The organism is Pseudomonas sp. Eth.TT006, from assembly GCF_054456575.1.
Genome location: NZ_JBTJEN010000003.1, coordinates 1 through 230,686 on the forward strand (window position 1 = coordinate 1; position 230,686 = coordinate 230,686).

Below are 230,686 nucleotides of genomic sequence, written 5' to 3' on the forward strand. Positions count from 1 at the left end.
AAGCTCGCTCCCACAGGGGATCTCCATAGGTCTGTATGACTCGGCTGTGATCACCATGAATACTTCAACTGCCAAAGCCCACATCGACCTGACCCGGCCACCGCGCAAACTGCGCGTGCGTAACCCTGGCTGGTTTCTGGTCAGCCCTTCGGTGGCCCTGTTGCTGCTGTGGATGATCGTGCCGTTGGGCATGACCATCTACTTTTCGATGATTCGCTATAACCTGCTCGACCCCGGCGTAAACGAGTTCGTCGGGCTGGAGAACTTCAGCTATTTCCTCACCGATTCGGGCTTCCTGCCCGGCGCCACCAACACTCTGTTACTGGTCGGCAGTGTGCTGTTGATCAGCGTGGTGTTCGGCGTGTTGATCAGTGCGCTGCTCGAAGCCAGCGAATTTCTCGGCCGTGGCATCGTGCGGGTGATGCTGATTTCGCCGTTCTTCATCATGCCCACGGTCGGCGCGCTGATCTGGAAGAACCTGATTTTCCATCCGGTCTCGGGAATCCTCGCCTACGTCTGGCGGTTGTTCGGCGCCGACCCGGTGGACTGGCTGGCGCACTACCCGCTGCTGTCGATCATCATCATTGTCTCGTGGCAATGGCTGCCCTTCGCAATCCTGATCCTGATGACCGCGATGCAGTCCCTCGACCAGGAGCAGAAAGAAGCTGCACGCCTGGATGGCGCCGGCCCGCTCGCGATCTTCTGGCACCTGACCCTGCCGCACCTGGCGCGGCCGATTGCCGTGGTGGTGATGATCGAAACGATCTTCCTGCTGTCGGTGTTCGCCGAGATTTTCACCACCACCAATGGCGGCCCCGGCTACGCCTCGACCAACCTCGCCTACCTGATCTACAACCAGGCGCTGGTGCAGTTCGACGTCGGCATGGCTTCGGCGGGCGGCCTGATTGCCGTGGTCATCGCCAACATCGCCGCGATCATTCTGGTGCGGATGATCGGCAAAAACCTGACTGACAAAGCCTGAGGCCTGCCATGACTCTTCAACAATCCCGCCGGCTGCAAAGCCTGCTGCTCGGCACCCTGGCCTGGGCCATCGCGATCGTGATTTTCTTCCCGATCCTGTGGATGGTGATGACCAGTTTCAAAAGCGAAATCGACGCCTTCGCCACGCCGCCGCAGTTCATCTTCACCCCGACGCTGGAGAACTACCTGCACATCAACGAGCGCAGCGACTACTTCAGTTTTGCCTGGAACTCGGTGGTGATTTCCTTCAGCGCCACCGCCCTGTGCCTGTTGATCGCGGTGCCCGCCGCCTACTCGATGGCGTTCTACGAAACCCAGCGCACCAAGGGCACGCTGCTGTGGATGCTCTCGACCAAGATGCTGCCACCGGTGGGCGTGCTGATGCCGATCTACCTGCTGGCCAAGAGTTTCGGCCTGCTCGATACACGCATCGCGCTGATCGTGATCTACACCCTGATCAACCTGCCGATCGTGGTCTGGATGGTTTACACCTACTTCAAGGACATCCCCAAAGACATCCTCGAAGCCGCCCGCCTCGACGGCGCCACCCTGTGGCAGGAAATGGTCCGCGTGCTGCTGCCGATCGCCAAGGGCGGTCTGGCCTCGACCGTGCTGCTGTCGCTGATCCTCTGCTGGAACGAGGCGTTCTGGTCGCTGAACCTGACCTCGTCGAAAGCCGCGCCACTGACCGCGCTGATCGCCTCGTACTCAAGCCCGGAAGGCTTGTTCTGGGCCAAGTTGTCGGCAGTCTCGACCCTGGCCTGCGCGCCGATCCTGATCTTCGGCTGGATCAGCCAGAAACAACTGGTGCGCGGCCTGTCGTTTGGCGCCGTCAAATGAAGCCCCCAAACCGACCCCAATCCCTTGTGGGAGCGGGCTTGCTCGCGAAAGCGGTGTGTCATTCAACAAAAATGTCCACTGACACGGCCCCTTCGCGAGCAAGCCCGCTCCCACAGAAAAGCCGACCTGGTTTAACCCAATAATAAATGGCGGAGGCCCATGATCATGGCCAACCTGAAAATCAACAATCTGCAAAAAGGCTTCGAAGGCTTCTCCATCATCAAAGGCATCGACCTTGAGGTGAACGACAAGGAATTCGTGGTCTTCGTCGGCCCGTCCGGCTGCGGCAAATCCACCCTGCTGCGACTGATCGCCGGGCTGGAAGAAGTCAGCGGCGGCACCATCGAACTCGATGGCCGCGACATCACCGAAGTCAGCCCGGCCAAGCGCGATCTGGCGATGGTGTTCCAGACCTACGCGCTGTACCCGCACATGACCGTGAAGAAAAACATGTCGTTCGCCCTCGACCTGGCCGGCGTGCCGAAAGCCGAAGTCGAGAAGAAAGTCGGCGAAGCGGCACGGATTCTCGAACTCGGGCCGATGCTGGAGCGCAAGCCGAAACAACTGTCCGGCGGCCAGCGCCAACGCGTCGCCATCGGCCGGGCAATCGTGCGCAATCCGAAGATCTTCCTGTTCGACGAACCGCTGTCCAACCTCGACGCCGCGCTGCGGGTACAGATGCGCCTGGAGCTGCTGCGCCTGCACAAGGATCTGCAGGCGACCATGATCTACGTGACCCACGATCAGGTCGAAGCGATGACCATGGCCGACAAGGTCGTCGTGCTCAATGGCGGCAAGATCGAACAGGTCGGCTCGCCGTTGGACCTCTATCACCATCCGGCCAACCTGTTCGTCGCCGGGTTCCTCGGCACGCCGAAAATGGGCTTCCTCAAAGGCAAGATCGCCCGGATCGACGGTCAGAGCTGCGAAGTCTCGCTGGACGCCGGTACCCGCATCACGCTGCCGTTCAACGCCGCCAGCCTGAGCGTCGGCAGCGCGGTGACCCTGGGCATTCGCCCGGAACATCTGGAACTGGCGCAACCGGGCGACTGCACCCTGCCCGTCACCGCCGACGTCAGCGAACGCCTGGGCAGCGATACCTTCTGCCACGTCACCACCAATGCCGGCGAAGCCCTGACCATGCGCGTGCGCGGCGACCTCGCGAGCCGCTATGGCGAACAACTGAATCTGCACCTGGACGCCAGCCATTGCCACCTGTTCGACGCCGACGGCGTTGCGCTGACCCGCCCGCTGCGTGCGGCGGCCTGAATTTCGAGACTCGCCCGATGAAACTCAACAAGCAAAATCTGCAACGCCTCGCCACCGAGGTGCAACTGCCGGCCTACAACCTCAGCGACACTCGCCAGGGCATCGCGCACATTGGCGTCGGTGGTTTCCACCGCGCGCATCAGGCGTACTACACCGATGCGCTGATGAACTCGGGTCAGGCACTGGACTGGGCAATTTGCGGGGTCGGCCTGCGCGCCGAAGACCGCCGCGCCCGCGACGATCTCAAGGAGCAGGATTACCTGTTCACCCTGTTCGAACTCGGCGACAGCGATGACACCGAAGTCCGGGTGATCGGCGCGATTCGCGACATGCTGCTGGCCGAGGATGGCGCGCAGGCACTGATCGACAAACTCGCCGATCCGCAGATCCGCATCGTCTCGCTGACCATCACCGAGGGCGGCTACTGCATCGACGACAGCAACGGCGAATTCATGGCGCACCTGCCGCAGATTCAGCACGATCTGGCGCACCCGAACTCACCGAAAACCGTGTTCGGTTTCCTCTGCGCCGCGCTGGAAAAGCGTCGTGGCGCTGGTACTCCGGCGTTCACCGTGATGTCGTGCGATAACCTGCCACACAACGGCGCGGTGACCCGTAAAGCGCTGCTCGCCTTCGCTACCTTGCGTGACAAAGGACTGCGGGACTGGATCGACCAGAACGTCAGTTTCCCCAACGCCATGGTCGACCGTATCACGCCAATGACCAGCACCGCCCACCGCCTGCAACTGGCCGACAAACACGCGGTCGATGACGCCTGGCCGGTGGTTTGCGAGCCGTTCGTGCAGTGGGTGCTGGAAGACAAATTCGTCAACGGGCGTCCGGCCTGGGAGCAGGTCGGCGTGCAGTTCACCGATGACGTTTCGCCGTACGAAGAAATGAAGATCAAACTGCTCAACGGCAGCCATCTGGCGCTGACCTATCTGGGTTTTCTGAAGGGTTACCGGTTTGTTCACGAGACCATGAACGACCCGCTGTTTGTGCGTTACATGCGCGCCTACATGGACCTCGATGTGACCCCGCAACTGGCACCGGTGCCGGGCATTGATCTGGCTGATTACAAAGACACGCTGGTGGCGCGCTTCTCCAATCAGGCGATTGCCGATCAACTGCAGCGGGTCTGCTCGGACGGCTCGTCGAAGTTTCCCAAGTTCACTATTCCGACGATCAATCGCCTGATCGGCGATGGACGCGAGACCAAACGCGCGGCGTTGGTGGTGGCGGCATGGGCGTTGTATTTGAAGGGTGTGGATGAGAATGGCGACACCTACTCCATTCCTGATCCGCGCGCGGCGTTTTGTCAGGCGCTGGTGGCGGACGATGCTTTAATCACTCAGCGGTTGTTGGCGGTCGAGGAGATTTTCGGCACGGCGATTGCGCGTTCGGCAGAATTTGTCGCGGCGTTTGAATGGTGCTGCGACAGCTTGCGTGAAGAGGGTGTGACGCGCACTTTGGAGCGGATTCTGGCTGAGTGATGCGGTGAACCCACCGCCGCCATCGCTGGCAAGCCAGCTCCCACAAAGTGTTCAATCATTCACACATTTTGCGTACACCCGAGAACCTGTGGGAGCTGGCTTGCCAGCGATTGGCTTCACCCTGACTCATCTGACAACCTGAGGACCTCTCTGTGACCACCCGACAACTGTTCCTCGGCATCGACTGCGGCACCCAGGGCACCAAGGCGATCATCCTCGATGCCGCCAGCGGTCAGGTGCTCGGCCAGGGCGCCGCCGCGCACACGATGATCAGCGGCGCCAATGGCCGGCGCGAGCAGGATACCCAACAATGGCTGGACGCCTTCGTCCTCGCCACCCGCCAGGCGTTGCTGGCAGCGAAGGTCGACGGCCAGGCGATCCTCGGCATCGGCGTCTCCGGCCAGCAACACGGTCTGGTGCTGCTGGATGATCAAGGTCAGGTGCTGCGCCCGGCCAAGCTGTGGTGCGACACCGAAACCACGGATGAAAACGACCGTCTGCTCAAACACCTGGGCGGCGAACAAGGCTCGCTGGAACGCCTCGGCGTGGTCATCGCGCCGGGCTACACCGTGTCGAAACTGCTGTGGACCCAAGAACAACACCCGGAGGTGTTCTCGCGTATCGCGCGGATCCTACTGCCCCACGACTACCTGAATTTCTGGCTCACCGGCCGCGCCTGCAGCGAATATGGCGACGCTTCCGGCACCGGTTATTTCAACGTGCGCAGCCGCCAGTGGGACTTGCAACTGCTGCGCGATATCGACGCCACGGGGCGATTGCAGGCAGCGTTGCCGGAGCTGATCGACGCGCATCAAGCGGTCGGCACCCTGCTGCCGGCGATTGCCGAACAACTCGGCCTCAACCCGAATGCGCTGGTGTCCAGCGGTGGTGGCGACAACATGATGGGCGCCATCGGCACCGGCAATATTCAGCCCGGCGCGATCACCATGAGCCTCGGCTCCTCCGGCACGGTGTACGCCTATGCCGAGGCGCCGAAGGTCAGCACGGACGCGTCGGTCGCGACCTTCTGCTCCTCCAGCGGTGGCTGGCTGCCGCTGATCTGCACCATGAACCTGACCAACGCCACTGGCGCAATCCGCGGGCTGTTCGATCTCGATCTGCAACAGTTCAACGCTCTGGTGGCGCAGGCGCCTATCGGTGCCGAAGGGGTGAGCATGCTGCCGTTCCTCAACGGCGAACGCGTGCCCGCCCTGCCCCATGCCACCGGCAGCCTGCACGGCCTGACCTTGAGCAACCTGACCCAGGCCAATCTGTGCCGCGCCGCCGTCGAAGGCACCACCTTCGGTTTGCGTTATGGACTGGATCTGTTGCGCCACAATGGTTTACAAAGCCGCAGCATTTGCCTGATCGGCGGCGGCTCGAAAAGTGCGGTGTGGCGGCAGATCGTCGCCGACATCATGAACACCCCGGTGGTCTGCACCGAACAAAGCGAAGCCGCCGCCCTCGGCGCAGCGATTCAGGCGGCGTGGTGCAAGTCATGGTCGAACGGCCACGAAGACACCCTGGCCAGCCTGTGCGAGCGCTGCGTAAAACTCGACCTGAGCAGTGAAACCCTGCCGGTTGCCGCGAATGTCGCGGCGTTCCAGCAGGCCTATGAACGCTATCAACAGCATGTCGCAACCCTATAAAGAGCAAACAATCATGTATCTGGTGTGTGGCGAAGCCCTGTTCGATTTCTTCAGCGAAGACGATGCCAGCGGTCTGGCGTCGAAGGTCAATTTCAAGGCGATTGCCGGCGGCTCGCCGTTCAACGTCGCGGTCGGTCTGCGCCGTTTGGGTGTGGAGTCGGCGCTGTTTGCCGGGTTGTCCACCGACTATTTGGGACGGCGTTTGCAGCAGGTGCTGGGCGAAGAAGGCGTACGTCCGGACTATCTGGTGGATTTCGCCGCGCCAACCACGCTGGCGATGGTCGCGGTCGGCGCCAATGGCTCGCCGCATTACAGCTTTCGCGGTGAAGGCTGCGCTGATCGGCAGTTGAGCGTTGCGCATCTGCCAGTGCTGGGTCCTGAGGTGCGTGGTCTGCACATCGGTTCGTTCTCGCTGGTGGTGCAACCGATTGCCGATACCTTGCTGACCCTGGTGCAGCGTGAAAGCGGCAAACGCCTGATCACCCTCGACCCCAACGTGCGCCTCAATCCCGAGCCGAACATCGAGCTGTGGCGCGAGCGCGTGGCAACGCTGGTGCAGCTGGCCGACATGATCAAGGTCAGCGACGAAGACCTGAGCCTGCTCTATCCCGAACAGGACCCGCAACGCGTGATCGAAGGCTGGCTGCAGCAACGCTGCCAACTGGTGTTCCTCACTCGTGGTGGCGATGGCGCGAGCGTGTTCAGTCGCGCCCATGGTTCGTGGTCGGTGCCGGCCTGTTCGGTGCAGATCGCCGATACCGTCGGCGCCGGCGATACCTTTCAGGCGGCACTGATTACCTGGCTGACCGAACAAGGGCTGGACTCGGTGAAGGGTGTCCAACAACTGAGCCGCGAGCAGATCGACGCGATGCTCAGGTTTGCCGTACAGGCAGCTGCCCTGACCTGCAGCAAAACCGGTCCGGATTTGCCCTATCGTCACCAGTTGAGCTGAGCGCGTAGACTGTCGCCCTTTTTGCGTAAATGGGGATGACGGTTTGATTTCGGGGCGCACGGCAGGACTGTTGATACTGGCGGGATTACTCAGCGGCTGCGGCACCTCGCCGCCGCGTTCGCCTGAAGACCTCTGCGCAATCTTCCGCGAGAAAAGCGACTGGTACGACGCCGCGCAAGTCACGCAAAAGCGCTGGGGGGTGCCGATCCAGGTGCCCTTCGCGATCATGTATCAGGAGTCGGGCTATCGCTACGACGCCAAGACGCCGCGCAAATACCTGTTGTGGGTGATCCCGTGGGGCCGGGTCACCACCGCTTCGGGCTACGCCCAGGCCAAGGATGAAGTCTGGTCCGACTACCAGAAAAGCACCGGCCGCCACGGCGCCGATCGCGAAGACTTCGACGACGCCATCGACTTCGTCGGCTGGTACATGGACAAGACCACCTCGATCAACGGCGTGTACAAATACGACGTCTACAACCAATACCTCAACTACCACGAAGGCTGGGGCGGCTTCCGCAACAAGACCTACGCCAGCAAAGCCTGGCTGCTGCCCACCGCACGCAAGGTACAAGCGCGCTCCGACCTGTATGCGCGGCAATATGCCGGGTGCAAGGATGACCTGAATCGCGGCTGGTGGAGCCGCTTCTGGCATTGGTTGTAGCACTCACCCAAATCCCCTGTAGGAGCTGCCGCAGGCTGCGATCTTTTGCCTTTGTTTTTTACGATCAAAATCAAGATCAAGAGATCGCAGCCTGCGGCAGCTCCTACAGGGGATGCGGTTTACAGGACCGAGAAGTTGTAACTCACAATCAACCGGGTCTCATCCACATCCCGGGCAAATTTTTCATAGTTGCTGCGGTAAGTCGCATTGCGCAGACGCAAGCTCATATCCTTGAACGTGCCCGACTGAATCACGTATTTCAGCTCGCTGTCGCGTTCCCACTCTTTACCTGCCTGATCGCTGCCCGGGACCTTGATGTGGTCACCGTTGACATAGCGGGTCAGGAAGCTCAGGCCGTTGATGCCAATGGCCTTGAAGTCGTAGTCGTAACGCAGCTGCCAGGAACGTTCCTGCGCCGCCGCGAAGTCGTTGACCTGCACATAGTTGACCAGATACGGATTGCTGCCATCGAGGTACGGCATCGAGTTGTCGCCGTTCATGCGCTGCCAGCCGGCGCTGAAGGTATGGCCGCTGATGCCGTAGGAGAGCATGCCGCTCAACGCCCGGTTGTCGATGGAACCGGCGCGCTCGGCACCGCTGTCGGCACTCTTGATCAGGCGCAGATCGGCCTTGAGCACACCCTCGCCCAGCGGCTGATTACCGAGCAAACCGATGAAGTGCTGACGGTAGATGTCTTCCAGTTCCGCGTAGTGGTACTGCGCAGTCAGGCGATCATTGATCCTGTAATCGAAGCCGTACATATCGAAATGATCGGCGGTGGTGTTGCAGGCGTAGCGCTTGTTCTTGCAGTGCACACGGATATCTTGCGAATCGCTGGAATCGCGCGCGGTGTACTTGTCCAGACGCGCGGCCATAAAGGTCAGATCCTTGACCTCTTTGGAGGTGAGCATGGCGCCGTTGAACATCGTCGGCAGCAGACGACCGTCGTTGTACTTGAGCAGCGGCAGATCAGGCAGCAGCGCGCCGTACTTGAGCACCGTATCCGAGACCTTGACCTTGGCAGTCAGACCCATTTTCGCGTACTGACCTTTCGAGCCGCGCGGATCCTGGCCGCTGGACGGCAGCAAGCCGCTGTTGCTGCGATCCGGGCTGGAATCGAGCTGCAAGCCAAGCATGCCCAGCGCATCGATGCCGAAACCGACCGTACCCTCGGTGTAGCCCGATTGCAGATTGAGAATAAAGCCCTGCGCCGACTCTTCACGCTTGGACGCGCCCTGGTCGTTGGCGGTGTGCCCATCACGGAAATCGCGGTTGAAATACACCGTGCGCGATTCGATTTTCGCCGTGGTGTCTTCGAGAAAGCCGCTGGCCTGAGTCTGGGCGGCAAAACCGGCGCACAGCACAACGGCGCCGAAGCCAAACGACCGGCGCGGGGTGATGAGGGGAAATGGGGGACGCATGAAAACTCCAACACTACAGCGTTTGCGCCGGGGCGCAGTCAGCCAGAAAAATAGTGCCCGTCCCGGGTCAAAAACAGCCGAGAAGAAGTGGGCACGCAGGGGTGAGTCGCAATGATGGCAGTTGGCTTTGCCGGGCTGAAGGCGACTTTAGTCGGAAACTGACTGGCGATTCTGCTGCGGCGGATCGGCTTGAGCCCCGCGCCGCGCGCTTCAAGCCCCGATTTTATTGGGTCAAAACGCCGATCTAAGGGTTTTCCCTATGCGCCAAGGGCCGCGCCTATACGGCATTTGCGTCTTGAACGAGGCGGTCGAATCCTCCATCATCCGTCACCTGCTTATTCAATGGACGGAATTCAAGGCATGCTGGACGCCAACGCTACCCACATTACCCTTACCCTCGAAGGCGCCTCCGCCGACCTGCAAGTGCTCAGCTTCACCGGTCGCGAAGCCCTCAACGAGCCTTTCCGTTTCGACCTCGAACTGGTCAGTGCGCGCCCCGACCTCAAACTCGAAGAGCTGCTGCACAAGCCCGGCGTGCTCACCTTCGGCGCCACCGGCGAAGGTCTGATCCACGGTCTGGTGTACCGCATCGAGCAAGGCGACTCCGGCAAGACCCTGACCCGTTACAGCATCAGCCTGGTGCCGCAACTGGCCTATCTGCGGCACAACCATGATCAGCAGATCTTCCAGAACCTCACGGTGCCGCAGATCATCGCCCAGGTGCTGGAAGATCGCGGCATTCTCGCCGACGCCTACAGCTTCCAGCTCAACGCCGAGTACCCGCAGCGCGACTATTGCGTGCAGTACGACGAGTCCGACCTGCACTTCATCCAGCGCCTGTGCGAAGAGGAAGGCATCCACTTCCACTTCCAGCACAGCAGCAGCGGCCACAAACTGGTGTTCGGCGACGACCAGACGGTATTCCGCAAACTCAAGGCCGTGAGCTACCAGCAAGACTCCGGCATGAGCGCCGACAAACCGGTGATCAAGCGCTTCAACCTGCGTCTGGAAACCCGTACCACCCGCGTCAGCCGTCGCGACTATGACTTCGAAAAGCCGAAGATCCTGCCCGAAGGCGCAGTCAAATCCGCCTTCGCCCCCGACCTCGAGGACTACGATTACCCCGGCCGCTTCACCACCCGCGAGCGCGGCAAGTTCCTCTCGACCCGCGCCCTCGAGCGCCATCGCAGCGACTACAAACTCGCCGAAGGCAAAGGTGACGAACCGACCCTGACCAGCGGCCACTTCCTGACCCTGGCCGAACACCCGCGCAGCGAATGGAACGACTTGTGGCTGCTGCTGGAAGTCTTCCACGAAGGCAAACAACCGCAGGTGCTCGGCGAAAACGTCACCAGCGACGTCACCGACAACAAAAGCGATTTCCACCAGGGCTACCGCAACAGCTTTCTCGCCACGCCGTGGGACGCGCACTACCGCCCTGCCCTCGCACACCCGAAACCGAAAGTCCTCGGCAGCCAGACCGCCGTGGTCACCGGCCCGGGCGGCGAAGAAATCCACTGCGACCAGTACGGCCGCATCAAGGTCCAGTTCCACTGGGACCGCGACGGCCAGGGCGACGACAAAACCACCTGCTGGCTGCGCGTCGCCAGCGGCTGGGCCGGCGCTGCCTACGGCGGCATCGCCATCCCGCGCATCGGCATGGAAGTCCTCGTCACCTTCCTCGAAGGCGACCCCGACCAGCCACTGGTCACCGGCTGCCTGTACCACAAGGAAAACGTCGTCCCCTACGACCTGCCAGCCAACAAGACCCGCAGCACCTTCAAAACCCTCAGCTCCCCGGGCGGCAAGGGCTACAACGAGTTCCGCATCGAAGACAAGAAAGGCGCAGAGCAGATCTACATCCACGCCCAGCGCGACTGGGACGAAAACATCGAACACGACCAGAAAATCCGCGTCGGCAATGAGCGGCACGACACGGTCGAAGCCAACACCCTGAGCGAGTTCAAGGTTGAGGAACACCGGATTACCCATCTGGACCGCATCAGCGAGATGCGCGCGGATGATCATTTGACGGTGGGTGTGACGCAGCATGTGAAGGTGGGGACTGGGCAGTTTGTTGAGGCTGGCAACGAAATCCATTACTACGCCGGCCAGAAAGTCGTCGTCGAAGGCGCCATGGAGTTGACCGCCAAAGCCGGTGGCAGCTTCGTCAAGGTTGACGCCGGCGGCGTAACCATCAGCGGCGCCGAGGTGAAGGTCAACACTGGCGGCGCACCGGGCGTGGGTACACCGGCGGCGCCGTTGCTGCCAGGGCCGATGAAGGTGGCGGATGCGGATAAGGCGGGGAAAGTCCTCATCCCGCTGCCTAAACGCCTCAACGAATCTGGCATAACGCCGTTGTGCGGCAAACAAAGCAACGGCGCTTGCAGCCGTAAGGATTGCACATGCATGTAAAAGCGCTGAGCACCCTCCTCGAAGCGCCACGCTACGGGTTCGAGGGATTGCCGAAAGACGGTTCCGACCTGAGCCTATGTTTCATCATTGATCGCGTCCGTCAGCCAGAAGCCATGAGCCGCCTCTACCGTGTCGGCGACCCCGTGGACACTCAAGGCCTGTTCCTCAACACCGATTTCGCTGAAATCGCCGCTGACGGCCCTCTCTGGCTGGTCGCACCGTGGGGCAGTCGCCTCGCTGCCGAAGCGGCAAATCTCTGCGAAGAGAACTTCGCCGGCATCGCCCTCGCCACAGCAGAGCCAGCCAAGGCACTGGCACACGCTCGCTGGCTCCTACGTGCCAACGATGGCTCCGGCGGCCAAAGCCTGTTGAGTTATCACAAGCCAAGTCTGTGGGCGGCGCTAGCCTACACCGCTGGTGAAAGTTCGCATCAGCTCTTTGGCCCTTGGCAACAGGTATATAGCCCGGCACCGGTCCATTTCGGGCGCAATCGCGGTCAGTGGCTAAGTTGGCGAGCCCTTTCGGAACTTGAATGGCTGGGCGACGTCTCAGCGTTCAACCTGCCACCCGCAGCGGCCAAGGTTCAGGAGCATTTGGGATGGGTTTACTGGGCAGACGAGCAATACGCTGCCTACGGCGAACCTACCGACGAACAACTGCCGAACCTCGTGGAAAACCTCAACGTGCTGGTTGCCCACAACATTTACGAAGGTCGTCATTTACTGAAGCTGGGCCAGATCACTAACGGCCCCCTGCTCGAAACGCAGCCTCAGGCAATGGCCATCCTGCAATCCAGGGAAGAGTCGTTCATCAAGGTTCAGCAACTGCAGCAACTCAGCACCAGCGCTGCTTGATGACCCCGTCCGCGTAACGAATGAATGGAAGCGAAATGGAACAGAACACCAGCGCAGCAACTAACACCGAGCCGGCACCTACAACAGCAGTAATAGTCGCTGATGAAACCTGTGCAAAACCACCTCGGGATATCGGTGAACAGCCCGAAGCGCCGGAAGATACACCAGGCGATCACGACAAAGTGAAAACGCCCTGTTCCACCGTTTATGGCAGCGCCATTTACGACACTGAAAATGAATCATTCTGGCTGCTGCCGGAGCGGACTAACTCGGCATTAAAAGAAGCTTCCAGCGATCTGGAACAAAAAGTCAGCTCAACCAAATCCCCCGTAGAGCGCAAAAAAGGGCTCTACGAATCGGGCCTCCTGGAGTATTTCCTTGAACCCAAGCTGGCAAACTTTCTTGAGGGCGAAGAAAAGTCCCGGATGCTGGAGATCGAAGCTCAACATCCCAACATAAGCAATTTGGATGCCGCATTGCTTGAAGCTCAACAGAGCAGGAAAGCCGCAGCACCAGAAGCAGCACCACCTGCGTCGCCACTCACGCGCCTCGAACAGGATCAGATTAAAAGAACTGAAATGATGACCGCCCGTGACGATGCTACTCGCGTGCACGGCATGTACAGTGAATGGCAAAGGCTCAAACGCACCGCCATTGCCGCAGCCAAAGAAAAAGGCTACGCGTACGAAAGCGGCAGCCTTTATGCGCCGAAAGCCATTGCCGCTCGTGAAGCCGTTCAAAAATATCTGAAAGCACGAGAGGCGTTGTTAGAAGACAAGGATCTCACCACGTTAACGTCGGCCGAACTCGCCCCAATGCTCGCTCAGGACAAAAAGCGAATAGATGAGATCGCGATGTGCGGGATCAATAATCAGGTGATGCTGTGTACTTATGTGCGTGACCAGGAAATCAAACGCAAGGAAAGGAAAGCGACCTATAGCGCTTATCTGGATGCCATCACCGATGTTGCCCAGTACGGAATCGCCTTGCCCGAGTTTGCATTGATCCCCGAGGGTGGAGCAATCGAGGGTGGCGTCGATTTGTTCAAACAGTATCTGGCGCTAGAGAAAGAGCAAAAAGAGGTTAATGACCGCCTCAGTGCCAAGTACAAAGGCTGGATTGAAGCAAGTGGACGACAAGCCAAGGCGCCCACCAACCTTGTGACCAATGAACGTGCCGCTTGGGATCGGCTGCAGGCGTCAAAAGAAAAGCTACGTCTCCAGGCTGAGAACAACGTAGAAAAGGCGACTGTTCGCCGTCATCTGCTGTGGGAGCCAGAACAATTTCAGGCGAGACCTGAAGAGCGCTTGATCAAGAATGGTTTCCCCCTTGCCGAGATGAGCATGGCGGACAGCCTCAACAAGCCGCTCACCTACCTCAGTATGTATTCGCTGCCACGACTCAAACAGACCGTTAAAAATGACTGGAAGAAAGTAGGCGCCAAGGTCAAGGATCTGGCGAAGCGCCCGGGCAATAGCGATGGAAAAGCAACGACCGACACTGAGCTGAGCTTGTTCGGACAGTGGCTGAAAGACGAAGGCGCGTTGAGGATCAAGGACCAGGAAAGCGATTGGTTCTCCTCCGAAGGCTGGTTCGAGATCGAAAAATTCAACGCCTATCTTGAAAGCAAAAAGTACAAGGTCACTGTGCTGGAGAACGCTGGTACTCGAAAAGAGTGGGGGGAGCGTTTGCAGCAAGTGTTGTTTAAGGACAACGTACGAAAGACCTTCCGCATTTTCGACATCACTCCGCAGGCACAGCTGGTTCGTTGCCTGATGCCTTCCACCACCAAGATCATCCACTCGTCGACAAAAGTTGAGGGGCCAGATTGGACACTAGCCGAAGGTTTCAAGGCCTCGGCTAAAGCGACTTTTGCCGTTGACCTTGCAAGAGGTGAAGTCGAACTCTTCAAAGTCGATTTGCCAGACCGGGCCAACGCTAAAGATATCGTCATCACCTACCGAAACGCCGAAGACATACAGCAGAAGATGAACCTCGGACGTTTTTCGCTCTATCTAGGCGCGAAGGCTTGGGGCTATGCCGGAGCATCGTTGCTACTTTCTTCGGAAATTGCATTGGATGTCAGCAACGCTGGGTTCCATTTAGCTCCTCCGGAACCGGTTGTGCGCAACCCCGATACGCGCAGCTATGCGAGAACTGAAAAAAGTGACCAAATTGAAAGAGCTCCAGAAACGCTACAGATAAAGGATGGCGCAAAAGCCGCATTCAATCTGTTCGCAGGTCTGCAAACCGGGATCATGGTCACCGGCGCGCTAAACTGGGCTCCACCTTCCGAAGTAGCCTTGCTAACCAAAGCGCCTGTTGCTGGAAAAGCCGCCGGAATGAAAGCCAGCGAATGGTTTAGCCTCGCGCGTTTGACCGTGGAACTCAATGCCGCCGCCGGTCTCGGTGCGAAGGCTGAAGCGAGTATTTCCCTGCACGAGGGCCGTCTGATTCTGGTGCTCAAGGCCGCATTGATAGCCGGGCCAGGCGTTGGAGGCTCCTTCCAATTCGAGGTGGGCTACGACGCCGTCACCGAATTGCTTAACATGTTCCGTAGAGAACTCTATAAGAACAAACAGAATCCGTATTTTGTTATTGAGAATGAAACCTACGCTTACCTTTCGAAATTAAATACTCTGGCCATTGGTGGCTTTGATATTCGCATGATTTATCTCATGGGTGCTGACGCGGTAATGACGCTTTATGAAAGCTTGACCGCAAAGGGCAAAGGCGGCGCGATAGCACAAACCATCATGTCTTATGAGAATCAACTCGAACTGGAGCAATGGTGCATAGATGCTATTCCCGGGGCCTTAGGCCCTCTTCTTTTAACTCTGATCAGCCCTCCAAGTGATTTTTCTGTGACCGTCTCAAAACCCACAGGAAAAACAGCAGAAAAAAACGACACGATTAAATACAGCGACGAAGAATCAAAACTACTCCAGCAACAAGCCATTGAGAAAATCTTGTCTTGGATCCTTAAGCGTGCGCAGAAGGACAATACCGTTGACAAAGCACAAAGTCAGTTTGAAGACATATGCATGTCGATGAACAAGTTCGGGATAAAACCAGCGAACGCAGGACAGTTGTATTGCGAGAGCAGGCTTGCCCTTGACAACTTCATGGCGGACCCTGTCCTCCGCCTAAAAAATCGTACCGGCGATGACATGCGCGCCGACTATTTGTCCCATGTAAAAATTCTAGGCGCAAAAAAAGATGGGCAATGCCAAAGATCCCAGTATTTTGGTAGAACTTACATGCCGTCTGGCGCCGCCAAATTTATAGACCCAACGCACAAAATTTGAGAAAAAAATGCGCCTCATAATATTATTTTCAGCTTTGCTACTACTCATTGGCGCCAACCAAGCAAGCGCAGAACTGAATACTGAGCAGCTGCACGCAAAGCAAAAAGGAATAATTCTCTACAATCAACTTAAAGCTGTATCTGCATTTCCTCTACTGAGAATAGCGGCAGAGGCTGGAGACCATGAAGCACAATATTATCTAGCTGAGTCATTACGACAAAAAAATAGCTATATGAATCCTGAAGCTAAAAAATGGTATGAGTTGGCTGCTGCCCAAGGGGATCTTTATGCAATGATCCAGCTTGGGCGAGTAAAAAATGATCTGTGCAAACTATCAGAGGACTGCCCTGCCACAGAAAAAAGTCCATCGGACTGGTTGAATCAAGCATCTAGCATCGCTCAGCCTAGGGCAGAAGATGGAGATGCAGAAGCCATGTACATAATGTATGAATTAACACTTGATACAGCTTGGTTAGAAAAGGCAGCCGCAAAAAATCACTTGTTTTCACAGTACTTACTGGCTAAAAGCTACAATCAGGGCGACGGTTTTTTCCTTCCTTGGAAACGCTCGGAAGCGGTTGAAAAGCTATTCAAAGCTTCAGCTGAGGGCGGGTACCCGCCTTCAATGATGGAGTACGGAGCCCTTCTTTATGAAAAAGGTGATATTGAAGGGTTCCGTCATTGGAATGAGCAAGCAGCTTTAGCAAGTTACGCCACAACGGTTTATGGTTACGGCTCTGATCTAGCTCATGAGCCAGACACGTATGGTTTCCCATTCGACGTCGTTAAAGGTTATGCCCTCGTTTACACCTTGAAGGAGCTAGACGGTGGTGGAGGCTTACAAGAAAGAGTGGAGAGTAAGCTACCTAAAATTGAAGCGAAGATGACAGCTGAGCAAATTGCAGAAGGTAAAAAACTTGCGACCGAATGGAAGGCAACTCACGCCCCACTTTCCTTCTACCCGGACAAACTAAGCCGTTAGCTTGTTTGATTCGAAAACAATGGCACAAGAACCATACAAACGGGAGTAGTAGATGGCGTGGAGTCCACCCGATCGCGATCCTACTCCCGTACTCATTCAAGGCATCAAACCGGTGCCTTCCAATCCAGCATCTGCTGCTGCGCCACCTGCAGCAAATCATTGCCGTCCTGCGCCAGCAAATACAGCGCATGGGTGATGTGTGGAATGTCCTGAACATCGCCATGCCGGAAGCACACGCAATGCAGGGTTTCGAGCAGGTCGCTGCAGGCGCGGATGCGCTGGACGGCGGCTTCGAGGATGTCTTGAGGGTTGGCTTGGGTGTCGATGACCATTGGAGCGCTGTCGGTGACGCCGCTGTTGAGCGGGTGATAGCGATTTGGAAGCGGATTTGAGGTTGGCATATTGATTACTCGATTGTTTCGAAAGTAACCCGCCAGCACCGTGACCAAACGATGGGAGGCGGGCCGTGTACAGGCTTGGTCAACCGAGAACAATCAACTCAGCTCGCCCGAAGGCGTCCTGCACACGGCCGCCACAGCAATGCACTTCACGGTCAAAGAACTCCGCGGTGCAAATGATGGCACATATGCAATCGATTATTCTCAGGTGACCAAACCCGAGCCGCTGATTTTGCAGCGACAACCGACCTTACGCGCCCCGCTCCCACCGCCGAAAGCAGACAAGGCATCCATCCTTGTAGGAATCGGCCCCGCATCTCCAAGAAATAATCCCCCCTGCCACACAGCCGGCGTTCAGCCAGGTTAACCATCGCTGACGCCGCGTGCGGCAGATTTGCGGGGTTGCGGTAGGCGTGAGCAGGTACGCGGGTTATGCTCGGGGTCCGCTCTCAGTGCCGCAATGATTCGCCATGCAGTTGCCTTTTCGCACGTTGTCGATCATCACTTCTTCGTTATGTTTGTGTTGGCGCTGGCAGGGGCTTTTCTCGGAATTGTTGCTGGCGATCTGGAGTATTAAGTACTCGAGTGCTGTCGGGTTTTTTGCGGGACGCAGCGCGGTGCTGTTTGCAGCGTTTTATCTGGTGAGAACGATTCATCCTAATGAATAACTGCCACTTAAAAATTATCTTCTTTGCATCTTTTCTAGGTATTTGCAACGTCGTGCACAGCGCGCCACTACCTTATGAAGCTTGGCGCCTGGGTTTTTTGGCCCCCAGCTATATGGAGGTCTGGATCGAGACGGCTGACGTTATAGACATCAAAGGCCAGGTTTATAGACGCGCAATGAGCGGCAATGCGGCGATACAAAATGCACCTGGCAATTCAGGAAAACCAAAGGGCTGGCCGGAAAAGCCCGGTTGGGGCAAGGGGAAATATGTCACAGGCGCAGATTTCCCCAAAAAAATCTATGTCCGGTGGCAGTCTTTGGTTGAACCTAAAACCTATCAAATGGGCATAGACATACCCGAGTCAGCTAGAGAGATCATGCGAAAAGAGGAGAAAGCCTACTGCGCTGCCGATGGAAAATGGATTACGGGTTATCGAGAAGCGTTGGTCATCGGACTTGCTCCAGGTGGCGTTGCCAAACTCTGGGCGCTCGGCCCATGCCTGACACCCATTGAAATTACTCGCGTTCAAGCGGAGATTGATCCACGGGGTCCTTACGAAGGAGAGTCCGGAGGAAAGCATCGCCCACTTTCCGCAGTGTCGAAAGCCTATGTTGAAAAATTTGGCGTGCCGTACGGCTCTTGGTAATAGAGAAATATAAAAGTGTGGTTCCTTTTCATTCTTGCGCTGGTGTGTCTTCCTGCTTTCGCCGAAACAAAGAAAACGCTGCTGGATTGCCCGCTTTCAGAGGACACAACTGCCTCACTGTTGTCCACCTCAAGTGGGGACGGGCAGCGACTCTTCGTAAAACTCAACGACCAGACAGAAACTGCCTTCACTGACATGCCCGACTCGGACTTCGTCGGCGAAGTTGTATTGGCAAAATGCACGGGTTCCGTTTTGATCTACGCCATGAGCTATGGATCTCCCTATTTGAAGGGCGCCGTTTTACGCGAGAATCCGGAAAGCGGAAAACTGGAGCGCATTGACTTTGCCGAAAAGGCCCTGCCCGCCTCTCTATACCTCAGTGCCCGAGAGATGCGCCTGGTCATTCCCAACGATGGCTATGAAATCCCCGAAAAATTTGTTGTTTACGACTACATCACCCCAAAGGGCCAGCCGGAAGAACCCAAGGGAATGAATACGGTACCCAATAAAAAAGGTTTCAAAGTCATCGATCTGAAATAACCACTTCTACGTTGGGCTTCGCGTTCTGGTCGATCGAAAGGTCACTCCCCGCGAAACAATCCCCGACCAGACAGCCGGCGTTCAGCCAGGTTAACCATCGCTTAACGCCGCAGTCCAAGACTGTACTGAACCGCACACCTCAGCCGCTGGCTGACGCCGCGTGCGGCAGGTTTGGCCCTTTGGGGTCGAACGCTAATCCGTCGCGCAGGAGTCCGATTCATGAACATTCGCACACTATTGCTGAGCTCCGCCCTCGCCTGCACTGCATTCGCCGGGCTGGCCCAGGCCGATGACAGCTCGAGCACGACCAAAGCTGTTCCGTATGAGTACGGCATGCCGTTGCAGGTGAATAAAGTGATTGCCATGACCGAGCCACAGACCCAGCAGTGCAAGGTCGTGACCGCTGACATGAAGTACATCGACAATGCCGGCAAGCCTGAGGAAATCACTTACCGGAAAATGTCTGACGCGTGCAGTTTCCAGAACTGACAGAAGGCTCTGATTTGCGGGGTTGCGGTAGGCGTGGGCAGGCACGCGGGTTATGCTCGGGGTCTGCTCTCACTGCCGCAAGGATTCGCCATGCAGTTGTCTTTTCGCACGTTGTCGATCATCACGTCTTCGTTATGTTTTGTGCTGGCGCTGGTCTGGGGCTTTTTCCCGGAGGTGTTGCTGGCGATCTGGAGCATTGAGTATTCGAGCGCGGTCGGCTTTGTTGCGCGACGCAGCGCGGTGTTGTTTGCGGCGCTGGGGGTGATGTTTTATCTGGTGCGCAACGCGCCGGCATCGCTGGGGCGCAATGCGCTGAGCAACGGTTTTATCGTAGGCTGTTTTGGCTTGGCGGTGCTGGGTTTCGGCGAATGGATCAACGGCCACGCCGGGCCCGGAATTCTGCTCGCGGTGCTGGTCGAGTTCGCGCTGGGCCTCGGCTTTGTGCAGGCCCGGCGCGTGACGGTCGAACTGGGTGAAACGGTGAGTTAAACCGCTCTGGAGCGTGGCGTGTACAGCTGTTGCGTGGGTTGTTGCGCCAGATCCGAGCGCAGGCCGGCAATCAGGTTGTTTATTTCGCGGCTGCTATTCAAATGGCTGGCATCGATACCACTGACGTGCAGATCAACCTGATCAGTCGTGTGATCGCCGAACACCTTGACGGTCATCGACAGGTCTGGCGACAGCGTGCACTGGCAGCGTTTCGGCAGAAAACTGCTTTCAATGATATTGCGTAGTTCCAAGGCAGACAGAAACATGGTGAACCTCTCCTTTTTGATGAAACTGCCAATCAACTCTTCACGTTGACCGCTTTTGCCGCCCCTGCACGGGTGTGTCCCCGCTGATTCCCTGGTCCGGCAAACGGTTGTACTGCGAAATGCCCATTGGAGTGTAGGCGCCCGAACGCGGTGCGCTGCACCAGATAGACGCATAAAACGTGCCTTTCATCGGGTCATTTCGACCCTTGTAAAATCAAGCACTTGGCGCGGTGGCCAGTAGTTGGCCAGTTGCATACTGCATGATCGCCCCGCTCAAGCACTGCAATTTGCACGTCGACCGCGGTTTGCATTCATCACCGCTGGCAGTAAGAATGCCTGTGAAACCACCCTACACCGCCAGGAGGCTTTCATGGATTCTTTACGCGCTCGCGCGACAATCGGTCTGCTCGTTGCCGGCCTGTCCACCTTCGCCCACGCGGCCAAACTCGAAGACGTCGCGCCTTACCCGAAGGCGGAAAACGGCTTCACCCGTCAGGTCATCTATCTGCCCAAGCAAGATCAGGAACAGAACTTTCAGGTCGAAGTCCTCGCCGGCAAAACTCTGGAAGTCGACTGCAATCGTCAGCGACTGGGTGGCGCTCTGACCGAGAAAAACCTCGAAGGCTGGGGCTACCCCTTCTATCGTCTGGAACAAGTCAGCGGCCCGATGAGCACACTGATGGCCTGCCCGCCCGGCACGCCGAAAAAGCGCGCGTTTGTCCCGGTGGTCGGTGACGGCTTCATGCTGCGCTATAACAGCAAGTTGCCGCTGGTGATTTATGCCCCCAAAGACGTCGAGGTGCGCTACCGCATCTGGTCGGCGTCGGACAAGGTCGGTACTGCCATCGCCGAATGATCTGAGCAGGGAGCGTCAGACTTGATTACTTGCCATGTGCGATACGTGATCGATCCGTACCAACTGAACGAATTCGAGGCCTATGCCAAGGGCTGGCTGGGCATCGTCGAGCGCTTCTGAGTGGTATCACGCCGGGACGCCGCACAACGCGGCGCGCTCGGCAACATGACGCAGGCTGTCGAAGTTGATATTGGCGCCGGAGTCGATCGCGACGAAGGTCTGCTCGCGAACAGCGGTTCGGGCTACGTACTGTTTGATCCCGGCTACGGCCAATGCGCCGGAAGGCTCGGTGATCGAGCGGGTGTCGTCGTAGATGTTCTTGATCGCCGCGCACAGTTCGTCATTGCTGACGGTGACAACTTCGTCCACGCAGAACCGGCACACCTCAAAGCCATAAGCGCCGATCTGCGCCACCGCCACGCCATCGGCGAACGTCCCGACACTGGGCAGCACGACCCGTGCATCGGCCTGCAGCGCTGCCTGCAGACAGGCCGAATGCTCAGACTCGACACCAATGATCCGCACCTCCGGCCGCAGGTATTTGACGTAGGCCGCGATGCCGGCGATCAGGCCACCACCGCCCACCGGAACGAAAATCGCATCCAGCGAGCCCTGGTGCTGACGCAGAATCTCCATGGCCACCGTACCCTGGCCGGCGATCACCTCCGGATCATCGAAAGGCGAGACAAAAGTGCGCCCGGTTTGCTCGGTCAGTTGCAGCGCGTGGGCCAGGGCAAATGGAAAACTTTCGCCATGCAACAACGCCTCGGCGCCACGACTTCGCACTCCAAGTACCTTGAGTTCAGGTGTGGACGAAGGCATGACGATGGTCGCGGCGATGCCCAACTCCCGCGCTGCCAGCGCCACACCCTGGGCATGGTTGCCGGCCGAGGCGGTGATCACTCCGCGTGCTTTCTGCGCATCGCTGAGTTGCACCAGCTTGTTGTAGGCGCCACGGATCTTGAAGGAGAACGTCGGTTGCAGGTCTTCACGCTTGAGCAGGATCCGATTGCCCAGCGCTTCGGACAGCGCCGGCGCGGCCTGCAACGGTGTGCGCACGGCAATGTCGTAGACCGGCGCGGCGAGGATCTTTTTTACGTACTGCTCTAGCAGGGCTTGCTGGTCGGGGCTGTGTTTCATCGTCGTCTCCGGAGGCTGTGTAGGAGCTGCCGGAGGCTGCGATCTTTTGATCTTGTTTTTTAAAATCAAAGTCAAAAGATCGCAGCCTTCGGCAGCTCCTACAGGGGGATATCGTTGGTAAAACCCGGGAGACAGAAAGTGAAAACCCGCCTCTAGGGCGGGTTGGGTGCCGCAGTCGTGAGCTAGCCCGCCAAATGAGGAATGGCGGTAATAATGCTTGGCTGGCAGCGCAATACGGTGAAAGTCATGGGCCTGAAATTAGCCCGGCGACAGCAGCGGCGTCAATGGCTTATTTGGCGTTGGCGCTATAGGCTGACAATTCTGCTCATCACCCCAAGGAAGGAATGCATGATGTCTGTCGCCCTGCCCCTCGCTGCGTTGATTGCGTTTAGCGGCTACACCGTATCGGTGATGCTCCAGGCTGAACAGTCGTTGATCGACTTCGGCTTCAGCCTGATGTCGCGCCCGGATACCGCGCAGGTGGTGATTGATCTGTACCTGCTGGCGACGCTGGCCGGGGTGTGGATGGTCAAGGATGCGCGGTCGCGCGGGATGTCGGTCTGGTCGGTGCTGCCGTATCTGTTGCTGACCGCAGTGTTTGTGTCGATTGGGCCGTTGTCGTATCTGGTGGTGCGTGGGGTTCGGGAGCGCAGGAAGGTGGTTGTGGCGGACCCAGCGAGCTGATCCCCAACTCCTGTGCTGCTGAGATAGCTTTCGCGAGCAAGCCCGCTCCCACATTGGATCTGTGTCTGACGCATACCCCCTGTGGGAGCGGGCTTGCTCGCGAAGGCGTCAGTTCAGACACCGACTAATCACTTGGCCAAGCGCCGCAGCCCAAACAACATCGCCCCCGCCCCCAACAACATCACCAGCAGAAACACCGGGTAGGAAATCCACCACGGCGTGCCTGCGGTCATCATGCTGAACTCCGACATCCCGCCAATGCTGGCAATCAGGTTCAACGGCAGAAACACCACGTTGATCAACGTCAGCTTGCGCAGCAGGTTGTTCATGCTGTTGTTCATCAGGTTGCCGCGCGCATCGATCAGCCCGGAGAACACCGTGGAGTAGATTTCCGCCTGTTTGTAGCACTGGTTGTTTTCGATGATCAGGTCGTCGATCAGCCCGATCGCCTCGTTGCCGAAATGCTGTTTATCCGCGTGATTGCGTAGCCGCGTCAGCACCGCGCCGTTGCTGTGCAGGGCGTTGATGTAATAGATCAGGCTTTCGCTGAGGTTGAACATCTGCACCAGATGCTGATTTTGCATAGAAGCGTTGAATTTCTGTTGAAGCTCGCGGGCCACCAGTTTGATCACCTTCAGGTGACCGAGGTAGTGGTGGATGTTGTTGAACAGCAAATCGAGCAACACATCTAGTGGCGCGTTGAGCGGCTGGCGCGTGCCGATACCGTGCAGCGGCGTGTCGTCGGTGGCGATCACCAGCAACTGGCCGGGGGAAAACAACAGGCCGCAGGACGACACCTCAAACGCCAGACTGCCGCCGCCGGAATAGTTTTCCGGGCGTTTCCAGATCAGAAACAAGTGGTCGGGGTGAAACTCGATTCTCGAGACTTCGTCCGGATCCAGTGCCGAGGCCAGTGCATGCTCGTCAACCTTGTAGTGACTGTGGAGCAAATCGCGCTCGGCGGCATCCGGATTACTGAACAGCATCACCTCGGCGTCCAGCCGCTCGACCCGCTGCAACGCGCCATGACTCAATGCGAAACTGCTGATCATCGACGCTTCACCAGGCCTGGCCGCGACGTTTGAGTTCCAGTCGCCGCACAAACTCTTCCAGTACCAATGAATACAGATCGTCCTGCAGGTAAGCGTCTTCGATGCCGGCGTCGAGGTTCGGGTTGTCGTTGACCTCAATCACCACCACTTTGTCGCCGGCCTGTTTCAGGTCCACACCGTAGAGGCCATCGCCGATCAGGTTGGCCGTCTTCACCGCCAGTTCCACCACTGCTCGCGGTGCCTCGTGAACCGCCAGGGTGCGGCACTCGCCGTTGATGTCCTGACCCTTGGCCTTGTGGTTGTAGATTTGCCAGTGTCCTTTGGACATGAAGTACTGGCAGGCGAAGATCGGTTTGCGGTTGAGCACGCCGATGCGCCAGTCGTACTCGGTGTAAAAAAACTCCTGGGCCAGCAGCAACACCGAGTGTTCGAACAGTTCGGCCGTGGCCTCAAGCAGCGCTTGCTGGCTTTCGACCTTGATTACTCCGCGAGAGAAACAGCCATCAGGAATCTTCAGCACCAGCGGGAACCCCAGGCGCTCGCCGACCCGTTCGAAGTCTTCGGGTCGCTCCTTGTAGAGAATTTCCGTGGCGGGCATGGCCAGCTGATGGCTGTTGAGCAGGTCGGTCAGGTAGACCTTGTTGGTACAACGCAGGATCGACGTCGGGTCGTCCATCACCACCAGCCCTTCACTTTCAGCTTTTTTGGCAAAACGATAGGTGTGGTTGTCGACGCTGGTGGTCTCGCGAATCAGCAAGCCGTCGTACTCGGCGAGTCGTGCGTAGTCCTTGCGCTCGATCAACTCGACATCGATGCCCATGCGCTTGCCGACCCGGACGAAATTCTCCAGCGCCTTGGCGTTGGAGGGAGGCAAGGCTTCCTGCGGATCATGCAGGATCGCCAGGTCATAACGCGCCACTTGCGGCGAACGCGGCACCCGCCAGACTTTACGGCTGAAGCCATCCAGCGCATTGGCGAACTGATCTTCCTGATCGTCTCGCAACTTATGCAGAGCGCCGGACTTTATGCCTTCGATGTGCCAACCGTTAGTTCGGCGAAACTCAACTAACAGAATCGGACAGGGGAATACTTCAAATAATTGCCGCGCCAGATCCTGCAACGGCTCGATATGCGTTTTTCCGAAATAAAGTGTCAGGGTGAAACCTTCGGTATCGCTGTAAAGGTGATGACTGAGGGCTTTCTCCAAAGTCTTATCCAGATCATCCAGCGCCAGGCCGTACAGTGATTTTTTCGTCAGTTCGCTGATGGTGCGCACCGAGGGAATCACCTTGTGCCCACGTGCTTCCGCCAGCAGCGAGCAGTAATAACCGTGCCCGAGGTATTTGTAGCTGCGGCACAGGTTGATCACCTGCACGCGCTTGCCCGGCTCACAGTCACGGGTTTGCTCAAGGTATTCCTGTGCCGTGACGATGTCCTCACTGGGAAAATAAGAAGCCCAGTCTTCCTTGCGTTCGACGATGATCAACACTTGACTGGAAGTTCTGATGGCTGGAGTTAAAACAGTTGCCGCCGGCAAACTTTGCTCGGATACTTCGCGCCAATGACCCTGTACCGCTGACATAGAGATTGATCCGTTGGAGAACAAGACCATTTCTATTAAGCACGAAGTTTTTCGAAAGTCCCGTTTCGTTACGCAACTTTTACGGTGGTCATATGCATGCTGTTTTTCGTTTGGCGGTAGTTGATGACTTGCCAGCGCTGCTGGCCCTGGAAATGCAATGTTTCACCACTGACCGGCTGACCAGCCGCAGCTTTCAATGGATGATCACCCGCGCCCATGCGCAGTTGCTGGTGGCCGAACAGGAAGGTCAGTTGCTCGGCTACGCGCTGGTGCTGTTTCACCGCGGCACCTCGCTGGCGCGCCTGTACTCCATCGCTATCGCCAGTGAGGCGCGGGGCATCGGTTTGGGCAAACAGTTGCTGCAACGCATCGAAGCCTGCGCGGTGGAGCACGATTGCGCGTACCTGCGCCTGGAAGTACGCACTGACAACCCCGGCGCGATTGCTCTGTACGAGCGCAACGGCTATCGGCGCTTCGCCTTGATTCACGATTACTACGAAGACCATGCCGACGCATTGCGCCTGGAAAAGCGCATCGTGCAGCACCGCGACTCGCGCAGCATCAAGGTGCCTTATTACCCACAAACCACCGAATTCACCTGCGGCCCGGCGTGCTTGCTGATGGCCATGGGCGCGCTGCAATCTGAACGTTTGCTTGAGCGACGAGAGGAATTGCAGCTCTGGCGTGAAGCGACCACGGTATTCATGACCTCCGGCCATGGCGGCTGCAGCCCGCAAGGGTTGGCGCTGGCCGCATGGCGCCGGGGTTTCCGTGTGCGTTTGCAACTGAGCATGGCCGGGCCGTTGTTTCTCGAGGGCGTGCGCGATGCGCATAAAAAAGACGTCATGCGCCTGGTGCATGAAGAGTTCACCGCGCAAATGCAGGAAACCGACATCAAGCGGCAGATCGGCACACATCTGGATCTGCCACGGCTGTTGCGGGATGGCGGCCAGCCGCTGGTGCTGATCAGCAGCTATCGCCTGACCCGCTCCAAGTCACCGCACTGGGTGGTGGTCACGGATTGCGACGAGGATTTTGTTTACCTGCATGATCCCGATGTCGATCACAGCCAACATCGTCAGCCTATGGATTGTCAGCATGTGCCAGTCAGCCATGGGGAGTTTGAAAAGATGAGCCGGTTTGGGCGCGGGAAATTAAGGGCGGCGGTGGTTTTGTATGCCCGAAATGAAATCTCCGGGTGAACCCTTGTAGTGAGGGGATTTAGCGAAACATCGCACCGTCCCGTTGGCGCGCGAAGCGGGCCTTCTTTGATCTTTTAAGGGCCTGCTACGCAGGCCATCGGGGATAAATCCCCTCGCTACGGGAGTCTTGGTGAGTTATTTCAGGCCGACCTTGTACAACGCCCCATCGTCCTCATCCGTCAGCACATACAGATACCCATCCGGCCCTTGGCGCACATCCCGAATCCGCTGTTTCAGATCGCCCAGCAGACGCTCCTCATGAACCACCTTGTCGCCGTCAAACTGCAAGCGAATCAGTTCTTGACTGCTCAGCGCACCAATGAACAGGTTCTGCTGCCACGGTTTGAAGCGATCGGCGTCATAGAACGCCATGCCGGAAACGCCCGGTGATTTCTCCCAGACATGGTGTGGGTCTACCGCGCCTTCGACGCTCTTGCCCTTGGCTTCCGGAATCGGTTGTCCCGAATAGTTGATGCCGTGGGTCGCCAGCGGCCAACCATAGTTTTTACCGCGCTCGATGATGTTCACCTCATCGCCGCCACGGGGTCCGTGCTCGTTCTCCCAGACGGTACCGTTCCACGGATTGAGCGCCGCGCCTTGCGGGTTGCGATGGCCGTAGGACCAGATTTCCGGACGCACACCGGACTGGTCCACAAACGGATTGTCATCCGGTACCTTGCCGTCGGGGAAGATTCGTACGACCTTGCCTTGCAGTTTGTCCAGATCCTGCGCCGTTGGCCGGTCGTTGTTTTCGCCCAAGGTAATGAACAGGTAGCCGTCGCGGTCGAACACCAGGCGCGAGCCGAAGTGGTTGCCGGTCGAGAGCTTCGGCTCCTGACGGAAGATCACTTTGAAATCCTTCAATGTCCGCAAATCGTCCGAAAGCCGCCCGCGCCCCACTGCGGTCCCGGCCTTGTCCCCGGCGCCTCCGCCCTCGGCAAAAGACAGATAAACCAATCGATCCTGCTGGAAATCCGGCGACAGCACCACGTCGAGCAACCCGCCCTGCCCCTTGGCCCAAACGGTCGGCACGCCACTGATCGGCTCCGATCGTTTGCCATCGGCACCTATCACCCGCAGGTTGCCCGGACGTTCGGTCACCAGCATGCCCTGGCGGTCCGGCAGAAACGCCAGCGCCCAAGGATGTTCGAGGCCTTCGGTTATCCGCGTGACTTCAAGGGTGCCCTGCTCGCTTTGCAGCTCTTTGGGGGCGGCGGCGAATGCGGGAGCGCTGATCAGCGCGCTGGCGCACAACGTGGCCAGGAGGGTTTTACGCAACATGCACGATTCCTTTTGTCATTTGAAAGGCTGACAGGCGCTCAGGCCCGCCGTTCAACGGTTGCTGCCTGAGTCTCGTGGCGGTGGATTGGGAATGAATTTTGGCGGCGTACTCGGCACCGAACGCTGCGGCTGACCATTGCCGATGCCGCCGTTGCCGACCGTGGGTGAAACCGGCACAGGGACAGTATTCGGCCCGCGAATCACCGGAGCGCTGGGCTGCGTGCCCTGCATGCTGTTGGGATTGGCGCGGCGGATCGGACTGTTATAGGGATTGTTATTGGTGCCGTTGGGACTTTGTGCCAGCAGCAGAGCTGACGACCCCGCGACCTCGGCATGCGCCAGACCGCTACCAAGGAGCAGAACAATGATGGCTAACGGAATTCGCTTCATGGGCGGCCTCTCGGTGCACAGGGGTTAGAGCCTTCGAGTCCACGCTACGCCGCTGGTTCGGATTTGTTAACCCGGTGCCGTTAAACAACATGTAACACGGCTTGACCGGCCCCGTTGAGAGCGCGCAATCACGGGAAACTTTCGCCCCGCGCCACTGGTCACCTGATCATCACTTGGAGAACTGACCATGGCTCGGGCAATCTGGAAAGGCGCGATCAGCTTCGGACTGGTACACATTCCTGTCGCGCTGGTATCGGCAACGTCTTCGCACGGCGTCGACTTTGACTGGCTCGACAGCCGCAGCATGGACCCGGTGGGCTATAAACGAATCAACAAGACCACCGGCAAGGAGGTCACCAAAGAGCACATCGTCAAAGGCGTGGCCTACGAAAAGGGCCGCTATGTGGTGCTCAGCGAAGAGGAAATCCGCTCCGCGCACCCGGTTTCGACCCAGACCATCGACATTTTTTCCTTCGTCGATGCCGAGCAGATCCCCCTGCAAAACATCGACACCCCCTACTACCTCGCCCCGGACAAGCGCGGCGGCAAGGTCTATGCCTTGCTGCGCGAAACATTGAGCAAAACCAACAAGGTCGCCCTCGCCCGCGTCGTCCTGCACACTCGGCAATACCTGGCGGCGCTGATGCCGCTGGAGTCAGCGTTGGTGCTGGTGAAACTGCGCTGGCCGCAGGAAGTTCGCGGACTGGATGAGCTGGAACTGGGCAGCGAAGTGACCAAACCGCAACTGGCCAAGGGTGAACTGGACATGGCCAAGCGTCTGGTGCAGGACATGAGCGGCGACTGGAGCCCCGATGACTACAAGGACGAATTTGAAGACAAGATCATGGCGCTGGTCGAGAAAAAGGCTCACGAAGGCAAGATCGAGGATGTCGAGACTGTGGGTGGCGAGGAGGAACGCAAGTCTGCGGACGTAATCGACTTGACCGAACTGCTCAAGCGCAGTCTGGGCGGCAAAGCGCCGGCCAAGCCAAAGGCAAAAGCCGGTTCGGCGAAGAAACCGAAGAAAGCGTCAGGGGGCTGACAGGTTGCCTGTGCGAGAGTCTTTACACTCTCCCTGTAGGAGCTGCGGCACGCTGCGATCTTTTGCCTTTGACGTTAAAGACACAATCAAAAGATCGCAGCGTGCCGCAGCTCCTACAGGGGCCGCAGCTCTGCCATCAGATCAGAATGAAGATCGCCAGCAAGCCACCAAAGATCGCCCACTTTTCCAGATAGTACCGGGTGCGATTGCGCTTCTTCAGCTCTTTGCCACGCAGGCGTACCTTGTAGATTCTGGTGAACAGGCGGTTGATCCCGCCAGTGCGGTCGCCCGCATCGTTCGGCGCCCCTGCCGCTGACATCACAGTGCGGCTGAACCAGGCATTGAATGCCGCCGCCCAACGATATTTCATCGGCCGTTCGATATCGCAAAACAGGATGATGCGGTTCTTGTCGGTGGTGTTTTCGGCGTAGTGGATGTAAGTCTCGTCAAACATCACAGCTTCACCGTCGCGCCAGTGGTAGCTCTCACCGTCGACATTAATATAGCAACCGGCATCGTTGGGCGTGTCCAGCCCCAGGTGGTAGCGGTAGGAACCGGCATACGGATCGCGGTGACGCACCAGTTTCGAACCCGGCGGCAGCTCGGCGAACATCGCAGCCTTGATCGAACCGATGCTCTGCACCAGTTCAGTGGTGCGCGGGCACAGCTTCATCGCCGATGGATGACTCTCGCCGTACCACTTGAGGTAGAAACGTTTCCAGCCACTTTTGAAGAACGAGTTGAAGCCAACGTCATCATACTGATTCGAGCGCTTGATCTCACCGGCACGCAGCAGATCCTGGCCTTCCTGACGGATTTCTTCCCAATGCGCCTGCAACGGGCTCAAGTCGGGGAACTCCGCAGGATCGAGATAAGGCTTGTTCGGTTTCTTCGAAAACAGATAGAGAAAGCAGTTGATCGGGGCCAGAAACGTCGAGTGATCACTCAGCTGACGGCCCAGTTTGTGCCGCACACGGCCACGCAGGTGAACGTATGCAATGGAAATGACATAAATAGCAGCAATGATGAGTTTCACGTAAATCGTCACACGTCAAAAGTGAACAAACTGCGCGCCCGCCAGCCGGGGCCGGGGTCTGATGCAGTGGCATGAATACAGATACTGTCCCGGTGGCCCTTCCTTGAGTCCATGCCGTTGGCGGCTATTGGGTAATCGGATGGCATTTTAGCCACAGTTTGTAACCAATAGTGAACCTGAAGTGTGAAAAACTGTCCGCTGAATCTGCCAAACGGCGGATCCGGCGTGATCGCCCTATCGTTTAAAGAGCCAGACCAGTACAATCGCCGCCAAACTTTACGCGCCCCCCTTGGTTGATGACGGGATGACCCGCTTCAGCGCACTTCGACTCGGGCCAAGCGCTCCAGCCGCACCCTCGCTACTCAGAATGCTTCGCAGGAAAAACTCTTGATTTCTACAGCTAACATCACGATGCAGTTCGGCGCCAAGCCGCTCTTCGAAAACGTCTCGGTCAAATTTGGCGCGGGCAACCGCTACGGCCTGATCGGCGCCAACGGTTGCGGCAAGTCGACCTTCATGAAAATCCTCGGCGGCGACCTCGATCCGTCCGGCGGTCAGGTCATGCTCGAGCCGAACGTGCGTCTGGGTAAATTGCGCCAGGACCAGTTCGCCTACGAAGAATTCACCGTGATCGATACCGTGATCATGGGTCACGAAGAGCTGTGGAAGGTCAAGGCTGAACGCGACCGCATCTACTCGCTGACGGAAATGAGCGAAGAAGACGGCATGGCCGTGGCCGAGCTGGAAACCGAGTTCGCCGAGATGGACGGTTACACCGCCGAATCCCGCGCCGGCGAGCTGCTGCTGGGCCTGGGTATTCCGCTGGAACAGCATTTCGGCCCGATGAGCGAAGTGTCGCCAGGCTGGAAACTGCGCGTATTGCTGGCACAGGCGCTGTTTTCCGATCCGGAAGTGCTGTTGCTCGACGAACCGACCAACCACCTGGACATCAACACCATTCGCTGGCTGGAAAACATCCTGACCCAGCGTAACAGCCTGATGATCATCATCTCTCACGACCGTCACTTCCTGAACAGCGTGTGCACGCACATGGCTGACCTGGACTACGGCGAGCTGCGTCTGTTCCCGGGCAACTACGACGAGTACATGACCGTGGCGACCCAGTCCCGCGAGCAACTGCTGTCGGACAACGCCAAGAAGAAAGCACAGATTTCCGAACTGCAATCGTTCGTCAGCCGCTTCTCGGCCAACGCCTCGAAAGCCAAGCAGGCCACCTCCCGTGCCAAGGCGATCGACAAGATCCAGCTGGCCGAGGTCAAGCCTTCCAGCCGCGTGAGCCCGTTCATTCGTTTCGAGCAGAACAAAAAGCTGCACCGTCAGGCGGTCATGGTCGAAAAAATGGCCAAGGGTTTCGACGGCAAACCATTGTTCAAGGACTTCAGCTTCCAGGTTGAAGCTGGCGAGCGCGTGGCGATCATCGGCCCGAACGGTATCGGCAAAACCACCCTGCTGCGCACCCTGGTCAACGAGCTGACTCCGGATGCCGGTAGCGTCAAGTGGACCGACGCCGCGGAACTGGGCTACTACGCTCAGGACCACGCGCACGACTTCGAAGACGACGTCACCCTGTTCGACTGGATGGGTCAGTGGACTCAGGGCGAGCAGATGATTCGCGGCACTCTGGGCCGCATGCTGTTCTCCAACGACGAGATCCTCAAGTCGGTCAAAGTGATTTCCGGTGGTGAGCAAGGTCGCATGCTGTTCGGCAAGCTGATCCTGCAAAAGCCGAACGTGCTGATCATGGACGAACCGACCAACCACCTGGACATGGAATCGATCGAGGCGCTGAACCTGGCGCTGGAAAACTACCCGGGCACGCTGATCTTCGTCAGCCACGACCGTGAGTTCGTATCGTCCCTGGCCACGCGCATCATCGAGCTGAGCGCGAATGGCGTGACCGACTTCAGCGGCACTTACGATGACTACCTGCGCAGTCAGGGTGTGGTGATCTAAGGGCAGCTGCGAGTTTTTAGCGGTCAGCTGCAAGATGAAAAGCCCTGTCCCTGTGACGGGGCTTTTTGCATTTCAATGGAAAGTGATTTTCTGTTGCGAAGTCCTTCGCGAGCAAGCCCGCTCCCACAGAGGATTGCATTCCAAATGTGGGAGCGAGCTTGCTCGCGAAGAGGCCATCAGCAACAACACCAACAACCAAGAAAATAGTTAGCCTGCTTCCTTTTATCCCGACACCAAGCCATGATGCCAACTCTCCCGCCGCCGCCCGCGAACGAGTGCTCATGTCTGCGCAACAACAGTCCCCGCAAAGCTCTCTCTCGATCACCCTGCAGATCGTCTCCATCGTGTTCTACACCTTCGTCGCCTTCCTCTGCATCGGCCTGCCGATTGCGGTGCTGCCCGGTTACGTCCACGAACAGCTGGGATTCAGTGCGGTCATTGCCGGGCTGGTGATCGGCTCGCAGTACCTGGCCACCCTGCTCAGCCGGCCAATGGCCGGGCGCATGTCGGACACCCTTGGCACCAAACGCGCGATTGTTTATGGGCTATCGGGGATTATGCTGAGCGGCTTGCTGACGTTGATCTCGACGCTGCTGCAGGACTTTGCGCTGCCGAGCCTGATGATTCTGATCGTCGGGCGGCTGTTGCTTGGCGTTGCGCAGGGGCTGATCGGGGTCGGCACGATCAGTTGGTGCATGGGCCAGGTTGGCGTCGAGCACACGGCCAGGTCGATCGGCTGGAACGGCATTGCCTCCTACGGCGCGATTGCGATTGGCGCGCCGCTGGGCGTGGTGATGGTCGCCGATTACGGCTTTGCCAGTCTCGGCATCGCCCTGTCGGTACTGGCGGCGGGCGCCCTGCTGCTGATCCGCAACAAACCTTCGGTACCGGTGGTGCGCGGTGAGCGGCTGCCTTTTTGGGCGGTGTTCGGGCGCATTGCACCGTTTGGCGCCAGTTTGAGTCTGGCGTCGATCGGTTACGGCACGCTGACCACCTTTATCACCCTGTATTACCTCAACCGCGGCTGGAGCGGCGCCGCCTATTGCCTGACGGTGTTTGGTGCGTGCTTTATCGTGTCGCGCCTGCTGTTCATTTCGGCGATCAGTCGCTTTGGCGGGTTCAATTCGGCAATCGCCTGCATGAGCATCGAAACCGTCGGGCTGGTGCTATTGTGGTTGGCGCCGTCCACCGCGTTTGCGTTGCTCGGTGCCGGGCTGGCGGGGTTCGGCTTGTCGCTGGTGTACCCGGCGCTGGGGGTCGAGGCAATCAAGCAGGTGCCCAGTTCCAGCCGCGGTTCAGGGCTGGGGGCGTACGCGGTGTTTTTCGATCTGGCGCTGGCGCTTGCCGGGCCGCTGATGGGCGCGGTGGCGTTGAATCTGGGGTATGCGTGGATTTTCTTCAGTGCGGCGCTGTTGTCGGTGATCGGGTTGGGGTTGACCTTGCTGCTCAAGCGCCGGGCGATCAGTTGAAAAGTACACAATCCCTGTAGGAGTGAGCCTGCTCGCGATAGCGGTGGTTCAGCCGACAACGATGTTGACCGAAACACCGCTATCGCGAGCAGGCTCACTCCTACAAAAAGCGCAATCACTGATCCGCAGTCTGCATCCCCGCCCGGCTCGGCTTGCCCAGCGTGCGCGAGAAGAACTGCCCCGCTTCGGAGATCATCGTGCGGTGGATGTCTTCGCGATCCACGCCGTCAGCGTCAGTACACAGCGCCGGCATGGCGCGAATCTGCTCATCGTTACAAGGTGCCATAAATACAAAGTGCCCGGCCCCGGCGAGCAGTTTGAAGTCCGGCGCGGTCGGCAGTTTGCGTGCGAGCGCGGCGGCGTTCTTGTCGAACGCCACCAGTTTGTCGCCGTCACCGCTGTACAGCAGCACCGGCACATGCACGTCGGCGAGGGTATGACGACCGAACTTCAGGCTCAGCGGCGCCATCAGCAGCAGCGCATGCACACGCGGATCCGCCACCGGCTGTAAATCATCGCGATCGACGATCAGTTCGCCCTGGGTATTGCAGGCATCGCGGTCGTCCGGACGTTCCTGGCAGTAACGGCGCAGGCGATCCAGATCCGGCTGCGCGCCCGAGAGAATCAACGCGGTCTCTCCGCCGGCCGAGTAACCGATCACCCCGACTTGATCGGCGTTGACGAACGGCGACAGCATCGAGTCGCCGAGGGTCGCGGTAATCGCTTCGGAAATCTGGATCGGCCGCCCATAAAGATTACTCAAGGTGCCGAGTCGGCTGTGATCCTTGGAGTTATCGCCAGGATGAATCACCGCCACCACCACAAAACCCTTGCGCGCCAGCGAGGTGGCGAGGTCATGCAGAGCGATGGGCGTGCCGGTGTTGCCGTGGGACAGCATCAGCATCGGAAAGCGGCCGATGGCGATCTTGGTGTCCTCGCCGGCCTCGACCGTGTAGCCCTCGAGCAGGCTGGTGTGCTCGCGGTCGCTGGAGGGATAGAAGGCGATGGCGCGCATCGGTTGCAGATCCAGCGGATCGAGAAAGGTCATCTCGTGGTAACCGACACTCCACACAGGGTGTCGTCCGGGCGCGGCATGCACTGAACCGAGGCTGCCGAGCAGGCAAATCAGTAACGTTGCACAAAGACGCATCATCGGATGGCCCACCCTGTGTTACTCAATCGAAAGATCCTTTGTGTTCCGACACGCCCGCAACCGCAAAGGTTCGGTGATCCGGCGCGACTTGGCACTCAGACGTTGATCGTTTGACTGCATAACCCGGGCCAGATTATGCAACAGCCTGAAACAAAAAACTCCGCGTCTGGCCCTTGCGGATTCAGAGTACAGAGTTTTTTGTGCTGCTACCTGAACGGTAGCTGGTTTTTACGCAATGCTTACGCGGCGGCGAACAGTTGCTCGCTGATCTGCGCCTGAGCAGCGCTCATCGCGTTGTTGCGCACTTCTTCGCCATACGCCAGACCTTCGGCACGGACGATTTCGATGTCGGTGATGCCGAGGAAGCCCAGTACCAGCTTCAGATATTCTTCGTGAGCGATACCGCTGGCCTGACCGGCGTGGATGCCGCCAGAGGTGGAAACGATCACCACTTTCTTGCCACCGCACAGGCCTTCAGGGCCGGCTTCGGTGTAACGGAAGGTCTGGCCGGCAACGGCGACGCGGTCGATCCAGGCCTTGAGCTGGGTCGGTACGGTGAAGTTGTACATTGGTGCGGCGATCACGATGGCATCGGCAGCGATGAACTCGGCCAGGGTCGAAGCGCTCAGCTCGGCTTCGTGCTGTTGCGCGGCGTCGCGCAGTTCGGCGCTGGTGCCGGCAGCCACCAGGGTGTTCGACGAGAAGTGGCTGATGGCGTCGGCCGCCAGGTCGCGGTAGGTCACTACAGCGGATGGCTCGGCGGCTTGCCAGGCTTTGACGACCTGGCTGCTCAACTGACGGGAGGCCGAGTTGTCGCCCAGAATGCTCGAATCGATGTGCAGCAGTTTCATGTGGGATCTCCTGAAAGAATCGCCGGCGGCGACGGAATGGAGACAATCCTACGGAAGAAACCAATAGCTGATTAGCCAGCGACAATGCGATAGTTCGTCCCACTGATAGAACGGTGGACATTTTGATGCAGGACCTCAACGATCTCTACTACTTCGCCAAGGTGGTCGAAGCCGGTGGCTTCGCGGCAGCCGGGCGTTTGCTGGGCATTCCCAAGTCACGGCTGTCGCGACGGATTGCCGAACTCGAAGAACGTCTCGGCGCACGCCTGCTGCAACGCACCACTCGCCAGTTGAACCTGACCGCCGTCGGCGAACGTTACCTACGCCATTGCCAGGCGATGCTGCTGGAAGCGGAGATGGCCGATGAGGCCGTCGCCAGCATGTCCAGCGAGCCCAAAGGACGCCTGCGTGTGTCGTGCCCGACCGGGCTGGCCCGAGAGATGCTGCCGTGGGTAATCAGCGATTTCCTCGACAAATTTCCTCAGGTGCAACTGGAGGTGGTGTTGCTCAACCGCCGCGTGGATCTGGTCGGCGAAGGTTTCGACGTGGCGCTGCGGGTGCGTGAGCTGGGCGATGAAGATCCGTTGCTGGTCACCCGCCGTCTGCGTCAGGCCCAAATGGTTGTGGTGGCCAGCCCTTCCTTTATTGAGGGCAAGACGATCCGCCATCCGCAGGACCTGAAAACCCTCCCGGTGCTCGGTGCACTGGAAGCCGACCGCATGGTGCACGTGCGCTTGCTCGATCAGCAAGGCAACAGTGTCGAGCTGAACATGGAAGCGCGGCTGGGCATCGACGATTTCATCGTGCGCAAAGCCTGCGTGCTGGCCGGCCAGGGCTTCACCCTGCTGCCAATGATGAACTGCGAAGCCGACCTCAAAAGCGGTGCGCTGGTGCAATTGCTGCCGGAATGGTCGTTACCTGGCGGCTGGTTGCAGGCGGTGTATCCGCATCGGCGCGGGGTGATGCCGGCGGTGCGGGCGTGGATCGACCATTTGGTCGAGTCGTTCAATGCGTGTGGGGAGCGTCTGCTATGACCAGGGGCAAGATGAACGAAGCCGATGTCGCCACCTTCTGCCTGGCCCTGCCGGGCGCGCGGGAAGATTACAAATGGGGTGGCGTGCGGGTGTTTTCGATTGCCGGCAACAAGATGTTCGCCTTGCAGGGGCTGCGCGGCGACTCACTGGCATTCAAGGTCGACAAGGATCTGTTTCTCGGCCATTGCGACCGCCCGGGCATCTTCCCGGCGCCGTATCTGGCACGAGCGCAGTGGATCATCATGCACCCGCCCTACCCGCTGGCTGCCGAGGAGTTGCGCGGATTGCTGACGCGCTCGCATCAACTGGTGGTGAGCAAATTGCCAAAGAAAACCCGGATCGGATTACTGCTGTAACACACCCCCGGTAGGAGCTGCCGCAGGCTGCGATCTTTTGACTTTGATCTTTTAAAAGCAAGATCAAAAGATCGCAGCCTGCGGCAGCTCCTACAGGGATTGCGTGATACCTAGAACAGTGAAAGCAGATTCGAGCCGAGAAACAACTGGTCGATCCAGAACACCTGATGCAGCGCCACGATCACCCAGAACAGAATCTGGAACGACACCTTGCGCGTCTTGTGCCGGAACACCTGCTGAGCGATCAGCGCACCGGGCCAGCCGCCGGCCAGTTCCAGTGCGTGCAGGATGTTTTCCGGGGTGCGCCAGGCGTCGGCGCGGGCCTTGCGCTTGTCCGCCCAGTACATGAAGAACGTCAGCACGCTGACCACCCCATAGGCTGTCAGCGGCACCAGCGAGATCCCGCGCAGCCACATGGACAGCGCGCCGAACAACGGCAATGCGCAGACGATCAGCAGCACCGCCAGTTTCAGCTTCAGATGCTGAATGCCGCCAGCGGACGGCCGTCCGTTCGGGCGACGGGTGCGGGAATCACTCACGGCTTGGCAGCGGACCAGTCGACCCAGCCGAACTGCCAGGTCGCCAGAATCACCAGACCGAAAACAATCCGGTACCAGGCGAACGCCGCGTAGCTGTGGCTGGCGATGAACTTGAGCAGACCGCGCACGGCGATCATGGCGAAGATGAACGCGGTGACGAAGCCAATGGCGAACACCGGGAAGTCCGCCGGGACAAACAGGTGGCGATACTTGTAGCCCGAGTACACCGCCGCGCCGACCATGGTCGGCATGGCGAGGAAGAACGAGAACTCGGTCGCGGTCTTGCGCGACAGACCGAACAGCAGGCCGCCAATGATCGTCGAGCCAGAGCGCGAGGTGCCGGGAATCATCGCCAGGCACTGGGCGAAACCGACTTTCAGCGCGTCCTTCCAGGTGATCTCGTCCACGGTTTCGGCGTGCACTGCATGCTGGCGGCGCTCGGCCCACAACATGATCACGCCACCCACCACCAGCGCCGTCGCCACCGTAATCGGATTAAACAGATATTGGTGAATCAGGTCGGCAAAGATCACCCCCAACACCACCGCCGGCATAAAGGCGATCAGCAGATTGACGGTGAAGCGCCGCGCACTCGGCTGGGTCGGCAAGCCGATCACCACGTCGAGGATCTTGCGGCGAAATTCCCAGACCACCGCGAGGATCGCGCCGAGCTGGATAATGATGTTGAACGCCATGGCCCGTTCGCCGCCAAAGTCGAGCAAGTCGGCAACAATGATCTGGTGTCCGGTACTGGAAATGGGCAGAAACTCCGTCAGCCCTTCTACAACTCCAAGAATCAGTGCCTGCAAGGCGGTCCAAAGATCCATCAATCCCCCAGAGAGCGATGCACGCCGGCATGCTCCGATAATATTTTTCTTACGTTCACTGCGTTCCGCGTCGCGGTTGAATAGCTGTACCGATTCCGCGCGCACAGGATCCACACAAAACGGTAAAAATTCCGTGAAATGGCCACCTGGATTCATGTTTTCGTGCGCGGGGCCGAAATTCTGACAGACAAGCCTTGTTAACGCCACGGCGTTATACGACTTGGGTCGCGTATGCCCGACCACCCAAACGTGGTTGGATGCTGGCGTTGATTTATTACAAGAAAAAGAAAATCGGAGTAACAGCGTTATGAACAGCTTGCGCAGTGTGTCGATCAGCCGACGCTTGTGGCTCATCCTGATTGTGGCCGTGGTCATGTTGTTGACCTTGGGCGTGTTGATGCTCAAGCAGATTCATGATGACCTGTACCACGCCAAGGCGCAGAAAACCCAGCATGTGGTGCAGACCGCCAGCGGCCTGCTGACCTACTATCACGACCTGGAAGCCGCCGGCACCCTCACCCGCGATGCCGCGCAAAAACAGGCGCTGACCGCCATCCGTGGCCTGCGCTATGACCAGAGCGACTACTTCTGGATCAACGACCTCACGCCCGTGATGGTCATGCACCCGACCAACCCCAAGCTGGAAGGCCAGAATCTTTCGGCGATTCGCGACCCGGACGGTTTTGCGGTGTTCAACGAAATGGTCGCGATCGCCAAAAGCAAGGGCGCGGGCATGGTCAATTACCGCTGGCCCAAGCCCGGCGCCAGCGAGCCAGTGGCGAAAACCTCCTACGTCAAACTGTTCGAACCGTGGGGCTGGGTGCTCGGCTCCGGTGTCTACATCGATGACGTGCAGAGCGAATTCCGTGGCCAGATGAACAAGGCATCGGTGATCGGTCTGGTGATTGCCGTAATCATGGCCCTGCTGGTAATCCTGATCGCCCGCAGCATCGTCCGGCCGTTGCAGGAAACCGTGAACGCCATGGCCAACATCGCCAGCGGCGAAAGCGACCTGACCCGTAGCCTCGACACCCATGGCCAGGACGAAGTCACGCAACTGGCCCATCACTTCAACGCGTTTACCGCCAAGCTGCGCCGGGTCATCGGTGACTTGCAGGTGTCCGCCAGTGCGCTGGGCCAGTCATCCAGCGAACTGGGCAACGATGCCACCCAGGCCCAGCAACGCAGCCAGCAGCAATCGCAGCAGATGGAACTGGTGGCGACCGCGATCAACGAAGTCACTTACGGCGTGCAGGACGTGGCGAAAAATGCCGAGCACGCCGCTGCGGAAATGCGCGATGCCGAAGCGCAGGCGCAACAGGGCCAGGTCAACATCGATGGCAGCCTGCAACAGATCGACAAACTCTCCGGGACTATCGATCAAGCGGTAGAAGTGATTCGCACGCTGGCGGCGGAAAGCACACAGATCGGCAGCGTGCTGGAGGTGATCCGCTCGATTGCCGAGCAGACCAACCTGCTGGCGCTCAACGCGGCGATCGAAGCCGCGCGCGCTGGCGAACAGGGTCGCGGTTTTGCCGTGGTGGCGGATGAGGTTCGTCTGTTGGCGCAACGCACGCAGAAGTCGACGGCGGAAATCCAGGCGATGATCGAACGTCTGCAGAATCACTCCGAAGCGGCGGTCAAGGTCATCGGCGACAGCAGCAAGGCATCGCAACTGACCATCGAACAGGCCGGCCTCGCCGGTGCCAGCCTCAACGCCATCGGCCAGGCGCTGCGCAATCTCAACGGCCTGAACGCCTCGATTGCCAGCGCCACGCTACAACAGGCGCACGTGGTCGAGGACATCAATCAGAACGTGACCCAGGCCGCGGGGCTGTCGCACAGCACGGCGCTGGCGGCGGAGCAGTCGAGTGTGGCGAGCGTGAAGCTGGGGCAATTGAGTGAGCAGTTGAACGGGCTGCTGCGCCAGTTCCGCGTCTGACAACAATTCACTTGTGGGAGCGGGCTTGCTCGCGAAAGCGTTGTATCAGCAAAATCAATATCGCCTGACACGACGCATTCGCGAGCAAGCCCGCTCCCACAGGGTTTCCCGCTATCTCGCCAGAATGCATCACCGGCTCACTCCTGCAGGTTTTTGGGTACAATCCGCACCCTCCTCATTCCCCAAGGAACCCCCATGTCCGGGCTCGAACTGTTTGCGGCCGCCCTCGGCGTGATCGCCGTCTGGCTGACGGTCAAACAGAATCCGTGGTGCTGGCCGATCGGTCTGGTCATGGTGTTGCTCTACAGCTGGATCTTCTACGACGTGAAGCTGTACTCGGACATGTTGTTGCAAGTGATCTACGCCGCGCTGCAAGTCTACGGCTGGTGGCAATGGACCCGCGCCGGGACGATGCATGACGGCCGCGACGTCACCCGTCTTGATCAACGCTCGGTCCTGCTCGGCCTCAGCGTGGGCGCCCTCGGCAGTCTGCTGCTGGGCGCGGCCATGGCGCACTGGACCGACGCCGCGCAGCCATGGCTGGATGCCGCGCTCACCGCGTTCAGCCTGGTCGCGCAATGGTGGATGGCGCAGAAACGCCTGCAATGCTGGGCGCTGTGGTTTGTACTGGATGTGATTTTCGTCGGCCTGTTTCTGTACAAGGGCCTGTATCTCACGGCCGCGCTGTATGCGCTGTTCACCCTGATTGCGCTGCAGGGCTGGCGTGAATGGCGTGCCGATCCGGCGTTGCAGCGATGAAGGTGGTAGTCCTCACCGGTCCGGAATCCACCGGCAAGAGCTGGCTGGCCGCTGGCCTTCAGGAACACTTCGGCGGCGTGCGCGTGGATGAATACGTGCGCTGGTTCATCGAACAGAATCCGCGCGATACCTGCCTGAATGACATCTCCGAGATCGCTCGCGGACAGTTGCAATGGGAGGATCAGGCGCGGGCGCAGCAACCCGAGCTGCTGATTCTCGACACCCACCTTTTGAGCAATATCCTCTGGAGCCAGACCCTGTTTGGCGCCTGCCCGGCCTGGCTTGAACCCGAACTGCTGGCGCGGCATTACGACCTGCATCTGCTGTTGTCGCCGGAACAGATCGACTGGACCGACGATGGCCAGCGCTGCCAACCGCAATTGAGTGAACGCATGACGTTCTTTAACGCCACCCGTGACTGGCTTGAACAGCATGGGCAAACGCTACAGATCATTCAGGGCAACTGGGATCAACGCCGCGCTCAGGCCTTTGCGGCCGTTGCCGCTTTGTTGGCTGATTGACCCCGTCAACTAGCCCTTTTCCCGGCCCAAGTGTCCATTCCTGAAACACCCTCCCCAGCGCAAAGCAGCGAGTTCAAAGGTCTTCATCGTTTTGTCCGAGCATCTGTTACGCCGGTGAAACAGTCGCCGGCAAACCCTTGTTCCAGAGCATTGCGCCGCCCTTGACCTGCCGGCGTGCCGCACGACTGTTTCAGCGCTGAAACAGCTTTTGTATCAGCGCTGCACGGTGCAACGCCAACCCCTTGAAATTCAACAACAACTCAAAAGCGGCACAGCTTTCGCTCTCTCCTTCCCAACGCTGACAAGAGCCAGCCCACTGAAGAAGGAATTGCCGCCGTGGGGAATTTCAATAAAGGCCTGACCTGCCTTCTGCTGATGGGATCAGCGGCCAGCACATTCATCAGTTTCAACGTTCAGGCCGAAGGCAATGGCGTGATCGTCCTCAACCGCGACGTCCAGCCGATTGCCATCGGACGCAGCGGCGGCAAAGACCCCTACCCAACCACAGTCAATGCCAACCCTTCTGCCCGAATCGATCAGGCAATGACCAGCACCGAACTCAACGATGGTGACTTCGCCAGTGTAGCCAGCGGTGCATCGATCCGCAGCAACATGATCACGCCGAACTCGGACATGCCTGGCATGAACGTCCTGACCAGTCCCAACGGCCTGCCTGGCATGAGTGCCGGACACGGTGGCGGCGGTGGCGGCACGATTTCCAACACGATCAATCGTTCGTTGGGCGCCGGTCTGGCCCCGCTGACCCGCATGGCTGGAGGGCAATGAGATGAATCGTTCCCTTCTGCTGCTGGCCCTGTTCGGTTGCGCCAGTGTCATGGCTGACCCGAGCTCCGTGAACAACGCCGACATTCAGGCCACCGGCATGCAATACCGCGGCAATTACAACGTCAACCAGGCCGCCGGCGACCAGATGCAACAGACCAACACCAAGGCAATCGCCATCGGCACCAACGCCAGCGCCACAACCATCGTCAGGCAACGGCTGGACACGCCGGCCGATCCGTCGATGAACGCCAGCGCCAACATCGGCGGCAGCTCTTTCAGTAATGGCAACGGGATCCTGGGCGTGAATCAGGGCGCCGGGGCCAACAACCAGATGGCCAACGTGACGCGCGTCAGCATCAGTGCTGCCCCGCAGAGCGTTGACGACAGCGCCCTGTCGCAACAGAACGTGGCGCTTTTACCGAGCTCAGGAGCAACTGGTACCTCAACCGGCAGTCGCCAGGTCACGACAAGTGATCAGGCCTTCACCGGCAGCCGCGGGGTAATCCAGGTGAACCAGAGTGCCGGGGTGGGGAACCGCATGGCTAACACCCTGAGCATCCGGGTCGCTGACTGACCCAAACAAGAAGCAGTGCAATTAGAAAGTACCAACACTTAACCAACTAATAAGCACGACGGAGAAACACCATGAAACCTACAATGGCTCTCAAACCACTGGTTTTCGCTCTTGCAGCAGTAATGGCAATGGCGGCTCAGGCAGGCGGCAATGATCATGGTAACGGGCATCACGGCGACCATGGACCGAAAGGCCCTACCCTCGAAGAGCTGCTGCAAATCGGCGCAGGTGCTGGTGCCGCAGTGCTCGACACGCAGAACAGCGATGGCAACCTGGTGGGCAATCAGGGCACCAAAAACGATGCCAACGTTAGTAACTCGGCCAACGGAACCAACGGCAACGTCGGCATGAACAACACCGCTGGCGACGGCAACCAGCAGGACAACGCGGCTGCACTGGCCACCGCCGACGAAAGCTTCATCTTCGGCTCGGCCGTATCGGTCTCCAGCGCCACCCAAGTCAATAACAATAACGCTGTGGCCAACTACTCCACCACCAACAACGCCAGCATGAGCAATGTCGGCAATGGTGGCTCGGGCAACATCGGCGTAAACAACAGCGCCGGCAACTTCAACCAACAGAAAAACAACCTGGCCATTGCTGTATCCGGTGGTCGTGTGGCTAACGCTGCAGCAGCTGCCAACCAAAGCTCCACTGGCCTGACTGTTGCCAACAACGGCACTCAGGTCTACAAAAAAGACACCCTCACCGGCACCTTCGCCGCCGGCGGCATATTCGGCGCAGTTGGCACAGCCACCATCAAAGATGACGATCACCACGGCGGTGGCGGTTATGGCGACAACGACCGCGGCCATGGCGGCGGCAGCAAAGATCAGAAAGCGACCTTTGAAGCCGTGGGTGCCTTCGGTCTGGCTGGCGTCACCACTCAACAAGTGCTGACCCCGGACGGCTGGAAAAACCCTGTGACCAACAACGCTAACATCTCCAACGTTGGCAACAGCTTCTCCGGTAACGCTGGCTACAACAACGCCGCCGGTGTGGGCAACCAACAAAGCAACTCGCTGTCCATCGCTGCAGGTTGCAAAGCCTGCATGTAACGCGATCGAAACGAAAGCCCCGGAAACGGGGCTTTTCCTCAGTCCGCCAAGGCGTATCGATCATGCGTAAGACTGCCTTTATCGCCCTGCTTTGCCTGTCCGGCCTGACCCAGGCTGCGCAGATGCCCGTTGCCGCCCTTCCCGGCGGCGTACTCGTCTACAAGAACGTGCAAAGCATCCGTGAGCGCAAGTTTGCCGACATCGTCGAACAGAAAACCGATTTCAGCTGCGGCGCGGCCGCACTGGCCACGGTCCTGCGCCAGGCCTATTGGCTCGACGTCGATGAGGAGCACATCATCAAAGGCATGCTGGTCAACGCTGACCAGAACCTTGTTCGTACTCAAGGGTTTTCCATGCTGGACATGAAGCGCTACGTAGAAAGCATCGGCATGCGCGCCAGGGGTTACAAGATTCCGCCGGAAAAACTCGATGATGTGACGATTCCGGTGGTGGTACTGATGGAAATTCGCGGCTACAAGCATTTCGTGGTGCTGCAGCGTTCGGACAAGGATTGGGTGTATATCGGAGACCCGGTTCTCGGCCACAAACGCTACAAACACGATGACTTTGTCAAAGGTTGGAACGGCATTGTCTTCGCCATCGTCGGCCCCGGTTATGACAAAACCAATGCATTGCGCAGCCCGCCGACACCGCTGACGGCGAAGAACAAGCTGGATAACTTCAACCCGGTCAGAGATGCTGAATTGATGGACTTCGGGTTCATACAGAGCGACTTCTTTTAATCGCCGATTATAAAGAATGGGGCTGGATGTCCCGGGAGCAGCAGATGAAAACCTCATACTGGCTGGCCGCCGCCTGCCTGGCAGCGAGCGCGTCAGGCTATGCCAATGCAGGGTTCAAACCTATAGAAATCAATGATCACGAGCTCTCCGAGCTGCGCGGTCGTTACGTGATGCCGGGGCGGATCATCAGCTTCGGCATTGTCATGAGCAGTACCTGGCGCAACGCCAGCGGTGACCTGATCGGCGCAGCGACGTCGATGCAAATCCAGGCCGCCACGGTCAAACCGGAATTCTATGTCTCGACCCTCAAGGAACAAGGCAATGGCAGCGCCCTCACCCAGGGCACTGGCAGCGTCGTGGGGGGCGCAGCACTCAACAGCAGCCAGGGCGTGACCCAGAGCGTGCGCGCCGCCGGTGACGGCAACACCGCCAGCAACAACGTGGCCATCAACGTCAAGGAGGCCAATACACCGCCGCCACTCGCGCCCGCGCAGGGTCAGGCGCTGATGGCCGGGCAAACCATTGGGGCCAGCAACGCCGCCGGCAATGTCGCCGTTTCGGCCACCAGCGGTGGTGTGCAGATGGCGATCCAGGCGTCGGGGAATCAGGGCACGGCACTGCAACAAGTCGCTCAGGGTGGCCTGCTGCAGAACACCCGTCTGCTGGGCAGCGCCAACGTGGTCAACAACATGACGCAACTCAATGTTGTGCTTAACAATAACGGCATCAGCCCCGGCGCACTGGACTGCAACCTGACTCAACTCAGGGCACTACGCAATATCGGATATTGAACTACGCTGAGTCTCGATCATTGGGCTTAAAGGGACGGCTTATTCATGTATCGATCAGTATCACTGCGTGCCGCTGTATGTTTGAGTACTCTTCTACCCGCGGCGATGCTGCAAGCAGCACCCGACGCAGATATGGAGGCCCTTAAACAGGAGCTTCTGGAGCTGAAGCAACGATACGAAGTACAACAGAAAGCCCTGGCGGTACTCGAACAACGGGTCCGCCAGGTCGAAGATCAACCGGCGGCGCCGCAACCCAAACGCTTGGCCAAGTCGCCGGCCGACATGAAAGGCAATCCGAAAGTCGCCACCAGCACCGGGGCTCCCGGAACTGGCGCGGCGGCAGCGTCGGGGGGCGCAGCCGGGGGCAGTGGTGCTTCGTATGGCCAGTCCTTGGCCGACGATTCGCAACCGGCGCAGAGTGTGTCCAACCTCTACGACGAGGCCAGCGGCTTCTTCGGCGGCGGCAAGTTCAGCTTCGAGACTGGCGTGACCTACTCGCGCTACGACACTCGGCAGCTGATCCTCAACGGCTTCCTGGCGCTGGACTCGATCTTTCTGGGCAACATCAACCTCGACCGGATCAAGGCCGACACCTGGACCCTGGACCTGACCGGGCGCTACAACTTCGACAACCGCTGGCAGTTCGACGTCAACGTGCCGGTGGTCTACCGCGAGTCGACCTACCAGTCCGGCGGCGGTAACGGCGGTGCGTCCAACGTCACCACGGAACAGGATGTTTCGCGTGATCCAACCATCGGCGACGTCAACTTCGGGATCGCCTACAAGTTCCTCGACGAATCGGTCAACACCCCGGACGCCGTGGTTACCCTGCGGGTCAAGGCGCCGACCGGCAAGGACCCGTTCGGCATCAAGCTTCGTCAGACCGACGCCAACTCCAACCTGTTCGTGCCTGACACCCTGCCGACCGGCAATGGCGTCTGGTCGATCACCCCCGGCCTCTCGCTGGTCAAGACGTTCGACCCGGCGGTGCTGTTCGGCAGTCTGTCTTACACCCACAACCTGGAAGAATCGTTCGACGACATCAGTTCGACCGTCAACCAGAAAACCCCGGGCAAGGTCAGCATTGGCGACAGCTTCCAGATCGGCGCCGGTATTGCGTTCGCGCTGAACGAGAAGATGAGTATGTCGTTCTCGATGTCGGATCTGGTGCAACGCCGCAGCAAACTCAAACCTGATGGCGGCGACTGGCAATCAGTGGTGTCCAGTGACGCCAACGCCGGTTACTTCAACATCGGCATGACCATTGCCGCCACCGACAACCTGACTATCGTGCCCAACCTGTCGATCGGCATGACCCCGGATGCTCCGGACTTCTCCTTCAGCCTGAAATTCCCGTACTACTTCTAACGCAAAGATCGCAGCCCGCAGCAGCTCCCACAGGAATCCCTCCTGTAGGAGCTGCCGCAGGCTGCGATCTTTTGATCTTTGGTCTTAACGAATCTGATGCTTATGCAGCAGCCGATAAAACGTCGGCCGCGACACGCCCAATACCTTCGCCGCAATACTCAAGTTGTCGCTATGCCGGTTCAACACATCACACAATGCCTGGCGTTCGGCGCGGGTCTTGTAGTCTTCGAGCGTGCCCATCGGTGTGTTGATCGAGTGCTGGCTGAGCAATCCCAGATCCCGCGCCTCAATTTGTCGCCCCTCGGCCAGCACCAACCCCCGCCGCACCCGATTGGCCAGCTCGCGCACGTTGCCCGGCCAGTCATGCTTGCCCATGGCAATCAGTGCATCCTCGCTGAAACTGCGCGGGCGACGACCGGTTTCGTGGCTGTAGAAGTGGGAAAAATGGTTGGCCAGCATCGACAGATCACCGTGGCGCTCGCGTAACGGCGCGGTCACCACTTGCAGCACGTTGAGCCGGTAATACAAATCTTCGCGAAAGCGCTTTTTCTCGATCGCCGCTTCCAGATCGACGTGAGTGGCCGCCAGCACCCGCACATCCACCGGAATCGGCTGGCTGCCGCCGACGCGCTCGATGTGCTTTTCCTGAAGAAAGCGCAGCAGATTGGCCTGCAGTTCCAGCGGCAGATCGCCGATCTCATCGAGAAACAGCGTGCCACCGTTAGCCGCCTCGATACGCCCGACCTTGCGCTGATGCGCACCGGTGAAAGCGCCTTTTTCATGGCCGAACAGTTCGGACTGGATCAAGTGTTCGGGAATCGCCCCGCAATTGATCGCGACAAACGGCTTGTTATGGCGTTGCGACTGACGATGCAGGGTGCGCGCGACCAGTTCTTTGCCGGTGCCGCTTTCGCCGCGAATCAGCACCGGGGACTCGGTCGGCGCCAGTTTGCTCAGCAACTTGCGCAGCTCGCGGATCGGCTTGCTGTCGCCGAGCAGTTCGTGCTCCGGCTGATCAATGTGAATCGTGCCCTGCCCGCGCAAGCGCGCCATGCCGAAGGCGCGCCCCAGCGTCACCTGGACCCGCGAGACATCGAACGGCAAGGTATGGAAATCGAAAAACCATTCACAGACGAAGTCGCCGACGTTCTGCAGACGCAGGACTTCCTGATTCAACACGGCGATCCACTCGGTGCCGCTGCGGCTGATCAATTCCTTGACCGCCTCGGGGCGTTCCAGGTGAAAAGGTTGCAGACGCAGCAGGCCGACATCGCAACTGCGATCGGCGGCATTTTCCAGATTACAGCTGTCAACATCCCAACCTACCGCTCGCAAACCGGGCAACAGCCGGTGACAGTCGTCGCACGGGTCGACCACCAGTAGACGTCGTAACGCAGGCGCTTCGATCATGACTGTTCCTTGGCGCCAAATTTAAGGAAATTATTGTAAAAACAGTCATTTGGCAGACCCGACTGTAACGTTAGCAAGAAATTGACAGGGCCTTGTATCGATTGCTTATAGGCGTACAAGCTAATGAGTTATAAGAAGCTGATTTATTAGTTAGCTATCGACTTGAAACTTTCATTCAGCTTTCAGCTTTTTTAAAAAATCGCCGGACACGAAATAAAGTTGAAATTTCTTTGTGCCGTGTGTGACCCGCCACGGGGTTGCGTGCATCAGTACAAGTAACCAGCCGAACGGTAAGCCCAACCGACGGCACATCACTTGATTGGGCACGACAGAGAGAAGACCCCATGACCGCCCCGCTCCGTATCAACGAAGCTCTTTTGATTGCCAACCGCGCATTTGAACCCTTTCAGTGCGTGGCCTGGGCACCACAAGACGGCAACGGCGAACTGAACCTGACCGTCATTGACCGCACCAACTCGCACATCGGCCGCAAGCAGATTCCAAGCAGCGCCTACTCCGATCCGGCACAACTCGAGCAGCTGCTGCAACAAGCTCGTGCCGAGCTCAGCGAGGAAGGTTACCTGCTGCAATCGTGGTCGATGCCAAACTGATCGGACGCTGTCGCGGATGACGTTAGTGTCATCCGCGTTGTTCCTCGTTAATTGCCCGCCAGTATTTATCTCGCGTACTTTTGTACAACTTCTTTTAAAGCGCCAGGCATCCCACTGCTTGTCTCGCTTTCGTTTGGTTCAAAAAGACACTGTTCTGGCACAGTGCGACCCTCCACCTGTTAGTTCTCACAGTTGTACTGCGGCGTATTCAAGGATTGAATGTTTCGCTCTGCAGTTACCCGCTCCCTTGAGCCTGGTCAACTCGCAAGGAGAGCCTGCATGACCACCGAGAACGCCTTTGCGCTCGCGCCGCCAACCACTAATGCCGGACAGCTCGACAGGGGTTATGCCCACTCTGGCGTTGCTCAGGTTTATTTTGCCGGCAGCGTATCGAGCATGACCCAGGGATTGGCCCTTGACTCGCAAGATCGGCTGCTGGTGGCGGCCAAGGTCGGCACCGCAAATGGCAGCCGCTTCGGCCTGGCAAGGATGCTCGGCGACGGCTCTGCCGATCTGGGCTTCGGTGATCGAGGCAGCGTAATCGGTGAATTCGCTCCCGGCTTCGAAGCCTCCGGGGCGAAGGTGCAGGTGCTGCCGGACGGGCGAATCCTGCTGGCCGGCCTGCACTATGAAAATGCCCATCGCACATTGCCCGCCCTCGCCCTCTTCGACAGCCACGGCATGCCTGACCTGTCCTTTGGCGACGAGGGGCGACAAGTCGTGCGCCTGCCCGGCGACCTGTCTATCGGCTCGCGCGACGCCTGGCTGCCGCCCGGCATATCGGGAGCCGAAGCCTGCGATATCGCCGTGCAGCACGACGAAAAAATCCTGCTGATCGCCAATCACCATTTCCAGCTCTCCGACCATGCCGGGATGCTGATCCGCCTGACTCCCACAGGCGATCTTGATCCAGACTTCAACGGCCGCGGCTTCGTGATGGTTCGCCACCTGCTGCTCAACACCTGGCTGAGCAGCCTGCTGCTGCAGGAGGACGGGCGAATTGTCGTCGCCGGTTCCATCGATTTCCCGCAGGAAGGTCTGGTGGCGCGTTATCTACCTGACGGGCGCCTGGATGAGTGCTTTGCCGTGGATGGTTTTTTCTCCTTCAAGGCGCAAGGGCAAAGCGCGATGGTCAGTCAGGTTCTGCATTCGCGGGAGCATCTGCATTGCTTTGGCAGCAGCCGCGATCCGATCCGCTGCATGGCGCTGACCCTGCATTCCAATGGACGCCCGGCATCGCGCAACTACGTTGGGCATCCACATTTACTGAAAATCGGCCCCAGTGGCTGCCAATGGAGCGCTGCGCAATGTATGGCGGATGGTCGAATCATCGCCGCAGGCGCAACGATTGGCGGGGTCGAGGCGGACTTTATTGTGGCGCGCTACCTGGCCGATGGCCGCCTCGATGCGCAATTCGGCAATGGCCACGGCTGGCAACGCACGCGCCTGGGCCGCAGCCTGGATACTGCCACCTGCCTGGCCGTGCAAGCCGACGGCCACATATTGGTCGGTGGTTATTCGCTGGACGGCAACTACCGGGCAATGGTGGCGCGTTATCTGAATGAGTAACCCGCAACACTTGAACTTGCCTGGCACTTGCGGCAAGTTGCGCGCTTCTTAATACAAGGAGCAACCGATGTCCGGTTCACTGGCGCAGGCGTTCGCGCATAACTTCCTCGGCGGTTCGCCCCGCTGGTACAAGGCGTGCATCGTCGGGTTCCTGATCCTCAATGCCGCCGTACTGTTTACGGTCGGCCCGGTCGCCGCCGGCTGGCTGCTGGTGATCGAATTCATTTTTACTCTGGCAATGGCCCTCAAGTGCTACCCGTTGATGCCCGGCGGCTTGTTGCTGATCGAAGCCCTGTTGCTGAAGATGACCACGCCACAGGCGCTGTACGAAGAACTGGCGCACAACTTTCCGGTGATTCTGCTGCTGATGTTCATGGTCGCCGGCATCTATTTCATGAAGGATCTGCTGCTGTTTCTGTTCTCGCGGCTGTTGCTGGGCGTGCGCTCCAAGGCGATGCTGGCGCTGATGTTCTGCTTTCTCTCGGCGTTTCTGTCGGCGTTCCTTGATGCCTTGACCGTGACCGCGGTGATCATCAGCGCCGCCGTGGGTTTCTATTCGGTTTACCACCGCGTGGCCTCGGGCAACGATCCGCGTCAGGACGGCGAGTTCACTGACGACGAACAGCTACCAGCGCTGCACCGCGAAGACCTGGAGCAATTTCGAGCATTCCTGCGCAGCCTGCTGATGCACGGCGCGGTCGGCACCGCACTCGGCGGGGTCTGCACACTGGTCGGCGAGCCGCAGAACCTGTTGATCGGCCATGAAATGGGCTGGCACTTTAGCGAATTCTTCCTGAAAGTCGCGCCGGTTTCGCTGCCGGTGCTGGTGGCGGGTCTGCTGACCTGTGTGCTGCTGGAAAAACTGCGCTGGTTTGGTTACGGCACCCTGCTGCCGGACAACGTACGCGCGGTGCTGGCCAACTTTTCCGCGGAAGACAACGCCGAGCGCACCTCGCGCCAGCGTGCCGCGCTGCTGGTGCAAGGTGCCGCTGCGTTGATTCTGATTGGCTGCCTGGCGTTTCACCTGGCCGAAGTCGGTCTGATCGGGTTGATGGTCATTGTGTTGATCACCGCGTTCAGCGGCATCACCGACGAACATCGGCTGGGCAGCGCGTTCAAGGACGCCATGCCGTTCACTGCGTTGCTGGTGGTGTTCTTTGCCGTGGTCGCGGTGATTCACGATCAGCAACTGTTCGCGCCGTTGATTCACTGGGTGCTGACGCTGCCAGCGGAGCAACAACCGGGCATGCTGTACATCGCCAACGGTCTGCTCTCGGCGATCAGCGACAACGTGTTCGTCGCCACCATCTACATCACCGAAGTGAAACAGGCGTTCCTCTCCGGGCACATGAGCCGCGAACACTTCGAAACCCTGGCGATCGCGATCAACACCGGCACCAATTTGCCGAGCGTGGCGACACCGAATGGTCAGGCTGCGTTTTTGTTCCTGCTGACCTCGGCAATCGCCCCGCTGGTGCGCCTGTCATACGGACGCATGGTGTGGATGGCGTTGCCTTACACCATGGTGATGGGCGTGCTGGGCTGGTATGCGGTGAGCTACTGGCTCTGATCTGACGCCACGGCCCATGTAGGAGCTGCCGCAGGCTGCGATCTTTTGATCCTGTTTTTTACAATCAAGGTCAAAAGATCGCAGCCTGCGGCAGCTCCTACAGATTTTGCGTTTTTTTCAGCGCGGCAGGATGTACTTTTCGATCGCCTGGGCGACGCCGTCTTCGGTGTTGGGCGCTGTGATCACGTCGGCCTGGCGCTTCACCGCCTCATCGGCCTGGCCCATGGCAATCGACAATCCCGCGCAATGGAACATCGCCGGGTCATTGCCGCCATCGCCAATCGCTGCAGTCTGCTCCAGCGGGATGCCGAGATGCGCGGCAATGGTGGTCAGCGCGGTGCCTTTGTTGGCTTCCAGCGCCGTCACGTCGAGGTACACCGGCTGCGAGCGCGAAACCTGCGCCATGCCGTTGACCTTGGGCAGCAGACGCGCCTCCAGTTCGATCAGCAGCTCGGTGTTGTTGCTGGTGGCGACGATCTTGTCGATGCGCTCCAGATACGGCTCGAAACTCTCGACCACCACCGGCGGATAACCCAGACCATGCTGTTCGCGCGGGACCATCGGCCCGTGCGGATCCTTGAGCAACCAGTCACCGCCGCTGAACACCCAGATTTCGACGTCCGGCTGATCAGCGAACATCGCCAGGGCAATCAGTGCAGTGGTCGCCGGCAAATAATGCGCGACCAGCAGGCTGCCGTCCGGGTTGACGATGGTGCCGCCATTGAACGCGGCGGTCGGCAGATCGACGCCCAAGGCTTCGATCTGCTGCAGCATGGCTTTGGGCGGTCGGCCGGTGGCCAGGCTGAACAGCACGCCAGCCTCGCGCAACGAACGAACGGCATCAATGGTGCGCTGGCTCAGGCTGTGATCGGGCAGCAACAGGGTGCCGTCCATGTCACTGAGCAAAAAGCGGATCGACTGACTCATCCCAGACCATGCCAGACGCGACCATCGCGAGTCAGCAGATCATTGGCCGCTTGCGGGCCGTCTTCACCGGCAGCGTAAGTCTGCACGCTGGCGTCCTGTTGCCAGGCGTCGAGGAACGGTTGCACTGCGCGCCAGCCGTTCTCGATGTTGTCGGCGCGCTGGAACAGCGTCTGATCGCCGGTCAGGCAGTCGTAAATCAGCGTTTCGTAGCCGGTGGACGGCTGCATCTCGAAGAAATCCTTGTAGGCAAACCCGAGTTCGATATTGGCCATGTTCAGCGCCGGCCCCGGGCGCTTAGCCAGCAGATCGAACCACATGCCCTCGTTAGGCTGGATCTGGATCCGCAGATAGGTCGGCTGGAGTTCGTCGACCTCGGTGTCACGGAACTGCGCATACGGCGCTGGCTTGAAGCAAATGACGATTTCGGTGTCGCGTACGCTCATGCGCTTGCCGGTGCGCAGGTAGAACGGCACGCCGACCCAGCGCCAGTTGTCGATCATGACCTTCAGCGCAACATAGGTTTCGGTGTTGCTGTCGGGCGCAACGTTGGCTTCCTGGCGATAGCCGTTCAACGCCTTGCCATCAACTTCACCGGCAGTGTACTGACCGCGCACCGAGTTGGCCCGGGCTTCTTCGACGGTCCACGGACGGATCGCGCCGACCACTTTGGCCTTCTCGCCGCGTACCGCATCGGCGCCGAACGCGGCCGGCGGTTCCATGGCGACCATCGCCAGCAACTGGAACAGGTGATTGGGCACCATGTCGCGCAGCGCACCGGTGTGCTCGTAAAAACTGCCACGGGTTTCAACGCCGACGGTTTCTGCGGCGGTGATCTGCACGTGGTCGATGTAATGGTTGTTCCAGAACGCTTCGAACAGGCTGTTGGAGAACCGGCTGACCAGAATGTTCTGCACGGTTTCCTTGCCCAGGTAATGGTCGATCCGATAGATCTGCTTCTCGGACATCACCTTGAGCAAACAGGCGTTCAACGCTTCGGCGGTTTGCAGATCGGAGCCGAACGGCTTCTCGATCACTACCCTTCTGAACGCTTCGGGAGTCTCTTCGAGCAGTTTGGCGGCGCCGAGACGGCGCACCACTTCACTGAAGAAACGCGGCGCGGTGGCCAGATAGAACACCGCATTGCCGGTGCCGCTGTCGGCGATTTTCGCCGCCAGCGCGGAATAAGTGCTGTCGTCCAGAAAGTCGCCCTGGACGTAGCTGATACCTTTGGCGAGCTTGGCCCACAACACCGGATCAAGCATCTGATCGCCGTTGCCGACCTTCGCCGCCACTTCGGTGCGGATGAAGTCTTCGAGTTTTTGCGCGAAGGCTTCATCGGTAATCGCGTTGTGGTCAACGCCAACGATCCGCAGATTGTCGTCAAGCAAGCCGTCGCGACTGAGGTTGTACAGCGCCGGCATCAGCAAGCGCTTGACCAGGTCGCCGTGGGCACCGAACAAAAACAGCGTGGTCGGTGGAGCGGGTTCTGCCTTGGATTTTCTGCGGATCGTATGGGTCATTTCTTCGGAATCTCCACGTGGCCGCCGAAGCCGAAGCGCTGGGCCGAAAGAATCTTGTCGCCAAAGGTGCCCTGACCGCGCGAGCGGTAGCGCGAGAACAGCGAGTTGGACAGCACCGGTACCGGCACCGCTTGCTCCATGGCCGCTTCGATGGTCCATTGGCCTTCGCCGCTGTCCGCCACCGAACCGGAGAAACCGTCGAGCTTCGGATCGCTGGCCAGCGCATCGGCGGTCAGGTCGAGCAACCACGACGACACCACGCTGCCACGGCGCCAGACTTCGGCGATGTCGGCAACGTTCAGGTCGAAGCGCTGGTCTTCCGGCAAGCGTTCGCTGGACTTGGTCTTGAGGATGTCGAAGCCTTCGGCGAACGCGGCCATCATGCCGTACTCGATGCCGTTGTGAATCATCTTCACGAAGTGCCCGGCACCGGCAGGACCGGCGTGGATGTAACCGTGTTCGGCGCGATGATCCTCGGACTTGCGATCCTTGGTGCGCGGGATGTCACCCATGCCTGGCGCCAGTGCGGCGAACAGCGGATCCAGACGCTGCACGGTCTCGGCATCGCCGCCGATCATCATGCAGTAACCGCGTTCCAGGCCCCAGACGCCGCCGGAGGTGCCGACGTCGATGTAGTGCAGGCCCTTCTCGGCCAGGGTCTTGGCGCGGCGAATGTCGTCCTTATAGTTGGTGTTGCCGCCGTCGATGATGGTATCACCGGCTTCGAGCAGGGTGCTCAGGGTGTTGATGGTGTCTTCGGTTGGCGCGCCGGCCGGCAGCATGACCCAGACCGCACGCGGTTTGGTCAGGCCGGCAACCAGTGCCGGCAAGTCGGCGACGCCGGTGGAGCCCTCGGCGACCAGGTTATCGATGAAAGCGGTATTGCGGTCGTAAACAACGGTGGTGTGCCCGTTGAGCATCAGACGTCGCGCAATATTGCCGCCCATGCGGCCCAGTCCAATAATCCCGAGTTGCATGTGCTGATGCTCCTTACTACAAATAAATGGGTGTCATTGGTTATAGCCCAACGCGACTGTTGGAGGTTAGTCCAGAGCGTTGCGATGAAGTTTCCGGGCATTGTGCCCGATCCAGACTGATAACGTCGGGAAACGTGGCGAAGACACACCGACCATGAAAAATAAAAAAGTTCCATTCGCGGGCAAAAGAAATCAAAATTGCAGCCGATAGCAAGTCAGTAGCCCCGCCGCGGGGACGATTTGCAGTTGAGACACGCCATTTGCGAGGTGAGCAATGGGCACAGTACACACAGCAATGCCGCCACAAACCCTGTACGTCACGATCCGTCGCGATGAATTGCGTCAGTTGAAAGACGAGCGCGACCAGTTGAAGCAGGAGCTGGCGCAACTGCGCGCGCTGACTCAGGGTGCTCAGCCCAAGCCTCGACCAGTGGTCCAGCGTCACCCACACGCCTGACCCGCCCCGCCTGCTTCGGGAACGGCGCCCGTCGTTCCCGACATGATGCGCCCCTGCCCCTGATCGGCAACTCACGAACTTTTCACACGGTGTTGGTGATACTCCGGACCATTCTGGCCGTGCGTCTGCGCGCGGCTTCCGTTCGTCGGCCGAATGTAGCGTGCCGACGGTGGTCAGTGACGATGAGCTGGAGTGCTGAATGGCATTGTTCAAACGCAGCAAAACGACTGCGACAGGTTTCGACTGGGCCGGGGTTCTCTGGCTGTTCGCGTTTTTCTGGTATTTCTCGGGTATTACCCAACTGTTGATTCAGCTGACCGGCACGTCCGGTTTCAGCGGCTTCCGTCAGGCTTTCGTGATGAGCGCCCTGTGGCTCGCACCGATGCTGCTGTTCCCCAAGCAAACCAAAGTGCTGGCCGCGGTGATCGGGATTGTCCTGTGGGCCTGCTCGATGGCCAGCCTGGGCTATTTCTTCATCTATCAGCAGGAATTCTCGCAAAGCGTCATCTTCATCATGTTCGAGTCGAACATCGCTGAAGCCGGCGAGTACATGACCCAGTACTTTGCCTGGTGGATGATTCCGGCGTTCCTCGCCCATACCGCTTTCGCCTACTTCCTGTGGACGCGCCTGCGCCCGGTGTACATGCCCCGTGGCCGCGCGTTCGTCGCCGCGATGGCCATCCTGATCGCCGTGGTCGGCTACCCGCTGCTCAAGCAGACCCAGCGCACCGGCAGTTTCGCCGGCGGTTTTGCGAAATTCGAAGACCGCATCGAGCCGGCAGTGCCGTGGCAGATGGCGGTGGCCTACCATCGCTACCTCGACACCCTGGCCGGCATGCAGGCCATGCTGCAAAGCACCAGCAAGGTTCCGCCGCTGCATAACCTCAAGGCTGCCGACGCCGACAAGCCATCGACGCTGGTGCTGGTGATCGGCGAGTCGACCAACCGTCAACGCATGAGCCTGTACGGCTACGGCCGCAAGACCACGCCGGAGCTGGACAAGCTCAAGGATCAACTGGCGGTGTTCGACAACGTCATCACCCCGCGCCCTTACACCATTGAAGCGCTGCAACAGGTGCTGACCTTCGCCGACGAAGAGAACCCGGACCTGTACCTGTCCACTCCGTCGCTGGTGAGCATGATGAAACAGGCGGGTTACAAGACCTTCTGGATCACCAACCAGCAGACCATGACCAAGCGCAACACCATGCTCACCACGTTCTCCGAACAGGCTGACGAGCAGGTGTACCTGAACAACAACCGCAACCAGAACGCTGCGCAGTACGACGGCGATGTGATCGAGCCGTTCAACAAGGCTTTGACCGACCCGGCGCAACGCAAGCTGATCGTCGTGCATCTGCTCGGCACGCACATGAGCTACCAGTACCGTTATCCGTCAACCTTCGACAAATTCCAGGACCGCACTGGCGTGCCGGCAGGCGTACGTGACGACCAGGTGCCGACCTACAACAGCTACGACAATGCAGTGCTGTACAACGACTTCGTCGTGTCGAGCCTGATCAAGGACTACGCCAAGTCCGATCCAAATGGCTTCCTGCTGTATCTCTCCGACCACGGTGAAGACGTGTTCGACTCAGCGGGCCACGACACGCTGGGCCGTAACGAGAACAAACCGACCGCGCCGATGTACACCATCCCGTTCATGGCCTGGGCTTCGCCGAAATGGCGCGAGACCCACGACTGGAACTTCGCCGCCGACCTGAGCCGCCCTTACAGCAGCTCGCACCTGATCCACACCTGGGCGGATCTGGCGGGCTTGAGTTTCGATGAACTGGACCGCAGCAAGAGCCTGGTCAGCGACAGCTTCAAGCCGCGTCCGCTGTTGATCGGCAACCCGTACGAACGCCAGCAACGGGCGTTGATCGACTTCAGTTTAATGAAGCCGAAGAAGGTCGAACCGACGGCGGCGAATGTCGTGCAGCAGTAATCGTGTAGAAGACGGCGGTCTCGAGAGATCGCCATCGGTGTAACGCAAAAAGAAAAAGCTCCGTATCGCAAGATACGGAGCTTTTTTCGTTATACGCAAGCAGGTTGCCCTCGCCGCTGAGCCCTTTGCTGCGCTGCCTGCCGGGAATCAGGGGCGCAATGATGCTCGACGCCCCCCTCCTTTCAAAATGCCGCCAGCGCGGTTACAGGGCGCCAACAGAGTCAAGCTATAGAACTCAAAGGTAATGCCTGCACAAAAGCAAACGCCCCGAACAGGTCGGGGCGTTTGTGGGTGCTTGCGCCTGGGTGCTCTAACACCCTTGGCGCTGCAGATCCGGCGTGATCAGTAAGCCTTGCCGGTCTTGTAGAAGTTCTCGAAGCAGAAGTTGGTGGCTTCGATGTAGCCCTCGGCGCCACCGCAGTCAAAACGCTTGCCTTTGAACTTGTAAGCCATGACGCAGCCGTTCTGGGCCTGCTTCATCAGAGCGTCGGTGATCTGGATTTCACCGCCCTTGCCTGGCTCGGTCTGTTCGATCAGGTCGAAGATGTCCGGGGTCAGGATGTAACGGCCGATGATCGCCAGGTTCGACGGCGCGTCTTCCGGCTTTGGCTTCTCGACCATGCTGTGGACGCGGTAGATGTCGTCACGGATCATCTCGCCGGCGATCACACCGTACTTGCTGGTTTCTTGCGGGTCGACTTCCTGAATCGCGATGATCGAGCAGCGGAACTGCTTGTACAGCTTGACCATCTGGGTCAGGACGCCGTCGCCTTCGAGGTTGACGCACAGGTCGTCCGCCAGAACCACGGCGAACGGCTCGTCACCGATCAGCGGGCGGCCGGTCAGGATCGCGTGACCCAGGCCCTTCATTTCGGTCTGACGGGTGTAGGAGAACGAGCACTCGTCGAGCAGCTTGCGGATACCGACCAGGTATTTTTCCTTGTCGGTGCCCTTGATCTGGTTTTCCAGCTCGTAGCTGATGTCGAAGTGGTCTTCCAGAGCGCGTTTGCCACGACCGGTCACGATGGAGATTTCTGTCAGACCAGCGTCCAGAGCTTCTTCAACGCCGTACTGGATCAGTGGCTTGTTTACCACCGGCAGCATTTCTTTAGGCATGGCTTTAGTCGCTGGCAGGAAGCGAGTACCGTAACCGGCTGCTGGGAACAAGCATTTCTTGATCATATAAGTCCTTGAAAGGGCTGTGTGTACGAGTTTCGGCGCAGTCTAATCAGGCGGCGTGCACCTTACAATGCCCCGCACTGGCTAACCGATGCCAACATAGAGAAATATTCTCGCCGATAGTTCCATCGCGATCTTCGGGCAGCGCAATCAGCGTAGCTCAAAGGTACAAGGGCGCTGCTTCACCATACGCTCATCGCCCCACAATGTGAGGATTTGTCGGTATCATGGCGCCTTTGAACCAGCGAACGAGACAGATAGATGGCCGCGGTAAAAATCATCAACGGGTACGTGATCGACAAGAAAGACGGCAAGTGGAACCTGACCACCACCAACGGCGAACACATCGCCGGGCCGTTCGACAGCGAGCAACTGGCGACTGATGTCGCGTCGGTGTTCACCGACACGCCAGCGTCATCCAAGCGCCGTGGCAAAGATCAGGACTGATCGCCGGCGACAGGTACCGAAGCCCTGCCCTTGCGCAGGGCTTTTTTGTGGAGGTACGAAATTTCAGCACAAACAAGTGGCCAATCGCTATAACCTTTTCATCGCGGCGCTGTCACAGCGTTTAGTCCCCTCCCTCGCTGAAGACGACACACTTATGAACATCAACGGATTGCTGCCCTTGCTCGCGGTGCTGGCCCTCGGTGGCTGTGCCACCACAGAACCCACCTATTTGAACAACGGCGAACAGGGCCTGACCATCGACTGCTCCGGCGAAGCCAATTCCTGGGCCAGTTGCTACGAAAAAGCCGACGCCTCGTGTGCCGGCACCGGTTACCGCATTGTCGGGACCGACGGCACACCCGCGCCGAAGGAAAGCGACAAGACCCTGGGGGTCGATGTCGGCAACTACAAGACCCGCAGCGTGGTGGTGGTCTGCAAATAGACTACATGTGGATCTCGGCGAATTTGATGCCGAGCCCGCGCACCACCTCGATCAGATCATCGAGCCGGGCGAAGGATTCGACCTCGTCGTTATCGTCCACCAGGAAATAACTGCGCCCGGCGCTTTTCTTGAAGAACACGATCCATTCGCCCGAGTTGGCCGGATTCTGTATCACATGCGTGGCAGAAATCAGGCCTTCTGCGTGGCGTTCCCGTACTTGCTCTCGCTTCATGCGCGACTCCAGAAATGAAAATGCCGCCACAGCATGGCTGTGACGGCATCGCTGCTGATAACGACAGTCTATCAGCCGGAAATACAGGCATTGGCGGCGTTTTGAACGTCACGCGGACGAATCGGCACGTTGGACATGCGCTCATGCAGCTTGATGCTGCTACCGCCGGAGCGATCTTCGATGTCAAAAACGGCGGCTGCACCGGTGGAAAACTTCCCCGGAACAATCACGCGCACCCCGTCCTTGTGCGGTTGCATCTGCAACGCGCCGCGACTGTTGGCCAGCTTGTCCGCCAGGCACTGCGCATACTCATGGGGTTTCTTGCCGGAAATGACGCTCATCGTCGGCAACGTTTCATTGATTTCGGAAACGCTGGCGCAACCACTCACGGCCAATACCAACGGCAGACACACCAAACCCCACTTCATACAGACACCTCCCATAAAAACCGTCGGACAGCAGCAATGCCATTTTTCTCCGACGCTGACTCCATTAAACCCGCATCGAATCGCGAATAACTGTTTTAAATTGTCAAAGCGGCGCTCGACGGCGGGATAATAACCCGTTCGGACTGATAAACTGCGCCTATCGCACAAGCTATCGTTTTGATTTAGTAGAAAAAGCCCTTTTGGAGGCGCCCATGAAATTCATTCACCAGCGCGAGCATCTCAATGAAGACGACATCGTCGTCATCCAATGCTCGCAAACCTGCAACATCCGCTTGATGAACGACGCCAACTTCCGCTCGTTCAAGAACGGCGGCCGCCACACCTATCACGGTGGCGCGTTCGACACCTTTCCTGCGCGCATCACCGCGCCGAGCACCGGCTTCTGGAACATCACCATCGACACCGTCAACCGTCGCGCGATCAGCGTCACGCGCAAACCGACCCTGACCCATTCGATCAAGATCATCCGCCGCTCCAGCACCAAACTCAGCTGAGTCGCCCCAACGCAGAGGGAAGCACACCCGTGGCCCAAACGACCAAATACGTCATCAAATACAAGCTCAACGGCGAACGCCGTTTCGAGTTCGCGCAACTCGAGCAAGGCACTGTGGAAGAAGCCAAAGCGGCGCTGGACGCAATCCACGGCCAGACCGGCGACGTGATCAGCGAGATCGCCGTCAGCAAAGCGCTGTAACCCACATCCCCAAACGTCACATGGGCAGCATGCAACCGACCACTTTTGACCTGTTCGCCGACCACGAACCCGCGCAAGAACCCCGCGCCGAGCAGATCGGCGAACAGTCGTGGGTGCTGCGTGGCTTCGCGTTGCCGGTGGTCGATCAGGTGCTGGCGGCACTGGATGCCCTGCTCGCTGCCGCGCCGTTGCGCCACATGGTCACGCCGGGGGGATTCAGTATGTCGGTGGGCACCAGCAGTTGCGGGGCGCTGGGCTGGATCACCGATCGCAGCGGTTATCGCTACAGCGTCGTCGACCCGCTGAGTGGCCGGCCATGGCCGGCGATGCCAGCGGTGCTGTTCGAACTGGCGCGGGCCGCCGCGCAACGCGCAGGTTTTGCAGACTTCAACCCAGACTCCTGCCTGATCAACCAGTATGTTCCCGGCGCGAAGATGTCCCTGCATCAGGACAAGGACGAACATGCCTACGCGGCACCGATCGTTTCGCTGTCGCTGGGCTTGCCGGCGATGTTCCTGTTCGGTGGTTTTGCCCGCAGCGACAAGAGCCAGCGCATTCCGCTGCTGCATGGCGACATGGTGGTCTGGGGCGGCGTCGATCGTCTGCGCTTTCACGGCGTGCTGCCGATCAAGCCCGGCCAGCATCCGGCACTGGGCGAGCGGCGCATCAACCTGACCTTTCGTGTCGCCGGGCCAGCCTGAAAAGTTTGACCGCAAGACGCGGAGTGTTGCCGACATCGCCGCCGGTTAACCTGAATCAAACAGGTCAACGGACTACTTGCCATGAAGAAGCTGCCGCCGCTCCTCAACGTTGAAAACGATCCGCGCTGGATGGCCGTGGTTGCCCGCGATCCACAGGCCGATGGGCAGTTCGTGTATGCGGTAAAAACCACCGGCATCTATTGCCGCCCAAGCAGCCTTTCGCGCTTGCCCAAACCGCATAACGTCGAGTTTTTCGTCAGCGCCGAAGCCGCCGAGGCTGCGGGTTACCGCCCAAGCAAACGCGCCCGCAAGGATCAGACCGACGTTGCCGCGCAACATGCAGCGACCGTGGCGCTGGCCTGCCGGCAGATCGAGAGCAGCGAAAGCCTGCCCCCGCTCAATCAGCTCGCCGAGGCGGCCGGCCTCAGTCCATTCCATTTTCATCGGGTGTTCAAGGCCACCACTGGCCTGACGCCAAAGGGTTACGCGGCGGCGCATCGCTCGCGCAGAGTGCGTGAACGGCTGGCGGGCGGCGACTCGGTCACCACTGCGCTGTACGACGCCGGTTTCAATTCCAACAGCCGTTTTTACGAATCGGCCGACCAGCTGCTGGGCATGAAGCCCGGCGATTATCGTGCGGCCGGGCGCAACACCGACATTCATTTTGCCATCGGCCAATGTTCGCTGGGGGCGATTCTGGTGGCGCAGAGTGAGCGCGGCGTGTGTGCGATTCTGCTGGGCGACGATCCGCATCAACTGGTGTGCGATCTGCAGGATCAGTTTCGCCAGGCCAACCTGATTGGTGCCGACGCCGGGTTCGAACAGTTGATCGCCAAAGTGGTAGGTTTCGTCGAGGCGCCAGCGCTGGGCCTCGACCTGCCACTGGATGTGCGCGGCACCGCGTTTCAGGAGCGCGTGTGGCAGGCTCTGCGGGAGATCCCGGCCGGACGCACAGCCAGTTACGCCGAGATCGCCCAGCGGATCGGCGCGCCGACCTCCATGCGCGCCGTGGCGCAGGCCTGCGGCGCCAACCGTCTGGCCGTGGCCATCCCCTGCCATCGCGTGGTGCGCAGCGATGGCAATCTCTCGGGGTATCGCCGCTGGGGTGTGGAGCGCAAGCGCCAGTTGCTGGACCGTGAAAACCAGCCTTAGTGGGTAATACCAGTCAGTCAAGGATGAACGCTGTCCTGTGGCGAGGGGATTTAGCGAAACGTCGCACCGCCCCGATCGGCTGCGAAGCAGTCGCCGCTTTTGACAATTCCAGGGCCGCTTCGCAGCCCATCGGGGATAAATCCCCTCGCCACGAGCTGGTTTTGTCAGCGATTGACGTCGACCACCACTCTGCCGCGCAGCTGTCCGGCGAGCAGCTTGGGCGCCGCGTCGATGGCTTCGCTCAGGGCGATTTCGTGGCTGATCAAGGGCAGCAGGGCGAAATCCAGATCCTTGGCCAGACGCTGCCAGGCTTCGACTCGCCGCGCCTTGGGCTGGGTCACGCTGTTGACTCCGGCCAGGGTCAAACCGCGCAGAATGAACGGCGCCACCGATGCTGGAAAATCCATGCCCTGTGCCAGACCGCAAGCGGCTACCGTGCCTTCGGCGCGCGTACTGGCGCAGGCGTTGGCCAGCGTGTGACTGCCGACCGAATCAATCACCCCTGCCCAGCGCTCCTTGGCCAGCGGCTTGCCCGGCTCTGACAGGCTCGCGCGATCAATGATTTCGCTGGCGCCGAGTTGCTTCAAGTATTCATGCTCGGCCACCCGCCCGGTAGACGCCACCACGCGGTAGCCCAGCTTGCTGAGCAGAGCGATGGCGAAACTGCCAACCCCGCCATTGGCGCCGGTCACCAGTACTTCGCCCTGATCCGGCGTCACGCCGTTACGCTCCAGCGCCAGAATGCACAGCATCGCCGTGTAGCCCGCCGTGCCAATGGCCATTGCCTGCGCGGGAGTAAAAGCCTTGGGCAACGGAATCAGCCAGTCGCCATTGAGCCGCGCCTTTTGCGCCAGACCACCCCAGTGGCTCTCGCCCACGCCCCAGCCATTGAGCAGCACTTGATCCCCGGCCTTGTAATCGGGATGTGAGCTGACCTCGACCGTGCCCGCCAGGTCGATCCCCGGCACCATGGGAAACTTGCGCACCACCGGGCTGCTGCCGGTAATCGCCAGACCGTCCTTGAAGTTCAGCGTGCTGTAGGCGACCTGCACCGTCACGTCGCCTTCGGGCAATTGCGTTTCGCTGATCTGCTGCAGGCGGGCGTGATAACCGCTGTCGTCTTTGTCGATCAAAATACCGTTGAACATGGCTGCCTCTCAGTCAATGGATGCAAAACCTCGCGCCATGGAATACCACAAAAACAGCCGCCGTTGCTGCAAGGTGGGCGACGACGCTGACGGACGCGAGCAACAATCCGACTGGCCCTGAATGCGGCTTTACTGGTAAAAAACCCGTTCTGCCGTCCCTGCCCGCTTCATCGTTCGGAGAACCGCTTTCATGAGCCAATGGCCTGACACCCGCATCCTTGATCTGCTCGGTATCGAACTGCCCATCATCCAGGGCCCGATGGCCGGTGCAACCAATTCGTCCATGGTGATCGCGGTGTGCAACGCCGGCGGCCTGGGCTCGATGCCGGCGGCGATGCTGAGCATCGAGCAACTGCGCGAAGAGTTGAAGACGATTCGCCAGCACACGGACAAACCGTTCAACGTCAATTTCTTCTGCCATCAGCCACCGGCCGCCGATGAACAGCGCGCGCAGGACTGGAAGCAACTGCTCGAACCGTATTACCGCGAACTCGGCGTCGACTTTGATGCGCCAACACCGGTGTCCAACCGGGCGCCCTTCGATGCGGCGGCCTGTGCGGTACTGGAAGAATTCCGCCCGCCGGTGGTGAGTTTTCACTTTGGTCTGCCGGAGAAATCCCTGCTGGAGCGGGTCAAGGCCACTGGCGCGAAAATCCTTTCGTCTGCTACCACCGTCGATGAGGCGCTGTGGCTCGAGCAGCACGGTTGTGACGCGATTATCGCCATGGGCTACGAGGCTGGCGGGCATCGCGGGATGTTTCTCAGCGATGACTTGAGCAGCCAGGTCGGCACGTTTGCGCTGGTGCCGCAGGTCGCTGACGCGGTCAAGGTACCGGTGATCGCTGCCGGGGCGATTGCCGATGCGCGGGGTGTGGCGGCGGCATTGATGCTTGGTGCATCGGCGGCGCAGGTCGGTACTGCGTATCTGTTCACGCCGGAAGCGAAAGTCAGCGCCTCCCATCATCAAGCGCTGCGCAGCGCTAAAGAAAGCGAAACCGCCGTCACCAATCTGTTCACCGGTCGCCCGGCGCGGGGCATTCTCAACCGGGTGATGCGCGAGATCGGTCCGATGTCGGCCAAGGCTCCGGCGTTCCCGTTGGCCGGTGGCGCCTTGATGCCATTGCGCGCGAAAAACGAGGCGCAGTTCAGTAATCTTTGGGCCGGTCAGGCCTTCCCGTTGGGCAAGGAACTAAGCAGCGCCGAACTGACCCGGCAACTGGCTGAAGGTGCCCTGGCAAAACTGCTTCGCCGCTGATCCGGTGCCGGGTGAGGTATGGCACGGCCTCACCCTGCTTCATCAGCACTTCCCGCTCGTCGCCGTTTCGCTATATATTTCGCTACATAGCGCCTCTTCCTCTCGGATCGGCAGCACACGCGAATACAACGGAGCTGTTACATGACCATTCGTGCCTCACGTTTTGCCCCCACCTGCCTGGCTTCCCTGCTGGCGGTGTTCGCTGTCGGCGCCGCTCAGGCCGATGAAGTGCAGGTGGCGGTTGCCGCCAACTTCACCGCACCGATCCAGGCGATAGCCGCCGATTTCGAGAAAGACACCGGCCACAAACTGGTCGCGGCCTATGGCGCCACCGGCCAGTTCTACACCCAGATCAAGAACGGCGCGCCGTTCGAAGTGTTCCTCGCGGCCGACGACAGCACTCCGGAAAAACTGGAAAAAGAAGGCGACACGGTCAAAGGCTCGCGCTTCACCTACGCCATTGGCACCCTGGCGCTGTGGTCGGCGAAAGACGGTTATGTCGACGGCAAAGGTGAGGTGCTGAAGAAAAATGAGTACAAGCATCTGTCGATCGCCAACCCGAAAGCCGCGCCATACGGTCTGGCCGCGACTCAGGTACTGGAAAAGCTCAAGCTGACTGAAGCCACCAAAGCCAAGCTTGTCGAAGGCCAGAACATCACTCAGGCTTACCAGTTCGTGTCCACCGGCAACGCCGAACTGGGCTTCGTCGCGCTGTCGCAGATCTACAAGGACGGCAAGGTCAGCAGCGGTTCGGCATGGATCGTCCCAGCCAGCCTGCACGACCCGATCAAACAGGACGCGGTGATTCTCAACAAAGGCAAGGACAGCGCCGCCGCCAAGGCACTGGTCGACTACCTCAAAGGCCCGAAAGCCGCTGCGGTGATCAAGTCCTACGGCTACCAACTCTAAATGTCGCTCTCGAGTGCCGACTTCGCGGCGATCTGGCTGACCCTGAAACTGGCGTCGCTGACCACCGTCATCCTGCTGATCATCGGCACTCCGATTGCCCTGTGGCTGTCGCGCAGCCGTTCCTGGCTGCGCGGACCGATCGGAGCGATCGTCGCCCTGCCGCTGGTGCTGCCACCGACCGTGATCGGATTCTATCTGCTGCTGATGATGGGGCCGCATGGCTTTCTCGGGCAATTCACCCAGTGGCTCGGACTTGGCACATTGACGTTCAGTTTCACCGGGCTGGTGATCGGTTCGGTAATCTATTCCATGCCGTTTGTGGTGCAACCGTTGCAAAACGCCTTCTCCGCCATCGGCACTCGCCCACTGGAAGTCGCAGCGACCCTGCGCGCCAATCCCTGGGACACTTTTTTCAGCGTGATTCTGCCTCTGGCACGCCCAGGATTTGTCACCGCAGCGATCCTCGGTTTCGCGCATACCGTCGGCGAATTCGGCGTGGTACTGATGATCGGCGGCAACATTCCCGACAAGACCCGAGTGGTTTCGGTGCAGATCTACGACCACGTCGAAGCCATGGAATACGCCCAGGCTCATTGGCTGGCCGGGGCGATGCTGGTGTTTTCGTTTGTGGTGTTGCTGGTGTTGTATTCCAGCCGCAAGACCCGCGCGGGCTGGAGCTGATCGATGATTGATGCACGCCTGAAAATCACTTATCCGGGTTTCAATCTGGATGTCGATCTGCACCTGCCGGGGCGCGGGGTGACCGCGCTGTACGGGCATTCCGGTTCGGGCAAAACCACCTGCCTGCGCTGCATCGCCGGGCTCGAACGCGCCGAACAAGGGTTCATTCAGGTCAACGACGAAGTCTGGCAGGACAGCGAACGGCGCATTTTTGTCCCGCCGCACAAACGCGCGCTGGGGTATGTATTCCAGGAAGCCAGCCTGTTTCCGCACTTGTCGGTGCTGGCTAATCTGCAATTCGGCCTCAAGCGCATCGCCAGATCCGAGCGCCGGGTCGACCTGGCGCAGGCCACCGAACTGCTGGGGATCGGCCATTTGCTCGAACGCCATCCACAGCACTTGTCCGGCGGCGAACGCCAGCGGGTCGGCATCGCCCGAGCGCTGCTGACCAGTCCCAAGCTGTTGCTGATGGACGAACCGCTGGCCGCCCTCGACAGTCAGCGCAAAAACGAGATTCTGCCGTACCTGCAACGCTTGCACGATGAGCTGGATATTCCAGTGCTGTACGTCAGCCACGCGCAGGATGAGGTCGCGCGACTGGCCGATCATCTGGTGTTACTCAGCGACGGCAAGGCCCTGGCCAGCGGCCCGATTGGCGAAACCCTCGCCCGCCTCGACCTGCCGATGGCGCTGGGCGATGACGCCGGGGTGATCATTGAAGGCCAGGTCAGCGCCTACGACGCCGATTACCAGTTGCTCAGCCTGCAACTGCCCGCTACCGCGATGAACATCCGTGTGACGCACGCGCCGATGGCAGTCGGTCAGACCCTGCGCGCCAAGGTCCACGCTCGCGACATCAGCCTGAGCCTGCACAACAGCGAGGCCAGCAGCATCCTCAATCGCTTGCCGGTCACCGTGGTCAGCGAGCAGGCGGCGGACAACTCGGCGCATGTGCTGATTCGTCTGGATGCCGGCGGCACCCCGCTGCTGGCGCGGATCACTCGTTTCTCAAGGGATCAGCTAGGCGTCCACCCGGGCCAGCACTTGTGGGCGCAAATCAAGGCCGTTGCCGTACTGGCCTGAATTGGTTGGCACGACGGCCACGACGCGCGGTCAATCGCTGTAACAGAGCGAATCCCCAGGACACTGCCATGCCCGACACTGTAATTGCCGACGTGCTTCCACCCGACCTGCACTACGTCGACGACACCCAACCCGGCCTCACCCGCAAAAAACTGCGCGGCAAATTCGCCTATTTCGATCCGGCCGGGCAGCGCATTACTGACCCTGACGAGATCAAACGCATCAACTCACTGGCGGTGCCACCGGCCTACACCGATGTGTGGATCTGCGCCGACCCGCGCGGCCATTTGCAGGCCACCGGTCGCGATGCCCGGGGCCGCAAGCAATATCGCTATCACCCGCGCTGGCGCGAAGTGCGCGACGAAGACAAATATTCGCGCTTGCGGGAGTTCGGCCTGGCGCTGCCCAAGTTGCGCAAACAACTGGAAACCTTGCTCGACGCGCCGGGGTTCAGCCGCGACAAGGTCATGGCCACCGTCATTACCCTGCTCGACGCCACGCTGATCCGCGTCGGCAACACACAGTACGCGCGGGACAATCGCTCCTATGGCCTGACGACCCTGCGCAGCCGGCATGTCGAGGTCAACGGCAGTGCGATCCTGTTTCAGTTCCGCGGCAAGAGCGGCGTCGAACATCAGATCACCGTCAAGGACCGACGTCTGGCGCGCATCATCAAGCGCTGCCTGGAGATTCCCGGACAGAACCTGTTTCAGTACCTGGACGAAAACGGCGAGCGCCACAGCGTCAGCTCCCACGACGTCAATGCCTACCTGCGAACCCTCACCGGCGCCGACTTCACCGCCAAGGACTACCGCACCTGGGCCGGCAGCGCATTGGCGCTGTCGGTATTGCGCGAATTGCAATGGCAGTCGGAAGCCGAGGCCAAACGGCATGTAGTGGACATGGTCAAGCACGTGTCGAAACAGCTGGGTAACACCCCGGCGGTGTGCCGCAAGTGCTACATCCATCCGGCGGTGGTCGAACACTTCATGCTCGGCGCCCTCGCCGAACTGCCACGCCCGCGCGTACGCAAGGGCTTGCGCGCAGAGGAAGTGGCGCTGGCGATGTTTCTCGAGCAGATGATGGAAGCGCCTTGATCGCGGCGCAGCGCTGATCTAGGCTAGCGACCTTTCCTTTCTTCAGGACACCCGCAGACAGTGAACAATCAAGCCTTCTGAAAATGTAATCGCGACACGCGCTGAAGCGCGCCTGTCACTGTTCACGACATTTTTCGGAGGTGCCGATGACTCACGTCTCGCGTACGCCTGCCCTCGTCTGCCTGAATCGAACGACCTTTCAGTTCGCCAATGGCGAGACGATTTTCAACGATCTGAACCTGCAATTCGATCACACCCCCACCGCGATCGTCGGACGCAATGGCGTCGGTAAAAGTGTGCTGGCCCGGCTGATTGCCGGACGCTTGCAACCGACTGCCGGCAGCGTCACCCGCACGGTGGCGCTGGCTTATGTAGCGCAAACATTCGTCGCCGAACCGGGGCAAACCGTGGCCGATGCCACCGGCACCGCTGCTGCTCTTGAAGCGCTGCAACGCCTGCAGCGGGGCGAAGCGGTGGCGGAAGATTTCAACATCCTCGGCGATCGCTGGGATCTGCCGGAACGTCTGCGCCAATGGCTGGATGACGCGGGCCTGCCGGACATTGGCACGGCGGATCTGACTGAATCCCTGAGCGGCGGCCAACAAGCGCGGCTGGCGTTGATCGGCGCATTCCTGAGTCCGGCGCGTCTGCTGGTGCTGGATGAGCCGACCAACCATCTGGACGCCGCCGGACGGCGCTGGTTGATGACCCAGTTGCAACGCTGGCGCGGCGGACTGATCGTCGTCAGCCATGACCGGCAATTGCTCGAACGCATGCAGCGCATCGTCGAGCTGACGCCGTTGGGCGCCACGGTGTACGGCGGCAACTTTGCGGCGTATCAGCAGCAGCGTCAGCTGCATCACGCGGCCGCCCAAGCGACGCTCGATCAAAGCCGAACCGAACGCCGCCGCGAACAACAACGTCTGCAAAACGAGCACGACACCATCCAGCGCCATGCCGCACGCTCGCTGCGCAACGCCAGGACCGCCAACGTCTCGGGCTTCGAGCGCGCGAGCCTCAAGGGTGCCGCGCGGCAGATCATGGGACAGGTGCGCCATGGTCATCAGCAACGCAAGTCAGCGCTCGACGCTCGGGTACGTGACGCCTACGCCAAAGTGCTGCCGGACGATGCGGTACTGATGAACCTTCCCGGCAGCGCCGTGCCCGCCTCGCGCAGGGTCTGCACCTTGAGCGACGTGCGTGTGCCATGGCTCCCGGCGCAAGTGCTCGATCTGACGCTGAGCGGCCCTGCGCGCGTCGCCGTCAATGGCCCCAATGGCTGCGGCAAATCGACCTTGCTCGCACTGCTCGCCGGCGATCTGCTTCCTGCGAGCGGCGAATGCATCACTCATGTGCCCGTGGCCTATCTGGATCAGCAACTGAAGCTGCTCGAAGACCAGCCAAGCGTCATCGAGCAGTTGATCGCACTGCAAAGTCCGTTGAGTGAAAGCGAACTGCGCAGCCACCTGGCGCACCTGCAACTGGACGCGCAGCGGGTCACCCGACCAAGTGCGTCGCTGAGCGGCGGCGAGCGCCTGAAAGCGGCGCTGGCCGTCGCGTTGTGGCGCCAGACACCGGCGCAATTGTTGCTGCTTGATGAACCGACCAACCATCTGGACCTGGCATCGGTAGAGGCTTTCGAACAGGCATTGCAGACGTTTCCCGGGGCGATTGTCGCGGTTTCCCACGATCCGGACTTTCTCCTCGCATTGAAACCGACCCAGCGTCTGGATTGGCAGGGTGAAGAATGGCGTCTGCAACCGACGAGCTGACTGTCTATTTTTTGCACGATTGGCCAAGGCTTCTATAGTTGATCTCACACCTATTCGCCGGGGTGACGCCATGGAAGACATTTTTGTCGTCAAACGCTGCAGCAAGATCATCATTCACGGTCGCCGCGCCGGAGAAAGCCAGCACGCACCCGCCGAAGCCAGCAGTTGGTATCGCATCAATGACACCCGTACCGGCGGCTTCATCGGCGATGGTTACGACCGTGAGGAAGAAGCCCAACGCGAATGTCGCCGATTGAATGCCGCCAGCGCACTGGTTGTGGCTCGCGAGTCGAGCGGCTGATGCACATGACCGGGCGGGTCTATACTCAATTCAGCTGACGGACCAGCGCCCCATCGGCAGACAGCTCGCAACCCGCGGGCTTTTTGCTGCCTCTCAACGGTTTGTCTGAACGGAGGTGTTCCATGTCCGAAAAAGAGTCCATCACCACCCTCCTCACCTTGCTCGATTCGCGTCAGGCGCGACTGGCGGCGGCCTGCAAGGAGATCGCCGACTGGGTCGATAACCAGGGCGGACACCCCACCGCCCTGCGTATACGCGATCGCCTCAACGACATCGAAAAAGACACGCCGCTGATCCGCAGCACACTGTCTTCGCTGCGGCCGGTAGAACGGCCATTGCCGCGTTTCAGATGACTGCATCGCCCAATGTGTGGTGCTCCGTTGGCGCTCGGAATGTACCGAGCGCCTGACTCTTATGGTCGGGTCACAGCGCCCGTCCCGGGGATTTTCATTGCCGGTTTTTTAGAAATCTCCGAGGAGCTGTTCCGAGACAGTCGCTTGAATGCTTCCCGCCGCAGGTTGACGTGCTGACCCGCGCCCCTAATCGAGCAAAAGCCCCTACTGTAGAGAATTCATATCCTGCACAGCGCCTTCTCGAATGTTAAAGTTCGTGCACTCATTCAAGGAAGACGCCTCTTGCTCATACCAAAACTCGCATTAACAGCCGCAATGGTCATTCTGAGCCTTCCAACTCACGCGGCTCCCCTGCCCAATGAAGTTTTCGAAGAGTGCAAACGCACGCAAAACTCGGCCGAGAAAATCATGAAAGCCCGACAGGCCGGGGTTCCGAGGGCTTCACTCGAGGAACTGGCTGAGGGCGCGGGAGATCAGTACGTCAGCGAGTTGTACAAAATCCTGATTGAACAGGCCTATCAGATCCCGGTTTACCCTTCCGAAGCACAGCAGCAACAAGTGACCACTGACTTTCAAAAGAACTTTTTCTCCGCTTGCATCGTGACCGCCGGAAAGCCCAAAGCAAGTTGATCCTGGGCAGGGACACAGGCTGGTTGGCCTTGGAATTGGCTAACCCGCCCTTATAACAATGGCTCTACCCGCTGCCACCCAAGAGGAAGCCCAGACCATGACCACTCAAACCGAAACCGCCATTCTCGCTGGCGGCTGCTTCTGGGGCATGCAAGACCTGCTGCGACGCTATCCCGGCGTGCTGCAGACGCGCGTCGGCTACACCGGCGGTGACGTGCCGAATGCCACCTATCGCAACCACGGCACCCACGCCGAAGCCATCGAAATCGTTTTCGATCCGGCGGTGATCAGCTATCGACAGATTCTCGAGTTTTTCTTTCAGATCCACGACCCGAGCACGCCCAATCGCCAAGGCAATGACCTGGGTCCCAGCTATCGTTCGGCGATTTATTACCTGAACGAACAGCAACGTGACATCGCTGAAGACACCGCTGCCGATGTCGACGCCTCAAAGTTGTGGCCTGGAAGAGTCGTCACCGAAATCGAACCCGCGGGGCCGTTCTGGGAAGCCGAACCCGAGCATCAGGACTACCTGGAGCGGATTCCGAATGGCTACACCTGCCACTTTATCCGTCCGAACTGGAAGCTGCCCAAGCGTGGTTGAAAGGAGCGCGCACGTCCAGCATCGATCAATTTGGTGACACTGCCGTAGCACAGTTATAGCCCCCAAAGATGAACATACGTTCATCGAAAGGACGCTCCAATGCGTCTAGCCTGCGGGTTCCGACATAGTGACTACAGGAGTACCCCACCATGTTCTCGCACGAAAGCCTCCCGCTGACTGCCATTTTCATCATCATGCTGTTGTGCGCGCTTGCGGCGTTTTTACACCCGGTACACGCGCTCTTCAGTTGGCTACGCAGGCGCAAGGAACGAGCAGACGCCCGACGTGCTGAAGAGGTCGATTCGCGCTGAATGTTTCCTTGTGACAGGCCCGGATACGCCCGGGCTTTCTGTTCTCTCTGTCTGTAACGCAGAAAACGAAAAGGCCCAGCGCGCAGGCTGGGCCTATTTCTTAGCCGACGTTAATCATCAGCAAGCGGGCGCTTTACGCGGCCACCCTTTCGTGCTCGCTTTCATGGACGTATACCCAGGAAATGCCCGATGGAGAAGCAGGGTCAACACGCATGAGCGCCGAATCAACTTTTTTCCTGGTAATGCCTTCTTTGACCAGATCAAAGACTGCCAGGAAAAAGTCCCCCGGAAGCGCTGTGATCGAGAGATTGGTGATGTGCGATTCAGGGCTTCCTGCTCGCTTGCCATACAGCCCCCAGAGTCGCTCCCAATAGTCCGCCCGATTCACGATTTGTCCGTCGGTGAGCACCACGCGAAACTCGCTCGACAATGCATCGTACAGGGGCTTGATGGCGCCTTCCGACTGCGAAGACATACCGCGAGACCACGGAAAAAACAGGTTGTACCAGCGGTACACCTCGGCTTTGACCAGAGCGGCTTTATTTGAAATTTCGAGTGTTTGATTGATTGCCATCTGTGTTCTCCTTAACACGTTGCAGGTGGCGAATTGCGCGTTGCAGGCGGAGATCTGTTCACTACGCTTTGATCAAGATCCATCCTGATATCAACGCGATTGGGGCGACTCGAATGATCACGAATGACGTCCGATCGTTTCGACCCGGTCATAAACCTAGACGCTTGCTGCAAAGATTGCCTTCAGAAATGACCAACGGTCTTTTCCTGCAATCGCTGAAACGCGAGGGAAAAATTTGAGGGGATGTAATACGGAACGGTGTCCGGAAACAAACAAGGGCTTGCATCAGCTTTCGCCCGCAAACCCTTGATTTTAGATGGTGCCCGAAGCCGGAATCGAACCGGCACGCCCTTACGAGCGGGGGATTTTAAGTCCCATGCGTCTACCAGTTTCGCCATTCGGGCGGTAGCGCGGTGCGGCGTTCATGCCAGTCGATCAACGAACCTGACAGTGTTAAGCCTTGTGAAGCAGAACGGGAAATATATACATCACGTCCCGGTGAAGCAAGTTCGCAGAGCCCGATTTCAAGACTAAATCTTGCAGCGCACTGCAAATAAAAAAGCTCCGTAAATCATGGATCTACGGAGCTTGTTTATAGTGGAGGCCGAGGTCGGAATCGAACCGGCGTAGGTGGATTTGCAATCCACTGCATAACCATTTTGCTACTCGGCCTCAAACGATCGCTGTCTAGTAGCACAACAACAACCGCGTACAAACTTGGAGCGGGAAACGAGACTCGAACTCGCGACCCCGACCTTGGCAAGGTCGTGCTCTACCAACTGAGCTATTCCCGCTTGGTGTGGCGCATTCTATAGATTTCAGATGCCCCGTCAACCCTTTGATTCAAAAAAGTTTTATTTCTTTTCAACGTCGGTTTTCAGATGTGGCCAGGCAGCCCGCAGGTATTGAACCATCGACCACAATGTCAGGCCGGCCGAGATCATCAGCAACGAATAACCCAGCAAGACCCAGAAGCTGAAGTCGCGAGGATTGGCCAGCAGGATAACCAGCGCCAGCATCTGCGCTGCGGTCTTCCATTTGCCGAGATTGGATACCGCTACGTGAGCACGGGCACCGAGTTCGGCCATCCACTCACGCAGGGCCGATACGACAATCTCCCGGCCGATGATGACGGCAGCCGGCAGCGTCAGCCACAAGTTACCGTGTTCCTGTACCAACAGCACCAATGCCACGGCGACCATCAGCTTGTCGGCAACCGGATCGAGGAAGGCGCCAAACGGTGTGCTTTGTTCCAGGCGCCGAGCCAGATAGCCATCCAGCCAGTCGGTGGCCGCCGCGAAGGCGAATACCGATGCGGAGGCCATGTAACTCCACTGGTAAGGCAGATAGAACAACAAAATGAAGATCGGGATGAGCAGGACGCGTAGAACGGTAATCAGATTAGGGATATTCATCGGCACAACTGGCTACGAGGTGAGTTGGCATTCTACTCGCTATGCAGGTTTGCATAAATCGACTCTGCGAGCTTTTTACTGATCCCCGGTGCTTTGGCGATCTCTTCGATGCTTGCACGAGACAGCTCCTGCAATCCACCAAAATGTTTCAACAGGTCCCGACGACGGGTAGGTCCAACCCCCGCAACCCCTTCCAGCGTTGAAGTACGGCGGGTTTTACCGCGCCGGGCGCGGTGTCCGGTAATCGCAAAACGGTGGGCCTCGTCACGAATCTGCTGAATCAGGTGCAATGCGGGGGAATCGCCACGCAAGGTGAACTCGTGCGCGGCATCATTAAGATACAAAGTTTCGAAACCTGCCTTGCGCGTTGCGCCCTTTGCCACACCCAGAAGTATGAGATCCGGCACCGCCAGTTCATTCAACACATCGCGAGCCATCGACAACTGACCTTTACCGCCATCCACCAATAGAATGTCCGGCAGCTTGCCCTCCCCGTCCTTCAATTTGCTGAAGCGTCGGGTCAGCGCCTGATGCATCGCAGCATAGTCGTCGCCCGCCGTGACTCCCTCGATGTTGTAGCGTCGATAGTCGGACTTGATCGCACCTTCCGGACCAAATACGACACAGGAGGCCACAGTGGCCTCGCCGCTGGAATGACTGATGTCATAGCATTCCAGGCGTTGCGGCGGTTCATCCAGATTCAGCACCTCGGCCAGTGCATCGAAACGCGCTGCGGTGTGTTGGCGGTTAGCCAGACGAGCACCCAGCGCCTGTTCGGCGTTGGTGACCGCCAACTGTTGCCAGCGTGCCCGCGTGCCACGTACCCGGTGGCTGATGGTCAGTTCGCGACCACGCAACTCGTGGATGGCGTCAATCAATGCCGTGGCGTCTTCAGGGACCACATTGACGATCAATTCGCTCGGCAGGTCGCGCTCCGGACTGCTGATGAAGTACTGACCGAGAAATGCCGCCATGACTTCCGCAACTTCCTCCTCGATTCCCACCTGCGGGAAGAAGTTCTTGCTGCCCAACACTCGGCCGCCACGCACGCTGATCAGGTGAACGCAGGCGCCACCCGGATTGACAAAAGCAGCAACGACATCGATATCGCCAGTGCCGCCCTCCATGCTTTGCTGATCCTGGACCCGGCGCAGCAAGGCGATCTGGTCGCGCAATTCGGCGGCGCGTTCGAACTCGAGGTTGATCGCAGCCTCTTCCATCGCGGTGGAGAGTTCATTGGTCAGTGCGTGACTGCGACCCTCGAGAAACATCACCGAGTGGCGCACATCCTCGGCGTAGACCTCAGGCTCGACCAGACCGACACAAGGCGCCTTGCAGCGCTTGATCTGATATTGCAGACAGGGACGCGTGCGGTTCTTGTAGTAGCTGTCTTCACACTGACGAACGAAAAAGGTCTTCTGCAGTAGACTGAGGCTTTCGCGAATGGCTCCGGCGCTCGGGTAAGGACCGAAATACTTGCCCTTGGCCTTCTTCGCGCCACGGTGAATGCTCAGGCGCGGAAATTGACCGTCGGACAGGAACACGTAGGGGTAGGACTTATCGTCGCGCAACAGGATGTTGTACGGCGGGCGCCACTCCTTGATCAGCGTCTGCTCGAGCAGCAACGCCTCGGTTTCATTGGCGGTGATGGTCGTTTCGACCTGCGCGATACGCCCGACGAGCGCCGCCGTCTTCGGGGCCAGCCCGGTCTTGCGAAAATAGCTGGCAAGGCGCTTCTTGAGGTTCTTGGCCTTGCCGACGTACAGCAGGCGCGCATCGCTGTCGAACATGCGATAGACGCCGGGACGTCCACTGACAGTCGCCAGGAAGGCGCCGGAATCGAATACTTCAGTCATGGTCAGGCGCTGGCATCAACCATGCCGTGGCGCACAGCCAGCAACGTCAACTCGACATCACTGCTGATCGACAGCTTTTCGAAGATCCGGTAGCGATAGGTGTTCACCGTCTTCGGCGACAAACAGAGCTTGTCGGAAATGATCTGCACCTTCTGACAGCCGACAATCATCAGCGCGATCTGGATTTCGCGCTCGGACAATGCATCAAACGGCGAGTCGTTGGTCGGCTGGAAGGACTTGATCGCCAGCTGCTGAGCAATCTGCGGACTGATGTAGCGCTGACCGGCAAAGACCAGTCGGATGGCCTGGACCATTTCCGGCAAACCCGCGCCCTTGGTCAGGTAACCCGCGGCACCGGCCTGAAGCAGACGCGTGGGAAACGGATCTTCTTCGCATACGGTAACAGCAACGACTTTGATGTCCGGATGACTGCGCAACAGCTTGCGCGTGGCCTCCAGTCCACCGATACCGGGCATCTTGACGTCCATCAGAACCACATCGGGTTTCAACTCACGGGCCTTGATCAGGGATTCTTCCCCGGATTCGGCCTGGCCAACCACCTGCAAGCCATCGATATCGGCCAGCATCCGTGTAATGCCTGTACGAACCAGATCATGGTCATCGACCACTAGCACCCTAATCAAGCAGACACCTCGCGATATGGTCTTATTGGGATGCCCGACACCTTAGCAAAAAGTGCCAGACAGACCTAGCGGCAAGCAGCATTTAAAAAGTTTCAATTAATCATCGAGGGCTTGCCGGCCGTGGGTTTCAGAGCACAGGTGTACCGAAATCGAGCTGCATCCTCAGAAAACACTCGTCCTCGCCACGCACCTGCAAGCCTTTTCTCTTATACAGATTTTGCGCCGGATTATTTTTGAATACGGTCAGTCGTAATGCAGGGTGTCCTTCTACGCGCGCCACGGCAATAACCTGATCAATCGCCCAAGATCCTGCGCCCCGCCCGCGAAATGCTTCAACGATTTGCAGTTCGCGGATGTACAGTGCTCGGCGATCCCGGCTGAGACTGAAAAATCCCACGAGGCTCTCGGCACGCAAAATCAACCAGTTGTCACGCCCGGCCCAGCCAACATCGAACGCCTCGTCCTGCCACAGCAGATCGTGCTCAATGTAATAGCGCAGCATGTTTTGACACGCCAGTTCCCGCGCGAACTGCAGATCTTTCAATTTGGCGCGTTGTAAACGGTAGGTCATCGCTCTACCGTCATCGCAAGCGCACACCCTTGCCATTCGCCAGCATTACGCCGGGTCAGCAAAGCAGCAGCGACAGTGTATGTCGACATGGTGACTCCTTGGGCTTACGAGCGTTCCAGTGTGTCATACCCTCTACAGCACTTAAACGATAGGTAGCCCGCTGAAAGTGCCATAGCAATTTCTGATTGCTCCGGCCTACGACGCTCTAGTAAGCTCGGCGCATTCATCGGAGACAGACCATGTTCAACGCCCTCTCACAGCTTTGCTCTGCCAGCGCCCCGCGCTCGGTTGCGGCTGCGCGGGTGAATGACGTTTGCGCTCCAGCCAGCTTTTATTTTGGGTATTGGTTTAGCCACTGGCGCGCCTGACACCCACCGGCGCCCATGAAAACGGGTCGCCTACCAGAGAATTCTCAACCCCCGGTCGGCCTCCCGACCGGGGGTTTTGTTTTTTCAGGCCCCAACTTTTTCCGCAACACACCAGACACTTTGAGGAACCACGTCATGAACTACGCCACTTATTACCGTCACGACAGTTTTACCGCCTGGCGATTTAGCAGCCTCCGTTCGGGACAGCCTGCCGCCTCCGATCGGTCACCCACAGGTGGCAAGCATACACACGCAGCCAATACGGCCAATTGTCGAACACCCCAGTAGGGCCGAGTGAGCGGGAAGCACCCGCCGCCAGCCCAGGAATCCCGAATATGAACTCGTCTGTTTCTGCTCTGCCACTGTCCACCCTCGATTCTGCCAACGAAGCGCTGACCCTGCGTCTGCCCAGCTCGTTGCAGCTCAAGCAGCAATTGCCACTGAGCAACACCCTCGCTCAGCAAGTTACCGCCCACCGCCAGGCGGTTCGCGCGATTCTCAATGGCGAAGACCCTCGCCTGCTGGTTGTTGTCGGCCCTTGTTCGATTCACGACCCACGCTCCGCACTCGAATACGCGGAAAAGCTTTCCCGACTGGCTCAGGACGTTAGCGGCGAAATGCTGCTGGTGATGCGCGCCTACGTTGAAAAACCTCGCACCACTGTCGGCTGGAAAGGCCTGGCTTACGACCCGCATTTGGACGGCAGCGATGACATGGCCGCGGGCCTGACCCTCTCCCGTGAGCTGATGCTCGAGATGATCCGCCTGGGCCTGCCCATTGCCACCGAACTGCTGCAACCCATGGCCGCCGGTTACTTCGACGACCTGCTCAGTTGGGTGGCCATCGGCGCTCGCACCACCGAATCGCAAATCCATCGGGAAATGGCCAGCGGCCTGAGCATACCCGTCGGTTTCAAGAACGGCACCGATGGCGGCGTAGCCGTTGCCGTAGATGCCATGCGTTCGGCAGCACACCCGCATCGCCACTTCGGCGTGGACAGTCAGGGGCACCCGGCAATCATCCAGACCCCAGGCAACCCCGACACGCATCTGGTACTGCGTGGTGGTCACAAGGGCCCGAACTACGATCGCGAAAGCGTCGCCCGGGTACAAGCAGACTTGATGCGCCTGAAGATTCCAGGCCGGATCATGGTCGACTGCAGCCATGCCAACAGTGGCAAGGATCCCCTGCGCCAGCCCGAAGTATTCAACGAGGTGCTCGAACAGCGCCTGCAGGGTGATCGATCGCTGATCGGCATGATGATCGAATCCCACCTGTTCGAGGGCTGCCAGCCATTGAGCCCCGCTCTGCGCTATGGCGTCTCGGTCACCGATGGTTGCCTGGGATTCAGCGCGACGCAAACGTTGCTGTCAAGTGCAGCAGCACGTCTTCGAGGCTGATCGTCAACAGCCTTTGCGGGCGGGCGGCAAATCCCCGCAAAGGCTGAGTCACCGCACAGGTTTCAGGTCATGCCCGCACCTGTATGCGGGTAATACCGGAAACCTGGCTGACATCATCCAGTCGCTCCACCTGATACGACACCTCGACCACCGTTTCACGATGTTCTCGCCAGAATCGGTAAGGCACGATGAAGACCAGTGGCTGACCAGCAGTTTCCCCGCTGATATCACGATCATCGCGGTGATTGAAATACTCCCCATTGCATTTGAGATAAACCAACTCACCCTCCTCAGCCTGGGCGTTGCCGATCACCACGGTTACGCCATCCAATGCGTCTGCTGCGTCCAGTTCGCCGTCCGGCGCTTCCAGCACCTCCGGTGCCGCCAGATCGCCACGAACCAGCGGAGCGATGAGGATACGTGAGCTTGCCGAATGCCTCACCGGCGTATCCACTGCCTCGACCTGATAGCTGACCATCAATTCCTGTTGGGAGAAAGGAGCGATGCGGTCGGCGTTTATCCAGAAAGACAGCGCTTCGCCGACGGCAAAAGGCTCTACGGTCAATTTGTCATTGAACGCCGGCTCGCCAGCAGGGCCTTGCCAGGACAGGACGATCCTGTCCCCCGCAGCCATCCGCGCATACGGCCGCACGACGACACCTGTACCGTGCGGAACCCGATCAGGATCAAGTGTGCCTCCCACCGTTTCTTCAATGGACGGAGCCAACAGCTCAGGATCGGGATCCCCCACGTTCAGGTGCAAGCGACGGGATGACACTGGCTCGGACAGATCAACGCTGTACAGCGTCCAGTACAGCGCCAGCGATCCGCGCTCCAGAGCGGCGACGTGTATGCCTTTTATGACAAAGACGATTTCCTGACCGACCTGTCTTTCGCTGACAGAACGCGTGGTTTCATGACGATAGGACAGCCCTTCGGCATCAAGCCCCTGCCAGTTCAGCACCACTTTATCGCCGCATCTCATGCCAGGGTAAGGCGCTACCCTGACATACGCATAGCGCAAAGACGGGTCGAGCATCCCGCCTTCCAATACTTCCAGAGTGGGCACCGGCAGGTTCAACTCTGGAAATGGATCGGGTGAAAAACCTGACCGATAGCTGACTTCAAGGCCTTCACTCGCCATTTTCAAATGCAGGTGGCCGCGCGCAGCGTCAGCCGATAACGGGAAAGCCTTTTCCTTCGGTATTGCAGTGGTGCTGGCAGTGACTTCGTTTATAGACATTTCCTGGCTCCATTCCTTGGAAGAAACGCCGCCTCAAGGCTGCGTCGAACGGATTCCATTGAACACCATCAAGTGCGGCGGCGAAGTCAGCTCAGAGCCTTGCGAAACGAGGGCAAACACGTCGCAGGACGTAGGCATCCGACAGCAAATCCATAAAACCAAGGCAAAAGATTGCCAAACATTCCGACTACCCCCGCAAACAGAACCGAAAGCTCGCACAGTTTTTAGTCCAGATTCTGCGCAACTCCGAGGATTTTTCAGACATCGCCGGCCGACGGACGTGTTTTACAGTGGCACGCATCAACCAACGACCAGCATCTGCAAATGAGGCAGGAACATGCAACGGAATGCGACAACGCGCTACCCCATCCTTTTGGTTCATGGCCTGTTCGGGTTTGACCGTATCGGGCGTTTCGAGCTTTTTCATGAAGTCAAGCAAGCCCTGCGGGAGGCAGGCAGCCAGGTGTTTGTGCCGCAGCTGTCGGCTACCCACGATAACGAAGTGCGCGGCCAGCAATTGATGCTGCAAATCGAGCGCGTGCTGCAAGGCACCGGCGCCAGTAAGGTCAACCTGATCGGGCACAGCCAAGGCGCATTGGCGTGCCGTTACGCTGCGGCGTTGATCCCGGGGAAAGTGGCTTCGGTCACGTCGGTCAGCGGCCCCAATCACGGCTCGGAACTCGCCGATGCCTTACGCCAGGCCCTGATCCCGGGACGCCTGCCTGAGCAGTTGGCAGAACTGCTCGCCACCCGGTTCGCCGACCTCCTGTCACTGCTCAGCGGACAACCGAAGCTGCCGCAGCACGCCGTGGCAGCGCTTAAGGCCCTTACCACCGAGGGTGTCGCTCGCTTCAACAGCAAATACCCCCAAGGGTTGCCCTCGACCTGGGGCGGTCAGGGCGCGGAACAGGTGAATGGCGTTCACTATTATTCGTGGAGCGGCACCGTGCAAGGCGACTTGTCGCCGCCAGTGGATCCGCTGCATGCCGTTTGCCGGGGATTGTCGGGACATTTTGTCGTGGAGGCGGTACAAAATGATGGGTTCGTCGGTCGCTACAGCTCACACCTCGGAACGGTGATCCGCTCCGACTATCCCCTCGATCACCTCGCCACCCTGCGCGGCTCCGAGGAGCTGCGAAAAACCGCCGCTGACCCCGTCGAACTCTATGTCGAACACGCGCTGCGGCTTAAGGCCGCGCAGTTGTGAGCGCATGCCTTTTGAGCGGGTGGAACTTTGCCGAGAAATCGCTTACTGAATCCGGTAGGCTCCACACTTTACTGAAATAGATTGGAGAGTTTCCCATGGCTAAAGCCACTGCCCGCCACATCCTGGTTTCCAGCGAAGACAAGTGCAACGAACTCAAGGCCCAGATCGAAGGCGGTGCTGACTTCGCCGAAGTCGCCAAAGCCAACTCCAGCTGCCCGTCCAGCCGTCAGGGTGGTGACCTGGGTTCGTTCGGCCCTGGCCAGATGGTCAAGGAATTCGACACCGTGGTATTCAGCGCGCCGATCAACGTCGTGCAAGGCCCGGTAAAAACCCAGTTCGGTTATCACCTGCTCGAAGTCACCAGCCGTCAGGACTGATCCGTCGCCTGCTGGCTGCGCCAACGGCCCGCCTTTTGGCGGGCCGTTGTGTTTTGGTTACAGGTTACGGCTGGCGGCTGACGCGCCGCTCGCGTACAAATTGCGCTTATCGATCACCCGGCTTTAAGGCTGACAATGCGACTGGCTTTCCCTTTTCTGCTGTTCACTGCCGTGGCCCTGCTGTTGGGCGCCGCTGGTGTGGACGCAACCCCGCAACACGCGTTGACCGTCTACGGCGAACCGGCCAGATATCCGGCCGGCTTCAGCCACTTCGATTACACCAACCCACAGGCACCCAAGGGCGGCAGCATGCGCCGCTCGGCGATCGAGATCGGTCATTTCGATCACATCCTGCCTTATATAGACAAAGGCATCGGCGTCACCCAGATTGACGGCATGCTCTATTCGCCACTGGCCCAGCGTTCGATGGACGAGCCTTACACCGTCTACGGCCTGGTGGCGCAACAGATGGAACGCTCCGAGGACGGTCTGTCCCTGCGCTTCTTCATCAATCCCAAAGCACGTTTTGCCGATGGCACTCCGATCACCGCCGAAGACGTGCGTTATACCTACAACCTGTTGATGACCCAGGGCAGTCTGCGCTATCGCACGCAATTTGCCGACGTCAAAGGCGTTGAAGTGGAAGCGCCACTGACCGTGCGCTTCGATTTCAAAAGCAATGAAAACCGCACCTTGCCGCTGGACATCGCCACCCTGCCGGTATTTCCTGAGCACTGGTGGAAGACCCGCGACTTTGCCGGTGGCGGTGGCTACGAACCGCCACTGGGCAGCGGTCCGTACCGGGTGGGCAAGGTCGATTCCGGGCGCAGCATCACTTTTGAGCGCAACCCCGACTGGTGGGGCAAGGACTTGCCGGTCAGCCGTGGCCTGTACAACTTCGATCATTTCAGCATCGAGTATTTCGGCGACACCGATGTCGCGCGTCAGGTGCTGCGCGGTGGCGCCTATGACTACAACCGCGAGTTCTCCGCGACCGGCTACTCGATCGGCTATGACAGCCCCGCACTGAGCGACGGTCGTCTGCAAAAGGCTCATCTCGCCACCGAAGCTCCGCAATCGGCCCAGGGCTTCGTGTTCAATCTGCAAAATCCGCTGTTTCAGGATCGCCGGGTGCGCCAGGCGCTGGCGATGCTCTGGGATTTCGAGTGGAGCAACCGGCAGATGATGCGCAACATGTACATCCGCCAGCAGAGCTACTTCTCCAACTCCGCGCTGGCCGCCCGGGAATTGCCGGATGCCGCCGAACTGAAGATCCTTGAACCATTGCGTGGGCAGATTCCGGACGAGGTCTTCACAAAGGTCTTCGAGGCACCGAAAACCGATGGCAGCGGCCTGATCCGCGACAAACAGCTGCAAGCTCTGCAACTGCTCGAACAGGCCGGCTGGAAACCCGATGGCGACCAACTGGTCAACGCCGAGGGCGAGCCGTTGAGCTTCACCTTTCTGGTGAGCCAGAACGGTCTGGATCGCCTGTTGCTTCCATATAAACGCACGCTGAAGCAGATCGGCATCGAGCTGAATATTCGCCGCATCGACTCCTCACAGTACGTCAACCGCCTGATGAGCCGCGACTACGACATGATCGTCACCGGCTACCCGGTCACCACCTCCCCCGGAGGCGAACTGCTCAATTACTTCGGTTCGATTTCGGCCAACGATCCCGGCGCCAACAATTACATGGTGCTGAAGAATCCGGCGGTCGACACCTTGATCAACGGCCTGATTCGCGCCTCGACCCAGAGCGACATGCTGCACTACGCCCACGCGCTGGATCGGGTGCTGCAATGGAATTATTACTGGATCCCCAACTATTACCCGCCGGGGACTTCCACTGTCTGGTGGAACCGTTTCGGCATGCCGGCAATCCAGGCCAGCAATGACGAAGCCATCGAGAGCTGGTGGGAGATCAGCCGCACCCCGCTGACCAACCAGCAGATGACCGCCGAAAAAATCAGCCGTGGCAGACCTGGAGGACCGCACTGATGTGGGCATACATTCTGCGGCGCCTGCTGCTGATCATTCCGACGCTGGTGATCATCCTGCTGGTCAACTTCGTGATCATTCAGGCCGCACCCGGCGGACCGGTCGAGCAGGCCATCGCCCATCTGCAGGGGATCGGCGGTGCGAGTGTCGGCGGCGGATCCAGCGAAACCATGAGCGGCACCTCGCGCGCCAGTCGTGGCCTCGATCCGCAACTGATCAAAGACATCGAAAAACAGTACGGCTTCGACAAACCGGCGCACGAGCGTCTGTGGCTGATGCTCAAGAATTACGCGCAGCTGGACTTCGGCAAAAGCTTTTTCCGCGGCGCCACGGTCACCGACCTGATTCTGGAAAAAATGCCGGTGACCATCTCCCTCGGCCTGTGGGCGACGCTGATCACCTATCTGGTGTCGATTCCTCTGGGCATTCGCAAGGCGGTGCATCACGGCAGCCATTTCGACATCTGGAGCAGCACCGCGATCATCATTGGCTATGCGATGCCGGCATTCCTGTTCGCCATGTTTCTGATCGTGGTGTTTGCCGGCGGCACCTCGCTGAACTGGTTCCCGGTGCGCGGGCTGGTATCGGACAATTTCGAGTCGCTGTCGACCCTGGGCAAGATCGCCGACTACTTCTGGCATCTGGTGTTGCCGGTGACGGCGCTGGTGATCGGCGGCTTCGCCACGTTGACGATCCTCACCAAGAACTCGTTCCTCAATGAAATCACCCGCCAATACGTGGTCACCGCCCGCGCCAAAGGCCTCAGCGAACGCCGCGTGCTCTACGGCCACGTGTTCCGCAACGCGATGCTGCTGGTGGTCTCGGGCATTCCGCAGGCGTTCATCAGTGTGTTTTTTGCCGGCTCGTTGTTGATCGAAGTGATCTTCTCCCTCGACGGTCTCGGGCGCATGAGTTACGAAGCGGCGGTGTCCCGGGACTATCCGGTGGTGTTCGGTTCGCTGTTCATCTTCACCCTGTTCGGCCTCCTGATAAAACTGATCGGTGACCTCTGTTACACCCTGGTCGATCCGCGTATCGACTTCGCCGCGAGGAACGCCTGATGTTCAAGCTCTCGCCGCTGGGCCGTCGCCGTTTTGCCCGTTTCAAGAAAAACCGCCGTGGCTGGTGGTCGCTGTGGCTGTTCATCGGCCTGTTCGCGCTCACGCTGGGCGGTGAATTGATCGCCAATGACAAACCGCTGGTGGTCAGCTATCAGGGCCAGCTGTACTTCCCGGTGTTCAAACGCCATACCGAGCAGGAGTTCGGCGGGCAACTGCCGTTCCAGGCCGATTACCGCAGCGACTATGTGCAGAATCTGATCCGCAAGGACGGCGGCTGGCTGCTGTTCCCGCCAATTCCGTTCAGTGACGACACACCCAACTACGACCTCAATCAGCCTGCGCCGAGTCCACCCTCGAAGGTCAACTGGCTGGGAACCGACGATCAGGCTCGGGATGTGCTGGCTCGAGTGATTTTCGGCGCCCGGGTGTCGATCCTGTTTGCGCTGATGCTGACTGCCGTCAGTGCACTGATCGGCATTGCCGCCGGCGCGCTGCAGGGCTATTACGGCGGCTGGGTCGACTTGCTCGGGCAACGTTTGCTGGAAGTCTGGAGCGGCTTGCCGGTGCTGTACCTGCTGATCATCCTCTCCGGTTTTGTCGAGCCGAATTTCTGGTGGTTGCTGGGGATCATGGCGCTGTTTTCCTGGCTGGCGCTGGTGGATGTGGTGCGCGCCGAGTTCCTGCGCGGGCGCAATCTGGAATACGTCAAAGCCGCTCGCGCTCTGGGCCTGAGCGATCGCAAGGTGATTGTCCGGCACATTCTGCCCAACGCGATGAACGCGACCCTGAGTTACTTGCCGTTTATTCTGACCGGAGCGATTTCCACCCTCACCGCCCTCGACTTCCTCGGTTTCGGCATGCCTGCCGGCAGTGCTTCGCTGGGTGAGCTGATCGGTCAGGGCAAACAGAACCTGCAAGCGCCATGGCTGGGGCTGACGGCGTTTTTTACCCTGGCGCTGATTCTGTCCTTGCTGGTGTTTATTGGCGAAGCGTTACGCGACGCGTTCGATCCACGATCCTGAAGTGCGACCATGACTGATAACCTGATCGAAATCCGTGACCTCAACGTCGCTTTCCATGGCCAGCCGGCGGTGCGCAACCTGTGCCTGGATATCCGCCCCGGCGAATGCCTGGCCCTGGTGGGCGAGTCGGGGTCGGGTAAATCGGTGACCGCACATTCGATCCTGCAATTGCTCCCTGAAGGCGATGCGCAAACCAGCGGCAGCATCCGTTATCGCGGCCAGGAGCTGATCGGTGCCGATCCGAAAGTCCTGCGTGAATTGCGCGGCAATCGCATCGCGATGATCTTTCAGGAGCCAATGACCTCGCTCAATCCGTTGCACACCATTGAAAAGCAGATCGGCGAAACCCTGCTGGTGCATCGCGGCCTCGGCGGTAAAGCGGCGCAGCAGCGGATTCTCGAACTGCTGGAACTGGTGGGCATTCAGAAACCCAGGGAACGCCTCAAGGCCTATCCGCATCAGCTGTCCGGCGGCCAGCGGCAACGGGTGATGATCGCCATGGCCCTGGCCTGCGAGCCGGAGCTGCTGATTGCCGACGAACCGACCACTGCGCTCGATGTGACGGTGCAGCGCAAGATCCTGCTGCTGCTCAAATCCCTCCAGCAGCGCCTGGGCATGTCGCTGCTGTTGATCAGCCATGACCTCAATCTGGTGCGCAGCATCGCGCAACGGGTGTGCGTGATGAAGGCCGGCGAGATCGTCGAACAGGCACCGTGCGAAACCCTGTTCACCGAGCCGAAGCACCCTTACAGCTGCGTACTGCTCAACGCCGAACCGGAGGGCGAAGCCCTGCCCCGGGACGAGCGCGAGAACGTGCTGGAAGTGGAGGATCTGCGGGTCGAATTCGTCGTCGGTGGCGGGCTGTTCCAGCGCAAGCAATACCTGCGCGCGGTGGACGGCATCAGCCTGAATATCCAGCGCGGCAAGACCCTGGGCATTGTCGGCGAATCCGGTTCGGGCAAATCGACCTTGGGCCAGGCGATTCTGCGCTTGCTCGATTCCGAGGGCAGTATCCGCTTTCAGGGCACTGCCCTCGACGGCCTGGACCAAAAGCAGTTGCGGCCATGGCGGCGACAGATGCAGGTGGTGTTTCAGGACCCATTTGGCAGCCTCAGCCCGCGGATGTCGGTGGCGCAGATCATCAGCGAAGGGCTGGAAGTGCATTGCGAATCGACGGCTGAGGAGTGTGATGAGCAAGTGATCCGCGTACTCAAGGAAGTCGGTCTCGATCCGCAAAGTCGTCACCGTTACCCGCATGAGTTTTCCGGCGGCCAGCGCCAGCGCATCGCGATTGCCCGGGCTCTGGTGCTGAAACCGGCACTGATCCTGCTCGACGAGCCGACCTCGGCGCTCGACCGTACCGTACAGAAGCAGGTGGTCGCCCTGCTCCGTGATCTGCAGGAAAAACACGGCTTGACCTACCTGTTCATCAGCCACGACCTGTCGGTGGTGCGGGCACTGGCCCACGACATGATCGTGATCAAGGACGGCAAGGTGGTCGAGCGCGGCGCCAGTCATGCGGTGTTCGATGCGCCGCAGCATCCTTACACCAAAGAGCTGTTGGCGGCGGCGCATCCGGGGTAGGCATTATCAGCGCTTGCCGTGAAACCGAGTCGCGGCCTTCGCGAGCAAGCCCGCTCCCACAGGGTGGAATGCATTTCAAAATGTGGGAGCGGGCTTGCTCGCGAAGAGGCCCTCACAAACAACCCAAATTGCGGATCCCCCCAGCCATGAACACCACCGAAAGCCTCAAGGACTACCAACGGGTTCGTACGCTGGCGATCCGCTCGCTGTTCGAGATCATCGAGCAGTCCAGCGAAGGCACGGTGATTGTCGATCGGGACGCCAACATCGTCTGGATGAACGAGCGTTATGCCCGGCGCTTTGGTCTTGAGTCGGCGAAAAAAGCCATTGGCCAACCCTGCGAAAGCGTGATCCCCGGCAGTTTGTTGCGCGAAGTGGTGCGCACGGGCCGGCCGATCCTGCTGGACATGCAGGACACGCCAAAAGAGCCGCTGGTGGTGATGCGCCTGCCGATCCACGACGACGCCGGTGCGGTGATCGGCGCCATCGGTTTTGCCCTGTTCGATGAATTGCGCACGCTGTCGCCGATGCTCAAGCGCTACCTGAGCATGCAGGAGGAACTGGCTTCGACCCGATCCCTGCTGCGGGCCCGGCAGACCAAATACAACTTCGCCCATTTCATTGGCACCAGTGCCGCCAGCCTCGAAGTCAAACGCCGTGCCCGGCGCAGTGCGAGCACCGAGTCGCCGGTGTTGCTGCTCGGTGAAACCGGCACCGGCAAGGAGCTGCTGGCCCAGGCGATCCACAGCGCCTCGCCGCGTGCGCACAAAGCCTTCGTCAGCATCAACAGTGCGGCGATTCCCGAGGCGTTGCTGGAAGCCGAGTTTTTCGGCACCGCCCCCGGCGCCTTCACCGGCGCTGATCGCAAGGGCCGCACCGGCAAACTGCAGATCGCCCAGGGCGGTACGCTGTTTCTCGATGAGATCGGCGACATGCCGCTACCGCTGCAAAGCAAGCTGCTGCGGGTGTTACAGGAGAAGGAATTCGAACCGGTCGGCTCCAACGAGGTGATCCAGAGCGATGTACGGGTGATCGCGGCGACCTCGACCGACCTGCAGGCGGCGATCAAACGCGGCGAGTTTCGCGCCGACCTGTATTACCGCCTCAACGTCCTGCCGATCCAGGTTCCGCCATTGCGTGAACGCCTCGACGATCTGCCGGCGCTCAGCGAAGCGATCCTCGAAGAGTTGCGCAGTCAGCACGAACTGAGCCGCGCGGCACTGGAGTTGCTCGGCCAGCATGCGTGGCCGGGGAATATCCGCGAGCTGCGTAACGTACTGGAGCGTGCGGCGTTGCTCAGTGATGACCTGGTGCTGACTGACGAGGATATCCGCGCCGCGATTGGCACGTTCACTCCGGTTGAGCGCCCGTCGGTACCGACGCTGGAACCGTTGGCCGATGAGACGTTCGCGCAGGCGCGGGAGCGGTTTGATCGGCAGTTGATTCAGACCGCGCTGGCGCAATGTGCGGGGAACGTGCCGGCGGCGGCCAGGCGATTGGGGCTGGGGCGGTCGACGCTTTACAAGAAGATGGTCGCTTTGGGGATTGCTTAATCTCTTTATTGAGACATTGGTCTCTATTTTTAGATAGCCCGTTGAAGATCAAAAGATCGCAGCCTTCGGCAGCTCCTACAGGGGAAATCTGCATCCATCCTGTAGGAGCTGCCGAAGGCTGCGATCTTTTGATCTTAATCTGTCTCCATAACGAGACAAAATAATCTGATGGCGTCTATATAAGTCGCAAATCCCCATATATTTCAATCACTTAACCATCTGGCACAAATCTCGCTAAACACCCTCCAGCACCCGCTTCACCCACAAAAATAACAATCCCTGGAGACACACCATGAGTGTGATCATTGCCTTGGCAGCCCTCGCGCTGCTGATGCTTGCTGCCTACCGCGGCTACAGCGTCATCCTCTTCGCCCCGATCGCCGCCCTCGGCGCTGTTCTGCTTACCGATCCTTCCGCTGTTGCGCCCGCCTTTACCGGGGTGTTCATGGAAAAAATGGTCGGTTTCATCAAACTGTATTTCCCGGTATTCCTGCTCGGTGCGGTGTTCGGCAAGTTGATCGAGTTATCGGGGTTTTCCCGCTCGATCGTGGCCGCAGCGATTCGGCTGCTCGGCACCCGTCAAGCGATGCTGGTAATCGTACTGGTTTGCGCCCTGCTCACTTACGGCGGCGTGTCGCTGTTCGTGGTGGTGTTTGCGGTGTATCCGTTTGCCGCCGAGATGTTCCGCCAGAGCAATATTCCCAAACGCCTCATCCCGGCGACCATCGCCCTCGGCGCGTTTTCGTTCACCATGGACGCCCTGCCCGGCACGCCGCAGATCCAGAACATCATCCCCAGCACGTTCTTCAACACCACCGCGTGGGCCGCGCCGTGGCTGGGGGTGATCGGCACGATTTTCGTGTTCTGCGCCGGCATGCTGTTCCTCCAGCGTCAGCGCAACAAAGCGCAGCGCGCTGGCGAGGGTTATGGCACCGAGTTGCGTAACGAGCCGGAAACCGCCGAAGACCTCAAGCTGCCCAACCCGTGGATCGCCCTGTCGCCGCTGCTGGCGGTGGGTATCATGAACCTGCTGTTCACCCAGTGGATTCCGCAGTGGTATGGCAAAACCCACAGCCTCGCGCTGGCGGGCATGGCCACGCCAGTGACCACGGACATCGCCAAACTCACGGCGATCTGGGCGGTACAGGCGGCGCTGCTGGTGGGAATCGTGATGGTGCTGGCGTTCGGCTTCACGGCGATTCGCAGCAAACTCGCCGAAGGCAGCAAAAGCGCGGTCAGCGGCGCATTGCTGGCGGCGATGAACACCGCTTCGGAATACGGTTTCGGCGCGGTGATCGCCTCATTACCGGGCTTTCTGGTGCTGGCCGACTGGCTCAAGCAAATCCCCAATCCGCTGGTCAACGAAGCGATCACCGTGACTTTACTCGCCGGTATCACCGGTTCCGCCTCGGGCGGCATGAGCATTGCGCTGGCGGCGATGTCCGAGCAGTTCATCGCGGCGGCGCATGCGGCGAATATTCCGCTGGAAGTGCTGCACCGCGTGGCAGCCATGGCCAGCGGCGGCATGGACACCCTGCCGCACAACGGCGCGGTGATCACCCTGCTGGCGGTCACCGGCCTGACCCACCGTGAAGCCTACAAAGACATTTTCTGTATTACGCTGATCAAGACCCTGGCGGTCTTCGTCGTGATCGGCACTTTCTACGCCACTGGCATTGTGTGAGGTATTGATGACCACTCTTTCCGGCAAGACCGCACTGGTTACCGGCTCCACCAGCGGCATCGGCCTGGGCATCGCCCTGAGCCTGGCCAAGGCCGGCGCCAACCTGATCCTCAACGGTTTCGGCGATGCGTCGAGCGTGATCGCCGAAGTCGGCCAGTTCGGCGGCAAGGTCGGCCATCACCCGGCGGACGTCAGCGACCCGGCACAGATTGCCGAGATGATCGCTTACGCCGAACGCGAATTCGGCGGCGTCGACATTCTGGTGAACAACGCGGGCATTCAGCATGTGGCTGCGGTGGAGGAGTTCCCGGTGGAGCGCTGGGACTCGATCATCGCGATCAACCTGTCGTCGGTGTTCCACAGCACCCGCCTGAGCCTGCCGGGGATGCGCGCCAAGGGCTGGGGACGGATCGTCAACATTGCCTCAGTGCACGGTCAGGTCGGTTCGACCGGCAAGGCGGCGTATGTCGCGGCCAAGCACGGGGTGATCGGTTTGACCAAAGTGGTCGGCCTGGAAACGGCCACCAGCAACGTCACCTGCAACGCGATCTGCCCGGGCTGGGTGCTGACGCCGCTGGTGCAGAAGCAGATCGACGACCGTGCGGCCAAAGGTGTCGACCCGCAGCAGGCACAGCATGATTTGTTGGCGGAGAAACAGCCGTCGCTGGAATTCGTCACGCCGCAGCATCTGGGGGAGCTGGTGCTGTTTTTATGCAGCGAGGCAGGTAGTCAGGTACGGGGGGCGGCGTGGAATATTGATGGGGGGTGGTTGGCGCAATAACCAACGAGACCGCGTTATCGTTCATCGCGGGCAAGCCTCGCTCCCACAGGTTTTGTGTTGATCGCAGATGTTGTGGCAACCACCAGACCTGTGGGAGCGTGGCTTGCCCGCGAAGGGGTCTGAAGATAAAACAAGAGGCACACCAATGTCCGACATTCTCTGGCAACCCGATGCCGAGCGTATCGCCCGATCGCGCATGGATCAGTTCCGACGCGACATCAATCAGCGGCATGGTCTGGCCTTGAGCAGCTACGCCGACCTGCACCGCTGGAGCGTCGAACAACGCGAGGCGTTCTGGCAGGCGATCGTCGATTTTTTCGACATTCGCTTTCACAGCCAGCCCGACGCCGTGCTGCGTGAAGGCGCGCACATGCCCAGCGCCGAGTGGTTTCCCGGCGCGACCCTGAACTTTGCCGAACACCTGCTGCGCCGCCGTGACGATGCCGTCGCGGTGATTGCCGTGGCGGAAAACGGTCAGCGCGAGCAACTGACCTGGGCCGAACTGGCCGCGCAAGTCAGCGGTTTTCAAGCCAGCCTGCAAGCCGCGGGTGTCGGCCTCGGTGACCGCGTGGCGGCGTGCATGCCCAATACCTGGCAGACCCTGGTGGCAATGCTCGCAACCACCAGCCTCGGCGCGATCTGGTCGTGCTCGTCGCCGGACTTCGGCACCCACGGGGTGATCGACCGCTTCGGCCAGATCGAACCCAAAGTGCTGATCACCTGCGCCGGCTACCGCTACGCCGGCAAAGACATCGACCAGACCGGCAAGCTCAACGAAATCCTTGCGCAACTGCCATCGCTGCAACAGTTGATCATCGTGCCCTACGCCCGCGAACAGACGCGCACCGAGGATTACCGCAGTCGTGCCAACGTGACCTTGTGGGACGACTTTTACGAACCCGGTGGCAAACCGCAATTTGTCCCGGTGCCGTTCCATCATCCGCTGTACGTGCTGTATTCCAGCGGCACCACCGGCGTGCCGAAATGCATCGTGCACAGCACCGGCGGTGTGCTGCTGCAGCATGTAAAGGAGCACGGCCTGCATGTCGATCTCGGCCCCGGCGAGCGCTTGTTCTACTACACCACGTGCGGCTGGATGATGTGGAACTGGCTGGTCTCGGCCCTCGCGGTCGGCAGTGCAATCGTGCTGTACGACGGCTCGCCGTTTCATCCGGATCACCAACGCCTGCTCGACCTGATCGACGATGAACGCATCAGCGTGTTCGGCACCAGTCCGAAGTTCCTTGCGACACTGGAAAGCAGCGGCGCCAAACCCGCGCAAAGCCATGATCTGAGCAGCCTGAAGACCTTGCTTTGCACCGGTTCGGCGCTGTCGCCGCAGAGTTACGATTTCGTTTATCGCGACTTCAAGCGCGATCTGTGCCTGGCGTCGATGTCGGGCGGCACCGATGTGGTCTCATGTTTCGTCAACGGCAACCCGCTGTCGGCAGTGCGGCGCGGCGAAATCATGGGCAAGAGCCTGGGCATGGCGGTTGAAGTCTGGAATGACGCAGGTGTGGCGGTGGTCGGCGAGAAAGGCGAACTTGTCTGTACCCGGCATTTTCCGGCGATGCCCATCGGGCTTTGGCACGACGAGGATGGCGAAAAGCTGCGCAAATCCTATTTCAGTCTGTTCCCCGGTGTCTGGGCGCAGGGCGACTACGCCGAGCAATTGCCCCACGGCGGGATGCTGATCCACGGCCGCTCCGACGCGGTGCTGAATCCTGGCGGTGTGCGCATCGGCACGGCGGAAATCTACCGTCAGGTGGAAAAAGTCCCGCAGGTGCTGGACAGCGTGGCCATCGGGCAGCAATGGCAGGACGATGTGCGCGTGGTGCTGTTCGTGCGTCTGCAGGAGGGCGTGACGCTGGATGAGCCACTGCAACAGCAGATCCGCCAGGTGATCCGCGCCAACACCACGCCGCGCCATGTGCCGGCGAAGATCGTCGCGGTCAGCGACATTCCGCGCACCATCAGCGGCAAAGTGGTCGAACTCGCCGTGCGCAATGTGGTGCATGGCGAGCCGGTGAAGAACACCGATGCGCTGGCCAATCCCGAGGCGCTGGAGCAGTTTCGGGATCTCCCGGAGCTGGCGGATTAACCCGCCATCCCTTGTGTGGGAGCGGGCTTGCTCGCGAAAGCGGTGTATCAGTAAGCGATGATGTCGGCTGACACTCCGCTTTCGCGAGCAAGCCCGCTCCCACAAGGGTGAGGTGTCAGTCCATCAGGCCCCATTCGCCCGATGCCGATGGTGCCGGCGCCGGCCCTGCTTCGGCATGCAGCTTCAGGCGCAGGCGCAGGTTGTTTTGTGAATCGGCATGCTTGAGCGCCTCGTCTTCGCTGATCACCCCGTCCACCACCAGCGCGTACAGCGCTGCATCGAACGTCTGCATGCCGAGCTCGGCGGATTTTTCCATGATGCCCTTGAGTTCGCCCAGTTCATTGCGGCGGATCAGGTCGCCGACGGTCGGCGTGCCCAGCATCACTTCCACCGCCGCGCGCCGCTGCCCGTCCAGCGTACGCACCAGCCGTTGCGAGACAAACGCCTTGAGATTGTTGCCCAGCGCATGCAGCAGTTGCGGGCGGCGCTCTTCGGTGAACAGATTGACGATGCGCTCCAGCGCCTGATTGGCGTTGTGCGCGTGCAGCGTCGACAGCACCAGATGCCCGGTGTCGGCGAACGCCAGCGCATGCTCCATGGTTTCGCGGTCGCGGATTTCGCCGATCAGCACCACGTCCGGGGCCTGGCGCAGGGTGTTTTTCAGCGCGGCCTGAAAACTGCGGGTGTCGACCCCGACTTCGCGCTGATTGATGATCGAGCGCTGGTGGCGATGGATATACTCCACCGGGTCTTCGATGGTGATGATGTGCCCGCTGCTGTGCCGGTTGCGGTGATCGATCAGCGCCGCCAGCGAAGTGGATTTGCCCGAATCGGTAGCGCCGACAAACAGGATCAGCCCTTGCTTGAGCATCACCGTTTCCAGCAGCACCGGCGGCAGCTTCAGGTCTTCGAAGCGCGGGATATCGAGTTTGACGTTGCGGATCACGATCGACACGTCGTTGCGTTGTTTGAAGATATTCACCCGAAAGCGCCCGACCCCGGTGCGCGAAATTGCCAGGTTCATCTCCAGATCCCGATCGAACTCGCGCCGTTGCTCGGCGTCCATCAGGGAGTGGGCGATGGCCTGGACTTCGCCGGGCTTGAACGGACGGTCGCCGAACGGCGTCAGCACCCCGTCGATGCGCGCACTCGGTGGCGCCCCGGTGGACAGGAACAGGTCGGAGCCGTGCTGGCTCGACAGGCGGATCAACAGTGCATCGATTTCCATGGCAAAAAGCACCCGCGCAGCATTCAATGAACAGAAATGAACCCGTGTCGTGACGTAACAGGCCATACAGCGTCTACCGCAAGTGCAAGAATAGTAGACGCCGCCGCACTGACCGATGCTCAGGATAGACGTGATGAACGCAACTCCCACCCCCGATGACGCGCAAGCCCTGATCGCCCGCACCGACTGGAGTCGCACGCCGTTGGGCGCCGCCGGCACCTGGCCGCAAAGCCTGCGCACCGCGGTGGATATCGTGATTCATTCGCCGATGCCGATGCTGCTGTTGTGGGGGCCGCAGCTCACGCAGATCTACAACAACGGCTTTGCGATGCTCGCCGGGAGCAAGCATCCACACGCTTTCGGACAGCCGGCGCACCTTATATGGCCGGAACTTCAGGACTTTACCGACCCGATTTATCGAGCCGTCCTACAAGGCCAGGTGCGCACCTACAGCGAACGGCGCTTTACCCTGCAACGCGAAGGCAAGGAATCCGACTTCTGGCTGGACCTGACCTACAGCCCGATCCGCGACGAGAACGCGCAGGTGGCCGGTATTCTGGTCACCGCCATCGAAACCAACGAACGCCGGCGCATCGCCCTCGAACTGCAGCGGCGCTCGGAAGAAAGCCTCAAGGCCCAGCGCGACACCGAAGAGCGCCTGCAACTGGCGCTGGCCGCCACCGACGCGGTGGGCACCTGGGATTGGGACATTGGCGAAGACCGCTTCATCGCCGATGCGCATTTCGCCCAACTGCACGGCGTCGATCCGGCGCAGGCCAGTCAGTTGCCGATCACTGAATACCTGCAAGGCGTGCACCCCGAAGATCGCGCGCTGATCGCCCGCAGCATCAAACATTGCATCACCCACGGCACCGAGTACGCCGAGGAATATCGCCTGCTGCGCGCCGACGGCGAGCTGCGTTGGGTGTTCGCGCGGGGCCGCTGCTACAAGGATCACCACGGCCGGCCGATGCGTTTTCTTGGCGCGGCGCTGGACCTGACCGAGCGCAAACACACCGAGCAGGCGCTGCGCCAGAGCCAGACCGAGTTGCAGCTGATCATCAACGCAATGCCGATCCTCATCAGTTACGTCGACCATGAGCAACGCTTTCGCCTGAACAACGCCGCTTACCTGGACTGGTACGGACTGACCCCGCAGGAACTCTATGGCCGCACCATTCGCGAGGTGATCGGCGAAGAAGCCTACTTCCTGCGCGCCCCCTACATTGCCGAAGCACTGGCCGGACGGCCCTGCTCGTTCAGCCTGTACACCCCGCATCGCGACGGCAGCAATCGTCACGCGCTGATGAATTACCTGCCGCGCCTCGGCCCCGATGGCGCGGTCAATGGCTTCTATATTTTCGTGATCGACGAGAGCGAACGGAAAAAGACCGAAGAAGCCCTGCGCGATCTCAATGAAACCCTGGAAGAACGGGTCAGCGCCCGCACCGAACAACTGGCCCAGGCCAATCAGCGCCTGCAGAACGAGATGTTCGAACGTGAGCGCGCCGAGGATGCGCTGCGCCACGCGCAGAAAATGGAAGCGGTCGGCCAGCTTACCGGCGGGATCGCCCACGACTTCAACAACATGCTCACCGGGATCATCGGCAGCCTCGACCTGATGCAGCGCTACATCGCCGACGGTCGAGCCAATGAGATCGGGCGCTTTGCCGACGCGGCGGTATCATCGGCCAATCGCGCCGCCGCCCTGACCCATCGCCTGCTGGCGTTCTCCCGGCGCCAGTCGCTGGACCGCAAGACCCTCGACGTCAACGAGCTGATTCATTCGCTGGAGGATTTGATCCGCCGCACCAAAGGCGATCCGATCGGCCTGACCCTGCGCCTGGCCGACGCCGTATGGCCGATCAGCACCGACGTCAGCCAACTGGAAAATGCCCTGCTCAATCTGGTGATCAACGCCCGCGATGCGATGCCCAACGGCGGCGAGCTGCTGATCGAAACCGCCAACGTCTACCTCGATGGCAGCGACATCACCACCCTCGAACCGGTCAAGGCCGGCGACTACCTGATGCTGGCGGTCAGCGACAACGGCACCGGCATGACCCCTTCGGTGCGGGCCAAGGCCTTCGATCCGTTCTTCACCACCAAACCGATCGGCCAGGGCACCGGGCTGGGGCTGTCGATGATCTATGGCTTTGCCCAGCAGTCCGGCGGCCATGTCAGCCTCGACAGCCTGCCGGATCAGGGCACCTGCGTGCGTTTGTACCTGCCGCGCCTGAACCTGCTGGAACCGGAACGCCCAGCGGTGGAAACCGTCAGCGCTACGCCAACAGCGACCTCCGGGGAAACCGTGGTGGTGGTCGAAGATGACCCGGCGGTGCGCATGCTGGTTCTCGACCTGCTCAAGGAGCTGGGTTACCTCGCCCACGAAGCCGCCGACGCCAGCGCCGCCCTGCCCCTGCTGGAATCGGCAATGCGCGTGGACCTGCTGGTGACCGACGTCGGCCTGCCGGGCATGAACGGCCGGCAACTGGCGGAGATCGCCCGCCAGCATCGTCCGGGCCTGAAAGTGCTGTTCATGACCGGTTACGCGCAGAAAGCCGCCGAGCGCCAAGGCTTTCTCGAGGAGGGCATGGACATGGTCGCCAAGCCGTTCACTATTGAGCTGCTGGCGAACAAGATCCGCACGATGATCAACCAGACGCCGCCACTTGAGGCATAATCCCGCGCCCCGCCGTCACCCCGTTACAGGTATCGCACAATGAAAGCCCAAGCCCGCCACATTCTGGTGAAAACCGCCGAAGAGGCCGAACAGCTCAAACAACGCATTGCCAAAGGCGAAGCGTTCGATGTGCTGGCGAAGAAATTCTCCACCTGCCCGTCCGGCAAGCGCGGCGGCGATCTGGGTGAAGTGCGGCCGGGGCAGATGGTCGGCGCCATTGATGCGGTGATCTTCAAGAAACCGTTGCGCACGGTGCATGGGCCGATCAAGAGCAAGTTTGGTTATCACCTGGTGCAGGTGTTTTACCGCGATTGATGTGATTGGCGCACCTCCCCTGTAGGAGCTGCCGAAGGCTGCGATCTTTTGATTTTGTTTTTTAAGATCAAGATCAAAAGATCGCAGCCTGCGGCAGCTCCTACAGGGGTATGTCACGTTCTGGGGATCAGGGCGCCCGGAAACTGGATGACCCGGCTCGCTAGCAAATGCCCGGCCTGCGCCGCTTCAACCGGATTGCCCCCGAGTAACCGCCGCGCCAGATACGCCGCACTGAACGAATCTCCCGCCGCCGTGGTGTCCACGACCTTCTCGACCTTTTGCGCCGGCACTTCGAATGCCTCGCCATCACAGCGAATCAGACAGGCCTCAGCCCCGCGCTTGAGCACCACCTCCGGCGTGCCGAATACCGAGTAAGCGGCAAACAACTCCGCGCAATCGGCAAAGCCAAACAGCGCCTGCTCGTCGTCCACCGTCAGCAACGCCAGATCGACATAAGGCAACACGCTGCGATAGGCCGTACGCGCGTCTTCGACCGAGGCCCACAGGCGTGGTCGGTAGTTGTTGTCGAAGACGATGCGCGCATCACGCTGCCGCGCCTCGATCAGGGTCTGGATCAGTTTTGCCCGGCCCTGCGCACCGAGCACGGCCAAGGTGATACCGCTGAAATACAGCACATCGTAATCGGCCAGCGCCGCGAGAATCGGTGCGGCCGCCGGGGTGGTGAAGCAGTCGCGCACCGCCGCTTCGTTGCGCCAGTAGAGGAAACGCCGCTCACCGTTGGCATCGGTCTGGATGCAATACAAACCCGGCAGGCGACCGGGCAGACGTTGCACGAGTTCCAGGCCAATGCCTTCATCGGCCCAGCTCTGGCACATCGCATCGCTGAAACTGTCATCGCCGAGCGCGGTGACGTAGTCCACTTGCGCTTGATCGCCGAGGGCGCGGGACAGATACACCGCAGTGTTCAAGGTATCGCCGCCAAAACTCTGCTGCAGGCTGCCGTCGGCACGCTGCTGGAGTTCGATCATGCACTCGCCGATCAGGGCGATGCGCGGGGTGTTCGGGCCGAGGGGGCTGAGGGTGGTCATGGGTGGTGTCTCTGGTAGATCGATGGTGTTTGAGCTGGCCTCATCGCTGGCAAGCCAGCTCCCACACAGTCCTCACCGCTCATGAGATCCCTGTGGGAGCTGGCTTGCCAGCGATTGGCCGTAACTCGGTGTCAGGCCTTAGAAACAGGTCTCCATGCTCTCAACCACCGCCAGTTGCTCATCCACCAGCAACCCCACCCGCCACTTGTCGAAGGTCAGGCACGGATGCGAAGTGCCGAAAGCAATGATGTCGCCCACCCGCAACGCAACCCCCGGCGCCACCGTCATGAACGCATGCTGGTCCATCACCGCCGTCACCTTGCACGCGCCCACATCATCGCCCACCGCTGGCAGCACTCCGGCTTTGTAACGCAGCAACGGCACCGGCAAACCGGCATCGTAGGCCACATCGCGTTTGCCCAGGGCGATCACCGCAAAGCCCGGCTCCGGCAACGATTGCACATGCGCCCAGACTTCCAGCGCCGGACGCAGGCCTTCGTGCAAGTCGTTGCGACGGTCGAGCACGCAGCACTGCGCTTCCTTGTAGATGCCATGGTCGTGGGCCACATAGCTACCCGGGCGCAGTACGCTGAGGAAGCGCCCGCTGGCGTTCTGCGCTTCGAACGACTCGGCGATCAGGTCGTACCACGCCGAGCCCGAGGCGGTGATGATCGGCTTGGGAATGGCGAACGCGCCGCTGTCCTGCAACTGCACTGCCAGGCGCACCAGCGACGCGGCGAATTCGCGAATGCCGCTGACCGCATGATCGCCGTGGATCACCCCTTCGTAACCCTCGATGCCGGTCAGGGCCAGCGCCGGCTGCGCATTGATCGCCCGGGCCAGTTCGATGACTTCCTGTTCGCTGCGGCAACCGCAACGGCCGCCGACAACGCCGTACTCGATCATCACGTTCAGCTTGACCCCGCGCGAGGCGAAGTAGGCGCCGAGATCGGCGACGTTGTCCGGGTGATCGACCATGCAATAGAAATCGAACGCGGGGTCCGCCAGCAGATCGGCAATCAGCGCCATGTTCGGCGTGCCGACCAGTTGGTTGGCCATCAGCACCCGGCGCACGCCGTGGGCATAGGCGGCGCGGGTCTGCGTGGCGCTGGCCAGCGTGATGCCCCAGGCGCCGGCGTCGAGCTGACGTTTGAACAGCGCCGGGGTCATGCTGGTCTTGCCGTGTGGCGCCAGCTCCGCGCCGCTGGCACTGACGAACGTCTGCATCCAGCGAATGTTGTGCTCCAGCGCCTCGCGGTGCAGCACCAGCGCCGGCAGGCTGACGTCACGCACCAGCAGCGCGCCGACGGCGGCATCGCCCTTTTCTACAGCAGAATCGATGGCAGTGGTCATGGTCGAACTCCTCACTGTCGCGGCCGGCAGGCAGCCGCGGTTATTCGTTGATGCGCCGGGCGAGGCTGTTGGCGCTGTCGATCAGCACCCGGCGATAGGCGTCGTAATTGTTTTTCGCATCGGCCCGTGGGGCGACGATGCACAGGGTGCAGATGGCCACGCCGCTCGGATCTTTGACCGGGGCCGCGAAGCAATGGGTGAAGGTGTCGGCGACGCTGTCGAACGAGAAGAAACCGTCGCTGCCGGCCTGACGGATCTCCGCCAGAAAGCGCTGCAGCGGCAGGCGTTCGCCGTCGGGCAGGATGTAGTCGTCTTCGTCGATCAGGTCGATGATCTGTTGGTCGCTCAAATGCGCCAGCAGCAGGCGCCCGGACGCGGTCCACGGGATTGGCGCGTTTTCGCCGATGTCGGAAGAAATGCGGAAATGCCGCTCGCCCTCCTTCATCAGCGCCACCGTGTATTTGCGCCCGTTGAGCAGGCACATCTGCGCGGTTTCGCGGGTCTGGCTGACGATCTCCTGCAAGGCGTGATCGGCCTCGCGGCTAAGATCGAAATGGCGCAGGTGGGCCTGGCCGAGGAAGTACAACTGGCGACCGAGATAGACGTGACCGTCCTTGCCCACCGGCTCCAGAATCCGCCGTTCGAGCAGCGAAGCGACCAGCTCGTAGACCGTGGATTTCGGGCTGCCGATGCCGTTGGCGATGTCGTTCGGACGCAGCGGCTGGCCGATTTCCTTGAGAAAATCGAGGATATCGAACGCCCGGTCCAGACCACGGGCCCGGCGTTTGATGGTGTCTTCGGTCATGTCAGTGGTTCCCATAAAAGTTGCCGGAATGGTAACCGGGCCATCCTGTTGTGTCAGTGAGATTGCCACCCTCACCCCCCGCCCTCTCCCTTGGGAGAGGGTTAGGGTGAGGGGCTGAGGCCTAAGCAACGCAGCAATTTTCAAGCCTTCTTCTTGTAGGCAATGCAGTCGATCTCGACCTTGCAATCAACCATCATGCTCGCCTGCACACAGGCCCGTGCCGGGGCGTGTTCGGGTTTGAAGTACTCGCCGAAAACCTTGTTGAAGCTGCTGAAATCCCGCGGATCGTCCAGCCACACGCCGGCTCGCACCACGTCTTCGAGGCCATAACCGGCCTCTTCGAGAATCGCGATCAGATTCTTCATGGTCTGATGGGTCTGCTCGACGATACCGCCAACGATGATCTCGCCGTCCACCGCCGGCACCTGGCCGGACACGTGCAGCCAGCCATCCGCTTCAACGGCGCGGGCGAATGGACGGGGCTGGCCACCCGCTGCGGTGCTGCCGGTGCCGTAACGCGTAATGCTCATGGGTACTTCTCCTGATAACAAATCGAAAATTAAAACCGCGTGCTCTTGAGAAACTCGGCCAGACGCGGCGATTGCGGGCGTTCGAACAGTTCCTTGGGAGGCCCCTGCTCTTCGATCCGCCCCTGATTCATGAAAACGATCTTGTCCGAGACCTCGAAGGCAAAGCGCATCTCGTGGGTCACCAGCAACATGGTCATGCCGTCCTCGGCCAGGCCCTTGATCACGTTAAGCACCTCGCCGACCAGCTCCGGATCGAGGGCCGAAGTGACCTCGTCGAACAGCATCAGACTCGGGTTCATCGCAATCGCCCGGGCAATCGCCACGCGCTGTTGCTGGCCGCCGGACAACTGCCCGGGAAAGTGATTGCGCCGCTCCAGCAGCCCGACCCGCTCCAGCCATTTCTCGGCCAGCGCGACAGCCTGGTCCTTGTGCATCTTCTTCACCTTGAGCAAACCGAGGGTGACGTTCTGCAACGCGGTCAGGTGCGGGAACAGGTTGAATTGCTGGAAGGCCATGCCGGTCATTGCCCGGTGACGAGCGATGACTTTCTCGGCGTGGCGCACGCGTTTGCCGCCGACCTGGTCATAACCGATCGACTCGCCGTCGAGCAGGATCTGCCCGCCCTGGAACTCTTCGAGCATATTCACGCAGCGCAGCAGCGTGGTCTTGCCCGAGCCGCTGGAGCCGATCAGCGTCACGACGTTGCCACGCTGCATGCTCAGATCGACGCCCTTGAGCACTTCGACCGCGCCGTACTGTTTGTGCAGGCCACGGATATCCAGCAGCGGCTGGCCGTTGGCAACGTTGGAAACTTGAGCTTGAGTCATGGCAAGGCCACCCGCTTTTCAATGTGCCGGCCGAGTAATTCGATGCCGTAGTTGATGACGAAGAACAGAAAACCGGCGAACAGGTAGAACTCCAGGGTCATGAAGGTCCGGGCGATGATCTGTTGGGTGCTGAGTAGCAGTTCGGCGACGCCGATCACCGAGAGCAAGGTCGAGGCCTTGACGATTTCGGTGGACGAGTTGACCCAGGTCGGCAGGATTTGCCGCAACGCCTGGGGCAACAATACGTAGCCGAGGGATTGGTAGAACGTCAGGCCGATGGCCTTGCTGGCTTCCATCTGTCCGCGTGGCAATGCCTGCAGCGCGCCGCGGACAATCTCGGCAACGTGCGAGCCGCAGAACAGGGTCAGGCCCAAGGCACCGGCCTGAAATGCGCTGATTTGCCAGCCCAGTGCCGGCGCCATATAGAAGCAGGCCAGCACCAGCACAAACACGGGTGTGCCACGAATCAGGTCGACATAAAAGCGGAACGGCGCGCGCATCCAGAACCGGCCGTAAGTCAGCACCAGACCGGTGACGACGCCAAGCAGCGTGCCAAACAGAATCGCCAGCGCCGACACCTGCACACTGGTGAGAAAGCCTTGCAGCAATGTCTCGCGAGCGACCCACAACTCATGCAGCCAACTGGGGGATTGGTACATCGCAGCCTCCTATCGGCGGATCGCCAGACGCTGCTCGAGGTAGCGCAGCAGCATGGCAATGAAGTAACAGGCCGCGACGTACAACGCCGTGGTCACCAGCCAGGTTTCGATCACCCTGTAGCTCTCGACGTTGATCTTGCGCGCGTAATAAGTCAGCTCCGGCACCGCAATTGCGGCGGCCAGCGAGGTGTCCTTGAACAGCGAAATGAAGTTGTTCGACAGCGCCGGCAACACATTGCGCAACATCACTGGCACGGTCACGTAAGCCTTGACCTGCCACTCACCGAGACCGATCGCCAGCCCCGCTTCGCGCTGGCCCTTGGGGATGCTCAGCAAACCGCCACGGAACACTTCGGTCAGATAGGCCCCGGCGTACAACGACAGAGTGATGATGAACGACGGGATCTTGTCCAGACGAATCCCGAGGCTCGGCAAGGCAAAGTAGATCAACAGGATCAAAACCAGAATCGGCGTGTTACGCACCACCGTGACGTACACCGAGGCCAGCACCCGCAAGGCGCGATGCTTCGACAGCAAGGCAAACGCCATCAGCAGGCCGATCACGCAGCCGATGGCAATCGACACCAGCGCCAGTTCAAGACCCAGACCGAGCCCCGCCAGCAAGGTGTCGAAATCGCGCCACACGGCGGCAAAGTTCAACTGATAGTTCATGGTCAGCAGTACCTTGAGCGGGGCGATGTGGATCGCCCCACTCTCTCGGGATCATTTGAATTCGACAGGAAAACCGATCGCCGGCGACGGCAGGTCGACGCCGAACCACTGCTTGAACGACGCCGCGTAGGTCGGGAACTCAACGCCGGTCATGGCTTCATGCAAGGTGGTGTTGACGAAGTTCAGCCAGTCCTGATCGCCGCGTTTGACTGCGCAGGCGTAGGTCTGCGGGCTCCAGGCGTAGCTCGGGCTGCGGTAGCGCCCAGGGTTCTGCACCATCAGGTATTTGACCGACGACTGATCGGTGGCGGCGGCATCGGCGCGGCCGGAGTTCACCGCCTGATACATCAGATCGACGCTGTCGTACTGATCGACCTTGGCCTTGGGCAACGCTTGATGCACCAGTTCTTCGGCATAAACGTTCTGCAGGACGGCCACGGTAACGCTGTCACCGGCGGCCTGCAGATCCTCGATTTCCTTGTACTTGCTGTTGGCCGGCAGCAGCAGGCCGACGCCTTCGCGGTAGTACGGCAGGGTGAACGCCACTTGCTGCGCGCGGCTGGCGGTGACGGTGATGAACTGGCAGCTCATGTCGACCTTGTCGGTCAGCAGATTGGGAATCCGCGCATCGGATGACTGCACCACGAACTCGACTTTGTTCGGGTCATTGAACAGCCCCTTGGCCACCATCCTGGCGATGTCGATATCGAAGCCCTGCAACTTGCCATCGGCACCTTGAAAGTGCCACGGCGCGTTGGTGCTGCCGGTGCCGACAATCAGCTTGCCACGGGCCAGAACACTGTCGAGCTTGCTGTCAGCTGCCTGGGCCGCGCCCATCACAGCGGACGAAGCCGCAAGAACAAAAACACACGCTTTGAACAACGAAGGACGGCGATGCATGGCAAGCACTCCAGGATGATGTTTATTCCGCTATACCGGAATACGGTTTGTTACTGCGGAATAGACAGCAGAAAGTGTGCCACAGGAATCACGGGGAATCTGCACGAATCGGAAATGGTTTTGGAATCAACGGGATGCGGGAATTGCGAAGGAATGATGTTTGCGGGTCACAACATGGGTGACGCTACCGTAGGCTACAGGGTGCGAGTATCAGGTTCTCAATTGATGCATCGACGGACGAATTCGGTGCAATGAGGTTGGCGCTTGACGGTGCCCTTTCTCCATACCTATCGGCTAGCGGCGCTGTCATAGACTTCTCCCCGCTCTCTTCTCCCTACCGCAATCACCGTAACAACCAGGATTTCGTCCTTTACCCGGTAGACCAGTCTGTACCCAGCACTGCGAAGCTTGATTTTGTAGGCGTTTCCCAGCCCTCGAAGTCGATCGGCAGGAACATGAGGATTGACCAGACGTGTCGCGAGTTTCTTCTTGAACTGATCCTTTAGTGCTGAATCAAGCTTTTTCCATTCCTTCCAGGCTTTTTCGGAAAACTCCAGCTCATAGGTCATCTATAGAAACCTTGATGGTGGGATCGTTTTCTCGCTCCTTGCATAGTGCGATCAGCTCCAGATCCTCAAGGCGATTCATCATCGCTTCATATTCCTGTGCGGGAACACAGTAAAACGCTGGCTCATTTCGATTGAGGATTGCAACAGATTGGCCACCACCGGCGGCCACGGTACCCATGGGATTTCTTTTCAATTCAGAAATACTCGCAACGACATTGGAAAGAATTACGTGAGTCATGGTGGTGCTCCCTGGAGTGCTATTGATGGTGCTTAAAATAGCACTCCAAGACATCTTCGACGTGTCTCGCTGATCTCACTGACTCTTTAATGAGTGAAAAAAGGTACCACGTTGCGACATTCCATTATTCCGGGTTTGGTGTCGGGCCGGTCCTGGAAAAAAGTGGGAAAAGTCTCGCAAGCTCACAGACCACCTGTAATTTCTGACAGTAGACCAAGTCTCCGCACTCCCTTAGCGTCACCTAACCTTCGAGGTCGTTGAAAAGGAGTTTTCGATGAGTGCTGCCAATCCCATTTCCAATCTGGCCCCGGTCTACCGCAAAGCCCTTAAAACCTGGCGCCCGGTGATCATGTACTTCGGCAGCGAACACTGCCCCGCCTGCGAATGGGCCGGGCCGGTGTTTCGCGAGGTGGCCGAGGCCTATCGGCTGCGGGCGGACATCTACATGTTTTACACCGATCAGGTACCGCGCCTATGGTTGGTCACTGGCACGCCTACCGTGCTGTTCTGCCAGAACGGCAAGTTTCTGAAGAAGCTCAAAGGCATCGGCACGCCAGAAACGTTAAGAGAGGATTTCGCCAGACACGTTGGCAAGACCAAGGCACCGACCAAAGTCCGCAAGCCACGACACGACCTGGCCTGGCTTCGTCGCACATTGCGTAACCTTTGCACCGTTCCCCGTGCGCAGTCACGTCGACCCCACGCGATGTTCATGCAGGAGCTGCGGCACGCTGCGATCTTTTGATCTTGCTTTCAAAAATCAAAGTCAAAAGATCGCAGCGTGCCGCAGCTCCTACAGTGCTTATGCGGTATCGCGCACCAGCAACACTCGCGTTACCCGTCGCTCTTCCACCGCTGTCACCGTCATCTGCCAGCCTTCGTACTGCAGGCGATCGCCTTTCATCGGCAGTCGATCCAGCAGACTCATGACCAGTCCGGCCAGGGTCTGATAGTCCTCGGTCGGCTGCGCACCAAAGCCTGTGCGTTCACGCACGCGCATCAGGTTCAGCGCGCCGCTGACCACGAACCCGCCTTGTTCCTCGACCACGTCCGGACCTTCGACTTCGCTGGCATCGGGCAGCTCGCCGGCGATCGACTCAAGGATATCGGTCATGGTCAACACGCCGACGAAGTCACCGAACTCGTTGACCACGAAAGCAATGTGGGTCGAGGCCGCGCGCATCTGTTCCAGGACGTTGAGGATCGAATAACTGTCGAGCAGGTTGATGGTCTTGCGCGCCAGATGCTCAAGGTTCGGCTCGTTGCCGGCCAGATACTCCTTGAGCAGCTCTTTCTTGTGCACGAAGCCCAGCGGTTCATCCACCGCGCCATCGCGAATCAGCGGCAAGCGTGAGTAGGACGAGTGCATCAATTTTGTGCGAATCGTTTCGGCGTCGTCGGCCAGATCAATGGCGTCGACGTCCGCACGTACAGTCATCAGATTCCGAATCGGCCGCTCAGCCAATTGCAGCACGCCGCTGATCATCACTCGCTCACGCCGGTCGAACAGTTCCGCGCTCGGCGTCTCGCCGTCGTCCAGCAGATCGGAGATTTCCTCACCGACCTCTTCCGCCGCCAGCTTGCGCCCGCCGAGCAAGCGCATCACCGCATGTGCCGTGCGCTCACGGATCGGGCGCAGGCCTTGCATCGAACGTTTGCGCCGGGCGCGGGCGATCTGGTTGAACACCTCGATCAGGATCGAGAAACCAATGGCCGCATACAGATAACCTTTCGGAATGTGGAAGCCCAGACCTTCGGCGGTGAGGGCGAAACCGATCATCATCAGGAAGCCCAGACACAGCATGATCACCGTCGGGTGCGCATTGACGAAGCGGGTCAGCGGTTTGCTGGCCACGATCATCAGGCCGATGGAGATGATCACCGCGATCATCATCACCGCCAGCTCATCGACCATGCCGACCGCCGTGATTACCGCGTCCAGCGAGAACACCGCGTCGAGTACCACAATCTGCGCCACGATCGGCCAGAACAATGCGTAACCGGCATTGGTCGAGCGCTGGCCTACGTGGCCCTCAAGCCGTTCGTGCAATTCCATGGTGGCCTTGAACAACAGGAACACACCACCGAACAGCATGATCAGGTCGCGGCCGGAGAAGCTCTTGTCGAACACCTCGAACAACGGCTGCGTCAGGGTCACCAGCCAGGAAATACTCGCCAGCAGGCCCAGGCGCATGATCAACGCCAGCGACAGGCCGATGATCCGTGCGCGGTCGCGCTGATGCGGCGGCAGCTTGTCCGCGAGGATCGCAATGAACACCAGGTTGTCGATACCCAGCACCAGTTCCAGCACGATCAATGTCAACAAGCCTAACCAGGCCGTGGGATCCGCTAACCATTCCATAAACTATCTCGATCTCTCTTCAGTGAATTCAGGCTGCCGGACACGGCAAAGCGCAACGCGAAGGCTCTGAAGCCGCGCTGACAACGAAAGTCGGAAGTCGGAAAACCGGATATTGCGAGTGCGTCAAGACCGCGCCATGGCGCGAAGAGAAGGAACGACTGGGAGGCTCCAAGAGGGTGTTCATGCAAATCCTGAATGAAAAATGGCCTTGGAGCGTACAGGCTCAAGGCACATGTTCTACAGCGGCAAATCATTTCAAAATCTGTAAGAACGCAAAAAATGTGGGTTTTCTGATGGTCCTTTCGCGAGCAAGCCCGCTCCCACACTGGATCTTCAGCGCACCCAGAACCGGTGTCGGACGAATAATATCTGTGGGAGCGGGCTTGCTCGCGAAGAGGCCTTCAGACACAAAGCATCAGCGTCCGGCAAAACGCAACCGCGACAACTGGCGCAAATCCCCCTCCAGGTAGTAATCGTTGGTCCAGCTGTCATCCAGCGCCAACGGACTCACTTGCTTCAGTGCAAGCTGCCGGGCGAAATAACGAAAGCGGTAATGCTCATAGAAACGCAGCAATTCCAGGCCATAGCGATCAGCCAGATCGGTGTCACCGCGAATGATCAGGAAGTTCTCGTCGTTGCCGTTGCTCGCCGATTGGCTGAGGTTGTGGCTGCCGCTGATGATGGTCGGCGCAGCGCTGGTGAAGTCAGTGACCACCGCTTTGGTGTGCACCAGCAGATTGCCCTTCTGCCCCTTCATGTTTTCCTTCAGCCAGCCTTCCAGTCCGGTGTTGAGCAAAGCGGTGGCAGCGAATTCGGCGGTGCGATCGGCATGGAACCCGGTGATGCGGCTTGCGGTGTTTTGCAGGCCGTAACGCAGGATGTCGTCATGCGGCTTGCCCAGCAGCGCGTCGAGAATCGCGTCCGGTAGGCTGAACGCCGTGACGAACAGCACATCCCTTTTCGCCGCCTCGATGATCTCGACGAACTCGCGCAAATCAGCACCGCCGCTGCGTGGCGAGAACCCGGCGAACAGCGCTTGCCTCGGATCCAGCGGGTTATGTTCGTTGATCCAGCTGCGCGTCGCGCCGACATCGGCGGGGTTGGCCCAGACTTCTTCGAAGGTTTGCAGATAGCGCGCAGCAATCGTCACGTCCTCCAGGGTATGCACCACATTGGCCTGGCGATACACGCCATTGGCGGTGAAATTGGTACTGCCGCACAGCACCGCCTGCGGTTGCCGCTGGCCAGCGCCATCGACGCGGCTGAGAACAATGAACTTGTCGTGGAAGATCGCCGGGGTGACCCGACCACGCTTGTTCGCCGCCGGCAACTGCGCGAGATTGCTTTCATTCAGGATCGTGTCGGGGTCATCCGCTCGGGCGTGATACAGCACGCGCACTTGAACGCCACGGGCGAACGCGGCATTCACCGCATCGACAATCGTCTGCAACTGATATTCGTAGATCGCGATATCAAGTGCCCACTGCCCATCCACCGCGCGCTCGATGTAGCCGAGCAAACGCGCCAGCAGACCGTTCTCCAGCCACAGACGCGCCGCGTCGGGCCAGGCTTCGATCGGCAGCTTCTTGTTGGCGCTGATCTGTGCATCGAGATCGGGAAACTTGCGCTGGAAAGCCTGACTGGCGGCCACCGCGCGATTGAAAATCACGCTCTGATTGGCCGGATGGCCGTCATCGGAGATGATGCTCAGCTCCAGGGACTCGCCCAGCTGCGGCGCGTCCGCCGTACCGTAGGCCAGATGCACGCGATAGTGCATGGTCGTCCCCGGATTGACCGCGTAATCGGCCCAGCGAAATTTCTGCAACGGCGCTTTATCGCTGGGCGTGGCGTGGTATTGGGCAAAGGTGTGAGCCTTGCCGGGAAACGTCAGGCTGTTGAACAGAAAGCGCCAGGGTTGGCCGCCCTGCTGCTTTTCGATGGCAAAGCCGAGCAAGCCTTTGCGCCGGGGTTCGGCCAGATCCATGGCCAGCAGCACGCCGTTGGTACCGGCGTAGGCTTTGAGGCGAAAATCGTCCTGGGGATTGGCGACCAGTACCCGCATGATTCACTCCTTGTGATTGGGCTGGGGTGGAGCATAGAGCAGCGCTGCAATCTTTGGCGCTCGCCGCTTGCACCGAGGCGATATCTTCGCGAGCAAGCTCGCTCCCACAGATTGCGCGGTGATCACAAATCCTGTGGGAGCGGGCTTGCTCGCGAAAGCGGATGCTCAGAGGCACGGATGTCAGAGCGAAGTCAGATCATCAATATGCCGATATTCGGCATTCAGCGCTGCCGCCAATTCTCGCGCCCGGGCCAGACGGATCGGCCCCCGCTCAATGTCAATCAACAGCCCCGGACACGCCAGCGGCGGCATCGCCGGCAACGCCTTCAAACGCCCATCGGTGACCAGCAACAAGCGCTGCTGCTCGGCCGGAAAACGCTTTTGTCGCTGCACCAGCCAATGCTGCGCCTGCGCCAACGCCGCCAGCAACGGCGTGCCGCCGCCCGCGCCCAGCGCCTCCAGCCAGGTGCGCAAACCGCTCGACGCTTTCAAACCCTGCACTTGCCACTGCGGCGCACTGCCGCTGGCGGTCAGCAGCGCCAATCGCGCCCGCTGTCGATAGGCGTCATCGAACAGTTGCGCAAGCAAACCCTTGGCATCGCTCAGCGCCTGATGCCGGCGGGTCGAGGCCGAGGCGTCGACGATCACCAGCCACAATTCATGGGGAGAACGGGTGCGCAACTGGAATTGCAGATCGTCCAGGGTCTGCGGCCGACCGTTAAGCAGCGTGCCCGGCCAGTTCACCGCGCCGTTGTGCGCGGCGTGGCGCCGGCCCTGGCGTCCATGATCGAGGCGTCCGGCGCGGGGTCTGGCATTCGCCCCCACGTCGGATCGGGGACGAATGCCGGTTACTTTTTTGGCCAGCTCGGCACTTCGCGGCGGGCGCCGGTGGCCAGTGCCGGAGCCGGCATATCGCCCCACTGGCCCTGCCCCTCGCTCGGTTCAGCCTGGGCGCTGGCCGAGTTCTGTGCGGGTGGCTGAGGGCTTGACGACGACGGATCGCGACGACGATGACGCAGGGCAAATTCCGCCACCGCGTCGATGTCCTGCTCGGCAATCGCTTCAGCTCCACGCCACGCCGCATGGGCCCGCGCCGCGCGCAGCCAGACCAGATCGGCGCGCAAGCCATCGACGCCAGCGGCAAAGCAACGCTCGGTAATCAACGCCAGGGCGTCATCGTCCAATGGAATATTCGGCAAGGCCGTGCGCGCTCGCTCGCAACGTTCGCGCAGGGCTTGTTGCCGGGTTTCCCATTGCGCGCAGAACGCCTGCGGCTCGCTGTCGAAATCCAGCCGGCGGCGGATGATCTGCCCGCGCTCGGCCGGCGCGGTGTGGCCGCTGAGCGCAACGTTCAGGCCGAAACGGTCAAGCAGTTGCGGGCGCAGTTCGCCCTCTTCCGGGTTCATCGTGCCGATCAAGACGAAGCGCGCCGAATGCCGATGGGAGATACCGTCGCGCTCGATCAGGTTGGTGCCGCTGGCCGCGACATCGAGCAGCAGATCGACCAGATGATCGGGCAGCAGGTTCACTTCATCGACATACAGCACGCCGCCGTCAGCCTTGGCCAGCACGCCGGGAGAAAATTGCGCCCGGCCTTCGCTCAGCGCGGCGTCGAGATCGAGGGTGCCAACCAGACGTTCCTCGGTGGCACCCAGCGGCAGTGTGACGAACTGACCGCTCGCCAGCAGATCGGCGAGGCCACGGGCCAGCGTCGATTTGGCCATGCCACGCGGGCCTTCGATCAGTACACCACCGATTTTCGGGTCGATGGCGGTCAGGTACAGGGCGAGTTTCAGGTCATCGGCGCCGACCACGGCGGAGAGCGGGAAATGCGGGGTGTCGGTCATCTTCAATACTCGGTCATGGTCGGTGATCTATCGAAAAACGTCGGGAGCTAATCTGATGCCCTGTGGGAGTGGGCTTGCTCGCGAAGGCGTCGTGTCAGTCGATATACCTTTTACTGATACACCGCTTTCGCGAGCAAGCCCGCTCCCACAGGAGAACCGCGTCAAGTGTCTTCTTCTATATCCAGCAGCAGATTCTCCAGCGCCTCTTTATACACGCCCGGCTCCTGCCACATCCCGCGCTGTTGTGCTTCCAGCATGCGTTCGGTCATGTCGCGCAGCGCGGGCGGGTTATGCTCGCGAACAAAGTCACGGGTGGCCGGGTCGAGCAAATAGGCATCGGCGAGCAACGCATATTGATGATCATCGATCAACTGCGTGGTGGCATCGAAAGCAAACAGGTTATCGACCGTCGCCGCCAGTTCGAACGCGCCTTTATAGCCGTGGCGTTTGACCCCGTCGATCCATTTCGGATTGGCCGCCCGCGAGCGGATCACCCGGTTCAGTTCTTCTTTCAGGGTGCGGATTTTCGGCAGGTCCGGCTGACTGTGATCGCCGTGATAACTGGCCGCTGCCTCGCCGCGCAGGGTTTCCACCGCCGCGAGCATGCCACCCTGGAACTGGTAATAGTCGTTGGAATCGAGCAGGTCATGCTCGCGATTGTCCTGATTCTGCAGCACCGCCTGCACCTGACTCAGGCGCTGGACGAACTGTTCGCGCGCGGCGGTGCCCTCGTCCGCGCCGCCGTAAGCGTAGGCGCCCCAATTCAGGTAGACCTCGGCCAGATCCTCGCGGGTCTGCCACAGACGCCCGTCGATGGCGCCCTGCACACCCGCCCCGTACGCCCCGGGTTTGGCGCCGAAAATTCGCCAGCCGGCCTGACGTCGTGCGGCGTCTTCATCCAGCCCCGATTGCAACAGCGCCTCGCGCTCGGCCCGCACTTTCGCCGCCAGCGGATTGAGCTCGTCCGGCTCGTCCAGCGCCGCCACCGCTTGCACCGCAGCATCGAACAGGCGGATCAGGTTGGCAAAGGCATCGCGGAAGAATCCGGACACCCGCAGCGTGACATCGACCCGAGGCCGATCCAGCAGGCTCAGCGGCAGAATCTCGAAATCATCCACCCGCTGACTGCCGGTGGCCCACACCGGACGCACGCCCATCAGCGCCATGGCCTGGGCGATGTCGTCACCGCCGGTGCGCATGGTTGCCGTGCCCCACACCGACAGGCCGAGCTGGCGCAGGTGATCGCCGTGATCCTGCAAATGCCGCTCGAGAATCAGCGTGGCGGACTGGAAACCGATACGCCACGCGGTGGTGGTCGGCAGGTTGCGCACGTCCACCGAATAGAAGTTGCGCCCGGTGGGCAGCACGTCGAGACGGCCACGGCTGGGGGCGCCGCTTGGGCCGGCGGGGACGAAGCGGCCGTTCAGCGCATCGAGCAAGCCGCGCATTTCGGCGGGGCCGCAGGCATCGAGGCGTGGGGCGACGACCTCGCGCAGGGACTGGATGATCGTATTTACATCAGACCACCCCGATCCCTGTGGGAGCGAGCTTGCTCGCGAAAGCTGTGTGTCAGTGAATGAAGTGTTGGCTGACTCGCCGCCTTCGCGAGCAAGCCCGCTCCCACAGGGGGTATGCAGGGCTTGGGCGATCAGTTGCGTGGCAAACAATTCGAGGCGTTCGCGGGTATCGCCGGCGGTGCGCCAGACTTCGTCGCTGACTGAAACCAGCTCATCGGGACGCGGGCCGTTCCACGGATCAGCCAAGGCACAATCCAGCGGATCGAAACCGAGTTCGAACGCTTTGGCCAACGCACGTAGCAGACTCGACTGCGCGCCCTTGCCATCGCCACGCGGAATGCGCAGCAACGCCAGCAAGGTGTCGATGCGCAAACGCCCGCTCGGCGATTCGCCGAATATATGCAGGCCATCGCGTATCTGCGACTCCTTCAGATCACACAGATAAGTGTCCAGGCGCGGCAGCCAGATCGCCGCGTCGGCGTCGCTGTCCAGATCGGCATCGAGTTGCAGTTCGCGGTCGATTTGCGTTTCACGCACCAGTTGCAGGATGTCGCGCTGCAGCTCACGGGCGCGGCGCGGGTCGAGCAGTTGCGCTTCGTAATACTCGTCGGCCAGCAGCTCCAGATTGCGCAGCGGGCCGTAGGTTTCGGCGCGGGTCAGCGGCGGCATCAGGTGATCGATGATCACCGCTTGCGTACGTCGTTTGGCCTGGGCGCCCTCGCCCGGGTCGTTGACGATAAACGGATAAATGTTCGGCAGCGGCCCGAGCAGCGCATCCGGCCAGCAGTTTTCCGAGAGGCCGACGCCCTTGCCCGGCAGCCATTCGAGGTTGCCGTGTTTGCCGACGTGAATCACCGCGTGTGCGCCATAGGTTTCGCGCAGCCAGAAATAGAACGCCAGATAGCCGTGCGGTGGCACCAGATCCGGATCGTGATACACCGCGCTCGGATCGACCTGATAACCGCGCGCCGGCTGAATGCCGACGAAGGTCAGGCCGAAGCGCAGACCGGCAATCATCATCCGCCCGTCGCGGCACATCGGGTCGTTGTGCGGCGCGCCCCAACGTTCCAGCACCGCTTCGCGATTGGCCTGCGGCAGCGCATTGAACATCGCCAGATAGGCGTCCATCGCCAGGCTTTGCTGACACGGACGCAAATCGATGCTGTCGAGATCGTTGCTGACGCCGCCGAGCAGTTGCTGGATCAGCGCAGTGCCGCTGTCCGGCAACTCAGCCGTCACCGGAAAGCCTTCGGCCTGCAGCGCACGCAAGATGTTCAGCGCCGCTGCCGGGGTGTCGAGGCCAACGCCATTGCCGATACGGCCGTCGCGCGTCGGGTAGTTGGCGAGAATCAGCGCGATGCGTTTTTCCGCGTTGGGCAGGCGCGCCAGATCGCTCCAGCGCCGCGCCAGTTCGGCGACGAAATCCATGCGTTCGGGCTGCGCCCGGTAGCAGACCACATCGGACTGACTGCGCTCGCTGCGCCAGGCCAGATCCTTGAAGCTGATCGGCCGGCTGATGATGCGTCCGTCGAGCTCCGGCAAGGCAATGTGCATCGCCAGATCCCGAGGCCCGAGGCCCTGTTCGCTGGCGCGCCAGCCCGGTTCGTTGTCCTGGGCGCAGATCGCCTGAATCACCGGAATATCACGGCGGAACGGCCGCAGATGCGGCGCCTCCGGGCTGGACTGGGCGAACCCGGTGGTGTTGAGAATCAGCGCCGCCTCGACCGCGTCCAGCCAATCCTCGACCACGCTCAGGCAACCGGGCTCTTTGAGGCTGGCGACCGCGATCGGTAAGGGATTGAGCCGCGCGGCCTGCAAGCGCTGGCAGAACACATCGATGAACGCGGTGTTCGCCGCCTGCAAATGCGAGCGATAAAACAACACCGCCGCAACCGGCTGACCAGGCAGCCAATCGGCCTGCCAGTCGCTCAGTGCGGCGGTGTTTTTCTGTGGGTGGTAAATCGCCGTGCGCGGCAGCGCTTGCGGCTCGCCCCAAGCGTAGTCGCGCGCCAGCCAGCGATTGGCCAGGCAATGGAAAAAGTCCAGCGCGTTGCCCATGCCGCCCTGACGCAGAAACTGCCAGAGACGATCACGATCTGCGGCGGGCACCGTGCTGCGGTCGCTGAGTTCCGGATCGGGACGATCATCGCCCGGCACCAGAATCACCTGCACACCGCGCGCGGCCAGCTCCATCAACCGCTCGACGCCATAACGCCAATAAGCGATGCCGCCGTGCAGCGAGATCAGAATCACCTTGGCGTGGCGCAGCACCTCGTCGACATACAGATCGACCGAAGCGTGATTCTGCACCTGCATCGGGTTGGCCAGGCGCAGGCTCGGGTAATCCTCGGGCAACTGCTGCGCCGCTTCGGCGAGCAGCGCCAGACTGGAGTCGCCGCTGCACAGGATCACCAGCTCGGCGGGGGTTTGGCCAAGGTCGGCGATGTTGTCATCCGACACAAAACCGCCGGGCTGGGTCCTGAGCAGGTGCATGGTTTAAACGCTGAGCGCGGCGCGCAGTTGCGCTTCGAGTTGCGCGGCGTCGAGTTCCTGACCGATCAGCACCAGACGGGTGACGCGCGCCTCCTCGGCGCCCCACTGACGGTCGAAGTGCTTGTCGAAACGCGTGCCCACGCCTTGAATCAGCAGGCGCATCGGTTTGTTCGGGATCGCCGCGAAACCCTTCACACGCAGGATGCCGTGCTGTACCACCAGCTGCGTCAGCGCGTCGAGCAACAGGCTCTCATCGGCTTGCGGCAGTTCAATGGAGATCGAATCGAAGGCGTCGTGATCGTGGTCATCGTGATCGTCATCACCGTCGTGGTGGTGATCGTGATGGCTGTGGCGGCTGTCGATGTGTTCTTCGGAACCGGCACCGAGGCCGATCAGCACGTCGAGCGGCAGACGGCCGTTGCTGGCTTCGATGATTTTTACCGCCGGCGGCAGTTCTTCGGCGACTTCAGCACGTACGCGCGCCAGATCTTCCGGGCTGGTCTGGTCAGCCTTGTTGAGGATCACCAGGTCGGCGCTGGCCAGTTGGTCAGCGAACAGTTCGTGCAGCGGCGATTCGTGATCGAGGTTCGGGTCGAGTTTGCGCTGGGCATCGACCTGATCCGGGAAGGCGGCGAAGGTGCCAGCGGCCACCGCCGGGCTGTCGACCACGGTGATCACCGCATCAACGGTGCAGGCACTGCGGATTTCCGGCCACTGGAACGCTTGCACCAGCGGTTTTGGCAGGGCCAGGCCCGAGGTTTCGATGAGGATGTGATCGAGATCGCCGCGACGGGCGACCAGTTCGCGCATCACCGGGAAGAACTCTTCCTGAACCGTGCAGCACAGGCAGCCGTTGGCCAGTTCGTAGACGCGGCCGGTGGCTTCTTCTTCGGTGCAGCCGATGGTGCATTGCTTGAGAATTTCACCGTCGATACCCAGCTCGCCGAACTCGTTGACGATCACCGCGATACGGCGGCCCTGAGCGTTGTCGAGCATGTGCCGCAGCAAGGTGGTTTTGCCCGAGCCGAGGAAACCGGTGACGATGGTGACGGGGAGTTTGGCCAGTGTTTTCATCGGTATGCCTTTGGCAAAGCGGCGGGCATACGGGACGAGATCCGCTGCGAGCGTGCGCGCGGAAGAATTCGCCACCGGATCACCCCGCCCGGTTGTAGTGAGAAATCGGTCACGAGGCAGGTCTCCTGGCTGACGGTGTTCGGACCTTGGGCCCGGCATTCGCTGCGCCTTCCCGCTGGCTCTGGATTGAGCTGGCAGTGGCGTGGCAGCGAACATCACCGTTCACAGTTGCGGGGGCAGCCGCGGCTTTGACCGCGTTCCCTTCTTAGCTTCGGCATCGCCGAAGAACCTCGAAAGTGCAAGGCTACGCATCGTGTTGGGGTGGGTCAATGGGCTTTTGGGGTTGTTTGAGTTGGGGGCAGATCCGTTGCTGCGGGTGTCGCGGCTGGCGCTGAGTCCCTTTTTTGAAACGCCAAAAAGGATCAGTGGTTTTGGGTTTGTCTGGATTGGGGGCATATCCATTTCTTCGGGTGCTGCCGCTGGCGGTTTCGCTCTTACAGCGAGTCACCTTTTCCAGACGCCGAAAAGGTAACCCAAAAGGCTTGCCCCGGCGTACGGCACTTCGCTGAGGCTCAGTGTTCCCTCGCTACGGTGTCCATCAGGGGGCATCGCCTACGGTTTGCTTCGCTGCACCTCCTCTCGATGTATGCGGCTGCGCCGCACGGCGCTGCGCGCCTACCCCCTGATGGACACCTACGCTCGGCCTGCCGATGGGGCGGGAAGTCAAAAGCCAGATCAAGAGCCAAAGCCAAAGCCAAAGCCAAAGCAGATCAAAAGATCGCAGCCTTCGGCAGCTCCTACATGGGATGCGTTCAAAGAATTCGGTCGGCTGGCAGGCCGCCATCGCGAGCAGGCTCACTCCTACAGTTCAGATCGCGTGCAACCCATGCGGCGAAGCCGCCCCACTCAACAGGATGAGCGTTAGCTCGGCTGCGGCTTTTGATCTTGATCCACGGGCGACGTCGGGAGGCTGAGTGGAGGGATTGATCCGGGGGTGGGAGCGCAGCGACCGTTTGGCGCAGCCAAACACAGCGAGAGGAGGTGCAGCGAAGCAAACCGTAGGCGCTGCGCCCAGATCAATCCCGGAGCGAAGGGACCCCGAGCCCCAGCGAGCGGGCCGGACGTAGGAGCAAGCGTTTTTTTGCTTACTTTTTTTAGGCGTTTGTAAAAAAAGTGAGTCGCCGTAAGGGCGAAACCCTAAGTGGCCGTTACCGCAGCAACGGATATGCCCCCAATACAAGACAATACAACCCATCCAATTGACTCAAATCCCCAGCCCATGCTCTCCTACACAACTTGTTACGGGTGCCCTTCACAGGGTGAAACGGGAAACCGGTGAATCATGTGCTTTACTCAAAGCCATGTCAGTCCGGTGCTGCCCCCGCAACGGTAAGCGAGCGAAGCGTCAGATCCACTGTGCCGGTATGGCATGGGAAGGTGATGCTTGCAGGTCGGCCCCACGCCAACCCCTCGCGAGCCCGGAGACCGGCCCGCAACACACAGCGCGCACCTTGCGCCGCTGACCACGACAACCCGCGGTGGGCGGGCGCTGTTCGACCCCCTGCGTGCCTGACTCGCAGGGGTCTTCATGCGCTCCGTTTACCCGCTGACATTCCAGAGGGAAGCGCTATGTCGATCATCAGCAGCACCGGCAGCACCACCGCCAAAATTTCCAGCACCAGCACCTTGACCCAGCGCCTGACAGCGGCGATCTTCGCCTCGATCCTTGGTGCAGGCCTCGTCTACTTCGCCGGTTTCTCGCACATCGAAGCGGTGCACAACGCCGCCCACGATACCCGCCACAGCGCCGCGTTCCCGTGCCACTGAGACCTGCCGACATGATCAAGCGTATCGCGCAAACTGCAGGTTTCACCGGCCTGCTGGCCGCCCTGCTGCTGACCTTGCTGCAGAGCTTTTGGGTCTCTCCACTGATTCTGCAGGCCGAAACCTACGAGAAATCCGAACCGGTGGCGGTTCATGAACACGCCGCTGGCGTGGCTGCGCACAGCCACGACGCCGAGGCCTGGGAGCCGGAAAACGGCTGGCAGCGGGTGGTTTCGACCACTGGCGGCAATCTGGTGGTGGCGGTCGGTTTCGCGTTGATGCTCGCCGGTCTTTACACCCTGCGCGCCCCAACGAAAACCTCGCAGGGCCTGCTCTGGGGTCTGGCCGGATACGCGACTTTCGTCCTCGCCCCGACCCTCGGCCTGCCGCCTGAGCTGCCGGGCACTGCAGCGGCGGATCTGGCGTCGCGGCAGACGTGGTGGATCGGCACCGCCGCCTCTACCGCCGTCGGCCTGGCATTGATCGTGTTCAGCCGTCAATGGCTGATGAAGCTGCTGGGCGTGGCGATTCTGGCCGTGCCGCACGTGATTGGCGCTCCGCAACCGGAAGTGCATTCGATGCTCGCACCGCAAGCCCTGGAAGCGCAGTTCAAAATCGCTTCGCAGCTGACCAACGTGGCGTTCTGGCTGGCTTTGGGCCTGATCAGTGCCTGGTTGTTCCGCCGCAAGAACGATGGTCAATACCACGCATGACCGCTGACCGCGCAGCGCCGACCTTCGTGGTCGGCCTCGGCTGCCAGCGCGGCTGCCCGGTCAGTACCCTGCGCGCGCTGCTCGATCAGGCGTTGCAGGCGCATCGCATCGAGCTGCGAGCGATCAGAGCCTTGGCCAGCATCGATTTGAAGCGCGACGAGCCGGGCTTGCAGGAGCTCGCCGCGCAACTGGCGTTGCCGCTGCAGTATTTCAGCAGTGAACAACTGGCCAGCTATCAGCCACGCCTGAGTCATCAGTCACAGATTGCCTTCGAGCGCACCGGTTGCTATGGCGTGGCGGAAAGCGCGGCACTGGCGCTCGCCGAACAACTGATTCAAGCCCCGGCAAAACTGCTGATTCCCCGGCAAAAATACGCTCAGGCCACGCTGGCGTTGGCCGGTGCCGCGTAAAACCCCGATAATCACCCTGTTTGATCATGAGCAATCTTCATCTGAAGCACTGCCCTGCCCCGTTTTCCACAGGATTTATTCATGACTGTCTATTTCATCGGTGCCGGCCCCGGCGATCCGGAATTGATTACCGTCAAAGGCCAGCGGCTGATTCGCCGCTGCCCGGTGATCATCTACGCCGGCTCGCTGGTGCCGGCCGCCGTGCTTGAGGGGCATCAGGCCGAAACCGTGGTCAACAGCGCCGAATTGCACCTGGAGCAGATCATCGATTTGATCAAAACTGCCCACGGCAAAGGCCAGGATGTGGCACGGGTGCATTCGGGTGACCCGAGCCTGTATGGCGCGATTGGCGAGCAGATTCGTTATCTGCGCGAACTGGATATCCCTTTCGAAATCATCCCCGGCGTCACCGCCACCGCTGCCTGCGCAGCCTTGCTCGGCGCCGAACTGACCCTGCCGGATGTATCGCAAAGCGTGATTCTGACCCGTTACGCCGACAAGACCGCGATGCCCGTCGGCGAAGAGCTCGGCAGCCTGGCGCAGCATGGCGCGACCATGGCGATTCATCTGGGGGTCAACCATCTGCAGAAAATCATCGCCGAACTGCTGCCGCATTACGGCGCAGATTGCCCGATCGCGGTGATTCACCGGGCGACGTGGCCGGATCAGGATTGGGTGCTGGGGACACTGGAGGACATTGCCGCGAAGGTTGAGGCCAAAGGGTTTCGGCGTACGGCGTTGATTCTCGTGGGTCGGGTGCTGGGCAGTGAGGTGTTCAGCGAGTCGTCGCTGTATCGCGCGGGGCATGCGCATCTTTACCGGCCCTGAGTCGGAGGATTTTTGTGGCAAAGTGCAAAACCTGTGGCGAGGGGATTTATCCCCGATGAACTGCGCAGCAGTTGCTTTTTTGGGGCTGCTTCGCAACCCATCGGGGATAAATCCCCTCGCCACACAGTTGTCGCTCTGATTAATTCAGGGCATAAAAAAACGGCGCTCACGGACGCCGTTTTTCATATTCGCAGCGAACACCTTACTCAGTAGTAGGCGTTTTCTTTCTGCGTGTGGTCGGTCACGTCGCGGACGCCCTTGAGCTCGGGAATGCGCTCGAGCAAGGTGCGTTCGATGCCTTCCTTCAAGGTTACGTCGGCCTGGCCGCAGCCTTGGCAACCACCGCCGAACTGCAGCACGGCGATGCCGTCCTCGACCACATCGATCAGGCTGACCTGACCGCCGTGGCTGGCCAGCCCCGGGTTGATCTCGGTTTGCAGGTAGTAATTGATGCGCTCGTTGACCGGGCTGTCGGCGTTGACCATCGGCACTTTGGCGTTAGGCGCCTTGATGGTCAGCTGGCCGCCCATGCGGTCGGTGGCGTAATCGACGACGGCATCGTCAAGGAACGCTTCGCTGAACGAGTCGATGTAGGCAGTGAAGCTTTTCAGCCCCAGCGCGGTATCTTCTGGCTTTTCTTCGCCTGGCTTGCAGTAGGCAATGCAGGTTTCGGCGTACTGGGTGCCAGGCTGGGTGATGAAGACACGGATGCCGATGCCCGGGGTGTTCTGCTTGGAGAGCAGATCGGCCAGGTAATCGTGGGCGGCGTCGGTAATGGTAATAGCGGTCATGGAAACTCCTCGCAGGCTTGGGCGCAGTTTACGCCAATCGTTGCGCCGGACAAAGTCCTAGTATTTTTGTCGGGAAAGATTTTCCTCAGGCACGTCGTCGATTCGCGCCCTGAGCCAGCAACAACGACTGCGCTTTCCACCCATTACGAGCCGATACCTGTAGGAGCTGCGGCACGCTGCGATCTTTTGATCCTGTCGTTGGAAGATCAAAAGATCGCAGCCTCGTTGCACTCGACAGCTCCTACAGGGGTTTGCGGTGTTGCCTGGAGTTGGGACAGCACCCCCATAGCAAACGATCAAAGATTCTCGTAGCGGTTCATGTCCAGCACGGCCTCTTCCACCGGATCGGTTTCGTGGATGTACTGGCTCAAGTCGTGGAAATAGAACCAGAATTGCGGATGACTGCGGCGGATCCCCCAGCGTTCGACGATTCTCTCGAAACGTTCGGCGTCCTTGGCGCTCTCCATGGCATCGACAAACTCCGGCACTTGCCCGGCCGGAATGTTGAAGATGAAGTTCGGGTAACTGCTGAGCACGCCCGGGTAGAGGGTCAGGGTGTCGAGCCCCGGCTGATAGCGCCGGGATTCGCCCAACAGGAACGCCACGTTGCTGTGCGCGCGATTGCGCAGCAGGCTGTAGACCTCGCGTTTGCCGCTGCGGGTCTCGATGCGCAGCATGCTGGCCTCGGGCAATTGGTCGATGACCTTCAGCCCGGCTGCCGGGCGCGAGGTCAGGCGGCTCAGCGCCTGTTCGGCGTTTTGCAGCGCCGGGTCGATGTTGGGCCGCGAGCAATAGGCACCGTCACAACGGTTGATCGGGTCCGGCCGCGCATTAAGGTCGCCATAGCGCGCCAGCAGTTGCATGGCGAAGTCGTATTTCGGGTGTTTCGGATCGAGTTTCAGCCCGGTGGGCTTGTCGTCATCGATGGCCTCGTAATCGAGCCACATCTTGAACTGGCCGCCGTCCTGGTACCAGTCGTCGAGGTAATCCTCGCGAGAGTCGGCCGGCATCAGGCGCAGGAAGTTCTGCTCGGCGCCGTTGCGGATCAGGTCGAAATACAGGCGGGTCTGCGCCTGATGGGAGACGTTGCCGAACACATCGAAATTCACCGCCAACTGATAATAGGTGCGCTCCAGCAGCGGGTAGTCGAACAGCCACATGGTTTGCGGCACGTCGCCGATCAGGCCCTTGGTCACCGAGGCGCTGTCAAAGTGGCGGAAAATGCTCAGCAGCGCGTTGTCGTTACCGGCCCAGAGGGTCGACCAGCTTGGTGGCGGCTGATCGGCATAGCTGTCGCGGCGCAGCGCCTCGTACTCGTTACGCTTGTCGCGGTAGTTGATCCACAGGCTCAGCACGCTGCCAACGTCATCGTTCTGCCCCGGCATCGCCAGCAATGGCGTGGCTTGGCCGCGGTAGTTCGGATCGGTGATGTACAGATCGTGTTCCGGGGCCTGGAACAGCGCCCAGAAGTTGTCGCGGATCACGTCGGTGGCGATCTGTCCGCGGCACACCGGCCCGCGAATGAAGGTGCGCACGAAGTATTCGGCGTTATCCAGCATGAACTGGTACCGCGCCTGCGCCGGAATCGCCTCGAACGTGGCGAACGGGTTGGCCCGGCTCTGCGGCCCGTATCCCGGCAGCGCATTGACCTGCCAGTTGCCGCTGTAGAACAGGCTCTTGACCCGCGACATCTTCGCCGCGCTCAGCGGGTAGGTGATGTGGGTCTTGTGCACGATCACCCCTTGCACCGGCCACAGGCGGTAATACATCTGCGTGCCCGGGTCGTCATTCGGGCGCCGGGTAGCGATCAGGTCGATCGGCTGGCCGCTCGGCGTGCGCGACCGCACCCACTGGAAGAAATGCCCCGGCTCACCGTCCTTGAAATACAGATGCGCAAGGTACCAGTGCTCGAACAACCAGCGCCCGACCAGACTCTGCCGTGCGCCGGGGGCGTTGAGCAGGTTTTCCCACTGAAGGATCTGCACAGATTCTCTCGCGCTCGGCGCCAGCCCTTGCTCATCGATCGGCGCCCCGGACGCCAGCCAGCGTTGCAGGGTCTGATACTGCTGATCGGTGAGCCCGGTCACCGCCAGCGGCATGCCTTCTTTCGGGTGGGCGCCGGCGTAGCCTTCAAACTCGGCGGGCATTGCACACATGTTGTCCCGCTGCAGACCGAGAACGATGTCTGCCGGCAGTTTGGCATTCGGGGCCAGCGGGGTTTTGTGCCCCAGCTCCAGCATGCGCGCCATCAGCGCCGCCTGACTGCCCTGGGCGTCGAGCACCGAATAAAAGCCCTTCTGCTGCCAGGCGCGTTTGCCGAAAGCGTCGTAGAACAGTCGCGTAGTCGGCGCAGCCTGGGTGCGCTCGCCATCGTAGACCGGCATCTTGCTGGCGCCGCGCGCGGTACCTTCGGCGCTGCCCAGATTGAGCTGGCACGCCGAGTCATAGCAGGCGTGGCAGGCCACGCACTTCTCGGTAAAGATCGGCTGGATGTCGCGGCTATAAGAAATAGCCGACGAGTTCGAGGCTTCTTGAGCTCCCGCGCCAAAGCTTAAACACAGCAAGATAATGCTGATGACGCGGTGCGACATGCCCGTGATCCCGATGATTAAAAAAACGCCCGCGAGTCTACAGTATGACGTCCGTACCAACATGAATGATATTCATGGAAAAGCCCTGCATGCTCCAAAAGCGCACAGGTTTGTTATGATCCCGGCCCTTCGTAATGGTCTTTTCGAGTAGTCCAAATGTCCGATCGCAGCGTCCGCCTCCAAGCTCTCAAGCAAGCCCTCAAAGAGCGCATCCTGATTCTTGACGGCGGCATGGGCACGATGATCCAGAGCTACAAGCTCGAAGAGCAGGATTATCGCGGCAAACGCTTTGCGGACTGGCCAAGTGACGTCAAAGGCAACAACGACCTGTTGGTGCTCACCCGGCCGGACGTGATCGGCGGCATCGAAAAGGCTTATCTGGATGCCGGTGCCGATATTCTGGAAACCAACACATTCAACGCCACGCGGATTTCCATGGCCGATTACGGCATGGAAGAACTGGCGTACGAATTAAACGTAGAAGGCGCACGCCTGGCGCGCAAGGTGGCCGACGCCAAGACCGCCGAAAACCCGGCCAAGCCGCGTTTCGTCGCCGGCGTGCTCGGCCCGACCAGCCGCACCTGTTCGCTGTCGCCTGACGTCAACAATCCCGGCTACCGCAACGTCACCTTCGATGAACTGGTGGAGAACTACACCGAGGCCACCAAAGGCCTGATCGAGGGCGGCGTCGATCTGATCCTGATCGAAACCATTTTCGACACCCTCAACGCCAAAGCGGCGATCTTCGCCGTGCAAGGGGTGTTCGAAGAGCTGGGCTTCGAGCTGCCGATCATGATTTCCGGGACCATCACCGACGCCTCCGGGCGCACCCTGTCGGGCCAGACCACCGAAGCGTTCTGGAACTCCGTGGCCCACGCCAAACCGATTTCCGTCGGCCTCAACTGCGCGCTCGGCGCCAGCGAGTTGCGTCCGTATCTGGAAGAGCTGTCGAACAAGGCCAGCACCCACGTATCGGCGCACCCCAACGCCGGCCTGCCGAACGAATTCGGCGAGTACGACGAGCTGCCAGTGGACACCGCCAAGGTCATCGAAGAGTTCGCCCAGAGCGGTTTCCTGAATATCGTCGGCGGTTGCTGCGGTACCACCCCAGGGCACATCGAAGCCATCGCCAAAGCCGTGGCCGGTTACCCGCCGCGACAGATTCCGGAGATTCCCAAGGCCTGCCGCCTGTCGGGCCTGGAGCCGTTCACCATTGATCGCAACTCGCTGTTCGTCAACGTCGGCGAACGCACCAACATCACCGGCTCGGCCAAATTCGCCCGCCTGATCCGTGAAGACAATTACACCGAAGCGCTGGAAGTCGCTCTGCAGCAGGTCGAGGCCGGCGCGCAGGTGATCGACATCAACATGGACGAAGGGATGCTCGATTCGAAGAAGGCCATGGTCACCTTCCTCAATCTGATCGCCGGTGAACCGGACATCTCCCGCGTGCCGATCATGATCGACTCCTCGAAATGGGAAGTGATCGAAGCCGGCCTCAAGTGCATTCAGGGCAAGGGCATCGTCAACTCGATCAGCATGAAAGAAGGCGTCGAGCAGTTCATCCATCACGCCAGACTGTGCAAGCGTTATGGCGCGGCGGTGGTGGTAATGGCCTTCGACGAAGCCGGCCAGGCCGACACCGAAGCGCGCAAGAAAGAAATCTGCAAACGCTCCTACGACATTCTGGTCAACGAAGTCGGCTTCCCGCCGGAAGACATCATTTTCGACCCGAACATCTTCGCCGTCGCGACCGGCATCGAAGAACACAACAACTACGCGGTGGACTTCATCAACGCCTGCGCCTACATCCGCGACGAGCTGCCGTACGCGCTGAGTTCCGGTGGCGTGTCCAACGTGTCGTTCTCGTTCCGTGGCAACAACCCGGTGCGCGAAGCGATCCACTCGGTGTTCCTGCTGTACGCGATCCGCGCCGGCCTGACCATGGGCATCGTCAACGCCGGTCAACTGGAGATCTACGACCAGATCCCGCAAGAACTGCGCGACGCCGTTGAAGACGTGATCCTCAACCGCACCCCGGAAGGCACCGACGCCCTGCTCGCCATCGCCGACAAGTACAAGGGCGACGGCAGCGTCAAGGAAGCCGAGACCGAAGAGTGGCGCAACTGGGACGTCAACAAGCGTCTGGAACATGCGCTGGTCAAGGGCATCACCACCCACATCGTTGAAGACACCGAAGAGTCGCGCCAGTCGTTCGCGCGCCCGATCGAAGTCATCGAAGGCCCGTTGATGTCCGGCATGAACATCGTCGGTGACCTGTTCGGCGCCGGCAAAATGTTCCTGCCGCAGGTGGTGAAATCCGCCCGCGTAATGAAGCAGGCCGTAGCGCACCTGATCCCGTTCATCGAGCTGGAAAAAGGCGACAAGCCGGAAGCCAAGGGCAAGATCCTCATGGCCACGGTCAAGGGCGATGTGCATGACATCGGCAAGAACATCGTCGGCGTGGTGCTGGGCTGTAACGGCTACGACATCGTCGACCTCGGCGTGATGGTCCCGGCGGAAAAAATCCTCCAGGTCGCCAAAGAACAGAAGTGCGACATCATCGGTCTGTCCGGCCTGATCACGCCGTCGCTGGACGAGATGGTCCATGTTGCCCGCGAAATGCAGCGCCAGGATTTTCACCTGCCGCTGATGATCGGTGGCGCGACCACCTCCAAGGCGCACACTGCGGTGAAGATCGAGCCGAAGTACAGCAACGACGCGGTGGTCTACGTCACCGACGCCTCGCGCGCCGTGGGCGTGGCGACACAGTTGCTGTCCAAGGAACTCAAGGCCGGTTTCGTCGAGCGGACCCGCGAAGAGTACGTCGAAGTCCGCGAGCGCACCGCCAATCGCAGCGCCCGTACCGAACGCCTGAGCTACGCGGCGGCGATCGCCAAGAAGCCACAGTTCGACTGGGCCGGTTACACCCCGGTCAAACCGACCTTCACCGGCACTCGAGTGCTGGACGATATCGACCTCAACGTACTGGCCGAGTACATCGACTGGACGCCGTTTTTCATCTCCTGGGACCTGGCTGGCAAATTCCCGCGCATCCTCGAAGACGAGGTGGTCGGTGAAGCCGCCACCGCGCTGTACAAGGACGCCCGCGAAATGTTGACCAAACTGATCGACGAGAAGCTGATCAGCGCCCGCGCGGTGTTCGGCTTCTGGCCGGCCAACCAGGTGCATGACGACGACATTGAGCTGTACGGCGATGACGGCAGGCCAATGGCGCGCTTGCATCACCTGCGCCAGCAGATCATCAAGACCGACGGCAAACCGAACTTCTCGCTGGCCGACTTCGTCGCGCCGAAAGACAGCGAAGTGACCGACTACGTCGGCGGTTTCATTACCACCGCCGGCATCGGCGCCGAAGAAGTGGCCAAGGCCTACCAGGACGCCGGCGACGATTACAACTCGATCATGGTCAAGGCCCTCGCCGACCGCCTGGCCGAGGCTTGTGCCGAGTGGCTGCACCAGCAGGTGCGCAAAGAACACTGGGGTTATGCCAAGGATGAAGTGCTGGACAACGAAGCACTGATCAAAGAGCAGTACTCCGGTATCCGTCCGGCCCCGGGCTACCCGGCCTGCCCGGACCACACCGAAAAGGCCACGCTGTTCAAACTGCTCGATCCTGAAGCAGCAGAACTGCGCGCCGGACGCAGCGGTGTGTTCCTCACCGAGCATTACGCGATGTTCCCGGCAGCCGCCGTCAGCGGCTGGTACTTCGCCCATCCGCAGGCGCAATACTTTGCCGTGGGCAAGATCGACAAGGATCAGGTGCAGAGCTACACCTCGCGCAAGGGCCAGGATCTGAGCGTGACCGAGCGCTGGCTGGCGCCGAACCTGGGTTACGACAACTGACTCGAGCCTTGACCGATCACCTGCGACGCCGGACACACCGGCGTCGCAGAACGGGTCGTTATCGCTCAGGCGCCTGTCAGCTGTTTTGACGAACCGGGTACGGGCGCGTTATCGGCCGACGCGGTAATGCGCTGAATTTCCTCGCGGGTCAACTCGATCAGCTTCGCATTACGCGCCGCCGTGTGGTCGAACAACCGGCTCAGATACTCCGGATCATCGGCAGCCATCGCCTCATCCTCGCCCTCCTCCGCCAACGGTGCTTCGTCCAGCGCCCGGATCGCCTCAGGCTGCTGCTCCTTGAGAAAGTCCAACCAGTAATCACGCTGGATCAGGTCCTCCAGAAACCGGTCGGAGTGCTCGGCCCTGATCACCTCGGCCCGCGCGTCGCGCAATTGGTGCGGCGTCACACCCGAGGCAAACGACATGTTCTTCGGTTGGCCTGGCAGCTCCAGTCCGTCCTCCCAGCCCCCCGTCAAACCAATGCGATAACCCAGGCGCACTTCTGCTTCGTCGAAGCCACTGCGTGCAGAGGCGGCTTTCGCCAATTGATCCACCGTGTCCAGCCGGAACAGTTGCCGCGACAACGCCAGCAAAGCCTTGCCCCTGACCGCCGCCCGCCCTTCAGGCAGATCGAGCAAGGCATTGTGGGTAAACACTTTGCTCTCCAGACCACTGAAGGTGAGGATGCGCCCGTCGACACAGGTGCCGTGGGTCGTGGAACCGGCAAAGATGATTTCCCTCAGCTCAGTGTCGGCGGCAGCGGCCTCCATGACGCCCCACACCCGGCGGGTCAGGTCGGCATTGGCTACCCGGAACTCGCGAGTATCCTGCAACCGTTCAAGCAGGTGGAAAAATGCGCCGCTGTCCGGTTCAGCCGCCAGTTGGTCCCAGAGCCTGTCGCGGCCCGTGGCCTCTTCCGGGGGCAGATTGGCCAGCCATGGCGCTTTTTGCCCGGCATGCGCCTGTGCGTCCGGAAGCATTTCGTCGGACTCGATACTGTCGGTGGTTTCGGTAAGCCCGGAGGCCAGATCGTCGACCATCTCGTCAAGCTCGGATCGGCTGAGGCCCAGCACACGCTCGCGCCCGCTTGTCGCCTGATAGTCGCGCAGCCGCTCGAGTGCATCCTCGGCGAGATAGTAATTGTCCGTCAGATCGGTGCCGTCCAGCAGCCGCTGGTGGCCGCCGTCAAACAGTCCTTCGGGAATTGTAGTGATGTCGTTGCGGCTCAGATTCAACGTACGCAACTGTTCGGCATCGAGCGCACCGATCGGCCACTCGAAGAGGCTGTTGTTGCTCAGATCAAGCGTTTGCAGTGATTCGAAATAGTTGAGATCGAACGAGTCAAGGCTGTTGTAGCTCAGATCGAGCCAGCTCAAATGCCTGAGACCGGACAAGCTCTGGTACAAGGTCTGCGGATCGTAGAACCGATTGCTGGACAGCTCCAGGCGCTCGATGGCAGCCATGTGCATGATCGCTGGCGGCAATGTCTCCAGCTCGTTGCCATTGAGCGTCAGCGCTCGCGCCTGAGAGAAAACAGCGAGAAACCCGTCGGAGCCTTCGGCGGTGATTCGGGTGCCGGTCAGGTTCAGCGAGGTGACATGTGCGAAATCCGCGGGTAACGGCGGCAGGTCCCCGAGTTGCAGGCCATTGAGGTCCAGCACAACGTTCGCCGACTCCACCGCGCCGGGCAGTTTCGCCCGCCAGCAGCTGAGGATGCGCCATGCCGCCAGGCTGCGCTCTTGCGAAGAAATCACCCAACCGCTACCGCTGCTTTCGCGGGTATACAGCCAGCCATTCAAGCGCCGCACCAGCGTATCGAAGGTCTGGTTGCAGGCATTGATCCGCTCGGCGGTTTCAATCTCTGACAGCCCGCTGCGACGCAACTGCTCAATGGCCTCCAGTGCTTGTTCGTCGCTGAACCCCGGCTGCATACGCTGCAGTTGTCTGATCATCAATACCTGTCCTTCACCGGCCGGCGCCGACGGCAATGGCAGTAAATGCCGGGCAACCGAGGCACCATCTTCGGCGGGGGGAAATTCCGCCGGGACCGGCTCAGCGGCAAACGCTTGCAAAGCTCCATCCGGCAGGCCGATTTCAAGCTCGATCTGTTGCCGCGCCGCTTGCAGCGCTGCAGCTGCGTCCGGTGTGAGCGGCGCCCCTGTGAGGTTGGTGTGAATCAGCACCTTGCTCTGCAGCACGTTCGGCGGCAGAGCAGAAATCCTGCTGTCGCGCAGATCCAGCCAGGTCAACTGCTGCAACGTTTCAGCACCGGAAGGCCACACTTGCAGATTCGAGCCTTGCAGGTTCAGCGCCCTCAGGCGCGGCATGTCGCCCACCGCAAGCTCACTCAACGGATTGTTGCGCAGATCCAGATATTCAAGCGCTGGCAACGTCTCCAGAGACTGGCGCAATGCCTGCGAGTCAGCCAGCAGATTGCCCGCGAGATTGAGCCTGGAAAGCCGAGGCAATTGACCAGGAGCAATCGGACATTCGCCCAAGGCGTTGTCGCTCAAGTCGAGGTTTTGCAACTCGCTGAAGGCCTCGATAAAACGCCGTACCTGCGTGGCGCCTGCGCGCTGCCCTTGCAAGAGCAAATTGCGCACATGGGAAAATGCCTCGGGCGGCAGCGCCGGCAACTCACTGAACATCAATCCCGACAAATCCAGGGTCGAGGCACTGATGGTCGAGCCATAACGCTTGAACAACCCCTTGCGCCAGTTGGTTCTCAGGACTCGCGCCGCATTCAACCGATGGATCAGCTCCAGCATGTTTTCCTGGACGGGCCTCAGGCGGTGTGTCCACTCCAGCAACCGCCCGTCCACTGTTGCGAATTGCTCGCTCAAGGCTTCGATGGCAGTGAAACGTTGATCCGCATCGGTCCATTGCTGGAAGAACCGGCTCTGCACGTTCTCCAGCGATTCATTCACGCCATCGCACAGGCGCGTCAATTCACCGCGGCAATAATCGCGAACCATCACTTCCTGATCGATCAGATGCGCAGGCCGGGTCTTGACGTATTCGTACGCGCGCTTGAACGACTCGCGAGAAAAACGCGACCAGTCCAGCGACAGACCCGACCAGACTTTCTCATGCCCCCCGAGCAGTTCCGGGGGGACCGAACTGATCCCGGTATCTCTGAGGTTCAGGCGTTCAAGATCAGGCAGCTCAAGCACCCCGGTCGGCCAGTCGAGGAGCGAGTAGGCGACGATGTCCAGCCTGCGCAAATGCCGCATCCGGCTGACATCGAACGCGATCGGTTCATAGCTGGCCGAGCAGACGGTCAAGGCCTCGAGCCGGGTCAACTGGCTCAGGCGCTGCGGCATGGCGCTGGCAAAAGGGCTTGCGCTGTACAACGAAAGATCGGTCAGCTGCGGCATCTGCTGCAAAGCCAGCGGGAGATGACTGAACGATTCGCCAGTGGCATTGATGCGCAACGTCTGCAGGCTGGGAAACGCACCGAGCAGCACATCAGCGTTGGCATCGGTGATACAGCGCCCTCTCACGCTCAGGTCCCGTACATGGGAAAAGTCCGCCGGCAATGCCGGCAGGGGGTCGTCGCTGACGATGTCCAGACGCGCGGCGGCGGCGCGGAATTCGCTCAAGGGTGCCGAGCGCCAGCACTGCTTGAGGTTACGCACGACACCCGACTTGCCACCGATCAGAGAGGCCAGCACCGGCTCGGACGCTGCATCGCCTTCCCATTCGGCGAGCGTCGATTCAAGTGCCTGCCATTCACGCTGACGTCGCTGCAAAAGCTCATAGATCTGCGCATCGCTCTTGCCCGAGGCCATTTGCGTGAGAATGAAGCCACCGGCGTCTCGGTCGGTCAGCGCCGGATAGACATCCTGCACCCGCGTGACCAGCAACGGATTGACGCCTTGACCACGGCCACTGGCGTAGTAACCCAGCCTCCCGCCCGGCAAACGAGCCGGCGCTTTGAAGCCCTTGAACGCGCCATAGCGCTTGCCGGCCAGACGACTCAGTCCGCTGCGGTTGCGGGTGATCTGATCAAGCACCGCCTGACGCAAGCCAGCGCTTTGCCCGACATGGGGAACACCCAGTGCCTGGCGGGTTTCGTCGGGCAAGGCATGCATGAGCGAGGCGAAAAAATTATCGCCATGGCGCGGCTCACTGTTGAGCGCCTCGCCCTCTTCATTGAATGCCTGGAAGGATTGCCCCTGCCTGACCAGGTACTTGCGCTGCCCGGCCTGTTCATCGCCGACACTGTCGATCAAAGGCCCGTGGACGCTGCCCTCTCGTAGCTCCAGACGGATATCATCCGGCCATCCGGGCAGTTGCGCCAGCGCTCGCAGGGCCAGCCAATGGCTGTCGCCAGCGCTGCAATTTTCCATGTGCAGACCGGCCAGCGCATGATCGAACCGCCGCTGGCGCGCATATTCGCGGGATCGCTCGAGCAGTCTCAACGGCACATGCCGGCCTGATTCAAGACGGGCAAGTTCCTCGGCATTGGCCTCCAGCAGCACCCGCCTTGCGGCATCGCTGCCAAGTCCGGGGGTCATTCTCTGTAGCAGGGCAATTCGTGGATCTTTCGTCACGGGTTCGGCATACAGCTGTTCGAACAGGGCCGGTTGACGTGTTTTCAGAAAGTCGGCCAACAGCTTGCTGAAGGTCTGTGGTCGGGACTCGACCAGGCGGGCTGGCTCGGCGCCTAGCAGTCTGATCACTTGCGCCTCGTCGAGCTGCGCCAGGATCCGCGCCGGCATCTGCCCGCCGAGCACCTCGGCGCGGGTCAAGCGGACCGGTGCCTGGGCGCTGTCAGCGGGCAATGAGGAGTCGGTACCGTAACGCACGCTTTCACCGACAAGCTCCGGATCTTCGAACAGCTCCAGCACACGGCCATCGGGCCAGCCGGGCATCTCGTTCAGCAAGGGCAGCGTCAGCAGATATTGCTCATCCAGAGGCGCAGCGTGCTCGACCTGATCGATGATGCGTGCGACGCCCTGCTCTGTTTCGAACAGGCGCAGTGCGTCGGCCAATGGCAAGGGCGCCGGTGCGTTATCCAGATGCATCTGGCGCAAGGCGTCATCACTGACACCGCTGACATCGGCAATGTGCAGCAACTGTTCATCCGCGAAGGCTGCGGTCGAGTGCCCCATGCGTCGCAACAGTGTCAAACGGTCCCAGCTCTGCGGGCGCTCCAGAGTATGGCGCCAGGCGCCCAGACGGTTGTGTTCGAGCATTGGTCGATAGGCTCCAGCATCGCGCGGATGCAGGATGCGCCACTTGTTCGGGCGGTGGTCGAAAAACGTCTGGTAAACCTTGTTTTGCAGTCGAATATAGGTATTGCCGTTCAACCGGTGAATGCCCTGAATATCGGGGACCGATGTCGCGGGCAGCGTGACTGCGCTTTCATAAGCGGCCAGATCAGGCTTCCATAGCCGCAAGCCGCCATCCGGGCGTCTGACCTGTTCCAGTTCTTCGATCACGGGCTCAGCCTTGATCGCGCTCAGTTTGCCAAGGCCTATGCCGACACCGGCCATCACCCCGACCAGCGCCAGGTTTTCCGCGACATCGACCAGGTGCGCCTTGGCCGCCCGACGATCATGCTCGGACCACTCGATTGCACCCTCGAACGTCTCGTACAGCAATTGACCGGCCATGACGACCAGCATGACTTCGCCAAGCACCGGGACGAACATCGACACCAGATTCAAGGCGAGCATGCCGAATTCCAGCAGATGTTCGAGCTTCTGCGCGCGCGCCTTGGCGTCGGCATCCGCCGTCGGTACCGCGTGAGCGCGGGCGTCAGCCAGCAGTTTTGCGTGATGCTGTTCGTAAAGGTATTGCCACAGATCGGTATTGGCTGCCCAGATCCCGGCCACGTCCTTGCGGGTGACACCAAACGGATTGATGTACGGATCCGCCACGGGCTGGCGCTTGCCCTGTTCTGGCGGCGGTAATTCCTTGATGCCTGCTACCGTGGATATCGGCGGAATGATCTGCGCGGCCTTCACCCAGAGCGAATGCAACGGGTCGGACGGCGAATCCGCCGAAGGTTCGCTGAACTGGCTGAAGTAATAAGGCCGGTCGGCATACGCTACGAACTGGCTGAAGAAGCGCTGGTAAGTCGTCGTCCCGCTTGCGTCCGGCGAGACATCGGTGGCCGTGAACCTGTCCTTGAATAACGCCTGCATTTGCGCCCCTGAACAGCGCTTGAGCGGCTGCTGCGGATCATGGGGGATGTAGACGATGAACTCGTTGGTATATCGATAGCGCTCACTGATACTGAAGACGACACACCCGGTCATCCGCTTTTTCATCAGGCTCAGATCGCGAAACCACACCGGTTTGCCGTCCAGACGCGGATGCACTTCACCGTCGACTACCGACAGGAGCATGCGGTAGTCGTCCGGCTCGATGTCCTTTTTCAGCAAGGCCAGTTCGGCGGCGGCGCGCAGCGCGGCTTTCTGGCTGGCGATGAATTGCTCGCGCAAGGTATCCGGCGCCTGGAAAAACGCCTCCAGCCGCTCTTGATACCGGGCACCGACGTCAAGCGTACGGCACAGCGAGAGAAACTGGCTGACGGTGATGCCTGGCTGCACCGCCTGGAAAGTGCCGGGGGTCGAGGTTTCCTGGACGAACCCGGACTGCCGATGAAACGCACCGTCCTTGCATTCCGAGGCTTCAAAGTTGTGCAGCGCAGCCTGCAGCAGCGGCAGCTTCAGCACTTCAAAGGATGACACTTCGATTTCCAGCACGCCGATCGCCAACGGACGTCTGAGGCATAACAGAGTCTGGTTGACGTCGACTTCAACGTTGAACTGCTCTTTGAGTGCCTTGACCAGCAGCGCCTCGGCGAAGGCCTCGACGCTTTCCAGGCCGGCCATGGTTTTATCCAGTGCCGTCTGCGCGACGAAACCGGCAGTGATCTGCGCTTGCAGGGTCCGTTGCTGGTTGGCGGGCAACGTCTGGTACCACTCGGGCAATTGCGTAGCGGTGGCCTTCATGGCTACGCGCCTTGCCGGGACGGCGCCGACCAGCCAGGCCGGTGTCGTCCGGGCGAGATGCGTGCTGTGCAGACTGGCATTGGCGCTGATCGCGTCTTCGAAGCGTAGCGGCGTGCGAGGGGGCTGGGTGGACATCCTGTCTCTCCGGAAAAATGGGAAGACAGAAAACCACCTTCGTACAACTCGCCTGCGGTACATAGTTACGACATCGACGGCAGATTGTTACCAGTCACGTCGGCAGGCCGGCCCTGCACTGCGCCGCGAATTGACTATGCTTTGCACATACACTTTCAGACGGGGGATTTATGGACGATCCAGTCGACAACAAGCCGCCGAGCTTCTGGCAAATGCTGCACAGCGTGATGGCTGCGGCGTTCGGGGTACAAAGCGGGAAAAACCGGGCAAGGGATTTCACCCATGGCAAGCCCGGCCATTTCGTGATCCTGGGGATCGGCTTTACCGCCGTGTTCGCCCTGACCCTGTTTGCTATCGTCAAACTGGTGCTGCATTTCGCCGGGGTCTGACGGCGGTCAGTGCATCAGGGTCTGCAGCTCGAACGGGTAACGATACGAAGCCGGGCGGCCCCTGGCGGACAGCTGGCGAAAATTCACGCCATACCCTGACGTCGCGCCCATCGCCAGCATCTGCCGGGCATGCTCCTTGTCGATCAGTTGCAGCAGGGACAACTGCCGATCACGTCCGCCGTGCTGGTTCAGGTCGACGCCCTGATCGTAGTCATGCACTTCCACCAGCGCCCAGCCGCCGAGGGTGAAATGGCCGCCCACCAAGGCGCTCAAGCGTCCATCGACCACCGCCTGCAGGGCCTCGGACGAGGTATTGACCGCGCTGAACAGCACATTCTTGCCCGGCACCTTGCCCGCTTCGGTAAACGCGCGCATGGCGCCGAAGGCCATTTCATCGTTCGCCGACCACACCAGCGACACCTTCGGATAACGCCCGACCAGTTGCCGCGCCTGTTCATAGGCGCGCTGCCGGTTCCAGCCGCCGTACACCAGCTGCCGCAGCCGCACCTGCGGGTGTTCGGCGAGGGCGCGCTGCATGCCGCGCTCACGCAATTGCGCCGACGGCGTGATCTTCAGACCGGAGAAGGCCAGCACGTCGATCTGCTCGCCATGGGCAACGGGCGGATGCAGGCGAATCAGCTCCTTCATCATCAGATACCCGCCCTCCTCGTCATTGGGCACCAGGCTGCCGATGCGATCGGGGCGCTCGCCGACCAGCGCCTGCTGATCGGCGGTCAGCACCGCGTTGACCATGAACAGCTTGACCCCGCTGCCCTCGGCCAGACGCAGAATCTGCGGGGCAATGTACTGTTCGTTGACGAACATCAGGTAGTCGGGCCGTTCTGGCCCCTGCAGGGCGAGCCGCGCCTGAGCGACGGTGAGTTCGGGCTGGCGTCGGGAATAGAGAATCTGCAAGTCGATGCCCAGATCGCGGGCGGCGGCCTGCATGAATTGCGAATAGCTGACCCAGAACGCTTCCTGAGTCGAACCCGGATTGAGGAACAGCACCGATTCGGCGCGTACCGCAGACCCGCAAAGCGCACCGCACAGCAGGAGGCCGAGATGGAAAAACTTCAACATGAATGAGCCGGGCCCAAGGAAAAATGGCCGCGCATTATAGCCCCCGAATCGGTGGCTATTGACGCCTGATCCCGTTTTTTGTCCGACAATCGTCGGAAGCGGACCCGGATTGGTCGTTTACTGATGACTGACCCAGAATACCGCCGTCCCTACGACCAGAATGATCAGGAACAAAATGGCCCACGCATCGACACTGCTATCGCTTTTCTTTGCCTTGGTCGGGTTGCTCATTGCATCGCCTCTTGTCGGTTTTATCGGTGATTGCAGAAAGACTCGATCACAGTTAAGACGATGATTGTCCCCGCGACAAATGTGGGTTAATCGACAACCGTTCGCGTTAGGCGATTTGGTTCTTTACATATACTCAAACATCACTTTTGCGCATAACTGCAAACGGGTATATTGCCCCGGCTCCGTTAGGGAGTGCGCGGCCGTGCGCGCGTAATTGCCGAGGCACCATCGGACTCCAGCAAGCGAAAACGCAGCGTTTTCCGAGTAGCCCAAAGCCTGAGAACAGGACTTATATGTACGTATACGACGAGTACGATCAGCGGATCATCGAGGACCGCGTCAAGCAGTTCCGTGATCAGACCCGACGCTATCTGGCAGGTGAGCTGAGCGAAGAAGAATTCCGCCCCCTGCGCCTGCAAAATGGCCTGTACATCCAGCGTTTTGCGCCGATGTTGCGTGTGGCAGTGCCTTACGGCCAGCTGACCTCGCGTCAGGTGCGCATGATGGCCAAGATTGCCCGTGACTACGACAAGGGCTACGCCCACATCAGTACCCGGCAGAACGTGCAGTTCAACTGGCCGGCGGTGGAAGATATCCCGGACATCCTCGCGGAACTGGCCACCGTGCAGATGCACGCGATCCAGACCAGCGGCAACTGCCTGCGCAACGTCACCACCGACCAGTTCGCCGGTGTCGCAGCCGACGAGCTGATCGACCCGCGCCCATGGTGCGAAATCATCCGTCAGTGGACCACCTTCCACCCGGAATTCGCCTACCTGCCGCGCAAGTTCAAGATCGCCGTCAACGGTTCGACCGCTGACCGCGCAGCCATCGAAGTCCACGATATCGGCCTGGAGCCGATCCACAACGCCGCCGGCGAACTGGGTTTCCGCGTGCTGGTCGGCGGTGGCCTCGGCCGTACCCCGGTGGTCGGCGCGTTCATCAACGAGTTCCTGCCGTGGCAGGACCTGTTGAGCTACCTCGACGCCATCCTGCGTGTGTACAACCGCTATGGCCGTCGCGACAACAAATACAAGGCGCGGATCAAGATCCTCGTCAAAGCCCTGACCCCAGAAGTCTTCGCGCAGAAAGTCGATGCGGAGATGGAGCACCTGCGCGGTGGCCAGACCACGCTGACCGAAGCCGAACTGCATCGCGTCGCCAAGCACTTCGTCGACCCGGACTACAAGGCGCTGGACAACCAGACCGCCGCGCTGGCCGAGCTGGACACAGCGCATCCGGGTTTTGCCCGCTGGCGCAGCCGCAACACCCTGGCGCACAAAAAACCGGGTTATGTTGCCGTGACCCTGTCGCTGAAGCCGACCGGCGTGGCGCCGGGCGACATCACCGACAAGCAGCTCGACGCCGTCGCCGATCTGGCCGAGCGCTACAGCTTCGGTCAATTGCGTACCTCCCACGAGCAGAACATCATTCTGGCGGACGTCGAGCAGAGCCAGTTGTTCACCCTGTGGGGCGAGCTGCGCGAGCAAGGTTTTGCGACGCCGAACATCGGTTTGCTGACCGACATCATCTGCTGCCCTGGCGGGGATTTCTGCTCGCTGGCCAACGCCAAGTCGATCCCGATCGCCGAATCGATCCAGCGTCGTTTCGACGACCTGGACTATCTGTTCGACATCGGTGAGCTGGACCTGAACATCTCCGGTTGCATGAACGCCTGTGGTCACCACCACGTCGGCCACATCGGCATCCTCGGGGTGGACAAGAAAGGTGAAGAGTTCTATCAGGTCTCCCTCGGCGGCAGCGCCAGCCGTGACGCCAGCCTCGGCAAGATCCTCGGCCCGTCCTTCGCCCAGGACGACATGCCGGACGTGATCTCGAAGCTGATCGACGTGTACGTTGAACAACGCACCGAAGACGAGCGCTTCATCGACACCTACCAGCGTATTGGTATCGACCTCTTCAAGGAACGCGTCTATGCAGCGAATCATTAAGAACAACGAAGTCGTCGACGAAACCTGGCACTTGCTGCCCAAGGATTTCAACATCGACGAGATCAGCAACTGCGACGATCTGATCGTTCCGCTGCAACTGTGGCGCGAACACAGCCGTATGCTCAAGGCCCGCGACGGTGGTCTGGGCGTGTGGCTGGACGCCGACGAAGAAGCCGAGGAAATCGGTGACGACGTGGACCAGTTTCAGGTGATTGCCCTGAACTTCCCGGCGTTCACTGACGGTCGCAACTACTCCAACGCCCGCCTGCTGCGTGACCGTTACGGTTTCAAGGGCGAACTGCGGGCGATTGGCGATGTGCTGCGCGACCAGTTGTTCTACATGCGCCGCTGCGGTTTCGATGCCTTTGCGGTGCGCGCCGACAAAGACCCATACGAAGCCCTGGAAGGTCTCAAGGACTTCTCGGTGACCTACCAGGCCGCCACTGACGAACCGCTGCCGCTGTTCCGTCGGCGCTGATCGAAAAACGCCTTGAGCCGGCAATCGGCTCAAGGCGTTGTTCATTCCGGGGCGGTCATTTGCAACATCAAATGTTTTGCGCCACTGGCGTGCCCGACACCTCAGGATCGACATGGCGTGCCAACGCCTCAGCCGTCAGTTCGCCGAGCAGTTCCCGCCGCTGGTTATTGAAATTGTCGAGGATGGCATTCATCTGCACTGAGGCTGCTTCTCGCGTCAGCTCCACCTGCCCTTCCAGTCGGGCCATCGCCTGCGCCGCCTGTTCGCTGATAGCGGAAAACCGCGCAACGTGGGCCGATTCCAGATACTCGATCCAGAACCTCTGAGCCATGCCCCAGTGACGCAAGGCGTCGCTCTGTTCGATGTTGACCACCTGTTGCCAGGCCCGATCCAGAGTGGTCTTGGGCACCTCGACACTCAGCGGGATGCTCAACGCCTGCGGCTGCGCCGGCAGATTCAGGCGTTGCGCCAGACCGACCCGGTAGGCCAGGCTGATTTCCAGCGCCTGATCGTAGTCCATGGGCGTGGTGTGAAAACGCGCACTGATGTCGGCAAGCGCCAGGCTCTCCACTTCCTGCAAACGAAACAGGCCCCTGAGCAGCGTCAACAATTGCGTCTCCAGTGCCTGCACACCGGTGGAGGCCGCCGCTCTCGCCCGGGCACACAAAACCAGCACCTGCATTTCACTGAACAGCGCGCTATAGCCGTCGACACTGACCCTGGCGCTGCGAGCAGCGTTGAACAGTGAACCACGCAGACGCTGATTGCCTGCCGCCGCCTCCACAACATCCCAGACCCGCTGACGCAGGTGCGGATAAACGCGGGTGAACTCTGCGGTATTCACCAATTGCAACAGCACATGGAAAAAATCAGCGGAATTGGGCTGCGCTTGTAATGCCTCCCACATCTCGCGCCGGGACGCGGCTACGCTGGCGCTTTCACCCGCCAACCACTGCAAACTCTGATTTTCCTGCCCCACGGCCTCCAATGAAGATTCGCGCGTACGCATCGCCGTCACGCCGAAACGGGCGCCCACGGTCGGCTGGTAAGTGACAATCTGTTTCAACGTATCGGAGGACAACGGATTACCGTGCAAACGAATCTGCGGCTGCCCGTGTGTGCTGTCGAACGCCTGAGCCGGAAGTCGCTCTATCCGGTTGTCACGCAAATCCAGCGTCTGCAAGCGGCGCAGAGCGGAAAGACGTTGTGGCCAGTGCGCAATCCTGCTGCCGCGTACGGTCAACTGTTCGAGATGCTCCAGATCACCAAGATCGGGGACCCGCTCCAGATGCGGATTGAAATCGAGGTGCAACGCGCGCAGGTCTTTCATTCGCCCCAATCGAGCAAGCGATGCTTCGGAGGAGAAATACACTCGCTTCGCTGCGCGTGCGGTGACTGGTAATAAGGCTGCTGTAGAGTTCGTAGCGTAATGCATCGGGGGCCGCCAACAGCCAGGGCGGTGCGTTCTTTTTGATCAAGTCAAAAAAGATGCCTTTCTGTTCAGACGTTGGAACGGGTATTGATTGTGGTTCAGACAAAGAAGTCATACTGATCTCGAATACTGAAAAGAATCATCAGCTTATCGAGCATGGTTTTTTATAAAAGCGCGAATAACAGATCAAAACAACGACTGCCCAATCAACATTTCAAACCTGATAAATATCTATATACCACCTCAATAAAAAGACCCTTCAGTGCAAAACAATGAAGGGTCTTTTTGCAGTCTGGTTTACCAGAAGCGTTGCTGGGTCAAACGACTCCACCCGTTCAACAACACGCGATCCACCGAGCCACTGGCCGCCATGCCTATGCGTTCCTGCAGGCTTTTGCGTTCGGCATAATGCAGATGGTAAACCTCGGCTTTCTTCGCCTTGTCAGCCAGGTATTCATCGCTGGTCTTGAGTTCGTCGACCAGTTGTTTGTCCAGCGCCGCAACGCCGAGCCAGACTTCGCCAGTGGCCACTTCATCAATGGCCAGTTGCGGCCGATAGCGAGCCACGAAGTTCTTGAACAGCTGGTGAGTGATGTCGAGATCTTCCTGGAACTTCTCCCGGCCCTTCTCGGTGTTTTCGCCAAACACGGTGAGGGTGCGCTTGTACTCACCGGCGGTCAGCACTTCGAAATCGATGTCGTGTTTCTTCAGCAGACGGTTGACGTTAGGCAACTGCGCAACCACACCGATCGACCCGAGAATCGCGAACGGCGCGCTGATGATCTTCTCGCCGATGCAGGCCATCATGTAGCCGCCACTGGCTGCAACCTTGTCGATGCACACGGTCAACGGCACGCCGGCCTCGCGGATACGCGCCAGTTGCGACGATGCCAGGCCATAGCTGTGGACCATGCCGCCACCGCTTTCCAGACGCAGTACCACTTCGTCCTTGGGAGTAGCGAGGGTCAGCAGCGCGGTGATCTCGTGGCGCAGGCTCTCGGTGGCCGAGGCCTTGATGTCGCCGTCGAAATCCAGCACGAACACCCGGGGTTTGGCCTCCGGTTTGTGCTTTTGCTTCTTCTCGCTTTTTTCCGACCTGGCCTGGCCCTTGCGCAGCGCCTTGAGCTGATCCTTGTCGAGCAGGGTCTGCTCCAGACGTTCGCGCAAGCCTTTATAGAAATCATTGAGCCTGCTGACCTGCAACTGCCCCGACGACTTGCGCCGGCCCTTGCTGCGCAATGCAGCAAAACTGGCGAGCACCACCAGAATGGCGACCACCAGGGTTACGGTCTTGGCCAGGAAACTGGCGTATTCGGTGAAAAACTCCACAGAGACTCCTTAAAACAATGCACGCAAGCAAAACTCGCGCGGGATAGGCCCAGCATACCCATGCACTGCGTCGTCGGCCAGCCATGAAACTTCCGGCAACAGGCCTGTAACGAGCATTTCAAACAAGCGTATGTTTTTTCATTGACAGCACTCCGTCATCCTCATAACCTCGCCTCAACCTTCAACGTACCGGGACGACGCGGACGTGGGCAGCATCTATCTGATACGACATGGCCAGGCCTCCTTCGGTGCGGACGACTACGACGTCCTCTCGCCGATCGGTGTGCGCCAGGCGGAAATCCTCGGTCAGCACCTGGCCGAATTGGGCATCCGCTTCGATCGCTGCCTGTCGGGCGATCTGCGTCGCCAGCAGCACACGGCGGCCAGCGCGCTGGAGCAATTCTCCGCCAAGGGCCTGCCGGTTCCGACGCTGGAAACCGACGCCGCGTTCAACGAGTTCGACGCCGACGCGGTGATCCGCGCGCTGATCCCGGCGATGCTGGCGGACGAACCGGAAGCCATCGACGTCTTGCGCAACGCCGCACAGAACCGCGCGGAGTTTCAGCGCATTTTCGCTCTGGTTATCGAGCGCTGGCTGGCCGGCACTTACGACACGCCGGGGCTGGAAAGCTGGCTGGGATTCGTCGAGCGGGTTCAGGGCGGACTGCAGCGCATTCTCGAACGGGCCGACGACAAGCAGAAAATCGCCGTATTCACCTCCGGCGGCACCATCACCGCCCTGCTCCACCTGATTACCCGAATGCCTGCCCGACAGGCCTTCGAACTGAACTGGCAAATCGTCAACACCTCGCTCAACCAGCTGAAATTCCGCGGGCGCGAGGTGGCTCTGGCTTCCTTCAACAGTCATGCACACCTGCAACTGCTGAAGGCCCCGGAACTCATCACGTACCGTTGAGTCCGGCTTACTGTGACCCTGCTGCAATCAACCAGCAAACCAAGAAAGGATCGAACCATGACCTCCGTAGCTGATGCCGTAAAAGCGATGCAAGCCAAGTTCAACCCAGCCGCCGCTGCCGGTCTGGATCTGGTGTTCGGTTTCAACATCACCGACGAAGACAAGCAGTACGCGCTGATCGTCAAAGACGGTACTTGCGACATCCAGGAAGGCGAAAACCCGAATGCCAACTGCACGCTGGTACTGGACAGCGAAACCCTGAAAGGTATCGTCAGCGGTGAAACCGACGGCATGCAGGCGTTCATGGGCGGCAAGCTGCGCGTTGAGGGCGACATGATGCTGTCGATGAAACTGTCCGAGCTGTTCCCGTCGTAAGACTGCGGTGCAGTACAAACAAATCCCGCCTTGATGGCGGGATTTGTCGTTTCAGAGTCAATGGATGCCGGCGTCGTCCAGCTCCTTGAAAACCTGTCGATCAGCGATCTGGGTCTCACTCTCGGAATACATTATCTGGACGCTGCCCCCAGGAATGATTTCACCGGTTTGAGCATTGCGGGCGAAAGTGATGACGTAGCGTTCGCCCTGATACTTCAAGTAGATATTGTAATAATCCTGCGGCTGATCCGGTGCCTCAAAAGCGCTGTAGCGATAACGAGTACGTGGAACCAGCATCGGCCATTCCTTGCCAAGCAAATCACCATTGACCGGTGGTTCCGCCGCCTCAAGGGCAACTATAGCGCCGGCTACCAACGCGTCGTTGTCGCTAGGTTTGAAAGGTAATGGTCTGTTACGCAGCATGGTTACGGGGCTTTTTTTTCCGTCGACAATATCACTACGGTACATGTCGTTTCGAAACCACTTTGAGGCGTCAAAGCGGTTTTCTTCCGGGCTCCAGTCGCCGTAATACATCATCACTTTCTCGCTCATCGCATTTTCCCTTGTGTGCAGATACAAACCTGTCGCACTAATAACCAGCAAAAAAGCCGCTATGGCACCCAGGCGCTTGCGAAATTCAATACTCATGGCTGTACCGGTTGCCCTTTTTTAAATTTCAGCTGCTGCTTCGGAGGTCCCAGTGGCGTATTGCCTGAACGCACCTTCCCGACTGCTCCATAATCGTCCAGCGGATAGCTCATGTTTTTCTCGTTTTTTGCGCGACTCTGGGCATGCATCAACAGTTTTTTGTCGTTTTCGGTAGCCAGCGCCGGCGGCTGAACCGGAGCTGTTTCTCCCGGCAGCTCCAAGGTGTCGTCTTTCTTTGACAATCTGTATTCAGCGAGACGTCGTTCGTAACCAGCCTTCTTGATCAAGTATGCAGATTTGGCTCGTGCGTCGGATGCCATACGCGCCTTCGCCCCCTCCAGGCCATCGCGTTCTGCATCGCTGCCATACGTTTGGTCGTAGAGACTTCGCCGCGGGTAGGCATGAACGGTTGCTCCGGTGGTATCGGCAAGTTTCTGTGCAAGGCTGAGTTCGTAATGCTCTTGGCCTTCACTGACCAGCGCCGTCTCATCTACTCCCAAACCGGTTCGGCACGCGTACGAAAAGATGTTGGCCCCCCAGGCAAAAGCATCAGGCTGCAACTGACTGACCTGGGCAGGCCCAAAGCGATAACTGACATCCTTTCCTTCGATTTCGTAACCGAACTCGATGTTGAACACCACGCCGTGGGCAAAGATGTCGAGCTGTTTGATCTCTCGCTTTTCCTCGACTCGCTTGTTTATGAAAGTAACCAGTTCAGCGGCGGAATCAATCTCAAGGTATTCAGCTTTGTACGTGTTAACGACAAGCTGCTTAAGCGTGGCGCGCATTTTGGCGTCGTACTCTGCGACAAACAGCAGAAAAAAGACTTTGTCCGCTGACCCCTTTTTAAGCTCGGAGTATTCTCTCAACTGGCCTACACCTTGGTTGATGAAACTCATCTTATTGCCGTAATTCCCGCGAAACTCCGTCCAGCGGCCAATGTGGTAAGACCCCACCACGGTGACGTAATCGTATTTGAGTGTGCCCTTGACCTGCGTTGTGCCGTGCTGATCGCTGGTCTTGCCCTGTTTTTTCTTCGGTGGCGCCACGCTTGACCTCCCTTAATAAGCGATGCCCAAGGCATCCAGGTGGGCGGCGGCATCCTTGCCCCATTGCACGACAATGGACGTTGGATCGGCGGTGAACACCCGTGCAGCGTTACCGTAATTGTCGGTGTGGCCGACAAGGCGCTGACCATCGCCGGTTTCAATGCAATAGAGCATGCCGGGAATGGCTTCTCCCGTGGTTTCATCGACCAGTTGGAAGCGCTCGCTGTGCTTGGGCACGGTAATGATCGGAGTGAACGGCGCGGAGCCGACTGCAGTGCCGACGAAGACGTCACCGGAACCGGTGATAATCATGCCGCCATGAGCGGTGGCGCTGCCGAGAAAGGCAATGGGTTTGCCGTTGATGAGGATGTTGCTGATGCCTTCGGTGACCGAGTCGCCGCAAGCAGTGCTATCGCCGACACGCAGCACGGGCATGCCGTTGATGTTCACGTTGGGTGAACCGCTGGTGCTCGGATTGGTTCCGTGACCGGTCACCGGACAGGCATTCAGATCACTGAGTCGAGCGGCAGGTTTTGCCATCATCTACTTCCTTGTATTGGCCAGGGCGCGGAATGTACCGGATCTGCACGACGGTTAAAAGTCTGTCGGCAGGGGTGTCGGGCAAAACGCTGTGGCAATACGACGTCGCCAATAAGCCTTCACCTCCAGGTGGTGCGCCCTCACAAACAGGCCCTCTTTCTGAGCACACATCAGGATAATCAAACCATCAAGAACAAGACCTTCCGTCGCCGCAGAAATATTGACTGACACAACCTTGACCCGGATCAGTTGCCTTCCCCGAAGCACTCTTTAATCTGCACGCTCCATCGAAAGCCAAGGACGGCTCACCGAGAGCCCGCGGCTACCCCTTCAAGGAAGAAAACCATGCGATCACTGAAGATTATTCTGCTGTCATCGGCGTTCAACGGCCTGACCCAACGCGCCTGGCTGGAACTGCGCCAGGCCGGGCACTCACCCAGTGTGGTGGTGTTCACCGATGAAGCCTCGGTATGCGAACAGATTGAAAACAGTGGCGCCGATCTGGTGATCTGCCCGTTCCTCAAGGACCGCGTTCCCCACGCCCTGTGGAGCAATCCGCGGCGTCCGGTGGTGATCATCCACCCGGGCATCGTCGGCGACCGCGGCGCCAGCGCGTTGGACTGGGCGATCAGCAACGAGCTGACCCGCTGGGGCGTGACCGCACTGCAAGCCGTGGAGGAAATGGACGCCGGCCCGGTCTGGGCCACCTGCGAATTCAACCTGCCACAGGGTTTGCGCAAGTCCGAGCTGTACAACGGCCGGGTCAGCGACGCGGCGATCCGCTGCATTCGCGAAGTGGTCGAGAAATTCATCGAAGGCTTTGTTCCAGTCGCGCTGGACTACACCGACCCGAAGGTCCGCGGCCGCCTGCAACCGAACATGAAGCAGGCCGACCGCACCTTCAGCTGGCAGGACTGCTCGCGCTTCATCAAGCGCTGCATCGACGCTGCTGACGGCCAGCCCGGCGTGCTGGCGAGTCTGGCCGGCGGGCAGTATTACGTGTACGACGCGCACCTCGATCAGCGCACCGGCATCCCCGGCGAAATCCTCGCCGTGCACGACGACGCAGTGCTGGTTGCCACCGGCGATCACAGCCTGTGGATCGGTTCGCTGCGGCGCAAACCGCAACCGGGCGAAGAAACCTTCAAGCAACCGGCGCGGCATGTGCTGGCCGGGCAATTGTCCGACGTGCCGACGCTCGACTGGTCGATCGCCAGCCAGCCGTTCAACGACGAAGCCTATCAGCCGATCCGTTATCGTGAATCCGGGCATGTCGGCGAGCTGACCTTCGAGTTCTACAACGGCGCGATGAGCACCGAACAGTGCCAGCGGATGGTCGAAGCGCTGCGCTGGGCCAAGTCGCGGGACACTCGGGTGCTGTTGATCAAGGGCGGGCGCGGCAGCTTTTCCAACGGCGTGCACCTGAACGTGATTCAGGCGGCGCAGGACCCGGGCGCCGAGGCCTGGGCGAATATTCAGGCAATCGACGATGTCTGCGCCGAACTGCTCAGCGCACGGCAACTGGTGGTCAGTGGCGTGACCGGCAATGCCGGGGCCGGCGGCGTGATGCTGGCATTGGCTGCCGATATCGTCTTCGCCCGCGCCGACATCGTGCTTAATCCGCATTACAAGAGCATGGGCCTCTACGGTTCGGAATACTGGACCTACAGCCTGCCCCGCGCGGTCGGCCCGGCCATGGCCGAGCAACTGACCCAGGCCTGCCTGCCGGTCAGCGCCACACAGGCGCTGCAACTGGGCATGGTCCAGGAAATCGGCCCGCGCTGCCCGGACGAGTTTTCGCTGTGGCTGCTGCAACGGGCCAACGCCGCACTGACCGATCCGACCTATGCCGCCGTGCGCGAACGCAAGTTGCGTGTAGACCAGAAGCTGATCGAGCAATGCCGGGACAACGAACTGCAAGAGATGCAGGAAGACATGCTCTACAACCGCAACCAGTTCGCCGAAAAGTGCAGCCATTTCGTCTACAAGCGCAAAGCCTGCGGCACCCCGGCGCGGCTGGTGGCGGACTGGGCGCGGGTGCGTTCGGTCGAGTTGGCGGGCTGATCTTCGCCGCCCACCACGGCCTCATCGCTGGCAAGCCAGCTCCCACAAATTTTGTGTCATACACGACATTCGTGAATAACACGGAACCCTGTGGGAGTCTGGCTTGCCAGCGATGAACGATGACGCGGTATCAAGCCGGCCCTTACAATGCCCGCACCTCAAACACCGGCCCGCCCATGGACATCGACCTCGCCCGCACTTTTCTGGAAATCGTCCGTCACGGCAGTCTCGCTGCGGCGGCGCAGAAGCTGTTCGTCACGCAAACGGCAATCACCGCCCGGGTGCAGAAACTCGAAAGTCAGCTGGGCAGTACCCTGTTCGTGCGCAATCGCGCCGGGGCGAAGTTGACGGCCAATGGCGAAGCGTTCGTGGTCTACGCCAATCAACTGGTGCAGACCTGGGAAGCGGCGCGGCGCGATCTGCCGCTGCTGGACGGCTATCACAACGTGCTGCACATCGGCGGCGAGGTCAGCCTGTGCAACCCGTTGATGCTCAGCTGGGCTGCCGAATTGCGCGAGAAGATCCCCGGTCACGCCTTGCGTATGGAAATCCGCGACGGTGAAAACCTGCTGCGTCAGCTCGAACTCGGCGTGCTCGATGCCGCGCTGGTGTATCAACCGGAATACTGGCCCGGCCTGCAAGTCGAGCAAGTGCTAGAGGAAAAACTGATTCTGGTGCGCGCGCCGAACCGCCCGGATCCTTACGTCTACATCGACTGGGGTCCGGACTTCCGCCGCCAGCACGACGCCGCCCTGCCCGACAAAGCCAAGGCTGCTCTGAGCTTCAACCTCGGCCCGCTGGCCCTGCAATACATCCTCGAACACGGCGGCAGCGGCTACTTCCGCACGCGCGTGGTGCGCAGTTATCTGGAAACCGGTGCGCTGGAAGCGGTGACCAAGGCCCCCGAATTCGGCTACCCGACCTATCTGGTGTACGCCCGCGAACGTGATTCGGCGACGCTGCAGCAGGCCTTCGATCTGCTGCGTCAGGTGATCGCGACCGATGATGACTGGTCGCAGCGCTGGAACCCGTTGAGCTGAAGCGGTCGCTCTGTACCGGAGCATGGCACAACTGACCTCAACGTCCGGTCTGCACCCGCGACCGGATCGGCTACGCTGCCGGGTATAACAACAATACCCGCAGGTGAATGGAGTGAGGCAGACCACCGAGGCATTTCGCAGCCGCTACCGGGCGGCGATCCATCCGCGCTACAACCCGTGGCTGCACGGCGCGTTCGTGCTGTTGTTCGGGGTGCTGGCAATCGGCGCGTTCTGCAGCAACGTGCAGCAGGTTCAGCCGCTGGAATGGCTGAGCGTGCCCGCGACTTTGCTGTGGTTCAACTTTGCCGTGTACATGGTCCATCGCCATCTCGGCCACCATAAAAAGACTTTCGCCAAGCTGTTTTACGCACGGCATGCCGGTGACCATCACAGCTTTTTCACCCCCGGACACATGACCTACGACGGCGCGCGCGACTGGCGGGTGATTCTGTTTCCGGCCTGGCTGATCGTCGTGCACACGCTGCTCTTCACCCTGCCGCTGTGGTGGCTGCTCGCGCAGCTCAATGCCAATGTCGCCGGACTGTTCGGCGCCTGCATGGTCTTGGGTTATCTGACTTACGAGGTATTCCATGCGTGCGAACATCTGCCGCCGCAGCATCCGCTGAGTCGCCTGCCGTGGATCCGCCAGATGCGTCATCTGCATGAACTGCATCACCGTCGCGAGCGCATGCAGGAGCGCAATTTCAATATCGTTCTGCCACTGATGGATTACCTGTTCGGCACCCTGTACTGGGAGCCACCACCCGCCCCGTTGCACTCTTCGAGATCGCCCATGACCCGCATGCAGCACCAGATCGACATCGCCGGCGAACCGGTCGCCGTGCTTCGTTACGCCGCCAGCGTCCAGCACTGGCCCGAATGGCACCCGTCGTCGCTGAAGATCGACGGCCCGCAAGGCCCGCTGCAGGCCGGCGCACGCTTCGAAGAAGACATCCGTGCCGGCGGGCGCGCCGGGCACTTGCGCTGGGAAGTCAGCGAATACCTGCCCGGCCGGCGCTGGTGCGCGCGGGCGCGCGGCGATCAGGGTTTATCGCTGCAACTGACTTACGAATGCACGGCTGCCGCCGAGGGCACGCGGTTTGTGCGGACTCTGGATTATCGATTCGATAGCCTGGGCATGCGCGTTGCCAATCAGTTGCTGCTGAAACGACGCATCGAACGCGAATCGGCTACATCGATGCAGGCCCTGCGGGACAGGGCCATGCAACGCCTGGCGCTGACGGGGCAGACGTCATGAAGCGCGTGCTGTTGCTACTGCTCATCCTGGTGATCGCGTTCCTGTTGTTGATGCCGACCAAAGTGCAACCGGTGGCCTGGAAGCCGCCAGCAGCTCCGCCGCTGAAAGACGGGGTGTACGCCGAAAACCAGCGCCTAAAAGCGGTCGAGCAGGTCGGTCCGGGCGATATCGACGGCCCCGAAGCCCTGTTGCTGGAAGGCGACTTCCTGATCACCGGCCTGCACGACGGGCGACTGATTCGCACCAGCCTCGACGGCAAAACCCGCCAGGTGCTGAGCGACACCGGCGGCCGTCCGCTGGGGCTGGCGCGGCATCCCAACGGCTTGCTGGTGATCGCCGACGCGGTCAAGGGTTTACTCTCGCTCGACGCCCAGGGTCGGCTGATCCCGCTGACGACCGAAGCCAACGGTGTGCCGTTCGGTTTCACCGATGATGTGGCCATCGACCAGTCCGGGCATTACGCCTATTTCAGCGACGCCAGCAGCCGCTGGGGTTACGGCCATGACGGCGAGGCAATCATCGAGCACGGCGGCGACGGGCGCCTGCTGCGCTATGACTTTCAGACCGGCAAGACCAGCGTGCTGCTGGACAAACTGCAGTTTGCCAATGGCGTGACCCTTGGCCCGGACGGCGCCTATGTGCTGGTCAATGAAACCGGCGCCTATCGCATCAGCCGTTACTGGCTGAGCGGTCCCAAGGCAGGCACCCAGGATGTGTTCATCGATAACCTGCCGGGGCTGCCGGACAACCTTGCGTTCAATGGCAAAGACCGCTTCTGGGTTGCGCTCTATGCGCCGCGCAACGCCTTGCTTGATGCCAGCGCCGGGCATCCGCTGCTGCGCAAGATGATTGCACTGAGCGTGCTGCCCAAACCGGTGGAGAAACGCGGGTTTGTGCTGGGACTGGATCTGCAGGGCAAGGTAATCGCCAATCTGCAGGACGCCAGCAGCGGCAATTACTCGCCGATCACCACGGCGCGGGAGTATGGCGACTGGTTGTATCTGGGGTCGCTGAAGGCATCGCATATGGGGCGGTTGCGGTTGGCGGAAGCTTTGAAGTGAGTCTGCAGGTTTTTGTGCTGACCTGACTGACGCCCTCGCTGGCAAGCCAGCTCCCACAGGATTTGTGAGAGCCTGATGACTTTTGGTCCATCCGCAACCATGTGGGAGCTGGCTTGCCAGCGATAGCGGTCTGTCAGTTGCCGGATCTATCGAACTTTTCGGGATCCTCGTCTTCAGGAATCTCCTGGTCCGGCTCTTCCGGCAACTTCGTAGTGCGCGCCGGGCTGTTGGGCTCCGGGTGCGTCGGCACCGGGTCGAATGCGCCCTGCTCTTCACTGGGGAATCTGGGTGTGGTCATGAGGCACCTCGCAACGAGTCGTGGAATGCAGACTCTGAACATTCGAGGTGCCGAAGGGGCTGGTCGTTCCAGTTGATCCGCAACCGCAGGTCGGCGGATCAGCCGGCGCTCAGGACGGCGCCTGCAAATGGTCGACAATCTCGTCTTTGATCTTCAGCCGCTTGTCCTTGAGTTTTTTCAGTGCGTCGTCGCTGGGGGCGTCGGAGGTGGCGGTTTCGGCTTTGACCACGTCGGCGTCGGCCTCGAAATACTTGTTGATCAGTGAATCCAGTCGTGGATCCTCGGTGCGTTTTTGCTGGATCTCTTCCTTCGTGCAGCTCAAGTCCTGGTACAGGTCATGGGTCACCGGCATGGAACACCTCCGTCAGTTGATCGACAGCCGCCGCAATCGATAGCGTCGGCCCGTCTCAGAATGGCCTTGGTCGGGGCGTTCTGTCGACCTCCTGTCAGACCAGCGGTTGCCGTTCGTCGCCCTGTCGGAAATGCGATCAAACCTTTGCCCGCCCCGCCGCCTCCATTGAATAACCTCAACAATAACCTGAGTGGAGAAACACCAATGGACGGATTCAACCTGCGTCATCTGGTTCTGGCAGTTGCATTGAGCAGCGGCATGGGCAGTGCTTTCGCCGCCACCTCGAACAGCTTCGTCGACAACGCTGCCGCCGGTGGCATCGCCGAGATCGAGACCAGTCGCCTGGCCCTGGAAAAAAGCCAGTCGGCCGACATCAAGGCGTTTGCCAACATGATGATCACCGACCACAGCAAGGCCAACGATGAGCTGGCCAGCATTGCCAAGGCCAATGGCATCGAGGTGCCGGACGACACCACCCTGGTCAAGCAGGCCAAGGAAAAGATCCTCGACATGCGCGATGAGTCCTTCGATGCGGCCTATGCCAACAACCAGGTCAAGGCCCACGAAGAAACCATCGAACTGTTCAAGAAAGAGGCCAACACCGTCACCGACGACAAGGCCAAAGGCGCCACTGAGCTGAAAGCCTTCGCGCAGAAAATGCTGCCGGCGCTGGAAAAACACTTGACCGCCGCCAAAGAGCTGCAGGCCAAGCATCCAAGCAAGTAATCGCGTAGCGAAAAAGGCCGCATTCATTGAATGCGGCCTTGTTGTTTGTGCTGTGATCAGCCCCCGTCTGTGTCAATATCCGCGTCCGTCTCTTCACCCGGCCGGGCACGCTCAGGCTGCGGTTCGAAACCGGGGCTGAACTCGTTGTCGTTGTCGGTATGGCGGTTCTTTTGATCCACCGCCGGATCGGCACTCTGTGCCTGATCGCCGCTGCCCTGTTTCTGGGTCGGCGCGGGCTGCCCCGGCACGTTTGGGTCAATCGCCGGGTCATTGCGGTTGATCGAATCTGCGGATTGATTTTGCTGCTCGGTCTGCTCGTTCATAGGCACCTCGTTTTTCATCACCGACTGAAACCCGTCGGCCTTGCAGATTCGAAGCCTGGGTAGCGCCAACGTTCAATACATCGCTGGTTTCGCGCACACCAACCAGAGTCAACCGGGCGCGCCTTGCGCCAGAACAAAATATCCATTCGGGCACGTACAACTATTTCAGACGGCAAAGGTCACTGAGTTCTTGCCGGTCACTTTTCACAGATTCGGCCCCCAATTCGTTTCGGAGCAACAGGCACATGGCAGCACTGCAGAACAGCACACTCGACGCGATGAAGATCCAACAGTCCCAACTGCTGGGCGAATGGATCAACGGCCTGCAAGCCAGCGGCGCCAGCCGTAATCTCAAGGACCACGACCTGCAACAGCAGACCAGCGAGTTCTTGCAACTGGTCATCGCCGGCCTGCACGCCGACAACGGCAACAACATCAACGCGCCGGGCTGGGAAGCCACCCGCCAGTTCCTCGAAAAGCTCTCGCACAGCCGCGCCTTGCTCGGCCACGATTCGCAGCAGACCGCGAGCTTCATTTTCGCCCTCAAGGGCCCGCTGTTTGCCCTTTTGCAAAAGCATTACCGTGAACAACCGGCGCTGCTCGCCGAGCAACTGTGGGAAATCTCCGAGCTGTTCGACGCGTTTGGTATGCACACCATCCGCACCTTCCAGAAATCCCGTGAAGCGGTGATCAAGCGTCAGCAGGAAGAACTGCTGGAACTCTCCACCCCGGTGGTCAAGCTGTGGGATGGCGTGCTCGCGCTGCCGATGATCGGCACCCTCGATTCGCAACGCACCCAGGTGGTGATGGAATCGCTGCTGCAACGCATCGTCGACACCGGTTCGGAAATCGCCATCATCGACATCACCGGTGTGCCGACTGTCGACACCCTGGTCGCCCAGCACCTGCTGAAAACCGTGACGGCGATTCGCCTGATGGGCGCCGACTGCATCATCAGCGGCGTCCGCCCGGCCATTGCGCAGACCATCGTGCACTTGGGTCTGGACCTGCAAGGCGTGGTAACCAAAGCCAACCTCGCCGACGCGCTGAAGCTCGCCCTCACCCGCCTGGGCGTCAGCCTCAGCAAAGCGGTCTGAGCCCATGGAGCGCATCCCGATTCTCCAAATGGGTAAATTTTTGCTGGTGACCATCCAGGTCGACATGCATGACCAACTGGCCCTGAACCTGCAGGACGATTTGTCCGAACGCATCAGCAAGACCTCGGCGCGCGGGGTGTTGATCGACATCTCGGCGCTGGACATGGTCGACTCGTTCATCGGCCGCATGATCAGCACGATCTCGGCCCTGTCGAAAATCATGGACGCCGAAACCATGCTGGTCGGCATGCAGCCGGCGGTGGCGATTACTCTGGTCGAACTCGGTCTGACCCTGCCCGGCGTCAGCACCGCGTTGAACGTTGAACGCGGAATGCAACGGCTGCAGGAACGAGTAAACCGCCCATGATCGTGCGCAGCAACGGTACTCAGCCGATTCGCCTCGAGCAGGATGTCGTGCTCGCGCGCCAGACGGCCCGTAAGCTCGCCACCGAGTGCGGCATGCGCCTGATCGACATGACCAAGATGGTCACCGCGGTCAGCGAGCTGGCACGTAACACCGTGGTGTACGGTGGCGGCGGCGATATGGACTGGCAGATTCTCGATGACGGTCCCAAGGTCGGTCTGCGCTTGACCTTCCGCGACGAAGGCCCCGGCATTGCCGATCTCAAACTGGCGATGACCGACGGCTGGACCTCCGGCAGCGGCATGGGTCTGGGCCTGACCGGGGCAAAGCGTCTGGTCGAAGAGTTTGAACTGGACACCGAACCCGGCAAGGGCACGCGCATAACGATCACGCGATGGACATAACTATCAGCGGGTCGCTGACCCAGGTCCTGCTGATTGAAGACAGCAGCCAGATCGGCCATGCGCGGCGTACCGCGCAACGGCTGGCCGAGCAACTGGGCTTCGATGAAACCGACGCCGGACGCGTGGCGCTGGTTGCTACCGAACTGGCGAGCAACGTGCTCAAGCACGCCAGCCACGGCGAGTTTCACCTGCGCCCGTTGCCGCGTAGTAACGGCGCCGGCATCGAAATGCTCGCGGTCGACCGTGCCCAGGGTTTTGACCTGGACGCCTGCCTGCCCGATGGTTTTTCCACTGGCGGGACCCAGGGCATCGGCCTGGGCGCGGTGGCACGCCAGACCGAGGTCTTCGACGTGTACGCCGACACCCGTGGCGCGGTGCTGCTGGCGCGTCTGTATCCACGCGGCGAGCGCCAGCCCGACTTGCGTTACGGGGTCAGCCAGCACTCGCTGCACAACGATCCGGCCTGCGGCGACGGCTGGCATCTGGCTTACCACGGCGCCAGCATCAGTGCGTTGGTGATCGACGGCCTCGGCCATGGTGAGGATGCTGAACGAGCGGCCAAGGCTGGCGCACAGGTGTTCGCGCAAACCCCGTTCGCCAGTCCGGTCATGTTGATGGAAGACATGCACCGCAACATGCTCGGCACCCGTGGCGGCGCGGCAGCGTTTGCCCAGTTCAATGCCGCCCGCGACAGTCTGACCTACACCGGGATCGGCAACATCGGCGCCAATCTGATCAGCGCCGAAAAGTCCCGCGGCCTGGCCTCGCACCCGGGCATCGTCGGCGGCCAATACCGCAAAGCCCAGCCCTTTGACTATGCTCACGTGAACGGACACCTATTGATCATGTACAGCGACGGTTTGCAGTCCCGTTGGAATCTTCAAGACTATCCCGGGCTGGCGCACCGTCATCCGGCGGTGATCGCTGGCGTGCTGCACCGTGACTTCTGCCGCGGGCGCGACGATGTCACGGTGCTGGTCGTTGAACTGGAGGCCGCGCATGTCTGAGTCGCCAACGTTGAACCCCGCCGAGCAGACTGCGCTGATCGCCCGGTTGCAGGGCGAGAACGCGGCCCTGCGCGAAGAGCTCGAAGAAACCAATCAGGGCGTGCTGGCGCTGTACGCCGAACTCGACACCCAGGCCGAAGAATTGCGCCAGGCCTCAGACCTGAAAAGCCGCTTCCTGTCGTACATGAGCCACGAATTCCGTACCCCGCTGGGTTCGATTCTGAGCATCAACAGCTTGCTGGCCGACGAACTCGACGGTCCGCTGAGTGCCGAGCAGCACAAGCAGGTGGCGTTCGTCAGCAGCGCCGCCCGCGAACTCAGCGACATGGTCGATGACTTGCTCGATCTGGCGAAGATCGAAGCCGGACGGATCAGCATTTCCCCGGCGTGGTTCGACATGTTCGACCTGTTCAGCGCCTTGCGCGGCATGTTCCGGCCAATCGTCGACGCCTCGGCTGTGGATCTGATCTTCGAAGAGCCGGTCGGCCTGCCCCGGCTGTACACCGACGACAAGAAACTCGGGCAGATCCTGCGCAATTTCATTTCCAACTCGCTGAAGTTCACCACCCGCGGCGAAGTGCGGATCTCGGCGCGCCTCGAAGGCTCGGATCGGGTGCGTTTCGCGGTCAGCGACACCGGGATCGGTATCGCCCCGGAGCTGCATGGCGCCCTGTTCGAAGACTTCTCCCAGGTCGACTCGCCGCTGCAGAAGCGCCTGCGCGGCACCGGCCTCGGCCTGTCGCTGTGCAAGCGCTTCGCTGCGCTGCTCGGCGGTGAGGTCGGGATGGACAGCGCACCGGGGATCGGCTCGACCTTTTTCGTGATCATTCCGCTGGCGCTCGCCCTGGAGAACGACGATGAAGCGTGACATCCGTCTGTTGATCGTCGACGACAATGCCGCCACCCGCTATGCCCTGCGCCGGCGCCTGGAACGCCACGACTACACGGTGCTGGAGGCCGGCACCGGCAGCGAAGGTCTGGCCCTGATCGACAGCGAGCCGCTCGATGCGCTGATCCTCGACGTCAACCTGCCGGACATGAGCGGCTTCGACATCGTGCGCACCCTGCGTGCCGATGCGCGCACCGCGTTGCTGCCGATCATTCACGTGTCCGCCGCCTCGATCCAGACCGGCGACATCATCACCGGCCTGAACGCCGGTGCCGACGCCTACCTGATTCACCCGGTTGACCCGGACGTGCTGCTGGCCACCCTGCGCACCCTGCTGCGCGTGCGCGACACGGAAAACGCGCTGCGTGAGAGCGAGGCGCGCTTCCGCGAAATTTTCATCAATGTCTCGGCGCCGATTGCCGTGCTGGACGCCAACCTGAAAGTGCACGAGTGCAACCACGCGTTCACCCAACTGATCCAGGACAACCGCGCCCAAGACACCCTGCGCGAGTGCTTTGACGAAGATCAGCAGGCGATCCTCGATGAGCTGCGCCTGCGTCTGGTCGATGGCGAGCGCTGGAAAGGCACGCTGAACATGCGCGTGCAGGGCGAAGTGCGCGAAACCGAGTGGCAGATTTCTCCGTACCGCACGCCGCAGTTGAGCCTGGTGTTTGTCGAGGACGTCACCGAGCACCGCCACCGCGAGCGCTCGCACCTGGCGCGGCTGGACGACACCACCACGCAACTGGCCAAGGAAGTCGCCGAACGCGCACGCGCTGAATCGCAGTTGCTGCAAGTGCAGAAAATGGATGCGCTGGGCAAGCTCACCGGCGGTATTGCCCACGACTTCAACAACCTGCTGACCGGGATCATCACCAGCCTCGAACTGATTCAGAAACGCGTAGCCGACGCACGGCCGGACAAGGTGCAGTTGTACGCCGAAGCCGCGCTGAGTTCGGCCACCAGTGCCGCCGCCCTCACCCATCGTCTGCTGGCCTTCGCCCGGCAGCAGCCGCTGGACACGCGGCCGGTGGACATCAACGAACACGTGCGCTCGCTGCAAGAGTTACTGGTGCGCACCATCGGCGAGCGCATCACCCTCAACCTCGAACTGACCAACAAGCCGGCGATCGCCCTGGTCGACCCGGTGCAGCTGGAAAGCGCGGTGCTCAATCTGGTAATCAATGCCCGGGACGCACTGCCCAAGGGCGGCAATATCTGGGTCAACACCTATGCCGCGTACTCCCACGGCGATCCGAACCTGGCCGATGGCGCGTATGTTGCGCTGTCGGTGCGCGACGACGGCACCGGCATCGAGCACAACGTGATCGACAAGGTTTTCGAACCGTTCTTCACCACCAAGCCACTGGGCCAGGGCACCGGGCTCGGGTTGTCGACGATCTACGGTTTCGCCCGCCAATCCGGTGGCGATGCACACATCCGCAGCGTCGCGCGGCGCGGTACCGAAGTGACCCTGATGCTGCCGGCCACCAGCGATCCGACCTGCGTCGAGGTGGCCCCGGTCGTGGTTGATCCGCAAGGGGCCGGTGAGCATGTGCTGATTGTCGAGGACATGCCGGCGGTGCGCATGTTCGTCACCGAGGTGCTGGAGGACGCGGGCTACCGCTGCACCCAGGCAGCGGACATCGAAACCGCGCAGGAACATTTGCAGAACGATCCGAGCATCGACCTGCTGCTGACCGATGTCGGCTTGCCGCGCATGACCGGCCGCGAGCTGGCCGATGTGGCGCGGGGCTGGCGCCAGGAGCTGCCGATTCTGTTCATGACCGGTTACGCCGAAACCGCGATCAATCGCCAGGTGTTTCTCGGCAGCGGCATGGATATGCTGATCAAGCCGTTCCCGATCAGCGAACTGCTGGACAAGGTCCGCCGCACCCTGGACGGCGCCTGACAACCGCCATCGCTGCGATCTTTTGATCCTGATCCTGAAAAGTCAAAGTCAAAAGGTCGCAGCCTCGTTGCACTCGACAGCTCCTACACGGATTTATGAGCGCCAAAAAACTGTGGGAGCGGGCTTGCTCGCGAAGGCGCCAGCCGGGGCGCCGCCGTTATCGACTCAACGCCCGTGCCAGAAACGGCGCCGTCCGGCTCTTCTTGCTTGCTGCCACCTTCTGCGGCGTGCCAGCGGCGACAATCCTGCCGCCCTGATCCCCTGCCCCCGGACCAATATCGATCACCCAGTCGCTCTGCGCGACCACACGCATTTCATGCTCGACCACAATCACCGTGTGCCCCGCCGTGACCAGATTATCCAGTTGCTCCAGCAGCCGATCGACATCGCGCGGATGCAACCCGGTGGTCGGTTCATCCAGCACGTACAGGGTCGCGCCGCGCTGATTGCGCTGTAGCTCGGTGGCCAGTTTGATTCGTTGTGCCTCGCCACCGGACAACTCGGTGGCCGGTTGGCCCAGTCGCAGATAGCCCAGGCCGATATCCCGCAGCACCTCCAGCGAACGGCGAATTCCCGGTTGCTCGGCAAACACTTCCACCGCCTCAGCCACCGTCAGCTGCAACACCTGCGCGATGCTCAAGCCTTGCCAATGAATCGCCAGCGTCTGCGGGTTGTACCGCGCGCCATGGCAGGTCGGACACGGTGCGTAGACGCTGGGCATGAACAGCAACTCGACACTGACAAAGCCCTCACCTTCGCAGGTCGGGCACCGGCCCTTGGCGACGTTGAAGGAAAATTGCCCGGCGTCGTAGCCCGCCGCCCGCGCTTCGGGTGTCGCGGCGAACAATTTACGCACGTTGTCGAACAGCCCGGTGTAGGTCGCCAGATTCGAACGCGGGGTGCGGCCAATCGGTTTCTGATCGACCTGCACCAGGCGCTTGATCGACTCCAGCCCCGCCGTCACCTGACCACTGCTGGCCTGCGGCGCGTCATCTTCGAGGCTGAGTTCTTCCGGCTCCTGCTCGGCGACTGGACGCCCCAGGTGCGCACCCACCAGTTCCAGCAAGGCCTGACTGACCAGACTGGATTTGCCCGAGCCCGAAACGCCGGTCACCGAAGTGAAGCAGCCCAGGGGAAACTCGGCGCTGAGGTTGTTCAGGTTGTTGCGACTGATACCCTCGAGTTTCAGCCAGCCGCTGGGCTTACGTGCGGTGCGTGAGGTGCCTCGGGCTTCGGCGAACAGATAAGCGCGGGTCTGCGACTCCTCGATTTCAGCCAGCCCGGCCGGCGGACCGCTGTACAGCACTCGCCCGCCCTTCTCGCCCGCCGCCGGGCCGACATCGATCAGCCAGTCGGCGCGGCGCATGGTCTCCAGATCATGCTCGACCACAAACAGCGTATTGCCGTCGGCCTTGAGCCGCTGCAGGGCTTCGAACAGCGCCTCGCCATCGGCTGGGTGCAGGCCGGCGGACGGTTCGTCGAGCACGTAGATCACGCCGAACAGTTGCGAGCCCAATTGCGTGGCCAGGCGCAGACGCTGCAGCTCGCCGGACGACAGCGTCGGCGTGCTGCGTTCCAACGCCAGATAACCCAGGCCCAGCTCGGTCAGGGTGCTGACCCGCTCCAGCAAATCCTCGGCAATGCGCTGCGCCGCCAGACGTTTTTCCGGCGACAGGTTCGGCGTATGCCGCACATCCGGCGCGCTGGCGTGGCCGCTGGCACCGCCGGCGACGCGCTGCTGACGAGCCTCGCGAGTTTGCGCATGACTGAGGGTTTCACCGCTTTCCTCGGTGTGTTCCAGGTAGGTGGCTGCGGCTACGGGTTTGAGAACTTCGGCGAATTGCAACAATGGCATCCGCGACAGCTCGCCAATGTCGTATCCGGCGAAAGTCACCGACAACGCCTCACGTTTCAGGCGTTTGCCGTCGCACAACGGGCACGGGCTGCCGAGCATGAACTGCGCGACACGCTTCTTCATCAGCGCGCTTTGCGAATGGCTGAAGGTGTGCAGAATGTAACGCCGGGCGCCGGTGAAAGTGCCCTGATAACTCGGTTCCATCTTGCGCTTGAGGGCGACCCGGGTTTCTTCCGGGGTCAGCCCGGCGTACACCGGCACGGTCGGGGTTTCGTCGGTGAAGAGGATCCAGTCGCGCTGTGTTTTCGGCAGTTTCTTCCACGGAATATCGACATCGATGCCCATGGTTACCAGGATGTCGCGCAGGTTCTGCCCCTGCCACGCCAGCGGCCAGGAGGCCACGGCGCGCTGGCGGATGGTCAGGTTCGGATCGGGCACCATCAGCGCCTCGGTCACCTCATACACCCGTCCGAGGCCGTGGCATTCAGGGCAGGCGCCTTGTGGGGTGTTCGGCGAGAAATCCTCGGCGTACAGCATCGGCTGCCCCGGCGGATAGCTGCCGGCCCGGGAATAGAGCATGCGGATCAGGCTCGACAAGGTGGTCACGCTGCCCACCGACGAACGCGCGCTCGGCGTGCCACGCTGCTGTTGCAGGGCCACCGCCGGCGGCAGGCCTTCGATGGAATCTACATCCGGCACGCCAACCTGATCGATCAACCGCCGCGCATACGGCGCCACCGATTCGAAATAGCGCCGCTGGGCTTCGGCGTACAGGGTGGAAAACGCCAGCGACGACTTGCCCGAACCGGACACCCCGGTGAACACCACCAGCGCATCGCGCGGGATGTCGACGTCGACGTTCTGCAGATTGTGTTCCCGGGCGCCGCGTACGCGAACCATGCCGGCGGGTGCTTTGGAGGTGCGTTTGGCAGTCATGGGCGGTCCTTTAAAAGAGAATCAAGGACGCGAATGAACTCTGTGGTGAGGGGATTTATCCCCGATCGGCGGTGCAGCCGCCGCAAGCAAGGGAGCGCTTCGCACTCCATCGGGGATAAATCCCCTCACCACAAGAAGCCTGTTCGCGGGTGAGAGGAAAATAAATTCAGGCACCGAGCACCGACCGAATCATCTGCAACAACGCTTCCGGTCCATAGGGTTTGCCGAGCAAGTGCGTGTCCGGACTCAGTTGGTGGTTGCGCGAGATGATGTCGCGGGTGTGGCCGGAGGTGAACAGCACCGGTACCGGCGGCGTCTGCACCTTGGCCCAGGCGGCCAGATCGGAACTCTTGATCAGTCCCGGCATGACCACGTCAGTGAATATCAGATCGACGTCGGCGCCTTCCAGCAGCATCTGCATCGCCACGTCGCCATTGCCGGCGGTGAGCACGTGGTAGCCCTCCTCGCGCAGCAATTCCACCGCCGAGGCGCGCACCGCGTCGTTGTCCTCGACCACCAGAACGGTCTCGTGACCGCCGCCCTGCTGCGGGCCGGGGCTCGGGGTTTCGGCGGCAACCGAGCGCAGGCAGCGCGGGAAGTACAGCTGCACCCGCGTGCCCTGGCCCACGGTGCTGTCGATCTCGACGTGGCCACCGCTCTGTTTGACGAAACCGAAGACCATGCTCAGGCCGAGTCCGGTCCCCTCGCCATCAGCCTTGGTGGTGAAGAACGGCTCGAACACCTGCTCGAGCATTTGCGGGGGAATGCCGGCGCCACTGTCGCTGACCACCAGCCGCACGAAGTCGCCGGCAACAATGCCTTTGCCAGCGCAAAAGGTGCTGTCCAGTCGGGTATTGAGGGCGCTGAGGACAATGGTGCCCTCGCCCTTCATCGCATCCCGGGCATTGATCGCCAGGTTGAGAATGGCGTTTTCCAGTTGATTGCGGTCGACGTTGATGTGCCACGGGTCTTGCGGCAATTGCATGTCGATCTGGATGGTTTCACCCAGCGCGCGCTGGAGCAGTTCACCGACGCCATCGAAGATCTGCCGCAAATCGCACACCGCCGGCGACAACGGCTGGCGTCTGGCAAACGCGAGCAGTTGCGACGACAGCTTGGCCCCGCGCTCGACCGCCGCCAGCGAGGCGCTGACCCGGCGCTGCACGTTGGCATTGTCCGGTTCGTGCCGCGCCAGCAAGTGCAGGTTGCCGGCGATCACCTGCAGCAGGTTGTTGAAGTCATGGGCGACGCCGCCGGTCAATCCGCCAATCGCTTCGATCTTCTGCGACTGACGCAATTGCTCCTCGGCGGCCAGTCGCGCATTCACTTCATCGGCGACCCGTTGTTCGAGGTTGCGGGTGAATTTGAGCAGGGACTCTTCGGCGATCTTGCGTTCGTGAATGTCGATCAACACCCCAGGGAAGCGAAACGGCGCGCCCTGTTCGTCGAACTCGCAGGCGCCGCTGGCGAGCACCCACAGGTAGCTGCCATCGGCGCGCCGCACCCGGTACTCGGCGTTGTACGGCTCGCCACTTTGCAAAGCATGACTGACCCGGTCCTGGACCCACGCCAGATCGTCCGGGTGGATCCGCGATTCGGTAAAAGACTGCGGCAGGTTGCTCAGGTCCTGATCCGGCGGACAGCAAAACGTCCGGGCGAAACGCTCATCCGCCGACAACACATTATTCTTCACGTCCCAGACAAACGAGCCGAGCAACGCGCCGGCATTGAGTGCCAGCCGCACCCGTTCGTTATCGGCCCGATAGGCATCTTCAGCGGCCTGGCGCAGGCGTTCGGAGCGCACCAGCTCGGTGGTCTCCACCACCATTGCCATCACCCCGGACGGCACGCCTTCGTCGTTGGCCACCGGGCTGTAATACAAATCCATCCAGACGTCTTCGGGCACGCCATCGCGCAACAGCACCAGTTCCTTGTTGCGGTAGGACAAGGTGCCACCCGCCAGGCAGGTGTCAACCACATGCCGGTTAAAGTCGGCGACTTCCGGCCAACCCAGCTCCACCGGCGCACCCAACAGATACGGATGGCGGCCACCGGCGAACTTGGAATAGGCGTCGTTGTAGATCATGTACCCGGCATGGCCCCAGAGCATGACCATCGGCAGCGGCGAAGCCAGCATCAGTTGCACCGCGCTGCACAGACTGGCGGGCCAGGTGTCGAGCGGGCCGAGTTCGGTCTGCCGCCAGTCGAACGCACAGATGCGCCCGGCCATTTCGCCTTTCCAGCCCGCACAGTCGTGGTTATCGGATAAAAACTGCATCGATTGACTCGGTGTCCTGTGGTGTTTGCCCGATACATCGCGCCGCTGAAACGATGCACGCCCGTGAGTTTCGAGCTTCGCAGGCCATTTTGGTTTCATTTGAAACAGCGCCGACTGCAGGCCCGGCGCGGATCAGACCCCGATCAGGTGTTTGAGCGGGTGGTAGCCGGTTTTCATCTTCGCCGCGACGTCCAGAATCGCTTTCTCGATACCGTTCAAATGCGTGCAGATCAGCTCGATGGCGGCGCTCTGGTCGCCCGCTTCGATGTACTCGATCAAGCGTAGATGTTCGTTGTCGCGGCAGGCTTCATGGCTGTCGTCATCCAGCGCGGTGATATACAGCGAAGCGCGGGAAATCAGCTTTTGAAACCAGTCGAGCAGCACCGGATTGTTGAGGCTGCGCGCCAGCTTGAGGTGGAACTCGCCGAGCAGGTAAATCAATTGCTCGTGGTCGCCCGCCGCGTGGGCGGCGTCTTCCAGCAGCAGGTGCTCGCGCAGGACCTGCATGGCGGCAGTGTCCTTGCGTCGGCAGAGTTCGGTGACCATGCCGATCTCGATCAACCGCCGGGTTTCGAACAGCGAGCGGATCTCTTCGTTGCTGGGCAACGACACCGAAGCGCCTTTGTTCGGCTCGGTGGTCACCAGCCCCTCGGCTTCCAGTTGCTTGAGCGCCGCCCGCACCGAGGTGCGGCTGACATTGAACAGTTCGGCCAGCGAGGCTTCGCCCAGCTTCATCCCCGGACGCAGAGAGCGCTTGCTGATCGCCAGGTAAATCCCTTGGTAGACGCGGTCGACCGTGGTTTCGAGTTTCTTCTCGGTCATTCGAACACTCCTTCAGCCTCGGCAGACCCGCTGCTCCAGCGTTATGCACCGTTTCGTACATCAGTGTGGCGCAGGATATCGTCTTCGGCGGGCAGATGCAGGATCTGGATCGCAAGTTGCGCGGGATTGAGGCCGCGAAAGGTGCGCGGGAGCAGCGCAAGCCGGGGGGGCGATGGAGGGCGCGAGCGGTTCTGGCTGCTGCCAACAACGCATTTCCCTTGCAGGAGTGAGCCTGCTTGCTCCTGCAAAGGTACACAAATCCACTGTGGGAGCGAGCTTGCTCGCGAAAGCGGCCTTTCAGACAAATCATTTTTTGACTGACCGATCGCCTTCGCGAGCAAGCTCGCTCCCACAGGTTTTGTGTTCGACCGGGAAAAGGATCAGTGGAAATCGCGGCTCTGCACACGAATGCCATCAAGCAACGGAGTCAGGTCGCTCAGCCGTCCGGCGATCAGGTGCCGCACTTCGCCTTCACGCTCCCAGCGGCCATCGACCTTGAGCAGTTGCGAACCCACCAGCACCTGACGCTGGCGCTCGGCCAGATCGCGCCAGACCACCACGTTGACGTTGCCGAACTCGTCTTCCAGGGTGACGAAGGTCACGCCGCTGGCGGTGCCCGGTCGTTGTCGGCCGGTGACCAGCCCGGCGACGCTCACCGGCCGGCCGTGTTCGACGTCCAGCAACTCCTGCGAACTGCGACAGCGCCGGGCCTTGAGTTCGCCACGCAGCAGCGCCAGTGGATGCGGCCCCAGCGTGGTGCCGATGGTTGCGTAATCGGCCTGCAGGTCCTCGCCGACACTCGGTTTGGGCAGCAGCACATCGGGCTCTTCCTGGCTCGGCAAACCGGCAAACAGGCCCAGCTGTTTCTGCACCCCGGCGACTTCCCAGCGCGCGCGATGCCGATGCCCGGCCATCCCGCGCAATGCCCCGGAGTCGGCGAGCAACGCCTGGGCGCGGCTGTCGAGCGCGGCGCGTTCGCCGAGGTCGGCGACATCGGCAAACGCCCCCCGCGCCCGCGCCGCTTCAATACGCCGGGCATCGTCTTCGCGAAAGCCCTTGATCATCCGCAGGCCCATGCGGATCGCCGGTTGCGCGCCGCTGATCGGTTCCAGGCTGCAATCCCAGTCGCTGGCGCGCACGTCCACCGGGCGGATCTGCAATTGATGACGGCGCGCGTCCTGAAGGATCTGATCCGGGCTATAAAAGCCCATCGGCCAGCTGTTGATCAGCGCACAGGCGAACGCCGCCGGTTCATGGCACTTGAGCCAGCAACTGGCGTAGGTCAGCAAGGCGAAACTGGCAGCGTGGGACTCGGGAAAACCGTAACTGCCGAAGCCTTTGATCTGCTCGAAGATCTGCGCGGCGAATTCCTCGCTGTAGCCGTTTTTCTTCATACCAGCAGCGAGGCGTTGCTTATGCGGTTCCAGCCCGCCGTGGCGTTTCCACGCGGCCATGGAACGACGCAACTGGTCGGCCTCGCCGGGACTGTAATCGGCGGCGACGATGGCGATCTGCATCACCTGTTCCTGAAACAGCGGTACGCCGAGGGTGCGTTTGAGCACCGCTTCCAGTTCCGGCGAGGGATAGGTTTCCGGCTCCTCCTTGTTGCGCCGGCGCAGGTAAGGATGGACCATCCCGCCCTGAATCGGCCCCGGTCGGACAATCGCCACTTCGATCACCAGATCATAGAACTCCGCCGGTTTCAGCCGCGGCAGCATCGACATCTGCGCCCGCGATTCGATCTGGAACACGCCGATGGTGTCGGCGCGGCTGATCATTTCGTAGGTCGGTTTGTCTTCAGGTGGAATCGTCGCCAGGCTCAGGTCCCGATGACGATGCCGACGCAACAGGTCGAAGCAGCGACGGATCGCACTGAGCATGCCGAGGGCGAGGATATCGACCTTGAGCAGCCCGACCGCATCGAGGTCGTCCTTGTCCCACTGAATGATCGTGCGCTCGGCCATGGCCGCATTTTCCACCGGCACCAGAGTGTCCAGCGGCGCTTCGGAAATCACGAAGCCGCCGGGGTGCTGCGACAGATGCCGGGGGAAGCCGATCAGTTGCCCGGTCAGGCTCAGCACCCGGCGTAGCACCGGGCTGTCGGGGTCGAAGCCGCTTTCGAGCAAGCGTGCCAGCGGCGGCGTTTCGTCGCTCCAGTGACCGCAGCAATCGGCCAGTGCATTGATCTGATCCGGCGGCAGCCCCAGGGCCTTGGCCACGTCGCGCACCGCACCGGCGGCGTGGTAGGTGCTGACCACCGCGGTCAGCGCCGCCCGCTGCCGGCCATACCGGCGGAACACGTACTGCAGGACTTCTTCGCGACGTTCGTGTTCGAAATCCACGTCGATGTCCGGCGGCTCGTTGCGCTCTTTCGACATGAAGCGTTCGAACAGCAGCGTGGTGCGGTCCGGGTCGATCTCGGTGATGCCCAAGGCAAAACACACCGCCGAGTTGGCCGCCGAGCCACGGCCCTGGCAAAGAATGTTCTGCTCGCGCGCGAAGCGCACCACGTCGTGTACGGTGAGGAAGTAGCTTTCGTAGCCGAGTTCGGCGATCAGTTTCAGCTCATCGTCGATCTGCTTCAGCACTTTGCTTTGCGGCCCTTGCGGCCAGCGCCAGGCAATGCCCTCTTCGGTCAGCTGGCGCAGCCAGGAACTGCCGGTATGTCCCTGCGGCACCAGCTCTTTCGGATACTGATAGCGCAACTCGCTCAGCTCGAAAGTGCAGCGCCGGGCCAGTTGCACCGAGGCGTCGAGCAACGCCGGCGGATACAGCTCGCGTAGCACCTCAAGGCTGCGCAGATGGCGCTCGCCATTTGGGTGCAGGCGCAACCCGGCTTCGGCCACCGGGACGTGATGGCGGATCGCGGTCATGGTGTCCTGCAAGGCCCGCCGACCGCGGGCGTGCATGTGCACATCGCCGCAGGCCACAGCGGCAATCTGCAACTGATCCGCCAGACTCAGCAGTGCCGCCAGCCGCCGCTGGTCGTCCTGCCCGCGATGCAGCTGCACCGCCAGAAACAGACGTTCGCCGAAGGTCTGTTTCAGCCAGCGGCCCTCCTCCAGGTCATTCACGCGGTCCGGCACCCACACCGTGAACAAGCCCGGCAACGGTTCGCTGAAATCCTCGCGCAACACTTGATACTGGCCTTTCTGCGTACGTCGCCGGGCCTGAGTGATCAAACCGCACAAGGCTTGATACCCCGCGAGGTTCTCCACCAACAGCAGCAGTTTCGGGCCGTTGTCGATGCGGATTTCGCTGCCGATGATCAGCGGCAATTCCACCGATTTCGCTGCCTGCCAGGCGCGGACGATCCCGGCCAGGGTGCACTCGTCGGTGATCGCCAGTGCCTGATAACCGTGTTTTTTCGCGCGCTGGAACAGTTCAAGAGCGCCGGAGGCACCGCGCTGGAAGCTGAAGTTCGACAGACAGTGCAGCTCGGCATAGCCATCGTTCATGCAAACCAGCCCTGCAGCCACAACGGACCGCCCTCGCCCACGGCACGATAGGCCCAGCCGTGCTGACCGGCGCGGTTCTGGATCAGGTAGTAATCGCGGCGCACATCGTCACCGTCCCACCAGCCGGACTCGATACGCTCAGGGCCCATGAGGATCCGCGCCGAGCCTTCGGCCACGCTTTGCGGTTCGCCGAGCAGCCAGCCTGGGCGCTGCACGCTCGGCAAGCCGCTGCAGGGCTGCTTGTCGGCGCCGTTCTGCCAGGCACATTCCGGGCGATGGTCGGCCTGAAAGCGCAGCCCCTGCACCGCCTCGTCGCCCAGCCGCGCGCGCAGGCGTTCGCGCAATTGTTCCCAGGGCAGAGTCTGTTGCGGCCGCTCATCGAACAGCTCCTGAAACTGCGGCACGAAACTCGGCAGATCTTCGGCGCGCAGGCGGAAACCACGCACCGGCGCCGCGACCTGCACCTGCTCCAGCCGGCCTCGGGCCAGCTCGAAGAGCATCGCCGGATCGCGCTCGGCGCTGAGCAGGCCGACCTTGATCAGCGTGTCCGGCAACCCGGCGTGTTCCAGATGCAAATCGAAACGCTGCACGCCGCTGTCACGTCCGCAGAGAAAGGCCGAGAGGTCAGCGGTCAATCGGCGTAACGGAAACAGCAGCGCCTGATGCGATTGCACGTCGAAATTCAGTTCGATGCGTACGTCGAAGCGGTCCGGCGGCAGATAGAAGGCCAAGGCCAGCGGACGTGCGCCAAAGAGGGTGTCGAGGTGTTTGAGCATCGACGCTTCGAAACGCCGGGCCAGCGCCTGTCGCGGCAGGCTCTGCAGCTGGCTCAGGTTACGCACGCCCATGCGCGCCAGCGCGGTGGCGACGGGCGGCTCCAGTCCGACGCGGTCGACAGGCAATTGGCCGAGGTGATACTGCAAGGCCTGGCCATCGGGCACCACCAGGCCATCGTAAGCATTGGCCAGCACCCGCGCCGCCACCGGATTGGGTGCGGCGACGATGCGATGGCGGAAGCCCAGTTCGCTCAGTTCCTTGCGCAAACGTGCTTCGAACTGCGCCCAGGAACCGAACAGGCCGAGGCTGGATTCGATCTCGAACACCACGGTGCGCGGGTAATGCACACTGACCTGCGCGCTGAAGCGGTAGGCCCATGCGGCGAGAAACTGCTGCCAGTGCTCGACTTCGGCGAGGTCGTAATCGGCAGTGGCAAAACCTTTGCTCAATGCCTGCGCGGCGGTCATCGACTGTCCGGCGCGCAGGCCAAGCTTACGCGCCGCCGGATTGACCGCTTGCAGCACCCGGCGCTGCGCCGGGCCGCTGAGCAGCACCAACGGCTCATCAGGATCGGGACGCTGACGCAGCACCGCGTCGAGCGCCAATTGCGGGAACAGAATACACACCCAGCGCATGACGACCTCAGTGCCCCACGGTAAAGGCAATCGGCGCCGAGCGCGCCAGACCGCCGCGGCATTTGAGCACGCGCAACTGCGCCGGCCTGGCGTCGATGGCAATCCGCAGCGCCGCCGGCGACGGGTTGATCGCCTCGCTCAGCGGGCGCCAGGCAAAGGCCAAAGTCTGTCCGGTTTCCGCCGCCACCTGCAGGCGCCGCAACGCGCGGTCATCGGCCTTGTGCGGCCAGCACAACACCGCGCCGCAACTGCCCGAGCGCAGGCATTGTTCCGCCGCCCACAAGGCTTCGCGCTCGCTGGCGTGGATCACCGACAACTGGCGCAGATCGACCCCGGCGTTTGCCCACGCCTGCGGGTACGGCACGAACGGCGGCGCTACCAGCACAATGCGCTCGCCTGCCGTCGACAACCGCGCCAGGGTCGGCCAGACCAGTTGCAACTCGCCCACGCCGGGGCCGGCCAGAAGGATTTCGCTGAGTGCCGCTTCCGGCCAGCCGCCGCTAGGCAACGCCGCGTCGAGCGCTGCGTGGCCGGTGGGTTGCGGGCTGGCCGCCGGCGGTGCAGGCCGGCCCTTCCAGACCTGGCCGCCATTGAACAGCGTATCGAGTGCAACGACGGCGCCCATCAGCCTTGCCTCACCAGACCGCAGAACACCCCTTCGATGGCCAGATCCTGATCGTCGCGCACGACAATCGGCTGGTACGCCGGGTTGCGCGGCAGCAGGCGCACTGTAGCGCCGACACGTTCGAAGCGTTTGATCGTGACTTCACCGTCAAGGCGTGCCACCACAATCTGCCCGGTGAGCGCTTCGGGATTGCGCTTCACCCCCACCAGATCGCCATCGAGAATGCCGTCCTCGATCATCGAGTCGCCCTGCACTCGCAGCATGTAGTCCGGGGTACGGGAGAACAGCGCCGGGTCGAGCAGCAAGCGGTTATGGACGTCGGCATCGGCACCGATCGGCGCACCCGCGGCGACCCGACCGAGCACCGGAATATCAAGCAGTTCCGGGCGCGCGGGTTGCCCGAGCAGACGAATGCCCCGGGCCTGATGCGGATTGACCTCGATAAACCCGGCTTCGGTGAGCGCCAGCACATGCTTGCGCGCCACGCTGCGCGAGGCAAAACCAAAAGCCTCGCTGATTTCAGCGAGGCTTGGGGGCTGACCGTGTTCGGCGATGCGTTCGCGGATAAAGGTCAGGATGGCGGTACGGCGGGGAGTAAGAGTGGTCATGGAGTACATTTGTACTCCTGTAGGGTTTTTCTGACAATAACCGCAGGTCGGCCGGGAACGATCAACGGCCGGGCCAATGTAGGAGCTGCCGCAGGCTGCGATCTTTTGATCTTGATCCATAAAAACAAGATCAGAAGATCGCAGCGTGCCGCAGCTCCTACAGGAGAGTGATCAAATGAGGGGGTCAGCTCAGGCCGCGTTCGGCGAGAAAGGCCGCGATGTAATCGATGAACGCGACGACTTTCGCCGTGGCCCGTCGATGGCTCGGGTACACCGCGAGAATGTGCGGGCCGAAGGTATCGGGGTCGATCTCGTAATCGGCCATGACCCGCACCAGACGCCCGTCAGCGATGTACGGCGCGGCGCTCCACAATGGCGTGTGCAACAAGCCACGCCCGGCCAGGGCGCTGGCCAGCAGCAGGTCGTAATTGTCGCTGCGCAACCGCGGCGCCGTCGGTTGCGCCAGGCTCAGGCGCTGGCCGTCGCGTTCGGCCCACCAGAATTCACGGCTGAGCAGCGGATGTTGATACAGCAGCCATTCATGCTGTTCGAGGGTCTGCGGATTTACCGGCAAAGCCTTTCGCGCCAGATAGTCCGGGCTGCCGCACAGGGCCAGACGATTGCTGCCGACCACCCGCGCAATCAGCCCCGGCAGGTCGTCGTGGCCCTCACGCAAGGCCAGGTCGTAGCCGCTTTCCAGCAGATTGACGAACGCATCGCACAGGTCCACTTGCAGGCTGATCTGCGGATATTGCTGCAAAAAACCGTCGCAGACCTGATCAAGAAACGCCCGCCCATAAGCCAGCGGCGCGGTGATTTTCAGACTGCCGCGCAGACCGTGCTGCAACTGCTCGATTTCCTCGCCGGCCTCGTCCAGCCGCTGCAACACCAGGCGCGCGGTTTCCAGATAGACCCGGCCGATTTCGGTGAGCAGAATCCGCCGCGTACTGCGTTCGAACAGCCGCGCACCGAGCTCGGATTCCAGGTGATTGACCGCTTTGGTCAGGGCCGACGGGGTCTTGCCCAACTGTTCGGCCGCGCGGCTGAAACTGCCGAGCTGCGCGGTAACCACGAACATTTTCAGTGCACCCAACTTGTCCATGCTTTTTCCATTCAGGCAAAAACGTTTTTCGTGCGACAGGCGTTCTGTCGGTTGATGTCAGCCACTAATCTGGCCATCAGACGTAATAACAAGGAAATCTTCAATGAAAAGATTCATCCCGAGTTTGCTGGTCAGCGCTTTAAGTTTTGCCTCGATGGAAGCCATGGCCGCCACCGATCTGGTGCTGCTCAACGGCAAGATTTTCACCGCCGATCGCTCGCAACCCAAGGTTCAGGCGCTGGCCGTGGAAAACGGCAAAGTGCTGAAAGTCGGCACGGATGCGCAGATCAAGGCACTGATCCAGCCTGGCACGCAGGTGATCGATCTCGGCGGCAAAACCCTGATGCCCGGCTTGATCGACAGCCACTCCCACGCGATTTTCGGCGGCCTGGAAATGGTCTCGGCCAACATGGAAGACGAAGTCGTCGCCCTCGATCAACTGGAACAACGCCTGCGCGCCTGGCGTGACGATGGCAAGGCCCGACACGGCGACGTGCTGAGCATTGCCGGCATGAGTTCGGTGTACTGGGCGCAGGCCGAAGCGCTGGGCAAGATTTTCAACCAAGGGGAATGGGCCGAGGTGCCGGTGGTGTTCACCGGCAGCGATCACCACACCGCCTGGGCCAACCACGCCATGCTCAAGCGCGCCGGCATCGACGCCGCGTTGCTCAAGGCCCTGCCCGCTGCGGAACAGGACACCATCGGCAAACTGGCCAACGGCGAGCCCAACGGGTTTCTGGTGGATGCCGGCTGGGACCGGGTCGCGGCGAAAATGCCGGTGCCGAGCGCGGCCGACATGCTCAAGGCGGCCAAATCCGCCGTGCGCTTCAACAACAGCCTCGGCATCACCGCATGGATGGACCCCGCCGCCAACGCCGCACCGGGGGAAGCGGTATTCGCCCTCAAACCGACCGAGAAAACCGTTGGTGTGCTGCCGGCCTATAAAGCGCTGGCGGCCAGTGGCGACATGAGCGTACACGTCGCCGCGCTGCTGGTGGCCAACCCGAAAAGTCTGCCCGCCGACCTCGATATGCTGGACAAGGTGCGCCAGCAGTTTCAGGGCATCCCCAACCTGACGTTGCCCGGGGTGAAGATTTTCGCTGATGGCGTGATCGAATACCCGGCGCAGAGTGCGGCGATGATCGATCCGTACAGCAACTCGCACAAACAGGGCGAACTGCTGATCGATCCGCAGCACTTCGGCGAACTGGTCAGCGCCATCGACCAGCGCGGCTGGCTGGTGCACATCCACGCCATCGGCGACCGCGCGGTGCGCGAATCGCTTAACGGCATCGAACGCGCACGCCAGGATCGACAGAGCGGCGTTACCCACTCGATCACGCACCTGCAGATGGTCAACCCGAAAGAGTTCGCGCGTTTCAAACCGCTGAACGTGATCGCCTCGATGCAGTTGCTGTGGGCCAGCGCCGACGACTACACCACCGACATGATCAAGCCTTACGTCAGCGCCCTCGCCTTCCGTTATCAGTACCCGGCGCATTCGCTGTTGAAACAGGGCGCGACGATTGCCGGTGCCAGCGACTGGCCGGTGTCGTCGCCCAATCCGTTCAACGCCATGGCCCAGGCCATCACCCGCCTCGGCCCGCTGGGCGTACTGAATGCCGACGAGCGTCTGGATCGCGAAACCATGTTCTACGCCTACACCGCCAACGCGGCGCGGACAATTGGCCTGGACCAGCAGATCGGTTCGCTGACGCCGGGCAAGCAGGCCGACTTCATTGTGGTCGACCGCGACGTGTTCAGCGTCGACGAAAAAGCTCTGCACGACACCCAGGTTCTGCAAACCTGGTTTGGCGGACGTCAGGTCTACACCGCCAACCCATAACAACAGCCATGCCACCCTGTGGGAGCGGGCTTGCTCGCGAAGAGGCCAGTCTATTCAGCATCTTCACTGACTGCCCCACCGCCTTCGCGAGCAAGCCCGCTCCCACAGGTTTTGTGAGGGTTGCCGAGATCGAATCGCCCCACAGCTCTCTTTCTGCCCCATAACAATCACAACATCCGGGACTTCACATGAAAGCCTTGCCTCTGCTCGCCCTGAGTTCCTTGAGCCTGCTGCCCTTGAGCAGCCAGGCGCTGCCCTTGAACGACGACTTCGCCGTGCTAGTCGATCTGACGCTGGCCAGCGACTACCGCACTCGCGGCATCTCGCAAACCCGTAATGATCCGGCCGTGCAGGCTGGCCTGACCCTGGCGCACAGCAGCGGTCTGTACATCGGCGCCTGGAGTTCCAACGTCGATTTTGGCGGTGACCTGAAAACCCGTCAGGAAGTCGACTACTACGCCGGCTGGCTGTGGCAGGCGACCGACGCGGTCAGCCTGGATGTCGGTTACCTCAAGTACAGCTATCCCAAAGAAAGCCAGTTCAACCAGAGTGAGGTCTATGGGATTCTCGGCGTGTACGGGGTGAAGCTGGCGGCGTATTACTCCAGCGATGCGCCGGGGATCGACAGCCAGCAGAGCTCGCTCTACACCTACGTCGGTTATGAGACCGAGCTACCGTTCGACTCAGGGCTGAAGTTGCGTTACGGCAACATGGACTTCAAGGATCCGCACCTGTATTCGGCGTCCGGGCATGGCGAGGACAGCTACCGTGAATGGGAGGTCAAGCTGAGCCACAACCTGGCTGGGGTGGTGTTGGGCCTGAGCTACATCGACACCGATCTGTCGCAGAGCCAGTGCCTGAGCAACTGGGGCTACAAGGACGTGTGCACGGCGACGGTGGTGGCGAGCGTGAGTAAATCCTTCTGACCCACCGCTCCCGTGTAGGAGCTGCGGCACGCTGCGATCTTTTGCTTTTGATTTGAAAAACAAGATCAAAAGATCGCAGCCTTCGGCAGCTCCTACAGGTAATGCGCAAGGATGGTTGTTACGAGATGTTTACAAATACAGGGTGGTGCGTCGCCTGGTTGTTACGAGATGTTTACAAAATTTTGACTAATGTTCCTCTACAGTCCCGCGCGCAAACCGCGCGTGTTTTCTATCGAGTAGAGGAATGTCTGTAATGGCTTTGGGCAAAGGAATGCGTTTACCAATCATCACTTCGACCCGTCTGGTGCTGCTGTTTTCCTTGGCACTGGTGGCGCTGTACAACCTGGCGACCTGGAAGGCGCTGGGCACGTTGATCACTCTGCAAGGCGCGCACAAACTGGCGTTTTTGGCCTCGTTCGGGCTGTTCCTGTGGGCGGCAATCACCTTGTTGCTGACCCTGGTGTCGTTTCGCTGGACGCTGAAACCGGCGCTGAGTCTGGTCGCCCTGCTCTCGGCCTGCGCCGCGTATTTCATGAACGAATACGGGATCACTATCGATACGGTGATGATCCAGAACGTGTTCGAAACCAACCCCGGGGAAGCCGCCGCGCTGTTCAACGCCAAACTGTTGGCCTACGTGCTGTTGCTCGGCGTGCTGCCGGCGGCGCTGATCTGGCGTTGGCCGGTGAGTTATCGACCGTTCTTTCGCGGCCTGCTCAACAAAGTGCTGGTGATCGCTGCCTGTGTGCTGGTGATTGGTGCTTCGGTGGGCGCGTTCTATTCGACCTATGCGCCGATCTTCCGCGAAGAGGACAAGCTCACCCATTTCATCAACCCGACCAACTACATCTACGCCATCAGCAAGTACACCAAGCAGCGCCTGGGCATCAAACAGCACTTCGTGGTGCAAGCCATTGGTGAAGACGCAGTGATGAGCGCGAAAGCCGCCAGCCGCGAGAAGAAATCGCTGATGGTCTTTGTGGTTGGCGAAACCGCCCGTGCCGATCACTTTTTGCTGAACGGCTATGCGCGCGAGACCAACCCGGAACTGAGCAAACTGGACATCCTCAACTTCAGCCAGGTGCATTCCTGCGGCACGTCGACGGCGGTGTCGGTGCCGTGCATGTTCTCGATGTTCCCGCGGGCGGATTACAGCGACAAGAAAGGCAAAACCTACGAAGGCCTGCTCGACATCCTGCAACGGGCCGGCGTGCAGGTGCTGTGGCTGGACAACAACAGCGACTGCAAGGGCACCTGCCTGCGCGTGCCACACCGCGACATCGCGAAGAACCAGCCGGGGCCGTTCTGCGACGGCAACAACTGCCTCGACGAAGCACTGCTGGCCGATTTGCAAAGCTACATCGACAGCCTCAAGGGCCACGCGATCATCGTCCTGCACGCCGACGGCAGCCACGGCCCGGAATACTACGAGCGCTACCCGAAAAGCATGGAGCGCTTCACGCCGATCTGTCACACCAATCAGTTGGGCAGCTGCAGCCGCGATGAGCTGGTGAACGTCTACGACAACACCATCCTCTACACCGACCACTTCCTCGCCAAGGTGATCGACCTGCTCAAACGCAATCAGGCCACGCTGGACACCTCGATGCTGTACGTCTCCGACCACGGCGAATCGCTGGGCGAAAACGGCTTGTACCTGCACGCCGCGCCGTATGCACTGGCGCCGGAGGCGCAGACCCATGTGCCGATGGTGATGTGGTTCGGCGACACCACCCTGGCCCACGAGGGGATCGATCGCGGTTGCCTGCAAGGCAAGAGCGCCCAGGCCGATCTGAGCCATGACAACCTGTTCCATTCGGTGCTGGGATTGTTCGAGGTAAAGACTGCGCTGTATCAGCCGGGGCTGGATATGTTCCACAGTTGCCGGCCGGCGATGACGGCAGTGCAATAGCCTGAACAATAAAGATCTCTGTGGGAGCTGGCTTGCCAGCGATGGCGGCCTGTCAGTCACCCCAGGTGCAAGCTGTGCCGACCTCATCGCTGGCAAGCCAGCTCCCACAGGGAAACGGTTGTTTTCAAGAGGTGAGCTGTGCCAGATAGGGCCACGGGTAAATGCCGCGCTGGTGACCGTCGCTGAACACCAGTTGCACGCCATAGCCCTGCGGGTTGATCTCGATCAGGCGCACTCGCTCATCGACCTGTGGCGTCAGACCTTTCAGGCGAAACGCGCGGCATTGCGAGCACGGGCACTGGCGGCGCAGTTCGGCGTGTTTGAGCACTGATTCGCGCCCGTCCGGCCAGCTCAGGCGTAAGGTCTGCTCACTCTGCGAATTGCTCAGCGACAACGGATTCACTGCAACTGACTCAAGGCAATTCGCACCGCTTTGCGCACTTCCGGGTCGCCGTCGTCCTGCGCTGCCTGCAATGCCGCCACCGCGCCGCGATCCTGCAACTCGCCGAGAGCCAGCGCGGCTTCCTTGCGCAGGTTGCTGATGCGATGGCCGAGGGTTTCGATCAGCGCGTCCAGGGCCGGGGCAAATCGCAGGCGCCCGAGGCTGCGGGTAGCGCGCAGGCGCACTTGCCAGTAGTCGTCGCTCAACGCTGCAATCAGCGCCGGGCCGGCGTCGCCATGACCGACCTTGCCCAGCGTGGTTGCCGCTTCTTCGCGCACTTGCCAGGCTTGATCGTGCAACGCCTGGCGCAGCGCCGGCAGCACCTCGGCGCCGGACGCCAGACCTAGGGCGCCGGTGGCGGCGCGGCGGACTTCGGTGTCCGGGTCGGCGCTGGCCAGACGTGCCAGCGCCGGCAGTGCGTCGAGCTGCTTGAGCCAACCGAGCACGCCGACCGCTTCGCGGCGCACGCTGGCGTCGGCGTCGTTGAGCGCCGCCAGCGCAGCCGGCGCGGGGTCGGCGAAACGCAATTCGCGCAAGGCACGGAACGCAGCAATCCGCACACTGACTTGCGCATGCTCGGCCCACGGCAGAATCACTCTGCCTGCGGACTCGCTCTTGAGCAGGCTCAGGCTTTGCGCGGCCGCCGCTTGTACTGCTGGCGACGAATCGGTCAAGGCCTGACACAGTGCCGCCACCACCGGCTCATCCTCCCAGGCTTCCAGCAGCCGTGCGGCTTCGGCGCGCACTTCTTCAGCCGGATCGTCGCGCAGGCGTTCGATCAGCCACTGCAGGCCATCGGGTTCTTCGAGATCGGCAAGATCAATCAGCGCAATGCGCCGCACACCGGGATCGTCAGCGCTCAGGCGCGGTTGCAGGGCGAGGATGTCGGGGTTATCGGTCATGGCAAAAAATGAGGTCATGGGGCACATCGCGGCAAAAGTTTTATGAGTGGCTTTAGGGTGTCTGAAAGGGCCTCATCGCTGGCAAGCCAGCTCCCACAGGTTTCTCGGGTGTTTGCAAAATCTGTGTCCCACTGCAAATCCCTGTGGGAGCTGGCTTGCCAGCGATGGCGTCCGCTCAGTCAGCGCAGGAGATAAGGGATGTCGACTTTCACCGCACCCGTCGGGCAATCCTTTTCGCACGGCATGCAGTACCAGCATTCATCGAACGCCATGTAGGCCTTTTGCGTGGCCGGGTTGATCGCCAGCAGATCCATCGGGCAAACGTCGACGCACACGGTGCAGCCCTTTTCGGCGATGCATTTGTCTTCATCGACAGTGACCGGGGCGTTGGAGCGGAAGAAGATTTCCTGGGCTTGATAGGCCATGGTTCGAACTCTCTGTGGTGATGCATCAAGCGGCAAAGGCGCCGACCCGCAAGCGGTCGTAAGCCTGCATTTCTTCGGCGTCGAGCGGGATGATGTAAGGTTCGACGGGTTTCTTGAAACTGGTCATCTGGCCGTCGTCACCCTTCTTCAGATGGCAGTGGCAGAACCATTCGCTGTCGTTGCGTTGCGGGTGATCGACGCGATAGTGGTACAGACCCCAGCGGCTTTCGGCGCGGAACAGCGAGGCGCGGGCAGCCATTTCGGCGCAGTCGCGGATCACGCTGGTTTCCATGGCGCGCATCAGCTCGTGGGGGTTGTTGGCTTTCATCTGCTCGAGGTCGCGCTCGATGTCGCTGAAGCGCTGCAGACCGATCTGCATCTTCTTGGTCACTTTCGGCGGTTGCAGGTAGTCGTTGACGAAGCGCCGCAGCTTGTACTCGACCTGCGCCGGTGGCAGACCGTGTTCACGGTCCAGCGGTGCGTAGACCCGGGCCTTTTCCTTTTCGATCTGTTGAACATCCAGCGCGGAAAAATCGAGTCCGGCGACAAAATCCGCCGCGTTGTGCCCGGCAAACCAGCCGTAGGTGAACGCGCCGAGCATGTAGTTGTGCGGCACCGCCGCCATGTCGCCCGCCGAATACAGGCCTTTCACCGAAGTCTCGGCGCGCTCGTTGACCCACACCCCGGACGCTGAATGGCCACTGCAAAAACCGATCTCCGAGATGTGCATCTCGACCATCTGCGTGCGGTAATCGGTGCCGCGATTGGCGTGAAACTGGCCGCGACTCGGGCGTTCGTTGCTGTGCAGAATCTCCTCGATGTTCTGGATGGTTTCCTCGGCCAGGTGATCGAGTTTGAGGAACACCGGGCCGTTGCCGCTTTCCAGTTCCTGGTGAAATTCCCACATCATTTGCCCGCTCCAGTAGTCGCACTCGATGAAGCGGTCGCCCTTGTTGTTGGCGGTATAGCCGCCGAGCGGGCCGGTGACGTAGGCGCAGGCCGGGCCGTTGTAGTCCTTGATCAACGGGTTGATCTGGAAGCACTCGAGGTTGGCCAGCTCGGCCCCGGCGTGATACGCCATCGCATAACCGTCGCCGGCGTTGGTCGGGTTTTCATAGGTGCCCATCAGGTAACCCGAGGACGGCAGACCGAGGCGCCCGGCCGCACCGCAGGCGAGGATCACCGCTTTGGCCTTGATCACATGGAAGTCGGCGGTGCGGCAATCGAAGCCCATCACGCCATTGACCGCGCCCTCCGCGTCAGTGAGCAAACGCGTGCACACGAGGCGATTGGTGATGCTGACCCGCGCACGTTTCAACTGGCGGTAAAGCACCTTCTTGATGTCATGCCCTTCCGGCATTGGCAGCACATAGGCGCCCATGTGGTGGACCTTTTTCACCGCGTAATCGCCGGTTTCGTCCTTCTCGAATTTCACACCCCAGCGATCCAGTTGCTCAATGGTTTCGAAGCTGTGCGTGGCGTAGGCGTACACCGCCGCCTGATTGACGATGCCGTCGTTGGCGATGGTGATTTCCTTGGTGTACTGCTCTGGCGTCGAATGGCCGGGGATGATCGCGTTGTTCAGACCGTCCATGCCCATACTGATCGCGCCGCTGCGCTTGACGTTGGCCTTGTCCACCAGCAGCACACGCAAGTCGCGATTCTTCTCTTTAGCCTTGATCGCCGCCATCGGGCCGGCGGTGCCGCCACCAATGACGACGATGTCGTATTCCTGTTCGATCACGTTGCGGGTCATGCCTGCTCCCCTTTTTGCCGATCGATCCGCAGGCGGTACTGGAACGCATCGCCACGGTAATAAAGGTGTTCGAAGTCCAGCGGCTGGCCGTTGGCGTCGTGGGTCAGGCGCTCGATGCGCATGATCGGCGAGCCGGCCTCGACGTTCAGCGCCTGGGTCAGATCGCTGTCGGCCAGCACCGCGTCGATTGCCAGGTCGGCGTGACCGAGGGCGATGCCGCAGTCGTTTTCCAGAATCAGGAAGATGTCGCGCGTGACCAGATCGGCCTTCTCCAGCCGCTCGCCGATGGCTTTCGGCAGGTAGGTGATTTCCAGCGAAATCGGCTCGCGATTGATCAGCCGCACACGTTTGATTTGCGCCACGGTTTCGCCTTCGGCGACTTGCAGACGCTCGGCCACACGCTTGTCGGCGGGGATGAATTTGAAGCTGCGCAGGCGATTGATCACCTCGTAACCGCGACCGGTCATGGACTCGGCTAGGCCTTGCAGGCTGCTGACGTTCTGAAAGGTTTTCGGCTTGGCGACGAAGGTGCCCTTGCCGTGGATCTTGAAGATCAACCCTTCCTTCTGCAGATCGCCCAGTGCCTGGCGCACGGTGATGCGGCTGACTTTGAACAGCGCACCAAGTTCGCTTTCGGAGGGCATCTGGCTGTCTTGCGGGTATTCGCCGTCGAGAATGCGCGCGCGCAGAACATCGCGCAGCTGGGTGTGCAGCGGGACACTTGATAAGGAGAGCGGGCTTAAGGACAGAACGTTATCGGTCATCACGGGATCACTTGTCATAACGAGTTATGACGTGATCTTAGATTTGTTATGACAAGGTTGAGAAATACCGAATGGGCATAACCTTAGATACAGGGCATACGCTGTTACCTGTGGGAGCTGGCTTGCCAGCGATGGCGTTCTGTCAGCCAACTGATTGGCTATCTGAACCACCGCTATCGCTGGCAAGCCAGCTCCCACATGGGGATTGTGCAGGTCTGAAGGGTCAGCAGCGTTTGAGGATCCGGTCCATCACCCAGTCAGTCTTGAGCGCTTGCTCGGCGACTGCCGGATGCCGCGAATCCCCGCGAATATGCGCATTCATCCCCAGCACGTGGTGCCACTGAATATGCTCATGATGAGAGATTTCCAGGTTGACCTGTTCATCCGCGTGCAACTCGACGGGATGCTCATCGAACACCGAAAAACCAATCCGCCCGAGGCTGCCAATGATCTGCACCCGGTCCTCGCGCCGATCCGCGACAAAGTTCCAGCAGCCCATGCCCAGCGCCCCGGAAGCGAACCGCCAACTGGCGCTGACCGCGTCTTCCGCCGCATACAACCCGGCTTGGCGCGCGGTGAAACCGGCGACCTCGACGATGTCGCCGAGCAGGTACTGGAACAGGTCAAGCCCGTGGCTGGCGAGGTCGGCGAAGTAACCGCCACCGGCCACCGCAGGATTGGTGCGCCAATTGTCGCGACCGTCCAGATCCGCTGGCGACGGCGCCTTGGTCAGTGTCCAGCTCAAGTGCCGCACCTCGCCGATACGCCCTTCCTCCAACCATTGCCGCACCTGTTGAAAACGCGGCAACGAGCGGCGGTAGTAGGAGACGAACAGGTGCACTCCGGCAGCGGCAAACGCCTGCTGCATCTCACGACTTTGCCCGGCATTCAGTGCCATCGGTTTCTCGACGCAGCAATGTTTGCCGGCGGCAGCGACTTTCAGGCTGTAAGCGTGGTGGCTGTCGGGTGGCGTGGCGATGTACACCGCGTCCACTTCGGGATCGTTGATCAGCGCATCGACATCGGTATAAATCCGCGCGATGCCATGGCGTGCGGCGTAGTCGGTTACCGCTTCAATCCGGCGCCCCATCACCGCCACCAGCGCCGAACCGGGGGCCTTGTAGAAGGCCGGCCCGCTCTTGCGCTCGGCGACGCTGCCGCAACCGATCATGCCCCAACGCACCACGTCCATGGTCACCCTCCGGGTGTGTGAAAAACCTCAGCCGATGTGCAAGGCGCGCAGATCGAGGCGGCCGTTCTGCAGCGGCGGGCACCAGTAGTAGCCGCCGGTGATCGGCCGGCTGATGCGATACAGGCCATCGGCAATGCCGTCTTCCAGACCGCTCATACGGCGCAGTTGCGCTTCGAAGGCATCCAGCGAAAAGCCGAAGGCGAGGAACATCAGGCCGGCGCGGTCGCCTTCGATCCACGGCATCGAACGGCGCACGACAAAGGCTTCGGGAGCGAAGCTTTCCTGGGCGGTGCGTTTGACGTGGGCGGAGACTGGCGCGTCGTCAATCTCTTCGTTGTCGCTCAGACGCCGGCCCATGATGTTGTCCTTGTCTTCGCCGGACAGTTTGTGGAACCCCTTGAGATCATGCTGCCACTGCTGGATCGCGGCAAAGCTGCCACCGACCAGACCGTCGCTGCCCTCCCCCAGCAACGCGGCCGCAATGGCAGCGTCGTCGTGCGGGTTTTCCGTGCCGTCTTCGTAGCCAGTCAGGTCATGACCTTCCTTGTGGCGGAAGGCTTCCTGCATGTCCACCAGACGGAAGGCCGGGGCCAGCGCCGCCTCGAAGGCGTTGCAGCGATTGAGCAGTTCACCGCGGTCGACGCCGTGCAGCCAGACCCACAGCGCGTGCTGGGTCGACGGGTTTTCCACGCCGACGCCGCTCAGTGCCGGGAAGCTGCGCAGGCCATTGATCTGCACGTTGAGGGCTTTGGTCAGGGGTTCACCGAAACCGACCACCGCCGACTCACCGTCCACCCGATTCAGCAGGTTGTCGATCGCCTGCGGCAACGCTTCTACCGACGCCAGGGCGAAAAACAGGTGACGTGCTTGCGCAGGAACAGGGGTGGCGAGGATGCCCGGCTGGTAGTAACTCATGTGAACTCCTTGGGAAAGTGCGCGGGAGTTTACCTGTGGCGGGAGCATTTGTGGGTTGAAGCAACATCAAAAGATCGCAGCCTTCGGCAGCTCCTACACCGATCCCTGTAGGAGCTGCCGAAGGCTGCGATCTTTTGATCTTTAAAAAGCAGCAGTGCTCTCGGTACGCCACGCACTCGGACTCATCCCCGTCCAACGCTTGAACGCCCGGCGAAAACTGCGCACATCGCTGTAGCCGACTTCTTCGGTGATCCGCTCGATCGGCATCTCGGGATTGGCCAGCAGGCTCAGGGTCCGTGCCTGACGCACCTGTTCCAGCAACGCCTCGAAAGTCAGCGCATGCTCGGTCAGGCGCCGGCGCAAGGTGCGGCTGCTCATGTTCAGGTCGCCGGCGATTTTCTCGATATGACTGCCGCAGCTCAGGTCGCGGGCAATCGCCCGTTCCACCGCCTGAATCAGATCGAGCTTCTGGTGCACCTGCGCCGCTTCCAGCTCTAGCAAGGCCACGGCCTGACGCAGCGCCAGCGGTTGATGATTGGGCAGCCTGGCGTCCAGCCATTGCGCATCGATCAGCATGCGATTGTGCAGGCAGCCAAAGCGCACATCCGGCCCGAGCAGGCGCTGGTATTCGCTCAGATAGTCCGGCGCGGCATGCACGAATTCCACGGCAATCGGCTTGAAATCGGCCCCGGCCAGCGCCCGCCCATACACCAGCAGACTGGCGAAAAACTCCTCGACCGCGAACACCTGCACATCGGCGAACGGCAAGCGGCATTCGGCATCGAGGTGCACTTGCGCGCCCACCACATCAACGCTGGACACCACGATCCCGCCGGACGTGTGCTGATGACGGATGCCCAGCGCGAAGGCATCGCGCAAGGTCTTGCACAGCGACAGCACATGCCCGAGCAGGCCCAGCGTCCCCAGCACATTCTGCGCGCCGACCCACAGACCGAGGCCTTGATTGGGCAGCACTTTGAGCGCGCGCTGAATCATCGCCACGGCTTGGCGATAGGAAATCCGTTGTGCTGGATCCTGCAGGTCCTCAAGGCTGAAGCCCAGGCCACGGCACAGGGTTTGCGGGTCGATGCCCTTGTTGTGCACGACTTCGGCAAGGGTTTGCAGGAGGAACGGCGACACCAGCGCCAGTTCGAAGGTCGGGTCTTGGACTTTTACGTTCATGGGGGCTGACATTCCGGATCACGCTTGATTGTTATTTTTGTAACCGGTTATGTCGAAGGAAGTTAGCACAGGGTCGACGGACTGTCCGCAGAAGCCCCCCTCGGTGTCCGCCAATACCCTGCCCGAATGTACGTCAAACGCTTATTTGTAACGTACCGGCGCTGCGTGCGTCCGGTACCAGTCCCGATCACAATAATAATGAGGACAGTTATGAGCCCGAACCGCGCGACCTCCTGCCTGCCACTCGCCCTGCTCACGGCGGGCTGCGCCATGACCCTGCCAGCCCTGGCCACCGAAGCCGGGGTCGACAACATCGGCACCGGCACCGACGGCTTCTTCATGCTGCCGCTGGAGGTCGACAGCCTGCCGCCGAACATGGTCGCGTTCAACCTCTACTACAACCACTACAAGGCGACGAAGCTCAATATCAGCTCGTTTGGCGGCAAGGTGCCGAATGTCGAAATCGAATCCACCGCCGTCATTCCGCGCCTCGATTACCTGAGCCCGGTGAGGATTTTCGGTGGACGCCTGGCCGGCTACATCGCCCAGCCCTGGCTCAAACAGGAAGTCTCGGTGTTCGGCCTCAGCGACACCCGCGAAGGCATGGGCGATACCACCTTCGCACCGATCATCCTGTGGGACATGGGCAAGCACCTGACCCTCGGCGCCGCCGTGGAAGTCACCGTGCCCACCGGCGAATACAGCATCGATCGGCTGGCCAACACCAGCAACAATTTCTACACCTACAAGCCGTTGTTCTCCTTCACCTGGCTGCCGACCGACAACACCGAAGTGTCAATGAAGACCACTTACAGCTTCAACGAGAAGAACAAGGACACCGACTACAAGTCCGGGCAGATCTTCCACTTCGATTATTCGGCCAGCTACAAGATCACCGACGACCTGATGCTCGGCGTCAATGGCTACTACCTCAAGCAGACCACCGACGACAAACAGTACGGCCACACCGTGCAGTTCGCCGGCCAGGATGTGGATGACGGCGTGCGCGGCAAAGTGTTCGCGATCGGCCCGGCGCTGCACTTCACCTTCCTCAAATACGCCAGCGCGGAGATTCGCTGGGCCAAGGAGTTTGACGTGGAGAACCGGCCTGAAGGCGAGATGCTCTGGGCCAAGATCAGCATCCCCTACGCCTTCTGACGCCCCCCTGTAGGAGCTGCCGCAGGCTGCGATCTTTTGATCTGGCTCTTAAAAAACAAAGTCAAAAGATCGCAGCCTGCGGCAGCTCCTACAGGGGAATCGTGTCGTGGGAATCCGGTGACAACCTCCGTCGTTTTTCCCGGATGGGCAAGGGAAACGTCTGACATCTTTAATGCAAGGTCTTCGAGATACTGCGCACTTCGTCCTGCCAGTGACGACAGCGAGCCACATCCCCCTTAGACTGCTTCACATTGATCATGGAGGTCACTATGAGCGCCGAACTTTCACTTATCGTTTCAGACTGCGAAACCCCGGAGCAGGCAGCCCGCTATGATCGCTGGTTCCGCGCCCAGGTGCAGGCATCAATGGATGATCCGCGACCCAACATTCCCCACGAGCAAGTGATGGCCGAGATGCGCGCCCTCATTGAATCGAAACTCAACAAAAACAGTGCGGGTTGACTGGCGTCCCGAAGCTCGCACGCAACTCTGGCAAACCCTGAACTACATCTCTGACCGCAACCCCGTTGCGGCCAGTCAACTTAACGCGACCATCGAAACGGCGACCTCGAGCCTTCCACGGCATCCCTTCCTTTATCGATTCGGCCGCGTGGCCGGTACCCGGGAAATCGTTGTCCATCCCAACTACGTCGTGGTTTATCGGGTGACCGACCGCATCGAGATCCTGAACCTTTTGCATGCTCGACAAGCGTATCCCCAAGCCCTTCCATCAACCTGAAAAAAAGGGCGACAACAGGCCGCCCAAAGTACTACACGAGAGTCCTTCACAACGTCAGTTGCCCCCGCTCCTCCTCGGTCAACTGCTGTTTCGCCTGTTCATCCAGCGCCCCGGCGCCCAGCACCTGCACCGGGCTGTTCGGGTTGTACCCGCTGGCCGGTGTGCGGCTCGCGCCATCTCGCGACGGGGCCAGTTGTTCGTTGCCGAAACTCAGCACCTGCACGGTAAACACCGAGGCCTGGTTCTGCCGCGCCGCGGCTTGCTGCTGACGTGCCACGTCTTCAGCGGCCTGAGTCGCCGAAGACGCGGCGGAGCTGGCCGAGGTGATCGCCCCGGTGTTGACCGACGCCACCACCGGAACACCGCTGGTCTTGCCCTGCACCGCGATGTTGGCGGCGTTGACCACGGTCAGTGCGGCGATGTTGACGTTGCCCGACACGCGAATCCCCGCCTCGCCGGCATCGATGGTGCCCAGCGGCGCGATCAGGTCGATGTCGCCCGGCGCGACTTCGGCAATTGGGTTGAGCGTGGCGATACCGGCGCCGGTGCTCGGCACCGATGGCGACAGGGTGACGTTGCCCCAAGTGTCGTAAACGCGTTTCGGCGGGGTGTAGACCACGGTGGTTTTCGAGCCGCGACCGGCGTTGATGTCGCCTTCCGCCGACCAGCCGAGGATCGAGCCACCGAAGGTGGTCATGATCCGGCTCTGGCCGAGCAGGATGCTGCCCTCGGAATACAGCTGAATATTGCCCGACCCCTGAGTGATGATGCCCGCAGTGGACGGCGGCGCGGCGCCTTCGATGCCGAACACCTGAGCGCCGCCAGGGGTGAGCATCTGGATGTCGCCGCCGAACAGGGTCTTGACCCCTGCTCCGCCGTACAACGTGATGTCGCCGTCGTAGCGCAGCGGATTGCCGGCCACATCGGTGCTCGGGAACAGCGCTGCGATGGCGTTGCGACCGCGCAGGTAACTGCCTTTGCGCGGACCGTCGGCGTCGTTGTACTCCAGACCGCCAGCGCGCAGTTCGGCGAAATACACCTGCCGGGCGAAGATCGACTGCTCGGCGCTCGGCAGCGCGGCATATAACGCTTGCGCCTGTTCGGCGTTGCCGCTGAAGCCGTAGCCCAGCGTCAGCCAGCTCTGCAACTCGTCGAGGTAGGTCTTGACCACTTTGCCCGGCTGCGCGCTCAACGAGGCATCGGCACTGGCCAGATTCTGCGGGTTCAGATAACGCGCGATGAACCGCGAATAATCCGGCCCCTGCGCGCCCGCGCCGGCCTGCAACACCACGCTGGCCCCCAGACGTCGGTCACCGGCCAGCACCGGCCCGAGCGAGGTAATGCTGGCGCGGTCTTCCAGCAGGATGTTGCGTCCGGCGTTGATGTCCAGTAACCCGGGGCCGGCAATGTCGAAGCTGCTGTACAGAATGTCGCGTCCGGCAGCTACCCGCGAAACATCCCGCGGGTCGTCATGAATGAACAGGTTGCCGGTCGACGCCACGTATTGCGTGCTGCCGGCCAGTTCTTCGCTCGGTGCGGTCGAGGGTTGACCGAGAAAAGTACCGGACGCGACGATATCGCGACCGGCGAGCATCCATACCGGCCCCGCCGCTTCGTACCAGGTGCGCACCGAGGGCGCAAAGCTCAGGGTTTCGCCGCTGCGAACGCCGACCAGATCCCCGCTCAGGGCGTAGAAACGTGCCGGCCCCTGCGTGGTGTTCTGCCCGGAATAGCTGTCGGCGCCAAAGGCAAACAGCGGATAGCGCAGGTTTTTGTACGGGATCACGCCATCGGGGCTGTAGTTGTTGAGCAGCGGGCGGTTGGCGACGCTGCTCGCGAAGCCCATGAAGGCCGGCGCAAAAGGCGTCGCGATGCTGGCCAGACTGGCGCCGGACTGATTGATCGCATAGCCGCCGGCGTAGATCGAATCACCCGCCAGCAACTCCAGCTGTCCTGCGGCCGAGGGTGCCAGCAACAGCGAATAGCCCAGCGCCGGAAACAGTCCGCTCACCGCGCCATAGGCGGCTGACGGGCCGGCATAGATCGATCCCTGCGCCGCCACCGCACGCAGAATCGACGGATACACGTAGCGCCCATCGGTCGGCGAGCTGTTGCTGCCGGATAGCGCCTGCCCACTCGAGCTGATGACTTCCGCCATCTGCGTGCTTGGCGTGAGATTGCCCCCGGCGGAAAACAGGTCGATGGCGGTGTGCCCGGTCCATAACGAGAACCCACTCAGACCACCACCGGCGTGCACCACCCCATCGTCAGTGGTGAACGGTGTCGAGTTCTGCAGGCGCACCCGGCCCGGATCCGCCGCGCCGCCGATCACCAGATCGCCGCGGGTGCTGACGCGCATGCCCGAATCGCCGGGGATCAGCACCACACCGCCGCCCGCCGCGCTGGTGGTAGGCGCGAACAGATCGAAGGCGCGGGTTTCCCGAGGGTCCTGCTGGAATTTTTCCGCGCCGTATTGCAGGTTGATCCCGCCCACGGCGGCGCCGGCCAGTTGCGCCGAGCCACGCAAGTTGATCAGTGCGCCTTGCAGGTCGTGCCGTGGCGGCGTCGTGCCGCTCTGCCCAGACCGTGCCTGCAGCGACGGATTGAGTGTGCCGCCGATACGAATGTCCATGTCGCCGCCACCAGTCAATTGCAGACTGCCGTCACTGCCGACCCGACCCGTGCTGCCCACGGCCACGATCAGGCCCTGGCTGCGCGGGTTCTGGCGCTGATCGCCGATGGCCCGGAGCATGCCGGCATCCGCGCCGGCCCGCAGGCTGATGTTGCCGCCGCCGAGGGTGCCGAAACCGGTAAAGCCGACCATATACGGCCCGGTGTCAGTGTCCTGATCCGGCAACGGCTGCGCGGCGTAGCTGCCGAAGTTGATCCACCACGCCGCAGGCTGATCGGCGTTGCCGCTGCCCTGGCGCCAGAGCCAGTTGCCCACGCTCACACTGGCCACCTGTTCACGCAGCGTTGCGCCGGCCGTCACGCCTCGGCGCCCGAGTGTGTCGCCGGAGACCGAGCCACCAGCGTTGATCAGCAGATTGCCGCCCAGCTGCGGATACCAGGCCTGGTACAGGCTTTCGGCACCGCCATTGACCCATTTTTCGTAATCGTTGCCCGCGCTGCCGAGTACCGAACCGTCGTCCGACAGCCGACCGCGCGCCTGGTTGTAACGCGGATCGACATCGCTCGACTGGGTACCCGCGGTGTAGACCCCGAACGGCGAAGCCATGCTCAGGTTGCCGGCGGCCAGCAGGTCCAGATCGCCGGTACCGGTGCGCAGCACGCTGAACATCTGCAAGTGGGTGCTGGTGGTGATTCCGCCCTTGTTGGCCAGGCAATTGCCCGGATCGATGTCACACCAGAACAGATCATCATCACTGACCGGGCTGCCGGTGGGCATGCCCATCATGTTGCCATCCGCCCAGAGGAACCTGGCCGGCGGTACGCAGACGCCGGGGATCAGGTCACACCAGAAACTGTCCTCGTCACTGACCACACTCCCCGCCGGATACCCCAGCGGGTTATCTGCAGACCAGGTGCTGTCGAGTTTTTTCTCGGTGACTTTCATGCCGTAGTGGGTGTCCGCCAGACGCAAGTCAGCCTCGCGGCTGACCGGTTTAACCAGGCGATTATCCGCAGCGTCCAGGTCGGCGCCGGCAACCACGCGCATCGACCACGACGCACTGCCCGACGGCAGCATGCTTGCCAGCGCCCAGTTAGTGCCCTGGCGTGTGCCGTTTAACGGACGCAGCTCGATAAAGGCCGTGTCCGCCGCCAGCACCACATCGGTCATCGACGGAATCAGCGAACCCCGCAGCAACGCCAGCGCGCCGCTGAGTTTCACCCCCACCGGGCTGCCCTCGCCATCCACGGCGCCGGGCAACGGGACGCCTTTGGGCCAGAGCATGGCCTGCAGCGCGACCGCGTTGTCCAGGCGGATCCCGGCGCCGAGACGGCTGCCGGCAGGCAAGGTCACGTTGGCGTTGAGCAGCGTTCCGGCGCTGTAGAGCAGGTTACCTGAGGCATCGTGTACGGCAGCGGCCAATACCGTGCCGGCCAGCAAGGTGTAGGGCGCGGCGAGCGTGCCCTCGGTGGGCAACAGCGTACCACCGGCCACTGTGGTGGCCTGGATCGGCAAGTCATAGTTCAACTTCGCGCCAACAGGAAACAGCGTGCCCTCGGCCAGCGTCACCCCCGCCCCCGGCACAATCAGGTCCCCGCCAAACGGCTGAACGCCCGGCAGCAATTTCCAGCCCGCATCGTCGACGGTTTGCCCAGGCGGCGCGAAACCGTCGTTGATGCTGCCGTAAATATCCAGATTGCCACCGGCGCGAATCACCAGGCTGCCCGCCTCACCAGAGCCGTACACAGCGGTCTTGCGTGTGTCGGGATTGAGGCTGGCGTAGCGATAGCCGGACAAGTCCAGATCGCCCTGCACCACCAGATCGCCGTCGGCGGTTTTGCTGGCGATCTCCACGCCCGGACGCAAATGGAACGCGGCGGCGTAGTTGGCGTTGTTCAAGCCTGCCAGCTTGCGCTGCAGCAGGTCGTTATTGCCCAAGGCCGCGTTGATGAACAGCTCGCTGTCGCCATGAATACGATCCAGGTATGCCTGATCGATGACCTGATAAGGTCGGCCACTGGCCGCCGGGTCGACACCGTCGGCAGCATCGGTGTAGCGCCTGAGCGCATTGAGCCCGATTGATCGCGCGCCCACGATGGTCAATCCGCCGGCGGCATCGATGGCGATGTCATTGCTGCCCAGGCGCGGCGCATTCAGCTCCAGCGTACCGCGCGGGCGGCCGTCGTTCTGGCCGGCCAGTGCACCGACGGCAGCGTCCGTGCCGTGCCGCAGGTCGATGCGCGCCCCGGCCCCGAGCGTGAGCACGCCTTCGCCGGAGTTGAGTTCGACCATCGCCCGGTTCGGTGCGTCGATGATCTTGCCGTAGCTGTCAACGCGCAACACCCGCCCGTGGGCGTCGAGCAACGCGCTGCCAGCAATGTTCAAGCCGTGGCTGGCCGACAGCCGAATGCTGCCCACCCGCTCGCCACTGGCGTCGATCAGCCCGGTCACCGCCAGGTGGCCATTGTCCAGCGACAGGCTGACCTCGCCAGCCTTGACGCCATCGCCGATCACCAGGTCGCCCTGCTTGAGCTGGAAGCTGCGGCTGCCGAAGACTTGCCCGGCGTTCAAGCGCTGATTGAGCGCGGCAAACTGTTCATTCAACGCGCCGCCCAGATGTTGCGCGCGAATGTCCACCCCACCGGCCTTGTACGGCACCCAGGTGCCACCGGCATCGTAGGACCCGCTACTGGCGCCGCGAATTTCACCTTGCAGATCAACCTCGCCCGCCGTGGCTGCAACGGCGATGGCGCTGAGATTACCGGCCTGATTGTTCTGCGCCGACAGGTCGATCCGCGAGCCGGCGGCCTGGCGGATATTGCCATCGCGGCTGTACAGCGTGACGTCGCCGCCCCAGCTGTACTTGTTGATATCGTTGAACGGCAAGGTGCGCCCGGCCAGGTCCAGCACCGCGCCACTGGCCAGGCTCAGATCGCCTTCGGCCTTGACCTGCAATTTGCCGCTGGCCAGCGCGATCCGGCTGTCGAGCAGCACATTGCGCGCGTCGAGCGTGAGTTCGGCACCCAGTGCATCGGCAGGCCCTGCAGCCGCGCCACCGGTCAAGGTCAGATCGCCCCCGGCCTTGAGCGCATTCACCGAACCGGCCTCACCAGTCAGCAACGGCGTGCGCAGATTGAGGTTGCCGCCACTGTAGAGATGCCCCTTGATCGGGTCATAAGCGCCCTGCTCCTGATACACCGAGAGGCTGCCTTTGTGGTTGGCGGTGATGCGCTCGCTGGCGTTGAGATTGACGTTGGCAAAGCCCAGCGCCAGCCGCGCGTTCTGCGCCAGAGCGTCAGGCTGCGAATAAGCGCCATAGCCCAATTCGATTCGCTCAGCCTCAATGTTCAGCGCGCCCCGCCCGGTGCCCGCGCCGCCTTCGACCACGTTGCCAGGGGCCTGGGTCGCGCCGTTCCAGATCAGATGGCTGGTACGGATGGTCGCCACGTCGCCGGCTTCCCCCAGACCATAGATCGCCGGGGTCGTGAGCAGCAGATTCTGCAGTTTGCTGCGACCGGTCTGCGGATCGAAGGTGTCGAGCCTGACGTTGCCATAAAAGTTGAGGGCATCACGGGTGGTCAGGCTCAGCGTCTCCAGCGCGGGGGCGCCGAACTGCGTGTCGCCGCGCAACAACCGGTCAAGCACGCCCTGACTCAGCGTCAGGCCTGCCGGCAAGCGATCTCCGATCGCCGCCAGGGCCTCGGCACTGCCGACATTGACCGCGCCGACGGCCAGTGCCAGATGGCGCGTGCCAAAACGCACGGCCTCGGTCAGTTCGAACTGATTGTTGGTGGCCGCGGTGAGACTGCCGCTCGAATACAGCGTCGCCGGATTGCCGCACGAGGCGAGCGCACAGGTGCCAATGCGGATGCTGCCCGAGGCGGTGCTGTTATTGATTTCCGGTGCCAACACGTTGGTCCAGCCGTTGGACGCCACCAGCAGGCTCGCAGCGCCCGGCTTGTAGACGAAGCCACTGTTGGAATCGTACGGCGCGTCGCCGCGGCCCAGGGTGTTGATACTGGCGCCGGCTTCCAGAGTGATCGCGCCGTTGCCATTGTTGGTCCAGAGCAGAACCTCCGGCGCCGCCAGCAGTGCGCCGTCGCGCACGGTGATGTTGTCGGTATTGCCGGTGAAGCTGACGATATTGCCCGCCGTGCCGTAAACCACCGTCGGAGTTGCGCCGATGGCCAGGCGCGCCGCGCCCAGTCGATTGAGTGCGTCGGCATCCAGCGATACCCCGGCAAAGCCTGCGGTGGCTGCGCGTGCGCTTGCGAGAATTTCGAAATTGGCGCCACTGCCGCCACGAATCACCGCCGTCCCGGCCACGCCGCCCTTGGCAGCAGCGAAAGCAATCCGGCCATTGAAATCCAGCGCCGTGGGATGCGTGCCACCTTCGGTGAGAAACAGCGTGAGCGGCTTGGCATCCATCGGCGCCAGCGCACGCGGAACGCCGCGGCGCGCGGCGTCACTGACGATGAATTGCTCCAGCGTGGTTTCGTTGTATTGCGAATAACGGCGCAGCACCTGCGCCGGCGTCACGATCACCTGGCTGGCGACACTGTCCTGCAGCGCGGTATTGGCAATCGACATCCGTGCGCTGCTGGTCCACGAACCGTTGCGCAACGCCAATGCACCCTGGCTCGCGCCCGCGCTGACCTGGCCGTTGACCTCGACGCGAAATGCGCCGGGCAACAAGGCGAAGGTGGACGGCAGCAACGTGTAAGTGCCGGCCGCCAGCCCCGGGACACCGGCACCGAGCGTGACTTGCTGGCCAATGCGTGGATCGACCGCGCCCGACTCGCCGAGCAACGGCGCATAGACCGCCTGATCCCCCGGCACAATCGCGTACACCGGATTAGCGGCCAGCCCCGGCAGACTGAACGTGCCATCGCTGGCATTACGCACCAACGGATTAAACCGCGCATCGGTGGAGCCGCCGCGCCCGGAGACAAACCCGGCACCGCGCAAATCGCCGCCGCCGGACAGGTCGATCAAGGCCCCGGACTGCACGTCGACGAATTGCGAGCGCAGGTTGACCCCGGCGCTTTCGCCACTGATGCCGTTCAAATTGACCGCCGCGCCGTTGTAGCGATAGTCGATGCCGTCGGTGGTGCCGCCATACGGCATCAGCAGTCCGGCGGCGCTGACCGATGTCGTACTGCCGGGCAGCAGATCAATTTCGCGGGTCTTGATCAGCAGATCATCGCCCAGGCTGATCAGCCCCAGTGGCGCTCGCAGCACACCGCCCTGCTCGATGCGGCTGGCGCTCATGACCAGCGAACCGAATACCGAGTACGGCACGGCCGCCGGTGCCGTGCCCTGACCGCTGATGCGCAACGTGCGCTGGTTGTCGAGCGTCGAACCCTGATGCTGATAACCGACGCGGACCTCGGCCGTCACCCCGCTGGCCGGGTAAATCTGCGCCGCGCGCAAATTCAGGTCACCCGGGGTCCACAGTTCGGATTTCACCTGACCACTGGTAGGCGCGAGGAAGCGCAGGTCACCGCTGCTGGTCAGCGACACCTGATCGAAGCCGCGACGGCTGACCTCAACCGGCACGGCGTTGTTCTGCACAATCGAACCCTGCGTACCGAACGACAGGCTGTTGGCGAGATCCAGCACATTGGCGACGGCATTGAACTGCGCCGCCGAGAGCGCCGTGGCCGGCGCGTTCATGACCCGCGGACGAATGGTGCCGACCACGTCGTAATAAGCACCAACCCCGGACAGGCGCATCGACGGAGCCGATAGATTGATCCGCGCCGCATCGCTCGACGTCTGCGCCAGGGACACGGCGCCGGCGTACAGATTCAGGCTTTGGCGCATGTGCAAATCGACATCGCCGTCAAACGACAACAGGCCGTTGCTGAGCAGGCTCAGATTGTCGAAGCCGCCGGACATGAGCGTATCGGCGCCCAGCCGCGCGTGGCCATAACGCAGACTGCTCGCCGCTTCTGCGGGCTGCAGGTCTGCCGGCAGCGCGCTGTCTTGCGGCCGCTGAGCAATGACCATTTCTCGCGGTCGCAGCACCTCGGCGTCGGTCTTCTGCAGGTTGTACAGCGGCGTTTCCAGCGCAATCTCCAGGCGCCCGCCGGCTGCCCCGTGGCCACCGGAGGCGGCGCGCAGCTCACCGTCGATCCACAACCCGTTATAGGAACTCAGGATGATCCGTCCACCGTCGGTGGCCACCACGGTCGGGCCTTGTCCGGCGATATCCAGCAGCGCTTGCGCCCCGGAAGCTTCCAGACGCGCGCCTTCACGGACAATCACAAACGCATCGGCCGCGGTCGCCGTGGCGTGCTTCGGATCGATCTCGCCACCGATGATGATGCTGCCGCCCTTGTCGACCTGGCCGTAGACCCGGCCTAACGCATCGACCGCGGTATGTGCCCGCCCGGCCACATCCAGCACTGCCTGCTCGCCGATCCAGATCGAGCGGTTGTGGGCAATGGCATCAGCCTGTTGTTGGGACGTGGCAACATCGATCGAGCCGAACGGCTGCTGGCGAACATCCAGCGTGCCGCCCCAGGCCTGCAACTCGCCTTCAAGGGTGATCTGGCCGCTGCCGCGCAGGTTGATGCGCTGTCCGGGATCGACACTGATTCGCGAGCCCTGCCCCAGCTTCAATGTACTGGCGGGGTCAAACAGGTTGAGTTCACTGGCGCCGGCCTGCAGCGTCAGGCTGGCGCCCGCGCGTTGGGTCAGCAGGCCTTTGACCGGGTCTTGCTGATACAGCGCCGGCGTCCACAGCTGCAGCGACCCGGCCGTGTCGGGCGAATTCGGCGCGGTGTCAGCCAGACGGTAAACCGGCATCGACACATCAATTTGCGTACCGTCGGCCACTTCCAGGCCGTTCAGGCCGGTGACCTTGTAGGCCGAGAAACCGTTGTCGAACAGACCCGGCGCCAGTTGCAGGGTGCTAACGCCCGGGGTATTCGCCGATGCGCCAATCAGCACCCGATTGGCCTGAATCGCCAGCGTACCTGCGCCGGTCACGCCATAACCGAAAACGTCGCCATCGAGGCGCAGATGCGAGTCACCCGGCGCGGAAATCGCGCTGGACTCAAGTTTGACGTCGCCGCCCTTGCCGCCCAGCAGCTTGCCGTTGGCGAGGATCGCAGCGCCGGAAGACACGTCGAGCAGACTGCCTGCCGCGATATCAATAGTGCCGCTGCTGCGCATCGAGATCCGGCCGCCGTTCAGGTAACCCAGGCTTGCCGAATCGTCGGGATCGCTGCGCAGGCTGGTCGACAGCCCGCGAGTATCGAGGTGAACATTTCCGGCGACCGTCACCTGAGCCGAATGGCCGAGCGGCGCACCGATCAGCACGTCATCGAGGGTGGTGCCGCGCAGTTGGTTCAACACGTTGCCCAGGGTCAGGCTGCCGCCGCGCGCGGTCAGATCGGCCGCCACGCGCACATCCGGCGCGTACAGCGTGATGTCAGCGCCAGCGTCGACCTTCAGCGCCTTGTTGACGTCTATCCGCTCCAGCGCCGCCAGCTTCAGCGCGCCAAGGGCGAAACCGTTGAGTTGATCGGCGTCGAGCAACAACTTGCCCTCGCGGTCCTTCGCGACCTCGCCGGTCAGGTCTGCCAGCGGTGCGTCGGGCGCCGGCTTGCCGCCGATCAGCACCTGATCCAGCACCGGATTGAGGCTGTAGAGCAAACCGCCCGCGGCCGCCTGCCAGACTGGCAGGTAACTGCCGACAATCAATTGTCCGCGTCGCGCCAGCGCCGTCTGCCGTTGCTCATACCCGTCAAGCACCGCACGCGGCGCCTGGGTCTGATGCTCGCCCTGGAACACATCGCCCAGCAGTTGTCCGTCGAGCACCGCGTTGCGGGTGCCCACCAGCAATTGCCCGGCGTCGCGGCCGACGGTGTAACCCGACTCCTGACGACTGGCCGGTGCGATCAGCGGATTGCGGAAATAACGGGTCTCGCCCCAGCGCTCACTGTGCTCCTCATAGCCTTTGTAGAGCCCGGTGTAGAGCACGTCCCCCGGCGCGCGCGAGACTTCATACAGACGACCGTCCGCCCCGCGCAGCCAGCTCTGGCGAATCTCGCCGCTCTGCACATCGAGTGTGCCGCCGGACAGGTTGATCAGCGACCCCTTCTGCGTGACCACGTCGTTGCCGGCGAAACTCAGCGTGCCGCCCTGCGCCATCCATTCGCCGATGCCATGGCTCTGGGTGCCCAGATAACCGCCGACCTCCAGCAGGCCGCCGGCGGTGTACCAACGGTCGGTGGCATAGCCATTGGTGCCGGCCGGCACATAGACCAACTCGCGCACATCGACCCAGACGTCATTGCTGTTGAGCGCGCCTTTCTCGCGATTGACCGACGCATCGCGCTGCTCGTTGCCCTGCACGTTGATCTTGATGTTGTTGGATTCCATCGCCACCTTGACGCCGATGGCCCCCGAGACATCGATCACTGCGCCATCGCGCAGCAGACTGCGACGCTGGGCGGTGACGGCGACCTGGCCGCCGGTGGCCAGGGTGATCGAGCCATTCTGGAAATCGACGCTGCCGCCGCTCTGGATATCAATACGCGACTGATCGCCACGGATCCGGTTGTTGAGATTGACCCCGCTCAACGCAGCCTGATGCTGACTGTCCAGTGCGGTCAGGTCGCTGCTGTCGAGCATGACCGCCGTGACACTGCCCGGCGCCATCGTCACGCTGCCCGTGCTGTCACTCGCCGGGTTGAGCAAATGCACGGTGCCGCGCGTGGCGACCGAGGTGCTGCTCAGCAGCACGCCGTTCTGTTGCACCTCATGCCCGGTGAGGGTGATGTCGCCAGTGGCGGCCTGAATCAAGCCGCTGTTGCTGACCCGTCCGCCGCTGCCGCCTGGCTTGAAGCCGGGGGTGACTTCGTTACCGAAGGTGGTGGAGAACGTATTGCCCTCGGTGCCGGCACCCTTGCGGATGTAGAACCGGTCGCCGGCGCCAAGCACGGTCTGGCCTTTGCCGGTATTGATGCTGCCGTCGTTGTGCACCTCGTTACCGAGCAACAGCGCATAACCGCCAGAGTCGGTCGATACCCCGGGCTGGCGGGTTTCAATCTTCGCGCCACGCTCCACCAGCACTTTGCCGGCGGCATCGGTAAAGGTCGGCTGGCTGCCGCTACCGTCGAAATACAGCCCGCGCTCGCGGAACTGAATATCGGTGATGCTGGCGGCAGCGGCGACCAGATTGCGCACGTTGACCTGGCTGCTGCCACTGAACACGATGCCGTTGCGGTTGATCAGCATCACCGTGCCGTCGCCCTTGATCTGGCCTTGAATCTGGCTGGCCCGCGCAGTCGGATCGTTGACCCGGTTGAGCACTGCCCAGTTCGATTGCTGGGCGAACTCGACGCTGGTATTGCGCCCGACGTTGAAGGTTTCCCAGTTCAAAATGGCCTTGTCGGCGGTCTGTTCGATTTTCACCGTGGTCTTGCCGTCGGCCTGGGTCTGCTGCGGACCTTTGGCATTCAGCCAGCCCTGGGTCAGGCTGTTATCGACTTTGAGGCCACCCTCGCCCAGCCCGTCCGGCACGGTTTGCACACTGCCCAACGCCACCGCGCGCCCGGCCGCCTGAGCAGCCTGTTGCGCGGCAATCGCCGCCACCGTGTTGTTGAGGGTCTGCAACGAGCGTTGCAATTGCTGATTGGCTTTTTGCTGTTGCGCCAGTGCCGGCGGCGCGCCCGGCAGACCGCCGACACCTGGCCGTGCGGCCGCAGACTGTTGCGCGGCACCCTTGGCCGCGAACCAGCCGGAACTGAACGCTGTCGCCGCTTCGGCACTCCCCGCCACCAGACACAAGGCCACCGCGTGCGCCAGTGGCTTGAGCAGCCACAGCGCCGGATCGGCACCCTCACGCTTGAGAACCTGGGCACGGGGACGGCGACGGGATGGGCGAGCGAGCATCACTGAGAGATCCTTTTTGATTGCCACACAAAGCGGCAGGCCAGCAAAAAACCTGCGGTTACGACATAGGCCGTTGGCGAGGGCAACGACCGAACGGATGTCACACAAACTTCATGATCGAGGTGTAAATCGGCGAAAAAAAAGCAGCAGCCCGAGGGCTGCTGCGATTTCATTGCCGGTGAAACGGGGCTTACAAAGGACGACCGACAGCGTTGCAGACGCTGGCGTTGTTGATGTCCAGGTTGTTGCCGGTGGAGTTGCTGACGAAGTTGGCAGTCACGGCGTTTTTCCAGTTGGTCGGAACCGGAATGAAACCGTGAGCAGCGGTCGCCACGGCGTTGCCCGGAGTGCTGTAGTGCTGGGTCAGGAACGCTTTGACGTCAGCGGCCACGGCGGCGTCCTTGTAGCACTGGCCGAAGATGAAGTTGGTGTAAGCAGCCATGGCATAACCACTGGCCGGGTTGGCAACCACTGGCGACCACTGCGCCGGGTTGGCCGCGTTGGTTGGCAGCGGAGCCGATGCCAGTGCAGCGTTGACGTTGGCGCTGGTTGGCTGAACGCCGTTGATACGGGCAACCACGGCGTTGCTCGAAGCGTTCACGCCGTCCGGGCCGACATAGCCGATGGAGCCATCGACGGCGTTGACGGCCGGAGCCACGTCAGCGGTGTTGGCCACACCCACCCAGTTCGACGGCAGCGCCGAACCGGCAGGCAGACGAGCGTTGGTGAAGGTGGTGCTGACCGCGAACTTAGCCGGGCAGATCGCGTTCAGGTGACGGCTGAGGATTTCAGTGGTGCCACTGGAAGCGGTGCGATACACAACGCGGATCGGCGTGGTGTCGGCGGTGCCCAGCAGCGCACCCCAAGTGGTTTTGCTACCCGACAAGGCATCACACAGTTGCGTACTGGTCAGGTTGAGGGTGGTGTTGCCGGCCTTTTTGTACGGGATGGCTACCGAGGTGGCTACCGATGGCAGCTGGATCAGCGGACCAAACGAGGCGCCGTAGGTGCTGCTGTAGGTGCTCAGTTCTGAAGCACTGAGAATCGAATCGCTGGCGGCGAAATGCACAGTCCCGGTGGTGCCGAACTGCGACGCGGTGTTGGTCAGGAAAGCACTTTTGCCGATGCCGCTACCGGTCACGGCGTAGCTGAAGTTGGCAGGCAGAATGCTGTTGGCAGAGCCTTTGTACAGCGCGGCAGGCAGAGAGGCGCCACCACCGGTTACGTTGGCGGCCATGGCCTGGGCGGAAGCCAGTGCGGCGACGGTCAGGGAGGCGGCGATCAGAGTGCGCTTGAACATGAAGAATCTCCTTTTCAACTGGGTTGGGAACACAGGTTTCGGATGACTTGCATGACACAGGGAAGACTCACCCGGACCCGCTGGCCTTGGTGAAGTCGCACTGAGAAATTCGCAGCTTCCAGTGACAGATAAAGGAAAAAACCTCGGGAGCTGAGCGGTGATTTTCCGGGGATTTTCTCGGGTGTTTGCGGGGGATTTCGAGGTGTCTGGAACAAGGGTTTGGCGCAATCGGGCTGCAGGCGTTGGCGGTTGGTTGCAGATGACAGAAAGGAGAACCCGAGGATGGGCAGAACGTGGCTCGGGTGCTGGCCAGCGGCGGTGAAAAAGTTTTGCAGCTTCCCTGTCTTCATCGCGCTCAGGCGCTGGCCCACCGCTGAAATGCGCTTCCCTGTAGGAGCTGCCGAAGGCTGCGATCTTTTGATCTTGCTTGTGATTGCTAAAAATCAAGAACAAAAGATCGCAGCCTTCGGCAGCTCCTACAGTGGGTTTGTGGTGATCCCGGATTTTGTGTTCACCACCGAGCCCTGTGGGAGCTGGCTTGCCAGCGATGAGGCCAGACCAGACACCGCAATATCACTACTGCACCAACTGATTGATCTCAATAATCGGCAGCAGCACCGCCATCACAATCACCAGCACCACCCCACCCATCACCACAATCATCAGCGGCTCGAGCAGCGCGGTCATGCCCATCGCGCGTCGTTCGATATCCCGCGACAGGGTCTGCGCCGCGCGTTCGAGCATCGGCGGCAGTGTGCCGGTTTTTTCGCCACTGGCGATCAAGTGAATCAGCACCGGCGGGAACACGTTCTCCACCCGCAACGCCGCCGCGAGGTTGACGCCTTCGCGGACCTTGGCCGTGGCGTCGCTGACACTCAAACTCAATCGATCATTGGACAAGGTCTGCCGCGCCGCCTCCAGCGCGCGCAATAACGGCACCCCGGCGCCGCCGAGAATCGCCAGGGTCGAGGCAAACCGCGCGGTGTTCAGGCCGAGAATGAAACGCCCGAACAATGGCAACTTCAGTACCCGGTGATGCCAACGCAACCGTGCCGCCGGATTGCGCAGGTACAGGCGCCAGCTCCAGAACGCCCCGGCGATGATTGCCGCACACAACCAGCCCCAGGCGCGGATGAAATCACTGGCGGTGAGCATCGCCAGGGTCAGCCCCGGCAGATCCTGACGCGCCTGGGAAAACGCGCTGACCACCTGCGGCACCACATAGCTGAGGAGAAAAATCACAATGCCGATCGACACCAGCCCGACCACACCGGGATAGATAAACGCGGTGAGAATCTTGCCGCGCAGGTTGTTGCGCTCTTCGATGTAATCGGCCAGACGCTCCATGACCTGCGCCAGATCACCCGACTCCTCCCCCGCCGCGATCAGCGCGCGGTAGATCTCCGGAAAATCCCGTGGCCGCGCCGCCAGTGATTCGGCCAGACGCATGCCGCTGCGCACATCGGTGCGCACCGCGCTGAGGGTGTGGGCGATGTGTTTTTTCTCGGCCTGCTCCACCGTCGCACTCAGCGCCGCTTCCAGTGGCAGGCTGGCGCCGAGCAGGCTCGCCAGTTGTCGGGTGGCCCAGGCCAGATCGTTGTCCGACATACGCGCACTGAACAGTCCTGCGCCGCCGTGTTGGGCGACGTTGCTTTCTTTGTGCACCGACAACGCGGTCAGGCCACGACTGCGCAACACGCCGAATGCCGCGCCTTGGCTGTCCGCCTCCAGATGCCCGGACTCGATCTTGCCGCTGGCGTCGGCGGCTTCAAAACGGTAGCGATTCATCAGGCGTCCCGGGTCACACGGAGGATTTCTTCAGGGGCGGTGGCGCCGCTGCGGATCCAGCGTTCACCATCCTCGCGCAGGCTGAACATTCCGGCCTTGGAGGCAGCCGCACGCAAGGCCTGCTCCCCGGCGCCTTGGTGAATCAGGGTGCGGATGTCGTCGTCGATGCAGAACAATTCGTGGATACCGGTGCGGCCGCTGTAACCGGTCTGGTTGCACGCCGCGCAGCCGACCGGACGCCAAGTGCCCGGTGTCGCCAGGTCTTGCTGCTTGCACTGATTGCACAAGCGCCGAACCAAGCGTTGCGCTAAAACGCCGAGCATCGACGACGCCAGCAGAAACGGTTCGACGCCCATGTCGATCAAGCGGTTGACCGCCGACACTGCGTCGTTGGTGTGCAGCGTCGCCAGCACCAGGTGCCCGGTGAGCGAGGCTTGCACGGCGATTTGGGCCGTTTCCAGATCGCGGATCTCGCCGATCATGATGATGTCCGGGTCCTGACGCAGGATGGCCCGCAGCGCCAGGGCGAAGGTCATGTCGATCTTGGCGTTGACCTGAATCTGGCTGATCCCCGGCAGGTCGTATTCCACCGGATCTTCCACGGTGAGGATGTTGCTGGTGCTGGCATCCAGTCGCGCCAGCGCCGCATACAGGCTGGTGGTCTTGCCGCTGCCGGTCGGCCCGGTGACCAGCACGATGCCATGGGGCTGGCGGATCAGGTGATCGAGTCTGGCCAGCACTTGCGCGTCCATGCCGAGGGTTTCCAGCTGCAGACGCCCGGCCTGTTTGTCGAGCAAGCGCATCACCACCCGCTCGCCATGCCCGGTGGGCACCGTCGAGACACGAATGTCGATCGGCCGCCCGGCCACACGCAAGGCGATGCGGCCGTCCTGCGGCAGGCGTTTTTCGGCGATGTCGAGCTGGGCCATGATCTTGATCCGCGACACCAGCGCGCCATGCAGCGCCTTGCGTGGCGAGACCACGTCGCGCAGCGTGCCGTCGACCCGGTAGCGCACCACCGAATGGGTTTCAAACGGTTCGATGTGAATGTCACTGGCCTCGTCGCGCGCGGCCTGGGTGAGCAAGGCGTTGATCATGCGAATCACCGGCGCGCCGTCCTGGGTATCGAGCAGGTCGGTGATCTCCGGCATGTCCTGCATCAGCCGGTCGAGGTCGACTTCGTTTTCTGCGGCACCAACCACCGCAGCGGCGCTGCCGGTGTCGGCGTAGGCCGTAGCGAGCAGGCCATCGAGTTCGTCATCGCGCACCCGCTGCACCGTGGTCGCACCGAACTGCCGGCGCACCTCGCTGATCGACCAGCCGGGCGTCGACGGGCACACCGTCAGCACCCCGTCGCACAACAGAATGCGCTGGGCCTTGGCCCAGGCGTAGGGCAACGAACTCATCTCAGGCCCTCCCCAATTCCTTGGAAAATGCGATCCCCTGTAGGAGCTGCCGCAGGCTGCGATCTTTTGCTTTTGCTTTGGCTGTGATCGATGCCGTTGAAGATCAAGATCAAAAGATCGCAGCCTTCGGCAGCTCCTACAGGTTTGGGGTTGTACCCATTTCTTGTGGTAGCCAAATCACCTGTGGCGAGGGAGCTTGCTCCCGCTCGGGGGCGAAGCACCCGCAAATCCTGCCGGCAAGGTGTGTCTGGAGGAATGGGGTGGCAGCGTTTGGGTCTGCTGCGCAGCCCAGCGGGACGGTGCGACGATTCGACAAGCTCCCTCGCCACAGTCATCATTGGGCTCGTGACTACGGGGTTCATTGGACCGGCACCGCTTTGATTGTCGCGCGCGGCCCGGAGACCGGTAGCGTCGCCGGCACCCCTTGCGCCGCCGTCGGCAACTGCGGCGCCTGCATGTCGGGCATGGCCCAGCTGCGTTCCGGTTGCAGGCCGCTCTGGGCGCGGCGCATGAAGTCGTAGCGGTTGAGGGTGATGCTGCGCCCCGCTTCGCTGTCGCGGATGATGTACGGGCGCAGGAACACCATCAGGTTGGTCTTGGTGATCGCCCGGCGTTCGTTGCGAAACAGCGCGCCGATCCCCGGCAGGCTGCCGAGCCACGGCACCGCGTCATTGCTCTGGCTGTAGCCGTCCTGCAGCAAGCCGCCAAGGACCATGATCTGGCCGTCGTCGAGCAAAATACTGGTGTCGATCGCACGTTTATTGGTGACGATGCCCGCCGAGGTCGCGCTGGCCGAGGCGCGTTCGTCGATGCTGCTGACCTCCTGATAGATGTCGAGCTTGACCGTGCCGCCCTCGGAAATCTGTGGCCGCACATTCAGCTTCAGGCCCACCTCTTCGCGGGTCACGGTCTGGAACGGGTTGTTGCTGGTGCCCCCGCCACCGGTGACGTAGCTGCCGCTGACAAACGGAATGGTCTGGCCGACAAAAATGCTCGCCGCTTCGTTATCGAGGGTCAGCAGGTTCGGCGTCGACAGCACGTTGGTGCCGCCCTTGCTCTTCAGCGCCCGGGCCAGCACTTTCAGGTCGAGGATCTTGCCGATGCCGGGGATGTCCACCGTGCCGTTGACGTAGCCCAGATTCAGACCTTGCGGCAGCACATCAATGCTGGTCTTGCCGTTGACGTTGATCCCCGAACCACCCAGATTCGCACCACCGATCACGCCTTTTCCGGCGAGATTGCCGGTCTGCCACTGCACGCCAAACTCACTGGCATCGTCCTCGCCGACCTCGACGATCAGGCTTTCGATCACCACTTGCGCACGGCGCTGATCGAGCAGATCGATCACCTCGCGCAAGTTGCGATACACCGGCTCCGGCGCGGAAATCAGCAAGGTGTTGGTGGTCGCATCAGCCTGAATCGTCACCCCGCCGGCACTGAAGGCAACGTTCTGTTCGCTGCTCTGCGCACCGCCACTGCTGGTGCCGCTGCCGCTGCTGCCCTGGGCGTAACTGCCGCCGGTGCTGCCGCTGCTGTTAGTCGTTGATGTACCGCTGCTTTGCGTACCGCCCTGAGCGTTCTGCCCGGCACTGCCACCCGTGCTGCCGCCCATGGCGCTGAGCACTGAACGCGCATTGTCACTGCTGCCGCTGTCGCTCTCGCCCGTCAGCAAACCGCGCAGAGCCTGGGCCAGTTTCGCCGCTTGCGCGTTTCGCAGATAAACCACGTGCAAATTGCTCGGATTGCTCTGCGCGTTGTCGAGTTTGTAGATCAGATTGCGCGCCAGCTCGGTGCGCTCGGGGCTGCCGGCGCGGATGATGATGGTGTTGGAGCGCGGGTCGCCGATCACCGCGATTTTCTGCGTCGGGTCATTACCCGGCGCGTCGAGCAAGTCAGCGACCATCGGCGCGATGTCGGCAGCGATGCCGTTCTGGATCTGCACCACATCGGTGTCGATCGCGCTCGGGCTGTCGATGCTCTGGATCAACTGAGCAACGCGGGTCAGGTTCTCGGCGTAATCGGTGACGACGATGGTGTTGTTGCCCGGGTAGGCGTTGATCGGGTTGTTCGGCGAGACGATCGGGCGCAACACCGGAATCAGGTTCACCGCGTTCTCGTATTGCAGGCGAAAGGTGCGGGTGAGCATGCCGTTGGCGGCCGGCTTGTCGGCGCCGTAGACCGGCCCGCCAAGCAGTTTCGCGTCGGCTTCCGGCACTACCTGCGCGACGCCGCCGACATCGACCACGCTGAAGCCCTGCATGCGCAGTGCCGCGAGCAACATGTCGTAGGCCTGGCGCGCCGGCACCTGGCCTTCCGAGACCAGCGTCAGCGTGCCCTTGACCCGTGGGTCGACGAGAAACTGCTGGCCGCTGGAACGCGCCAACGACCGCACCACCGCAGGAATATCGGCATCGACAAAATTCAGCGTCACCGGTTGATCACCCAACGGATTGGCCATCGGCGTACTGCCGGAAGACACGGCGCCGCTGCGCGCACTTTTGCTGATGTTGTGCAGTTGCTTAGGCACCGGCCGCGCCTGCGCTTGCGCGCGTTCGCGATCGGCCACCGCATCGCCGCTGCGCTCGGTGTTGGCCAGTGGTCGGCCGAGTTCGCTGTCGACCAGCAACGGCGGCTGGTTGGGCGGCGTGGTGTGACTGCAAGCGCTCAAAGCCATCAGCAGCATCGGCAGCGCCATGCGCGCCGGTTTGGAGCCTGACCCCTTCATGAAGCTTCCTTAGCGCCCTGCGCCTGATCCATGCGAACGGTGCCGGACAACGTGCCGGCGGTGACCTCGATCGAGGCGTTGTCGGCGCGTTGCAAACGCGCCTCGACCACTTGCAGAGAAAGTTGCGCCGGGGTGCTCAGCAGCCAGTCGAGCACGGCGTCGGCCGGCGCCGCGTCGAAACTCAACTGCCAGGCGCCAGCCTCGCCGGCCTGCACCTGACAGTGCCCGGCGAGGCCGCTGGCCTGCAGCGTCTGCTGCAGCGATTGCTCGAAGCTTTGCCCCGGCGCCCGCACGCTGACCTCGCGCAGCAGCACCTCGAGGGCTTCGGTCTGCGCGCGCAACTTCGGCGTTTCCGCCTGCCAATAAGAGATTTTTTGCAGCGGCGGCTGAATCAAGGCGACCCACACCAACAATGCAGACAGCCCCAGCGCCATGCCGCCGACCATACGTTTTTCCCGCAGCGCCAACGCCTGCCAGCGCTCTTGCAACTGCGCGCTGATACGCTGCCAACGCGCGCGATAGATTTGCAGCGTCGCCTTATTCATCTTCTGCTCCGCTGTCATCAGTGCTGTCGCTGGTCGGGGTGACGTCGTCGCTCGGCTGCAGCAGCCAGCCGTCATCATTGGCCGTCGCACTGATCCCAGCCTGCGCCAGCGCGGCTTGCCAATCCTGGTGCTTGCCGCTGCGCCGGGCTTCCGGCAGCAGACTCAATTGCAACGTGCCGTCGACAAAGGTCAGGCGCTCGACACTGCCGGCCATGAACGGCATGCCCGTGCCGGCCTGCAGCACCAGCCGATTGAACGCCTGCGTCGGATCCTGCGCCGCGCCCTGCCGCCGCGCCGCCAGTTGCTGACGCGCCTGCTGCAACGGGTTGAGGATCACCGGCAACTCGGGAAACGCCTGCTTCACCCGCTGACTCATCTGCGCCTTGAGCTGCTGACCCTGACTGGCCTCGCGCGCGGCATACAGGTTCAAACCGATCACCCACACCGCCACTGCCACCGCGCAAAGCCCCAGCGCCCGACCCCAACCGCGCTGCTCGCTGCCCTGCGATTGCAGCGCGCCGTGCAGACCCCAGGCAGGCAACGGCCCGGTCCAGCGCTGCGCCTCGGCCATCGGCAGTTCGGCGCCCGGCGGCGGTGCCGCACCGATCCAGTGCAGCGGCGTGCCGCTCGCCAGCAGGCCATCGCCAATGTCCTCGTCAAACAGCGGCTGCACCTGCGCCGCCTGCACGCTTTCGCGCAACAACAAATGCTCGTCCTGCCGACACGCCACCGTCCCCGGCAGCACCGGCAGGCTGTACGCCGCCGGGTACAGACCGCGCAGATTCAACCCGGCCTGCTTGAGCATCTGCCCCAGTTGCAGCAACGGTTGCCGGGGCGCCCAGGCAATCTGCACCCGCCCCGTCGCATCCCGTGGACTGTGGGCGATATGCATTGCATGGCTGTCGCCGAGCATCAAGGCCTGCGCCGCGCATTGCACGGCGGCAGTGATCCTGTTTGCCGGTAACGGAGGCAAATCGATGCTCGCCAGCAAGCTGTCCGACGGGTGCAGAAAAGCGCTCAGCGGCGGCTGTTTAGGCATCTGCCCCAGTTGCGCAAGGGTCAGGCGCTGCTCGCGGCTGACCTGGCCCTGACGATCCAGCCACGCACAATCCATCTCACTGTCGAGGCTCAACTGCGCCAGCGGCGGCAAACTCACGCGCAACTGACTCATGCGCCCACCCGCGACCAGATCACTTGCGGCAGACGGTCCTCGCTGCGATGCAGCAACGCATCAAGGCTGACCCGCCGCTGATCGCGCCGCGCTTCCCCGCGCAGACGAAACCAGTCGCTGGTGATGCCGACCTTGACGCTGGTCAGCTCCAGATGGGGCATGCGCAAACGGTTGACGAAATCGCCCCGATTAATGAACCAGCGCCCGGCATCACGCTCATTGATCAAGGCCTGCGCGCGCTCCAGCGACAACCCCGGCACATACGCGGCCAACACCGGCGCGCTGGCGGTATTGCCGTTGAGCCAGGTGCTGGCGGGAATCACCGTCAGGTACGCCGCCAGTTTGCCGAGCAGCGCGTCATTCACGCCCTCGAGGCTGCGCAGATCCTCGACACTGCGCAGCATCGGCAACTTCGGATTCTGCGGTTTGCGCGAGGCATTCGGCGAAGTGACACGACCGCTGTCAAAACCGCTTTTATTGGCGGTGCTATCAGCGATCTGCGGGTTCAACAGATACGGATACGAGCCGATCACCCGCTGACTGATGCGCTGACTCAATGCGCCGCTGATCCCGATCAACTCGCACAGCCGCTGGAACGCCTGCACCTGCGCCTCGTCGATCCGCTCGTTGGCCACCAGATTGCGCAGGTTGAACTTGCCCTGCTCGTCCTCCAGCCGACCCTCGAAACCCTGCGCACTCAAGCGCTGCGCCCACGGCTGATCGAGCCGGGTCAACGGATCACGCTGGCGCGCGTCCCACAGCAATTGCCGGCTGATCTCCAGACCGCCGTGCAACACCCAGCGCCCCTGCACCCGCTGCTGATCCGCCTCCAGCGCACGGGTCGCCACGCTCTGCCGGGTCAACATCCCCGCCGCGATCACCGCGACCACTGCGGCGATCAACAGCGCACTGATGATCGCCATGCCTTGCTGGCTCGATTGGCTGTTCATCAGCGGCCTTACAGCTGCCACGAACCGATGTCGGCATTCACGCCGTCGCCGTCCGGCTGACCGTCGGCACCGAGGGAAAAGATATCGATCTCGCCATTCGCGCCAGGGTTGAGGTACTGATAAGGCCGGCCCCACGGGTCATTCGGCAGACGCTCCAGGTACGAACGCCAATTGCTGTTCTTCACATCCGCCGGCCGCTCCACCAGCACCTTCAGGCCCTGACTCTGGCTCGGATAAGTGCCGTGATCGAGGCGATACAACTTCAGCGCCTGCATCAAACCACCAATGTCCTGCTTCGCCGCCGTGGCCCGCGCCTGATCCGGCCGGTCCAACACCTTGGGCACCACCATCGCCGCCAGAATCCCGAGAATCACCACCACCACCATGATCTCGATCAAGGTAAAACCCTGCTGCCCACCGGGCATCCGGCGCGGTCGACGGGGCTGTTTACACTGCGCGATATCCATCTCGACATTCCCTTGGCTTGATTCGATTCGACGCGCAGTGTTGCAAGAAGATATGTCAGGGATGTTGAAAATCCTCGGGAGTTTTCGTCGTCAAGCCGTCAAGGACGGGGGTTAGCGTTGAGGGCTGTGTTCCGCTTTTGGCCCTCTCATGCCTGCCCGCTCCCGAGAAAACGGCTTCACCCTGATTGAAGTGCTGGTGGCGCTGGCGATCATTGCCGTGGCGATGTCAGCGGCTGTGCGTGTGGCGGGGTTGATGACGCAGAGCAGCGGGGTTTTGCGGGATCGGTCGGTGGCGATGATTGCGGCGCAGACGCGCATGGCGGAGTTGCGACTGGAAGGTCGATTGCCCATAGGAATGAAGGCGCAGGAATGTGATCAAGGCCGCCTGCTATTGCGCTGCGACCAAGTGATCACACCGGCGGAAAACGGCCGCTTGCTCAAAGTCAGCATCCAGGTCTTCAACCGCACCCAGGACGCCCCACCCCTCGCCCACCTCGAAACATTGCTGAGTCGCCCCCTGTAGGAGCTGCCGAAGGCTGCGATCTTTTGATCTTGCTTCTAAAAATCAAAATCAAAAGATCGCAGCCTTCGGCAGCTCCTACAGGTCTATCTGATTGCTCCTGTAGTGAGGGGATTCATCCCCGATGGGCCGCAACGCGGCCCCAAAACTTCCAACACCTGATTAACCGCCAGCCCCCCGAGCATGATCAAACCCATCCACCATCAGCACAGGCAGTCCGCGCAGGACAGTGCTATTGTCCACTCCCGTTCATCGTTTCTGACAGATCATGAATAGCACCAAATCCTCCACCCGGGCCGTGGCTGCCGCATCAGATCACCCTGAATCAGCCCTTCTTCCAATTGAATTCGGGAACCTTGGGCCCGCTCGCTCCGAGCCTCCCGATGCTGTTGTGAGTTCTCTACCTTGCTCTCGTTGATGAATATCTACATGCCCAACACATCGCAGAACGCGCGACTGAATGAGTTGCTGACTGTGAGCGAAGCCAATATTGACAGGGCTGAATCCACCGCCGACCTATTGAACGTGATCAACGAGTTCGCCTTGTACAATGGCCCACTCGAATTCGATCGCACCCGTGCATGGTGGTTTTTCGGCACCGGTCTGTTTCTGATTGCGAGCGCTTTCGCCCTTCATCAGTTCGGCAACATCTACAGCGTCGTTCTGTTCTTTCGTCAGTTGAACATTGATCCCGACGCGTTCGGTATGGGCACTGGTTTTTTTGGCCTTGTGATTGCGGCCTGGAGTCTGGCCTGGATGAAATCCAAATCTAAGCGCTTGCCTTCGCTCAGTAAAAAAATTGCGCGGCTGTCATCCTACTTCCGCAACGAATTGTCTTTCCTGGAAGAAGATTCGCCCTCGACCCTCAGAGACCTGGACGCGGAATTTGGTGATTACCGCCGGGGCGACTACAGCCGCGAGTTAGTCCAGTCGATAGAAGGTGTATTCAGCGGCACATTGCGCGACCTCCCTTACACGTATCGCCAGTTGCACTATGTCAATCGACGTGAGGAGCGTACCGAAGTCACCGACGAAAAAGGCAACACCAAAACGGAGACTCGGGTGGTTTATGACCACTTCGACCGCTACAGCCTGGTCATCGACTTTCCATGGGTCACCGGAATATCGCTCAGATCGGATCACCAGAGAGAGAACGACTATCCGCACCGCATGGACACGGCTTCTCTGGATTTCAATAAAGCGTTTCGTTTGACCGGTACCAGCGAGATGCTTTGTGCCAAATTCATCAAACCTGCGACGGTGCTGCACTTGCTGAAGCTGTTCGAGATCCTTGAACGTCCAAATCTGGAGTTCGCGGAGAGTGGATTGCTCTGCCTCAGTTTCGCGAACAGCGACCTGTTCGCATTCGGTAGCGAGTATTCGCTGGAATCACCCAAACAGTTTTACGCAGAAATTTCTGCCGGTATCGAACTGCCGCGCCTGATGTCGGCGCTCCAATGGAGCCATGCACTCAGTGAGCTGCACGACGACAACTTCACCTCCGCTACCCCAAAAAACCGCCAAGAGAAGTAAGCCATGGACACTGCATTCATCCTCTCCGCTGTTATCGCTGTCGTCGCCATTATCGCGGGCGTCAGCATCTACAACGGGATTATCGGCGGACACAACCGGGTTCAACGCGCCTGGTCGGACGTCCTCGTTTACGAACGCCAGAAAACGAAGATTCTCGATCAACTGCAAAAAGTGCTCTCAGACTTCATGGTCTTTGAGGCCAGCCTCCTCGAAAAAATCACCGGCCTGCGCAGCGCGGTCCACGCCCTTCCCGCTGGCGCGGACGGCAGTGCCCTGACGAAAGTTGAAAACGCCTCAAAGGAGTTGATGGGTGGCTTGCGCATCGCGTTTGAGGCTTACCCTGATCTGAAAGCATCCGAAGCCGCCAACAACATGATGCGTGAAATTGCCGAACAGCAAGAGAACGTCGGCGCAGCCATCACCATCTACAACCGCAACGTCGAACTGTTCAACAACACTATCGAGATGTTCCCTGGCTCGGTCGTCAACGGCCTGTTTAACAAGAAAACCCGAGTCACGCCGTTCACCGACACCGAAGCTTCGCAAGCTTTCTCCTACACCCCGAATATCTAACTTGCTTGATGCGGCGAACCCATCACCCATGACAATAAGAGCTTCAACCCGCGTACTGGTCGCGCTTTATTTCCTGGGTATCACCACAGCATTTGCCAACGACTCACAGACGCGAGGCCCCGCCGGCATCGTCGTCGGTGACCATCTGGTGACAGCCCGATCCAAGCTGATCAAACAAGGCTGGACACCGACGCACATGCCCACCACCGATGGCTACGAATACAGTGGCGTGGAAAAAGAACTGGCCGCACGCAAGTTCTTCGAACTGGACACCTGCTCGTTCGATAGCTCGCGCTGCATCCTGTACTACACCAAGAAAGACGCCTGCCTGCGCGTCGATACCATCGGCGAGCAATTCAACGCCATGACCGTGACGCGCTGGACCCGCGAATGTCCCGAGCCACCTCAATAGCCACCTGAAGACAGCATAGAAAAGCAACCGCCCTGCCCCCACAGACTTCAGCTGTCACACTGATCAACCGTGCCCAACCCAAAACCCTGTGGGAGCGAGCTTGCTCGCGAAGGCGTCAGACCCGACACCCGCTCAACCCAAGGGTGATACCGACACCCGCATCACCCCGGCACCTCCAGATTATCCAACGCCTGATTCACCGCCAGCTCCCCCAACATCACCACCTGCGCAATCCCCAACACCCGATGCCGATAAGGCGTATCAAGCAGCCCGGCAAAATCACTGAGCATCACACTGGCCGAAGCCATGGACTCACAGGCATTCGCCAGCAGGGATTCCGTGGTGGTGTTTGGCGCGACCATAAACATCGTGCTGGATTGGCGAGCCGGCTGGGCGGCGGGTGGCGTGAGGTAATGATCGAGCGCGCGTTCGGCGGCTTCGTGGAGCTTTTTCGAGTCGAGGGATTCGTAGGGGGAAACCGATTCGGTTTCGGGTGGATTGGGTGTTGGTTTGATCATGAGTGAATCTCCAAATCATAGAAAAGGAGCCATCATCTTTCGCTACCAAACGAAGGGGTGGTGGCCATACGAAGGTTGGTAGACCGGTGACTTGGAGAACCGGCGCGCCCGAGGACGCCCTGCGCATGGCCACCATAAATACACAGCCCCTAAAAGGCCTGTATCGGGTGACGCAATGCGCCAAGTCTAAGCCGGGCTACCAAACCCGATCGCTGATTCGTCAGCGACCGAACCACAATAGACCCCCGCCCCCAAGGCGCACAGCCGGCGGATTCTGGCGTAGCTGTAGGCAATGGCGCAAGGATGTGTAGCCTGGGAGAGTGTTTGGAGATGTCTTTTTAAACGTTGGTGTTTATTGAAATTTTGTTGCAGCAAATCCCCCTAATACATTCGCCCACGCATCCAGTCAGATCACTTGCTTGCGCCGAGCTTTTTTTGCACTCGATGGCAGTTTTCGGCCAATAGCGGATGCACACACTATCGCTATCGGCCAGACGCCGACGTTCGTAGGCAATCGCTGAAGGCCAAGATCGCCCCATCGTATGACTTGAAAGTCAGAGATTCCTCATACAAAACGCAGGCATAAAGCTTAAACAGGCATTATCTAACCATATTTACTTTACATCAGTACTGTGGCTCGCAAATCGGCTACAGTTCTTTGACAGCACATCGAAGTTGGCGGTTAGCAAGAATAAATTATGGAAGGGTCATATCGTCTATGGATCAGTCTTTCTCAATAAAAAATCTTAATGAACTGCTCAAAAGCGATAGGGAGAAAGGGGGGAATCTTGAAGAGCAATACATTCCTGCCGCTTTCGATATAAGAGTAAAACTATATGAGTTAAACAAGCTTAAATCATTTTCTAGCTATCGATTACGAACTGGAAAAATAACGCCAGCTTTCTTTGAGAAACGTATGTCACGTCTGACTATGGTTATAGACAAGCGTAAAATTCAGCACGGTCGCTTAATAGATTTTGAGCTTGAGAAAGTCTCCAAAATAGTCAGTGGTAAAGAGTTCCGAATAAATGTCGCTCTCCTACCCAACCTTGTCGGCGGGAAAAAAGTTTACGGCGTTGGGAATACTTTAGATCAAGTCCTGGCAATTAGGTTTGTTCAGAGAGCGCTGAAGGTTTTGTACGAGCTCCGCATGCCTTCCCGCGACATACTAGTTAGCCAAATAAAATCACTGGCTTTAGACGGCGTACCCAAATACATAATAAGGTCGGATGTAGAATCATTTTATGAGTCTGTAAGACACAAGGAACTACTAGATGGAATCCACCAAGCCCCAGAGCTATCGGTACTGATAAAAAGAATTTTAACGCGACTTATGAAAGATTATGTAGTCGTTTCTGGGGACGAAAACGGATTGCCGCGCGGGATAGGAATAAGTGCATACCTATCCGAGATATACCTATCGAGCATTGACGCCGAAATCAGACGGCAAGATGACTTATTTTATTACGCCAGATATGTTGATGACATGGTTCTTATGTACGCCCCACAGAGAAAGGAGCTTGCAGCCAAGTATTTAGGGACGCTCAGCGAAATATTGCGCGGAAAAGGACTGAGGTTTAACGACAAAACCAAGCCCATTGACTTGCTCAGCGAATTCAAAGGCAAGTTTGATTACCTTGGTTATACATTTGATGTTTCTAGTAGCTCCTCCGGCGTCCAAATGAGCCAAAGAAAAATAAATAAATATAAATCGCGCATCGATAAGGCCTTCTCGGATTACAACTTGAAATTTACATTCATTCCAGAGAAATCTGAAGAGGAATTGATGCTCAGATGCCTTTTCTTAACTGGTAATATGCGGCTGTTCAATAGGAAAAGCAATGCCTTCATCGGGGTCTATTTTAGCAATAAACATATAACTGACACCAAACAGCTTTCCGGCCTGGATCACTATTTTCGCAATAAACTTAAAAGCATTGCTAGTCCGTCATTGGTAAGAAAACTCTCCAAGCTATCTTTTGAAAAAGGCTTCAAAGAGAAATTATTTAGAAACTTTGACTCCAAGGAGCTTTCAGAACTCTCGCGAGGTTGGAAGCATGTCTAAAAAGAAAGCATTATCTATAAATTTCCCTATAGAGCGCGTGGTATTGTCTGACGTGCTTCCATACGAAGTGCCAATAGTCTTTTCGAATAGGTATTTTTATAGATTCCTATGTGAGCATGGCGTTAAATTTAAAGGAAACAGAATTTCATGGAGGTTTAGGGATGATGTACTAGATAACCTTGTGAAGATGGCTTTAGGGGTTCACTTTGATAAAGTTGTCAGCCACATCGTCGACAATGACAGATCTGTATCCATAATTGAATTAGACAAATCAGACATCGTTCACACCGTTCCTTTCCTATTCTCGACTACACATAAGCAGGATCAATTGCGCCAATTGTCGCTAATGCATCCTAAGGCACAGTTACTTGTGGTAGATTTCTACGATCAATTTAAAGATCTGATGATTTATTACACTGGCCGGAGTGAATTTAGCCTGCGCTCACCAAGACGAGTTGCAGGATGTACTTATATTGACTTTCGCTCACAAATTGAGCGGCAAGATAGATCTGATGCTTTGGTAGAAGTGGATGGAGAGAACTATGAGAACTTGAAATCCTTTTTTGTATACGAACGATTCAGTAACGTTTTCAAGTTTTACGAGTCAAGAGAGCATCTCCGAAGCGAGCGCGACTTTAGAAATCTTACGAAATTCGATGTTTCAGGGTGTTTTGATAGTATCTATACTCACTCGCTAGCATGGGCGATATACGGAAAAGATTTTGCGAAACAAAATCTCAAAGCTATTTTAGGTTCATTTGCAGGTAAATTCGACTCGCTCATGCAGAGATTGAACTATAACGAGACCAACGGAATACTAATAGGCCCAGAGATTTCAAGAATTTTCGCCGAAATAATTCTCCAAGCTGTTGATATTGACATTGCGGGCAAGTTACTTGAAAAGGGATACGTACACAATTCAGACTTCAAGATTTATCGCTACGTAGATGATTATTTTGTCTTCTATAATAGTGATGAAGTATGTCACCAAATAAAGATGACACTTCAAGAAAGTCTAAAACTGTATAAGCTGTCCTTAAACAAGGGGAAGGAAGAAACTCTAGCACGCCCTATAATCACGCCGATATCTATCGCAAAAAAACGTATTTCGGATCTTTTTGATCGTACGCTGGCCTATGAATTCGCTTCGGAAGTTAAGGATGGGGAAACACTTCCGCGGGGAAAAATCTACATAGGCGGATCTTCACTTATAACTGACTTTAAGTCAATCCTTGCGATCTCTGGAGTGAGCTATGGTGAAATTCTCAACTACTCACTTTCAGTAGTCGAGCGCAAAGTCGGCTCTTTGATTGATGCTTACAAAAAAATAGAAAAGGTCAGCGGTACCGATAAGAGCCTTTCAAAGTCAATGGAAGCCATTCTAGGTTTTGTGTTCTTTATCTATGCCGTATCGCCAAAGGTCAACACAACCATTAAGCTTTGTCGAATATGTCAGCGCGTGCTTTCTTTTTATAAGTCTGAGGCTATAGGGCTAAGCTATGAGGCATTAATCTCACAAGTAATATACGAGAGATGCCGAAGCGTTATGAGCCACAACTCAGATGGCAAAAGTGCGAAGATTGAAGTTATGTATCTTCTGGTTTTAATGCGCCAATTAGGTAAAAACTACCGCATAGATGAAAAAGTGCTTGGACACAGCTTCGGTTTCGAATTTTTAGACGGGTGCTATCAAGTAAAATCTAGTCTAAATTACTTCTCAATAGTTACTCTTCTTTTTTATATGGAGAACAAAACTCGTTATTCATTGCTAAAAGCCGCTTTGGAAAAACACATCTTGGATAGATTCAGGCTGAAGCAGGATTCGTTGGTCGGGGATTCTGAAATGATACATTTGGCGTTAGACACTATCGCATGCCCCTTCGTGAGTAACGAGACCAAGGTTAGAATTTTACCGCTGTACGGGTTACCTCCGAATAATCTGCTGAGAATTCAGAAGTATAGTGAATATTGGTTCACCAAATGGGGAGAGTTCGACTTTTCTAAGGAGCTAGACGCTAAGGTCAGTCAGGAAGTATATTGAGGGGGATGCATCACGCACATAGAAGACCGTTTGCGGTCGCACACACCAGCATCATGGCCCGGTTGTTCTATGCACGAAAACCTTGCCTCGTTGAATCCTCGTGAGTTCTGCGGTCTTGACTCCTTCACTTTCCTCATAGCTTTAGGCCTGCGAGGGGGGTGAAGGATGCTCGATTATCTGTGCATTTCAATACGCTAAGCAAAGCTTGCACTATTTTATAAGGCTTTGAATACTAAGGAAAATCTCTCTTCCTAGCAATTGTTCAGATTGCCTCTGACGCGTAGCATGCAATTATCCCAAGTGCTGCATTTGGCCGATAGCTGGCGTTTCTGATCGTCCGCTTCTGGCCGATAGCGGACATTCTCAACTACCCGCTTCTGCCCCTCGCTTTCCGGCTTTCTACTCATGCAAAGGGTCTTAAACTGGCACGCCGCCAGACGGTGAAAATAACAACGTCAACCCTCTAAATCAGGGCCTAACAAGACTCGGCATCTCCACCCCCTCCCCCAACCTCTCCACCTCCAACCGCACCCTCTCCCCCCCCTGCTCAATCACCACCCCATCCCCCTCCACCGCCACCAACTTCACCCCCGGCCCCACCCTCTCCCCCTGCAAAAAACTCATCGGCGGCCCATCGTTCACACTCAATATCGCCACCGCCCCGCGACTCCCCGCCAGCACCCCGCTCACCTTGATCTCCACCGGCGCCGTCTGATTCGAAAACCATTGCAGCGCCGGGCTGTCACTGCGCGCCGCGAGCATTTGCGGGGGCGCGGGTGGGGTGTGGGATTCGGCGGAGGTCAGGAGGAGCGACGACCAGGTCGCGACGCCGACCAGGGCGGCGAGCAGTGCGAGGGCCTGGACCGTTTGCGGGGGGGAAATGCGGGTGGTGAGTGGCATGGGCTGAATCTCCTTTTAGTCCCTGCTGACAGGCTACGCGGCAATGTTCACGGTTTTATTTCACACACCTTACATGTTGGCCGTGCAGGATGTTTTTTCGGACGGGGCAGGACGCAAAGGAGCGCGCATCCGATGAATGTGGGCAAGCAACAGGGCTTTACCCTGATCGAGTTGATGGTGGTGCTGGTGATCATCGGGATTGCCAGTGCGGCGATCAGCTTGAGTATCAAGCCGGATCCGCTGGCGTTGCTGCGCAAGGACGCCGAGCGGGTGGCGCAGTTGCTGCAGGTGGCGCAGGCCGAGGCGCGTGCGGATGGGCGGCCGATTGTGTGGGTAAGCGATGGCAAGGGGTTTCGCTTCAGTCGGCGCAGTGACAGTGGTCGGGGTTTTGAGCATTTCAAGGATGATCCGCAGTTGCGCCCGCGCACCTGGCAGAGTCCGAAGCTGGAGGTGCGGGTGGAGCCGAAGCAGAAGGTGGTGCTCAACGCCGAGTGGATCAATCCGCCGCTGCAATTGACCCTGTCGGACGGGTTCAATCGGCTGAGTGTGCTGCGCGATGCCAGCGGCAGGATCAGTGTGCAATGAACGCGCAACGGGGCTTTACCCTGATCGAGGTGATGGTCGCGATTCTGTTGATGGCGGTGGTCAGCCTGATTGCCTGGCGCGGGCTGGACAGTGTGACGCGGGCGGATGGGCATTTGCAGGCGAGCGCTGAGCAGAGCGACAGTTTGTTGCGGGCGTTGAATCAGTTGCAGCGCGATGTGGAGATGCGCGCGGGCGTTGAATTGACGGAGCCGAAGAAGGTTGGCGTGGATGATGAACCGCCGACCGCGCCGCCGGCGTTGACGGTGCGCAGCAGTGACAGCAAGGGGTTTCGGCTGGATGTGATTAGGGCGGCGGCGGATCAGCCGGGGGCGTTGCAGCGGGTGCGCTGGTGGGTCAAGGGCGACACGTTGTATCGGGCGGAGGCTGAGGCGCGCAGTCGATATCCGTTGCCGGCGCCGGGGGCTGGGGTGGCGGTGTTGCAGGGTGTGAGTGATGTGCAGGTGCGGGTTTGGGAGGTGGATCAGGGGTGGCGGCAGTTGAGTGGCAATCGGCGCGAGGATCCGTTGGGGTTGGAGGTGCGGTTGACGCGGGAGACGGCGCAGGGGGTGGAGCGGTATCGGCAGGTGATGGGGCCGTTGGAGTGAGCATTTTGGATGTACGCGATCACGTGTAGGAGCTGCCGAAGGCTGCGATCTTTTGACTTTGATTTTAAAGATCAAAAGATCGCAGCCTGCGGCAGCTCCTACAGGGGTTTGGGTGCGGTCAGGGGGGATTGGTTGGCTGATCGGCCGTCATCGCGAGCAGGCTCACTCCTACAGTTGGATCGGGTACATCAGCAAGAGATTGGTTGGGTGTTAGACCGCTTTCGCGAGCAAGCCCGCTCCCACAGTTTGGATTGGGTGCGGTCAGGTGGGGATTGGTTGGCTGTGAGGCCGTCATCGCGAGCAGGCTCACTCCTACAGTTCAGATCGCGTGCAGTGCGGCGCAGCCGCCCCACTCAACAGGATGAGCGTTAGCTCGGCTGCAGCTTTTGATCTGCAGGCGACGTCGGGAGGCTGAGTGGAGGGATGCATCCGGGGGTGGGAGCGCAGCGACCGTTTGGCGCAGCCAAATGCATCGAGAGGAGGTGCAGCGAAGCAAACCGTAGGCGATGCGCCCGGATGGATTCCGCAGCGAAGGAACCCCGAGCCTCAGCGAGCGGGCCGGACGCAGGAGCAAGCGTTTTTTTGCTTACTTTTTTTAGGCGTTTGTAAAAAAAGTGAGTCGCCGTAAGGGCGAAACCCTAAGCAGCCGTTACCGCAGCAACGGATATGTACCCAGTCAAACCCACTAGCTCAAAACGACCACGCCACCCGGCAACTCGGTACATTTGACGCCATACGCATCACGAATCAACAGCGCAACGCCAGCCAGTTGATCAAGGCTGAAGCGCGCCTGCACCCGCCGCTGCCCAAGCTCACGATTGAGCAGCAAAAGCATGCCGGGCCGGTAACGGTTGATCTCGTCGATCATCTGGCTGAGGGTCGCGCCGTTGAACACCAGCACTTGTTGGCGCCAGTTCATCACCGCTGCGGTGTCGACGCTCTGCACCGCGCCCACCTGCCGGCCGTCATAGGTCAGTTGTTCACCCGGCTGCAAACGCAGATTGCGGCCATCGACATTGACCTCCACCAAGCCATCAAGACAAGTCACGCACACTTGCTGATCGGTATTGCGCAAATTGAAGCGCGCCTGACTCGCGCGCAACCACCCGCCTCCGGCCTGCATCGCCAGCGGTAGCCGCGTGGTCTGTACTTCGACTTCGCCACTGACCAGTTCAAACCCCTGCACGCCGTCATCGCCGGCGCGCTGGTTGATGCGGGTCTGGGTGTTGAGTTCCAGGCTCACGCCGTCGGCCGGTTCGACGCGGCGTTGCTGGCCGACTTCGGTGATGTAATCCGCGCCAAGCCCTTCGAAGCCGCCGGGGATGGTGCCGCGCACCAGCAGGAACGCCGCCGAGGCGGCAATCGCGCCGCCAAGAAAAGCCCGTCGACCGAAGCGCCGGGGCGCCTGCAATTGCTCCGCCGCCGGTTGCAGCCGATGCCACAACTGTTTGGCATCTTCGAACGCGCGGGCGTGCTCCGGGCTCCGCGCGCACCACTGACGCAGCGCGCGGGCGTCGGCCACGGTGGCGCGGCCGGAGGTCAGCAGGATCAGCCAGTCGCGGGCTTCGCTGTGCAGAGTGTCGGCGGCCGAGGGCTCGGCGGGTGTCAGTCGAAAGATGTTCAAACGCGCAGATTCTCAACGAATTGATCGGGCACTAATCAGATGACGGTTTTCCGGCCCCGCGACCGAACCGCTGAAACACTTTTCTTTCCAGTTTCGCCGCGCAGTGGCCCAGTGCGGCTTTGATTTCCTTCTCGACCATGCGCGTGGAGATGCCGAAGCGTTGGGAGATTTCCAGGTGCGGCGCCTCCTCCAGCCGCGCGGCGATGAAGATCCGCCGGCGGCGTGCCGGCAGTTCGTACAAGGCGCTGAGCAGCGACTGGATTTCCTTTTGCCCGCCGACCACCCGCGCCGGGTCCAGCGCTTCGTCGCCGATCTGCAGCAATTCTTCGACTTCCTCGCCGGTGAGCAGGCGCGCATCGGCCTGGCGGCGGTCGGCGGCGATGTTCAGCGCCATGCGATACAGGTAGGCGTTGGGCCGCAACAGGTTCGGCGGCGTCTCCATGCGGTCGACCCGCAGGTAGGTTTCGTGCAGCACGTCGTTGGCCAGGTCTTCCGAGCCGAGACGCCGGCGCAGGCGCACCCGAAAGTCCTCGTAGGACGTCAGGAACAGCTGGACCATCGAACCTTGTCCGGTGTCTTTCATCCCCCGGAAACTCCTTCCCATTTGGTGCATTCCATGCGTTTCCCTGACGACTCCGGTAACAACAGCAACGTGACCGGCTGACGCAACGCGCTGGGCGTCGGCCGGTCGATCCTGAGATTGCGAAAGCTCTCCACCAGCGCGGTGTCGCGCCGTTCATCGCCGGTGGTGGTGACCAACCGGTTGTGCTGCACCACGCCGTCACGCCCGACCCAGACCTGCAACACCGCGCGATAACTGCCCGGACGGGTCAGCGGCGAACGACACAGGTTGCGCTCGATCGCCGCTTGCACGGCGGTGGCGTAACTGCGATTGACCGCTGCGCTTTCCGGCGACGGTTTTTGCGTCGCGGCCGGCGCATCCTCGACTTGCGCCACTTGCAGGGTGAACGCGTCGGCACGCGCATAGCGCGCCATCAAGCCACTGCCGCCGAGCAAGCGGCGCAGGGCATCGGCCGCGGTGTATTCGCCGTCCACCGCGAGTGAGCGCCGACCGCGACTCAACTGGCTGTCGACCAGCACCGCAACGCCCGTGGCATGGCTGTACTGATCCAGCGCCCGCGCCAGGTCCTGCGCCGGAATGTGCAGCGTCATGCGCAAGTCCGCCGGGCCAGGCTCGGCGGTCGCGCCGTCGCTCAACCAGCCAAGCAGCAGCCCCAGACCGACCCGGCGCACAAGAGTCGCTGAACGCTGAAGACCGTCCCTGGAACTGCCTCGCTGCACGGCTGACGTACCCCTGAAAACCGTCATCCTGATGGCTGTTTATGAATCTGGTGTGACGGGCGGTGCAAAAAAACCATCACGGGATTTGCGCAAGGCTTGCACTAGACTTCAGACAACGAACGGCCACTTCGGGCCGGCCAGGAGGCCAGGATGAAATCACTGTGGAAAATCGCCCTTGGCGGGCTGCTGCTGAGCGCTGTCGCCAACGCGCACGCCGAGCAGCCGCTGGGCTGTGTCGAAGTCACCGTGGGTGGCTACAAGGCGCCGAATTACGATTGTCTGAGCCAGCAGATGGGCAACAACCCGGAAGGCGCGGCGGCGGCGCAGAAGAATCAGGAAGCGCTGAACGTGCCGGTGAACAAGCGGCCACCGAATCAGGTCGGGCTGGCGACACCGGCGGCGACCAGTACGCGGATGGGCAATACTTTCGGGACGTCGGTGAAGCCACAGCGTCCACCGGTTAATAGCGGAACGTCCCCAATCAATAGCAAATAAGGCCCATTGTGGCGAGGGGATTTATCCCCGATGGGTTGCGGAGCAACCCCGGAAATCACCCGCCTCAATTCTTGGTTCTGTCGTATTTACGCCTGCTGCGCAGCCGATCGGGGATAAATCCCCTCGCCACAACCAATATTTCAATAAAACGGTGTCACTCGCTCGGCGTCTGGCGAAAGCTCACTGCCAGGCGATTCCAGCTGTTGATCGCGCTCACCGCCATGGTCAGATCCACCAGTTCGGCCTCGCTGAATTGCCCCCTCGCCTGCTGGTAAACATCGTCCGGCACATGACTTTCCGCCAGCAGCGTCACCGCCTCGGCCCAGCCCAGTGCGGCGCGTTCACGGGGATTGAAAAAGCTGCTGTCGCGCCATACCGCGATCGCATACAACCGCCGCTCACTCTCCCCCGCGCGCCGCGCGTCCACCGAGTGCATGTCGGTGCAGAACGCGCAGCCGTTGAGTTGCGACGCGCGGATTCTGATCAACTGCAACAGCGGCGCCTCGATGCTCAGATCACGGGTCAGCGCCTCCATGGCGAGCATGGCTTTCATCGCCTTGGGCGAGGCGTTGTAGTAGTCCAGACGCGGGGTCATCGGCAGGTCTCGGTAGACGGAATAATGACTTCACCGTAACCGCCGATGGCGGGGCATGACAGCCCCAATCGCACGGAAAACCGTTACACCACTGCCCCCGAGCCTAACCCAATACCTGTGGGAGCTGGCTTGCCAGCGATGGGGGCATCAGATTCAACATGGATGTCTACTGAAAAACCGCCATCGCTGGCAAGCCAGCTCCCACAGGGGATTGGGGCCAATTTGGCGATTTTCGATTGCACAACTACTGCCCCCCACGCAAACAGAGGTACCCTGCCCGATACCTCAATCGCCCCCCGGAGCCGCGTCGGTATGGAACTTCACGTCGTGATCAATGGCCGCAAGGACCTCGCCGGTCAGTTGTACAACCAGCTGCGCGATGCTATCGAGTCCGGGCGTCTGGCCGCTGGCACGCAGCTGCCGCCCAGTCGCCTGCTGGCCGAGCAGTTGGGGATCTCGCGCAAGACCATTTCCGACACCTACGCGCAGCTGACCTACGACAATTTCCTCACCGGGGTGATCGGCAAAGGCACGTACGTCAACGCGCGCCCGGCGCAGGTTCAGCGCAAGCACAGCCACACCGAGCTGGCCAGCGCCGAGGTGATCGAGCGCTGGCGCAATCTACCGATGTTCCTCCAGCACCCGACGCTGGAAGGCGCGCTGCGCTACGACTTCATTGGCGGCGCCACCAGCAAGGGCCAGTTTCCGCATGACGACTGGCGCCGCTGCGTCTCCCACGCGATGCGCCAGATGGCCGGGGCGAAAGGCTTCTACAGCGTGCCCGAAGGCCTGCCGGCGATGCGTCATGCGATTGCCGGGCACATCGCGTTCTCCCGCGGTATCAACTGCAAGGACGAAGACATCGTGGTGTGCAACGGCGCACAACAGGCGCTGGACCTGATCACCCGCGTATTGATCAGCCCCGCCAGCCGGGTGGCGATGGAAGACCCGGGCTACCCGCCGGCGCGTCTGCTGTTCGGCACTCATGGTGCGGAAGTTGTCGGCGTGCCGGTGGATGCCGAAGGCATTGTGGTCGAGCAGATTCCCGAGGGCACGCGGCTGATTTACGTGACCCCGTCGCACCAGTTCCCGCTGGGCATGCCGATGAGCCAGGCGCGCCGCGAGGCCCTGCTGGCGCGGGCTTATGAGCTGGGCGCGATCATCATCGAGGACGACTATGACAGCGAATTTCGCTACGAAGGTCGCCCCACCGATTCGCTGCATAACCGCGATCAGCGCGGCATCGTCGCCTACATCGGCACCTTCTCCAAGACCCTGCTGCCGGAGCTGCGCCTGGGTTATGCGATCCTGCCGCCGGCGATCCTCGAAGCGGTGATCCGCGCGAAAAAGCTCACCGACCAGCACACCTCGACCCTGCCGCAATGGGCGCTGGCCAAGTTCATCACTGAAGGTTGCCTGCTCAAGCACATCCGCCGCTGCCACGGGATTTACGCGCAGCGCCGCGAACGGATTCTGGCGCGCATGGCGGGCGATCTGGCGCCGTGGTTTGAGGTAGTGCCGGCTTGCGCCGGCTTCCATATGGCGGTGTTGTGCAAAGTGCCGATCGATCTGCCGCTGGTCATCGAACTGGCACGCAAGGTCGAGGTCGGGCTGTATGCCATCGACATCTTTCATTACCAGCAACCGGTGCGTGCCGGTCTGTATTTTGGCTTCGGCGCCATCGAGACGCTGGACATCGACATCGCCCTGGATCGCTTGCGCGACATATTGCAACACGTCGCCTGAATAATTGGTCTGGGCGATTAGCCGCCGATTGGTTATTGGTGTTCATAAGGGACAGGCCTATTCTGCACAGGCGTTATCCCTCAATGAGCAGGATTCGTCCGGCCTGATTCAGGAGCGAGAGCAATGCCCAGCGAAGTGATCAATACCGTGCAAGTGCGCGCCAGCGCCGGCCGTTCGGAAGAACTCGGCCGGCAGTTGCAGAAGATCGTCGACACCCTGCGCCAGACCCCGGGCTGCGACGCCTACATGGTCGACCGCTGCCCCGAGGACAGCCAACGCTGGACAGTGAGCGCACGCTGGCAGTCGGAAGCGGCGATGCAGGCGCACTTCAATCGGCCCGAGGCGCAGGGGTTTATTGACCTTATTGATAGCCGACTGGCCAATAGTGTGGATTTCAACAGTTTCCCCATCGTCTGAACCGACGCCTTCGCGAGCAAGCCCGCTCCCACAGTTGATCGCAGTCTCCTGTGGGAGCGGGCTTGCTCGCGAAGGCGTCATTCGCCACACCCATTTCATTTCTGAAACACCCCGATTGGTCACCCGATCTTCCCGAATATTGGCCGTTTGCTCCCCCCTCCCAGCGGACTACTGTGGTCACCACCCCTCCCCAAACTGGTGACCCGCCATGAAAGCCCTGCACCTCTTCACCGCCGTTCTCGCCCTGTCCATGTCCGCCGCAGCCCTGGCCCACGATCCTTCCGAGAAAGTCACGGTGCTGCAAGAACAACTGCTGAAAAACGTCCCCGGCAAGAAAGCCATGATGATCGAAGTCGACTACAAACCCGGCCAGTCCTCGATCGCCCACAAACATGACGGCACGGCCATGGCCTATGTGCTGGAAGGCGAAGTGATTTCCCAGGTAAAAGGCGAACAGCCGATCACCTACAAGAAGGGCCAGTTCTGGTACGAAGCGGCCGGCTCGGAACATCTGGTGTCGAAAAACGCCAGCCAGAGCAAACCGGCAAAACTGCTGGTGTTCATGGTGCTGGCCCCGGACGAGCCGGTGTTGATCCCGTTGAAAAACTGATCCTGTTTGGCTCAGCCATAAATAGAAAGGCGCAAACCCCGGTTTTGCGCCTTTTTATTTCCCGCCGTCATTAGCCGCCAGGCGTTACAGCGAATCAAACTATCGCGCCACCGTTACCCGGCAATTTGTCAGCTTATTTACAGCTTGGCGGGTTTAGTCTGAATCAACCGTCGGCCGCCATAGAGCCCCCCGACAACCCTGGTGTTCCGACTGCAGTGACTTCACGGGAGACTCATCATGAAACGTGCATTTGCGACTACCCTGGCGCTATCGGTGTTTACCCTCTCCGCCTGCTCGGTGCCCACTGCACCGCCAGCGGTTTCTTCCCTCGACACGCTGTTCACTCAACCGGTCGGCCGCAGCAGTGCCACGCAGGTCAAAAGCGGCCCCGGCGTAGCACTCGGCGTGGTCTACAGCCCGGCCACCCAGACCAACCGCGAATACCTGCGCGATTATCAGGCCAACGTCGGCACCGGTTTCGGCCAGAGCCTGCTGGTACAGCCGATCCACGACGCCTACGTCGCCACCTCGAAACCCGACATGGCGGTGGACTGGGTCAAGGCTTCGCTGCAGCGGCAGTTCGGCTCGGTCACGGTGTATCCGGACATGCAGAGCCTGCGCGCCGCGCATCCCGACGTGGTGGCGATCATCGACACCCACAGCCAGCTGATCACCTCGCGCAGCTCCGACATCAAGGCCGATGTCAGTGCCGATTTTTATGATGCGCAGTTGAACTACATCGGCACGGCGAAAGGCTCCGAGGCCCGCGAACTGACGCCGGTGTGGGCGGACTTCAAAGGTTCGGATGCGATCGTGGCGGATATCAATCAGCAGCAGGATGTGCAGGTGCGGGCGTTGCAGAAGTTTGATCAGTCGCTGGGGCGGTTGTTGATTGGGGCGGGGGATCGGGTGTCGATGCTGGATAGCAAACAAGGTCAGAAATTGTATTGAATGTCAGGGCCTCTTCGCTGGCAAGCCAGCTCCCACAGGGTTTGTGGTGATGCGCAATTCGTGTAGGAGCTGCCGAAGGCTGCGATCTTTTGATCTTGATCTTTAAAAACAAGATCAAAAGATCGCAGCCTTCGGCAGCTCCTACAGGGATCAATGAAAATCTCGGATGTAAAAAAGCCCCGGCATCTCGCGATGCAGGGGCTTTTTCATTCAGTACTACTTACGCCAGTTCAAGCTCGGCATTCGCAGTCGCCGCAGGCACGATCGCTTGCCCGCTCAACGCCAGGTCCAGCAGTTCACGGTTGGCCACCGCGTACATGGCGTAGTCGGTACCGCTCGCGGCACGGATTTCCACCAGCATGGCGCGCCAGCGCGAGATCATGCTTTCGTGCTGCGCCATCCACAGCGCCAGGCGTGCTTCCACGTCCTGGGTGCCGTCGCCCTGTTGCAGGACGGAGATGGTGATCGCCCGTTGCTGCCAGTCGACGTCATCACGGAACGCTTCACGGGCCAGGGCCTGCCAGTTGTTTTCAACCGGCAGTGCGCTGATCTGTTGCAGGTACCAGGTGATGTCCAGCGCGCTGCCCACGGCGAAGTAGGCCTTGGCCACTTCGGCCGGGTCCTGGCCAGTCACGTCGGACGCTTCGATGATCGGCAGCAGGGTGTACAGGTGCGAGGTACCCGCCACCATACGCGCCAGCAGTTCCGGAACACCGGCAGCGACGTAAGCCTGATAACGCGCCTGCCAGTTTTCGCGGATTTCGCCGCTCAGCAGTTCGTCCAGTTTCAGGCCCAGCTCCTTCAGGTGCGGACCGAAGTGCGCGACGTCACGGGCAGCGTTCTGCTCGTTGCGACGGGCACGCAGGAACCAGCGCGTAGCGCGGCGGCCCAGACGCATCAGCTCGTCCATCAGCTCCAGCTGCACGTCAGCGGAGACCTGATAGTCCAGCGCTTCGATCTGACGGAACCAGTGCGGGAGGTGGAAGATGTCGCGCACGATCACGTAGGCACCGGCCACGTTCGCCGGGCTCATGCCGGTCGACTCTTTGAGTCGCTGCACGAAGGTGATGCCCATGTGGTTGACAAGATCGTTGGCGATCTGCGTGCTGACGATCTCGCGCTTCAGACGGTGACGACGCATGGCGTCGGAGAACTTGCTGACCAGGGTCGGCGGGAACGCCGTTTCCATGTCGCGGGTCAGGTAGTCGTCGTCCGGCACCAGCGAACCCAGCAGTTGTTCCTTGAGGTCGATCTTGCTGTACGAGATCAGTACCGACAGCTCCGGACGGGTCAGGCCATGGCCTGCCGCAACGCGCTCGTTGATCTGCTCTTCGGTTGGCAGGAACTCGATGGCACGGTCCAGCTTGCCCCGGCCTTCCAGATCGCTCATCAGACGCTTGTACTCGGCAATGCGTTCGTAGGCACGACGCGCCGCCAGGGACAGGGCCTGGGTCTGCTTGTAGTTGTTGCCCAGCACCAGATTGCCGACTTCGTCGGTCATGCTCGCCAGCAACTGGTTGCGTTGCTTGTCGGTCATGTCGCCGGCCTGAACCACTTCGTTCAGCAGGATCTTGATGTTTACTTCGTGGTCGGAGCAGTCCACGCCACCGGCGTTGTCGATGAAGTCGGTGTTGGAACCGCCGCCATTGAGACCGAATTCCACCCGACCCAGTTGGGTCATGCCGAGGTTACCGCCCTCGCCCACTACCTTGCAGCGCAGCTCGTTACCGTTGACGCGCAGTGCATCGTTGGCCTTGTCGCCGACATCGGCGTGGCTTTCGCTGCTGGCTTTCACATAAGTACCGATACCGCCGTTCCACAGCAGATCCACCGGCGCCTTGAGCAAGGCGTTCAGCAGTTCGGTCGGGGTCAGTTTGTCGGCCTTGATGTCGAAGCGCTCTTTCATCTGCGGCGAGATGGCGATGCTCTTCGCGCTGCGCGAGAAGATGCCGCCGCCTTCGGACATGATGCTGGTGTCGTAGTCGGTCCAGGCCGAACGCGGCAGGTCGAACATGCGCTGACGCTCGGCGAAGCTGGTCGCCGGGTTCGGGTTCGGGTCGATGAAGATGTGCATGTGGTTGAAGGCCGCGACCAGTTGCAGCTTGTCGGACATCAACAGGCCGTTACCGAACACGTCACCGGCCATGTCACCCACGCCAACCACGGTGATGCTGTCTTCCTGGACATTGATGCCGCGCTCGCGGAAGTGGCGCTGTACGCCGACCCACGCGCCCTTGGCGGTGATGCCCATTTTCTTGTGGTCGTAACCGGCGGAACCACCGGAGGCAAATGCGTCGCCCAGCCAGAAGCCGTAGTCGATGGCGATGCCGTTGGCGATGTCGGAGAAGGTGGCAGTGCCCTTGTCCGCCGCGACGACCAGGTACGGGTCATCGTCGTCATGCCGCACGACGTTGGCCGGCGGTACCAGCGCGCCGTCTTTCAGGTTGTCGGTGATGTCCAGCAGACCGGAAATGAAGATGCGGTAGCAGGCGATGCCCTCGGCCGCGATCTCGTCACGGCTGCCGCCCAATGGCAGGCGACGCGGCAGGAAGCCGCCCTTCGCACCCACCGGCACGATGACCGAGTTCTTCACTTGCTGGGCTTTTACCAGGCCGAGGACTTCGGTACGGAAGTCTTCTTCACGGTCGGACCAGCGCAGACCACCACGAGCAACGTTGCCGAAGCGCAGGTGCACGCCTTCGACGCGTGGCGAGTAAACGAAGATTTCGAACTTCGGTACCGGCTTCGGCAGCTCCGGAATCGCGTGCGGGTTGAACTTGAAGCTGAAGTACGACTTGTTCTGGCCGTTGGCGTCAGTCTGGTAGAAGTTGGTACGCAGAGTGGCTTTGATCAGGTCCAGGTAACGACGCAGGATGCGGTCTTCGTTGAGCACCTGAACGTCGTCCAGTGCGGTCAGAATCGCCTGTTCCAGACGTTGTTGCTTGTCTTCCAGATCGTCGCTGCCCAGCTTGCGTGCCAGGTAGAAACGGGTCTTGAACAACCGGGTCAACTCGCGCGCGATGTCGGTGTGGTTGTTCAGGGTGCTGGCGATGTAACCCAGGTCGAAGCCCAGACGAATCTGCTTCAGGTAACGCGCGTAAGCACGCAGCAGCGCCACGTCGCGCCATGGCAGACCGGCGGTCAGCACCAGACGGTTGAACGCATCGTTTTCGGCATCGCCACGCACGATGTGCACGAACGCGTCCTGCAGGGTGTCGTTGAGCTGCTGGATGTCGAGGTCCAGGCCTTCGGCGGCGGTGAACGCGAAGTCGTGAATCCAGAACTCGCGGCCATTGGTGTGACGCAGGCGGTACG

Annotated in this window: 196 protein-coding genes, 3 tRNA genes, 2 pseudogenes and 2 riboswitches (1 of these 203 cut by a window edge); of the genes and pseudogenes, 110 read left to right on the forward strand and 91 right to left on the reverse strand. The window is 60.6% G+C overall.

Translation table 11 applies throughout. From position 1 onward, the window contains the following. The first annotated feature begins 55 nt into the window (after positions 1-55). The 7 genes from ACXR0M_RS06000 to ACXR0M_RS06030 all read left to right on the forward strand — a co-directional run bounded on the left by ACXR0M_RS06000 (position 56) and on the right by ACXR0M_RS06030 (position 7,848). Positions 56-982 carry a carbohydrate ABC transporter permease gene (locus tag ACXR0M_RS06000; RefSeq protein WP_458830824.1) on the forward strand — a complete coding sequence of 309 codons (927 nt, stop codon included), beginning with the start codon at positions 56-58 and terminating at the stop codon, positions 980-982. An 8-nt stretch (positions 983-990) separates the two neighbouring features. Continuing rightward, positions 991-1,821, forward strand: coding sequence for a carbohydrate ABC transporter permease (locus tag ACXR0M_RS06005; protein ID WP_134177408.1), 831 nt, complete (start codon positions 991-993; stop codon positions 1,819-1,821). Positions 1,822-1,986: 165 nt separating this feature from the next. Further along, complete coding sequence (locus ACXR0M_RS06010; RefSeq protein ID WP_458830827.1) at positions 1,987-3,090, forward strand: ABC transporter ATP-binding protein; 1,104 nt, start codon at positions 1,987-1,989, stop codon at positions 3,088-3,090. 17 nt (positions 3,091-3,107) lie between these two features. Further along, positions 3,108-4,583 (forward strand): mannitol dehydrogenase family protein, encoded by a 1,476-nt coding sequence (locus ACXR0M_RS06015; RefSeq protein WP_458830829.1) that lies wholly within the window; start codon positions 3,108-3,110, stop codon positions 4,581-4,583. A gap of 152 nt (positions 4,584-4,735) precedes the next feature. Next, entirely contained in the window at positions 4,736-6,232 is a 1,497-nt protein-coding gene (xylB, locus tag ACXR0M_RS06020) for a xylulokinase (RefSeq protein ID WP_458830830.1), read from the forward strand. 13 nt (positions 6,233-6,245) lie between these two features. Beyond that, a complete protein-coding gene (locus ACXR0M_RS06025) occupies positions 6,246-7,184 on the forward strand; it encodes a carbohydrate kinase family protein (protein ID WP_458830832.1) in 939 nt (312 codons plus the stop codon). Between the two features lie 43 nt (positions 7,185-7,227). Beyond that, positions 7,228-7,848 carry a transglycosylase SLT domain-containing protein gene (locus ACXR0M_RS06030; protein ID WP_458830833.1) on the forward strand — a complete coding sequence of 207 codons (621 nt, stop codon included), beginning with the start codon at positions 7,228-7,230 and terminating at the stop codon, positions 7,846-7,848. Positions 7,849-7,967: 119 nt separating this feature from the next. Here the strand turns inward: ACXR0M_RS06030 and ACXR0M_RS06035 are convergent, their stop codons facing one another. After that, on the reverse strand, positions 7,968-9,269 hold the full coding sequence (locus tag ACXR0M_RS06035; RefSeq protein ID WP_458830835.1) for an OprD family porin: 1,302 nt from the start codon (positions 9,267-9,269) through the stop codon (positions 7,968-7,970). Positions 9,270-9,629: 360 nt separating this feature from the next. Between ACXR0M_RS06035 and ACXR0M_RS06040 the strand changes: the two genes are divergently transcribed. The 4 genes from ACXR0M_RS06040 to ACXR0M_RS06055 are packed head-to-tail and all read left to right on the forward strand — an operon-like array spanning position 9,630 to position 16,828. Next, the gene (locus ACXR0M_RS06040; RefSeq protein ID WP_458830837.1) at positions 9,630-11,684 is read left to right on the forward strand and encodes a type VI secretion system Vgr family protein; all 2,055 of its coding nucleotides are present in this window, start codon (positions 9,630-9,632) and stop codon (positions 11,682-11,684) included. Continuing rightward, positions 11,675-12,538: a DUF4123 domain-containing protein gene (locus ACXR0M_RS06045; RefSeq protein ID WP_458830839.1), complete on the forward strand. Its 864-nt coding sequence runs from the start codon at positions 11,675-11,677 to the stop codon at positions 12,536-12,538. The genes ACXR0M_RS06040 and ACXR0M_RS06045 overlap by 10 nt, the downstream gene beginning before the upstream one ends. Before the next feature lie 35 nt (positions 12,539-12,573). After that, positions 12,574-15,846 (forward strand): hypothetical protein, encoded by a 3,273-nt coding sequence (locus ACXR0M_RS06050; RefSeq protein WP_458830840.1) that lies wholly within the window; start codon positions 12,574-12,576, stop codon positions 15,844-15,846. 7 nt (positions 15,847-15,853) lie between these two features. After that, positions 15,854-16,828, forward strand: coding sequence for a tetratricopeptide repeat protein (locus tag ACXR0M_RS06055; RefSeq protein ID WP_458830842.1), 975 nt, complete (start codon positions 15,854-15,856; stop codon positions 16,826-16,828). Positions 16,829-16,932: 104 nt separating this feature from the next. Here the strand turns inward: ACXR0M_RS06055 and ACXR0M_RS06060 are convergent, their stop codons facing one another. Beyond that, positions 16,933-17,229, reverse strand: a complete 297-nt coding sequence (locus ACXR0M_RS06060; RefSeq protein ID WP_458830844.1) for a hypothetical protein — start codon at positions 17,227-17,229, stop codon at positions 16,933-16,935. A 467-nt stretch (positions 17,230-17,696) separates the two neighbouring features. Between ACXR0M_RS06060 and ACXR0M_RS06065 the strand changes: the two genes are divergently transcribed. The 5 genes from ACXR0M_RS06065 to ACXR0M_RS06085 all read left to right on the forward strand — a co-directional run bounded on the left by ACXR0M_RS06065 (position 17,697) and on the right by ACXR0M_RS06085 (position 20,058). Continuing rightward, positions 17,697-17,894, forward strand: coding sequence for a hypothetical protein (locus ACXR0M_RS06065; protein ID WP_458830846.1), 198 nt, complete (start codon positions 17,697-17,699; stop codon positions 17,892-17,894). Further along, positions 17,887-18,540: a DUF2931 family protein gene (locus ACXR0M_RS06070; RefSeq protein ID WP_458830848.1), complete on the forward strand. Its 654-nt coding sequence runs from the start codon at positions 17,887-17,889 to the stop codon at positions 18,538-18,540. The genes ACXR0M_RS06065 and ACXR0M_RS06070 overlap by 8 nt, the downstream gene beginning before the upstream one ends. Before the next feature lie 15 nt (positions 18,541-18,555). Next, positions 18,556-19,080, forward strand: a complete 525-nt coding sequence (locus ACXR0M_RS06075) for a hypothetical protein (protein ID WP_458830850.1) — start codon at positions 18,556-18,558, stop codon at positions 19,078-19,080. Positions 19,081-19,299: 219 nt separating this feature from the next. After that, on the forward strand, positions 19,300-19,569 hold the full coding sequence (locus tag ACXR0M_RS06080; RefSeq protein WP_458830852.1) for a DUF2790 domain-containing protein: 270 nt from the start codon (positions 19,300-19,302) through the stop codon (positions 19,567-19,569). A gap of 90 nt (positions 19,570-19,659) precedes the next feature. Beyond that, a complete protein-coding gene (locus tag ACXR0M_RS06085) occupies positions 19,660-20,058 on the forward strand; it encodes a hypothetical protein (RefSeq protein WP_458830854.1) in 399 nt (132 codons plus the stop codon). Here ACXR0M_RS06085 and ACXR0M_RS06090 read toward each other — a convergent pair. Next, entirely contained in the window at positions 20,055-20,324 is a 270-nt protein-coding gene (locus ACXR0M_RS06090; protein ID WP_458830856.1) for a DUF1652 domain-containing protein, read from the reverse strand. The genes ACXR0M_RS06085 and ACXR0M_RS06090 overlap by 4 nt on opposite strands. A gap of 370 nt (positions 20,325-20,694) precedes the next feature. On the opposite strand from ACXR0M_RS06090, the gene eco reads away from it, so the two are divergent. Both eco and ACXR0M_RS06100 read left to right on the forward strand, forming a co-directional pair. Continuing rightward, on the forward strand, positions 20,695-21,180 hold the full coding sequence (gene eco / locus ACXR0M_RS06095) for a serine protease inhibitor ecotin (protein ID WP_458830857.1): 486 nt from the start codon (positions 20,695-20,697) through the stop codon (positions 21,178-21,180). A 21-nt stretch (positions 21,181-21,201) separates the two neighbouring features. Further along, positions 21,202-21,294 (forward strand): annotated as a pseudogene (locus tag ACXR0M_RS06100) (NIPSNAP family protein); the annotation flags it as partial. 30 nt (positions 21,295-21,324) lie between these two features. On the opposite strand, the pseudogene ilvA reads toward ACXR0M_RS06100, so the two are convergent. Then, positions 21,325-22,320: pseudogene (gene ilvA / locus ACXR0M_RS06105) on the reverse strand (threonine ammonia-lyase, biosynthetic); the annotation flags it as partial. A 348-nt stretch (positions 22,321-22,668) separates the two neighbouring features. Between ilvA and ACXR0M_RS06110 the strand changes: the two are divergent. Further along, the gene (locus ACXR0M_RS06110; RefSeq protein WP_458830859.1) at positions 22,669-23,004 is read left to right on the forward strand and encodes a DUF2834 domain-containing protein; all 336 of its coding nucleotides are present in this window, start codon (positions 22,669-22,671) and stop codon (positions 23,002-23,004) included. Between the two features lie 128 nt (positions 23,005-23,132). On the opposite strand, the gene ACXR0M_RS06115 is transcribed toward ACXR0M_RS06110, so the two are convergent. Together ACXR0M_RS06115 and ACXR0M_RS06120 are read right to left on the reverse strand one after the other, a co-directional pair. Next, entirely contained in the window at positions 23,133-24,056 is a 924-nt protein-coding gene (locus ACXR0M_RS06115; RefSeq protein WP_458830861.1) for a magnesium transporter CorA family protein, read from the reverse strand. Positions 24,057-24,063: 7 nt separating this feature from the next. Beyond that, entirely contained in the window at positions 24,064-25,638 is a 1,575-nt protein-coding gene (locus ACXR0M_RS06120) for a RimK family protein (protein WP_458830863.1), read from the reverse strand. A gap of 92 nt (positions 25,639-25,730) precedes the next feature. On the opposite strand from ACXR0M_RS06120, the gene rimI reads away from it, so the two are divergent. Next, positions 25,731-26,840 (forward strand): ribosomal protein S18-alanine N-acetyltransferase, encoded by a 1,110-nt coding sequence (gene rimI, locus ACXR0M_RS06125; protein WP_458830865.1) that lies wholly within the window; start codon positions 25,731-25,733, stop codon positions 26,838-26,840. Positions 26,841-26,975: 135 nt separating this feature from the next. Here the strand turns inward: rimI and ACXR0M_RS06130 are convergent, their stop codons facing one another. Next, positions 26,976-28,121, reverse strand: a complete 1,146-nt coding sequence (locus ACXR0M_RS06130) for a PQQ-dependent sugar dehydrogenase (RefSeq protein ID WP_458830867.1) — start codon at positions 28,119-28,121, stop codon at positions 26,976-26,978. A gap of 51 nt (positions 28,122-28,172) precedes the next feature. Beyond that, entirely contained in the window at positions 28,173-28,511 is a 339-nt protein-coding gene (locus ACXR0M_RS06135) for a hypothetical protein (protein ID WP_458830869.1), read from the reverse strand. A 187-nt stretch (positions 28,512-28,698) separates the two neighbouring features. On the opposite strand from ACXR0M_RS06135, the gene ku reads away from it, so the two are divergent. Beyond that, positions 28,699-29,553: a non-homologous end joining protein Ku gene (gene ku / locus ACXR0M_RS06140; RefSeq protein WP_458830871.1), complete on the forward strand. Its 855-nt coding sequence runs from the start codon at positions 28,699-28,701 to the stop codon at positions 29,551-29,553. 136 nt (positions 29,554-29,689) lie between these two features. Here the strand turns inward: ku and lpxO are convergent, their stop codons facing one another. Continuing rightward, positions 29,690-30,589, reverse strand: coding sequence for a lipid A hydroxylase LpxO (lpxO, locus tag ACXR0M_RS06145; protein ID WP_458830873.1), 900 nt, complete (start codon positions 30,587-30,589; stop codon positions 29,690-29,692). Between the two features lie 387 nt (positions 30,590-30,976). On the opposite strand from lpxO, the gene ACXR0M_RS06150 reads away from it, so the two are divergent. Together ACXR0M_RS06150 and ACXR0M_RS06155 are read left to right on the forward strand one after the other, a co-directional pair. Further along, complete coding sequence (locus ACXR0M_RS06150; RefSeq protein ID WP_458830875.1) at positions 30,977-32,563, forward strand: ABC-F family ATPase; 1,587 nt, start codon at positions 30,977-30,979, stop codon at positions 32,561-32,563. Positions 32,564-32,844: 281 nt separating this feature from the next. Beyond that, positions 32,845-34,032 carry an MFS transporter gene (locus ACXR0M_RS06155; protein WP_458830877.1) on the forward strand — a complete coding sequence of 396 codons (1,188 nt, stop codon included), beginning with the start codon at positions 32,845-32,847 and terminating at the stop codon, positions 34,030-34,032. A gap of 115 nt (positions 34,033-34,147) precedes the next feature. Here the strand turns inward: ACXR0M_RS06155 and ACXR0M_RS06160 are convergent, their stop codons facing one another. Together ACXR0M_RS06160 and ACXR0M_RS06165 are read right to left on the reverse strand one after the other, a co-directional pair. Continuing rightward, positions 34,148-35,185 (reverse strand): alpha/beta hydrolase family protein, encoded by a 1,038-nt coding sequence (locus ACXR0M_RS06160; RefSeq protein WP_458830879.1) that lies wholly within the window; start codon positions 35,183-35,185, stop codon positions 34,148-34,150. Positions 35,186-35,424: 239 nt separating this feature from the next. Further along, a complete protein-coding gene (locus ACXR0M_RS06165; RefSeq protein ID WP_458830881.1) occupies positions 35,425-36,036 on the reverse strand; it encodes an FMN-dependent NADH-azoreductase in 612 nt (203 codons plus the stop codon). A 125-nt stretch (positions 36,037-36,161) separates the two neighbouring features. On the opposite strand from ACXR0M_RS06165, the gene ACXR0M_RS06170 reads away from it, so the two are divergent. Next, on the forward strand, positions 36,162-37,070 hold the full coding sequence (locus ACXR0M_RS06170; RefSeq protein ID WP_458830883.1) for a LysR substrate-binding domain-containing protein: 909 nt from the start codon (positions 36,162-36,164) through the stop codon (positions 37,068-37,070). Continuing rightward, entirely contained in the window at positions 37,067-37,426 is a 360-nt protein-coding gene (locus ACXR0M_RS06175; RefSeq protein ID WP_458830885.1) for an MmcQ/YjbR family DNA-binding protein, read from the forward strand. Before ACXR0M_RS06170 ends, ACXR0M_RS06175 begins: the two co-directional genes overlap by 4 nt. 110 nt (positions 37,427-37,536) lie before the next feature. Here the strand turns inward: ACXR0M_RS06175 and ACXR0M_RS06180 are convergent, their stop codons facing one another. Then, a complete protein-coding gene (locus tag ACXR0M_RS06180; RefSeq protein WP_458830887.1) occupies positions 37,537-37,965 on the reverse strand; it encodes a DUF1294 domain-containing protein in 429 nt (142 codons plus the stop codon). Next, a complete protein-coding gene (locus ACXR0M_RS06185) occupies positions 37,962-38,792 on the reverse strand; it encodes an undecaprenyl-diphosphate phosphatase (protein WP_458830889.1) in 831 nt (276 codons plus the stop codon). Before ACXR0M_RS06185 ends, ACXR0M_RS06180 begins: the two co-directional genes overlap by 4 nt. 307 nt (positions 38,793-39,099) lie before the next feature. Between ACXR0M_RS06185 and ACXR0M_RS06190 the strand changes: the two genes are divergently transcribed. From ACXR0M_RS06190 to ACXR0M_RS06230, 9 genes are all read left to right on the forward strand, one after another. Further along, the gene (locus ACXR0M_RS06190) at positions 39,100-40,734 is read left to right on the forward strand and encodes a methyl-accepting chemotaxis protein (RefSeq protein ID WP_458830890.1); all 1,635 of its coding nucleotides are present in this window, start codon (positions 39,100-39,102) and stop codon (positions 40,732-40,734) included. A 195-nt stretch (positions 40,735-40,929) separates the two neighbouring features. Next, positions 40,930-41,493, forward strand: coding sequence for a nicotinamide riboside transporter PnuC (gene pnuC / locus ACXR0M_RS06195; RefSeq protein WP_458830892.1), 564 nt, complete (start codon positions 40,930-40,932; stop codon positions 41,491-41,493). Further along, entirely contained in the window at positions 41,490-42,014 is a 525-nt protein-coding gene (locus tag ACXR0M_RS06200; protein WP_458830894.1) for an AAA family ATPase, read from the forward strand. The genes pnuC and ACXR0M_RS06200 overlap by 4 nt, the downstream gene beginning before the upstream one ends. A 336-nt stretch (positions 42,015-42,350) precedes the next feature. Beyond that, positions 42,351-42,800, forward strand: coding sequence for a hypothetical protein (locus tag ACXR0M_RS06205; RefSeq protein WP_458830896.1), 450 nt, complete (start codon positions 42,351-42,353; stop codon positions 42,798-42,800). A 1-nt stretch (position 42,801) separates the two neighbouring features. Beyond that, complete coding sequence (locus ACXR0M_RS06210) at positions 42,802-43,374, forward strand: adhesin (RefSeq protein ID WP_458830898.1); 573 nt, start codon at positions 42,802-42,804, stop codon at positions 43,372-43,374. 71 nt (positions 43,375-43,445) lie between these two features. Continuing rightward, on the forward strand, positions 43,446-44,432 hold the full coding sequence (locus ACXR0M_RS06215; RefSeq protein ID WP_458830900.1) for a heme utilization protein: 987 nt from the start codon (positions 43,446-43,448) through the stop codon (positions 44,430-44,432). A gap of 62 nt (positions 44,433-44,494) precedes the next feature. Continuing rightward, positions 44,495-45,175 (forward strand): C39 family peptidase, encoded by a 681-nt coding sequence (locus ACXR0M_RS06220; protein WP_458830902.1) that lies wholly within the window; start codon positions 44,495-44,497, stop codon positions 45,173-45,175. A 44-nt stretch (positions 45,176-45,219) separates the two neighbouring features. Further along, the gene (locus ACXR0M_RS06225) at positions 45,220-45,966 is read left to right on the forward strand and encodes a hypothetical protein (protein WP_458830904.1); all 747 of its coding nucleotides are present in this window, start codon (positions 45,220-45,222) and stop codon (positions 45,964-45,966) included. Positions 45,967-46,011: 45 nt separating this feature from the next. After that, positions 46,012-47,334 (forward strand): hypothetical protein, encoded by a 1,323-nt coding sequence (locus ACXR0M_RS06230; RefSeq protein ID WP_458830906.1) that lies wholly within the window; start codon positions 46,012-46,014, stop codon positions 47,332-47,334. Positions 47,335-47,418: 84 nt separating this feature from the next. Here ACXR0M_RS06230 and ACXR0M_RS06235 read toward each other — a convergent pair whose 3' ends face one another. Further along, positions 47,419-48,744, reverse strand: a complete 1,326-nt coding sequence (locus tag ACXR0M_RS06235; protein ID WP_458830908.1) for a sigma-54 dependent transcriptional regulator — start codon at positions 48,742-48,744, stop codon at positions 47,419-47,421. 344 nt (positions 48,745-49,088) lie between these two features. On the opposite strand from ACXR0M_RS06235, the gene ACXR0M_RS06240 reads away from it, so the two are divergent. The 3 genes from ACXR0M_RS06240 (at position 49,089) to nhaB (ending at position 52,494) form a co-directional block, all read left to right on the forward strand. Further along, entirely contained in the window at positions 49,089-49,355 is a 267-nt protein-coding gene (locus ACXR0M_RS06240; protein WP_458830910.1) for a hypothetical protein, read from the forward strand. 279 nt (positions 49,356-49,634) lie between these two features. After that, the gene (locus ACXR0M_RS06245) at positions 49,635-50,924 is read left to right on the forward strand and encodes an NHL repeat-containing protein (RefSeq protein ID WP_458830912.1); all 1,290 of its coding nucleotides are present in this window, start codon (positions 49,635-49,637) and stop codon (positions 50,922-50,924) included. A 67-nt stretch (positions 50,925-50,991) separates the two neighbouring features. Further along, positions 50,992-52,494, forward strand: a complete 1,503-nt coding sequence (gene nhaB / locus ACXR0M_RS06250; protein ID WP_458830914.1) for a sodium/proton antiporter NhaB — start codon at positions 50,992-50,994, stop codon at positions 52,492-52,494. Between the two features lie 117 nt (positions 52,495-52,611). Here the strand turns inward: nhaB and ACXR0M_RS06255 are convergent, their stop codons facing one another. Genes ACXR0M_RS06255 through gnd form a run of 3 tightly spaced genes read right to left on the reverse strand, consistent with a single transcriptional unit; the run spans position 52,612 to position 55,918 of the window. Continuing rightward, entirely contained in the window at positions 52,612-53,421 is an 810-nt protein-coding gene (locus tag ACXR0M_RS06255; RefSeq protein ID WP_458830916.1) for an HAD family hydrolase, read from the reverse strand. Further along, complete coding sequence (gene zwf / locus ACXR0M_RS06260) at positions 53,418-54,941, reverse strand: glucose-6-phosphate dehydrogenase (protein ID WP_458830918.1); 1,524 nt, start codon at positions 54,939-54,941, stop codon at positions 53,418-53,420. The genes ACXR0M_RS06255 and zwf overlap by 4 nt, the downstream gene beginning before the upstream one ends. After that, positions 54,938-55,918, reverse strand: coding sequence for a phosphogluconate dehydrogenase (NAD(+)-dependent, decarboxylating) (gene gnd / locus ACXR0M_RS06265; protein ID WP_458830920.1), 981 nt, complete (start codon positions 55,916-55,918; stop codon positions 54,938-54,940). The genes zwf and gnd overlap by 4 nt, the downstream gene beginning before the upstream one ends. A gap of 274 nt (positions 55,919-56,192) precedes the next feature. Here gnd and ACXR0M_RS06270 point away from each other — a divergent pair, with 274 nt between their 5' ends. Beyond that, the gene (locus ACXR0M_RS06270) at positions 56,193-56,375 is read left to right on the forward strand and encodes a DUF6026 family protein (RefSeq protein ID WP_458830922.1); all 183 of its coding nucleotides are present in this window, start codon (positions 56,193-56,195) and stop codon (positions 56,373-56,375) included. Between the two features lie 199 nt (positions 56,376-56,574). Then, entirely contained in the window at positions 56,575-58,323 is a 1,749-nt protein-coding gene (locus ACXR0M_RS06275; RefSeq protein ID WP_458830924.1) for a phosphoethanolamine transferase CptA, read from the forward strand. 342 nt (positions 58,324-58,665) lie between these two features. On the opposite strand, the gene galU is transcribed toward ACXR0M_RS06275, so the two are convergent. Beyond that, positions 58,666-59,505 (reverse strand): UTP--glucose-1-phosphate uridylyltransferase GalU, encoded by an 840-nt coding sequence (gene galU / locus ACXR0M_RS06280; protein ID WP_007912230.1) that lies wholly within the window; start codon positions 59,503-59,505, stop codon positions 58,666-58,668. Between the two features lie 258 nt (positions 59,506-59,763). Between galU and ACXR0M_RS06285 the strand changes: the two genes are divergently transcribed. Continuing rightward, positions 59,764-59,949, forward strand: coding sequence for a hypothetical protein (locus ACXR0M_RS06285; protein ID WP_007964653.1), 186 nt, complete (start codon positions 59,764-59,766; stop codon positions 59,947-59,949). A gap of 154 nt (positions 59,950-60,103) precedes the next feature. After that, positions 60,104-60,391 carry a hypothetical protein gene (locus ACXR0M_RS06290; RefSeq protein WP_458830927.1) on the forward strand — a complete coding sequence of 96 codons (288 nt, stop codon included), beginning with the start codon at positions 60,104-60,106 and terminating at the stop codon, positions 60,389-60,391. 1 nt (position 60,392) lies between these two features. Here ACXR0M_RS06290 and ACXR0M_RS06295 read toward each other — a convergent pair whose 3' ends face one another. Further along, complete coding sequence (locus tag ACXR0M_RS06295; protein WP_007964656.1) at positions 60,393-60,623, reverse strand: hypothetical protein; 231 nt, start codon at positions 60,621-60,623, stop codon at positions 60,393-60,395. A gap of 71 nt (positions 60,624-60,694) precedes the next feature. Next, positions 60,695-61,051 carry a hypothetical protein gene (locus tag ACXR0M_RS06300; RefSeq protein WP_458830929.1) on the reverse strand — a complete coding sequence of 119 codons (357 nt, stop codon included), beginning with the start codon at positions 61,049-61,051 and terminating at the stop codon, positions 60,695-60,697. A gap of 212 nt (positions 61,052-61,263) precedes the next feature. Here ACXR0M_RS06300 and ACXR0M_RS06305 point away from each other — a divergent pair, with 212 nt between their 5' ends. The 4 genes from ACXR0M_RS06305 (at position 61,264) to ada (ending at position 63,619) form a co-directional block, all read left to right on the forward strand. Beyond that, positions 61,264-61,566, forward strand: coding sequence for a DUF1883 domain-containing protein (locus ACXR0M_RS06305; protein WP_236482894.1), 303 nt, complete (start codon positions 61,264-61,266; stop codon positions 61,564-61,566). Between the two features lie 29 nt (positions 61,567-61,595). Beyond that, a complete protein-coding gene (locus ACXR0M_RS06310) occupies positions 61,596-61,766 on the forward strand; it encodes a hypothetical protein (protein ID WP_458830931.1) in 171 nt (56 codons plus the stop codon). Between the two features lie 29 nt (positions 61,767-61,795). Continuing rightward, a complete protein-coding gene (gene alkB, locus ACXR0M_RS06315; RefSeq protein ID WP_458830933.1) occupies positions 61,796-62,467 on the forward strand; it encodes a DNA oxidative demethylase AlkB in 672 nt (223 codons plus the stop codon). 81 nt (positions 62,468-62,548) lie between these two features. After that, positions 62,549-63,619 carry a bifunctional DNA-binding transcriptional regulator/O6-methylguanine-DNA methyltransferase Ada gene (gene ada / locus ACXR0M_RS06320; RefSeq protein WP_458830935.1) on the forward strand — a complete coding sequence of 357 codons (1,071 nt, stop codon included), beginning with the start codon at positions 62,549-62,551 and terminating at the stop codon, positions 63,617-63,619. Positions 63,620-63,783: 164 nt separating this feature from the next. Here ada and acuI read toward each other — a convergent pair whose 3' ends face one another. Then, a complete protein-coding gene (gene acuI / locus ACXR0M_RS06325) occupies positions 63,784-64,767 on the reverse strand; it encodes an acrylyl-CoA reductase (NADPH) (protein WP_458830937.1) in 984 nt (327 codons plus the stop codon). Between the two features lie 190 nt (positions 64,768-64,957). Between acuI and ACXR0M_RS06330 the strand changes: the two genes are divergently transcribed. From ACXR0M_RS06330 to ACXR0M_RS06380, 11 genes are all read left to right on the forward strand, one after another. After that, a complete protein-coding gene (locus ACXR0M_RS06330; protein WP_458830939.1) occupies positions 64,958-66,022 on the forward strand; it encodes an NAD(P)H-dependent flavin oxidoreductase in 1,065 nt (354 codons plus the stop codon). A gap of 141 nt (positions 66,023-66,163) precedes the next feature. Further along, positions 66,164-66,931, forward strand: coding sequence for a molybdate ABC transporter substrate-binding protein (gene modA, locus ACXR0M_RS06335; RefSeq protein ID WP_458830941.1), 768 nt, complete (start codon positions 66,164-66,166; stop codon positions 66,929-66,931). After that, positions 66,932-67,612 carry a molybdate ABC transporter permease subunit gene (modB, locus tag ACXR0M_RS06340; RefSeq protein ID WP_458830943.1) on the forward strand — a complete coding sequence of 227 codons (681 nt, stop codon included), beginning with the start codon at positions 66,932-66,934 and terminating at the stop codon, positions 67,610-67,612. A 3-nt stretch (positions 67,613-67,615) separates the two neighbouring features. Beyond that, positions 67,616-68,695 (forward strand): molybdenum ABC transporter ATP-binding protein, encoded by a 1,080-nt coding sequence (gene modC / locus ACXR0M_RS06345; protein WP_458830945.1) that lies wholly within the window; start codon positions 67,616-67,618, stop codon positions 68,693-68,695. A 68-nt stretch (positions 68,696-68,763) separates the two neighbouring features. After that, entirely contained in the window at positions 68,764-69,792 is a 1,029-nt protein-coding gene (locus ACXR0M_RS06350; RefSeq protein ID WP_458830947.1) for a DNA topoisomerase IB, read from the forward strand. Between the two features lie 146 nt (positions 69,793-69,938). After that, positions 69,939-71,564, forward strand: a complete 1,626-nt coding sequence (locus ACXR0M_RS06355) for an ATP-binding cassette domain-containing protein (protein WP_458830949.1) — start codon at positions 69,939-69,941, stop codon at positions 71,562-71,564. A gap of 70 nt (positions 71,565-71,634) precedes the next feature. Further along, positions 71,635-71,865, forward strand: a complete 231-nt coding sequence (locus ACXR0M_RS06360; protein WP_458830951.1) for a hypothetical protein — start codon at positions 71,635-71,637, stop codon at positions 71,863-71,865. 122 nt (positions 71,866-71,987) lie between these two features. Further along, entirely contained in the window at positions 71,988-72,218 is a 231-nt protein-coding gene (locus tag ACXR0M_RS06365; RefSeq protein WP_458830953.1) for a hypothetical protein, read from the forward strand. Positions 72,219-72,500: 282 nt separating this feature from the next. After that, positions 72,501-72,848, forward strand: coding sequence for a hypothetical protein (locus ACXR0M_RS06370; RefSeq protein WP_458830955.1), 348 nt, complete (start codon positions 72,501-72,503; stop codon positions 72,846-72,848). 97 nt (positions 72,849-72,945) lie between these two features. Then, positions 72,946-73,452, forward strand: coding sequence for a peptide-methionine (S)-S-oxide reductase MsrA (gene msrA / locus ACXR0M_RS06375; RefSeq protein ID WP_458830957.1), 507 nt, complete (start codon positions 72,946-72,948; stop codon positions 73,450-73,452). A 149-nt stretch (positions 73,453-73,601) separates the two neighbouring features. Continuing rightward, complete coding sequence (locus ACXR0M_RS06380; RefSeq protein WP_458830959.1) at positions 73,602-73,763, forward strand: hypothetical protein; 162 nt, start codon at positions 73,602-73,604, stop codon at positions 73,761-73,763. 133 nt (positions 73,764-73,896) lie between these two features. Here the strand turns inward: ACXR0M_RS06380 and ACXR0M_RS06385 are convergent, their stop codons facing one another. From ACXR0M_RS06385 to ACXR0M_RS06420, 8 genes are all read right to left on the reverse strand, one after another. Next, the gene (locus ACXR0M_RS06385) at positions 73,897-74,337 is read right to left on the reverse strand and encodes a hypothetical protein (protein ID WP_458830961.1); all 441 of its coding nucleotides are present in this window, start codon (positions 74,335-74,337) and stop codon (positions 73,897-73,899) included. Positions 74,338-74,654: 317 nt separating this feature from the next. Continuing rightward, positions 74,655-74,741, reverse strand: a tRNA-Leu gene (locus tag ACXR0M_RS06390). Positions 74,742-74,935: 194 nt separating this feature from the next. Then, positions 74,936-75,009 (reverse strand) — tRNA-Cys (locus tag ACXR0M_RS06395). Between the two features lie 46 nt (positions 75,010-75,055). Beyond that, positions 75,056-75,131: transfer RNA gene (locus ACXR0M_RS06400), tRNA-Gly, on the reverse strand. Between the two features lie 60 nt (positions 75,132-75,191). After that, positions 75,192-75,752, reverse strand: coding sequence for a CDP-diacylglycerol--glycerol-3-phosphate 3-phosphatidyltransferase (gene pgsA / locus ACXR0M_RS06405; protein ID WP_007965084.1), 561 nt, complete (start codon positions 75,750-75,752; stop codon positions 75,192-75,194). A gap of 32 nt (positions 75,753-75,784) precedes the next feature. Then, positions 75,785-77,608: an excinuclease ABC subunit UvrC gene (gene uvrC, locus ACXR0M_RS06410; protein WP_458830963.1), complete on the reverse strand. Its 1,824-nt coding sequence runs from the start codon at positions 77,606-77,608 to the stop codon at positions 75,785-75,787. 2 nt (positions 77,609-77,610) lie between these two features. Continuing rightward, positions 77,611-78,252 carry a response regulator transcription factor GacA gene (gene gacA, locus ACXR0M_RS06415; RefSeq protein WP_024012761.1) on the reverse strand — a complete coding sequence of 214 codons (642 nt, stop codon included), beginning with the start codon at positions 78,250-78,252 and terminating at the stop codon, positions 77,611-77,613. A 127-nt stretch (positions 78,253-78,379) separates the two neighbouring features. Then, positions 78,380-78,823, reverse strand: coding sequence for a GNAT family N-acetyltransferase (locus ACXR0M_RS06420; protein ID WP_458830966.1), 444 nt, complete (start codon positions 78,821-78,823; stop codon positions 78,380-78,382). Between the two features lie 703 nt (positions 78,824-79,526). On the opposite strand from ACXR0M_RS06420, the gene ACXR0M_RS06425 reads away from it, so the two are divergent. Further along, positions 79,527-80,591 (forward strand): 3-deoxy-7-phosphoheptulonate synthase, encoded by a 1,065-nt coding sequence (locus ACXR0M_RS06425; protein ID WP_458830968.1) that lies wholly within the window; start codon positions 79,527-79,529, stop codon positions 80,589-80,591. 67 nt (positions 80,592-80,658) lie between these two features. Here the strand turns inward: ACXR0M_RS06425 and ACXR0M_RS06430 are convergent, their stop codons facing one another. Next, a complete protein-coding gene (locus tag ACXR0M_RS06430; protein ID WP_458830970.1) occupies positions 80,659-81,834 on the reverse strand; it encodes a hypothetical protein in 1,176 nt (391 codons plus the stop codon). 337 nt (positions 81,835-82,171) lie between these two features. On the opposite strand from ACXR0M_RS06430, the gene ACXR0M_RS06435 reads away from it, so the two are divergent. The 10 genes from ACXR0M_RS06435 to ACXR0M_RS06480 all read left to right on the forward strand — a co-directional run bounded on the left by ACXR0M_RS06435 (position 82,172) and on the right by ACXR0M_RS06480 (position 95,208). Next, a complete protein-coding gene (locus tag ACXR0M_RS06435) occupies positions 82,172-83,041 on the forward strand; it encodes an esterase/lipase family protein (RefSeq protein WP_458830972.1) in 870 nt (289 codons plus the stop codon). A 95-nt stretch (positions 83,042-83,136) separates the two neighbouring features. Beyond that, positions 83,137-83,418 (forward strand): peptidylprolyl isomerase, encoded by a 282-nt coding sequence (locus ACXR0M_RS06440; protein ID WP_039758565.1) that lies wholly within the window; start codon positions 83,137-83,139, stop codon positions 83,416-83,418. Between the two features lie 135 nt (positions 83,419-83,553). Next, the gene (locus ACXR0M_RS06445; RefSeq protein WP_458830974.1) at positions 83,554-85,422 is read left to right on the forward strand and encodes an extracellular solute-binding protein; all 1,869 of its coding nucleotides are present in this window, start codon (positions 83,554-83,556) and stop codon (positions 85,420-85,422) included. Next, a complete protein-coding gene (locus tag ACXR0M_RS06450) occupies positions 85,422-86,483 on the forward strand; it encodes a microcin C ABC transporter permease YejB (RefSeq protein WP_115984821.1) in 1,062 nt (353 codons plus the stop codon). The genes ACXR0M_RS06445 and ACXR0M_RS06450 overlap by 1 nt, the downstream gene beginning before the upstream one ends. Then, on the forward strand, positions 86,483-87,505 hold the full coding sequence (locus ACXR0M_RS06455) for an ABC transporter permease (RefSeq protein ID WP_458830977.1): 1,023 nt from the start codon (positions 86,483-86,485) through the stop codon (positions 87,503-87,505). The genes ACXR0M_RS06450 and ACXR0M_RS06455 overlap by 1 nt, the downstream gene beginning before the upstream one ends. Before the next feature lie 9 nt (positions 87,506-87,514). Then, on the forward strand, positions 87,515-89,089 hold the full coding sequence (locus tag ACXR0M_RS06460) for an ABC transporter ATP-binding protein (RefSeq protein WP_458830979.1): 1,575 nt from the start codon (positions 87,515-87,517) through the stop codon (positions 89,087-89,089). A 146-nt stretch (positions 89,090-89,235) separates the two neighbouring features. Then, a complete protein-coding gene (locus tag ACXR0M_RS06465) occupies positions 89,236-90,642 on the forward strand; it encodes a sigma-54 interaction domain-containing protein (protein WP_458830981.1) in 1,407 nt (468 codons plus the stop codon). Positions 90,643-90,934: 292 nt separating this feature from the next. Beyond that, complete coding sequence (locus tag ACXR0M_RS06470) at positions 90,935-92,326, forward strand: GntP family permease (RefSeq protein WP_458830983.1); 1,392 nt, start codon at positions 90,935-90,937, stop codon at positions 92,324-92,326. Positions 92,327-92,333: 7 nt separating this feature from the next. Beyond that, positions 92,334-93,107: a 3-hydroxybutyrate dehydrogenase gene (hbdH, locus tag ACXR0M_RS06475; RefSeq protein ID WP_027612662.1), complete on the forward strand. Its 774-nt coding sequence runs from the start codon at positions 92,334-92,336 to the stop codon at positions 93,105-93,107. A 145-nt stretch (positions 93,108-93,252) separates the two neighbouring features. Further along, positions 93,253-95,208 (forward strand): acetoacetate--CoA ligase, encoded by a 1,956-nt coding sequence (locus tag ACXR0M_RS06480; RefSeq protein ID WP_458830985.1) that lies wholly within the window; start codon positions 93,253-93,255, stop codon positions 95,206-95,208. A gap of 115 nt (positions 95,209-95,323) precedes the next feature. Here the strand turns inward: ACXR0M_RS06480 and ACXR0M_RS06485 are convergent, their stop codons facing one another. After that, positions 95,324-96,436 (reverse strand): PilT/PilU family type 4a pilus ATPase, encoded by a 1,113-nt coding sequence (locus tag ACXR0M_RS06485; protein WP_458830987.1) that lies wholly within the window; start codon positions 96,434-96,436, stop codon positions 95,324-95,326. Positions 96,437-96,569: 133 nt separating this feature from the next. On the opposite strand from ACXR0M_RS06485, the gene ACXR0M_RS06490 reads away from it, so the two are divergent. Both ACXR0M_RS06490 and ACXR0M_RS06495 read left to right on the forward strand, forming a co-directional pair. Beyond that, positions 96,570-99,119: a PAS domain-containing hybrid sensor histidine kinase/response regulator gene (locus ACXR0M_RS06490; RefSeq protein WP_458830989.1), complete on the forward strand. Its 2,550-nt coding sequence runs from the start codon at positions 96,570-96,572 to the stop codon at positions 99,117-99,119. Positions 99,120-99,158: 39 nt separating this feature from the next. Beyond that, on the forward strand, positions 99,159-99,434 hold the full coding sequence (locus ACXR0M_RS06495; RefSeq protein ID WP_007912322.1) for a peptidylprolyl isomerase: 276 nt from the start codon (positions 99,159-99,161) through the stop codon (positions 99,432-99,434). 113 nt (positions 99,435-99,547) lie between these two features. Here the strand turns inward: ACXR0M_RS06495 and ACXR0M_RS06500 are convergent, their stop codons facing one another. The 10 genes from ACXR0M_RS06500 to ACXR0M_RS06545 all read right to left on the reverse strand — a co-directional run bounded on the left by ACXR0M_RS06500 (position 99,548) and on the right by ACXR0M_RS06545 (position 107,036). Beyond that, positions 99,548-100,483: a sugar kinase gene (locus ACXR0M_RS06500; RefSeq protein ID WP_458830992.1), complete on the reverse strand. Its 936-nt coding sequence runs from the start codon at positions 100,481-100,483 to the stop codon at positions 99,548-99,550. 138 nt (positions 100,484-100,621) lie between these two features. Next, complete coding sequence (locus ACXR0M_RS06505; RefSeq protein ID WP_458830994.1) at positions 100,622-101,836, reverse strand: amino acid deaminase; 1,215 nt, start codon at positions 101,834-101,836, stop codon at positions 100,622-100,624. A gap of 40 nt (positions 101,837-101,876) precedes the next feature. Beyond that, on the reverse strand, positions 101,877-102,641 hold the full coding sequence (locus ACXR0M_RS06510; protein WP_458830996.1) for an IclR family transcriptional regulator: 765 nt from the start codon (positions 102,639-102,641) through the stop codon (positions 101,877-101,879). 140 nt (positions 102,642-102,781) lie between these two features. Beyond that, positions 102,782-103,171 carry a RidA family protein gene (locus tag ACXR0M_RS06515; protein WP_007912330.1) on the reverse strand — a complete coding sequence of 130 codons (390 nt, stop codon included), beginning with the start codon at positions 103,169-103,171 and terminating at the stop codon, positions 102,782-102,784. A 29-nt stretch (positions 103,172-103,200) separates the two neighbouring features. After that, positions 103,201-103,998 (reverse strand): amino acid ABC transporter ATP-binding protein, encoded by a 798-nt coding sequence (locus tag ACXR0M_RS06520; protein ID WP_458830998.1) that lies wholly within the window; start codon positions 103,996-103,998, stop codon positions 103,201-103,203. Then, the gene (locus ACXR0M_RS06525; protein WP_103302346.1) at positions 103,995-104,657 is read right to left on the reverse strand and encodes an amino acid ABC transporter permease; all 663 of its coding nucleotides are present in this window, start codon (positions 104,655-104,657) and stop codon (positions 103,995-103,997) included. The genes ACXR0M_RS06520 and ACXR0M_RS06525 overlap by 4 nt, the downstream gene beginning before the upstream one ends. Positions 104,658-104,666: 9 nt before the next feature. Beyond that, positions 104,667-105,329 carry an amino acid ABC transporter permease gene (locus tag ACXR0M_RS06530; RefSeq protein ID WP_159812420.1) on the reverse strand — a complete coding sequence of 221 codons (663 nt, stop codon included), beginning with the start codon at positions 105,327-105,329 and terminating at the stop codon, positions 104,667-104,669. A gap of 51 nt (positions 105,330-105,380) precedes the next feature. Then, on the reverse strand, positions 105,381-106,229 hold the full coding sequence (locus ACXR0M_RS06535) for a transporter substrate-binding domain-containing protein (RefSeq protein ID WP_458831001.1): 849 nt from the start codon (positions 106,227-106,229) through the stop codon (positions 105,381-105,383). 287 nt (positions 106,230-106,516) lie between these two features. Then, positions 106,517-106,798, reverse strand: coding sequence for a type II toxin-antitoxin system RelE family toxin (locus tag ACXR0M_RS06540; RefSeq protein WP_458831003.1), 282 nt, complete (start codon positions 106,796-106,798; stop codon positions 106,517-106,519). Continuing rightward, entirely contained in the window at positions 106,788-107,036 is a 249-nt protein-coding gene (locus ACXR0M_RS06545) for a type II toxin-antitoxin system Phd/YefM family antitoxin (protein ID WP_458831005.1), read from the reverse strand. Before ACXR0M_RS06545 ends, ACXR0M_RS06540 begins: the two co-directional genes overlap by 11 nt. A gap of 274 nt (positions 107,037-107,310) precedes the next feature. On the opposite strand from ACXR0M_RS06545, the gene ACXR0M_RS06550 reads away from it, so the two are divergent. Further along, entirely contained in the window at positions 107,311-107,781 is a 471-nt protein-coding gene (locus tag ACXR0M_RS06550; protein ID WP_458831007.1) for a thioredoxin family protein, read from the forward strand. A gap of 57 nt (positions 107,782-107,838) precedes the next feature. Here ACXR0M_RS06550 and ACXR0M_RS06555 read toward each other — a convergent pair whose 3' ends face one another. From ACXR0M_RS06555 to cobW, 6 genes are all read right to left on the reverse strand, one after another. Then, positions 107,839-109,398, reverse strand: a complete 1,560-nt coding sequence (locus ACXR0M_RS06555) for a TerC family protein (protein ID WP_458831009.1) — start codon at positions 109,396-109,398, stop codon at positions 107,839-107,841. A gap of 415 nt (positions 109,399-109,813) precedes the next feature. Next, positions 109,814-111,460 (reverse strand): phospholipase D-like domain-containing protein, encoded by a 1,647-nt coding sequence (locus ACXR0M_RS06560; RefSeq protein ID WP_458831011.1) that lies wholly within the window; start codon positions 111,458-111,460, stop codon positions 109,814-109,816. Between the two features lie 180 nt (positions 111,461-111,640). Beyond that, a complete protein-coding gene (locus ACXR0M_RS06565; RefSeq protein WP_458831013.1) occupies positions 111,641-112,285 on the reverse strand; it encodes a vWA domain-containing protein in 645 nt (214 codons plus the stop codon). 23 nt (positions 112,286-112,308) lie between these two features. Continuing rightward, complete coding sequence (locus ACXR0M_RS06570) at positions 112,309-113,307, reverse strand: ATP-binding protein (protein WP_458831015.1); 999 nt, start codon at positions 113,305-113,307, stop codon at positions 112,309-112,311. Between the two features lie 161 nt (positions 113,308-113,468). Next, complete coding sequence (cobN, locus tag ACXR0M_RS06575) at positions 113,469-117,317, reverse strand: cobaltochelatase subunit CobN (protein WP_458831017.1); 3,849 nt, start codon at positions 117,315-117,317, stop codon at positions 113,469-113,471. Positions 117,318-117,320: 3 nt separating this feature from the next. After that, the gene (gene cobW / locus ACXR0M_RS06580; protein ID WP_458831019.1) at positions 117,321-118,391 is read right to left on the reverse strand and encodes a cobalamin biosynthesis protein CobW; all 1,071 of its coding nucleotides are present in this window, start codon (positions 118,389-118,391) and stop codon (positions 117,321-117,323) included. Between the two features lie 98 nt (positions 118,392-118,489). Beyond that, a riboswitch (cobalamin riboswitch) is annotated at positions 118,490-118,699 on the reverse strand. Positions 118,700-119,677: 978 nt separating this feature from the next. Beyond that, positions 119,678-119,899, forward strand: a riboswitch (cobalamin riboswitch). A gap of 121 nt (positions 119,900-120,020) precedes the next feature. Here cobW and ACXR0M_RS06585 point away from each other — a divergent pair. The 4 genes from ACXR0M_RS06585 (at position 120,021) to cobM (ending at position 122,166) form a co-directional block, all read left to right on the forward strand. Continuing rightward, positions 120,021-120,218 carry a CbtB domain-containing protein gene (locus ACXR0M_RS06585; RefSeq protein ID WP_458831021.1) on the forward strand — a complete coding sequence of 66 codons (198 nt, stop codon included), beginning with the start codon at positions 120,021-120,023 and terminating at the stop codon, positions 120,216-120,218. An 11-nt stretch (positions 120,219-120,229) separates the two neighbouring features. Then, positions 120,230-120,928 carry a CbtA family protein gene (locus ACXR0M_RS06590; RefSeq protein WP_458831023.1) on the forward strand — a complete coding sequence of 233 codons (699 nt, stop codon included), beginning with the start codon at positions 120,230-120,232 and terminating at the stop codon, positions 120,926-120,928. Then, on the forward strand, positions 120,925-121,338 hold the full coding sequence (locus ACXR0M_RS06595; RefSeq protein ID WP_458831025.1) for a cobalamin biosynthesis protein: 414 nt from the start codon (positions 120,925-120,927) through the stop codon (positions 121,336-121,338). Before ACXR0M_RS06590 ends, ACXR0M_RS06595 begins: the two co-directional genes overlap by 4 nt. An 81-nt stretch (positions 121,339-121,419) precedes the next feature. After that, on the forward strand, positions 121,420-122,166 hold the full coding sequence (gene cobM / locus ACXR0M_RS06600) for a precorrin-4 C(11)-methyltransferase (protein ID WP_458831026.1): 747 nt from the start codon (positions 121,420-121,422) through the stop codon (positions 122,164-122,166). Positions 122,167-122,372: 206 nt separating this feature from the next. Here the strand turns inward: cobM and nfuA are convergent, their stop codons facing one another. Further along, positions 122,373-122,957 (reverse strand): Fe-S biogenesis protein NfuA, encoded by a 585-nt coding sequence (gene nfuA, locus ACXR0M_RS06605; RefSeq protein WP_003225494.1) that lies wholly within the window; start codon positions 122,955-122,957, stop codon positions 122,373-122,375. 296 nt (positions 122,958-123,253) lie between these two features. After that, positions 123,254-125,548 (reverse strand): fatty acid cis/trans isomerase, encoded by a 2,295-nt coding sequence (locus tag ACXR0M_RS06610; protein WP_458831029.1) that lies wholly within the window; start codon positions 125,546-125,548, stop codon positions 123,254-123,256. Between the two features lie 156 nt (positions 125,549-125,704). Here ACXR0M_RS06610 and metH point away from each other — a divergent pair, with 156 nt between their 5' ends. Next, positions 125,705-129,415 (forward strand): methionine synthase, encoded by a 3,711-nt coding sequence (gene metH / locus ACXR0M_RS06615; protein ID WP_458831031.1) that lies wholly within the window; start codon positions 125,705-125,707, stop codon positions 129,413-129,415. Positions 129,416-129,480: 65 nt separating this feature from the next. On the opposite strand, the gene ACXR0M_RS06620 is transcribed toward metH, so the two are convergent. Continuing rightward, positions 129,481-136,518, reverse strand: a complete 7,038-nt coding sequence (locus ACXR0M_RS06620) for an NEL-type E3 ubiquitin ligase domain-containing protein (RefSeq protein ID WP_458831033.1) — start codon at positions 136,516-136,518, stop codon at positions 129,481-129,483. Positions 136,519-136,688: 170 nt separating this feature from the next. On the opposite strand from ACXR0M_RS06620, the gene ACXR0M_RS06625 reads away from it, so the two are divergent. Continuing rightward, positions 136,689-136,907 carry a DUF2970 domain-containing protein gene (locus ACXR0M_RS06625; protein ID WP_145598435.1) on the forward strand — a complete coding sequence of 73 codons (219 nt, stop codon included), beginning with the start codon at positions 136,689-136,691 and terminating at the stop codon, positions 136,905-136,907. A 6-nt stretch (positions 136,908-136,913) separates the two neighbouring features. Here ACXR0M_RS06625 and ACXR0M_RS06630 read toward each other — a convergent pair whose 3' ends face one another. Then, a complete protein-coding gene (locus ACXR0M_RS06630) occupies positions 136,914-137,987 on the reverse strand; it encodes an ABC transporter substrate-binding protein (protein ID WP_458831034.1) in 1,074 nt (357 codons plus the stop codon). A 524-nt stretch (positions 137,988-138,511) separates the two neighbouring features. Between ACXR0M_RS06630 and ACXR0M_RS06635 the strand changes: the two genes are divergently transcribed. Both ACXR0M_RS06635 and ACXR0M_RS06640 read left to right on the forward strand, forming a co-directional pair. Further along, positions 138,512-140,170, forward strand: a complete 1,659-nt coding sequence (locus tag ACXR0M_RS06635; RefSeq protein ID WP_458831035.1) for a nitrite/sulfite reductase — start codon at positions 138,512-138,514, stop codon at positions 140,168-140,170. After that, positions 140,154-140,648 (forward strand): DUF934 domain-containing protein, encoded by a 495-nt coding sequence (locus ACXR0M_RS06640; protein WP_458831037.1) that lies wholly within the window; start codon positions 140,154-140,156, stop codon positions 140,646-140,648. The genes ACXR0M_RS06635 and ACXR0M_RS06640 overlap by 17 nt, the downstream gene beginning before the upstream one ends. Before the next feature lie 67 nt (positions 140,649-140,715). Here the strand turns inward: ACXR0M_RS06640 and ACXR0M_RS06645 are convergent, their stop codons facing one another. Together ACXR0M_RS06645 and sohB are read right to left on the reverse strand one after the other, a co-directional pair. Then, on the reverse strand, positions 140,716-141,978 hold the full coding sequence (locus ACXR0M_RS06645; RefSeq protein ID WP_458831039.1) for an NEL-type E3 ubiquitin ligase domain-containing protein: 1,263 nt from the start codon (positions 141,976-141,978) through the stop codon (positions 140,716-140,718). A gap of 399 nt (positions 141,979-142,377) precedes the next feature. After that, positions 142,378-143,409: a protease SohB gene (sohB, locus tag ACXR0M_RS06650; protein ID WP_458831041.1), complete on the reverse strand. Its 1,032-nt coding sequence runs from the start codon at positions 143,407-143,409 to the stop codon at positions 142,378-142,380. Positions 143,410-143,614: 205 nt separating this feature from the next. Here sohB and ACXR0M_RS06655 point away from each other — a divergent pair, with 205 nt between their 5' ends. Beyond that, positions 143,615-144,325, forward strand: coding sequence for a histidine phosphatase family protein (locus tag ACXR0M_RS06655; protein WP_458831043.1), 711 nt, complete (start codon positions 143,615-143,617; stop codon positions 144,323-144,325). A gap of 57 nt (positions 144,326-144,382) precedes the next feature. After that, complete coding sequence (locus tag ACXR0M_RS06660) at positions 144,383-144,700, forward strand: SCP2 sterol-binding domain-containing protein (RefSeq protein ID WP_253501224.1); 318 nt, start codon at positions 144,383-144,385, stop codon at positions 144,698-144,700. 57 nt (positions 144,701-144,757) lie between these two features. Here the strand turns inward: ACXR0M_RS06660 and ACXR0M_RS06665 are convergent, their stop codons facing one another. From ACXR0M_RS06665 to ACXR0M_RS06675, 3 genes are read right to left on the reverse strand one after another with little or no spacing between them, the layout of a single operon-like run. Continuing rightward, complete coding sequence (locus ACXR0M_RS06665; RefSeq protein WP_458831045.1) at positions 144,758-145,348, reverse strand: hypothetical protein; 591 nt, start codon at positions 145,346-145,348, stop codon at positions 144,758-144,760. Beyond that, a complete protein-coding gene (locus ACXR0M_RS06670) occupies positions 145,345-146,397 on the reverse strand; it encodes a hypothetical protein (RefSeq protein WP_458831047.1) in 1,053 nt (350 codons plus the stop codon). The genes ACXR0M_RS06665 and ACXR0M_RS06670 overlap by 4 nt, the downstream gene beginning before the upstream one ends. A gap of 12 nt (positions 146,398-146,409) precedes the next feature. Beyond that, positions 146,410-146,937 (reverse strand): PAAR domain-containing protein, encoded by a 528-nt coding sequence (locus tag ACXR0M_RS06675; RefSeq protein WP_458831049.1) that lies wholly within the window; start codon positions 146,935-146,937, stop codon positions 146,410-146,412. Positions 146,938-147,282: 345 nt separating this feature from the next. Between ACXR0M_RS06675 and ACXR0M_RS06680 the strand changes: the two genes are divergently transcribed. The 4 genes from ACXR0M_RS06680 to ACXR0M_RS06695 all read left to right on the forward strand — a co-directional run bounded on the left by ACXR0M_RS06680 (position 147,283) and on the right by ACXR0M_RS06695 (position 152,360). Continuing rightward, complete coding sequence (locus tag ACXR0M_RS06680; RefSeq protein ID WP_458831051.1) at positions 147,283-149,001, forward strand: hydrogenase maturation protein; 1,719 nt, start codon at positions 147,283-147,285, stop codon at positions 148,999-149,001. Between the two features lie 176 nt (positions 149,002-149,177). Continuing rightward, complete coding sequence (locus ACXR0M_RS06685) at positions 149,178-150,041, forward strand: LysR family transcriptional regulator (RefSeq protein WP_045122483.1); 864 nt, start codon at positions 149,178-149,180, stop codon at positions 150,039-150,041. 112 nt (positions 150,042-150,153) lie between these two features. Continuing rightward, positions 150,154-151,299 carry a sterol desaturase/SRPBCC family protein gene (locus ACXR0M_RS06690; protein WP_458831053.1) on the forward strand — a complete coding sequence of 382 codons (1,146 nt, stop codon included), beginning with the start codon at positions 150,154-150,156 and terminating at the stop codon, positions 151,297-151,299. Next, complete coding sequence (locus tag ACXR0M_RS06695; RefSeq protein WP_458831055.1) at positions 151,296-152,360, forward strand: SMP-30/gluconolactonase/LRE family protein; 1,065 nt, start codon at positions 151,296-151,298, stop codon at positions 152,358-152,360. The genes ACXR0M_RS06690 and ACXR0M_RS06695 overlap by 4 nt, the downstream gene beginning before the upstream one ends. A gap of 133 nt (positions 152,361-152,493) precedes the next feature. Here the strand turns inward: ACXR0M_RS06695 and ACXR0M_RS06700 are convergent, their stop codons facing one another. Next, on the reverse strand, positions 152,494-152,658 hold the full coding sequence (locus ACXR0M_RS06700; RefSeq protein WP_458831057.1) for a hypothetical protein: 165 nt from the start codon (positions 152,656-152,658) through the stop codon (positions 152,494-152,496). Between the two features lie 109 nt (positions 152,659-152,767). Continuing rightward, positions 152,768-153,010 carry a DUF465 domain-containing protein gene (locus ACXR0M_RS06705; protein WP_458831059.1) on the reverse strand — a complete coding sequence of 81 codons (243 nt, stop codon included), beginning with the start codon at positions 153,008-153,010 and terminating at the stop codon, positions 152,768-152,770. 204 nt (positions 153,011-153,214) lie between these two features. On the opposite strand from ACXR0M_RS06705, the gene ACXR0M_RS06710 reads away from it, so the two are divergent. Continuing rightward, positions 153,215-153,736, forward strand: a complete 522-nt coding sequence (locus ACXR0M_RS06710) for a DUF4142 domain-containing protein (RefSeq protein WP_458831061.1) — start codon at positions 153,215-153,217, stop codon at positions 153,734-153,736. A gap of 56 nt (positions 153,737-153,792) precedes the next feature. On the opposite strand, the gene ACXR0M_RS06715 is transcribed toward ACXR0M_RS06710, so the two are convergent. After that, on the reverse strand, positions 153,793-154,059 hold the full coding sequence (locus ACXR0M_RS06715) for a hypothetical protein (RefSeq protein ID WP_458831063.1): 267 nt from the start codon (positions 154,057-154,059) through the stop codon (positions 153,793-153,795). A gap of 245 nt (positions 154,060-154,304) precedes the next feature. Between ACXR0M_RS06715 and ACXR0M_RS06720 the strand changes: the two genes are divergently transcribed. From ACXR0M_RS06720 to ACXR0M_RS06745, 6 genes are read left to right on the forward strand one after another with little or no spacing between them, the layout of a single operon-like run. After that, on the forward strand, positions 154,305-155,156 hold the full coding sequence (locus ACXR0M_RS06720) for an STAS domain-containing protein (protein ID WP_458831065.1): 852 nt from the start codon (positions 154,305-154,307) through the stop codon (positions 155,154-155,156). Between the two features lie 4 nt (positions 155,157-155,160). Then, the gene (locus ACXR0M_RS06725) at positions 155,161-155,523 is read left to right on the forward strand and encodes an STAS domain-containing protein (RefSeq protein ID WP_458831066.1); all 363 of its coding nucleotides are present in this window, start codon (positions 155,161-155,163) and stop codon (positions 155,521-155,523) included. Continuing rightward, positions 155,520-155,924, forward strand: coding sequence for an anti-sigma regulatory factor (locus ACXR0M_RS06730; protein WP_458831068.1), 405 nt, complete (start codon positions 155,520-155,522; stop codon positions 155,922-155,924). The genes ACXR0M_RS06725 and ACXR0M_RS06730 overlap by 4 nt, the downstream gene beginning before the upstream one ends. Further along, entirely contained in the window at positions 155,921-156,931 is a 1,011-nt protein-coding gene (locus ACXR0M_RS06735) for an ATP-binding protein (protein WP_458831375.1), read from the forward strand. The genes ACXR0M_RS06730 and ACXR0M_RS06735 overlap by 4 nt, the downstream gene beginning before the upstream one ends. Then, entirely contained in the window at positions 156,924-157,799 is an 876-nt protein-coding gene (locus ACXR0M_RS06740) for a sensor histidine kinase (RefSeq protein ID WP_458831070.1), read from the forward strand. Before ACXR0M_RS06735 ends, ACXR0M_RS06740 begins: the two co-directional genes overlap by 8 nt. Next, the gene (locus tag ACXR0M_RS06745) at positions 157,789-159,732 is read left to right on the forward strand and encodes a response regulator (RefSeq protein WP_458831072.1); all 1,944 of its coding nucleotides are present in this window, start codon (positions 157,789-157,791) and stop codon (positions 159,730-159,732) included. The genes ACXR0M_RS06740 and ACXR0M_RS06745 overlap by 11 nt, the downstream gene beginning before the upstream one ends. Before the next feature lie 157 nt (positions 159,733-159,889). Here ACXR0M_RS06745 and ACXR0M_RS06750 read toward each other — a convergent pair whose 3' ends face one another. The 8 genes from ACXR0M_RS06750 to ACXR0M_RS06785 all read right to left on the reverse strand — a co-directional run bounded on the left by ACXR0M_RS06750 (position 159,890) and on the right by ACXR0M_RS06785 (position 172,828). Then, positions 159,890-162,523 carry an excinuclease ABC subunit UvrA gene (locus ACXR0M_RS06750; RefSeq protein WP_458831074.1) on the reverse strand — a complete coding sequence of 878 codons (2,634 nt, stop codon included), beginning with the start codon at positions 162,521-162,523 and terminating at the stop codon, positions 159,890-159,892. Between the two features lie 166 nt (positions 162,524-162,689). After that, on the reverse strand, positions 162,690-164,801 hold the full coding sequence (locus tag ACXR0M_RS06755; protein WP_458831076.1) for an ATP-binding protein: 2,112 nt from the start codon (positions 164,799-164,801) through the stop codon (positions 162,690-162,692). A 132-nt stretch (positions 164,802-164,933) separates the two neighbouring features. After that, on the reverse strand, positions 164,934-165,623 hold the full coding sequence (locus ACXR0M_RS06760; RefSeq protein WP_458831078.1) for a GntR family transcriptional regulator: 690 nt from the start codon (positions 165,621-165,623) through the stop codon (positions 164,934-164,936). Positions 165,624-166,003: 380 nt separating this feature from the next. Further along, positions 166,004-169,081: an error-prone DNA polymerase gene (locus ACXR0M_RS06765; protein WP_458831080.1), complete on the reverse strand. Its 3,078-nt coding sequence runs from the start codon at positions 169,079-169,081 to the stop codon at positions 166,004-166,006. Then, entirely contained in the window at positions 169,078-170,493 is a 1,416-nt protein-coding gene (locus tag ACXR0M_RS06770) for a Y-family DNA polymerase (RefSeq protein WP_458831082.1), read from the reverse strand. The genes ACXR0M_RS06765 and ACXR0M_RS06770 overlap by 4 nt, the downstream gene beginning before the upstream one ends. Positions 170,494-170,500: 7 nt before the next feature. Next, positions 170,501-171,118 (reverse strand): translesion DNA synthesis-associated protein ImuA, encoded by a 618-nt coding sequence (gene imuA, locus ACXR0M_RS06775; RefSeq protein ID WP_458831084.1) that lies wholly within the window; start codon positions 171,116-171,118, stop codon positions 170,501-170,503. Then, entirely contained in the window at positions 171,118-171,735 is a 618-nt protein-coding gene (gene lexA, locus ACXR0M_RS06780; protein ID WP_458831086.1) for a transcriptional repressor LexA, read from the reverse strand. The genes imuA and lexA overlap by 1 nt, the downstream gene beginning before the upstream one ends. 175 nt (positions 171,736-171,910) lie before the next feature. Continuing rightward, entirely contained in the window at positions 171,911-172,828 is a 918-nt protein-coding gene (locus ACXR0M_RS06785) for a LysR family transcriptional regulator (RefSeq protein ID WP_458831088.1), read from the reverse strand. 103 nt (positions 172,829-172,931) lie between these two features. Here ACXR0M_RS06785 and ACXR0M_RS06790 point away from each other — a divergent pair, with 103 nt between their 5' ends. The 3 genes from ACXR0M_RS06790 to ACXR0M_RS06800 all read left to right on the forward strand — a co-directional run bounded on the left by ACXR0M_RS06790 (position 172,932) and on the right by ACXR0M_RS06800 (position 177,512). Then, a complete protein-coding gene (locus tag ACXR0M_RS06790) occupies positions 172,932-174,674 on the forward strand; it encodes an amidohydrolase (protein WP_458831090.1) in 1,743 nt (580 codons plus the stop codon). Positions 174,675-174,862: 188 nt separating this feature from the next. Beyond that, positions 174,863-175,600, forward strand: coding sequence for a TorF family putative porin (locus ACXR0M_RS06795; RefSeq protein ID WP_458831092.1), 738 nt, complete (start codon positions 174,863-174,865; stop codon positions 175,598-175,600). 253 nt (positions 175,601-175,853) lie between these two features. Beyond that, positions 175,854-177,512 carry a phosphoethanolamine transferase gene (locus ACXR0M_RS06800; protein ID WP_458831094.1) on the forward strand — a complete coding sequence of 553 codons (1,659 nt, stop codon included), beginning with the start codon at positions 175,854-175,856 and terminating at the stop codon, positions 177,510-177,512. Positions 177,513-177,636: 124 nt separating this feature from the next. On the opposite strand, the gene ACXR0M_RS06805 is transcribed toward ACXR0M_RS06800, so the two are convergent. From ACXR0M_RS06805 to ACXR0M_RS06840, 8 genes are all read right to left on the reverse strand, one after another. After that, the gene (locus ACXR0M_RS06805; protein WP_458831096.1) at positions 177,637-177,915 is read right to left on the reverse strand and encodes a DUF971 domain-containing protein; all 279 of its coding nucleotides are present in this window, start codon (positions 177,913-177,915) and stop codon (positions 177,637-177,639) included. After that, complete coding sequence (locus ACXR0M_RS06810; RefSeq protein ID WP_458831098.1) at positions 177,912-178,874, reverse strand: HEAT repeat domain-containing protein; 963 nt, start codon at positions 178,872-178,874, stop codon at positions 177,912-177,914. Before ACXR0M_RS06810 ends, ACXR0M_RS06805 begins: the two co-directional genes overlap by 4 nt. Positions 178,875-179,035: 161 nt before the next feature. Next, entirely contained in the window at positions 179,036-179,281 is a 246-nt protein-coding gene (locus ACXR0M_RS06815; RefSeq protein ID WP_003225615.1) for a 4Fe-4S dicluster domain-containing protein, read from the reverse strand. Between the two features lie 25 nt (positions 179,282-179,306). After that, entirely contained in the window at positions 179,307-181,037 is a 1,731-nt protein-coding gene (locus ACXR0M_RS06820; protein ID WP_458831101.1) for a fumarate reductase/succinate dehydrogenase flavoprotein subunit, read from the reverse strand. After that, the gene (locus tag ACXR0M_RS06825) at positions 181,034-181,801 is read right to left on the reverse strand and encodes a GntR family transcriptional regulator (RefSeq protein WP_458831103.1); all 768 of its coding nucleotides are present in this window, start codon (positions 181,799-181,801) and stop codon (positions 181,034-181,036) included. The genes ACXR0M_RS06820 and ACXR0M_RS06825 overlap by 4 nt, the downstream gene beginning before the upstream one ends. A gap of 223 nt (positions 181,802-182,024) precedes the next feature. Then, positions 182,025-182,993 carry a Gfo/Idh/MocA family protein gene (locus tag ACXR0M_RS06830; RefSeq protein ID WP_458831105.1) on the reverse strand — a complete coding sequence of 323 codons (969 nt, stop codon included), beginning with the start codon at positions 182,991-182,993 and terminating at the stop codon, positions 182,025-182,027. Positions 182,994-183,020: 27 nt separating this feature from the next. Then, positions 183,021-183,908 carry a Dyp-type peroxidase gene (locus ACXR0M_RS06835; RefSeq protein WP_458831107.1) on the reverse strand — a complete coding sequence of 296 codons (888 nt, stop codon included), beginning with the start codon at positions 183,906-183,908 and terminating at the stop codon, positions 183,021-183,023. A 141-nt stretch (positions 183,909-184,049) separates the two neighbouring features. Continuing rightward, positions 184,050-185,090 (reverse strand): AraC family transcriptional regulator, encoded by a 1,041-nt coding sequence (locus ACXR0M_RS06840; protein WP_458831110.1) that lies wholly within the window; start codon positions 185,088-185,090, stop codon positions 184,050-184,052. Positions 185,091-185,300: 210 nt separating this feature from the next. Here ACXR0M_RS06840 and ACXR0M_RS06845 point away from each other — a divergent pair, with 210 nt between their 5' ends. The 3 genes from ACXR0M_RS06845 (at position 185,301) to ACXR0M_RS06855 (ending at position 186,986) form a co-directional block, all read left to right on the forward strand. Then, on the forward strand, positions 185,301-186,248 hold the full coding sequence (locus tag ACXR0M_RS06845; protein ID WP_458831112.1) for a SphA family protein: 948 nt from the start codon (positions 185,301-185,303) through the stop codon (positions 186,246-186,248). Between the two features lie 269 nt (positions 186,249-186,517). Further along, complete coding sequence (gene relB / locus ACXR0M_RS06850; RefSeq protein ID WP_458831113.1) at positions 186,518-186,709, forward strand: type II toxin-antitoxin system RelB family antitoxin; 192 nt, start codon at positions 186,518-186,520, stop codon at positions 186,707-186,709. Continuing rightward, positions 186,699-186,986: a type II toxin-antitoxin system RelE/ParE family toxin gene (locus ACXR0M_RS06855; protein ID WP_458831115.1), complete on the forward strand. Its 288-nt coding sequence runs from the start codon at positions 186,699-186,701 to the stop codon at positions 186,984-186,986. Before relB ends, ACXR0M_RS06855 begins: the two co-directional genes overlap by 11 nt. A gap of 46 nt (positions 186,987-187,032) precedes the next feature. On the opposite strand, the gene ACXR0M_RS06860 is transcribed toward ACXR0M_RS06855, so the two are convergent. The 9 genes from ACXR0M_RS06860 to gspG form a co-directional block, all read right to left on the reverse strand. Then, entirely contained in the window at positions 187,033-199,527 is a 12,495-nt protein-coding gene (locus tag ACXR0M_RS06860) for a filamentous haemagglutinin family protein (RefSeq protein ID WP_458831117.1), read from the reverse strand. A 190-nt stretch (positions 199,528-199,717) separates the two neighbouring features. Continuing rightward, positions 199,718-200,827 (reverse strand): substrate-binding domain-containing protein, encoded by a 1,110-nt coding sequence (locus ACXR0M_RS06865; protein ID WP_458831119.1) that lies wholly within the window; start codon positions 200,825-200,827, stop codon positions 199,718-199,720. Between the two features lie 576 nt (positions 200,828-201,403). Continuing rightward, positions 201,404-202,615, reverse strand: a complete 1,212-nt coding sequence (gspF, locus tag ACXR0M_RS06870; protein WP_458831121.1) for a type II secretion system inner membrane protein GspF — start codon at positions 202,613-202,615, stop codon at positions 201,404-201,406. Further along, the gene (gene gspE / locus ACXR0M_RS06875; RefSeq protein WP_458831123.1) at positions 202,615-204,021 is read right to left on the reverse strand and encodes a type II secretion system ATPase GspE; all 1,407 of its coding nucleotides are present in this window, start codon (positions 204,019-204,021) and stop codon (positions 202,615-202,617) included. The genes gspF and gspE overlap by 1 nt, the downstream gene beginning before the upstream one ends. Before the next feature lie 358 nt (positions 204,022-204,379). Then, positions 204,380-206,746 carry a type II secretion system secretin GspD gene (gene gspD / locus ACXR0M_RS06880; RefSeq protein WP_458831125.1) on the reverse strand — a complete coding sequence of 789 codons (2,367 nt, stop codon included), beginning with the start codon at positions 206,744-206,746 and terminating at the stop codon, positions 204,380-204,382. Beyond that, positions 206,743-207,291, reverse strand: a complete 549-nt coding sequence (gene gspM / locus ACXR0M_RS06885) for a type II secretion system protein GspM (protein ID WP_458831127.1) — start codon at positions 207,289-207,291, stop codon at positions 206,743-206,745. The genes gspD and gspM overlap by 4 nt, the downstream gene beginning before the upstream one ends. Further along, on the reverse strand, positions 207,284-208,462 hold the full coding sequence (gene gspL / locus ACXR0M_RS06890; protein ID WP_458831128.1) for a type II secretion system protein GspL: 1,179 nt from the start codon (positions 208,460-208,462) through the stop codon (positions 207,284-207,286). The genes gspM and gspL overlap by 8 nt, the downstream gene beginning before the upstream one ends. Then, positions 208,459-209,412 carry a type II secretion system minor pseudopilin GspK gene (gene gspK, locus ACXR0M_RS06895; RefSeq protein WP_458831130.1) on the reverse strand — a complete coding sequence of 318 codons (954 nt, stop codon included), beginning with the start codon at positions 209,410-209,412 and terminating at the stop codon, positions 208,459-208,461. The genes gspL and gspK overlap by 4 nt, the downstream gene beginning before the upstream one ends. Before the next feature lie 8 nt (positions 209,413-209,420). Further along, the gene (gene gspG / locus ACXR0M_RS06900) at positions 209,421-209,879 is read right to left on the reverse strand and encodes a type II secretion system major pseudopilin GspG (protein WP_458831132.1); all 459 of its coding nucleotides are present in this window, start codon (positions 209,877-209,879) and stop codon (positions 209,421-209,423) included. Positions 209,880-210,027: 148 nt separating this feature from the next. Between gspG and gspI the strand changes: the two genes are divergently transcribed. The 4 genes from gspI to ACXR0M_RS06920 all read left to right on the forward strand — a co-directional run bounded on the left by gspI (position 210,028) and on the right by ACXR0M_RS06920 (position 212,917). Next, entirely contained in the window at positions 210,028-210,402 is a 375-nt protein-coding gene (gspI, locus tag ACXR0M_RS06905; RefSeq protein ID WP_458831134.1) for a type II secretion system minor pseudopilin GspI, read from the forward strand. 426 nt (positions 210,403-210,828) lie between these two features. Further along, on the forward strand, positions 210,829-211,932 hold the full coding sequence (locus ACXR0M_RS06910) for a hypothetical protein (protein WP_458831136.1): 1,104 nt from the start codon (positions 210,829-210,831) through the stop codon (positions 211,930-211,932). A 3-nt stretch (positions 211,933-211,935) separates the two neighbouring features. Next, entirely contained in the window at positions 211,936-212,505 is a 570-nt protein-coding gene (locus ACXR0M_RS06915; RefSeq protein ID WP_458831138.1) for a LemA family protein, read from the forward strand. 148 nt (positions 212,506-212,653) lie between these two features. Next, on the forward strand, positions 212,654-212,917 hold the full coding sequence (locus ACXR0M_RS06920; protein WP_458831140.1) for a hypothetical protein: 264 nt from the start codon (positions 212,654-212,656) through the stop codon (positions 212,915-212,917). Between the two features lie 161 nt (positions 212,918-213,078). Here ACXR0M_RS06920 and ACXR0M_RS06925 read toward each other — a convergent pair whose 3' ends face one another. Continuing rightward, positions 213,079-213,435 carry a DUF6124 family protein gene (locus ACXR0M_RS06925; RefSeq protein ID WP_458831142.1) on the reverse strand — a complete coding sequence of 119 codons (357 nt, stop codon included), beginning with the start codon at positions 213,433-213,435 and terminating at the stop codon, positions 213,079-213,081. 718 nt (positions 213,436-214,153) lie between these two features. On the opposite strand from ACXR0M_RS06925, the gene drt3a reads away from it, so the two are divergent. Beyond that, positions 214,154-215,500: an antiviral reverse transcriptase Drt3a gene (drt3a, locus tag ACXR0M_RS06930; protein ID WP_458831144.1), complete on the forward strand. Its 1,347-nt coding sequence runs from the start codon at positions 214,154-214,156 to the stop codon at positions 215,498-215,500. After that, positions 215,493-217,541, forward strand: a complete 2,049-nt coding sequence (gene drt3b, locus ACXR0M_RS06935) for an antiviral reverse transcriptase Drt3b (protein ID WP_458831146.1) — start codon at positions 215,493-215,495, stop codon at positions 217,539-217,541. Before drt3a ends, drt3b begins: the two co-directional genes overlap by 8 nt. 468 nt (positions 217,542-218,009) lie before the next feature. Here drt3b and ACXR0M_RS06940 read toward each other — a convergent pair whose 3' ends face one another. Beyond that, positions 218,010-218,441 (reverse strand): type II secretion system protein N, encoded by a 432-nt coding sequence (locus ACXR0M_RS06940; protein ID WP_458831148.1) that lies wholly within the window; start codon positions 218,439-218,441, stop codon positions 218,010-218,012. Between the two features lie 132 nt (positions 218,442-218,573). On the opposite strand from ACXR0M_RS06940, the gene ACXR0M_RS06945 reads away from it, so the two are divergent. Together ACXR0M_RS06945 and ACXR0M_RS06950 are read left to right on the forward strand one after the other, a co-directional pair. Continuing rightward, positions 218,574-219,026 carry a GspH/FimT family pseudopilin gene (locus tag ACXR0M_RS06945; RefSeq protein ID WP_458831150.1) on the forward strand — a complete coding sequence of 151 codons (453 nt, stop codon included), beginning with the start codon at positions 218,574-218,576 and terminating at the stop codon, positions 219,024-219,026. Then, positions 219,023-219,631, forward strand: coding sequence for a prepilin-type N-terminal cleavage/methylation domain-containing protein (locus tag ACXR0M_RS06950; RefSeq protein WP_458831152.1), 609 nt, complete (start codon positions 219,023-219,025; stop codon positions 219,629-219,631). Before ACXR0M_RS06945 ends, ACXR0M_RS06950 begins: the two co-directional genes overlap by 4 nt. A 685-nt stretch (positions 219,632-220,316) precedes the next feature. On the opposite strand, the gene ACXR0M_RS06955 is transcribed toward ACXR0M_RS06950, so the two are convergent. Genes ACXR0M_RS06955 through ACXR0M_RS06965 form a run of 3 tightly spaced genes read right to left on the reverse strand, consistent with a single transcriptional unit; the run spans position 220,317 to position 222,557 of the window. After that, a complete protein-coding gene (locus tag ACXR0M_RS06955; protein ID WP_458831154.1) occupies positions 220,317-221,255 on the reverse strand; it encodes a FecR family protein in 939 nt (312 codons plus the stop codon). A 31-nt stretch (positions 221,256-221,286) separates the two neighbouring features. After that, the gene (locus ACXR0M_RS06960) at positions 221,287-221,838 is read right to left on the reverse strand and encodes an RNA polymerase sigma factor (protein WP_458831156.1); all 552 of its coding nucleotides are present in this window, start codon (positions 221,836-221,838) and stop codon (positions 221,287-221,289) included. Then, complete coding sequence (locus tag ACXR0M_RS06965) at positions 221,835-222,557, reverse strand: secretin and TonB N-terminal domain-containing protein (protein WP_458831158.1); 723 nt, start codon at positions 222,555-222,557, stop codon at positions 221,835-221,837. Before ACXR0M_RS06965 ends, ACXR0M_RS06960 begins: the two co-directional genes overlap by 4 nt. Positions 222,558-222,707: 150 nt before the next feature. Here ACXR0M_RS06965 and ACXR0M_RS06970 point away from each other — a divergent pair, with 150 nt between their 5' ends. Then, on the forward strand, positions 222,708-223,052 hold the full coding sequence (locus ACXR0M_RS06970; RefSeq protein WP_458831160.1) for a hypothetical protein: 345 nt from the start codon (positions 222,708-222,710) through the stop codon (positions 223,050-223,052). A 154-nt stretch (positions 223,053-223,206) separates the two neighbouring features. Here ACXR0M_RS06970 and ACXR0M_RS06975 read toward each other — a convergent pair whose 3' ends face one another. Next, positions 223,207-223,647, reverse strand: a complete 441-nt coding sequence (locus ACXR0M_RS06975) for a carboxymuconolactone decarboxylase family protein (protein ID WP_458831162.1) — start codon at positions 223,645-223,647, stop codon at positions 223,207-223,209. A 312-nt stretch (positions 223,648-223,959) separates the two neighbouring features. On the opposite strand from ACXR0M_RS06975, the gene pdxR reads away from it, so the two are divergent. From pdxR to ACXR0M_RS06995, 4 genes are all read left to right on the forward strand, one after another. Then, positions 223,960-225,393 (forward strand): MocR-like pyridoxine biosynthesis transcription factor PdxR, encoded by a 1,434-nt coding sequence (pdxR, locus tag ACXR0M_RS06980; protein ID WP_458831164.1) that lies wholly within the window; start codon positions 223,960-223,962, stop codon positions 225,391-225,393. 123 nt (positions 225,394-225,516) lie between these two features. Then, the gene (locus ACXR0M_RS06985; protein ID WP_458831166.1) at positions 225,517-225,810 is read left to right on the forward strand and encodes a putative quinol monooxygenase; all 294 of its coding nucleotides are present in this window, start codon (positions 225,517-225,519) and stop codon (positions 225,808-225,810) included. A 208-nt stretch (positions 225,811-226,018) separates the two neighbouring features. Next, positions 226,019-226,420 (forward strand): cupin domain-containing protein, encoded by a 402-nt coding sequence (locus tag ACXR0M_RS06990; RefSeq protein WP_458831168.1) that lies wholly within the window; start codon positions 226,019-226,021, stop codon positions 226,418-226,420. A 237-nt stretch (positions 226,421-226,657) separates the two neighbouring features. Continuing rightward, a complete protein-coding gene (locus ACXR0M_RS06995; RefSeq protein ID WP_458831170.1) occupies positions 226,658-227,371 on the forward strand; it encodes an ATPase in 714 nt (237 codons plus the stop codon). Between the two features lie 220 nt (positions 227,372-227,591). On the opposite strand, the gene ACXR0M_RS07000 is transcribed toward ACXR0M_RS06995, so the two are convergent. Beyond that, a protein-coding gene (locus ACXR0M_RS07000; RefSeq protein WP_458831172.1) for an NAD-glutamate dehydrogenase crosses the window boundary here: on the reverse strand, positions 227,592-230,686 show its 3' portion. 1,801 nt of this gene lie beyond the right edge of the window; only the last 3,095 of its 4,896 coding nucleotides appear in the window; its start codon lies beyond the right edge, outside the window — the gene reads right to left on this strand; the stop codon is at positions 227,592-227,594.

Coding starts and splice junctions, on each gene's coding strand:
- ACXR0M_RS06000 (WP_458830824.1), top strand. CDS start 56: ATGAATACTTCAACTGCCAAAGCCCACATCGACCTGACCCGGCCACCG.
- ACXR0M_RS06005 (WP_134177408.1), top strand. CDS start 991: ATGACTCTTCAACAATCCCGCCGGCTGCAAAGCCTGCTGCTCGGCACC.
- ACXR0M_RS06010 (WP_458830827.1), top strand. CDS start 1,987: ATGGCCAACCTGAAAATCAACAATCTGCAAAAAGGCTTCGAAGGCTTC.
- ACXR0M_RS06015 (WP_458830829.1), top strand. CDS start 3,108: ATGAAACTCAACAAGCAAAATCTGCAACGCCTCGCCACCGAGGTGCAA.
- ACXR0M_RS06025 (WP_458830832.1), top strand. CDS start 6,246: ATGTATCTGGTGTGTGGCGAAGCCCTGTTCGATTTCTTCAGCGAAGAC.
- ACXR0M_RS06035 (WP_458830835.1), bottom strand. CDS start 9,269: ATGCGTCCCCCATTTCCCCTCATCACCCCGCGCCGGTCGTTTGGCTTC.
- ACXR0M_RS06040 (WP_458830837.1), top strand. CDS start 9,630: ATGCTGGACGCCAACGCTACCCACATTACCCTTACCCTCGAAGGCGCC.
- ACXR0M_RS06045 (WP_458830839.1), top strand. CDS start 11,675: ATGCATGTAAAAGCGCTGAGCACCCTCCTCGAAGCGCCACGCTACGGG.
- ACXR0M_RS06050 (WP_458830840.1), top strand. CDS start 12,574: ATGGAACAGAACACCAGCGCAGCAACTAACACCGAGCCGGCACCTACA.
- ACXR0M_RS06055 (WP_458830842.1), top strand. CDS start 15,854: ATGCGCCTCATAATATTATTTTCAGCTTTGCTACTACTCATTGGCGCC.
- ACXR0M_RS06060 (WP_458830844.1), bottom strand. CDS start 17,229: ATGCCAACCTCAAATCCGCTTCCAAATCGCTATCACCCGCTCAACAGC.
- ACXR0M_RS06065 (WP_458830846.1), top strand. CDS start 17,697: ATGCAGTTGCCTTTTCGCACGTTGTCGATCATCACTTCTTCGTTATGT.
- ACXR0M_RS06070 (WP_458830848.1), top strand. CDS start 17,887: ATGAATAACTGCCACTTAAAAATTATCTTCTTTGCATCTTTTCTAGGT.
- ACXR0M_RS06080 (WP_458830852.1), top strand. CDS start 19,300: ATGAACATTCGCACACTATTGCTGAGCTCCGCCCTCGCCTGCACTGCA.
- ACXR0M_RS06085 (WP_458830854.1), top strand. CDS start 19,660: ATGCAGTTGTCTTTTCGCACGTTGTCGATCATCACGTCTTCGTTATGT.
- ACXR0M_RS06090 (WP_458830856.1), bottom strand. CDS start 20,324: ATGTTTCTGTCTGCCTTGGAACTACGCAATATCATTGAAAGCAGTTTT.
- eco (WP_458830857.1), top strand. CDS start 20,695: ATGGATTCTTTACGCGCTCGCGCGACAATCGGTCTGCTCGTTGCCGGC.
- ACXR0M_RS06110 (WP_458830859.1), top strand. CDS start 22,669: ATGATGTCTGTCGCCCTGCCCCTCGCTGCGTTGATTGCGTTTAGCGGC.
- ACXR0M_RS06115 (WP_458830861.1), bottom strand. CDS start 24,056: ATGATCAGCAGTTTCGCATTGAGTCATGGCGCGTTGCAGCGGGTCGAG.
- ACXR0M_RS06120 (WP_458830863.1), bottom strand. CDS start 25,638: ATGTCAGCGGTACAGGGTCATTGGCGCGAAGTATCCGAGCAAAGTTTG.
- rimI (WP_458830865.1), top strand. CDS start 25,731: ATGCATGCTGTTTTTCGTTTGGCGGTAGTTGATGACTTGCCAGCGCTG.
- ACXR0M_RS06130 (WP_458830867.1), bottom strand. CDS start 28,121: ATGTTGCGTAAAACCCTCCTGGCCACGTTGTGCGCCAGCGCGCTGATC.
- ACXR0M_RS06135 (WP_458830869.1), bottom strand. CDS start 28,511: ATGAAGCGAATTCCGTTAGCCATCATTGTTCTGCTCCTTGGTAGCGGT.
- ku (WP_458830871.1), top strand. CDS start 28,699: ATGGCTCGGGCAATCTGGAAAGGCGCGATCAGCTTCGGACTGGTACAC.
- ACXR0M_RS06155 (WP_458830877.1), top strand. CDS start 32,845: ATGTCTGCGCAACAACAGTCCCCGCAAAGCTCTCTCTCGATCACCCTG.
- ACXR0M_RS06160 (WP_458830879.1), bottom strand. CDS start 35,185: ATGATGCGTCTTTGTGCAACGTTACTGATTTGCCTGCTCGGCAGCCTC.
- ACXR0M_RS06165 (WP_458830881.1), bottom strand. CDS start 36,036: ATGAAACTGCTGCACATCGATTCGAGCATTCTGGGCGACAACTCGGCC.
- ACXR0M_RS06170 (WP_458830883.1), top strand. CDS start 36,162: ATGCAGGACCTCAACGATCTCTACTACTTCGCCAAGGTGGTCGAAGCC.
- ACXR0M_RS06175 (WP_458830885.1), top strand. CDS start 37,067: ATGACCAGGGGCAAGATGAACGAAGCCGATGTCGCCACCTTCTGCCTG.
- ACXR0M_RS06185 (WP_458830889.1), bottom strand. CDS start 38,792: ATGGATCTTTGGACCGCCTTGCAGGCACTGATTCTTGGAGTTGTAGAA.
- ACXR0M_RS06190 (WP_458830890.1), top strand. CDS start 39,100: ATGAACAGCTTGCGCAGTGTGTCGATCAGCCGACGCTTGTGGCTCATC.
- pnuC (WP_458830892.1), top strand. CDS start 40,930: ATGTCCGGGCTCGAACTGTTTGCGGCCGCCCTCGGCGTGATCGCCGTC.
- ACXR0M_RS06200 (WP_458830894.1), top strand. CDS start 41,490: ATGAAGGTGGTAGTCCTCACCGGTCCGGAATCCACCGGCAAGAGCTGG.
- ACXR0M_RS06210 (WP_458830898.1), top strand. CDS start 42,802: ATGAATCGTTCCCTTCTGCTGCTGGCCCTGTTCGGTTGCGCCAGTGTC.
- ACXR0M_RS06215 (WP_458830900.1), top strand. CDS start 43,446: ATGAAACCTACAATGGCTCTCAAACCACTGGTTTTCGCTCTTGCAGCA.
- ACXR0M_RS06220 (WP_458830902.1), top strand. CDS start 44,495: ATGCGTAAGACTGCCTTTATCGCCCTGCTTTGCCTGTCCGGCCTGACC.
- ACXR0M_RS06225 (WP_458830904.1), top strand. CDS start 45,220: ATGAAAACCTCATACTGGCTGGCCGCCGCCTGCCTGGCAGCGAGCGCG.
- ACXR0M_RS06230 (WP_458830906.1), top strand. CDS start 46,012: ATGTATCGATCAGTATCACTGCGTGCCGCTGTATGTTTGAGTACTCTT.
- ACXR0M_RS06235 (WP_458830908.1), bottom strand. CDS start 48,744: ATGATCGAAGCGCCTGCGTTACGACGTCTACTGGTGGTCGACCCGTGC.
- ACXR0M_RS06240 (WP_458830910.1), top strand. CDS start 49,089: ATGACCGCCCCGCTCCGTATCAACGAAGCTCTTTTGATTGCCAACCGC.
- ACXR0M_RS06245 (WP_458830912.1), top strand. CDS start 49,635: ATGACCACCGAGAACGCCTTTGCGCTCGCGCCGCCAACCACTAATGCC.
- nhaB (WP_458830914.1), top strand. CDS start 50,992: ATGTCCGGTTCACTGGCGCAGGCGTTCGCGCATAACTTCCTCGGCGGT.
- ACXR0M_RS06255 (WP_458830916.1), bottom strand. CDS start 53,421: ATGAGTCAGTCGATCCGCTTTTTGCTCAGTGACATGGACGGCACCCTG.
- zwf (WP_458830918.1), bottom strand. CDS start 54,941: ATGACCCATACGATCCGCAGAAAATCCAAGGCAGAACCCGCTCCACCG.
- gnd (WP_458830920.1), bottom strand. CDS start 55,918: ATGCAACTCGGGATTATTGGACTGGGCCGCATGGGCGGCAATATTGCG.
- ACXR0M_RS06270 (WP_458830922.1), top strand. CDS start 56,193: ATGGGCACAGTACACACAGCAATGCCGCCACAAACCCTGTACGTCACG.
- ACXR0M_RS06275 (WP_458830924.1), top strand. CDS start 56,575: ATGGCATTGTTCAAACGCAGCAAAACGACTGCGACAGGTTTCGACTGG.
- galU (WP_007912230.1), bottom strand. CDS start 59,505: ATGATCAAGAAATGCTTGTTCCCAGCAGCCGGTTACGGTACTCGCTTC.
- ACXR0M_RS06285 (WP_007964653.1), top strand. CDS start 59,764: ATGGCCGCGGTAAAAATCATCAACGGGTACGTGATCGACAAGAAAGAC.
- ACXR0M_RS06290 (WP_458830927.1), top strand. CDS start 60,104: ATGAACATCAACGGATTGCTGCCCTTGCTCGCGGTGCTGGCCCTCGGT.
- ACXR0M_RS06295 (WP_007964656.1), bottom strand. CDS start 60,623: ATGAAGCGAGAGCAAGTACGGGAACGCCACGCAGAAGGCCTGATTTCT.
- ACXR0M_RS06300 (WP_458830929.1), bottom strand. CDS start 61,051: ATGAAGTGGGGTTTGGTGTGTCTGCCGTTGGTATTGGCCGTGAGTGGT.
- ACXR0M_RS06305 (WP_236482894.1), top strand. CDS start 61,264: ATGAAATTCATTCACCAGCGCGAGCATCTCAATGAAGACGACATCGTC.
- alkB (WP_458830933.1), top strand. CDS start 61,796: ATGCAACCGACCACTTTTGACCTGTTCGCCGACCACGAACCCGCGCAA.
- ada (WP_458830935.1), top strand. CDS start 62,549: ATGAAGAAGCTGCCGCCGCTCCTCAACGTTGAAAACGATCCGCGCTGG.
- acuI (WP_458830937.1), bottom strand. CDS start 64,767: ATGTTCAACGGTATTTTGATCGACAAAGACGACAGCGGTTATCACGCC.
- ACXR0M_RS06330 (WP_458830939.1), top strand. CDS start 64,958: ATGAGCCAATGGCCTGACACCCGCATCCTTGATCTGCTCGGTATCGAA.
- modA (WP_458830941.1), top strand. CDS start 66,164: ATGACCATTCGTGCCTCACGTTTTGCCCCCACCTGCCTGGCTTCCCTG.
- modB (WP_458830943.1), top strand. CDS start 66,932: ATGTCGCTCTCGAGTGCCGACTTCGCGGCGATCTGGCTGACCCTGAAA.
- modC (WP_458830945.1), top strand. CDS start 67,616: ATGATTGATGCACGCCTGAAAATCACTTATCCGGGTTTCAATCTGGAT.
- ACXR0M_RS06350 (WP_458830947.1), top strand. CDS start 68,764: ATGCCCGACACTGTAATTGCCGACGTGCTTCCACCCGACCTGCACTAC.
- ACXR0M_RS06355 (WP_458830949.1), top strand. CDS start 69,939: ATGACTCACGTCTCGCGTACGCCTGCCCTCGTCTGCCTGAATCGAACG.
- ACXR0M_RS06360 (WP_458830951.1), top strand. CDS start 71,635: ATGGAAGACATTTTTGTCGTCAAACGCTGCAGCAAGATCATCATTCAC.
- ACXR0M_RS06365 (WP_458830953.1), top strand. CDS start 71,988: ATGTCCGAAAAAGAGTCCATCACCACCCTCCTCACCTTGCTCGATTCG.
- msrA (WP_458830957.1), top strand. CDS start 72,946: ATGACCACTCAAACCGAAACCGCCATTCTCGCTGGCGGCTGCTTCTGG.
- ACXR0M_RS06380 (WP_458830959.1), top strand. CDS start 73,602: ATGTTCTCGCACGAAAGCCTCCCGCTGACTGCCATTTTCATCATCATG.
- ACXR0M_RS06385 (WP_458830961.1), bottom strand. CDS start 74,337: ATGGCAATCAATCAAACACTCGAAATTTCAAATAAAGCCGCTCTGGTC.
- pgsA (WP_007965084.1), bottom strand. CDS start 75,752: ATGAATATCCCTAATCTGATTACCGTTCTACGCGTCCTGCTCATCCCG.
- uvrC (WP_458830963.1), bottom strand. CDS start 77,608: ATGACTGAAGTATTCGATTCCGGCGCCTTCCTGGCGACTGTCAGTGGA.
- ACXR0M_RS06420 (WP_458830966.1), bottom strand. CDS start 78,823: ATGACCTACCGTTTACAACGCGCCAAATTGAAAGATCTGCAGTTCGCG.
- ACXR0M_RS06425 (WP_458830968.1), top strand. CDS start 79,527: ATGAACTCGTCTGTTTCTGCTCTGCCACTGTCCACCCTCGATTCTGCC.
- ACXR0M_RS06430 (WP_458830970.1), bottom strand. CDS start 81,834: ATGTCTATAAACGAAGTCACTGCCAGCACCACTGCAATACCGAAGGAA.
- ACXR0M_RS06435 (WP_458830972.1), top strand. CDS start 82,172: ATGCAACGGAATGCGACAACGCGCTACCCCATCCTTTTGGTTCATGGC.
- ACXR0M_RS06440 (WP_039758565.1), top strand. CDS start 83,137: ATGGCTAAAGCCACTGCCCGCCACATCCTGGTTTCCAGCGAAGACAAG.
- ACXR0M_RS06445 (WP_458830974.1), top strand. CDS start 83,554: ATGCGACTGGCTTTCCCTTTTCTGCTGTTCACTGCCGTGGCCCTGCTG.
- ACXR0M_RS06450 (WP_115984821.1), top strand. CDS start 85,422: ATGTGGGCATACATTCTGCGGCGCCTGCTGCTGATCATTCCGACGCTG.
- ACXR0M_RS06455 (WP_458830977.1), top strand. CDS start 86,483: ATGTTCAAGCTCTCGCCGCTGGGCCGTCGCCGTTTTGCCCGTTTCAAG.
- ACXR0M_RS06460 (WP_458830979.1), top strand. CDS start 87,515: ATGACTGATAACCTGATCGAAATCCGTGACCTCAACGTCGCTTTCCAT.
- ACXR0M_RS06465 (WP_458830981.1), top strand. CDS start 89,236: ATGAACACCACCGAAAGCCTCAAGGACTACCAACGGGTTCGTACGCTG.
- ACXR0M_RS06470 (WP_458830983.1), top strand. CDS start 90,935: ATGAGTGTGATCATTGCCTTGGCAGCCCTCGCGCTGCTGATGCTTGCT.
- hbdH (WP_027612662.1), top strand. CDS start 92,334: ATGACCACTCTTTCCGGCAAGACCGCACTGGTTACCGGCTCCACCAGC.
- ACXR0M_RS06480 (WP_458830985.1), top strand. CDS start 93,253: ATGTCCGACATTCTCTGGCAACCCGATGCCGAGCGTATCGCCCGATCG.
- ACXR0M_RS06485 (WP_458830987.1), bottom strand. CDS start 96,436: ATGGAAATCGATGCACTGTTGATCCGCCTGTCGAGCCAGCACGGCTCC.
- ACXR0M_RS06490 (WP_458830989.1), top strand. CDS start 96,570: ATGAACGCAACTCCCACCCCCGATGACGCGCAAGCCCTGATCGCCCGC.
- ACXR0M_RS06495 (WP_007912322.1), top strand. CDS start 99,159: ATGAAAGCCCAAGCCCGCCACATTCTGGTGAAAACCGCCGAAGAGGCC.
- ACXR0M_RS06500 (WP_458830992.1), bottom strand. CDS start 100,483: ATGACCACCCTCAGCCCCCTCGGCCCGAACACCCCGCGCATCGCCCTG.
- ACXR0M_RS06505 (WP_458830994.1), bottom strand. CDS start 101,836: ATGACCACTGCCATCGATTCTGCTGTAGAAAAGGGCGATGCCGCCGTC.
- ACXR0M_RS06510 (WP_458830996.1), bottom strand. CDS start 102,641: ATGACCGAAGACACCATCAAACGCCGGGCCCGTGGTCTGGACCGGGCG.
- ACXR0M_RS06515 (WP_007912330.1), bottom strand. CDS start 103,171: ATGAGCATTACGCGTTACGGCACCGGCAGCACCGCAGCGGGTGGCCAG.
- ACXR0M_RS06520 (WP_458830998.1), bottom strand. CDS start 103,998: ATGACTCAAGCTCAAGTTTCCAACGTTGCCAACGGCCAGCCGCTGCTG.
- ACXR0M_RS06525 (WP_103302346.1), bottom strand. CDS start 104,657: ATGTACCAATCCCCCAGTTGGCTGCATGAGTTGTGGGTCGCTCGCGAG.
- ACXR0M_RS06530 (WP_159812420.1), bottom strand. CDS start 105,329: ATGAACTATCAGTTGAACTTTGCCGCCGTGTGGCGCGATTTCGACACC.
- ACXR0M_RS06535 (WP_458831001.1), bottom strand. CDS start 106,229: ATGCATCGCCGTCCTTCGTTGTTCAAAGCGTGTGTTTTTGTTCTTGCG.
- ACXR0M_RS06540 (WP_458831003.1), bottom strand. CDS start 106,798: ATGACCTATGAGCTGGAGTTTTCCGAAAAAGCCTGGAAGGAATGGAAA.
- ACXR0M_RS06545 (WP_458831005.1), bottom strand. CDS start 107,036: ATGACTCACGTAATTCTTTCCAATGTCGTTGCGAGTATTTCTGAATTG.
- ACXR0M_RS06550 (WP_458831007.1), top strand. CDS start 107,311: ATGAGTGCTGCCAATCCCATTTCCAATCTGGCCCCGGTCTACCGCAAA.
- ACXR0M_RS06555 (WP_458831009.1), bottom strand. CDS start 109,398: ATGGAATGGTTAGCGGATCCCACGGCCTGGTTAGGCTTGTTGACATTG.
- ACXR0M_RS06560 (WP_458831011.1), bottom strand. CDS start 111,460: ATGCGGGTACTGGTCGCCAATCCCCAGGACGATTTTCGCCTCAAAGCC.
- ACXR0M_RS06570 (WP_458831015.1), bottom strand. CDS start 113,307: ATGACCGACACCCCGCATTTCCCGCTCTCCGCCGTGGTCGGCGCCGAT.
- cobN (WP_458831017.1), bottom strand. CDS start 117,317: ATGCACCTGCTCAGGACCCAGCCCGGCGGTTTTGTGTCGGATGACAAC.
- cobW (WP_458831019.1), bottom strand. CDS start 118,391: ATGAAAACACTGGCCAAACTCCCCGTCACCATCGTCACCGGTTTCCTC.
- ACXR0M_RS06585 (WP_458831021.1), top strand. CDS start 120,021: ATGTCGATCATCAGCAGCACCGGCAGCACCACCGCCAAAATTTCCAGC.
- ACXR0M_RS06590 (WP_458831023.1), top strand. CDS start 120,230: ATGATCAAGCGTATCGCGCAAACTGCAGGTTTCACCGGCCTGCTGGCC.
- ACXR0M_RS06595 (WP_458831025.1), top strand. CDS start 120,925: ATGACCGCTGACCGCGCAGCGCCGACCTTCGTGGTCGGCCTCGGCTGC.
- cobM (WP_458831026.1), top strand. CDS start 121,420: ATGACTGTCTATTTCATCGGTGCCGGCCCCGGCGATCCGGAATTGATT.
- nfuA (WP_003225494.1), bottom strand. CDS start 122,957: ATGACCGCTATTACCATTACCGACGCCGCCCACGATTACCTGGCCGAT.
- ACXR0M_RS06610 (WP_458831029.1), bottom strand. CDS start 125,548: ATGTCGCACCGCGTCATCAGCATTATCTTGCTGTGTTTAAGCTTTGGC.
- metH (WP_458831031.1), top strand. CDS start 125,705: ATGTCCGATCGCAGCGTCCGCCTCCAAGCTCTCAAGCAAGCCCTCAAA.
- ACXR0M_RS06620 (WP_458831033.1), bottom strand. CDS start 136,518: ATGTCCACCCAGCCCCCTCGCACGCCGCTACGCTTCGAAGACGCGATC.
- ACXR0M_RS06625 (WP_145598435.1), top strand. CDS start 136,689: ATGGACGATCCAGTCGACAACAAGCCGCCGAGCTTCTGGCAAATGCTG.
- ACXR0M_RS06630 (WP_458831034.1), bottom strand. CDS start 137,987: ATGTTGAAGTTTTTCCATCTCGGCCTCCTGCTGTGCGGTGCGCTTTGC.
- ACXR0M_RS06635 (WP_458831035.1), top strand. CDS start 138,512: ATGTACGTATACGACGAGTACGATCAGCGGATCATCGAGGACCGCGTC.
- ACXR0M_RS06640 (WP_458831037.1), top strand. CDS start 140,154: ATGCAGCGAATCATTAAGAACAACGAAGTCGTCGACGAAACCTGGCAC.
- ACXR0M_RS06645 (WP_458831039.1), bottom strand. CDS start 141,978: ATGAAAGACCTGCGCGCGTTGCACCTCGATTTCAATCCGCATCTGGAG.
- ACXR0M_RS06660 (WP_253501224.1), top strand. CDS start 144,383: ATGACCTCCGTAGCTGATGCCGTAAAAGCGATGCAAGCCAAGTTCAAC.
- ACXR0M_RS06665 (WP_458831045.1), bottom strand. CDS start 145,348: ATGAGTATTGAATTTCGCAAGCGCCTGGGTGCCATAGCGGCTTTTTTG.
- ACXR0M_RS06675 (WP_458831049.1), bottom strand. CDS start 146,937: ATGGCAAAACCTGCCGCTCGACTCAGTGATCTGAATGCCTGTCCGGTG.
- ACXR0M_RS06680 (WP_458831051.1), top strand. CDS start 147,283: ATGCGATCACTGAAGATTATTCTGCTGTCATCGGCGTTCAACGGCCTG.
- ACXR0M_RS06685 (WP_045122483.1), top strand. CDS start 149,178: ATGGACATCGACCTCGCCCGCACTTTTCTGGAAATCGTCCGTCACGGC.
- ACXR0M_RS06695 (WP_458831055.1), top strand. CDS start 151,296: ATGAAGCGCGTGCTGTTGCTACTGCTCATCCTGGTGATCGCGTTCCTG.
- ACXR0M_RS06700 (WP_458831057.1), bottom strand. CDS start 152,658: ATGACCACACCCAGATTCCCCAGTGAAGAGCAGGGCGCATTCGACCCG.
- ACXR0M_RS06705 (WP_458831059.1), bottom strand. CDS start 153,010: ATGCCGGTGACCCATGACCTGTACCAGGACTTGAGCTGCACGAAGGAA.
- ACXR0M_RS06710 (WP_458831061.1), top strand. CDS start 153,215: ATGGACGGATTCAACCTGCGTCATCTGGTTCTGGCAGTTGCATTGAGC.
- ACXR0M_RS06715 (WP_458831063.1), bottom strand. CDS start 154,059: ATGAACGAGCAGACCGAGCAGCAAAATCAATCCGCAGATTCGATCAAC.
- ACXR0M_RS06720 (WP_458831065.1), top strand. CDS start 154,305: ATGGCAGCACTGCAGAACAGCACACTCGACGCGATGAAGATCCAACAG.
- ACXR0M_RS06725 (WP_458831066.1), top strand. CDS start 155,161: ATGGAGCGCATCCCGATTCTCCAAATGGGTAAATTTTTGCTGGTGACC.
- ACXR0M_RS06730 (WP_458831068.1), top strand. CDS start 155,520: ATGATCGTGCGCAGCAACGGTACTCAGCCGATTCGCCTCGAGCAGGAT.
- ACXR0M_RS06740 (WP_458831070.1), top strand. CDS start 156,924: ATGTCTGAGTCGCCAACGTTGAACCCCGCCGAGCAGACTGCGCTGATC.
- ACXR0M_RS06745 (WP_458831072.1), top strand. CDS start 157,789: ATGAAGCGTGACATCCGTCTGTTGATCGTCGACGACAATGCCGCCACC.
- ACXR0M_RS06750 (WP_458831074.1), bottom strand. CDS start 162,523: ATGACTGCCAAACGCACCTCCAAAGCACCCGCCGGCATGGTTCGCGTA.
- ACXR0M_RS06755 (WP_458831076.1), bottom strand. CDS start 164,801: ATGCAGTTTTTATCCGATAACCACGACTGTGCGGGCTGGAAAGGCGAA.
- ACXR0M_RS06760 (WP_458831078.1), bottom strand. CDS start 165,623: ATGACCGAGAAGAAACTCGAAACCACGGTCGACCGCGTCTACCAAGGG.
- ACXR0M_RS06765 (WP_458831080.1), bottom strand. CDS start 169,081: ATGAACGATGGCTATGCCGAGCTGCACTGTCTGTCGAACTTCAGCTTC.
- ACXR0M_RS06770 (WP_458831082.1), bottom strand. CDS start 170,493: ATGCGCTGGGTGTGTATTCTGTTCCCGCAATTGGCGCTCGACGCGGTG.
- imuA (WP_458831084.1), bottom strand. CDS start 171,118: ATGGGCGCCGTCGTTGCACTCGATACGCTGTTCAATGGCGGCCAGGTC.
- lexA (WP_458831086.1), bottom strand. CDS start 171,735: ATGTACTCCATGACCACTCTTACTCCCCGCCGTACCGCCATCCTGACC.
- ACXR0M_RS06785 (WP_458831088.1), bottom strand. CDS start 172,828: ATGGACAAGTTGGGTGCACTGAAAATGTTCGTGGTTACCGCGCAGCTC.
- ACXR0M_RS06790 (WP_458831090.1), top strand. CDS start 172,932: ATGAAAAGATTCATCCCGAGTTTGCTGGTCAGCGCTTTAAGTTTTGCC.
- ACXR0M_RS06795 (WP_458831092.1), top strand. CDS start 174,863: ATGAAAGCCTTGCCTCTGCTCGCCCTGAGTTCCTTGAGCCTGCTGCCC.
- ACXR0M_RS06800 (WP_458831094.1), top strand. CDS start 175,854: ATGGCTTTGGGCAAAGGAATGCGTTTACCAATCATCACTTCGACCCGT.
- ACXR0M_RS06810 (WP_458831098.1), bottom strand. CDS start 178,874: ATGACCTCATTTTTTGCCATGACCGATAACCCCGACATCCTCGCCCTG.
- ACXR0M_RS06815 (WP_003225615.1), bottom strand. CDS start 179,281: ATGGCCTATCAAGCCCAGGAAATCTTCTTCCGCTCCAACGCCCCGGTC.
- ACXR0M_RS06820 (WP_458831101.1), bottom strand. CDS start 181,037: ATGACCCGCAACGTGATCGAACAGGAATACGACATCGTCGTCATTGGT.
- ACXR0M_RS06825 (WP_458831103.1), bottom strand. CDS start 181,801: ATGACCGATAACGTTCTGTCCTTAAGCCCGCTCTCCTTATCAAGTGTC.
- ACXR0M_RS06830 (WP_458831105.1), bottom strand. CDS start 182,993: ATGGACGTGGTGCGTTGGGGCATGATCGGTTGCGGCAGCGTCGCCGAG.
- ACXR0M_RS06835 (WP_458831107.1), bottom strand. CDS start 183,908: ATGAGTTACTACCAGCCGGGCATCCTCGCCACCCCTGTTCCTGCGCAA.
- ACXR0M_RS06840 (WP_458831110.1), bottom strand. CDS start 185,090: ATGAACGTAAAAGTCCAAGACCCGACCTTCGAACTGGCGCTGGTGTCG.
- ACXR0M_RS06845 (WP_458831112.1), top strand. CDS start 185,301: ATGAGCCCGAACCGCGCGACCTCCTGCCTGCCACTCGCCCTGCTCACG.
- relB (WP_458831113.1), top strand. CDS start 186,518: ATGAGCGCCGAACTTTCACTTATCGTTTCAGACTGCGAAACCCCGGAG.
- ACXR0M_RS06860 (WP_458831117.1), bottom strand. CDS start 199,527: ATGCTCGCTCGCCCATCCCGTCGCCGTCCCCGTGCCCAGGTTCTCAAG.
- ACXR0M_RS06865 (WP_458831119.1), bottom strand. CDS start 200,827: ATGTTCAAGCGCACTCTGATCGCCGCCTCCCTGACCGTCGCCGCACTG.
- gspF (WP_458831121.1), bottom strand. CDS start 202,615: ATGAATCGCTACCGTTTTGAAGCCGCCGACGCCAGCGGCAAGATCGAG.
- gspE (WP_458831123.1), bottom strand. CDS start 204,021: ATGAGTTCGTTGCCCTACGCCTGGGCCAAGGCCCAGCGCATTCTGTTG.
- gspD (WP_458831125.1), bottom strand. CDS start 206,746: ATGAAGGGGTCAGGCTCCAAACCGGCGCGCATGGCGCTGCCGATGCTG.
- gspM (WP_458831127.1), bottom strand. CDS start 207,291: ATGAATAAGGCGACGCTGCAAATCTATCGCGCGCGTTGGCAGCGTATC.
- gspL (WP_458831128.1), bottom strand. CDS start 208,462: ATGAGTCAGTTGCGCGTGAGTTTGCCGCCGCTGGCGCAGTTGAGCCTC.
- gspK (WP_458831130.1), bottom strand. CDS start 209,412: ATGAACAGCCAATCGAGCCAGCAAGGCATGGCGATCATCAGTGCGCTG.
- gspG (WP_458831132.1), bottom strand. CDS start 209,879: ATGGATATCGCGCAGTGTAAACAGCCCCGTCGACCGCGCCGGATGCCC.
- gspI (WP_458831134.1), top strand. CDS start 210,028: ATGCCTGCCCGCTCCCGAGAAAACGGCTTCACCCTGATTGAAGTGCTG.
- ACXR0M_RS06910 (WP_458831136.1), top strand. CDS start 210,829: ATGCCCAACACATCGCAGAACGCGCGACTGAATGAGTTGCTGACTGTG.
- ACXR0M_RS06915 (WP_458831138.1), top strand. CDS start 211,936: ATGGACACTGCATTCATCCTCTCCGCTGTTATCGCTGTCGTCGCCATT.
- ACXR0M_RS06925 (WP_458831142.1), bottom strand. CDS start 213,435: ATGATCAAACCAACACCCAATCCACCCGAAACCGAATCGGTTTCCCCC.
- drt3a (WP_458831144.1), top strand. CDS start 214,154: ATGGATCAGTCTTTCTCAATAAAAAATCTTAATGAACTGCTCAAAAGC.
- drt3b (WP_458831146.1), top strand. CDS start 215,493: ATGTCTAAAAAGAAAGCATTATCTATAAATTTCCCTATAGAGCGCGTG.
- ACXR0M_RS06940 (WP_458831148.1), bottom strand. CDS start 218,441: ATGCCACTCACCACCCGCATTTCCCCCCCGCAAACGGTCCAGGCCCTC.
- ACXR0M_RS06945 (WP_458831150.1), top strand. CDS start 218,574: ATGAATGTGGGCAAGCAACAGGGCTTTACCCTGATCGAGTTGATGGTG.
- ACXR0M_RS06950 (WP_458831152.1), top strand. CDS start 219,023: ATGAACGCGCAACGGGGCTTTACCCTGATCGAGGTGATGGTCGCGATT.
- ACXR0M_RS06960 (WP_458831156.1), bottom strand. CDS start 221,838: ATGAAAGACACCGGACAAGGTTCGATGGTCCAGCTGTTCCTGACGTCC.
- ACXR0M_RS06970 (WP_458831160.1), top strand. CDS start 222,708: ATGAAATCACTGTGGAAAATCGCCCTTGGCGGGCTGCTGCTGAGCGCT.
- ACXR0M_RS06975 (WP_458831162.1), bottom strand. CDS start 223,647: ATGACCCCGCGTCTGGACTACTACAACGCCTCGCCCAAGGCGATGAAA.
- pdxR (WP_458831164.1), top strand. CDS start 223,960: ATGGAACTTCACGTCGTGATCAATGGCCGCAAGGACCTCGCCGGTCAG.
- ACXR0M_RS06985 (WP_458831166.1), top strand. CDS start 225,517: ATGCCCAGCGAAGTGATCAATACCGTGCAAGTGCGCGCCAGCGCCGGC.
- ACXR0M_RS06990 (WP_458831168.1), top strand. CDS start 226,019: ATGAAAGCCCTGCACCTCTTCACCGCCGTTCTCGCCCTGTCCATGTCC.
- ACXR0M_RS06995 (WP_458831170.1), top strand. CDS start 226,658: ATGAAACGTGCATTTGCGACTACCCTGGCGCTATCGGTGTTTACCCTC.